The following is a 230686-nucleotide window of genomic DNA, read 5'->3' as shown; positions in this document are numbered from 1 at the left end:
ACGAGATCGACACCGACCGCCTGTACCTGGAAGGTGAGGAGGTCGACGTCATATGCGATGGCGGCGTCCGGCGCCCCGGTCACGACCTGCCACATCACCCACCCGCTGACCGGCGCCTCGATCTGAAGACCGCGGCCGGTCTGCCCGGCGATGAAGCCGAATGCGTGTGCGCCTCCTCCGAACGCGACGATCGCGAGAAGGACGGCGGCACTCGTCGCGAACGCCGCCACGAACACCGTCACCCGCCGATGTGACGCGACCACGGCGGCGGCCAACAACGCCGCCGGCCACACCTTGATCCACATGGCCACGGCCAGCGCCACCGACGCCACGCGCGGGCGGCCGACCAGCCACAGCACGCCGGCGACCGCGAGCGGCACAGTGACCCCGTCGAGGCGATACATTCCGACCGGTCCGAGCGCGAGGGCGAACAGGAGCCAGAAACCCGCCGCCGCCACGCGTCCGCGCGAGCGCCCCGCCCCGACCAGGAGCGCGAAGGCGAGCGCGTCGGACGCGGTGACCAGCAGCGCCCACGCCACCTCGTAGCCGACCGATCCGGCCAGCGCCTGCGCGGCGAGCATGGGCACCAACGCGAGCTGCGGATACACCCAGGTCTGGTCGACCCCCATGATGCCGTCACCGGCGAGCGCCCGCGCCGCCCACGGCTCGTACACGAACGTGACATCACCCATCGGCTGGTTGGGGAACACGAATCCGGCCGAGGCGACCACCAGGTGCACGAGGAGGAAGCCCGTCCACAGCACCGCGCGTTTCGACACCGCTCCATCCTAGAGACGGCCGCGCGCCGACCCGCGTCAGATCGGCGCCGCGGCGATGACCTCTCCGACGGCGAACGGCAGCGCCTCGGCCACGTCGAGGGCCGTGACCGGTCCCCCGGCCGGCCCGAATCGACGCACCGCGATGTTGGCGGCATGGCCGTGCAGCCACGCCCCCGTGGCCGCGACCGGTCCCCACGCGCCGGCGGAGGAGAGCGTCTCGGCCCCGGCGGCGACCGCGCCGATCGCCCCGGCGAGGACGTCCCCCGTGCCTGCGGTGGCCAACCAGGGTGTGGCGTCGGCGATGACCGCGATGAATCCACCGGGTGCGGCGGCGACCGAGCGTGCGCCCTTCAGCAGGACCGCCGCCCCCAGGCGCTCGGCCGTCTCCAACGCCGCATCGTCCCGCTCGGCGTGGTCGGCGTCGACCGGGACCGGCGCCATGTCGAGGCGCTCACGCAGTCGCGCGAACTCCCCCGCGTGCGGGGTGACCACGACCGGTGCCGACGGATGGTCGACGAGGTCGAGCGCGCCGGCATCCACGACCACCGGCACCTCCCCCTCCAGCAGGTCGCGCAAGGCCGCGGTCTCGGCGTCGTCGCGCTCGACGGGCGAGGTTCCCGATCCGATCACCCAGGCACCCACGCGACCCTCGGTCAGCACCGTCTCGGGGCGCCGGGCGAGGACCTCGGCGCCGGCGGGACCGACGTAGCGGACCATCCCGACGCCGGTGCGCCACGCGGCCTCGACACCGAGGACCGCCGCGCCCTTGAACGCCACGGAACCGGTGCGCACGCCCAGCACGCCACGGGTGTACTTGTCGTCGTGCGACGACGGGGCGCGAAGACTCCCCGCCGCGTCGGTCGCCGTCCATCTGCGCATGGCGCACACCATATCCCGAGCCGATGACGCGGAGGCGACCGACGCGTCGGATCAGCGCCTGCGGCTGGTCGCGTCCTGCACTTCCCCGATGAGCTCCTCGATGATGTCCTCGAGGAAGAGCACCGCGGTCGTGTGCCCCTCGGTGTTGCGCACCTGTGCGAGATGGCGGCCCGCGTTGCGCATGAGCGCGAGCGCGTCCTCCAGATCGGTCTCCTCGGTGACCGGCACCATGTGGTGGATGCGCTTGGACGGGATCGGACGCACGACATCGGTCGCCGCATCCGGCCCCTCCGCGGCCCGCAGGACGTCCTTCAGGTGCACGTAGCCGGTCGGCACGCCCTCACCGTCGACGATCACGTAGCGCGAGAATCCGTGCTTGGCGACCGCCCGCTCGATCTTGTGCGGCGTCGTGCGCTCCGGGAGGGTCACGAGATCACCGAGGGGAACCGCGATGTCCTTGGCCTTCTTGTCGGTGAACTCCACCACGGCCGCGACCGTACCGGCCGAGTCGTCCAAGACCCCCTCGATACGCGACTGCGTCACGATCGTGGCGACCTCTTCGAGGGTGAACGTCGAGGCCGCTTCGTCCTTCGGCTCGACGCGGGCCAGGCGCACGACGTGGTTGGCGATCCAGTTGAGCGTCACGATCACCGGGTGGAACAGCTTCGAGACCCATACCAGCGGGGTCGCGAGCATGAGCACCGCTCGATCCGGCACCGAGAACGCGAGGTTCTTCGGCACCATCTCGCCGAACACGACATGCAGGTACGACACGACCAGCAGCGCGATCACGAAGGCGACGGTGTCCACGAGCGCCTCGCTGAGGCCGGTGAGCCCGAGCGGCACCGCCAGGAGGTGGTGGATCGCCGGCTCCGACACGTTCAGGATCAGCAGCGAGCAGATCGTGATGCCCAGCTGGCTGGTGGCCAGCATGAGCGTGGCGTGCTCCATCGCATACAGTGCGGTCTTCGCGCTACGCGATCCCGCCTCCGCAAGAGGCTCGATCTGCGAACGGCGCGCGGAGATGACGGCGAACTCGGCACCGACGAAGAACGCGTTGGCGACCAGGAGCACACCCAGCCATGCCAGTCCGGCCCAATCGCTCATCGACGCTCACCCCCGTCGGTGGCCGCGGAGACGAAGGCGGGGGTGAACCGCACCCGGTCGACCCGCCTACCGTCCATGCGTTGCACCTCGATGACACCCTCCTCGAGCTGCAGGGCGTCTCCCGCGGCGGGGATGCGCTCGAGCACGCTCATGATGTATCCGCCGATCGTGTCGTAGACCTCGCCCTTGGGGATGCGGATGCCGGTGCGGTCCAGAAGCTCGTCGGGGCGCAACTCACCGGGGAAGATGATCGATCCGGCGGCGCGGACGATCCCCGCACGCCGACGATCGTGTTCGTCGAGGACCTCGCCGACGATCTCCTCCACGATGTCCTCGAGGGTGACGACCCCGGCAGTCCCGCCGTACTCGTCGACCACGACCGCCATCTGGTACCCGCGGGTCCTCAGTTCGGCGACGAGCGCATCGAGGTGGACCGCCTCGGGGACGCGGAGGGGCTCGGTGCTGATGGCACCGACGGGCACCTCGGCGCGCTTGGCCCGGGGCACGCTGACGGCTGCCTTGAGGTGCACGACGCCGACGATGTCGTCCATCGAGTCCTCATAGACCGGGAACCGGCTGTGGCCGGTGCGTCGTGCGAGCTGGATGACGTCTTCGACGGCGTCGCCGACGGCCACCGCGTGCACGCTCGGGCGGGGGGTCATCACATCGGCCGCACTCAGCCGGGAGAAGGTGAGGCTGCGGTCCAGGAGGGAAGCGGTGTCCTCCTCGAGGACCCCTGCACTTGCCGAGCGTCGCACGAGGCTGGAGAGTTCCTCGGCCGTTCGGGCTCCCGACAGCTCCTCCTTGGGCTCGATGCCCATCGCACGGAGCACGCCGTTCGCGCTGCCGTTGAGCACCGTGATCGCGGGTCGGAACACCGTCGTGAACGCGACCTGGAACGGCATGACGAGCTTGGCGGTCTGCCGCGGCACGGCGAGCGCGAAGTTCTTCGGAACCAACTCACCGATGATCATCGAGAAGATCGTCGCGATCGCGATCCCGATCGTGGCCGACAGTGGGGTGACCAGCGCCTCGGGCCAGCCCCACGCGGTCAGCACCGGTCGCAACAGGTTCGAGATGGCCGGCTCCATCGTGTAGCCGGTCAGCAACGTCGTCAGGGTGATGCCCAACTGCGCACTCGAGAGGTGGGTGGAGGTGATGCGCAAAGCGCTGATGGTCAGCGCGAGCCGCGACTCACCGGCATCCCGTCGTGCTTCGAGGTCGGCGCGATCGAGATTGACCAACGCGAACTCGCTGGCCACGAACAGACCGGTGCCGATCGTCAGGAGGAGCCCCACGCCCAGCATGACGTAATCCATCAGGCGTCACCCCCGCTCGCGCGGGTGTCGGGTCGGTGGGGCGAGCGTCTGCAACTGGGAGGGTCGTCCATTGTGCGAAAGATCTTACGGCAGTCCCGCGCGCCCGCGCGCGGTTCTCTCCCAGGTTCGGGGAGGCCACCCCACCCGCACGCATCATCGCCTCATCGGGACCACAGGTCGACCCCGCAGCGATGGTCGGTCACCAGCTGACCGGGAGCGCCTTGCCCTCCTCATAGCCGGCGGCCGACTGCAAACCCACCCGGGCACGATCGTGGAACTGCGTCACGCTGGCCGCCCCGGCGTAGGTGAACGACGAACGCACGCCGGATGTGATCATATCCAGGAGGTCCTCGAGCCCCGGTCGCAACGGATCGAGGTAGATGCGCGAGGAGGAGATGCCCTCGGCGAACAGCTCCTTGCGCGCCCGCTCGTACGCGTCCAGCCGCCCGAACCGCGCCTGCACCGCCTTGGTGGAGGCCATCCCCCAAGACTGCTTGAAGACGCGCCCGTCGGTGTCGGTCTCCAGCCGCCCGGGCGCCTCGATGGTCCCGGCGAACCACGAGCCGATCATGACCGAAGCCGCTCCGGCGGCGAGCGCCAACGCCACGTCGCGCGGATAACGCACTCCCCCGTCGGCCCACACATGGGCGCCGTGTTCCCGTGCGGCCTGGGCCGTCTCCAGCACCGCGGAGAACTGCGGGCGTCCCACCGCGGTCATCATGCGGGTCGTGCACATGGCACCGGGCCCGACACCCACCTTGAGGATGCCCGCACCGGCGTCGACGAGGTCGCGCACCCCGTCCGCGGTGACGATGTTCCCGGCGACGACCGGCAGGCCGAGACCGAGGCCGGTCACGGTGCGCAGCGCACGGAGCATGCTCTCCTGATGGCCGTGCGCAGTGTCGACGACCAGCACGTCCACCCCGGCCGCCGCGAGCGCCCTCGCCTTCGCCGCGACGTCGCCGTTGATGCCCACCGCCGCGGCAACGGCCAGACGGCCGTGGCCGTCGACAGCCGGTCGGTAAAGCGTCGACCGCAGCGCGCTCCGCCGGGTCAGCGTGCCCACGAGGTGACCGTGGTGGAGCACGCACACCGTCTCGACGTCCGCGGCGACCAGCAGGTCGAACGCGTGGCGGGCGTCGTCGACGTCGTCCGCGTCGATGGACGACGGACGGCCTCGGGCGAGATCCCCCAGACGGGCGTCCGGCAGCGCGGTTCCCAGCCGTGACGCCGGCACGATGCCCTGGATGTCGTCGAGGGCGATGTCACCGCCGACGGCGTCGCTGACGACGATCCCGTGTCCGTCGGTCGCCGGAAGCACCCGGGCCGCATCGGCGACGGTCATATCCGGTGGCAGGACGAGCGGGGTGTCCCACGGCACCGGTTGCGACTTGACCCACCGGATCGCCGTGTCCAGGTCCTGCAACGGCATGTCCTGCGGCAGCACGCCGAGGCCTCCGCGGCGTGCGAGCGTCGCAGCCAGCCGCGGACCGGTCACCGAGTTCATGTTCGCCGAGACCAGGGGCAGCGTCGCGGGGGTGCCGTCGGCGGGCGCGAGATCGACCTCCAGCCGACTCGTCACGCCGGAGCGCCGCGGCACGAGGAAGACGTCCGAATAGGTCAGATCGGTCTCGGGCCGCGCCCCGTAGAACTCCATGGGACCAGCGTATCGAGGTGCGTTGTGGCCGATCCTGCGCGAACCTCGACGAATCGCCGACGCGATCCTGCGCCCGCGCGGTGAACCCCCAGCCAGATAGGACTACGCTTGATCCTCGAACGTCCCGGCCGCAGATGGCCGGACGTATTCCACACGATCTTCGGAAAGCGGGCGATAAGGCGTGTCGAGCCAGGTGACGGGCGTCGGGGTTTCGAGCGAAGGGGAGTTCGGAGCCAACGAATGGCTCGTCGACGAGTTGTACGAGCAGTTCAAAGTCGACAAGAACTCCGTGGACAAGGCCTGGTGGCCCATCCTCGAGGAGTACAACCCGGTCAAGGGTGAGGTGCCGACGGCTGAGAACGCCGCACCCGCCGCGCATCCGGTGACCGCGCCGATCCCCGTGATCGGCGCACCGCCGGTCGCACGCACGACCGCCAAGCCCGCGGCCGCGCAGCCGATCCCGGCACAGGCACCGAAGGTCGTCCCCTCCTCGGCCGAGGAATCGACCGAAGAGGACACCGTCACGGCGCTGAGGGGGATGCCGAAGACCCTCGCCGCGAACATGGACGAGTCCCTGACCGTGCCGACCGCGACGAGCGTGCGCACGATCCCGGCCAAGCTCATGATCGACAACCGCATCGTGATCAACAACCACATGTCGCGTACCCGCGGCGGCAAGGTGAGCTTCACGCACCTCATCGGCTGGGCGATCATCCGTGCGCTGAAAGAGGCGCCGAGCCAGAACGTCTTCTACGCCGAGATCGACGGGAAGCCGTCCGTCGTGGCGCCCGCGCACATCAACCTCGGTATCGCGATCGACATCCCCAAGCCCGACGGGACCCGCGCCTTGCTGGTGCCCTCGATCAAGCGCGCCGAGTCCCTCACGTTCGGCGAGTACCTCGCCTCCTACGAGGATCTGGTCGGACGCGCCCGCAAGAACAAGCTCACCGCGGCCGACTTCCAAGGCACGACCATCTCGCTGACAAACCCGGGCGGCATCGGCACGGTGCACTCGGTGCCCCGCCTGATGAAGGGCCAGGGGTGCATCGTCGGCGCCGGTGCCCTGGAGTATCCGGCGGAGTTCCAGGGAGCCAGCTCGAAGACGCTCAACGAGATGGCGATCGGGAAGACGATCACGCTCACGAGCACCTACGACCACCGCGTCATCCAGGGCGCCGGATCGGGCGAGTTCCTCAAGCGCGTGCACGAGCTGTTGATCGGCGAGCGCAACTTCTACGACGACATCTTCGCCGCGCTGCGCATCCCCTACGCCCCCATCCATTGGGCCAACGACATCAACGTCGACCTCGCCGAGCGCGTGGACAAGCAGTCCCGCGTGCAGGAGCTGATCAACTCCTTCCGGGTGCGGGGGCACCTCATGGCGGACATCGATCCGCTGGAGTACATGCAGCGCACCCACCCCGACCTCGAGATCGAACAGCACGGCCTGACCTTCTGGGACCTGGACCGGGAGTTCGTCACCGGCGGATTCGGCGGCAAGCGCGTCATGAAGCTGCGTGACATCCTCGGGGTGCTGCGCGACTCGTACTGCCGCACGATCGGCCTGGAGTACATGCACATCCAGGACCCGGAACAGCGTCGCTGGTTCCAGGAGAACGTCGAGGTCAAGTACCAGAAGCCCACGCACGACGAGCAGCTGCGTGTGTTGAAGAAGCTCAATCAGGCCGAGGCCTTCGAGACCTTCCTGCAGACCAAGTACGTCGGACAGAAACGCTTCAGCCTCGAAGGCGGCGAGTCGCTCATCCCGTTGCTGGACGAGATCCTGCAGGGTGCGGCGGAGGCCGGCCTGGACGGCGCCGCCATCGGTATGGCCCACCGTGGTCGCCTGAACGTGCTGACCAACATCGCCGGCAAGACCTACGGCCAGGTCTTCCGCGAGTTCGAGGGGTCGGTTGCCATCGGCTCCAAGAGCGGGTCGGGCGATGTGAAGTACCACCTGGGCACGTCGGGGACCTTCGTGGCCGACGGCGGCGAGGAGCTGCCCGTCTACCTCGCGGCGAACCCCTCGCACCTCGAGACCGTCGACGGTGTCCTCGAGGGCATCGTCCGCGCCAAACAGGACCTCAAACCCATCGGATCGTTCTCGTGGCTTCCTGTGCTCGTCCACGGCGACGCGGCCTTCGCCGGTCAGGGCGTCGTCGTCGAGACGTTGCAGATGTCGCAGTTGCGCGGATACCGCACCGGAGGGACCATCCACGTGGTGGTCAACAACCAGGTGGGCTTCACCACCGTGCCGCAGGACGGCCGCACCTCGGTGTACGCCACGGACGTCGCCAAGACGATCCAAGCGCCGATCCTCCACGTCAACGGCGACGACCCGGAAGCGGTCGTGCGGGTCTCGCAGTTGGCGTTCGCCTACCGCGAGAGGTTCCACCGGGACGTCGTCATCGACCTGGTCTGCTACCGACGCCGGGGCCACAACGAGGGCGACGACCCCTCGATGACCCAGCCGCTGATGACCAACCTCATCGAGGCCAAGCGCTCGGTGCGCCGCCTGTACACCGAGTCGCTCGTCGGCCGCGGTGACATCACGCAGGAGGAGTACGAGCAGGCCAAGCAGGACTTCCAGGGGCGCCTCGAAGTCGCCTTCGCCGAGACCCACGCGGCCGAGACCGGGTCCAACGAGGTGGTCAACACCGACGCCGCGCCGGACGTCTCGGTCGGCGAGCCCGACTCGACGGCGGTCTCGCGCGAGGTCGTGCACATGATCGGCGACCGATTCGTCAACAAGCCCGACGGCTTCACGGTCCACAACAAGTTGCAGCAGTTGTTGGACAAGCGCCACGACATGAGTCGCAACGGCAGCATCGACTGGGCCTTCGGCGAGTTGCTCGCCTTCGGCTCGCTCCTGGTCGAGGGAACGCCTGTCCGCCTGGCCGGTCAGGACGCCCGCCGCGGCACGTTCGCGCAGCGCCACAGCGTGTTGCACGACCGCACGAACGGTCAGGAATGGCTTCCGCTGACGAACCTCTCCGACAACCAGGGCAAGTTCTTCGTCTACGACTCCCTGCTCAGCGAGTACGCCGCGATGGCCTTCGAGTACGGCTACTCGGTCGAGCGGGCCGAGGCCCTCGTGCTGTGGGAGGCGCAGTTCGGCGACTTCGTCAACGGTGCACAGTCGGTGGTCGACGAGTTCATCTCCTCGGCCGAACAGAAGTGGGGCCAGCAGTCGAGTGTCGTCCTGCTCCTCCCCCACGGTTACGAAGGTCAAGGTCCCGACCACTCCTCGGCCCGCATCGAGCGGTTCCTGCAGATGTGCGCACAGGACAACATGACCATCGCGCGCCCGTCCACACCGGCGTCGTACTTCCACCTGCTGCGCCGCCAGGCGTATGCGCGGCCGCGCCGTCCGCTCGTGGTCTTCACCCCGAAGGCGATGTTGCGCCTGCGCGGCGCGACCAGCCCGGTGGACGCGTTCCTCACCGGTCGCTTCGAGCCGGTGCTCGACGATGATCGCGGCGTCGACAAGAGCGCCGTGCGCCGGGTGCTGTTGCACTCGGGCAAGATCCACTGGGATCTGCGCGCGGAGCTGGACAAGAACCCCAACCCCGAGGTCGCGCTCGTGCGGCTCGAGCAGTTCTATCCGTCGCCGATCGAGTCCCTGCGCAAGGTGCTGGAGACCTATCCCGACGCCGAGCTGGTGTGGGTGCAGGACGAGCCCGAGAACCAGGGGGCGTGGCCGTTCATCGCCCTCGAGCTGTCGAAGCACCTCGACGGGCGTACCGTCCGCCGCGTCTCGCGCGAGGCCGCGGCGTCGACGGCGACCGGGTCGCCGAAGGTGCACGCGCACGAGCAGGCCGAGATCATCAAGAAGGCCCTCACGCTGCCCTGAGCGATGTGAGGATCATCGACGACGGCCGCGGCTCCCCGACGATGCCGCGGCCGTCGTCGATCGGGGCGCGCGTGCGGCACCGCCGGCTCCGCCGCCGCGCGGATCGCCGGAGCGGCCGGAAACTATCCGACCGGAGCGTTCAGTGTCCGGCCTGGATCGCGCGGACCCGCGCGAGCACCTGGTCCCGCAGCTCCTCCGGAGCGCTCTCCTTGCAAGCGCGGGCGACCACATCCGTGAGGGTCGTCGCCACGAGCGCCTCGTCACGACACGCCGGGCACCGCTCGAGGTGTTCCTTGATATCGGCGTGTTGGGTCTTGCAGACCTCGTTGCGCAGGTACTCCTCGAGGTCGCGCCGTGCCTTCTCGCAGCCGCAATCGCTCATTTCTCACTCCTCGTCGACGCGGTTCCGATGCCGCGCTCGCGTGCGTATTCCGCCAGCAGATCGCGCAGCATCCGCCTGCCGCGGTGCAGCCGGCTCATGACCGTGCCGATCGGTGTCTGCATGATGTCGGCGATCTCCTGGTAGGCGAACCCTTCGACATCCGCCAGGTAGACCGCCATCCGGAAGTCCTCCGGGATGGACTGCAGGGCGTCCTTGACCGCCGATGAGGGCATGTGATCGATCGCCTCGGCCTCGGCCGAGCGGCTGCTGGTCGCGGTCGTCGACTCGGCGCCACCCAACTGCCAGTCCTCGAGCTCGTCGATCGTGCCCTGGAACGGCTCGCGCTGCTTCTTGCGATAAGTGTTGATGTAGGTGTTCGTGAGGATCCGGTACAGCCACGCCTTGAGGTTGGTCCCCTGGGTGAACGACGACCACGAGGCGAACGCCTTCACGAACGTCTCCTGGACCAGATCCGCCGCGTCGGCGGGATTGCGCGTCATCCGCATGGCGGCCGCGTACAGCGGGTCCATGAACGGCAGCGCCTGCGCCTCGAACTGCGTGCGGGCGTCTTCCACCGTCTCGGCCTGATCGCTCATCACCGAGAAGTCTACGTCGGCGTCCCTGAGCGTCGACGGCACGTCCTCCACCGTCGCCGCGGGGCGACTCAGCGTCGTGATCATCCGGCTCCTCTCCAGGGTTCAGTAATCTAGGAACCGATGACCGCCGACGGGTATTCCCCCACGTCCACACCGGCCGAGACCGGATCATGGCAGGCGCCCGTCGCAGACGGGCACCTGGACTCGACCATGTCCGTGCCGGGATCGAAGTCGCTGACCAACCGTGAGCTCGTCCTCGCCGCCCTCGCCGACGGCCCGAGCCGCTTGCGCGCACCGCTGCACTCCGACGATTCCGCACGCATGATCGATGCATTGCGCGCACTCGGGGTCGGCGTCGAGACCGAACCCGGCGACAGCCCGTTCGGCGACGACCTCGTGGTCACGCCGCGCTGGCCGCTCTCGGCCGGCGGCGTCGTCGACTGCGGCCAAGCCGGCACCGTGATGCGGTTCGTCACCCCGCTCGCGGGGTTCACCGCCGGGGAGATCACGGTCACCGCGCACGAGAGCGCGCTGCACCGGCCGATGGGTGCGATGATCAAGGCGTTGCGCGACGTCGGCGTGGACATCGACGACGGCGGGCGCTGGTCGCTGCCGTTCTCCGTGCGCGGCCACGGCCACGTGCGCGGCGGCGAGATCACCATCGACGCGAGCGCGTCGAGCCAGTTCGTCTCCGGCCTCCTGCTGGCCGCCCCCCGGTTCGACGTCGGCCTGCACCTGGTCCACGCCGGTGAGCGCCTGCCGAGCATTCCGCACATCGACATGACCGTCGAAGCTCTGGCCCACCGCGGCGTCCACGTCGAGCGGCCCTCCGTCGGCGAATGGATCGTGCCGGCCGGCCCCATCCGCGGCAAGGACATCTCGGTCGAACCCGACCTCTCCAATGCCGCGCCGTTCCTCGCCGCCGCCATGGTCGCCGGCGGACAGGTGACCGTCCAGGGGTGGCCGCCGCACTCGACACAGCCCGGTGCGATGCTCTCCGACATCCTGTCGGTCATGGGCGGACGCGTCAGTCGGCGCGGCGGTGCCCTGACCGTGGCGGCGGGTGCCGGCATCCACGGCGTCGAGCTGGACCTCTCCGCCGCCGGGGAACTCGCGCCCACGATCTTCGGGTTGGCCGCCTTCGCAGACAGCGAGAGCGTACTGCACGGGATCGGCCACATCCGCGGGCACGAGACCGACCGCATCGCGGCTCTCATCGGCGAGCTACGCGCGCTCGGCGGCGAGGCCCACGAGCTCGCAGACGGCATCCGTATCGTGCCGCGTCCGCTCCACGGCGGCACCTGGCGGGCCCACCACGACCACCGGATGGCGACCACCGGTGCCCTGATCGGACTGGCCGTCCCCGGCGTGGTGGTCGACGACATCGGCACGACCGCCAAGACCCTCCCGCAGTTCCCGCAGCTGTGGCAGGCGATGATCGACGGCGACGACGTGTCGGCGTCCCTGGCCTCATGAGGGTGGCGGCGCGGTGAGCTGGCTCGACGACTTCGACGAGGAGGACGAGCCCGAGTACGACGAAACGGATGTGCGGGTCCGCCCCAACCCGAAAGCGAACCGCCCGCGCACGAAGCGGCGGCCCGCACACGAGGACGCGGTGGTCTGCCGTGTCCTCGGTGTCGACCGAGGCCGATACACCGTGCTCGTCGACGAGGACGGACCCGACGAGCACACGGCGCTGACCACGCGGGCCCGCGAACTGCGCCGAACCCCGATCGTCACCGGCGACCGCGCCCGCGTCGTCGGCGACACCTCCGGGTCCGAAGGCACGCTCGCACGCATCGTCGGGATCGAGGAACGCACCTCGCTCCTGCGCCGCAGCGCCGACGACACCGACCAGGTCGAGCGCATCGTCGTCGCCAACGCCGATCAGATGCTCGTGGTGGTCGCCGCCGCCGATCCCGAACCCCGCGAGCGGCTGGTCGACCGCTATCTCGTCGCCGCCCTGGATGCGGGGATCCGTCCCCTGATGGTCGTGACCAAGACCGACCTGGCCGACCCGCGTCGGTTCCTCGAACACTTCGAGGGGCTCGATCTGCGCGTGTTCACCAGCGCGCGCGACCGGATGCCCGTCGAGGAGGTCGGCGCCGCTCTCGTCGGGCACTCGACGGTGTTCGTCGGACACTCGGGGGTCGGCAAGTCGACGCTGGTCAACGCGCTCGTCCCGACCGCCGGACGCGCCACCGGACACGTGAACGTGGTCACCGGGCGCGGGCGCCACACGTCGTCCTCGACGGTGAGTCTTCGCTATCGCGACGGCGAAGGCCGGGGGTGGGTCATCGACACCCCGGGTGTGCGCTCGTTCGGCCTCGGCCACGTCGAACCGGCGAACCTGCTGCGTGGATTCCGCGACCTCGACGAGCTCGCGCAGGAGTGCCCAAGAGGATGCACCCACCTCCCCGACGCGCCGGACTGCGCCATCGCCGAGGCCGTCGACCGGCTCGGCCCGCGCGGGGCCGCACGACTCGATTCCCTGCAACGGCTCCTGGCGACCTTCGCCGACCGGAGCTGACACGTACCCTGGAAGCATGACGACGAACCGCCTCGAGCCCGGCGACTCCGCACCCGACTTCAGCCTCACCGACCAGGACGGCGGCTCCGTGTCCTCGTCCGACCTGCGCGGCACCGGGGCCATCCTCTTCTTCTATCCGGCCGCGATGACCCCGGGATGCACGACCGAGGCCTGCGACTTCCGTGACTCGCTGGCCCCGATCCAGGCGGCCGGATACCGCGTTCTGGGGGTCTCGCGCGACGACCTCCCGAAGCTCCGCGAGTTCCGCGAGCGCGACGGGCTCACCTACGACCTCCTGAGCGATCCCGACCATGCCGTCCACGAGGCATACGGTGCGTGGGGCGAGAAGATGAACTACGGCAAGAAGATCGAGGGCGTGATCCGCTCCACGATCATCATCGACGCCGAGGGCGTGGTCCGGCACGCGCTGTACAACGTCAAGGCCACGGGCCACGTCGCGCGCATCAGGAAGCTGCTGGGACTGGACTGACTCCGCGGCCGGTCAGGCGGCCGCGTCGTCCCCACCCGCCTCCGCGCGGGCGGCTTGGCCGGAGGTGATGACCAGCAGCACCCCTTCGACCACCGCGGGCACCGCGATCGCGATCGCGGTGAGCGGGTGCGCGTACTCCCCCGTGGCCGCACCGAACGCCACGGCGAGGATGAGCAGTTGCGCGACGATCCCGCCCGAGCGCGCCATCGATGACCCTCGGTAGACGGCGACGGCGAACCCGAACAATCCCGCCGCACCGATCGCGGTGAGGACGGCGAGGGCGATCGCCGACACCGTCGAGGTGGTGTCGCCGCTGGAGAGCGCGACGATCTGCCAGCCGACGAGCGCGGCGACGCCGACCGCCTCGATCGCCAGTCCGGCTGCGGCGTAGGGCCTCGTTCCGGCTCGTCTCATCGTGCGGGGACCTCTTCCGTTTCCATGCTGTCAAGGACGTCCGGTCCGTGCCGTCCCTCGGTCGCCGGAGCGTGGCCGCTCAGCGAATGTGAGAGGAAACCTCCGCGAAACCCAGTGGTAAACCCTTGATTCGACTCGTGTGCTATGGGAGGATCTTCGGAGCCGTGTGCTCCCACAGCGCCGTGGGGCGAGCTTCTTGCTCGCATCATCACAGGGTACCGGAACCCGATCCGGCCCTTTGGTCATCCCCCCACCAAATCGTCGCAAGGAGCACCACCATGGACTGGCGAGACAAGGCCGCCTGCTTGACCGTCGACCCCGAGTTGTTCTTCCCGGTCGGCAACACCGGCCCTGCGGTCGACCAGATCGAGAAGGCCAAGGCCGTGTGCGCCCGGTGCACCGTCACGGAGGTCTGCCTGCAGTACGCCCTGGAGTCCGGTCAGGACTCGGGCGTGTGGGGCGGGCTCAGCGAGGACGAACGTCGCGCGCTGAAGCGTCGTGCCGCCCGCGCCCGCCGCGCCAGCTGACGCGACCGGTCACGCCCCCGCGCCGCGGATGTAGCGCAGCGGGATCTCGATCGTCACTTCGGTTCCGCTGCCGACCAGCGTGTGCCAGTCGATCGAACCACTCAATTCACCTTGGATGAGGGTGCGCACGATCTGCGTGCCCAGCCCTCGCCCGACCTGCCCCTCGGGGAGCCCGGCGCCGGTGTCCCGCACGCGCACCTCGAGCTGCTCGTCGGTGCGCTCCGCGATGATCTCGACCTCTCCCTCGCGGCCGGCGAGGCCGTGCTCGACCGCGTTGGTGACGAGCTCGGTGAGGGCCAGGGCGAGAGGCGTGGCGTACTCGCTGGGCAGCGTCCCGAAGCGACCCGATCTGCGGGTGCGGGCGCGAGTACTCGGCGAGGCCGCGACTTCGGCGACCAGTTTGAGCACCCGGTCGAAGACGTCGTCGAAATCGACGACCTGCGTCAACCCCTCGGAGAGGGTGTCGTGGACCACGGCGATCGCCGCCACGCGACGCATCGCGTGGGTCAACGCGTCCCGCGCCTCATCGGTGTGCGACCGGCGGGCCTGGATGCGCAGCAACGAGGCGACCGTCTGAAGGTTGTTCTTCACCCGGTGGTGGATCTCTCGGATCGTCGCGTCCTTGGTGATCAGCTCCTGCTCCTGGTGCCGGATCTCGGTGACGTCTCGGCACAGCACGATCGCCCCGATGCGGCTTCCGCGGTCGCGCAGTGGGATCGTGCGCAGGGAGATGGTGACCCCTCGGGCTTCGACGTCAGTGCGCCACGGCGCACGGCCGGTGACCACCAGCGGCAGGGACTCGTCGAACTGGTGCTTCTCCGGGAGGATCCGCGTCGTGACCTCGACCAGCGGCTCCCCCTCCAGCTCGTCTTCGAACCCGAGGCGGTTGAACGCCGACAGGGCGTTGGGGCTGGCGAACGTGACGATCCCGTCGACGTCCAAACGCACCAGCCCGTCCGATGCTCGCGGCGCACCACGGCGCGGGGCGGTCGGAGCGGACAGGTCGGGGAAATCCCCCGAGGAGATCATGCCGAACAGCTCGTCGGCGCAATCGTTGAACGTGATCTGCTGACGGGAGGGGGTGCGGGCCTCCCCCAGGTTGGTGTGGCGGGTGAGCACGCCGACCGCCGTCGACTCACCGTCCGCGGACCGGACGATCGGCACCGCACGCACGCGCGTGGGGGTCTCCTCGAACCAGTCCGGAGAGGCGGAGTCGACGATCTCGCCGCCCCGGTAGGCGTCGCGCACCTGCGTGCGCCACTGCGGACGTACCCGATCTCCGACGATGTCGCGGTAGAACAGCGTCGCCGCACCGCTCGGACGCGCGTGCGCGACAGCGACGAAGGAGTCATCGGAGGTGGGGACCCAGATCACGATGTCCGCGAAGGCGAGGTCGGCCAGAAGCTGACCGTCACCGGCGAGACGATGGAGCCACTCGACGTCCGCATCGTCGGAGAGGCCCTGGGAATAGACGAGATCGCTGAGGGTCGACACGCCTCTAGCCTAAGAGGTCACCCCGAGCGGTCGGCGTCCGCGACGGACACGCAGACCGGTGCGTTCCGGCGCGTCGGCCGCGCGCGCCTGCCGCGGCAGGATCGCCTCGCCGACCACCCGTCGGATGCCGGCGACCAGTGGCGAGCGGGGCGCCGCCAGCGTGATCGGTCGCGCGCCCAGGAGAGCGGCGTCCGCCGACCTCGCGTCGAAGGGGAGGAAATGCACGTCCGCGACACCGCCGAACCGCTCCAAGGTGCGCCGCACCTGTCCGCGCGCGTCGATGCCCAGCGCTCCCGGTCGCAACCGGTTGGCGATCGTGACGATCGGCGTCTGGCCGACGATGCTGCGCAGCTCGGCATGCCCCCGGAGGTATCGGGCGATGCCGATCGGGTCGGCGGCGGCGACCGCCACCACCATGTCGGCCGAGCGCAGCGCCGCGAGCGTGGCCCCGTTGCGGCGCGGCGCCTCGAGGTCGCTCATGATCTCCTCGTCCTGCTCCAACGACGCCGCGACATCGACCACGGTGTGATCCACCCATGTCCGACACGTCTCCAACGCGGCGGTGACACGCGCCTCGGCGAGCTCGGGCCAGCGCCCGGGCCGATTGATCCCGGGGAGCACGTCGACGCCGGTACGTTCCAGCGGCAGCGAGATGCGTGTCAGCTCGCGCGCGTCGAGGGTTCCGCGTGCGGCTTGACGGCACGCGGCGGCGAACCCCGGTCCCTCATCGGCGAGCCCCAGCGCGAGGGCGATCGACGGCGCGTGGGCGTCCGCGTCCACCAGCGACACCCGGCGGTCGCCGCGTGCGAGCTCCACCGCCAGTTCGATCGCGAGGGTCGACCGGCCGGGCGCGCCGTGCGGACCCCACACCGCGATCGTCCGCGGGCCGTCCGGGGCCGGAGCCGTCAGCGGCGGAGGAAGGTGGCCGGTCTCCGGCAGCGCGTCGACGACCGCGGGCGGACCGCCGGAGACGGGGATCGTCGTCAGCAGGCCGAACGAGCGCGCGACGCGCTCATCGTCGTCATCACCGACCAGCGCCACGATGCGGACGCCCCGCCGATCGCACAGCCCGACCACCGCATCGGTCAGGGTGGCGCGTCGGACGCGGAGGATCATTACCTCGACCTCGGCCAGTGCCGCGAAGAAGACGTCGCCTTCCTCCCCGAGGGCCCCATCGGCCGCGGCCGACGCCGGCGTGTCGGCCGCGACGACCGCGACGACGTCCACGCCTTCGCCGCGCAGGTCGGCCGCGAACGACTCCCCCGTCTCGTCGACGGCCAGCAGCGCCCTCATCGGCCACCGCCGACCGCCGGCACCACCGACAGCGCGGACTCGTCCGACATGGCGGCCAACGCCGCGGCGACGTCGGCACGGGGGATCACCACCTCGAGCGAGACCTCCCCCCGCCCGACCATCGCGTCGTCTCGACCGACCGAGACCACCGTCGCGTCGGGAACCAGGATGCGGGGCGCGTCGTAGACGCCACGCTCGAGCAACGGCGCCGCCCACACCTCGACGATAGATCCGGCGTCGACGGAGGCCGGCACATCGGTGGAACTGGTCAGCACGACCACGGTGGTCGCCGCATCCTCCCCCGCGCCGACGGCGTCGTGGGGGACAAGCTCTCCCGCGTTCACCGTGCGCGTCGCGATCGCGCCGATCGTCAGCTCGTCCGGGGCCAGGTATGCCTCGTCGAGGGTGCCCAGCGCGACATCGACGACACGCACGTCGGTCGCGGTGATGACCTCGCCCGGCGTCAGCGTGCGGGCCGCGGCGATCATCGGGGCCGTCTGCCGGGCCGCGGACACGACGAACCACACACCGGATATGGAGGCGACGATCAGCACGATGCCGAGCAGGAACCGCACGTCCACCCACGGGGCCCGCCGGACACGGGAGGTATCGGAGCTGGTCATGCCCCCATCGTGACGCAGGACGCGCAAGGGGTCCGGAGGTTATCCACAACACGCTCGCGAGACCCCGAACCCGCACCCCGGCGGGGTCGATAATGGGCACATGCCCGACACCCCTGCCGCCGGAACCCGGCTGCTCGCCCCCGCGCAGGTGGCCGAAGTCCTCGCGATCGAGGTGGGCGAGGTCATCGCCCTGATCGAGGAGGGACGGCTGGTCGGGATGCGTGTCGGTTCGCCCGCACGGTGGCGGATCGACGAGTCGAGCGTCGCCGCGTACCTGGACGATCAGGCCGAAGAAGCCCGGCGGATGGCACTGTGGCGCCAATCGAACGCCGCGAGTTTCCCCGAGCTGTGGGGCACCGGCTCGGTCCGCAACCCCGACTGACGCGCGATCATCCCACGCGCAGCGTGTCGGACGATTCGAGTGTGATGCGCGCGACGCCGGAGTACGGGATGACGCGATACCCGGTGACCGCATGGGCTCTGCGCGCACTCCCGGGATCGTGGAGCGCCAGATCGAGATGGTCGGCGCCGGCCCGATCGATCGTGCCGTGCAGCCGCCTCCCGGAGATCAGGTGCACGCCCAGGGGCGTTCGACGTCGCACGAGGTCGCGCACGGCGAAACCGAAGGTCATCCGGTCCGCCAACGCCGACCCCTCCTCGCCGGCGCGGGCCGACCGGAGCAGCTCCGGGTGCGAGGCCGTGATAGCGGCGACCGCATGAAGGGGCACCAGGACGGCGCCGCCGCCATCGGACGGGAGCACCGAGACCCAGTCGGCGCCGACGCCGGCGGCCGCGCCGCGCAGACCGGAACCGTCGACCAAGTCGAACACCAGGGCGGCCTCCGCCCCTGCTAGCGCACGCAGTCGGTGCCGGAGGTCCACCCGCGACAGGCGGAGCCGCTCGGCCTCGGTCTCGACGGCGACGCGCTCGGCCTCCCACTCCGACGCGAGCTCATCCTCGAGGTCGTCGAAGAACCGTTCCCAGCGCACGCAAGGGAGCCTACGGCGAAATGAGGGTTCCATGAGAAGTTGTCCACAGGCGCCCTCCGGCCGGTTCCTGAACATCGCCTGTGTGCTCTACTGCTGACAGATCGACCGACAGGAGAGCAGGGGGCCATGGCTCAGAACACCTCGGGCGCAGCGCGCGTCGTCCGTGCACCATGGAGCGCCACGGCGGTCTCCGAGTACTTCGCTCCGCAGCCGACGTCCACGACCGACCTGCCCGAGCCGACGCAACTGTTGCGGAACCTCAGCGTCGGCGTTCTGGAGGTGATGTCGGGTGTGCGTGAGATCGAGCAACTCGCGCGATGGATGACCGAGGACGTGTACCGGGTGCTGCTGACCCGCGCGAACCTCGCCGCCCGCGCGCGCAACGCCCGCGGCGTCCCGGCCTCCCGCCCCGTCCACAGCGTGCTGTCGGTGCGGCACTCCTCCCCCGCCGACGGCGCGGTCGAGGCAGTCGTCGTGGTGAGGGGCCCGGCGCGCACGCGGGCCATCGCGATCCGGCTGGAGGGCATGGACGGACGCTGGCGGGCGACCTCCCTCGCCCTGCTGTGATGCCCGCTACTGCTTGTACGACGACAGGAAGTTGCCCAGTCGCTCGATGGCCTCGGTGAGCACGCGGGCCTCGGGAAGCGTCACGATGCGCAGGTGGTCGGGCGTCGGCCAGTTGAAGCCGGTCCCCTGGACCAACAGCACGTGCTCGGCAACGAGGAAGTCGTAGACGAGCTTGAGGTCGTCATGGATCTCGTACACCTCGGGATCCAGCCGCGGGAAGGCGTAGAGCGCACCGGCCGGCTTCACGCACGAGACACCCGGAATCGACTCGAGCGTCTTCCACGCCGCATCCCGTTGCTCGTGCAGACGCCCGGCGGGGGCGATGAGCGCGTCGATCGACTGCACCCCGGACAGCGCGGCCTGTACGGCGTGCTGGGCGGGGACGTTGGGGCACAGACGGGTCGAGGCGAGCAGGGTGATCCCCTCGAGGAACCCGTCCGCGTGCGTCTTCGGCCCGGTGACCACCAGCCATCCCGAGCGGAAGCCCGCCACGCGGTAGGTCTTGGACAGACCGTTGAAAGTCAGGCACAGCAGGTCGGGGGCGACCGAGGCCATCGGGATGTGTTCGGCCTCGTCGAAGAGGATGCGGTCGTAGATCTCGTCCGCCAGCAGCAGCAACGAGTTCTCGCGCGCGATCTCGGCGATCCCCTCGAGCACCTCACGGCTGTACACCGCACCGGTCGGGTTGTTGGGGTTGATCACGACGATCGCCTTGGTGCGCTCGGTGACCTTCGAGCGGATGTCCTCGAGGTCCGGCGCCCACCCGTTCTGCTCATCGCAGATGTAGTGGACCGGGTTGCCGCCTCCGAGGCTGGTCATCGCCGTCCACAGCGGATAGTCCGGCGCCGGGATGAGGACCTCGTCCCCTTCGTCGAGCAACGCCTGCATGACCATCGTGATCAGTTCGGACACGCCGTTGCCGAGGTAGACGTCGTCGGGGTCGAAAGCCGGGAACCCGGGGATCTCCTCGTAGCGGTACATCACGGCACGACGGGCCGACATGATCCCGCGGCTGTCGCTGTAGCCGTGCGCGTACGGAACGGCTTCGATCATGTCGCGCACGATCTGGTAGGGCGCGTCGAAGCCGAACACGGCGGGGTTCCCCGTGTTCAGCTTGAGGATCGTGTGCCCCTCGGACTCGAGCCGGTCGGCCTCGACGAGCGCCTGTCCACGGATCTCGTAGAGGACGTTCTTCAGCTTGCTCGACTGGTCGAGGGGGCGCAGCGGACTCATCGGATCACTCTATCGTCGCCGTCACGGCGCCACCGGGTCGGCCACGGGGCCAATCGGATGCCGGTGGCACCGCGGGCGATCAGTTCTTCTTGCCGGACGCGCGCCGCTGCGCGCGGTTCTGGGGCGCGGGGGCGACCTCGGCGCCGTCGGTCTTCTGCCCGAAGGCGCCACGCGGGGCTTCGGCGGCCGCAGGCTGCGCAGCCTGCGAGGCCTGCCGCACGCGCGTGGTCTCTGCCTGCTGCACCTGACCGCGTTCGTTGCGGACCTCGACCTCACCGGCGTCGTTGGCCGCGGAGTACTGCAGACGTTGGGCGTCCGCCGGCGTGGCCGCCAGGCCCTTGGCCTCGACCTGGGTGACCTGCTCGCCGTCGGCGGCCTTGCGGACCTCGACCTCCAGGTTGAAGAGGTAGCCGACGCACTCCTCCTTGATCTGCCCCATCATCGACTGGAACATCTGGTATCCCTCGCGCTGATACTCGATCAGCGGGTCGCGCTGAGCCATCGCGCGCAGGCCGATGCCGTCCTTGAGGTAGTCCATCTCGTAGAGGTGGTCGCGCCAACGACGGTCGAGGACCTGCAGCACGACGCGTCGTTCCAGCTCGCGCATCGCCTCCGAGCCCAGGTTCTGCTCGCGCGCGTCGTAGGCGATCTTCGCGTCGGAGAGGATCTCCCGTTTCAGCCCCTCGGCCGTGATGCCACCCTTGCGTCCGGCCCCCTCGGCGACGACCTCGTCGATGGTGACGTTCACCGGGTAGAGCGTCTTCAGCTCCGTCCACAGCGTGTCGAAGTCCCAGCTCTCGTTGTGGCCGGTGCCGGTGTGGTCGTCGATGACGGCGCCCACCGCGTCCTCGATGAAGTGTTGCACCCGGTCGGCGATGTCGTCACCGTGCAGGATGTGGCGGCGGTCGGCGTAGATCGCCTCACGCTGGCGGTTGAGGACGTCGTCGTACTTCAAGACGTTCTTGCGGACCTCGGCGTTGCGCGCCTCGACCTGCGACTGCGCGCTCTTGATGGCCCGGGAGACCATGCTCGATTCGATCGCGACGTCGTCGGGGAAGTTCGTGCGCGAGAGGATCGCCTCCGCGGCGCCCGACTGGAACAGACGCATGAGCGTGTCGGTCAGCGACAGGTAGAAGCGGCTCTCGCCGGGGTCGCCCTGACGTCCCGAGCGCCCGCGGAGCTGGTTGTCGATTCGACGCGACTCGTGCCTTTCGGTGCCGAGCACGTACAGCCCGCCGGCCTCGCGTGCCGCCTGTCCCTCCTCCGCCACGCGCTCACGCATGGCCTCGTACACGGCGTCCCACTCGGCTTCGTACTCATCGGGCGTCTCGTGGGGGTCCAGGCCCTTGGCCTTCATCTCCTGCACCGCGAGGAACTCGGCGTTTCCGCCGAGCATGATGTCGGTGCCTCGACCGGCCATGTTGGTGGCCACCGTCACGGCCCCGGGGCGACCGGCGCGGGCGACGATCTCGGCCTCGCGGGCGTGGTTCTTCGCGTTGAGGACCTCGTGCTTGATGCCCTTCTTCGCCAGCAGCCGCGACAGGTACTCGCTCTTCTCGACGCTGACCGTCCCCACCAGCACGGGCTGACCGGCCTTGTGGCGCTCGGCGATGTCTTCTGCGACCTGTCGGAACTTCGCCTCCTCGTTCTTGTACACGAGGTCGGACTGGTCCTTGCGGATCATCGGCTTGTTGGTGGGGATCGGGACGACCCCCAGCTTGTAGGTGGACATGAACTCGGCCGCTTCGGTCTCCGCCGTACCGGTCATGCCGCCGAGCTTGTCGTAGAGGCGGAAATAGTTCTGCAAGGTGACGGTCGCCAAGGTCTGGTTCTCGGCCTTGACCGGCACCCCCTCCTTCGCCTCGATCGCCTGGTGGATGCCTTCGTTGTAGCGACGCCCGACCAGGATGCGCCCGGTGTGCTCGTCGACGATCATGACCTCGTCGTTCATCACGACGTAATCGCTGTCGCGCTTGAACAGGGCGAGTGCCTTGATGGAGTTGTTCAGGAACGAGATGAGCGGGGTGTTCGCCGACTCGTAGAGGTTGTCGATGCCGAGGTAGTCCTCGACCTTCTCGATGCCCGGTTCGAGCACACCGACGGTGCGCTTCTTCTCGTCGACCTCGTAGTCCACGCCGGCTTCGAGCGTGCGGGCGATCTTCGCGAACTCGACGAACCAGCGGTTCGCCTCCCCCGACGACGGACCCGAGATGATCAGCGGGGTGCGCGCCTCGTCGATGAGGATGGAGTCCACCTCGTCGACGATCGCGAAGAAGTGGTCCCGCTGGACGAGATCCTCCTTGCGCCACGCCATGTTGTCGCGCAGGTAGTCGAAACCGAACTCGTTGTTGGTGCCGTACGTGATGTCGGCCGCGTACTGCTCGCGGCGCACCTCGGGGGTCTGTCCCGAGACGATCGTCCCGGTCGTCATCCCGAGCGCGCGGAAGACGCGGCCCATGATGTCGGACTGGTAGGAGGCGAGGTAGTCGTTGACCGTGACGATGTGTACGCCGCGTCCGGCGATGGCGTTCAGGTACGCCGGGAGGGTGGCGACGAGCGTCTTGCCCTCACCGGTCTTCATTTCGGCGATGTTGCCGAGGTGCAAGGCGGCACCACCCATGATCTGCACGTCGTAGGGCCGCTGTCCGAGTGTGCGCTTGGCGGCCTCGCGTACGGCCGCGAACGCCTCCGGCAGCAGCTGATCGAGGGTCTCGCCCTTCTCGTGCCTCGCACGCAACTCGGCGGTCTCGCCGCGCAACTGCTCGTCGGTGAGGTGGGTGTAGTCCTCCTCGAGCGCGTTGACGGCCTTGACCGTCTGCTGGAGCCGCCGCAGGATGCGGCCTTCTCCGGCGCGAAGCAGTTTCTCGAGGGCGTTTGCCACGGAATGTCTCCATCTCTCGGGCTGTCGACTCCCGCGCACGCCATCGGGCGCCCGGCGGGCATACCCGTCCATGTTATCCGGCCGTGACCTTCGCGCGCGCTGTGGGCGCCGATCCACCCTTTTCCCGACATGCATATACTCGGAAAACAGATCACCACGGAACGGATCGGAGACCACGTGTCGGTGCGCCCGAGCCTGCTCGCGATCCTTGATCAGGGTCCCTGCTACGGGTATCAACTGCGTGCCGAGTTCGAGCGGCGAACGGGCGGCGCGTGGCCGGTGAACGTCGGGCAGGTCTACAACACCCTGGAACGCCTCGAACGCGACGGACTGGTCGCCAAAGCCGATGTCAGCTCCCAGGGGCACGTCTACTGGCGCATCACCGAGGCCGGCCGCGCGGCGGTCGCGCACTGGTTCGCCTCCCCCGTCGACCGCGGGCCGGGTACGCGCGACGAGGCGACGGTCAAGATCGCTCTCGCCGCGACCCTGCCCGGCGTCGACGTCGACACCGCCGTGGCCGCGCAGCTGCAGGCGTGCGAGAACAGGTTGTCCGCTCTGCGACAGGCCACGTTCCCCGGCGAGGACCCCTCGAGCCCCGCCGGACAGGCGTGGGGGCTGGTCCAGGACGCGATGATCGCCGCCGCCGACGCCGAGCACGCCTGGCTCCGTCGTGCACGGGCCCGCTTCGCTCAGGGCGCCGATGAGACGCTCGAACTCCCCCTCGACGACGTCCGGCCCCGGCGGGGCCGACCCACCGGACGTGCACGCACCGACGTGGTCGACTGAGGCCCGCGCGCCGGGCGCCGGATCGCGGTGGCAACTCCCAGGCGATGCCGCCTACTCTTAACTGTGACCGAAACCGACGCTCCCGCCGCATCCGACGCCGCCACCGAGCCCGCCGCGCCGACCTTCGCCGATCTCGGCCTGAGCGATCCGGTCCTCAAAGCCCTCCGCCGGATCGGCTACGAAACGCCCTCCGCCATCCAGGCCGAGACGATCCCCACGCTCCTGTCCGGGCGTGACGTGGTCGGCATGGCGCAGACCGGAACCGGCAAGACCGCCGCGTTCGCGCTGCCCATCGTCGATCGCCTCGATCCCGCACAGAAGACACCCCAGGCCCTCGTCCTCGCCCCGACCCGCGAACTCGCCCTCCAGGTGTGCGAAGCCTTCGAGAAGTACGCCGGCCACCTCAATGGCGTCCATGTCCTCCCCGTCTACGGCGGTCAGGGCTACGGCGTGCAGCTGTCCGCGCTGCGACGCGGCGTGCACGTGGTCGTGGGCACCCCGGGACGCATCATCGACCACCTGGAAAAGGGCACCCTCGACCTCTCCGAGCTGAAGTACCTCGTGCTCGACGAAGCCGACGAGATGCTGAAGATGGGCTTCGCCGAAGACGTCGAGACGATCCTCGCCGAGACTCCGACGACCAAGCAGGTCGCGCTGTTCTCCGCGACCATGCCGGCCGCGATCCGCCGCATGTCCAAGCAGTACCTCCACGACCCGGCAGAGATCACCGTCGCCTCCAAGACGACCACCTCTGCCACGATCACCCAGCGCTACCTCCTGACCGCGTGGCAGCGGAAGATGGACGCACTGACCCGAATCCTCGAGGTCGAGAACTTCGACGGCATGATCGTGTTCGGACGCACCCGCAGCATCACCGAGGAGATCGCTGAGAAACTCCGCGCGCGCGGGTACTCCGCCGCCGCGATCAACGGCGACATCGCGCAGGCTCAGCGGGAGAAGACCGTCAGCCAGCTCAAGTCGGGCAAGCTCGACATCCTCGTGGCCACCGACGTCGCCGCCCGTGGCCTCGACGTCGAGCGCATCTCACACGTCGTCAACTACGACATCCCGACCGACACCGAGTCGTATGTGCACCGCATCGGGCGCACCGGACGCGCCGGCCGCACGGGGGATGCGATCTCTTTCGTGACCCCGAAGGAGCGCTGGCTCGTGAAGGCGATCGAGAAGGCCACCCGCCAGCAGCTCACCGAGATGTCGCTGCCGAGCGTCGACGAGGTCAACGAGACCCGGTTGTCGCGATTCGACGATCGCATCTCGGCCGCGCTGACCGAGACCGACCGGGTCGACCGGTTCCGCGACATCGTCGCGCACTACGTCCGGCACCACGATGTGCCCGAGGTCGACGTGGCCGCCGCCCTCGCGATCGTCGCGCAGGGCGAGACCCCCCTTCTTCTCGACCCCGACGCCGAGCCGGCGCGTCCGGCACGGGCGACGCGCGACCGCGACGACCGCTCCGGCGACGGCGCACGCCGAGAAGGCCGCGAACGGGGTGACGGCGGCGACTACGCGACCTACCGGATCGCGGTCGGCAAACGTCACCGCGTCGAACCCCGGCAGATCGTCGGAGCGCTTGCGAACGAAGGCGGGCTGCGACGCGACGACTTCGGACGTATCCAGATCCGTCCCGACTTCTCGCTCGTCGAGCTGCCCGCGCAGATGCCGCGGGAGACCCTCGAGCGACTCGCCGACACCCGGATCTCCGGTCGCCTCATCGAGATCCGTCTCGACACCGGCGGACCGGGCCGACGCCGCGAGGGCGACCGCGACGACCGCCGCGATCGCACGGACCGCAAGACCCGCCACCGCGGCCGGGACTGAGCGCCGGTCCAGGAGCGCACACACACCGCGTGCTCTCAGCGAACCTGGACGGGGGCCGTTCGCGCCGCTCGTAGGATCGAGGCATGGCCGGATTCTGGGGCAGACGCAAACGCGAACGCGAAGAACTCGACGCGCAGGACGCCGATCTGGCGCGAAACGCGCAACGGGCTCTCGTCGAGGCCGACGAGCGCATCCGCGTCACCACCGACGAGCTCGCCTTCGCCGAGGCCGAGTTGGGCGCAGGCCCGACCACCGAGCTCCGCGACGCCCTCGAGGCGGTGCGTACGCACCTGGCCGAGGCCTTCCACCTCCACCAGTTGAACCACGACGAGATCCCGGACACCCCGGAGGAGTCCCGCACCCGGAATGCCCGTATCGTCCAGCTGTGCGCGTGGGCCGACGAGCTCCTGGACGACCGCACGGAAGCCCTCGCCGAACCCATCGAACGAGCCCGCCGCGCACCCGAGATCATCGCCGGCGTCCGCCGCGACGCGGAGGGACTGCGCAGCCGAATCCCCCAAGCCCGGGACACCGTCGCCCGTCTGGCGCAACGGTACAGCGCGGACGCGCTCGGCCAGGTCGCCGACAACCCGGCCGAGGCGGACCAGTTGCTGCGCTTCGCCGAGCACAGCGCCGACGTCGCCGAGCGTCGCCGTGATGCGGGGCAACGGGAGCAGGCGAACGTCGCGCTCGAGACGGCCACCGAGGCCGCCCGTCGCGCCGCGACCCTCGTCGACGCCGTCGAGGCCTTCGAGATCGAAGCGCTCCGTGCCGAGTCCACCCTCGCCGCGATCGTGGAGGACTCCCGCGGAGATCTCGTCACCGCACGTTCGGCACCGCAGACACCCGCCGTGGCAGAGGCGATGGCCGCCTTGCAGTCCGCCCTCGCCGCCCTGCCCTCCCCGGGCGCGAAGACCGACCCCTTCGGCGATCTGACGCGTCTGCGCGACGCCAACACCGCGCTGGACGCGGCCATCGCCGCCGCCGAGGAGAAGGCGCGCCGCGTCATCCCCGACCTCGCCCACGTGCGCCACTCGATCGACGACGCCGACCGCCAGCTCCACGTTGCCCGGGACGTGATCGCCGGTCACCGCGGCTGGATCGGCGCCGACGCGCGCACACGCCTGGCCGAGGCCGACCGGGTGCGACAGGACCTCGACCGCCTGCTGGGCGGGTCGGCGGCGACGGCGCCGGACATCCCCGAAGACGACCGGGAGCAGGCCCTGGCGCTCTCGCGTCGCGCCGCGTTCCTCGCGGGCGAGTCTCTGCAGCTGGCGCAACGCGACATCGACTCCTCGCGCCCGCCCGGCGGACCCGACCAGTGGAACGGCGGCTGGGGCGGTCCCCCACGCGGTCCGCGCGGCGGACGCGGCGGGGGCGACCTGATGGGCGGAATCCTCGGCGGCCTCGTCATCGGCGGTCTGCTCGACGGCATGTTCGACTGATCCGGCGGCACATCCCTCCCACGCGGAGGGCCAGCCGCGCTCGTACCCCGCGTGAACGACACGGACCCCGGGCCGCAGGGCTCGGGGTCCGTGTCCGAAAGGTGTGTTTCAGGATGCGACAGCCACCGGCGCGGCCTGCGTGGTCAACGAGATCACGCCGTAGTCCCACCCCTTCCGTCGGTACACGACGGAAGGGTGGTCTGTGCGCACGTCGATGAAGAGGAAGAAGTCGTGGCCGACCAGTTCCATCCGGTCGACGGCGTCTTCGACGGTCATCCACTCGGCGTCGAACTCCTTCGTGCGGATCACGACGGGACTGTAGTCCTCCTCGTCCTCCGCCGAGCCGACCGTCGAGATCTCCCCCGTCGACACGGCGCGGATGGCCTCCACCGAAGCCGGCTGGAGGTCGATGCCCTTCAGGGCGCCGCTCTCCTTGGCGAACTTCGCCCCGCGCGGGTGGTTGCGCTGGTCGATGCGCTTGTCCTTGGCCCGACGAAGCTGCTCGCACAGCTTGTCGACCGCGAGATCGAGAGCGGCGAACTTGTCGCCGTCGGTCGCCTCCGCCCGCACGATGGGTCCCTTGCCGGTGACCGTGAGCTCGACCGTGTCGTCCTCCATGCGGCCGTTGTGGTATGCCCGGTGGGTGACCTTCACGTCGACGCGCTGTGCGCGCGTCGCGAGGTGCTCGATGCGGGTGGTCTTCTCTTCGACGATCGAACGGAAGCGATCCGTCACATTCACTCCCACGCCGACGATGCTGGTTTCCATCCCTGACCTCCTTGTTCCGGTCCACCCGGTCAAGGGCGGACCATCAGTCGCCTTGATCCCCCCACCGTAGACCCGGGCGACGCGTGTGTCACGTACGAATCCCGCATGCATCCGCTTCGCGTTCGGCGAACATCGATCGGCGCGGCGTGTCGGCCAACGTCACCGCCGCCGCCACCCGTGCTCCGGAAGCACGCAACGCCCGGATCGCCTCGGCGAGGGTCGCACCGGTGGTCACGACGTCGTCGACGACGACCACGACCTGACCGGCCACCCGCCGCCCCTCGAACGCGCCCGACACGTTCGCCGCCCGCTCCGCGACCTCCAGGCCACGCTGGTCGGCCGTGGAGCGGGTCGGTCGCAACGCCCTCGTGATCGGCACGCCGGCACGCCGCATGAGTGTCTCGACGGGGCGGAACCCCCGACGTCGAAAAGACGCGCGCGACGACGGCACGGGGACGAACACGGCGTCCTCGGGCAGTCCGGGGCGCGTACGTGCCACGGCGACCGCGAGGGCCGCACCCAGTGGGCCGGCCAGAGAGGTCCGCCCGTCCTCCTTCAGCGTGCGGATCACATCCGCTGTCACCCCCTCGAAGCGCAACGCACTGCACACCCGCGCCCCCGCGACGGTGCGAACGGTCGGCATGGGCGTGAGCGCGGTCCGGCACGCCGCGCACAGGGAGACGTCCCCCGCCCCGCAGCCGGCGCACTCCACCGGGAACAGCAACGCCCCCACGTCACCGAGCGCCTCTCGGACCGCGGCCGGAATCCCGATCTGCATATACCGATGGTGGGGATCGGCGACCGACCGGTCACCGCCGCTCCCGGGTCTGTGGAGGGAGCGGAGCGTCTGCGAACCGGGGAGGAGAGGTCAGGACGGCGAACCCTGCTGGGTGGCGAGAACCAGGATGTCTGCGGCGGTCTGCTCCCAGTTCGTGGACCGGCGGACGAACAGCAGTCCATCGTCGGAACGCAAGCGCACCGTCGCGTCGCTGTTCGCCCCCGCGACCGATACCGTGCCCGACGGCGCGGCCACAGAGGCACCGGGTCCTCCCACGGCCTGCTCGACGAGGGTGACATCCGTCCCCGATCGCGTCAGTGCCGCCACCGTCGTGTCATCCAGCCACGCGAGCGAGAGACCCGCGCCGGAGACCGACCCCAGGGAGAACGGGTCGGCGAGGCGCACCGGGACACCGTCGGTGTCGCGCACGATCCCGGCGACCTGGATGCCGAGCCGCCCGTTGGCCGACAGGACGGCCGCGACACGCGTGCCGTCGCGCGAGACCGCCAGCGCCGCGATCTCGGTGCTCTCCGGGAACGCATCCGCCACCGTCACGGCCACACCGTCGGCCCCGGTCGCGATCAGACCGGACGGGTCTTCCCGCGGCACGCTCCACACGTACCCACGCGGATCGATCGACGGGTCGATGAGCCCCGCGCGGTCGTCGACGATCAGGACGTCTCCGGCCGCGTCCACGCGCACGACCTCGCCGCCGGTGGTCGAAACCGCCGCCGCATCGCGATCCGGCGCGACCTGGGCGGCGGCGGCATCCACCTGCGTCATCGCCGCGGACAGTCCCTCGATCGGGGTGAGGTCGTCGCCGGAGAGGAAACCGAACCCTTCCGCGGTCAGCACCAACGGCGAGGTGCTCACCCGGGTCGAACGCACCGGGACCGGCTCGGCCGCGAGCGGCGTGGAATCGGCGGTCAACCGCACCTCGGTGACGCCCGTCGCGAGGAGACTGGCCTGCAACTGGGTGTAGATGCGGTCGAGCCCGTCCTGCTCGAGACCGAGCGCGGAGCGCGACAGGTCGACGTCGGCCACTCCACCGCTCACGGGGACGGAGGGTCGCGAGAGGGTGACACTCTCGGGGATCGCCGTCGAAACCGCCTCCGCGAGCCACGGGCTCGGTTCCCCACCGACCAGCGCGTTCGCGATCCATGTCGCGGCGTTGATGGTCGGGAACCACCGCACATCCGGCACGAGATACGTCCAGGTCGGGTCGAAGTACATCAGCGAATACTCGCCGTACACGTTGGGGAACTGATCCGCACCGAGCACGATCCCGTCCGGTGCCTCCGTGATCCGCCACTCGCCGTCGTCGCGTTGGGCCAGATGGAACTCCAGCGTGGTCACCCCGCTGGCTCCGGTCTCGTATGCGCCGGTGTCGTTCAGGGTGGCATCCGCCTGGACGGTCAACGAGACCTCCGTCGCAGCCGGCTCCGCGTAGGCGCGATCGCCGCGGTCGTCGACGGTCACCCCGGCGGTGGGATCCCATGTCTCGGCCAGACTCGTCGACAGGAACAGCCGCGCGGTGGCCCAGTTGTCGGACGGTCCGGTGCCTGCCTCCACGAAACCGCGCACGATCTCCTCGGGGGACGCGCCGGGCTGTGGCCCCTCGGGGATGTAGAAGAAGTCCGGCGGCGGGGGCTCCTCACCGGGGGCGATGCCGGGATTGACCGGGCCCGTGGTGGGAAGCCCCGCACACGCGGCGAGAAGAAGCAGCATCGCGGCGGTGACGAGCGCACCCAGTCGTCGCGTCGGCCCCATCATGCGTCCTCCTCCGTGTTCGGTGCGCCCGCGATCGAGGACAGGTCGATCGGTTGCGTCAGCCCGAGCGCATCCATCGGGGGCGACTGGTCGTCGCCGGCCTCGACCGGGATGGGCGACGAAGACACCGTCTCACCGGGTCGTCGTGGCAAGGTCAGCACGAAGTGCGATCCACGTCCCGGCTCCGACCACACCGCCAACTCGCCGCCGTGCAGCCGCGCATCGCCGAGCGCGATGGACAGCCCGAGGCCCGTGCCCCCGATCGTCCGTGTCCGCGACGGGTCGGCGCGCCAGAAACGGTCGAAGACCCGCTCGACCTCTTCGGATCGCATTCCCAGTCCGAAGTCGCGCACGCCGAGAGCGACCGCGTTCTGGTCACTGTCGACGGTCACCACGATCGGGCGCCCCTCGCCGTGTTCGATGGCGTTGCCGAGGAAGTTCCGGACGATCCGTCGCACCCGACGCGGATCCATGTCGACCGGGGAATATCCCCCGGGAGCGACCAGGCGCACGTCTGAGCCGTGCTGGTCGGACAGCTGTCGCATCGACTCGATGACATCCTCGGCCAGGTGCGCGAGGCTGGTCGGCTCGAGCTCGAGCTGCACCGACCCGGCGTCGTAGCGGCTGATCTCGAGCAGATCGGTCAGCAACGTCTCGAAGCGTTGGACCTGCGCGTTGAGCAATTCGGCGGCCCGCGCGGTCACCGGGTCGAACTCCTCACGCTGATCGTTGATCATGTCGGCGGCCAGACGGATGGTCGTCAACGGCGTGCGCAGCTCGTGCGACACGTCGGAGACGAAGCGTTGTTGCACCAGCGACAGCTCGGCAAGTTCCTTGATCTGAGACTCGATGCTGTCGGCCATGGCGTTGAAGGACCGGCCGAGCACGGCGAGCTCGTCTTCGCCATGGATGTCCAGCCGCACGTTCAGCTGGCCGGCGGCGAGCTTCTCGCTGGTCTCGGCGGCTTCGGCGATGGGCGTGGTGACCGACCGCAGCACGAACCATGCGATCCCCCCGATCATCACCAGGAGGAAGACCCCGACGATCCACAGCGTCGCCTGCACGAACAACAAGGTCTCGGATGCCGCGGCGAGATCGTAGGCGAAATACAGCTCGTACGAACCCACGTCGGGCATCTCGAACTGTTGGCCGACGATGATCCCCGGCACCTCGCCGTCCGCCCCCGGCAGACCCGCGTACTGCCACCACTGCAGCTCCGGGTCGGCTTGCACCCGGTCGCGCAGGGCTGCGGAGATGATGTCCTCGTCGACCAGCACCCCCGAGGTGAAATCCTGCGGCGCGATCGAGGAGGAGGGCCCGACGCGGAACACCGCGAACGAATCCGTCTCGGACTGCTGGGTCAGGTCGCTCTGGACACCCCCCATGAGAGTGGACACTTGGGCCTGGTTGCCTTGGGGCTCGGCCGAGTCGAGCGTGCGCTGCACCTCGGAGGTGGCGCGGCGGGCGTCTTCCAGAACCTGCTGCTGACGCGACTCGAGCAAATCGGACTGGATCGCCAGTGCCATCCACACGCACGCGATGACGATCGTCAACGCCGACAGTGCCAGAGTCAGCACCACGGTGCGGAATCGGAGCGATCGCCGCCACAGCACCGTGAGCCGGTCGGGCCACGACCGCCAGTCGACGATCGCGATGCGCCCCGTCGCCGGAGCGGTGCGCGCCGGGGGCACGCCGGCCTACTCCAACGCGCCGGCGCGGTAGCCGACGCCGCGCACCGTCGTGACGATCTTGGGGTTGTCGGGGTCGATCTCGACCTTGGCGCGAAGACGTTGGACGTGCACGTTCACCAGACGCGTGTCGGCCTTGTAGTGGTAACCCCACACCTGCTCGAGCAGCATCTCCCGGGAGAACACCTGCTGCGGCTTGGAGGCGAGGGCGACCAGCAGTTCGAACTCCAACGGGGTCAGGGCGATCGGCATGTCACCACGGCGCACCTCGTGCGCGGCGACGTCGACCGAGAGGTCTCCGATCCGCAGCACCTCGGCGCTGGGCTGCGATGCCGGGCGCAACCGGGTATTGATCCGCGCGACGAGCTCTTTCGGGTTGAAAGGCTTGACCATGTAGTCATCGGCACCGGACTCGAGGCCTTTGACGACGTCGGCGGTGTCGGTGCGCGCGGTGAGCATGATGATCGGGACACCGGATTCGGCACGTACCCGCGTGCACACTTCGATGCCATCCATGCCAGGGAGCATGAGATCGAGCAGGACCAGGTCGGGTTTCTCCGCCCGCCACGTCTCGACGGCCTTGGCGCCGTCTGCGCAGAAGACCGTGTCGAAGCCTTCCGTGCGCAGCACGATGCCGATCATCTCAGCCAGGGCCGTGTCGTCATCGACCACCAGGATGCGGGAACTCATTCGCGCGTTCGTCCTTTGCTCACCGTGGGGGCGATACCGGGTGGGCGCTCCCCCGAGCGCTTCGCCCAGAGTAGTCCAGATGGCCCGTGCATTCACCGAGCGGCGTGCCGCGGATGCACAGGTTCCCCCCGGCGCCCGGTGTGCCACGATGGGAGAAGCATCGCCAGAGGAGGACCGTGACCTCGTACCCCGCGTGGACGCCCGCATCGCGTCCGGGCATCATCCCGTTGCATCCGCTCACGTTCGGAACGATCCTGGGACGCTCGTTCTCGGCGTTGCGCCACAACCCGAAGGTCCTGCTCGGCTTCGGCCTGGTCGTGCAGACGGTGGCCTACCTGGTGGTGATCCTGGGCGTGGGAGGTGTCGCGTTCCTCACCTTCTCGCGCCTGGACAACGTCCCCGGGTACGGCGAGGACTTCGAGGCCATCGCGATCGGCTCGACCGTGCTCACCGGAATCGCCGGGTTCATCCTCGGGCTCGCTGCCGCGGCGCTCGGCGTGGTCGTCCAGGCCGTGGTCGTCAGCGAGGTCGCCCATGGCGCACTCGCGGAGAAACTCTCGCTCGGGATGCTGTGGCGACGGGTCAAACCCGTCATCTGGCGCGTGCTCGGGTACTCGTTCCTCCTCACCCTCGCCGTCGCCGTGCTGATCGCGATCGGCGTGGGGGCCCTGGTCCTGATCGGGCTCGCCGCGGTCCCGGTCGCGATCGCCCTCGGAGTCCTGCTCGTACTCGGCGCCATCCCGCTGACGCTGTGGCTCACGGTGAAGCTGCTCTTGGTCCCGTCCGCGATCATCCTCGAAAACGCCCGGATCGGCACGGCGATCGCCCGGTCGTGGCGCCTGACCCGCGGCCGGTTCTGGCCCGCGCTCGGCGTGATCGTCCTGATCTCGTTCACCTTCGGCGCCGTCGCCCAGGTCGTGAGTCTGCCGTTCACGTTCCTCGGCACCGGGCTGACCACGGTCTTCGCCCCCACCGGGGATCCGGATGCAGCCGCCCTCATCACCCTGCTGGTGACCACCGTCGCAGCCCAGATCGTGACACTGGTCATCCAGGCCGTCGCGGTGGTCGTGCAGTCGACCTCGGCGGCGATCATCTACATCGACTGCCGCATGCGCCATGAGGGCCTCGACCTCGATCTGCTGTCGTACGTGGACAGACGCGACGCGGGCGAGCAGGTGCTCCCCGACCCGTATCTGGTCGGTGTCGGCCGTGCGGCGCCGTCGCGACCGTACGCGAACACCCCCGTCCCGCCGCACGTGCCGTACGCACCACACCCCGCTCCGCCCCCGTACGGACAGCACCCCACCCCGCCGCCGGCGACCCCGCCGTCCGGCGCGACGGACGAGCCGCCACGGCAGTGATCTCCCCCGCATGGTCGGCCGCGACGGCCGCGGTGCCGCCGCTGACTCCCGACGACGACGAAGCACGTCGCTGGGCTGAGCAAGAGCTCTCGCGCCCCGTCTACGCCGAGGCGCAGCCGACGCCGTTCGACCTGTTCGCCCGCGGCGTCGCCGAATTCCTCGCCGATCTCCTCGACCCCGAGATCCCGGCGGGATGGGAATCGGTCTTCGCCGTGGTCGCCGTCGCGGTGGTCGTCATCCTCCTCGTCGCCGCACTCGTGATCTGGGGCGCACCGCGTGCCACACGCCGGGGCGTCGATCGCACCGCCGTACTGTTCGGCGAACCCGAGGCCCGAACCGCGCACGACCTGCGCGTCGAGGCGGACGCGGCCGCATCTCGCGGCCGATGGGACGACGCGGTCGTGCTGCGGTTCCGCGCCCTCGCACGCGGTCTCACCGAGCGCGGGGTCGTCGACGCACCCCCCGGAGCGACCGTCCACGCTTTCGCGCGCTCGGCGGCCGCCGTCTTCCCCTCCTCGGCCGACGCCCTCGAAGCCGCCGCGGACGGCTTCGACGACGTGCGCTACCTGCGGCGCCCCGGTAGTGCCGAACTCCACCGGGAGATCTCCCGTCTCGACGAGACCTTGACCTCCGCCCGTCCCGTGGCGCTGCCGGCGGTCACGACATGACCGTCCTGGAGGCACCGCCGCGGCGCGGCCGCGCGGTCCTCGCCTGGCTTGTCATCGCGGTCGGTTTCCTCGTCGTCGGCCTCGTCGGATCCCTTCTGGCCGGCATCGGCCAGCGCGCCGAGAGGGGGGCACTCGACCCGGACTCCGCCGGCCCCGCGGGCACCCGCGCCCTGGTCGAGATCCTGCGCGCGAACGGCGTGGACGTCACGGTCACCCGGTCATGGGAGGAGGCCCTCGAGTCCCTCGCCGGGGAACCGGCGACCCTCTTCCTCCCCGACACACCGCAGCTGTCCGACGACGCGGTCGCCGCACTCGCGGGCGCCGCGACGACGACCGTGTTCGGCGACCCCGCGTCGCGGATTCTGCGCGGGTACTTCGACGGCGCGGTACCGGCCGGTTTCGCCACGGCGGATCTGGCGCCCGCGTGCGACCTGCCGGCCGCCCTGCGCGCAGACCGCGCGGCGGTGCAGGGTCTGTTCACCGCAGGCGGATCGGCCACCGCCTGCTATCGCGACGGGGACGCCTACGGTCTGCTGGTCTCCGGCCCGCACACCGCCGTCGACGCCGACGGCGTGTTCACCAACGACGCGCTGGCCGACGCCGGGAACGCCGCTCTCGCCCTCGGCCTGCTCGGTTCGCACGAACGGGTGATCTGGTATGTCGCGAGCGCCGGCGACAGCGACCTGCCGGTCACCGACCCCACCCTGGGGGAGCTGACGCCGCCGTGGGTGACCCCCGCCATCACACTGCTCGTGCTGGCCGGCATCGTCGCCGGCATCGCGCGCGGCCGTCGATTCGGTCCCCTGGTCGCCGAGCGACTGCCGGTGACGGTGCGCGCGCGGGAGACCGATGAAGGCCGGGGCCGCCTGTACGCCTCCGCGCACGACGCGCCGCACGCCGCCGCGCAGCTACGCCGCGGTGCCGTGCGCCGGCTCGCCGGCCTCGTCGGGCTCGGTGCCGCCGACCCGCCGGAGCGCGTGGCTGATGCGGTGGCCGAGTTGCTGGGCGGCGACCGACGCGTGATCCGCGCACTTCTGATCGATGAGATCCCCCGCGGCGACGGTGAGCTCGTGGAGCTCTCCGACCGCTTGCGCGGCCTCGAATCCGCCGTGCGCGCACGGCTGTACGCCCCTGGTGAAAGGACCCGGACGTGACCGACGAGACCCTCCGTGACGACGACCTGCGCGCGGCGATGAACCGCGTACGCCTCGAAGTGGGAAAGGCGGTGGTCGGCCAGGACGGTGTCGTCACCGGCCTGCTCATCGCCCTCCTCGGGCGCGGCCATGTCCTCTTGGAAGGTGTTCCCGGCGTCGCCAAGACGCTCATCGTGCGGGCCTTCAGCCGTGCGCTCGGACTCGACACCAAACGGATCCAGTTCACCCCCGACCTGATGCCCGGAGACGTGTCGGGGTCACTCGTGTACGACGCGCGCACCGGCGAGTTCGAGTTCCGTGAAGGCCCCGTGTTCACGCACATCGTCCTCGCCGATGAGATCAACCGCACGCCCCCGAAGACGCAGTCGGCGTTGCTGGAGGCGATGGAGGAACGGCAGGTCTCCACCGACGGCGTTTCCCGGGCCCTCCCCGACCCGTTCCTGGTCGCAGCCACCCAGAACCCCGTCGAGCACGAGGGAACGTACACTTTGCCCGAGGCGCAGCTGGACCGATTCCTGCTGAAGCTCATCGTCGACCTGCCACAGCGCGACGCCGAGGTGGCCGTGCTGCGCCGCCATGCCGACGGGTTCTCCCCGCGCGACCTCGCGGCCGCCGGTCTGGCGCCTGTGGTGACCATCGACGAGATCCACGCCGCCCAGCGTGCCGCGGCGGCGGTGCGCGTCGACGACGACGTGCTGGGCTATGTCGTCGACCTGGCGCAGGCCACGCGTCACAGCCCGTCGGTGCAGCTGGGTGCCAGCCCGCGCGCCACCACCGCCCTGTTGGCCGCCGCCAAGGTGTGGGCGTGGCTCGGCGGGTATCCGGCGATCACCCCCGACCACGTGCAGACGATGCTCGTCCCCACGTGGCGCCACCGCATCCGGCTCCGCCCCGACGCGGCGCTGGAAGGCGTCTCGGTCGATTCCGTCCTCGCCTCAGTCGTGCGCCAGACCCGCGTACCGGTCTGAGCATGTTCGTCACGTGGCGCCTGTCCGTGCTGGTCGCCGCCGGCTTCCTGCCGGTGACGGCACTGTCGGTGCCGGGTGTGGATCCGTGGCTCACCCTCGCGGGGTGGGTACTGCTGTGTTCGGTGCTGATGGTGGTCGACGCCGTCGCCGCCCCCTCGCCCCGCGCGCTGCACGTGACGCGCGGCGCGCCGGTCAAGGCGCTGCTCGGCTCGCCGACGGACACGCGACTGTGGATCACCAACACTGGTTCACGGCTGCTGCGCGGCCGGCTCCGTGATGCCTGGCAGCCCACCGCCGGGGCCCCCTCCCCACGGCTCGCGCTGGAGATCCCCGCCTGCGAGCGACGGGAACTGATCATCCCTCTCCTCCCCCGACGCCGCGGACGCCTCGTCAGCGAGATGGTGGTGGTGCGCTCGGACGGCCCGCTTCGCCTGGCCGGTCGGCAACGCATCATCCCCTCCACCGGCGAGCTGCGGGTGCTGCCCCCGTTCACGTCCCGGCGCCACCTGCCCTCCCGTCTCGCACGTCTGCGCGAACTGGACGGAAACACGAGCATCCAGGTGCGCGGACAGGGCACCGAGTTCGATTCGTTGCGGGAGTACGTCCGCGGCGACGACGTGCGATCGATCGATTGGCGCGCCACCGCCCGCGCCGGCACGACGATGCTGCGCACGTGGCGGCCCGAGCGCGACCGTCACGTCGTGATCGTCATCGACACCGGTCGCACGGCCGCCGCGCGCGTGGGTGACGGCACCCGGCTGGACGCCGCGATGGAGGCCGCCCTGTTGCTGGCGGCGCTCGCGGCACGAGCCGGCGACCACGTGCACCTGGTCATGTTCGACCGTGTCGTCCGGGCACGGGTGACCGGGGTCGACGGGGCGGCGCTGCTGTCGACGATGGTGGATGCGATGGCGGGGGTCGAGGCGCAGCTCATCGACACCGACTGGGACGCCGCGCACGCCCAGGTACGCGCATTGACCACACGCCCGGCGCTGGTGGTGCTCCTGACCGCGCAGGATGACGTGGACGCCTCCCGGGGTTTCCTCGGCACCCTCCCGGGGATGACCGCGCGCGCGCAGGTCGTCGTCGGCACCGTGACCGACCACGCCGAGGACCGCCCCGCCCGGGAGGATGCGGTGGAGGTCTACCTCGCCGCCGCACGTGAGCGCGGCGCGTTCGAGGCGTCTCGCGTGGCCGAGGCGATCCGCCGGGCGGGAGGCGATGCCATCGCCGACGGACCCGATGCCCTCCCGCCGCGGATCGCAGACCGCTATCTCGCCCTCAAAGCAGCCGGTCGTCTCTGACCCCCGCCCCGGGTACGGGAAGGCGGAAGGGCCCGCCACCGATGATCGGCGGCGGGCCCTTCCGGGGTCGGGGACTCAGACGAGATCGAAGCGATCGAGCTCGGTGACCTTGCCCCAGGCGGCGACGAAGTCGCGCACGAACTTCTCGTTCGCGTCATCGCTGGCGTAGACCTCGGCGAGCGCTCGCAGCTCGGAGTTCGAACCGAACAGCAGATCCGCGCGGGTGCCGACGCCCACCGGCTCTCCGGATCCGTCCTTGGTTCCCATGAACGCGTGCGCACCCTTGTCGAGCGGCTTCCACGTGGTGCCCAGATCCAGCAGGTTCACGAAGAAATCGTTCGACAGGACACCCTTGCGACGGGTGAAAACGCCGTGGTCGGAGCCGTCCCAGTTGGCGCCGAGCGCCCGCATGCCACCGACGAGGACCGTCATCTCGGGTGCCGACAGGGTGAGCAGGTTCGCCTTGTCGATGAGGTGGTACTCCCCGGGCATGGTCGCCTTGGGTCCGTAATAGTTGCGGAACCCGTCGGCGGCCGGCTCGAGGTACTCGAACGACGCCGCATCGGTCTGCTCCGCGCTCGCGTCGGTGCGACCGGGGTGGAAGGGCACCTCGGCCTCGACCCCTCCGTCACGGGCGGCCTTCTCGACGGCCGCGTTCCCGGCGAGCACGATGAGATCGGCCAGGGAGACCTTCTTGCCGTCGGTGCGGCCCTGGTCGAAGGACGCCTTGATGCCCTCGAGCACGTCGAGCACCTTCTGCAGCTGGGCCGGGTTGTTGACCTCCCAGTCCTTCTGCGGCGCCAGTCGGATGCGGGCACCGTTGACGCCACCGCGCTTGTCGCTCCCGCGGAAGCTGGACGCAGCGGCCCACGTGGTGCCGACGAGCTCGGCGACGGTGAGTCCCGAGTCCAGGATCTGCGCCTTGAGGGCGCGGGCGTCGTCGGCGTCGATCAGGTCGTGGTCGACGGCGGGGACCGGGTCCTGCCAGATGAGGTCCTCGGCGGGCACCTCGGGGCCGAGGTAGCGCGTCTTGGGCCCCATGTCACGGTGGGTGAGCTTGAACCAGGCCCGGGCGAAGGCATGCGCGAACGCCTTCGGGTCGTCCTTGAAGCGGCGCGAGATCGCGTCGTACGCGGGGTCGGTGCGCAGCGCGAGGTCGCTCGTGAGCATGCGGGGCTCGCGTCGCCCGTCGGAGTGCGCGAGCGGGACCATGTCGGCTCCGCCCCCGTCGACCGGGCGCCACTGGTGGCCGCCGCCGGGGCTGGTCATCAGCTCCCACTCGTAGGCGTAGAGGATGTGGAAGAACTCGTTGTCCCAGCGGGTCGGGTGGTAGGTCCAGGTGACCTCGAGACCCGAGGTGATCGTGTCATCGCCCTTGCCGGTGCCGAAGTTGTTCTTCCAACCCAGGCCCTGCATCTCCAGGCCCGCGGCCTCCGGGTTGTCCTCGATGTTCGTGTCGGGCGCTGCACCATGGGTCTTCCCGAAGGTGTGCCCACCGGCGATCAGCGCGACGGTCTCCTCGTCGTCCATGGCCATACGACCGAAGGTCTCGCGGATGTCGCGTGCCGAGGCCATCGGGTCGGGGTTGCCGTTGGGACCTTCGGGGTTGACGTAGATGAGTCCCATCTGCACGGCGGCGAGGGGCTTTTCCAGGTCGCGGTCACCGCTGTAGCGCTCGTCTCCGAGCCACGTGGTCTCCGGGCCCCAGTAGACGTCGGCGTCCGGCTCCCACACGTCGGCGCGACCGCCGGCGAAGCCGAAAGTCTCGAATCCCATGTCCTCGAGAGCGACGTTTCCCGCGAGGATCATCAGGTCCGCCCACGACAGGCTCTTGCCGTACTTCTTCTTGACCGGCCACAGCAGTCGACGGGCCTTGTCGAGCGAGACATTGTCGGGCCAGCTGTTGAGCGGGGCGAATCGCTGCTGCCCGGCACCGCCGCCGCCGCGGCCGTCGGTGATGCGGTACGTGCCCGCACTGTGCCACGCCATGCGGATCATCAGCGGCCCGTAGTGCCCGAAGTCGGCGGGCCACCAGTCCTGCGAGGTCGTCATCACCTCGGCGATGTCGGCCTTCACCGCGGCCAGGTCGAGGCTCTCGAAGGCCGCCTTGTAGTCGAAGTCCTCGCCGAGCGGGTTCGCCACGGCCGGGTTCTTCGCCAGAACCTTGAGGTTCAGCTGGTTCGGCCACCAGACGCGGTTCGCGTCACCGGCGGTGGGGTGCGGCTGGTCGCCGTGGATGACGGGGCAACTCCCCGCGGGGGTGTCGTTGGGGCTCGGACGGGTCTCGCCGTCGGCACGCTCGCTCTCGGGGGTGTCGATGTCGGTGACCGACTGGTCGATCTCGGTGTCGGCGCCGATGCCGGCGGGGTTCTCGTCAGCGTTCGTCATGGGTTTCCTTCCTGAGGACGAGGGTGGACGGAGGTCAGGTTCATGGTTCGCCGGGTGCGGCGCAGCGGGCGCAGACGCCCCAGAAGGTGACTTCGGCCGCGCGCACCGCGAATCCGCGGGTGTCGGAGGGGTGCAGGCACGGCGCGGCCCCGGTGACGCAGTCGACGTCTTCGACCCGGCCGCACGCGGTGCACACCAGGTGATGGTGGTTGTCACCGACCCGGAGCTCGTAGAGCCCCGCGAGCCCGGCCGGCTCGATCCGTCGGGCGATACCCGCGTCGACGAAGTCGCCGAGTGCGTTGTACACGGACTGTTTGCTCGTCCCGGGGAGGGTCTCGCGCACGCGGTCGAACAGCGGCTCGGCCGCCACGTGTGCGGCTCCGCGCAGGGCGGAGAAGACGGCCCGCCGCGTGTCGGTGACACGCAGACCGGCAGCACGCAGCGACGCGTCGACGTCGATCTCGTCTGCGCTGGTCATGGCACCAGTCTATCGCTGTTTTGATCAAGTCAAAACAACGTCGCCGATTCGTCGCCCTCCGGTTACCGGCCGTCCACCTCATCCGGCAGTACCCTGGCCGCACCGAGAAAGGAGGCGCGATGAACAACGACCCGCGTCCGGAAAAGAAGGTCGCCCCCACTCCGCTCGACCACACCCCGCCACCGGGCGGACCGACCCTCGGCGCCAAACTCGCCGCGGAGGGGTTCGGAACCTTCCTTCTCGTCTTCGGCCTCATCGGAACAGCACTGTTCGCGAGCCACTTCGCCGACGCCGAACGCGCCTTCGCACCCGGCATCGTCTACGTCGCCGCATCCTTCGCGGTGGGCCTGGCCGTGATCATGGGCGCCTACGCGTTCGGTCCGATCTCCGGCGGACACTTCAATCCCGCCGTCACACTCGGCTTGGCCGCCGCCGGCCGGTTCCCGTGGCGGGGCACCCTCGCCTACATCGGCGCACAGATCGTCGGTGGCCTGGTGGCCACCACCCTCCTGGTCCTGATCGGGCTGTTCGGGCCTCCCGGGTGGCTGCCGGCGGCCCAGGACGGCGGGTTCGCAAGCAACGGTTGGGGAGCGCTGTCCCCCGGCGGGTTCGGGATGCCGGCGGCGATCATCATCGAGGTCATCCTCACCGGGCTGTTCCTGCTGGTGATCCTCGGGGTCACGCACCCCTCGCGGGGCACCCGGTTCGCCGGTCTCGCCATCGGCCTGTCCCTCACCCTCATCCACCTGGTGAGCATCCCCGTCGACAACACATCGGTCAATCCGGCCCGCTCGTTGGCGACGGCCGTGTACGGCGGGGGCGAGGCGTTGGCCCAACTGTGGGTGTTCCTGGTGTTCCCCCTGGTCGGCGCCCTGCTCGCCGGATTCGCCTACCGGGCGCTCTTCGACGGCGAAGCCACGCAGGCTCAGCCCGCGTAGAGGGTGGGTGTGCCGGCCTCGTATTCCGTGAGGTCGCCGGTCTCACCGGCCCGGCGCGCCCGTCCGCCGACGAAAACCATGTAGAACACGAACGCCCCGAGCGCGACCGCGCCGATCCCGATCTTGACCGCCCACGGCCACGGCTGCGCCGTGACGAACCCCTCGAGGATGCCGGCGACGCCGAGGACGAGGACGAGTCCGAGCGCGACGGTCGCGAGCGAGCGTCCGGCCTCGGCGAGCGCCTGTCCCCGGGACCGCCGGCCCGGCGCCACCCAGGCCCAGAAGATGTGGAGGCCCGCCGCACCGGCGACGAAGATGCAGGTCAGCTCGAGCAGACCGTGCGGGAGGATGTAGAGCACGAAGACGTCTCCCCGCCCGAAGGCGAACATGATCGCCGCGGCCGTCCCCACCCCCACGGCGTTCTGCACGAGCACCATGATCGGCCAGAAACCGGTGACGCCGAAAAGCACACACTGCGCCGCGATCCAGGCGTTGTTGGTCCACACGGTGCCGGCGAACACCGCCGCCGGGTTCTCGGAGTAGTACTCCGTGAAGTCGTTCTCGGCGTACTGTTCGAGGGCTGCCTGCGGACCGAGCGAGGCCACGAGCGCGGGATCGCCCGCCACCCACGCCGCGACGACAGCACCGATCGAGACGAACGCGACCGCGATCACCAGCGTGGTCCAGCGGAGTCGATGCAACGCCGCCGGCAGCTGTAGCACGAAGAATCGTGGGATCTGCCGCAGCACGTTCTCCGGCGCACCGGTCAGGCGCAGACGTGCGCGGGACAGCATCGTCGACACGTGATCGCCCTGGGGTGTGCGGCCCGCCGAGGTCTTGATCTCGGCGAGATCGGCACTGGCGGAGCGGTAGCGGGTCACCAGCTCATCCACCTCGGGGCCGCTCGGGCGGCGCGTGCGCCCGAGCGTTTCCAACCGCTCCCACTCCGCGCGCCGAGCGGCTGTCAGCGCGTCGAGGTCCACCTGGTTAACTGTACCCATGAGCACCCCCGCGCCGACCGTCGCGCAGCGGGAGGTCGTGCAGATCCACCAGGATGAAGTGCTCACCGGCGAAGCAGTCGCCCTCGATGTCCAGCCGGTCGGTTTCTTCCTCCGGGCCCTCGGTGCGCTGATCGATTTCGTGCTGGGGATCGCGATCCTGTTGCTGCTCGCGGCGATCTTGGGGTGGCTGGGCAATCTGGGCCTGCTGGAGGTGAGCGTCGTCCCGATCCTGACGATCGCCGTGGTCGTGCTGGTCATGGTGGTCGTGCCCACGACGGTGGAGACCGCCACCCACGGTCGCTCGCTCGGCAAGCTCGCCGTGGGCGCGCGGATCGTGCGCACCGACGGCGGTGCCTCCGGATTCCGTCAGGCGTTCATCCGCTCGCTGACCGGAGTCCTGGAGATCTGGCTGACCCTCGGAGGATTGGCCGCCGTCGTCGGGGCGTTCACGCCCCGGTCGCAGCGACTGGGTGATCTCCTCGCCGGTACTTTCTCCGAACGCACCCGCACCCCGCCGTTGCCCGAGCCCGCCCCCGGAGTGCCCCCGACGCTGGCGGCCTGGGGCGAGACCGCCGACGTCGCCCATCTGCCGGCGGGGCTGTCGCGCCGGATGGCCCAGTTCGTCCGACAGGCCGACCACATGATGCCGAGCGCGCGTCAGCGTGTCGCACTGTCCCTCACCGAAGACGCCGCACCCTACGTCTCCCCCGTGCCGCAGGCCGACCCGGAGACCTTCGTGCGGGCGGTGGTCGCCGTGCGCCGCGACCGAGAAGCGCGCGCTCTCGACCTCCAGGAACAGCGGGTCGCGGGCCTCACCCGGGGCCTCGACGCCTGACGCCCTCCGCCCGGCGGGCAACACGCCCCCACACCGCAGCCCGGGCAGGTCGGGCGAGTCCGCGGGAGGTGATGAGTCCGCGGGAGGTGATGAGTCCGCGGGAGGTCATGAGGCCGCGCAGAGCGCGTCGCGCGGGAGCGGTCAGTACCGGGAGCGGTCAGTACCGGTAGTGGTCGAGTTTGTACGGCCCCTCGACCGGCACACCCAAGTAAGCCGCCTGCGCCTCGGTCAGCTCGGTCAACTCCACTCCGAGCGCGGACAGGTGCAGCCGCGCGACCTTCTCGTCGAGCACCTTCGGCAGCACGTACACACCGAGCGGGTACTGCTCCGGCCGCAGGTACAGCTCGATCTGGGCCAGCACCTGATTGGCGAAGGATGCGCTCATCACGAACGAAGGGTGTCCCGTCGCGTTTCCGAGGTTCAGCAGACGCCCCTCGCTGAGCACGAGCACGCTACGGCCGGTCGGCAGGCGCCACTCGTGCACCTGCGGCTTGATCTCGATCTTCTCCACGCCGTCGAGCGCCTCGAGCCCGGCCATGTCGATCTCGTTGTCGAAGTGGCCGACGTTGCCGACGATCGCGAGGTGTTTGAGGCCGAGGAGATGATCGGCCGTGACGACGTCGCGGTTGCCGGTCCCGGTGATGACGATGTCGACCTCGCCGACGACGCTGTCCAGGCGCGCGACCTGGTAACCGTCCATCGCCGCCTGCAGGGCACAGATCGGGTCGACCTCGCCGATGATGACGCGCGCACCCTGCCCACGAAGGGCCTCCGCGGCGCCCTTGCCCACGTCGCCGTAGCCGGCGACGAAGGCGACCTTGCCGCCCATCAGCACGTCGGTGGCCCGGTTGATGCCGTCGGGGAGGGAATGACGGATGCCGTACACGTTGTCGAACTTCGACTTGGTCACCGAGTCGTTGACGTTGATCGCGGGGAACAGCAGACGATCCGACGCCGCGAGCTCGTAAAGGCGGTGCACACCGGTCGTGGTCTCCTCGGTGACGCCGAGGATGCCGGAAGCCATGCGGGTGAAGCGCTGCGGGTCACGGGCGAGACTGCGACGCAACGTGTCGAGCACGATCCGGTACTCCTCAGAGTCACCCGGAACCGCATCCGGCACCGCGCCGGCCTTCTCGAACTCGACGCCCTTGTGCACCAACAGGGTTGCGTCGCCCCCGTCGTCGAGGATGAGGTTGGGCCCGTCGAAGCCCTCCGCGGACCAGTCGAAGATGCGGTCGGCGAGGTTCCAGTACTCCTCGAGGGTCTCGCCCTTCCACGCGAACACCGGGACGCCCCGCGGCTCGTCGACGGTCCCGTCCGGCCCGACCACGACCGCCGCCGCCGCCTCGTCCTGGGTCGAGAAGATGTTGCAGCTGGCCCAACGCACCTGCGCACCGAGGGCGACCAGAGTCTCGATCAGAACGGCGGTCTGCACGGTCATGTGCAGCGATCCGGCGATCCGCGCGCCCGTCAACGGCTTCGATCGACCGAACTCCTCCCGAAGCGCCATGAGACCGGGCATCTCGTTCTCGGCCAGTCGCAGCTGATGGCGCCCCGCATCGGCCAGCGACAGATCGCGGACGGCGTGATCGAGGGCGGTGCGGGTGGGCGCGGCGGTGTCGGAGGACATGGGGATATCTTCCCACGCGTATCCGACGCGCAGCCGCCCGGGTCAGACCTGCAGGGTCTCGTGCCGGATGACGACCCAGCCGCGCGGAACCGACAGACGATCGGTGTGCGCGGCGCACAGGTCGTGCGCGTGCGGATCGTTCGCGCGTCCGAGGGGTCCGAGCGCGGCCATCTGATCGCCGTAGTCGTACGTCAGGGTCGACACCGCCTCGCGGGCGCATCCCACTTTGGAGCAGAGTCTCTCGCGCATCGTTGCCACCCTAGCGAGGCGGCACGACGCAGGTCCGGATGCCGCGCCGCGCACCTAGGATGGGGCCATGGCCTGGAGACGTGCGAAGCCCGCCGCGACCCCCTCGCGCAGGCCCGCCCGGCACGGTCGGCACGGCCGCACGGGGCGCAGTCCGATCGTGCGGCCGCCGTTGCCGCCGATCGATACGCGTATCGAACGCTTCGACCTGGCCGTGGGGGCGGCGGCGGAGTTCCTGCGCTCGGCGTGGGACGAGCTGCGCGACGTGAGTTTCGAAATCGGCGACATGCCCGGGGAGAGCGGGGAGCTCGGCATCCCCCGCTGGACCGTCGACACCACGCGCCGACGCATCATCGTGTGGCGGCTTCCCATCGAAAGACTCAGCCACCTGCACCGCGATGACGACCTCCATCGGCGCATGATGATCGAAAGCTGCGTGTTCCGCGCCGCCGCCGAGTATCTGGGCATGGACCCGTGGGACCTCGGCCCGGAGCGCTTCCGATACTTCTGAGCCATCGCCCGGCCGCTCCCGTTCCGCAACGCCGGCTTCCTCCGCCGGCTCCACAGTCACGACCTGTCGTCTCCACACGTCCCCACGCGTCGTCCCGCTTCCACCCACACCGCTCCGCTGTCAGCGTCGGGGAGGTCGCGCGGCGGGTCAGGGGTAGACGACGATCGCGTCGGAGGCGGCCTCCGACGGCCACACCGGGTATCCGGCGAGCGCGCCGTCTCCGGAGAGGGACAGGCCGGCGTGCACACCGCCTCCGCCGTCGTCGATGCGGTAGACGGTTCGCGCGGTCAGGCGCACCGTCGTGGATGTGTGGGCGGCCACGACGACCTGCTGGGACTGCTCGCCGTCGACGGTGGCGAGGTCGATCGTCATGTCCGCGTCGGTCACGTTCGCGAGGGTCAGTTGAGGTTCCGGACCGGCGGGCGTGGCGAAGGTGGTCGGTGCGCCGAGGGACGGCGCAGGCATGTACCAGGCGAAGTCGGCCGCCTCGCCCGATCCGGTGCTCTGCCACACGGAGGCGACGATCTCGGTCTCCGCGGTGACTTCGACGGTGTACTGCCCGACATCGAGACCGCCGAGCTCGGCTTCTGCGGGAACTCCTCCGGTCAGCTCGATCGATCGCTCGAGCACCACGGGCTGCACCGCGTCGGCCGCGGTGACGCGGATGTTCGCGGTGGTGTCGCCGGACGGCGCGAGCATCCGCAGCACCGTGCCCGCCTCGCCACCGTCGGCGGGCGCCTCGGCGACGCTGATGCCGGTGATCACCTGGGTGGTGTCGGGGCTTGCGACGGCGGTGGTCTGTTCGACGCCTCCGGCGATGAGTCCGCGGGTGATGCTCGATTGCACCGACGCCTGCACGGGCGCCCCGACGGCGGTGACGCGGACGACGGGGCTCGCCTCGCCGAGGATGAGGCCTGCCAGCGGCACGATGCGCTGCGTCCCCGCGGCCACGACCACGTCGGCGCCGCCGGGGGGCTGCGTCTCACCCTGCGCACCGTAGACGGTCAGCTGCACGGTCGCTGCCACTTCTCCCGGATTGGTCAGCAGCACGAGGTCGGCCGCGCCCGTTGCGGTGGACCCTGCGACCAGCCAGGATTCCATGAGCGCCGCGCGACAGGGCGATGCGGCGTACCCGCGGAGGTCTTCGTCGGACACGGTCGCGGCGCCGGCACCGGCCACATCGACGCGGACCTCGCCGTCCGGGGCGGCGACGACGGCGGATGCGCTCTGCTCGTCGCCGAGGGCGTCCGCGGGCAGGTCGGAGACCTCCGGGTCGGTGTCGGGAACGCTCGTTCCGAGTGTGAGGGTCGCATCGGCTGCCGAGACGATCTCGCCCGCGTCTTCGACGTCCCGGCCGGTCGCAAGCAGGTCGCCGGTACACGCGGCGATGCTCTGGTCGGCGGCGGGGTATTCCTCAATGGACGGCGCCGATCGGTCGATCTCGGGCCACGGCACGGACACCGCTGTGACCACGGCGATCACGAACGCGGCACCCACCAGGGTTCCGCCGAGCATCCGGGCGCTCGTGGTCGCCCAGCGGAAGGTGCGCTTGTCACTCATGTGCCCTCCTGCCAATACGGTCCCACGATGCGCGACGTCCGGCGAGCGCCGCGGCGCGACGCGGCGGTGGGGAGGGCCAACAGCAGCGCGATGACCACGACGAGCAGTTGGGCGGCGCCGACACCGGCGGCCACCTGCGCGACCCACAGGGGCGCGTCGGCGCGAGGGGTGATGTCATCGGCCACGCGCCACAGGACTCCCTTGCTCGTGTCGCCGACGGGGTCGAGTCCGTCTCGCTGGTCGAGCGCGGTCGTGGCCGACAGCTGGAGTTCGCGTGCCCCGGAGGCCTCGGGATCGGCGGGGGTGGCGAGCAGGACGAACCCGACTCCGTGCGCGGCGAGCCGGTCGACGGCGTCGTCGGCGGTGGAGGTGACCAGATCGACGGCGACGTCGGCGAGCTCTCGGTCGGCCGCGCTGGGGACGGTGCGGGTGGACATCAGCGTCGTCTGACCGCCGAGCGTCTCACTAGCGCCCCAGACGACCTCCGCCGACAGCCCACCGTCGGATTGCGGGGTCAGCACGAGGGTGCCCACGTTCGGGTCATCGCGACCCTCCGCCGCGACATAGGCGGGCAGGGTGCTCTCGGGTCCGTTGGTGAGATTGCTCGCCTCGCGGGCCATCGCGGTCAGCGACGGTACGGCGAGGACGATCACGGCGAGTGTGGCCACGAGCGCGAGGGACCCGCGTGCGGCGGCGAGGCGTGGGGCCAATCCTGCGTCCAGGGAGACCGCGGCCGCGCCGACCGCGCCGATCCAGGCGAGGCTGAGCCCGCTGCCCGGCCACACCGCGATGCTGAGCGCCTGGTCGAAGGCCACCACGATGCCCACGGCGAGGAAGGCGGTACCGAAGCCCAGCGCGGAGACGACGAGCAGCGTCACGCCGGCCGCCCAACGCTGGGTGAGCGGGGCGAACAGGGCGAGCACCGCGACGGGCGCCGACAGGAGCGGGACCCACCAGATCGTGGCGCCGGGAAGGAACCCTTCCCAGCCGGCCATGTCGGGTGTCGGGATGCCGGCGGCCAAGAGGCCTCGGCCGGTCGGGTCGGCACCCACCTGGGGGCCCGCCCAGGGAACACCCGGATCGGCGAACAGCGCGAACACGTCCCCGGCGCGCACCTGATCGATGATCAGCGGCGCGAACATCACCACGGTGGGCACGACGAGCCAGATGAGGCGGGCGACGCCGTTTCCGCCCCGCATGACCACCGACAAGATGATCGCGGCCGTCCAGAGCACCGCGAAGGCCGGCGCCAGAGACGGCGCGCACGCGACGACGGCCGCCAGCAGTAGCGACGCCACCCCCGACGCGACCCAGGTCCGGTGGGCGATGGATCCGGCGTAGAACAACCACGGCAACAGCAAATGGACCAGAACGGCCGTCGGGCGTCCGTCCACGAGGGCGACGAGGAACATCGGCGCGAGCGCCCACATCGTCCCCACCATCACCCGCAGCGCGCCACGGTCGGTGACGCGGACCGCGGCGAACCATCCGCCCAACGCCGCAAGCGGGAGGGCGAGGATCCACAGCACCACGAGCGCGCGCGACGGCTCGAACGGGGAGAGAGATCCGAGCACGGCGACCAGCGCCGAGAACGGATCGGCGGCGCCGATGGTCTCCCATCCGATCGGACGCAGTCCGTATGCCGCGTCCGCCCACAGCTGCGCGACCGTCGTGCGGAGCGGTTCCAGGGCGCCCCCGCCGAGGACGGGCCAAGCCAGCAATGCGGGGAACGCCGCCACCGAGACGGCGAGCGCGCCGATGACCAGCCACGCTCCCCCGCCGCTGAAGAAGCGCAGGTCTTCGCGTACCGGGGCGGAATCGACGACGTCGCGGTCCTCGTCGAGGCGCTGGCGCAGGTGATGTCCGGTGACGCGCAACGGTGCGATCTGCGCCCACGAGGCGCGACGGTTCCGTCGGATGCGGGAGCGAGACCGTGCGATTGAGGGGATGCGCACGGCGACGACGACAGCCGCCGCCCACTGCGGCAGGACCAGCCCGGGCTGCTTGCGAACGAGGAAGACCGCGGAGAGCCAGAGGGCCAACGGGATGAGGGAGAGCCAGTGCGGAAGCACCGCCGCCGCGGGGGCGTACGCCAGGCGCCGGTGCAGTTGAGCGGTGCGGACGGCGCGCGCGCCTCGGCGCCGGGCGCGCCCGTTGCGTGGCGCGGGCAGGCCGGCGACGCCGTCACCGGCGACGGCGACCAGCGCGGTGGGCACCAGCGAGATGCGCGCGCCGGCCAGACGCGCGCGGACGGCGAGGTCGAGCCCCTCATCGGCGCCGGCGAGTGCCGGGTCCAGCCCGGCGAGGTCGCGCCAGGCGTCGGCGCGCACGAGGATGCCGCGCACGTCGGAACCGAGGACGTCGTGGGTGACGTCGTGCTGACCCTGGTCGAGTTCGTCGTCGGCGAGCCCGATGGAACGCCCCGTGCCGGTCATGGAGACACCCAGGGAGACGATCTCGGAGCGGTTGTCCCACCGGACGAGTTTGGGGGCGACGAAGGCGACGGAAGGCGCGAGCTCGAGGGCACCCGCCAAACGGGTCAGCGCCTCGGGTTCGGGTGCGGTGTCCTGGGCGAGCAGCCAGACGGCGTCACCGTCGAGCCGGTGGGTCGCCAGCGCAGTGGCGGCGGCGAAGGAGGTGCCGGCGGAAGCGGTGATCACCGACTCGGCACCGGAGCCGGCGGCGAGTTCGTGCACGGCCGGGTCGTCGCCGCAGACGACGATGGTCAGGACGTCGACCGGGCGACGCTGCTCCTGGAGCGCGGCGAGCGTACGTCGCAGGTGGAACGCCGCGGCGGGGCGACCTTCGGGACGCACCACGAGGAGGGCATGGACACGGGAGGGCATGGCCTGGCAAGCCTATTCGTGCGACGCGGTGCGGGATGCGCGCACGCGCCGGGACGGCCGCAACGTGTCGCGGCGGGAGGGGGTCAGCTGGCCCGGCGCTTGAGCTTGCGCCGCTCGCGCTCGGACAGTCCGCCCCAGATACCGAAGCGCTCGTCGTTCTGCAAGGCGTACTCGAGGCATTCGTCTCGGACGTCGCAGGAGGTGCAGATGCGCTTGGCGTCGCGCGTCGAGCCGCCCTTCTCCGGGAAGAAGGCCTCCGGGTCGGTCTGAGCGCACAGCGCATCGGTCTGCCACGCGAGTGCGTTGTCCTCGTCACCTTCGGACGGGCGTCGCACGCCCGGAACACCGAGCTGCACGGGATCGACGAACCAGTTATCGGGAACGCCGGAACGGTAACCCGTCATCTTGCTCTCCCACCTTGTGTTTCCCCCCACGCCGGTCCGCGTGTTGGGAATAATTACACAGGTGTAGTTCGCCGGGGTCAAGTCGCAGATCGTAAAGCCTCACCCCCGGGTTGAACCTTTGCGACGCGCCGTCGGCGTGTCGCAAAAGTCACGGAGCGACGACGCCGCCCCCGGTGGACGCGATGAAGGCGGTACCGGATCCGCGCAACGCGATCCCGTCCGCCTCGGGGGTCACCAACAGCGACCGTCCGGGAGTGAGCTCGACGGCCTCGGTACCGCTTTGCACCGTCACCGACCCCGTCGTGCCGAGCAGGATGGCCGTCTCGGGCACCGCGACCGACACATCGCGGTCGGCGGTGACATCCGCGCGCCGCAGGGAGAAGTCGGGAGCGGGTGTCGGATATCGCCACAGCCCCGCGCCCTCCTCCTCCGCGGAGACCAGGGGCGCGGGCCCGGGAGCCGGGGTGAGGACGGTCATGAGCTCGTCGACGTCGATGTGTTTGGGAGTCAGTCCGCCGCGCAGCACGTTGTCGCTCGCCGCCATCAGCTCCACCCCGAGGCCGGAGACGTAGGCGTGGAGGACACCGGCCGGGACGTACAGCCCTTCCCCGGGCGCGAGCACGACGAGGTTCATGAGCATCGCCACGATCACCCCGGGATCGGACGGATACGCCTCGGCGACGTGCGCGACGAGGTCGAGTTCGGCGTCGAACTCGGTGCCGCGCGCCGCGGTCACGGCGGCGTGGATGAGGGCGTCGACCTCCTCCTGGGCGTCCCCGGAGAGCAGCCAGGCGATCGTGTCGGCCAGAGAGATTTCGGCATCCGCGTCTTCCAGTCGTGCCGACAGGGGTGCGCCGGCGGGGCCGAGCAACGCGAGGAGTCGGTGGGTGTCGGCGAGCGGACGGAGACCGGCCAAGGCGTGGAACTCGTCGCTGACGGCGACGATCAGCTCGGGCTTGTGGTTGTCGTCGCGATAAGTGCGGTGCCCGGCGTCGCGCGGAATGCCTTCCCGCTCCTCTCGGGCGAACCCCGCTTCAGCCTGCGTTTTCGACGGGTGCGCCTGGATGGACAGTGGCGAGCCGGCCGCCAGCAACTTCAGCAGGAAGCTCAGCTTCGCGGGCGCCCCGACGCTCGCCCCGTCTTCGGCGAGCCACGCATCCAGCGTGCGCCCGTCGCCGGTCACGGCGGGGTTGCCGGGGTGATCGCCCAGCCACACCTCGGCTTCCGGGCGCCCGGTGGGCTCGCGTCCCTCGAGTCGGGCGATCAGGTCGGTCGAGCCCCAGGCGTAGTCGCGGGGCGTGTTCGTCAACGAAACCAGCACACCCCCAGCCTATGGGGACGACCCACCCGGTTTCACGCGACGAACCCGGGTAACCTGATCACCTGATGGCCGTCCACACGAAACACCCGGTGTCGGCGCCACCCGCCGCCCCCGCCCGCGAGAAGACGGGCCACCTGCTGTTGCGCGCGTGGTGCGTCTTCGTACTGACCCTCGCGATCGCGGGCGTGTCGTGGGTGAACGCGTTCGGCGCCGCGATCGCCGGAGCCATCACCGTCATCGCCGCCGCGGTGTCCGTCACGCTGTGGATCGTCATCCGCCCGCCCGTGCAGTGGCGTCGCTTCCCGTGGTACGCCCTGGTCTACGTCTTCTTCGCCGCCGTGTCGGTGCTGTGGTCGACGTGGCCTGCGGCGACCGCCCTCACATGGGCGATGCTCGCGGTGACGACCCTGCAGGCCCTCTTCGTCGGCGGCGTGCTCACGTGGCACGAGCTGGTTCGATCCGTGTCGTCGGCGTTGCGGTGGGTGTTGTCCCTGTCGCTGCTGTTCGAGGTGTTCGTCTCGGTGATCGTGCAGCATCCGGTCATGCCGCAGTTCGCGCCGGTACCGGAGGGCGCCGACCCGATCGTCTACTGGTCGCGCGACAACCTGTTCGACGGCGGCCGCATCCAGGGGGTGTTCGGCAACGCCAACCTCCTGGCGATGGTGGCCGTGCTGGCGATCATCGTGTTCGCCGTCCGCTACGCCTCGCAGTCCCCCAAACGGCACTGGCAGCTGTTCTGGGTCGTGCTCGCGGGATACCTCCTGATCCGCGCCGGGTCGGCGACGGCCTATCTCGCCCTCGCGGGAGCGGTGTTGGTGCTCGCGACGGTGTTGCTCATGCGCACGGCCAAGCGGCCCGGGGAGCGCACGAAGTACTACGTCGCGTACGCCGTGATCGGTCTCGGCGGCGGACTCGCCCTCTGGTTCGGCCGCGACACGATCTTCTCGGCGCTCGGACGCGACACGGACCTGACCGGTCGCGAGATGATCTGGGATGCGGTCCTGGCTCGCGCGGCCGAGCGTCCCTGGGCGGGATGGGGCTACTCGACGCCGTGGCTGCCGTGGGAGGCGCAGATCGACGGGTGGATCATCGATCACGATCAGACCGTCATGCAGGCGCACAGCATGTGGGTCGACGTGTTCTTCCAGCTGGGGGTCATCGGTGTCGTCCTGATCGGGATGGCGTATTTCGCCTTCGTGTGGCGCTCCTGGTTCTTCGCCGTCGACCGTCCGCGATGGGACCTCCGCGATGACCGCCCGTATTCGGCGCTCTCGCTGCTTCCCACACTCACCGGCGCGATCCTGCTCGTGCAGGGCTTTTCGGAGTCGAACCCCCTCATGCTGTGGGGCTGGATGTTCGTGGTCATGTTCGCGTTCAAGATCAAGCAGTCGCCTCATATCGGGGAGGGCCCGATCGAGCAGCGCCTCGCGATCGAGCGTGGCGACCTCATGAAGCAGGAACCATGACCCCCGCCGCGCGTGGCGCGTGGCTGACCGGCCTGCTGGCTTCGGCGGCGTTCGCGCGCGCGTACACGCTCGCGGCACTGGGCGCGGTGTTCTCATCGTTCCTGATCGAACACACCGCAGGACTGGTCACCTACGTCACGATCATCGCCGGCCTGTGCATCCTGGGGCTCGGGATGCTGGTCGCGCGACGTCGCGAAATCTCCCTGGTGCGCCTGGTGCCGGTCTCGGTCGTGCTGTTCGTGGCGTGGGCGCTGGCGAGCGTGTTCTGGAGTTCGGATTCCTCCGAGACCTGGTGGAACTGGGTCGCCCTGGTCGGGGTCGCCTTCCTCGCGATCGTGATCGGGCACGTGCGAGACACGTTGCAGACCGTCCGCGCCCTCGGCGACGTGCTACGGGTGCTGCTGGCCGTCTCGCTCGGGGTCGAGATCCTCTCCGGGATCTTGCTCGACGTGCCGTTCCGGTTCCTCGGGGTGCAGGGCAACCTCGCCTCGGAGGGGTCCATCCAGGGCATCTTCGGCACCCGCAACCTGCTGGGCTTCGTCGCGGTGATGGCGTTGATCACCTTCCTGATCGAGTACCGGACCCAGTCGGTGCGCGTCGGAGTGTCGATCACCTCGGTGATCCTCGCGGGTGCGCTGGGGTTCTTCAGCGACTCCCCCACCGTCCTCGTCCTCGCCGCCGGTGTCGGCGCCGCGGCCGGCGCCCTGGCGTGGGTGCGCCATACGCGCGCCGAGCGGCGGGGTGCCGTGCAGTTGTTCCTCGGCGCCATCGTCATCGTGGGGCTGGTGATCGGGTATGCCGCCCGCCATCCGATCATCGCGTTCCTCGGTGCCGGAACCGACTTCTCGACGCGGGTGACGCTGTGGAACACGATGGTCGACTACGTGAGGTTCGCCCCGATCGAAGGTCAGGGCTGGTACGGCCCGTGGGACGGCACCGAATGGCCCTTCAACGCCCTCAACTATGTGCTCGACGCCGACCATGCCAGCGGCCTGAACGCCTACTTCGACGTACTGCTCCAACTGGGCTGGGTGGGCTTGCTCATCTTCGTCGCCCTCGGCAGCACGGCACTGGTGCGCTCATGGCTCGATGCGAGCGAGCGACGCTCGGTCGTCTACGCCTGGACCCCCCTCATGCTGGTCACCCTCCTCATCGACTCGATGTTCGAGTCGTTCACGCTGTCGGGCCTGGGCTGGCTGATGCTCGTGCTGTGCGCGGTGCGCGCCGGCCAATCGCGCTCATGGCGGGCGCGCCTTCGCAGCGGTGAGGAATCCCCCGGGCTCGACCCGGAGGGTCTGCCGGACCTGGGCGCCGGGCCCGGGGGCTCCGAGGGAACCCTGGGGTCGGCGGGGTAGGATCTACCCCGCCATGACCGTCGCAGAGCCCCGCCCCAGCCAGTCGTCCTCGACCGCTTTCGATCCCGCATCGGCGGCGATCGCGGTGGTAACCTTCAATCGTTCCGCTCTCCTCTCGAGGTTGCTTGAGAGCATCTGCGTGATGGAGCCGAAGCCCGGCCGAGTCATCATCATCGACAACGCGTCTGAGGACGACACCGAGTCCGTCGTGGAGTCGTTTGGCGAGCGCCTCGGCACCGAGCTTGTCTACCGTCGCCTAGCCGAGAATACCGGCGGTTCCGGGGGTTTCAGCGAGGGCGTTCGCACAGCCTACGAGCTCGGATCTGAGTGGATCTGGCTGATGGACGACGACGTCGAGGTGATCAGCGACGGGTTGGCCAAGATGGGTCGATGGACTGGTCGGTTCAAGAGCATCCAGGGTCGCCGGTATGACTACGACGGCAGCGAGTTCTACTGGCAGTATCGCGTCGCCGAGCGCATGGGTATCCCCATCCCCTTCGCCCCCGCCGGATTCGATGACTCCGGATTCAAGCCCATGAATTCGGGGTGTTTTGAGGGCATGTTCATCCACCGCGACATCGTCCAGCGAATCGGTCTTCCCGACCCCCGCTTTTTTATCTATTGGGACGATCAGCTCTACGGTTGGCTCGCGTCCCGCGAAACGACCTCGGTGATCGTCAACGAGTTCGTTCTTCGGCGTACCCGCGCGATTAGGCAATGGGACATGGGCATTCGCCACATGAATGCGTCAAGCGATACTTATCGGTTTTATATCATGCGCAACCGAGCACTCATCAAGCAGTATTACCGTAGCGAAGGTGTCTACGTGCCTGTGTTGTTCGGAATCGGCACGGCGCTCACGTTCGCCAAGGAGCTCATCCGTCTTCTCTTCGTAGAGCGCACAACCCGTGGCACGAGCCACCTTTGGCGAGGCCTTGCCGAAGGCAGAAAGATCTCACGAGACCGCTCGTTCGCGAGGATGGCTCCCCTCGAACCGCGCCAAGCGGAGTGACTCAGTCGGTCGCCACACCGCTGTCGGCGTGGTAACGCTTGATCACGTCCTCGAGTGGCGCATCCATCGCCAACTTGTGGTCGTCCAGATAGAGACCGCGATGACAGAACCGTCGCAGATCCTTCTCGTTATGACTGACGAAGAAGAGTGTGCGTCCGTTTCCCAATAGATCGTCGATCCTGCGGTAACATTTGTCGCGAAACGCCTTGTCTCCTACCGCGAGGACCTCATCGACCAAGAGGATAGGCTCTTCGAGTTCTGCGACAACCGAGAACGCGAGCCGAACCTTCATTCCGCTGGACAGGTGCTTGTACGGCGTCTCGACAAAGCCCGCGAGCTCTGCGAATTCAACGATGCCATCGAAACGTCGGTCGACTTCCGAGCGAGCCATGCCATGCAAGCCCGCCATGAGCCGAATGTTGTCGCGCACCGATAGGTCGCCCACGAACCCGCCCGTGATTTCAATCAATGGCGCAACGCCCCCGTTGAGAAAGACGCGGCCCTCATCTGGTAAGAGCACACCAGCGACGAGTTTGAGGAGCGTTGATTTACCCTGTCCGTTCCGCCCGACAACCCCGATCGACTCCCCCGGCTGCACGGTGAACGACACATCGCGAAGCGCCCAGAACTCGTCGGGCCTGGAGCGACGTCGGGCACCGGCGAAGAGGTCTTTGATACTTCTCCGGCCACGCCGGTTACGACGGAAGCGCACCCCCAGGTCACGGACCTCGATTGCTGGCTCGATCATCACAGCTCCTTCAACACCGGTCGCTCCAAGGAACGGAAGACCGTCAGCCCCACGAGGAGGGAGGCGACGCACATGCCAGCGCTGATGGCCACCGCGCCACCATCCCATTGGTCGGGGAAGAAACCCACGCGGAACAACGTGAAGATGCCGGAGAGCGGGTTGAACGCCGCGATCTGGGGAAAGACACCGGGAAGGTCGTTGATCCCGTAGATGATCGGCGAGCCGTAGAACAAGGCCCGAAGGATCAACTTGGTGGTCCGCTCCAAGTCACTCCACAACATGCACAGCGGCGCGACGAGCAACCCGAGCCCGACGAGAAATATGATCATCAGCAGAACACCGACGGGGAAAAGCAGGATGCCCCACGAGACCGTGGCCCCACCGAAAACGGCGAAGAGAACGAGGACCGGGAGCGAAAAGAGGAACTCGATCCCCTTGCTCAAGACGATGCGGTTGACCCAGATCGATCGGGGAATGGCGGTCGACCTCACCAGCCGCGCGTCCTTTTGGAAGGCCCGCGTGAAGTCCGAGACGGCAGAGTTGAACCATACCCACGGCAGCAAGGCCGTGATAAGGAAGACGATGTAAGGCCTCTCTCCGACCGAGCGATCGAAGACCTGAGTGAAGACGAACCAATAGATTCCGCTCATCACGAGCGGGTCGAGAACGGACCAAAGGTAGCCGAGCGCGCTGGTGGAGTATCGGACGCGCAGATCGCGGGCGGACAACAACCACAGCGAGTGCAAGTACCGCCGGGTGCCTCCCCGGGCCCCGACGACGTAAGTGGGCACGGACGAGCTAATCGATGCCAAATTAGGCGAGCTGGTTGTTCCACATGGACAGCGCGGAGCCGATCGCCATGTGCATGTCGAGGTACTGGTAGGTGCCCAGTCGTCCGCCGAAGTGGACGCCGGATTCGCCCTTCGCGAGGTCACGGTACGCCAGGAGCCCCGCACGGTCGTGCGGGGTATTCACGGGGTAGTACGGCTCGTCCTTCCCCTCGGCGAACCGCGAGTACTCGCGCATGATCACGGTCTTGTCGGTCGGATACCGGTCAGCCCGCTCAGGGTGGAAGTGCTTGAACTCATGGATACGGGTGTAGGGCACGGTCGCATCCGCGTAGTTCATCACCGACGTGCCCTGGAAGTCGCCGACCTCGAGAACCTCTTCCTCGAAGTCGAGGGTGCGCCACGACAGGGCTCCCTCGGCGTAGTCGAAGTAGCGATCGACCGGACCGGTGTAGACGATCGGAAGCTGTCCGACCGTCGCCGCCTTGTTCAACGGCTGAGAGGGGTCGAAGAAGTCGGTGTCGAGCTTCACGTCAATGTTCGGATGATCCGCCATGCGCTCCAGCCACGCGGTGTATCCGTCGGTGGGGAGGCCCTCCCACGTGTCGTTGAAGTAGCGGTTGTCGTAGGTGTAGCGGACCGGGAGACGGCTGATGACCTCCGCTGGCAGATCCTTCGGGTCGGTCTGCCACTGCTTGGCGGTGTAATCGCGGATGAACGCTTCATACAGGGGACGACCGATCAGCGCGATCGCCTTCTCCTCGAGGTTCGCCGCCGACTTCGTGTCGAACTCCCCCGCCAGCTCGTTCACCACGGCCTTGGCCTCGTCAGGGCCGTACGCGGCCTGGAAGAACTGGTTGATGGTGCCGAGGTTGATCGGCAGCGGATACACGACACCCTTGTGGTTGGTGTAGACACGGTGCACGTAGTCGGTGAAGGTCGTGAAGCGATTGACGTACTCCCACACGGTCGGATTCGACGTGTGGAACAGGTGCGCACCGTACCGGTGCACCTCGATTCCCGTTTCCGGCTCGGCCTCGCTGTATGCGTTGCCACCGATGTGAGAACGCCTATCGATGACCGCGACCTTCCGCCCCGCCGCGGCGGCGCGCTCTGCGATCGTGAGGCCGAAGAAGCCCGATCCGACGACCAGAAGATCCATGCGTGAGTACCTTTTCCGAGAGAGATACCGACCGTAGTCGGTCAGCGGGCGCAGATGCCGCGACGATACTACTTCATACGTACCCAGCCGCCAGCGCACCGAGCGACGTCGGCGGTAGGATCACGGGGACCTACGCCGTCGCCTTCCACCGTCTGAGAGATCAAAGTGCACTCCGTCCTGCAGAAGATCGTTTTCCCCCGGGCCGAGCACAGCGATCGGCTTCCGCTGTATATCGAGCCGGAACCCGAGGCGACCGCCAGCGCCGCCCTCCCACGATTTGAGGTGCTTAGCCGCCGATCACTTCGCCTCACCCCGGGAACCAGATCCTCGTTTGCGACGTACTTCAACGCCTTCCCGGCTTCTTACTGGCGGCATTGGACCTCCGTTCGCCAGGTGTCGTTGATCGTGGCGATGAGCGGCTCGGCTGTCCTGATCGTCCGACGGTCGAACGCGCGGGGCACGATCCGTGAGGAGCACGCGGCCCGCATCGACTCCGAGACGCCAGTGACTTCCCAGGTTGACCTTGACATCAACGAGAATGACGAAGGCGGGTGGGTCTGGTTCGAGGTAGACGCGGGCGATCAAGGCGCCGTCTTGCATCGCGCACACTGGGCGACAAACTCCGCTCCGGTGCGCGACGGCCGAACCTCGATCGGCATTACGACGCATAACAAGCCGGACTACTGCGTGCAGACCCTTTCAAGTCTCAACGAGATGGAGGACCTCGACAGTCTCGTTGATCGAGTCTTCGTCCTAGATCAGGGAGATCGGGCCGTTCGTGACGAGGCCGGCTTCAGCGATGCGGCAGCGCTTCTCTCGGGTCGCTTGGAGGTTATCGAACAGGACAACCTCGGAGGATCTGGCGGCTTCTCGCGCGCGATGAGCGAGACGTTGCAACGCGCCGACAGTGACGGCGTCCTCCTTCTCGATGATGACGTCTCAATCGAGCCCGAGGCCCTTCGGCGAGCCATGGTCTTTGCGCAGCACACGACTATTCCGACCATCGTCGGCGGGCACATGTTTGATCTTCGGCACCCCACACGGCTCCACGCGCTCGCGGAGGTGGTGGATCGTGGACCGTTCGGCTGGCGTCCGGTCAACGAAGTCGCGATGCCGCTTGACCTCGAGCGGCATCGGCTCCCGACCACCGCTCTGCTGCACCAGAGGTATGACACCGACTTCAACGGGTGGTGGATGTGCCTCATCCCCCGCGCCGTCCTCGAGCGGTTAGGTCTCGCCTTGCCTGCCTTCATCAAATGGGACGATGCAGAATACGGCCTGAGAGCAGGCGCCGCGGGTGTCCCGACCGTTTCACTGCCAGGAGCGGCGCTGTGGCACGTCACTTGGACCGATAAGGATGACCTGACCGACTGGCAGGCGTATTTCCACGCAAGAAATCGGATCGTCGCAGCCCTGCTCCACTCGCCCGAGCGGCGAGGTGGCGAGCTTCTGACCCACAGCCGCCGTATGGACCTGAAGCACCTGATGGCGATGCAGTACTACGCCACGACGCTGCGGCACCTCGCACTTCGGGACATTTTGTCAGGACCCGACCACATGTTCCCTTCGCTTCGAAGTGCGTTGCCAAGAGCTCGAGATCTTGCTCAAAGCCACCCCGAGGCCGTTGTCGCTGGCCCCATCAACCCGGATGACGTGCAGCAGGTAGAAGACCCGCGATCGCTCACAGCGCCAACAGGATGGAAGCTGCGAACGTTGACCCTGTCGTCGCTCCTCCGCCACTGGGTACGACCGCGAAAGGCCGAGCAGTCGAAGAGTGTTTTCCTCCCGCGAACGGCCAACGCGTGGTGGGTGCTAACGGCATACGACAGCGCTGTCGTCGCTACCGGAGACGGAGGCGGCACGACCCGATACGTGAGGGATCGCCGGGCGCACCGGCATCTGCTTGTCGAAAGCGTACGCCTCCACCGGCAGATGCGTCGTGAGTGGCCGGCCCTCTCCCGGGCCTATCGCGCATCACTCACGTCGTTGACATCGCCGACATCATGGGCCGCAGCCTTCAACGAGAGTGCCGACAGCTGAGAGCGCTCAGTCGCACTGAGGGATGCGGTAGAGCGCAGTCTCTCCGGATGTCGCAACGAGATCGAAAAGTCCGGCTTCCACGGCGCGATGCGGTGCAGGAAAGTGGTTACCCGCCGGATCGCCGTCCCCGAGGTCGTGAGCTGAGTACAGCACGTATTGCACGTTGAGGTTCTGAAGGGCACGACACACGGCCGGGTCGTCCTCAATCGCGTCTAGTCGCCAGGCGAGGGCGAGGCGATCGTCGTCCCACTGGCCATTCAAGTGAGGGAACACCGGTTCGCGAGAGCCGTACACCCAGCTCCATGCCGACCCGTCCCAGGGGTCACCCAGGACAAGCTGACCTTCGGGCACAATGGCGTCAATCTCCTCAAAGAACTCCGCCTGGGCGCGCGACAGATAGCGGTCTCCGCCTGCCTCCGTCGGCATTGCATAAACCGAGCCAATGGCGGCGCTCATACCGCCAACCGCGAGCGAGATGGCGGAGGCAACGGCCACTACCCATGCGACCGTGATTGCGGTAACCGCTCTGGCACGTCCGGTGCGGTTTCGCGCGAGCCACCCGACGATGGCGGAGATCCCGACAGCAGCCAGCGGCACCATCATGATCGGCAACAAGGAAAGCAGGCGATAGCGGTCTTTGTACCACAGACCCGTAGCGAGCTTGGTCAGAACGTCGTCGGACCCGGCGGCGAGCGCGAACAGCACAGATACGATGGCCGCGGATACGACGAGCCACCGGGCACCCCGCCTGCGAAGCGTGACCACAGCCCCCATAAGGACGACGATCGCCAGCGCCGGACTCGCGGTCGTCACCACAGTTCCTACACCGGTCGGCGTCGTCTGCGAGAGCACTTGCCATAGCCCCTCGCCTACGGACTGGTTGGCGGCGGCCTGTGGGCCGCCGAGTCGCTCCTCGAGCGGGCGATCGAACAGCCCAAGACCGAACACCGCGTACGTGAACCCGAGAAGGACGACCAGAATCCCGGTCGCGCCGGACCAGGCTAGAGCACCCCACGCCAAACGCTTGGCTCGCCCTCCACGAGCCACAGCGGCCCGGAAAGCGCGCGCGGCAACGGCGACGGCGAACGGGAAGAGGATAAGCCCCCAGGACACGAGCACCCGCGGCTGGGCGAAGGCGATAGCGAGGCACGTGACGGTGACGAGAACAACCCCGACGAAGTGACGCGCGGGGTTCCCACGACACGCTGCGCGCGTGCGCCACCACGCGACCGGGGCGGCAATTGCGGCGGGGAGTAGCGCGGTCGCGAGGAACGTTGGGTAGAGCGTGCCCCAGGACAGGAGCGAATATGGCATGGCGCCGAAGGCGGCAGCCAGCGGCGCAGCAATGAGTGTTCGGATCGCAGGGGTGCCCACCGGCGTTACGATTCGCGTCAGCCACATCGTTCCCGGGACCCAGAGCGTTGCGCAGACGCCCAACCACGTGGCGTTGACGGCAACGGGGGCGCTGACGCCAGCTGTGAGCGCGGTTAGCGCCACGATCGAGTGCCATCCAGCCGGATAGTAGCTCCACGACCGATCAGTCTCGATCAGTGTGCGCAAAGAGAATGACGAGGCGTTTCCGTCAGCCAGAATCGATGCAATGGCGGACATATGGAAGACGTTGTCGTAGGTCTGGCTCACCGACTCCGGCCCTGGAACCGCGATGAACGCCACCGTCCCGATCAACACGGTCGCCGCGATGATCGACAGCGCATAGACCGTCCATCCCGGAACTTCCGAGCGCGATGCCCGGATGGGGGAGACCCGATGCGCAAGAAGGTAGACAAGAAGGCCTATCAGGACTGCTGTCACGGCCGGTTGCCAGAGCGCGAAATTCACCCCGAGCATCATGGACCAGGCCCCTGCCGCCGAAATAGCGACGACACCGAACGGCCCCGCCAGAGCGACGCGCGCGGTCACGCCGACGGGCAGCCCCCACGTTCCGATGAAGCCGGGAACGAGAATCACCGCTACCGCGACCAATACCGCAGGCAGGGCGGACCACCAAGCCGCATCAACCATCGACAGGATTCTAGGCGACGGCGCTGCCGTGATGCTCGATGCCGGCGGCCACGTAACATTGTCTCGTCTTCGCGACGAGCGCGCGAAGACACCCATGAGCGACACGAGGTCTGAAGCAGATGAGATCCGCGGAAGCATCCCCGCCTGCAGGGTCGACGCAGGCGACGGCGTTGCCCTCTTCTCCCTCACGGGTCGTCCGGGCGGACCTGCAGGCACTTCGTGCGTTCGCAGTCCTCGCCGTTGTCGCCTACCACCTCTGGCCAGGCGCGGTCCCCGGCGGGTACATCGGGGTCGATGTGTTCTTCGTGATCAGCGGATACCTGATCACGGAGCACCTCCTGCGGCGTCACCGTCAGCACGGGGGCATCTCAATTGCCCACTTTTGGGCCGCACGCGCACGGAGACTCCTCCCCGCCGCCCTCACCGTGCTCCTCGTCAGCGTGGCCCTGACGCTGCTGTGGGCGCCGCCCGCGCTACGTGCCCAATACTTACAGTCGGTCATCGCGAGCGCCCTCTACGTCGAAAACTGGCAACTCGCCGCGAACGCGATTGACTACCTCGGCCAGGAGAACGCGCCACCGATCGCACAGCACTACTGGTCACTTTCGGTCGAGGAGCAGTTTTACCTCATCTGGCCCCTCTTGATCCTCGCGGCTGGAGCCCTGGCTGCACGCATGCGCTCACGGTCCGGCGTGGTTCTGGGGGTAGCACTCTCCACCCTTGCCGTATTCTCCCTCTCGCTATCGATCTGGTGGAGTGCCAACGAGCCTGGCCTCGGATATTTCTCAACGATCAGTCGCATGTGGGAGTTTGCAATCGGAGCCGCAGTCGCCCTTCTGCCGGCAATGACCCTGCGCTCAAGGTCTTGGCGCGGCGCGACGTGGTTCGGAGCGTGGGGGTCGCTGGCGTGCATCGTCTTCATCTTCGGAGCTGACACCACGTTCCCCGGCCCCTCCGCGCTCTGGCCGACTCTTGCCGCCGCCGCATTGATCGCCGTGGGGCCCATCGCACCGTTCAGGTTGCTCCATCGAGCTCAGAGCGCCCTTCCGATTCAATGGGTCGGCGACCACTCGTATGGCATCTACCTCTGGCACTGGCCGCTCATCGTCATCGCGCCATGGGTGCTGGGTGCACCTCCATCTTTCGTTTGGAACGTGGGGATCCTTGCCACTTCTTTTCTCGCCGCAGCCATCACCAAGAAGGTGATCGAGGACCCCATACGCTTCGGACGCACAGCAATCCAGGCTCGTCCCGGACGAGTCGCCTGGCTCACCGCTGCCGCTATGGTCGTTGTGCTGGCAGCGGCCATCGCCTCGCTTAGCGCAACGTCATCGACGGGTAGCGCGCGGCCCTCCGCTGAGCTCGCCGACCCGACCCGATGCCACGGTGCGTCTGCGATGCTGTCGCCAACCTGTGCTGATGCTCTGACGTCCGAGACCCCGGTGGCAGCGCTGACTCCCGCGATAACCGGCCTCTACGACGACACCGGCGGCGCGTATCGCTGTTACGACCAGCAGCCCAGCGGCAATCCGACTTCCTGCACCGTTGCAAGCGGTGGCCCCTCGGCAACACGCGTGGCCCTGGTGGGCGACTCTCACGCCGCGATGCTCATCCCAGCACTCGAGGTCATAGCGCGCGAACGAGGATGGTCCGTGGACGTCTGGGTGGGGCGTGGCTGCAAGTGGTACGCGGACACTCCCGAAACGGACTGCGCCGCTCGCCACGACGAGATCGACGAGAAGGTCCTAAGCGGTGAGTACGACTTGCTCGTGGAGACATGGCGTAACGGCGATAGCGACGACGCTGATGCAGCACGCGTCAGTGACGCTCTCTCTTCTCGCTGGTCGACCGCCTGGAAACGAGGTACGGCCGTCGCAGCCGTGATCGACAACCCCGCGATGCCGCGCCCCGCGGAAGAGTGTCTGCTTTCCACGGAGGTCTTCACAGCCGATTCGTGTTCGTTTCCCCGCCCCGATGCCGCGCTCGCGACGGACCCCCTCCGCACCGCCGCGGAGCGCAGTCCTGCGACGCCCGTCGACCTCACCAGCGCCTACTGCCACGAGACGTGTCCCGTCGTTGTGGGTGGAGTCGTCATTTACCGAGATTCGCACCACATCACCGCTTCATTCAGCACGACGCTGTCATCCGCGCTGGGAGACCGCCTCGACAGCGCTCTCGCCTCACGCGGTTGACCAGCGGGAATCAGGAGAACCGTGTCCCCACGAGTCAGCATCATCACCCGTACCAAAGACCGCCCGCTGCTGCTCGCACGGGCGTTGTCGAGTATATGCTCGCAGACGTTCACAGACTTCGAGGTGATCATCGTGAATGACGGTGGGGACCCGGACGTCGTCTCTTCATGCGTGCAGGCACTCGCTGAACCACAACGCGCCCGCATAAGACGGATCGATCACGAACGTCCGCACGGGCGCTGGCCAGCTGCCAACGCAGGTGTGCACGCAGCACGTGGTGAGTTCCTCGTTCTGCACGATGACGATGACAGCTGGGACCCTCGCTTCCTCGAGACCTGTGTCCAGTACCTGGAGGAGAATCCGGAGCGAGCGGGCGTCGTCGCACGCACGGTGATCGTTCGGGAGCACCTCGTCAACGGCGAGTACGAGGCTTTCGCAACCGAGCCGTTCGTGCCGGAATCGGTCGCGCCTCTCCTGATGGATCAAATGCGATTCAACCACTTCGTGCCGATTGCGTTCCTCTACCGTTCCTCCCTTCATGACGAACTCGGACCATACGACGAGCGCCATCCCGTGGTCGCCGATTGGCAATTCAATACTCAGGTCCTATTGCAAGGGCCTCTCGAATACGTCTCCCCAAGGCCGTTGGCATTCTGGCACCAGCGACCATCTGTAGCTGGTGTAGACGGCAACAGCGTCATTGCCGACGGCAACTCACACGCACTCTCTGATGCACTTCTTCGCGACGAAGCTTTCCGCTCGACTGTCACGTCCGACGGCACCGGCCTGGTTCTGTACATGGAGCGTCGGTTCACGGAATTCGAGCGATCAATGGTTGCACGGATGGAGGCGCGGCACCTCGTGTACCGGGCAGTGAAGCCGCTCGTTCTCCGTATCCGCCGCCTGCGACGACGCAACCGCTGACTGGGAGTGATCGTGCACGCACCACGGCTTCAGGTCTTTCCGGCGTGGGGAGGAAATCCTTACCTCGTCACAATGTCCCTTGCTCCGCGGGCAGACGGCTACAGCATCCTTCCGACCGTCGCATTCCATGATTTGCTCCGGACGATGCGTCTCCTCGGCCACGGCGACGTGCTCCACATTCACTGGACTTCGCCGATTCTGCAGAACGCGCCTTCCCGCGCGGTCGCGCAAAAACGGTTGCGGCGATTCTCGCGAGCCCTGCGCGGACTCGAGAAGCGACGAGCGTCGCTCATTTGGACCGTCCATAATCGTCTTCCCCACGAAATCTCATACCGCGATGAGGAGGTCGAGCTCTACCGTCTGCTCGCGAATCAGGCCGACCGCGTCCATGTGATGTCGCCGAGCACCGCAGAGGTTCTCGCGGATACCTGTACGATCGCGCCTGAGAAGACGAGGACGATTCCGCACCCAAGCTATGCAGGGGTATACGACACCGGGATGACGCGGGCGCAGGCGCGAGCGGCATTCAACCTCGGGGAGAAGAAGAGGTCGGTACTGTTCGTCGGCCAGATCCGGCCATACAAGGGTGTCAGCAGCCTGGTGAGAGCCGTCGAGATCGCATCTCGCACGCGACGCGACCTGGTGCTTCTCCTCGCGGGAAAGGCGAAAGAAGGCAGCGAAGAGGGCATCGACGACCTCGTCCCATCCCACGTCACCGCCCACACACATTTCGACTTCGTGCCCGATGACGAGATCGCTCGGTGGTACCTCGCCGCCGATATCACTGTGCTGCCCTACCGCGCGGTACTCAATTCAGGAAGCATCCACCTGGCCGCGACCTTCCGCGTGCCTGTCATCATTCCGGACGAGCCGCACCTCCGAGAGCAGTTCGACCGGCAGCCATGGGTCGCATTCTTTGACCCGGCAGATCCTGAAGAATCTATCGCGAGACTTCTCGCTGACGAGGCGACATTCGCCGACCTCGCGCCAGCAGACTTCGACGACTTCCTTCGAGACATCAGTCCGTGGCGCGTGTCGCTTCAGTATCTATCGTTGCTTGCCGACTTGACGTCGCAGCATCGCCACTAGTCGACCTGCACGAGGCTCCACGAGCGACCGGGCTCCGCGAACAGCCCAGTTGCGACGACGCGTTACAGAAAGGGTTGACCCCCATCGCTCGACGACGATGCTGTCACGTCTTCTTGGGGGTCGAGGTTCCCCGGCGACATCGCGCAACCCCACCGGCGCTCCATCCACCACCACAGCGGAGTGGGCGTGCTCGAATAGCCTTAGAGCCCGAGCCCGGAACGTCGCCGTCCACCGACCGCTGTCGGTGTCCACTCTTACGCGTCTCGGCGACACAATCCTTCGCGCCCCTTGATGATCGGCACCGATCAGTACGGGGAGGAACGAGTCGGAGCAGACCGAGGTCCCCGAGAGAACTATCTCCCGACCCCCCGTCATGTCGGTGAGCACGACGCCCAGCTTCGCCCGCTTCTGCAAAGCCGCGGAAGCCTCGCTGTCGCCGCCTGACCTGACGTCCTCCGGAACGCTGGACGCAATCAGCCTTTCCTCGAATCGTCCGGCTGCCGCAAGCAATCGCTCCCATGCCCGGGACCACTCAGGATCATCCAGATCCTCCGAGGCGAGCGTTCGTCGGATTTCCGCCAGCAGGAGCGGACGCAACAAGGTGGGTGCCAGGGGGCTTCCCGCTACCGCCGCGAGCAAGTCGCTCCACAGATCGCTGGCTTCGCGGACAGAAAGGTGGGGGGGCTCCTGCAGGATAGCTGCCGCCCGCGCTGCTCGTGTGTCGCCGCTGAGAGTGAGTTCGAACGTCAGCTGCTTCAGGGCGTCGATCGTCGGAATGTCTCCCACGATCCCAATGAGCTCTCGAAGAGCCGTTGTAATCTCTGGCGAAAGCGGGGCCCCGATATCCCGCGTACCGTAGAACTTCCGCAGATGCGCGAAACCGTCGCGATCATAGATCAGATACGCGTAGACACGAGAGAGAGCGTCGTCTCTCTGGGCAGCGATCAGCTGCGCGCATTCCAGCTCCTGGGTGAGATAGCTCAGCAGAGACGCGTCAGAGCCTGCCCGGGAGGTCATCGACGACGAGCCGGGGCGGTCCCGATACAGGTAGACGACTTTCGAGATCACATCAATGGTGCTCGCACCAAGATATGCGCGCACCATTGGGACAATGTCGTTGGATCGGGCCGCGTCAGGGAAGGTAATGCCTGACCTCTCCCAGAAGTCGCGGCGGAAGGCCTTGTTCCAGCACGGCCGGCTCATCAGCAGGGTCGGATGCTCGAGAAACGTCGTCCCCGAGACTGCATGCGAGTACGCCGTCATGCTCGCGGTGGGGCGCCACATCGCGGAGGACGAGAACTTCCAGTAGTCACCGAAAACCACGTCTGACCCGCTGTCCTCCAACGAAGCGACGAGCGCTCGGTATGCACCGTCGGGAACGAGATCATCGCCATCGCAGAAGACGAGGTACCGCCCCCGGGCCACCTCAGCTCCGAGGTTTCGCGCCGGTCCGCCACCACCGACCTTCGAGCGCAGCAGCCGAAAGCGCGAATCGCCGCGTGCAAACTGCTCCACGAGTTCGTCAGTCCCGTCCGTCGAGCCGTCGTCGACGACGAGCACCTCCATGGAAGTGACCTGCTGTCGTGAGAGCGAGAACAGCGTCTCCTCAACCCACGGCCGAACGTTGTGCGTTGGGACGACAACCGAGAGAAGCGGTCGCTCAGCGCTTGTCGAGATAACCGACTGCGGTGTCGATGTCGCCATCGAAAACCTTCTTACCCTTGCTGATCACGATTCCGCGGGAGCACAGTTCCCGAACGGTGCCAGCGTTGTGACTCACGACCAGCATCGTCTTGCCCTGTGCAGTAAGTTCCTTGATCTTGGTATGACATTTCGCTCGGAATGGCGCATCTCCCACGGAGAGGACCTCATCCACGAGCAGGATATCCAAGTCCACATGGATCGCCACCGCGAAGGCGAGACGCATGAACATGCCCGAGGAGTAGTGCTTGACCTCTTGATCGATGAAGTCACCGATCTCGGAGAACGCCACAATGTCGTCGAATCGCTCGTCGATCTGCCGACGTCCCATGCCCAGGATGGCAGCGTTGAGGTAGACGTTCTCGCGGCCCGAGAGGTCGGGGTGGAAGCCCGCCCCAACCTCGATAAGGCCGGCCACTCGTCCCCGAGTAAGCACCTGTCCACGATCAGGGCGCATGACGCCAGCGATCAGCTTGAGGGTGGTGGACTTGCCCGACCCGTTTAGCCCGAGCACAGCGACCGACTCCCCTTCACCGACCTGGAAGGACACGTCGTCCAGTGCGTGGAAGACGTCCGCACGAACTTTCTTCTTCTTGATCCACCCAACGAACGCTTCCTTGAAGGAATGCGTGTTGCGACGAAGGAACTTCTTCGAGACATGGTCGACAACGATGCATGGGTCCGTCGCCGTCTTGATCAGTGTCTGAGACATCACAGGTCCTGCGCAAACGTTCGTTCGAATCGGCTGAAGGTGAGCTGCCCGACGACGAGCATCACGATCGTAATGCCAGCAGCAATGGCCGACGAGATCGGGAAGAAGTCGGGGAACACGTGGGATTCCCCGGTCGTGCCAGCCCAGAATCCCGCATGGCCCAACTCCACCGCCACCGTCAGGGGATTGCTCATGTAGAGAAAGAAGACCCAAGGGTGATTGATCAACGCCGCCGCGATCAGCGTCCAGGTGTAAAGCACCGGGGACGTCCACGTGGCGAACATCTTGATGAGGTCGACAAAGTTCTCGGCGTCTCGGAACCGGACGTTAAGTCCGGCGAAGAACAACCCGAGGCCGAGCGCAAAGCTGACGACTAGGAGTATGCCCAAGAGAGCACCGCCCAACGTCACCAGCGAGGGCGTCCAGCCTACGAGGAGGCAGACAACGAGCAAGATAGCCAGCTGGGGCAGGAAGTGGATCATCGCGACGAAGATCGCGGCGATCGGAAAAAGCTCGCGAGGGAGGTAGATCTTCTTCACCAGCGCGCGGTTGCCGACGATGGAACTCGTGGCGTTGCCGAACGCCTCATTGAAGAGATTGACCATGACGATCCCTGAGAAGAGATAGATCGCAAAGTTCGGCACATCCCGGTGGAACTGCAGCACGATCCCCATCACGAAGTAGTAGATGAGGAACTGCGCACCCGGCTTCACATATGACCACACCCATCCCAGAACGGAGTTCCGGTATCGGGTCGCGGTTCCCTTGCGCACGAGCAGGCGCAAGAGGTAGGTCCAGCGGGCGACATCGAGAATGCCGCGGCCCTTTCCGGGGACGTCGAACGCGGAGATGTCGATCAGGGAACCAACGGACAAGTCGGACTGCTTTCTCGGGTGAGAGGGGGGCAACCGGTCCATCTTATTCGGGCAATCTCAATGAGTTCTGTGGCGCGACGGCTCGCAGTGCCGCGTCGGTCTCAGGGAGCACGCATCCCCGCCACTGTTCGAAGGTGTTCTCCAACAACAAGGACTCCGAGCGCACCCAGGTGTGCCCATCGTCATGACGTATGTAGAGGTAACCGAGGCCGTGCGTGCGGTATCCGATTCCGCCATTGCGGAACACATCCAGAAGGACAGACCGGTCCGTCGAGTGGCGCGTGGGACGCCAACCCCCCATGCTGTCAAGAGTCCCCCGCGACAGCATCATCGCGCCACCTGCGAGCTGTCGGTGATACCGCTCGGTCGCAAAAGTACGGTGCACCGTCTGGTTGATCCGCTCGAAGTAGAGGTACTCCGTCGTCTTCCCGACGATGTCCGCCCCCGAATAGAGATGCGCCAGCACAAGGTCCCACACAACGTGGGGCGAATACCAGTCGTCGTCATCGGCCTTGAGAATCAAGTCGCCGGTCGACTCCCTTACGGCGTCGGCGAGAACGCTACCGAAGGGCTGAGAGCTGGGCCGAGAGATGACGCGCACTTGTCCTCGCTCCGCGAAGGGCGAGAATTGCTCAGCCGCCTCCTGACCGGTCCCGTGCAGAGCGAGGATGATCTCGACGTCCGGATAGTCCTGCGCGGCCAGAAGCGCGAGCACGCTACCGACCCGGTGCGGACGTATCGTCGACAAGACGATGCTCACGCGAGGAAGAATCCGCGCACCCGCTGCCGAGGAGACCCTGTCTGCCAGCCGCAGGTAGCCGGAGTGCGCGAGCATCGCCGCACGACGTTGCTCCACGGACCGCCTCTCGCGAGCCATGCCGATGGTGTGGTCGTAGGGGAGGGTGACTAGGCGGGACAGTGCCGACCCCAGTCCGGCGACGACTCGCTCTTCCTGCGGACGCAGGCTGTGAAGCACGGCTCCAGTAGCAGCCAGTTCGGCGAAACGCGCGGCAACGTGCGCTTCGGATTCGTCAGGCACACGCACCGCTTCTAGCGAGATCGACTCGACATTGACCAGTGACCGAACAACCTCGCGAGGCAGGGGCGCTCTCAGATCGATGACAAGATCAGGCGCTTCGACATCACAGTCGACATGGATGATCAGGCGATTGCCCTCGATCCTCGCACTCCCTCGCTGCGTCGAAGCTTCGAACTGCTGGACCCTGCCAATGGGGTTGTGGATCGCGAGATCTACAATTGGTTGCTCGACGCGCGCGTCCGACTGCCCGAGATTGCCAAGCGCGACCGGCACGAGCATGAGCTCGGGGTCTACCTCGGACAGGTTCCCCGCAACAACGTCAGCCGAGGTCAGGCCTACGCCGGCAAGCACGCGCGGCGGATCAGCGTTGGCGCCCGCCATACTGCGACCCAACAGGCCGATGGCCCCGTCCGGAGAATCCGCGTCTAATGCGATTCGCGGGAATCCCGCCCCGTGCAGCATGGTGACCGGGAGGAACGCGCCAATCAACCTGCGCACGATCTCTGCGAGATCTACGTCGTGGTCGAATGAGATCCTTGCCGTCGCCGTTCTGTTCGAGCGGTCGTACTTGATGTCAAAGGACTCCACACCTGAAAGGTTGGTCACGCCACCGCGCCAACCGGCGATCGGCGAAGCCCAGTCTTCGACCACGAGTGTGAGGTCTCTCGTGCGGCGAGCAGGCTCGCGAGTGACGGTCAGGGCACGGAGCAGGCTTGGATCAGCCACATTGATCTGCAAGGGCCGCTCAGTATGTCTCTTTGCGATCAGCGCTACACGCGCTGATCGCAAATCGCTGACCCTCAGGCGCACACGGAGAATGCTCATCTGCTCCCTCAGACCTTCCCGGCCTCGCGCTGCGGCTCGCTCCCGACGACTCCGCTCAGGCGACTGCGGAGCGAGCCAACCAGCGGGCGGGCCCTACGTGCAAGCGCGTACACGACCCGTCGAACACCACGCCGGAGCGTGCTGTGATTCACCCGCCGCTCCTTTTCCAGAAGCCACTCCGTGCGCTCAAGCCGTGCGGTGAGGTCTGCCACCTTCGAGTCGACTCGCACCACCTTCTCCGTACGGTCTACCGCACGGAGATCCTCCACCTGGCTCGCCGACTCTGGCGCCCATTCGACACCCCACACAGCGTCGACCGCGTCCACGAGCGACACGCCTTCGGTGACGTATGGCTGCGCGCGGTGAACGGCGGCGTTGTCCCAGATGCGCACGGACTCCTCAGGGGAGTGCCCCGGTGCCATGAAGTAGACAAGCCCCAGCCGCCGCTGGTCGGCGTATCGGTACATGTCGCGCACGCTGTCCGAGGTCACGCCAACCGTCACGGGGACGTCCAGACGGTAGGGGCTAGGGAAGACGGTTTCAGGCACCTCGTCCAGGAACCGAACGCGGGAATCGCTCCGGAACCACTCCTTCACAAGGTAGATCTCGTTGTCTGGATCTGCGAGGATGCGCCGACGATCCGGAGTGATGAGATGCCACGGACCAACGAGGTCTACCTGAACATCCGTCTCGGTCGAGTTGAGGATGCGGTCGACGCAGGCACGGACATATCCGACTGTCTCCATGTCGAACTCGACCACAGCCCGCACGAGCGGTACCTCCCATGTGCGGTTCGACGCAGTGCGTCGATACCGTGGAATCGGCATCCGCTGCGCGAAATGAACGTTGTTGTGCCATGCGACTTTATCCGCGTGGTCCTGCACGGTACCGCGTCCGAGATGCCACGAGCGTGCGGTACGCGCAGGAATGAAGACACCGCCTGCCTGCCAGATCTGATAGGCGATCTCCGTGTCCTCACCGAGACGAAGACGACGATCTTGACCGAGGGTTTGCTCGTAGACAGCGCGGGTCACTGACGCGCAGGCTCCCATATGCGTGGAGTAGTTCCGCCCGTCGGACGCATTTAGGTCATCTGTCTGCCGATAGATCGCCTCCGACCAGTGTTCGTGGAGCGTGGCGGGGTCCCAGAGGTCGGCAACCGTGCCGTCGCCAACCATGGTGTACACGGACTCTGGAGTGAAGTCCCACTCCTCCACGAAGCCCTTCTGACCGATGGTGGCGGCTTCCGGAATGAAGTGCGCCCACTTCGCGTGCTCCCGAACGTTGTCGCGGAACAGAACCATGTCGGAGTCGACCCAGTAGATGATGTCGCCCTTGGACGCCTCAATGCCGAGATAGGTGGCGTTCGAGCGCCCCCATCCCGTCTCGGGGTCAACTCGGATGAGTGTGGTGTTCGGGTGCGAGTATTCGCCGATCTCGACCGGTGGTTCGCTGCCGTCATCGACGACGATGACCTCTAGAAGATGCTCCGGGTAGTCCTGAGCGGCGAGCGAGGCGAGCGTCAGAGGCAAGGTCTTGCTGTTGTAGGCGGCGATGATCACCGACACGGACATACTCGGTTCCCACCCCTTGGGCACGGTGCCGTCAAAGACGTCTCGCCATTGGTTCTTGCGCACCACGCCCGTCAGGTGGTCTTGAGTGGACATGGGAACGATTGAGGAGACAGCGTTTGACACGCCCCGATGATACCGATGCCGACCTGGGCAAAGCCCGCGCGACTCACTTCCCTCAAGACCGGAAGACGAAGCGGTCGTAGGTCACAAAGCGGAACACCGTCGCGACCGCCTGGCCGACCAGCGTCCCTGCGACGTTGTCTGGCACCGGCCCCTCGAGCCCGAGAATGTACCGCGAGAAAGCGAGGCAACCGAGCTGAAGCAGGATCGCCATGACATTGAAGAGGGCGAACAATACGTATCGCGACCATCTGCGCGGCAGCTCCCGGCGACCGAATGTCCAGTAGCGGTTGCCGATGTAGGTGACCACAGAAGCGATTGCGATCGCTACTGTCTTAGCGACGAGCGGGAGCTCGTACATCGGACCTGTGCCGGCCAGTCCGAAGGCGAGCAGATTGAAGACCAAAGCATCGATGAGGAAGGCGCCGACACCAACCGCCAAGAAGGCAGCAATCTCCGAGCTACGACGACGAGCACCGGGGCGCTGAGCCCTGCTCGCTCCCGGGATGTTGGTTGGCACCGTGGTAGCTTAGTCCGCGCTAGCCGACCGAGCCTACTGAGGTCAGGTTGGCCCAGGAATTGGAGGCCGGCATTGCCCTTTACCCCTGCCATCGCAGCGATCGTCCCTTGCTACAACGAGGAGGCCGCCGTCGCACAGGTGGTCACTGATCTCCAACACGCTGTTCCCGGGATCAGCGTCTATGTGTACGACAACAACAGCACGGACCGGACAGCGGCGGTTGCTCGCGAGGCCGGTGCGATAGTGAGATCCGAGAGTTCTCGCGGCAAGGGCCATGTGATTCGTCGAGCATTCGCCGACGTCGAGGCGGACGTATACGTCATGATCGACGGGGACGATACATATGAAGCAGCCGCGCTCCCAAGAATGATCGAGACGCTACACAACGGCCCGTACGATCACGTATTGGGAGTGCGCCGTCAGGCGACAGCAACGGCGTACCGTCCTGGCCATGAGCTTGGAAATCGCGGCTTCAACTGGCTAGTCGGCAAAGTCTTCGGCATGTCTGTGTCGGACATGCTGAGTGGTTACCGCGTCATGTCACGGCGGTTCGTAAAGAGCTTCCCCGCTGGCTCGACCGGTTTCGAGGTCGAAACCGAACTGACCGTCCACGTTATGACCATCCGGGCTCCCCACAGCGAGGTAGAGGTGGGGTTCAAGGATCGCCCGATCGACAGCGAGAGCAAGCTTCGCACCTATCACGATGGCGCAAGAATCTTGGGCCTGGTTGCTCAGCTCACGCGCCACGAGCGACCGCTGTTCTTCTATGGGCTCATTGGGTTAACGCTTCTTCTCGTGGCATCTCTACTTGGCGCCCCCGTCGTGGCGGAGTATCTCTCCACCGGCCTCGTGCCGCGCCTTCCCACAACAATCCTCGCGACCGGCATTGGGGTGTTTGGCGCCCTGTCGATCGTGATCGGCCTTGTGCTTGACGGCGTGCTCCGGGCCCGCAGAGAGATGAGCCGCCTTATCTATCTCACGCACCCCATCCCCGACGCACAGGGCGTCGAGCGATAGCGCATGCGTCCTTCCGCGACGAATGTGGGTACTCCCGGTCGGCCACCGAGGTTCAAAGTGCTGCAGCTGAGACTGACCTCAGTGGATCCCTGGGCACTCGGGCTCGGCTTCACCTTGAGCGCATGCTCAGTCGTCGGCGCCTCTTATCACGCCACAGATAGCGCAGAGTGGTTCGCTAGCTCTGCAGGAGGAGCACTAGCGAGTCTCTTGGGCGTCGTAGGGCTTGGAGTTCTGCTCACCTTCATCATCACGCTGGTATTCAAAGCGATTGATCGCTCCTGGGCCCGCGGCGCGTCATCTGTCAGTTCCATGCGAGAGGCTGTGCGACGATGGCTAGCGCCCGCCTCGGCTGCGATTCTCTCCGGCTGGCTACCGTGGTTGGTCGCTCATTACCCCGGCGCAGTGGACTCGGACACCATCACTCAGCGCATGCAGTGGATAGGGCTGACGCCGCCGTCAAACCATCACCCTTGGTTCGACACCATGGTGTTCGGCCTGTTCTGGAACCTCGGCGACGCGATCGGGAGCCCGAACGCTGGGTTGTTCACCTATCTCCTCCTTCAAGAGGTTGCTCTCGCCATCGGGCTATCGCTCGGGTTCGTCTACCTGAGGCGCCTCGGCGCAAGTCGACTCGTGATGTGGACACTTGTTGTATTGGCCGCGGTTTTCCCCGTATTCATGAGCTCGGCGGCGGTGGTCAGTAAAGACTCCTTGGCAGTCGTTTTCTGGTTGCCTGCTCTCGTACTGTTCATCGAGGTTGCCCGCACTCGCGGCACGGTTCTCCGGAACGCCTGGGTCTGCTGGTCGGGGGCCGCAATCTTGACAGCCCTCATCATGACAAAGAAGACAAATGGGTACGTGGTTCTCCTGTGCGTCGTGATCGTTGCGTTCGTCGTCACCGCCGCAATCAGGCGGCGCATGCTGCTCGGAGTCGCCGTAGTCATTGGGGTTACGAGTTTCGTTTGGCCTTCTCTCGTGGTGCCAGCACTAGGGGTTAGCGCCGGCACATCGACCGACATGATGACCATCCCCGTGCAGCAGACGGCGCGGGTCGCGGCGGAATTTGGAGCGGATATCCCATCAAACGAGAGAGACGCGATCGATCGGATGTTGCGCTGGGAGGGACTCGGCGACGCGTACGTACCTGGTCGCTCGGACAGCGTCAAGGGGCGCTGGGACGATGCCGCCCCACTCTCCGACAAGCTCGCCTACGCGCAAGCCTGGCTAGCCCAAGGCCTCCGTTATCCGGGGACGTACATATCCGCAACCGCGGCCAACACATACGAGTACTTTGCACCCCTCACGCCGGTTGTCTTTCAGCTCAGCCTTACATTGGACCGATATGTGCCGTTCTGGGAGTCCAGGGCGTATGAGGAGGTCACGATCGCTGACATCGAGGCTGCAACGACAGACGTGTTGTTCGAACCAAGCATGCTCGACACGACGCGGAGTGTCATGAATGACCTCTACCGAGAGTTTGCGAACGCGACCCCATTGATGTCCAAAGCATTCTACTCCTCCTGGGTGCCGCTGTTTGTTCTGACCTACGCGCTACGTCGGCGAAGTGCTCTACATGTATTGGCGACGACACCTGCCTTGGTAAGCCTTGCCGTCCTCGTCGCCAGCCCAGTCGCGCTCCCGCGATACATGCTTCCCAGCATCATGAGTGCGATGTTCCTCATCGGCCTATGCCTACTGCCGGTAAGTCTTGCGCCACGGATCAAGAACAGGTCACCAAGACGGTCCGCGATAAGACGACGACCCGCGGCGGACCAGAGCTCCCCACCTCCACTGAGATAACGTCGTCTCAATCGTCGCATCCTCGATTCGTCGAGCCGATGTGAATCAGACGCCAATTTGGAGCCTCATGTACGCCAGTCTGACCTATGACGCTGTAGGTGGGTACCTTCGTTGCCGAACCGCCGGCGTCCCAGCCGGCGTCGCCGTCACCTATCGGCTAATGCGCCATGGAACGCTCGTCGATGAGCACGGTCCCACGCAGGCACGCGCCCACGAATGGAACTCAGACACCTTGGCTGAGAGAACTGCCGACTACCACGTCATCGTGAGCGCTGGAGGAGTTGACACAGAAACTGAGTGGCAATTCGTGCCGAGCGCCAGCGAGCGCACAGAGTTTCATCGTTGGCTCGCCGAACCGCTTCAGCGTCCGTCTGTCGTTCTCCCCCTCCTACCCGCTACGAATAGCCCCTACGAAACGATTGCGTTCGTGTGGGCCAAGCGACGGACAAGGGTGGCGGTTGCGCTCTCAGCTCTCGCACAGAGCGCCGGTGCCAAGTTCATCTCTCCGACTGGCCCGGACGCGCTGATGCGCGCGCACTCCGAAGCGCCAACACGCCTCAACAGCGGCGATTCGCTGGTGCTAACCAGCGCAGAGCCCGTGGAACTCAGTTCAATGCGCGCCTGGGGCGTAGGTTCTGGAGTCGCCTTTGACAATGGCGAACTTCGCCGTAGCCGCGACGTTGTAGGTGCTTTGTCGTCCGCGCCTATAGCGGGACGGGAGTCGCCGCGGTTCATGTCTAGAAATTGCGGCGATTTCCTGGCCGCTGTCCGATTCGCAGATGGCCACACCGAGTTTCACACGGACTACCTCGGCGTTTCCGGCTGGTTCGAGTACGTCTCCGACAAGGTGCACATCGTCGCCTCAAGCTTTCTTCTCGCTGTGCGGGTTGCAGCTGCCGTAGGCGAAAACTTGGCGCTGAACCTCGACGTCATAGATGCCGATTTCACGTCCCTCACGCAGCCGTTCCAACAACCTCTTCTGGATCAGCTGGAGCTCGCAGGCTTCAGCTGCGTAACTCCCGACAAGGTCCTCTCCGTCTCGTCGACAGGCGAGCGAATGACGAGTCTGAGTCTTCTCGGTTCCGACGTCGCGGCTCCTGATCGACTCACGGCGGAGCGCTACACCGATTTGATCGAGCAGGCCGCAGAAGAGATACGGGCGAACTGCCGAGCGATCGTCTCCGATCCCGATATCGAGTCGATCCGATGCGACATCACAGGCGGACTCGACTCAAGGCTGGTTCTCGCCGGCATATTGTCGACGGCCGCGTCAGACACTCGAGTATCGCTCTTCACTGAAGAATCCGCGGGCTCCGACTTCTCAGACGACGAAGAGGTAGCGCTGCTTATCGCGGACTACACCGGACTATCGTTCAGCGACCAGACAGCTATAAACATAGGGCAGTGCGCCGTCGAGCACCTTGCGGCCAAGCAGGTCGCTGCCACCTTCGGAACATATTGGCATCGCCTTCACGACCACCCTTGGGTGTGGGATGCCAAGACCGTCTACGTGGGGGGCGCGGGCCTTGGGAACGTAGCGCGCGACTACTCTACATCCGGCTGGCAACTGGCCCCGGCTCGCGTCGCAGCGGTCGAGGAAGTTGCACGGAATCTCGCTCTTCAGGTCTTCAAGTGGCGTGGCCGGGCCTCCCTCAAGGCGGCTCCTCGTGCCGGGATCTCGAGCATCGCGAGCGCTTGGGACACGTTGCCCGGCGATGAAGCCGAGAAGGGTTCGCTACTGTTCAATTTCCACCGGGCGCGATTTCATGGCGGCGGAGCGATCCCGGCGTCTCTTGGTGCCTGGCGAATCAGTCCGGGAGCAACTCGAGCGCTGCACCTTCTGCGCCTTATGGCCGGGCCGCTCCTAAATGGTCCACGCGTCCAAATCGATCTCATCCACAAGCTGAACCCCGGCCTTGCTGCGATTCCATATGGTCGCGAGAGCTACAACGAGGCATACTCCGCTGTGCACGGCGAGCTCCGACGCGACCTACGTCCGAATCCAGGGAAGCTCACCCGCGCGCGCAAGGAAGCAACGGAACACCTCACATGGGTCGATTGCGAGACGTGTGCCGCAACCCCTTCTCGCACTCCCGCAAGCCGCGAGGCTCTCGCAACGTTAGCGCACGAGTCGCTTCGGGAGCTGGGGCGCGACGAGGACCTACGCGAGATCCTGTTGCCCGCGTATCGATTCTTCCGGGATCACCTTGGGACGACCTTCCCCCTCGAGCATTCGTACTCTCGAACAGTGATGAATAAGGTCCTACACCTTCACGCACTCTGGAGTCTCGCGGTCCCATCGCAGGATAGACAACGCTTGGGCTCCCTGGGCGCAGCCACCAGAGCCAAGATGGACCAGCTGCGCAATCGGGCTCGCCGTCACAGTTGACCAGGCTACGTAACCCGAGCTAGCCTCACACTTTGCCCGCACGATCATCATCGAATGAGTGACACTGAATCGGTCTGCGCGTCCCAGCGGGCAGTACCTCCCTGGAAAGACTGTTCTGCAGCGTCGCTCATTTGCTTGACGGCTCCGGTCGGATACCCCATTTCGCCGCGTTCGAAGTCCTGAGCGCGCCAGTAGGTCCGGATCACACCATGCGTCTCCCACGCACCCGTCGACTCCGTCCACGAGATCGCACCACCCTGGAAATTCTGGTAGCAGCCATCCTGCAACTTCCCACACACCACCGGACCCGTCGGATACTGCAGGACACTCCGCTCAAAATCCAAAGCACGCCACCGCGCCCGGATCACACCATGCGTCTCCCACGCACCCGTCGACTCCGTCCACGAGATCGCACCACCCTGGAAATTCTGGTAGCAGCCATCCTGCAACTTCCCACACACCACCGGACCCGTAGAGCGCCCAAGTACTCCCTGCACCCCGTCAAGGGCCTCCCAGCGGGCCATAATTGCCTTCGCCCCAGGGCTCCCATGAGTCGAGCCGAACCAGTCCGTGAAGTACTGGTAGAAGTTTCGGTTGCCGTACGACGAGCACCCGTCTCCGGTGCCGTACCCGGCCTCGATTGCTGCCGCATTGGGCTGGTAGGGGGTGTAATAGTACAGGTTCGCGGTGGCCTGGTTCTGCACGTACACCGGCGACGAACCACAGGAGTGGTTCGGGTTCCAAAGTATGTTCCAGGTCTTGCCCGGGGCGTACCACGTGAAGTACTGGCTTGTCCCCGCGGGGTTGGCGTATCGCTTGAACTGCCATGCGGCGCCGTAGACCTGATTGAAGAAGCCGTAGTAGCGCGTGTCGCACGCCGCCGTATCGGGGCAACCCTGGCCCATCGCGATGCGGTATCTCCAGTCGCTCGGCCACACATGGTTGACGAGCCCCTGCTCTTTCTGAAGGGTGGCGAGAATCACCTGTGGGTTGATCCCGCAGGCTTGAGCGACCTTGTAGATGATGCGAGAGGCGCGTTCGCTTCCTCCGCCTGAGTAGGCGCCGCACATGGCATCAGCGGACGTCGACCGGGTCGTGTCGTACCAGTCCTTCAAGCATGTATAGCCCGCCCGACAGCTCGGCACCTTCTCTTCCAGGAAGGTCTGGATCTGCGCCTCGGTCATCGTCGAACTATCGAAGAAGACCTCGTCGCTGATGATGTTGCCGGCCTCGAATTTCGATAGGTCCGCTGTACGGATCGAGTCACCCAGTGCCGTCTCGGCGTCGAAGTCGGACGCAGCAGTGGCCGTCGCTGCGGGGCCCGCCGGTATCGTCGCCTCAGCCGCGGATGCCGCAGGCGCCACCAGAAGACTCACGAGCATCGCGAGCACCGCAAGGATCGGCGCAAGCAGTCGCCTCATGTATCCGTCTCCTTCGTCATGGCAGATACTGTGACCAGTGTGGCGAAAGTTACAGCTGAATACAATGTGGCTGTTGTGCATTCGGCATCCGGTGGCACACCGGGGCGTTCGGACAATCCGAGCCTTCAAAGCTCTAGCCTGCTACGAGATGCCGCCGAGAACGAGGCGCGACACGACCCGACCGGCACAGCATTCGGAAGCAGGGCGTGTCGCTCGTCGCTTGTGAGCGGGCCGCCCAACGTGAGCAAGAGGTGATGCGGCGATGAAACGCGTGCTTGTCACCGGTGGCGCAGGGTTCATCGGCGTGAACTTCATCCGCCACGTCCTCGCGCACACTGGGCTCGACGTCGTCGTTCTGGACAAGCTGACCTACGCCGGAAACCTCTCGTCCCTCGCCAGGCTTCCCGCACATCGCCTGCGTTTCGTGCACGGCGACATCGCGGACGCGGAGCTAGTCGACACCCTCTTTTCCGACATCGACACCGTCGTCCACTTCGCCGCCGAGTCCCACAACGATAACGGCCTTGATAAGCCGAGGCCCTTCGTCGACACGAATATCGTGGGCACCTTCACCCTGCTGGAAGCGGCGAGGAATCACGACGTCCGTTTCCACCATGTCTCGACGGACGAGGTCTTCGGCGAACTCAATCTCGACGATCCCACGCGGTTCACCGAGGAGTCCGCACTGGACCCTTCCTCCCCCTACTCGGCGACAAAGGCCGGAAGCGATCTGCTCGTCAAAGCATGGGCACGTTCCTTCGGGGTGCGCGCGACCGTGTCCAATTGCTCGAATAACTACGGTCCGTATCAGCACGTCGAGAAGTTCATTCCGCGACAGATCACGAACGTGCTTCGGGGCAAGCGGCCTCGCGTGTTCGGGACCGGAGTCAATGTGCGAGATTGGCTTCACGCCGAGGACCACGCATCCGCCGTCCTCGCCATCCTGCGGGAAGGGCAGATCGGCCGACGCTATCTCGTCGGAGGTGTCGGCGAGGTAGACAATCGAACGGTCGTCGAGCTGATCCTCCGCCTCATGGGGGAGCGGCCCGACGCCTACGATCTCGTCGCCGACCGACCGGGTCACGACCTTCGCTACGCCATCGACTCTTCACGGCTGCGAACCGAACTGGGCTGGTCGCCGAGGTACTCCGACTTCGAGGCTGGACTTGCCTCGACGATCCGCTGGTACCGCGAGCATGAATCATGGTGGGGGGACGCGAAAGAACGGGTGGAGGCGTTCTATGCCGAGCGCGGCCAGTGACACGATGCGCCATCCGAGTCGGTCCGTGTGGGACTAGAGTTCGGCGTGCAGCGCCCAGATCTTGTCGGCAGCTTCCAGCCACGAGAACACCCGGCCGCGATCGGCCGCGAGCACGGCCAGCCGTTCGGCGGCGGCCGTCGAGCCGAGCGCCTCCGCCAGCGCGGCACCGAGCGCATCGGCCGCGTCCGTACCGGTGGGAGAGACGAGCATGCCGCCGTCGACCACGAGTTCACGCAACACGTCGGAGTCGACGGCGATGACCGGGACGCCGAGCGTCATCGCTTCGACGGTCCGCCAGGGGAACGCCGCCCGTGTCGATGGGGCGACGAACGCGACGGCCGCACCGAACACGGCACCCCGATCGGCGTCGTCGAGCGAACCGCGCACGTGGACGAGTCGTTCGGGGACCCCTGCGGCCGCGGCGATCTCCGAGATGGCCGGTTCCTCGCCCTCGTCGGCATCGATCACGACGACCGGCACCTCGTGGCCGCTGCGCGCGACGGCGCCGAAGCCGGCGGCAAGCGCGTCCGACGCGACCGATCGCCCGGCAAGCAGCACATATCCTTCCGGCAGGCCGAGATCGCGGCGTCTCCCGACCTCGTCGGTCGGCACACGGAAGCCTTCGGGCGCGGCACCGGAGATGACCCGGATGCGGTCGCTCAGCTTCGGAGAGATCTCTCCGAGACGCCGTGCCATCGCGTGTGTCGGCACCACGACCGCGTCGGCGTGTTTGACGGCGCGCTTGAGCATGGCCTTGTGCCAGCCGGCGCTCGATCGGGGAAGCTCGTCGGGCGTCTCCCACGGACGCAGGTCCCAGATCGTGACGGTCGTCTGATCGTTCTCATGCACCCGGTCGTGCTTGACCAAAGGCGCGAACAGGCTCGGCGAGTGGATCATCCCCCCACCGATTCCCGTCGCGAGACCGAGCTGCAACGCGCCGGCGAGTTCCCGCCGCGGAAGTGTCGTGCGTCGCACACCCGCCAGACCGGGGATCTCCAGCACCGAGCCGTCTCCACCGGCCACCGGAGCGATGCCCTCGACCTCGCACCCCTGCGGGGCGTGGGCGATCAGCGCGCGCACGAGCTCACCCGATGCGACCTTCAGATCCGCGTCTGTCTGGGCGACCAGCTGGTCGAGCATCACGCGCAGCACGGCGCTCACGATTCGGGCTCCGCGGTGGGTGTCGCCGGGTGCAACGTCTGTTGCACGAGCTCGCGGATGTAGTCGTAGTCCGGGTCGTACTCGTCGATGCCCCCCTCGGGCGTCAGTTCGATCGTCGAAACCGGCTGATCCTTGGCCTTGACCGCGAGGTCAACGAGGTATGGAAGCATCGAGGTCGGGATATCGGTCTCGACCAGATCGGCACCGGCGGCTGCGAGCTCCTGGAACCGGGTGAGCACCGTCTGCGGGGTGAACTGGTCCAACATCGCCTGCTGCAACTCGCGCTGCCGCTCCATCCGGTCGAAGTCGCTGGTCGTGTAGCGGGAGCGGGCATACCACTGGGCGGTGTCGCCATCCATGTGCTGCTCGCCGACCTCGATCCAGCCGATGGCCCAGTCCTCGGCGGGCTGTCCCTCGTAACTGGGACCACCCCCCTTGGGAAGACGCTCGTCGACGGTGATCGTCACGCCCCCGAGTGCATCGACGAGGTCGGCGAACCCCTTCATGTCGACGAAGACGTAGTAGGGGATCTCGATCCCCATGATCCCCTCGGCGGCGTCCTTGGTCGCTTCGACGCCGGGGGACGACCCGTTCGTGTACGCATCCGGATACAGCTGGGTGCCGTCCTGGCAGACCTCGACCTCGGTGCGCAACTGGTTGATACCGCTCCCCCAACCGCACGTGGGGTCGGCGAACCCCTCGTGGCCGTCCGGGTACTTCTCCTGCATCGGACCCTCGGAGAACGGGAAATGCGGCATGTCGCGCGGAATGCCGGTGATCGTCGTCGCGCCGGTGTCGGCGTTGATCGACACCACCGAGATCGAGTCGAAACGCATGCTGTCGCGGCCCTCGCCGCTGTCGGCACCGAGGAGGAGGATGTTGTAGTAGCCGTCCGAGGGTTCGACCGGCGGCCCACTCGCACCGAAGATCGCCCCCAGCGCATCGCGCGCCGCACCTACCGACTGCGCCGCGTACGCCGCACCCCCACTCACGGCGATCACCAGCGCGATGGCCAGCGCCGGAATCCCGACGCGGGCGACCCCGGCCGTCTTGACCAGGCGCACGAGCCGCAGGGTGTCGATCGTGAGGACGACCCACAGCGCGGCATAGACGATGAGAATCCCCTGGGCCAGCAACAACACGAACCAGTTCGTGGCGAGACTGAACAGCAGACCCCTCGCGAACAGTGCGATGAGCACACCGGCCACCGCGAGTGCCCACATGGCCAGGGTCGCGGTCAGCCCGATACGCCCGAGTCGGCGGCTGCCGGCGAGCACCTGTGCGGAACCGGGCAAGAGGAAATTCATCCCCACAAGCCACCAACCCCGCCGGGACATCACGGTCTCCGAGGTCGCGTCGGGGTACCGGAGGGGTCGTTCCTCGATCGTCCGAGTGCGCGATGACGCCGAAGGGCGCAACGGGGCGGCGACGCTCACAGGGAGTCCTTGAGCCGCCGGTTCTTCTCCTCGACCTGCGCCTCGAGATCACGCGCGTACGCCTCGATGCGGTCACCGAGCACCGCATCCGAGGAACCGAGCATGCGCGCGGCCAGGATGCCGGCGTTCTTCGCCCCGTTGATCGACACCGTCGCCACCGGGATCCCCGCCGGCATCTGCACGATGCTGAGCAACGAGTCCATGCCCTCCAGGGTCGCCAACTGCACGGGCACACCGATCACCGGAAGCGACGTGAGCGAGGCGAGCATGCCGGGAAGATGCGCGGCACCACCGGCGCCGGCGATGATCGCCCGCAAGCCGCGCGAGCGCGCCTCACGCCCATAGCGCAACAGCTTGTCCGGCGTGCGGTGGGCAGAGACGACCTCGACCTCGTGCGGCACACCGAAGTCCGTCAGCGCCTGTGAGGCGTCGCTCATCACACGCCAGTCGGAATCGGAACCCATCACGACGCCGACCAGCGGCGCGTCGGAGGAATGCAACGGTCGGGTCACCGTTCCAGGCTAGGTGCGCCCCCTGGAAGAACCCCGCAACGGCACGGCCCAATCGCGGATGGAGCGCCGGCGACCTCAGTCCTGGAAGAAGGCGGCTGCGGCTCGGGCCTGATACGCGACGTCGTCGAGATCGCCGCCCGAGACGGTGACATGCCCCACCTTGCGCCCCGGGCGCGGGTCCTTGCCGTAGGTGTGGATCTTCGCTGCGGGGTGCTCCGCCATGGCCGCCGCGAACCGGGCGTCGAGCGAGTCCGACAGCGGACCACCGAGGATGTTGATCATCACCGACCAGTCGTGCGCCGTATCCGAAGAGCCCAACGGCAGATCCAGAACCGCGCGCAGATGCTGCTCGAACTGCCCGGTCACCGCCCCGTCCTGGGTCCAATGGCCGCTGTTGTGAGGGCGCATCGCGAGCTCGTTGACGAGCACCCGCTCATCCGTGGTCTCGAACAGCTCGACCGCCAACATCCCGACGACATCGAGCCCTTCGGCGACACCCACGCCGATACGCGCGGTCACCTCCTGCAGACGGGCGTCCTGATGCGGAGCGGGCGCCACCACCTCGGCACACACACCGTTCTTCTGCACCGTCTCGACCACCGGGTACGCGCGCACCTCGCCGGACGGCCGGCGGGCCACCTGCTGGGCCAGCTCCCGCGAGAAATCGACGAGTTCCTCGACGAGCAGAGCACCACCGCGGGCGTCTTCGGCGAGCGCCGTGAACCAGTCATCGGCTTCGGTGGCCGCCGACACGACGCGCACCCCCTTGCCGTCGTATCCCCCGCGTGGGGTCTTCACCACCGCACGTCCGCCGTGATCATCGAGGAAGCTCTGCAGCTCGGCGCGTCCGGTCACCGCCGCCCAATCCGGCTGGGGCATGCCCAACGCCGCGAGACGCGTACGCATCTCGATTTTGTCCTGCGCGAAGCGGAGCGCGTGGGGGCCGGGACGCACCGCGACGCCCGCGTCGACGAGCGCTCCGAGCACATCCTGCGGAACATGCTCGTGATCGAAGGTGACCACGTCGACGTCGCGCGCGAAAGCGAGCACGGTCGCGGTGTCGCGGTAGTCACCGACCGCCGTCGCGGCCAGCGACGCCGCCATGCCCTCGGACTCCGCGAGCACGCGCAACTCGATTCCCAACTCGACGGCGGGCGCGATCATCATCCGCGCCAACTGTCCGCCACCGACCACTCCGACACGCAACGTCATACGGCCCCTTCCGACCGCTCCATTGTGTCGCACCACGCGCGCTCGGGCGCGCCGACTCCGATCAGGCGGGGGCTGCCGGCGGCGGCGGGGCCGGCGGGATGCGCGGATCACTCGTCGGCGTCGTCCCCTGCGCGTCACGGTGGGCGAGGATCTGGTTCACCTCGACCTGGTCGACCAGCGCCTCGTGCACCAGGGCGACGTCTGGGATGTTGCGCAACCGGAGCGGATCGTCCACGCCGTTGGACAGCGTGAGCGTGCCCGCTCCCCACATGCGCTGCAGAAGCCCGCGACGCACACCGATCGAGTACCCCCGCACATGGCTGAGCTCGCGCCGCCGACGCGCGAAGATTCCGTGACGCTCGATGACACGACGGGTCGTGATCACGTACGTGTGCGACCACCAGGCCAGGAACGGAAGCAGCACGAGCAGGAAGACGACCACCGCCGCGGCCGTCAGCAACATCCAGTTCTCGAAGGGCGCGGGGAGGTTGCCGTACAGGTACCCCGTCGCGCCGGCGACGGCCAGGAGCACCAGCACCGGCCAGAACAGCCTTCGGGCGTGCGGGCGCACACGCGCGACCCGCAACTCGGGGGTCGGCGCCCCCGGCGCGGGCGCCAGAGGTCTGGCCCCGGTTCCGACCGGCTGTGTCATGCCCCCATCATGCCGGGACCCCACCCCACGTGGCGGGCGCCGCGCCCAGCGTCACCGCACGTGGACGACATCACCGGCCGAGACCGCGACCGGATCGCCCCCGGAGTCCACGACCAGGCGCCCCTGGGCGTCGATGCCCGCCGCCTCACCCGCGAGCGCCTCCCCGTGGGGAAGGGACACCGTGATCTCACGGCCGATCGTCGCGCAGCTCTTGACGACGTCGGCGTGCAGCCCCGACACCGACGCATCCCCACCCGCCGCCACGAGGCCGGTGAGGTGCCGGTCGAGGGCGTCGAGGTAGTCCGCGATGAGGCGGTCTTCATCCACGTCGACACCCGCCACCAGGAAGGAGGTCGCGGTCGCGACGGGCAACTCCGCCCGTGACATCCGCGTGTTGATCCCGGTTCCGATCACGACGCAGTCCGGGTGGCTGGGCACGACCTCCGCGAGGATGCCGCACAGCTTCGCGCCATCCAGCAGCACGTCGTTCGGCCACTTCGACATCGCCTCATGCCCGGACGCCCCCAGTTGCGCGCGCACCGCGCGCACGAGCGCCGCGCCGGCGGCCAGCGGGATCCATCCCCTGGCCGCGACCGGAAGATCGGCGACCCGCACGAGGGTCGACACCGCGAGCGCGGTGCCGGGCGGCGCCACCCACGAGCGATCCAGACGCCCCCGACCCGCCCGTTGGTCGGTCGTCACCAACACCGACAGGTGCGGCCACAGTCCGGGGGCGTCACGCACGCCCGCGATCACATCGGCGTTCGTGGAATCGGTCGACTCCGTCACCTGCAGACGAGGGCTGAGGGCGGCGGCGCGGGGGTATCCGGCGGCGGGGATCGTCATGGCCCCCACCGTACGCCGTCACTCCCCACGGCGACGCGGACTTCACGCCGTCGCGCGCATCCGCTACCGTCCTCTCACAGGTGTCGACCCGCACCAACAGAACCCGGATCGGTTGTGCCGACCCTCCAACGGATCCGACGATCGCGCCGATAGGGTGGAATCCGTGACCGACGACATCGATCTCTCGACCACCGCCGGAAAGATCGCCGACCTGCGGGCGCGGTATCAAGAGGCGGTCGTCGAGGCGGAGAAGGCCGCCCACGACAAGCAGCACGCCAAGGGCAAATTCACCGCTCGCGAGCGGATCGAACTGCTCCTGGACAAGGGATCGTTCGTCGAGATCGACGAATACGTGCGGCACCGCACCACCGCGTTCGGCATGGACCGTTCGCGCCCCTACGGCGACTCCGTCGTCACCGGCACCGGCACGATCCACGGCCGCGCCGTCGCCGTGTACGCACAGGACTTCTCGACCTTCGGCGGATCGCTCGGCGAGGTCGCCGGCGAGAAGATCATCAAGGTCATGGAGCTGGCGCTGCGCAGCGGCATCCCCATCATCGGCATCCTCGACTCCGGCGGCGCGCGCATCCAGGAGGGTGTGGTCGCCCTCGGCAAGTACGGCGAGATCTTCCGCCTCAACACCCGCGCCTCGGGCGTCATCCCGCAGATCTCCATCATCATGGGGCCCGCCGCCGGCGGCGCGGTCTACTCCCCCGCACTCACCGACTTCGTGGTCATGGTCGACAAGACCAGCCAGATGTTCGTCACCGGCCCCGACGTCATCAAGACGGTCACCGGTGAGGACGTCGGCATGGAGGAGCTCGGCGGCGCGCACACGCACAACACCCGGTCGGGTGTCGCACACTACCTCGCCGACGACGAGGACGACGCGATCGACTACGTGCGCACCATGCTCGGCTACCTCCCGGACAACAACATGTCGGAGCTTCCGGTCTACGAGACCGAGTTCGAGTTCGAGACGACGGACTCCGACCGCGCACTCAACACGATCATCCCGGACTCCCCCAACCAGCCCTACGACATCCACACGGTCATCGAGGGCCTTGTCGACCAGGGCGAGTTCCTCGAGGTACAGCCGTTGTTCGCCCCGAACATCGTCATCGGGCTGGGGCGGATCGAAGGTCGTTCGGTCGGGATCATCGCCAATCAGCCCTCCCAGATGGCGGGCACCCTCAACATCGACGCCGGAGAGAAAGCCAGCCGGTTCGTGCGCTTCTGCGACGCCTTCTCCATCCCCGTCGTCACGCTCGTCGACGTCCCCGGCTACCTGCCGGGGACGGATCAGGAATGGACCGGCGTCATCCGCCGCGGCGCGAAGCTGCTCTACGCCTACGCGGAAGCGACCGTGCCGCTGGTCACCGTGATCCTCCGCAAGGCCTACGGCGGCGCTTACATCGTGATGGGCTCGAAGCAGCTCGGCGCCGACGTGAACCTCGCCTGGCCGACCGCCGAGATCGCCGTCATGGGTGGTCAGGGAGCCGTGAACATCCTCTACCGCGGCGAGATCAAGCGTGCCGCCGAAGCGGGAGAAGACGTCGCCGCAGTTCGCACCAAGCTCGCGAACGAGTACACCTACAACGTCGCCTCCCCCTTCCTCGCCGCCGAGCGCGGCGAGCTTGACGGCATCATCGAGCCGGCACAGACGCGCGTGTCGATCGCGAAGGCCCTGCGCGCCCTGCGCGGCAAGCGCGCCAGCCTTCCCCCCAAGAAGCACGGGAACATCCCGCTGTGACCGAGCCGAGCCGCTCCCCCGACGCCACCGCCGGCGTTTCGATCGACGTGCGCCGTGGAAACCCGACCGACGAAGAGCTCGCGGCACTCATGGCGGTGCTCTCGGAGGCCTACCAGACCGAGCTCGACGAGGCGACCGCCCCCTCGGAGACCCCGCGCTCCGCATGGGAGCTCACCCAGCGCGGTCTGCGCACCCCGCTGCGTCGCGACCTCGGCTGGCGCCAGGGCGGCTGGCAGCACGGCTGCTGACCAGACCCGGGCACTGGCCCCCACGGCGGATTCCCATGTCTTGTCCCCCGAAATACCTACAGACGACCCCTGGCGACCGTCGCATACTGGAAGAGCTGGAACGCTTCGGCGTTCGGCTGACCTGCCTCCGCTGTGCGGACTCGTCAGGTCGGCCCCTGCGGACGGTTTTCGGGTAATCGTCCGCACAGGCGGGGAGCAGGCGGAGACGCCGCTCCCCGCCTCTTCTGTTCCCCCGCGGCCCGCCGGCACCGCCCGTTGCCGTTGCCGCCACAGGACATTCGGTCTCAATCGCGCGAGATCGACCTCTCAGCGCCCGCCCGGCCGGGTTTCTCATGCGTTGTCCCCCGCACGCCCACACGCCCGGCCGGCCGACGGGCCGATGATGACGGCGCCCGTCCACCGACGTCGTCGCTGACAACACAGGAGATCGGAACGAAATCGCGCGGCATCGCGCGATTTTCGCCTGACCGGCCGCTGTCGTCCTGTGTCGTTCACACGCAGCGGGGCGGCGCCTGCGGGCGACCGATGATCAAACCGACCGGCAACGCCGGCGGGCGCCGGCGCGTGTCAGCGACGGGGGTGCGCGATCTCGCGCCAGAGGTCGACGGCGTCTTCGTCCGACAGCCCCGTTCCGGCCCCGGACCGACCGACGACGGTGACCGCGACACTCTCGTGCGGTGATGTGCGCACGTAGAGACGTTCGGACGTCGCCTCACTGAGTGTCTCGGCGAGCTGGCCCCGGATGATCGAGAGGGTGACGTCGTCGACGCGATCGAGGCCGCCCTCATCGAGGACCGTCACGCTCGAACCACGGCGACGGAGCCGCTCCAATTCCGCCCGCACCGCGTCGTCGAGCAGTCGCGGCCCACGCAGTTCGTCGCGGAGGCTTCCTTCCGCGATGCGAGCACCGAGTCGCTCCTCCTCGGAGAGACGTCCCCCTTCGGCCACGACACGCATGAGCACGGGCCCGGCGATGGCGAGCGCGCGCTGCACCTTCGTCCGCCGCTCCCGTTGCCGCACACTCTGCGAGGCTTCGACCCCGGACGCCTGACGCTGCAACGTGGTCAGCTGCGCCGTGTCCCGCGCGGCCCGATCGAGCGAGCGCATCAGCAGCTGGGCGACCGCGACCCACACGACCGAGCCGACCAGGCCCAGCCCCAGCGCCGTGAGCGGTCCCATCCACACCGACGAGGTGACCGCGAGCGCGATGATGCCCAACCACGCGATCCACGGACGACGGCGCACCATGACGACCACCATCAGCGCCCCGATGCCGCCGAGATACCACGTCGCGTACGGCGCGGTGACGTGGTCGAGCCCCACGGCGACCGACAGCGCGTTCGGCACGACGATCGCAGCGCCCAGCGCCAGGCCCGCCGCCCAGCCGGGGAGCCGGCCGCTGGGCTGCGCCGCGACGAGCGCAGCGTCCAGGCCGTCACCGTCCACCTCGGGGATCGGCTCGGTGCCGGCGCGCCCGTCCTTGCGTGGCTCCCACAGCACGACCAGCCAGGTCGTGCCGAGGTAGGCGAACAGGGCGACGACCAGCAGCCACGGCATCGGGACGGGGGCTGTCCACCACAGTCCGCGCGCGGCGAGATAGGCGGTGAAGGCCAGGGCGAGCCCGACGAGGATGTTACGCACACTCATGAGGCCGCCCCCGTCCCCGTCCACTCCAGATGCACCCGGGTGCCATCCGCCCCGGAGCTGACGATGCCGGTCCCGCTGACGGCGGCCATGCGCGCGATGATCGATGCGCGGATGCCGAGCCGGTCATCCGGCACGGCGCCGACATCGAAGCCGTCTCCGTCGTCGACGATCTCCACCACGACCGTCGCGGGGTCACCCGATGCCTCGAGCGACACCTCCAGGCCCGCGGCCGCGGCATGCTGGAGTGAGTTGAGCACCGCCTGCGTCGCAGCCAGGACGACCGAGCGGGCGACCCGACCGGGCACGTCACCGACGTCCTCGGCGACACGTCGCCGCACGGTCAGGTCGGCACCCATCTCGCGGGAGCCCGCCTCGATCTCGTCGGCGATGCTGTCGGGCGTGCGGGCCGCGTCGCTTCCCTCACTCGCGTCGCGGTCGGTGTTGGCCAGGCGGGTGAGCGCCTCGCGGGCCATCGAGACGGCCAGCGCCTGCTCGCGCGGCGTGTCGGCGCGTTCCGCCGCGATGAGTGCCGCCAGCACACTGTCGTGCATGAGTGCCGCGACGGCGACACGCTCGTCCTCCGCCGCATCGGCCGCCGCGGCTCGTGCGTACAGGTCGACCGCACGCGCGCGGGTCTCGTCCACGTTCGTCGCGATCGAGCGCAGGAGCCAGCCGAGGGTGATCAGGACCCCGCCGAGGATGAGCGCGAACGACACGTCGAGCGCGAGCGACAGCCAGAACGACGGATCGAATGCGCCGCCGATGAGGCGGATGGCCCCGAACATCAACGGCGCGAGGACCGTCCAGGCGATCTGCGCCGGAAGCGGGAGGACCAGGACGCTCGCGACCGTGGCGACGTTGACGAGGAACCAGATCCACGGCTGGTCGGTCGGCGACGTGTACAGGCCGACATTGACGATCGGGAAGACGACCAGCACGATCGCGAAGACCCCGATGAACACGCCCGCGGTGACCCGCACGCCACGTCCGAGGACACAGGCGACGAGCATCGCGGTGAGGCTTCCGAAGGTGACGACGACCAGCGCGTTCTGCGCGGCGGTCCCCGTCGACAGGGTCCCGATCGCGGTGAGCAGGCCCTGCAGGCCGAGGAAGACCGACCCCAGCGCAATGGCGATCTGAAGCACCCGCTCGATGCGGTGGCGCGTGAACGAACCCAGGTCCGGCTCGGCTCCGCGCAGGCGCGGCAACCTGCCCCAGGCCTCGTCCACGGCGGCCGGGGTGTCGGAGCGGGGGGCGGGTGAGCTCATCGTGTGCTCTCGGAATCGGTGCGATGTCGATCGAGGAGCCCGTCCTCGACCGCGCGGTGGAGCAGATCGATCTTGGTGGGCGCCGGGCGCCCCACCTCCACGTACTTCGTGCGCACGCGGGTGATGTTCTCCTTCGCCGTCGAATAGGCGACGCCGAGACGTTCGGCGACGACCTTCAACGGCAGACCCGCGGCGTACAGTCGCAACACGTCGCGCTCCCGCGCGGACAACTGCGCATCGGCGAACTCCCGATCCCCCTCGACCGCGCTGGCCCACTCGACGTTGTTGAGCGGCTCGCCCTGCGCGACGCTCGAGACCGCGTGCAGAACGTCATCGATACGCGACGTCTTCGACACGATTCCGGCGGCCCCCGCGGCCAACGCCTCGCGGACGGATGCGGGTCGGTCCGCGACGCTGTGGATGATCACGCTCGAGCCGTCCCCCACCAGACGCGTCACGTTTTCGGTGACCGTCGCCCCATCGCCCAGGGTGAGGTCGAGGACCACCACATCCACGGGAGGCACCTGCCGGGTCCGCCGCCAAGAGAGATACTCGGTGACGGTGCTCCCCGAGAAGACGACGCTCGCCGAGCCCTCGCGCGCGCAACCCGCTTCGAGACCGAGTCGCACCGACTCGTGGTCGTCGATGAGGGCCACCCGTGTCATGCGATCACCTTACCTGTGAGAACGCTCCACGTCGGGCTGCCGGCGCGCATATCCACCGATCGTGCGCGCATCCGGATTCTCCGATCGCCGACCGTGGCGGCGGTTCAGCCTCGACGGAGGACCGCGACGGCTTCGACGTGATGAGAGTTCGGAAACAGGTCGAAGGCGTCCACGCGATCGCTGAGGTAGCCGGCCTCCCGGAACGTCCCGAGGTCGCGCGCGAGCGCGACCGGGTCGCACGCGACGTACACGACGGTCCGCGGATCGAGCGCAGCGACGTCCTCCACCACCTGACGCCCCGCACCCGCCCGAGGGGGGTCCAGCAGCACCACCCCGCGCGCCAGTCGTGCCCGCTGGGAGGCGGACGCAGAGGCGCGAAGCGCCGAGATCCACCGGTCCACGCGGGCCGTCTCGGCCCGCGCTCCGACCCACTCCGCGAGATTCCGCCCGGCGTGTTCGGTGGCACGCACATCCGACTCCACCGACGTGACACGGGTCGAGCCGCCGCCGAGATCGCCGAGGGTGGCGGCGAACAAGCCGACACCGCCGTACAGGTCGAGATGCCAGCCGTCGGGGTCGACGGCGAGGCCCTCGACCGCCGATTCGACGAGGCGTCGTGCGACGACACCGGTGAGAGTGTGCGCGGCCAGCCGATGCACCTGCCAGAATCCGCCCGCATCCACCCGGAACGACCGCCCCGCGGCCTGCTCGACCACCACCTCTCGCACGGCGGGATCGGGTCGCTCACCGGCGGGCCGGGGAAGGATGCGCACGGCACCGTCGGCGGCCTGCACGAGATCGATGTGTCCGGGGCGGCCCACGCCGAGGGAGGCCAGGGCTCGCTCGACCGCGGGGGTCGCCAGCGGCATGGACTCGACCGGGACCACCCGATGACTACGCTGCGCGAACGGCCCCACGACCCCGGCGTCGTCCACGTGGAGGCTGAGCCGGGTGCGCCATCCGGTGCCGTCGACCGTCTCCTCGGCGAGGACGGAACCGTCGGTGTCGCGCTGTGCCGTCGCCGACGAGATGGTCGCGGGCACCTCGAGACGGCCGATGCGGGCCAGCGCGTCGCGGACGACATCGAGCTTGAGCTCCCGCTGGGCGGCAAGATCGATGTGACCGAAGTCCGCCCCGCCCGGGCGACGCTCCGGCGGGACGTCGATGTCGGCGGGGGCCCACACGTGCGGCCGACGCGTCGGCGCGGCATCGAGCACGTCGAGCGTCTCCGCGCGCCAGAAGGACTTCTTGGACGTGTCGGTCAGGCGCGCCCGCACCCGTTCACCCGGGATGGCATCCGGGACGAACACCACCCGCCCCTCATGGCGGGCGACGAACACCCCGCCATGGGCGACGCCCGTGATGTCGAGGTCGATGATGCTGCCCACGTCCATGACTCGAGCCTGTCACAGCTATCGTCGGGGGATGCGCGTGTGCCTCGCTTCGACATCGCCCGCCCGTCTGATGCTGCTGCGCCAGGCGGGGATCTCCCCCGAGGCCGCCGCGCCCGACGTCGACGAGGAAGCGGTGATCGCCGCCGTGGAATCCGGCGAAGGACGCACCCTCTCTCCGGACGAACACGTGCTCGTGCTCGCCCGGAGGAAGGCTGCGGATGTCGCCGCCAGGATCGCCGACGAACAGCCCGACTTCGATGGCATCGTCATCGGCGGCGACTCCATGTTCGAACTCGACGGCGAGATCCTCGGCAAACCACACACCGCGGAGAACGCGACGGCGAGATGGCACGGGATGCGCGGCCGCACCGGCGTGCTGCACTCCGGCCACGCGGTGTTCCGCCTGGCCCCCGGCCGACACGCCCGGGAGGCGCACGCCGTGGCCGAGGCATCCGTCACCTTCGCCGACGACGTCACCGACGCCGAGATCGACGCCTATGTGGCCACCGGCGAGCCACTGCTGGTCGCCGGCGCGTTCACCGTCGACAGCCTCGGCGGCCCGTTCATCACGCGCGTCGAAGGAGACCCGTCGACAGTCGTCGGTATGTCCCTGTCGACCTTGCGGAACCTCGTGCGCGAGCTCGGGGTCGACTGGCCGTCGCTGTGGAGCACCCCCACCGCGTGAGACCACGCATCCTGGCCAGTGACCCCACGGCGGGCGTTGTACTTGGAAGACCACGTTTCTCCATGGGTTTTGTACGAACCAGTCAAAACGACCACCCGTCCCGTGGGTAGGCTGAAATCCATGCCCCGCATCGCCAAGGTCCTCATCGCGAACCGCGGCGAGATCGCCGTCCGTGTCATCCGAGCCGCCCGTGACGCCGGGAAGTCCTCCGTCGCCGTCTACGCCGACCAAGACCGTGATGCGTTGCACGCGCGTCTCGCCGACGAGGCGTACGCCCTCGACGGGTCGACCAGCGCAGAGACCTACCTCTCGATCGAGAAGATCCTCTCCGTCGCGCGCCGCTCCGGAGCCGACGCCGTGCACCCCGGCTACGGATTCCTCGCCGAGAACGCCGATTTCGCCCGCGCCGTCATCGGAGCCGGTCTGATATGGATCGGCCCCTCCCCCGAAGCGATCGAGGCCCTCGGCGACAAGGTCACCGCGCGCCACGTCGCCGAGAAGGTCGGAGCGCCGCTGGCCCCGGGCACCCCCGGCCCCGTCGACGGCGCCGATCAGGTGGTCGATTTCGCCCGTGAGCACGGCCTGCCCATCGCCATCAAGGCCGCCTACGGCGGCGGCGGGCGCGGACTGAAGGTCGCGCGCGAATTCGACGAGGTCGCCGAGCTGTTCGAGTCGGCCACGCGCGAGGCGATCGCCGCGTTCGGGCGCGGCGAGTGCTTCGTCGAGAAGTACCTCGACAAGCCCCGCCACGTCGAGACCCAGTGCTTGGCCGACGCCGCCGGCAACGTCGTCGTCGTCTCCACACGAGACTGCTCACTGCAACGCCGCCACCAGAAGCTGGTGGAGGAAGCGCCCGCACCGTTCCTCACCGAGGAACAGAACGACATCCTCTACGACGCCTCGAAGAAGATCCTCCGCGAGGTCGGCTACGTCGGTGCCGGCACGTGCGAGTTCCTCATCGGCGCCGACGGCACGATCTCGTTCCTCGAGGTCAACACCCGGCTCCAGGTCGAACACCCCGTCTCGGAGGAGGTCACCGGTATCGACCTCGTGCGCGAGCAGTTCCGTCTCGCCGAGGGCGAAGAGATCGGATACGACGACCCGGCCCCCGTCGGCCACTCGATCGAGTTCCGCGTCAACGGCGAAGACCCGGGCCGAGGCTTCTTGCCGCAACCCGGCCCCATCCACGTGTTCAAGACGTTCGGTGGCCCCGGCATCCGCCTCGACTCCGGCGTCACCGCCGGCGACGCGGTATCGGGTGCGTTCGACTCGCTGCTGGGCAAGATCATCGTGACCGGGCGCGATCGGGCCGAGGCGCTCGAGCGCTCACGCCGCGCCCTCGACGAGTTCGAAGTCGCCGGCATGCCCACCGTCCTGCCCTTCCACCGCAAGGTCGTCCGCGATCCCGCGTTCACCGCCGAGGACGGCCGGTTCGGCGTGTTCACCCGGTGGATCGAGACCGAGTTCATCAACGACATCCCCGCCTGGGACGGCGAGCTTGACTCTCCGCAGCCCGAAGAGGGACGCCACACCGTGGTCGTCGAGGTCGGCGGCAAACGTCTCGAGGTGAGCCTGCCCGACCGCGTGGTCTCGTCGGCACCCCAGACCGGCCGCCCCGCCGTCGCCCCTCCCTCGCGCCGCTCCCACGCCGCCTCGGTCTCCGGAGGAGGCGCCAGCGGCGACGCCGTGAAGGCACCCATGCAGGCCACCATCGTCAAGGTCGCCGTCACCGAGGGGCAGGAGGTCGTCAAGGGCGACCTGATCGTCGTCCTCGAGGCGATGAAGATGGAACAGCCCATCCAGGCCCACAAGGACGGTGTCATCGGCACGCTCAACGCCGCCCCGGGCACGACCGTGTCCGCCGGCCACCAGCTGATGACCATCGCCTGACCGCCCGCTCACCCGCCCCGTGGGGCACCGCCGACGCGCGATGTCGGAGGATCACGCCGATGTCGGAGGATCCTCCCGGCATCCTCCGACCTCGGACCGGATCTCCGACGTCGAGGACCGCGTGGACGCGTCAGTCGTCGTCTTCGCCGTGGTCGACGATGTGCATGGCGCGCGTGGCATCGGTGATGCTCGTCGACAGCGACGGGTACACCGCGAAGACCCGGGAGACCTGGTCGACTGTCAGGCGACGCTCGACGGCGATCGCCAGCGGATAGATCAGCTCCGACGCCTTGGGGGCGACGATCACACCGCCGATGACGGTGCCACTGCCCTGACGCGCGATGATCTTCACGAAACCGTCCCGGATGCGCTGCATCTTCGCCCGCGGATTCGCTGCGAGCGGGAGCTTGTGGACGATCCCGTTGATGGCGCCGTCGGCGATGTCCTGCTCGGAATACCCGATCGTCGCGATCTCCGGCGCGGTGAAGATGTTCGCCGTGATCCGGCGCTGCTCGAGCGGGATCACCACATCGCCGAGGGCGTGGAAGACCGCCTGTCGCCCCTGCATCGAGGCCACCGACGCGAGCGGCACGAACGTGGTGCAGTCACCGGCGGCGTAGATGTTCGGCACCGACGTGCGCGCCACCCGGTTGACCCGGATGTGGCCCGAAGGCGTCATCTGCACCCCGGCCTCCTCAAGGCCGATGTCCTTCGTGTTGGGGATCGACCCCACCGCCATCAGGCAGTGGCTGCCCTCGATGACCCGCCCGTCCGCGAGGGAGACGGTCACACCGTCGCCGGTGTTCTCGACCGTGTCGGCGCGCGACTTCGACAACACCGTCATGCCCCCGCGCTTGAAGACCTTTTCGAGGACGGCCGCCGCATCCTGATCCTCACCGGGAAGCACCTGGTCGCGGGAGGACACCAGCGTCACCCGCGAGCCGAGGTTCATGTAGGCCGACGCGAACTCGGCACCGGTCACGCCGGAACCGACCACGATGAGGTGTTCGGGAAGAACCTTCATGTCGTAGAGCTGCGTCCAGGTCAGGATGCGCTTGCCGTCGGGACGGGCACTGGGCAACTCCCGCGGCGAGGCGCCCACGGAGACCACCAGTGTGTCGGCCTCGATCCGGTCGAAGTCGGTGCCGCCCGGACCGGTGGACACGACGACGGCCGAATCGCCTTCGAGCCGCCCGTGGCCGTTGATGATGCGCACACCGGCGTCCGCGAGCTGCTGACGCATGTCGTCGGACTGCTGACGCGCGAGGGAGAGCAGTCTCTTGTTGACCGCCGCCAGGTTGATCGCGATCTCGGGTTTCAACGGCTTGCCCTCGGCGCCCTTGGCGAACAGCTGCACACCGAGGTCACCGGCTTCGGAGATCGCCACGGCCGCGTCAGCCGTCGCGATGAGCGACTTCGACGGCACCACATCGGTGATCACCGCCGAACCGCCCACACCGGCCCGCTCGACAAGGGTCACATCCGCACCGAGCTGCGCGGCCGACAGGGCTGCCTCATAGCCACCGGGGCCACCCCCGATGATCGCGACGCTCTGTGTCTGCTCGAAGCTCAACGACGACATGCTCCCCATTGTTCCAGTCCGGCGGACGCGCCACGAACGCGTCCTTCCTGGCGGCGAGGGTCGCGCGTTCCTAGAGTGGGGTCATGCACGACGCGTCCCTCAACCCGCTCGACGACCCGAACACCGACCCGTTCGAGGTCGCCGCGGCCGCCGCAGCCGACATCGCCCGCCTCACCGGAGCCGAATCGCACGACATCGCCCTCACCCTCGGAAGCGGATGGGGCAAGGCCGCCGACCTGATCGGCGAGACCACGGCGACCATCCCCGCCACCGAGGTCACCGGGTTCAGCAAGCCGGCGCTCGAAGGTCACGTCGGCACCCTTCGCAGCATCCTCACCCCCGAGGGCCGCCGCGTCTTGGTCATCGGCGCCCGCACCCACTTCTACGAGGGACACGGCCCGCGTCGGGTCGTGCACAGCGTGCGCACCGCCGCCGCGACCGGCGCGAAGACGATGGTGCTCACCAACGGCGCCGGCGGCATCCGGCACACCTGGAAGCCGGGTCAGCCCGTGCTCATCAGCGACCACATCAACCTCACCGGAGCCTCCCCCCTCGAAGGCGCGACCTTCGTCGACCTCACCGATCTCTACTCGATGCGCCTTCGCGACCTCGCACGCCGCATCGACCCGACCCTCGACGAAGGCGTGTACTGCCAGTTCCGCGGGCCTCAGTACGAGACGCCCGCCGAGGTGCAGATGGCCAAGACGTTCGGCGGCCACATCGTCGGCATGTCCACGGCTCTGGAGGCCATCGCGGCCCGCCAGGCGGGAATGGAGGTGCTCGGGTTCTCCCTGATCACCAACATGGCCGCCGGCATCCAGACCACTCCGTTGAGCCACGCCGAAGTCATCGAGGCGGGGCGCGAAGCGGAGCCCGTCATCAGCGACCTGCTCGCGCGGGTCGTCGCGGCCCTGTGACCGCGCCCGAGAACTCCGTCATGAGCGACGAGGAGGCCGCCATGGACACCACCACACACGAAGACCTGCTCGACCGAGCCCGCGCCTGGGTCGCGCAAGACCCCGACCCCGACACCCGCTCGGAGCTGCGGGCACTGCTCGAGTCGGCCGAGGTCGGCGACGCCGACGCGCTGGATGCGCTCCACGACCGCTTCGCCACCCGCCTCGCCTTCGGCACCGCGGGATTGCGGGGCGAGCTCGGCGCGGGCACGAACCGCATGAACCGCGTCCTGGTCGCGCAGGCCGCGGCGGGTCTGGCCGCCTACCTCGCCGAACGGGCGGGCGTGGATGCCGCGACTGAGGACGCCGCCGAACCGGCACCCCTCCGCGACGACGCCCCCCTGGTCGTGATCGGGTACGACGGCCGACGAAACTCGGACGTGTTCGCGAGGGATTCGGCCGAGATCTTCGCCGGAGCGGGACTGCGTGCGGTGCTGCTTCCCCGGCTCTTGCCGACCCCGGTACTCGCCTTCGCGGTGCGGCACCTGAAGGCGGCCGCCGGGGTGATGGTCACCGCCAGCCACAATCCCCCCAACGACAACGGCTACAAGGTCTACCTCGGCGGGGACGACGACGGCTCACAGATCGTCAGTCCCGCCGACAAGGAGATCGCCGCGCACATCCAGCGCATCGCCGATGCGGGCGACATCGCCTCCCTGCCCCGGTCCCTCGCCTTCGAGACGGCCGCGGAAGAGGTCGTCACCGCCTACGTCGAGGCGACCGCGGCGGTGGCCCCGGCACCCGAGGGTGCCGACGGCATGACCTGGGTGTACACCGCCATGCACGGCGTCGGCTGGGAGACGCTGTCGGAGGTCGTCGAGCGAGCGGGGTACCCGGCGCCGGTGGTGGTGCCCGAGCAGATCCAGCCGGACGGGTCCTTCCCCACCGTCGCCTTCCCGAACCCGGAGGAGCCCGGCGCACTGGACCTGTCGTTCGCGACGGCCGACGAGGCAGGCGCCGACTTCGTGATCGCGAACGACCCCGACGCCGACCGGCTCGCGGTGGCGCTGCCGGATCCGACCGGAGGCTGGCGTCGACTGACCGGCAACCAGATCGGGTTGCTCCTCGGCTGGCGCGCCGCGCGTCTGGCCGCGCAGCGCACCGGCGACGAAACGCGCGGCGCGCTCGCGTGCTCGCTGGTCTCCTCCCCCGGACTCAAGGCCGTCGCCGACGCCCATGGCCTCGACTTCCACGCCACCCTCACCGGGTTCAAATGGATCTCCCGCGCGCCCGACATCGTCTTCGGCTTCGAAGAGGCCCTCGGCTATCTCGTCAACCCGGAGACGGTGCGCGACAAGGACGGGATCTCCGCCGCCGTCGCGGTGCTGGGCCTGGCCGCCGAAGCTCGCCGCGAGGGACGCACCCTCGGCGACCTCCTCGCCGAGTTCGACGAGACTTTCGGGGTGTTCGCGAGCGACCAGGTCGCGGTGCGCACCGACGACGTCGCCGCGGTGGGCACGATGATGGCCGCGCTGCGCGCGCAGCATCCGAAGACCCTCGGCGAGGTGCCGGTGACACAGGTCGATGACCTTCTGGACGGCGTGGACGGTCTCCCGCCGGGTGATGTGCTGCGTCTCTGGCTCGACGACGGCTCGCGCGTGATCGTCCGCCCGAGCGGCACCGAACCGAAACTCAAGGTGTACCTCGACGTCCGCGCCGACTCCGCCGACGAGGCCGCCGCGCGTCTGGCGAAACTCACCGACGGCGCCCGCGCCCTGCTGGACGGGCTCGCCTGAGCCGACTACGGCCGTGCAGCGAGGCCTCGCCGGGCCGCCGCCGGGCCGTCGCGAACTGACACGTTCCCTTACTCAGGCTCAGCGGCGCGGCCGTCGGCGTGTCGGCCTCGGTGACAGCCACGAGGCCTGAGTTGCGGCACCGGAGCGCCGGGCGGTCGGACGAGCCGCCTCTGGCGCGCCGGGAGGGTGCGACCGAGGCGACCAGAGGAGGCGGCGGGGTCGAGGACGTCGGCCGATCGTCCCTCACTCAGGTTCAGCGTCCGGGCGAACGGCGTGTCGCCCGGTGCAACGCCCTCGTAGCCTGAGTTCGGGCACAGGACGAGCCGGGACACGGGAGGCCCGGACGGCGTGGCTGCGCGCGGAGCGCGCTTGGGCGGGAGCGACGTGGCACGGAGCGCGCCCTGCCGTAGGTGGCGTCGGCCGACGGCTACGTGTCCCTGACTCAGGCTCAGCCCGTCCTCCGACGGCGTGTCGAGCCGACCACCACGCACACACCCTGAATCACGGCACAGGGAGGGCCGGTGGGTGGGTCAGCCGTCGATGACGGCGACGAGCTCGTCGAGGAAGGCCGCGAAGTCGGTGCTGCGGCGGACGATACGCTGCACGCTGTCGCGCTCGCTGAAGACCTCGACGAACTGCTCGAAGACGGTCTGGAAGGCTTCGCGGTCGTCTTCGGAGAACGCCACGAACGCGACGACCTGGACACGCCCGTCACCCCACGGGATCGACGGGTCTGCGATGCCGATCGCGATGGCCGTGCGCGAGGCCGTCATTCCCATCGCGTGCGGCACCGCCAGCGCGTCGGTGAACGCCGTCGACGACAGGCGCTCGCGTTCGATGGCCCGATCGACGTACTCCCCGTCGATCGCACCGAGGCCGACCAGGCGCTCACCGAGCATCCGGATGACGCCCTCCGACCCGTCCCCCGTGTCGAGACCGCGCACGAAGGCCGTGGGATCGAAATACCGTTCGATGTCGGCACGCAGCCGCGCCAGACGACGCCCCCGACGCACCCGACCCGCCGCTGTCTGGACCCGGTCGACGTCGCTCTCGGTGAGGAAAGGCTGCACGCGGACGACCCGATCGCTCGGCGCCGGCGGATCGATCGTCGTGAGCACGAGGTCGGTGTCGATGGACCGCCAATCCGGATCGGCTCGCGTCTCGACGCCGACGACCTCGATCGACCGGCCGAGGGACCGGTCGACACTCGAGCGGAGCAGCTCGTGCAGCTCGTAATACCCGGGGCACACGATCGTCGCCGTCAGCAGCTGATCGGCACGACGGCTGCGTTCGAGTCTCCCGCCGACGTGCATCGCGATGTAGGCGATCTCATCATCCAGAAGCGGGATCCCGAGCGAGGTGTTCAGCCCGCTGGCGATGTAGACCGCGACATCGAAGATCATCGGGTAGGTCGACTTGAGCGACCGGGTGAGGGGGTTGCGGGACCACGCCTGTTCCTTCGCGCGCGCGCGCAGGTTCTGCACGTGCAGGGCGAGTCGGAGGATGAAATCGTCGTGGGCGATGTCGACGAGGAACTGCGCCGCCGCACGCTCCACCACCTCACGCACCGCATGCTCGACCTCGGGGTCGAGGCGCCCCCGCACAGACGGGGCGGATGCGCCGGGCGCGACCACGCGCGTCAGCACGAGGGTCGCGAGGTGGTACTGGTCGCCCGCCCCGAGACAGACCCCGAGGTGCTGTTCGCACAAGCGCCCCAGGATGGCCTCGACGGCCTCGTGCGACTCCTGCGACTCGTGAGCGATCGCATCGAGCCCGCGATCTTGCGCGACCCGGTCCGCGGCGATGGCGATGTGCATGACGACATCGGCGATACCGAACTCGTTGACGAAGTAGCCGAGTGACCCGAGTTCGGCGACCAGGTCGTCTTTGAACGGCCCGAACGCCCGCGCCCCGACCGATTCGTCGCCCAGAGTCCGACGGAGCGCCTCGAGATCGAACGCCCCGGCGTCCATCTCGTCGTGGGCGAGCCGGCTGAGCAGACGACGCTGCGCCATCTCGTTGCCGCGCAGTCTCGCGGTCGAGGCCGAACGCTCCAACGTCAGCTCCGTCCCGCCGAGCAACGAGCGCACCCGCGCGAGGTCGGCTTCCAGAGTCGCCGGACTCACATGCAGCTCGTCCGCCGTCTGGAAAACGTCGATCCCGTCGGGGTCGTCCAGGAGCAGCCGGACCAACCGGTGCAGGCGATCGCGGGGGGTCCCCGTGTCGTTGCCGGCACCGGCGCGTTGGGCGGCCGCGGCATCGGGGCCGGCCCGATAGCCCTGCGGTCCGGACTCGATCGCGGTCCCGCCGCGCACCCGGGCGTTGACGGCGGTGACATAGGTCCGCACGCTGCGCGGGGTGACCCCGAGTGTGTCGGCGAGTGTCGCCGCGGTGGCCCACTCCCCGTCCCGCACCAGGATGTTGAGCAGGCGATCCTGCCGTGCCTTGGTCACCGTCGCTCCTCACCTCGTCCTCCGCAAGTCTTCCATGCCCGTCTTCCTCCCGGGCGGAAGGCCGCACCTTTCCGCCCGGGAGGAAGAAGGACTGGTTGTCGCGCGTTCAGCGGATCTCCAGAATCGAATCATCAGCGAGGAGTGTGGATCGATGAGGATCTTGGTGGTGTGCGGCGCAGGGGCGTCGAGCACGTTCGTCGTTCAGCGCCTGCGTCAGGCGGCGCGGGAGCAGGGCGTGGATGTCACCGCCACGGTCGCGACCACACAGTCCCTCACGATCGACCTGGAAACGGCCGATCTCGTGCTGGTGGGCCCCCACCTGGACGAGGCCGTCGACCGGATCCGGGCGGAAGCCGCCCACGTGGGAAGCATCGTCGCGCTCATGCCCGCCGATGTCTACGCCGATATGGAAGGCTCCCGCACCCTCGCACTCGTGCGTGAGGCGGTCGCCGGGACCCCGCATGACACCGCGTTCGCGCATCTCCGCATCAGAGAGGATCACTCATGACCGCCGTCAGCCGCACTGTCCGCGTCGCTTCCGCCCACGGCCTGCACGCCCGTCCCGTCAAGCTCTTCGCCCAGGCGGCCAAGGAGACCGGTCTTCCCATCACGATCGCGAAGGACTCCGGCGCCCCGGTGAACGCGGCGAGCATCCTCGGGGTGATCGCCCTGGGCGTCGAGCAGGGCGACTACGTCACCCTCACCGCCGATGGGGAGAACGCCGAGGCCGCGCTCGATTCGCTGTCGGAGCTGCTGACCACCGACCACGACGCGTAAGCGAAGGGACACCCGATGGCACAGTTGCGAGGAGTCGGTATCGGACTCGGCGTCGCCCAGGGCCCCGTGGCCCGCATGGCCCCGCCGGTTCCGGCGCCCGACGACACCCCCAGCACACTCAGCGTGGAGGAGGAGACCGCGCGCGCCCGTGAGGCCGTCGGTGTCGTCGCGCGCGAGCTCGAACAGCGCGGCACCCAGGCCGGCGGAGCAGCTCAGGAGGTCCTCGAGGCCCAGGCGATGATGGCCGAGGACCCGACCCTCGAAGAGGAGATCGATTCCCGGCTGGCGCAGGGCAAGACCGCGGAATGGGCCGTGCACGACGCATTCGCCTCCTTCCGCCGACAGCTCACCGCGCTGGGCGGGTACCTCGGCGAGCGCGCCGCCGATCTGGACGACGTCGCCCAGCGGGTGATCGCGCAACTACGGGGCGAACCGGCCCCCGGCGTGCCCGACCCCGGTCACCCGTTCGTGCTGGTCGCCAAGGACCTCGCCCCCGCCGACACGGCGCTGCTGGATCTCGACAAGGTGCTCGCGCTGGTGACCACCGAGGGCGGCCCGACCTCGCACACCGCCATTCTGGCCCGCGAGAAGTCGATCGTGGCCGTCGTCGGCGCCGTCGGCGCGAAGGATCTCGCCGACGGGGACTCGGTGATCGTGGATGCCGCCTCCGGCGTGGTGACGACCGATCCGACGGCGGAAGAACTCGAACGGGCCGAACACCGTGCCGAGGTCCGTGCCGAGGCCGCGAGCGCGCCGGTGACCCCGGGCGCCCTCGCCGACGGCACGGCCGTGCCGTTGCTGGCCAACCTCGGCAGCCCCACCGCGGCCGCCGAGGCCGTCGAGCTGGGCGCGGAAGGTGTCGGCCTGTTCCGCACGGAGTTCCTCTTCCTCAGCGCCAACCAGGCCCCGACCGTCGAGCAGCAGCGTGCGTCCTACACCGAGCTGCTGAAGGCGTTCCCCGGCAAGAAGGTCGTCGTCCGGATGCTCGATGCCGGAGCCGACAAGCCGCTGCCGTTCCTCAACGACGCACACGAGGACAATCCCGCCCTCGGTCTGCGCGGCCTGCGGGCCCTCCGTCAGAGCGAAGACATCCTGCGTGAGCAGCTCACCGCCCTGTCCGAGGCGCACGAGGCCACGCGCCGCACCCCCGAGGGTCCGGCCGACCTCTGGGTGATGGCTCCGATGGTCTCGACCGTGGAGGAGACGGAGTATTTCGTCACGCTCGCCCGCGAGTACGACATCAAGACCGCCGGTGTGATGGTCGAAGTTCCCTCGTCGGCGTTGCTCGCCGACCGCGTGCTCCGACACGCGGACTTCGCCTCGATCGGCACCAACGACCTGACGCAGTACACGATGGCCGCCGACCGCCTGCTCGGCTCGGTGGCGTCGTATCAGGATCCCTGGCACCCCGCCGTCCTGCGCCTGGTGCGCGAGGTCGGCGACGCCGGAAAGGCCAACGGGAAACCGGTGGGCATCTGCGGTGAGGCTGCGGCCGACCCGTTGCTGGCCGTGGTCCTCGTCGGCCTGGGCGCGACGAGCCTGTCGATGGCGCCCACAGCCCTTGCAGACGTTCGAGCGACCCTGCTCGAACACACCCTCGACGATGCGGTGCGCATCGCCGAAGCAGCCTTGGCCGCCGATGACGCGGCCTCGGCACGTACCGCCGCGCAGACCGCGGCGGCCCGAGAGAAGGAGACACAGTCATGACAACGGCGTCATCGCCCGCGAGCACGGGCAGCAAGGCGCGAGTCGGAGTCCAACGCTTCGGCACGTTCCTGTCCGGCATGATCATGCCGAACATCCCCGCGCTGATCGCGTGGGGTATCTTCACCGCGTTCTTCATCGAGGTCGGTTGGACCCCGAACGCCGACCTCGCCACGATCGTCGGCCCCTTCATCCACTACGCCCTGCCGCTGCTGATCGCCTACACGGGCGGTTCGATGGTCTACAACGTGCGAGGCGGTGTGGTCGGCGTCATCGCCACCATGGGTGCGATCGCCGGTTCCGACCTGCTGGTGGCGAACTTCAACGCGACGCTGCCCGAGGGCGAGAGCCCGCTCGGACAGGTGCACATGTTCATCGGTGCCATGATCCTCGGCCCGCTCGCCGCGGTGACGATGAAGTGGCTCGACAGCCTGTGGGACGGCAAGATCCGCGCCGGCTTCGAGATGCTCGTGAACATGTTCTCGGCCGGTATCTGGGGCTTCGTGATGGCCGTCGTCGGGTTCTACCCGATCGCGTGGCTGGTCAACGGCCTCATGCAGACCCTCGGCAACGCCGTGAGCTGGCTGGTCGAGATGAACCTGCTGCCGCTGACGAGCATCATCATCGAGCCGGCCAAGGTGTTCTTCCTGAACAACGCCATCAACCACGGCGTCCTCACCCCGCTCGGCATCGCCGAGGCGTCGGAGTCGGGCTCGTCGATCCTGTTCCTGCTCGAAGCGAACCCCGGCCCCGGTGTCGGTCTGCTGCTGGCGTTCACCTTCTTCGGCCTCGGCGCGGCACGCGCTTCGGCTCCCGGTGCGGCGATCATCCAGTTCTTCGGTGGCATCCACGAGGTGTACTTCCCGTACGCGCTGATGAAGCCGGTCCTCATCGTCGCGCTGATCGCCGGCGGCATGACCGGTGTCACCACGAACATGCTCCTGGGCGGCGCCCTGCGCGCCCCGGCCGCTCCCGGCAGCATCATCGCGGTGCTGTTGCAGACCGCGACCGGCGCCTACTTCGCGGTGATCCTGTCGGTGGTTCTCTCTGCCGCGGTGACCTTCCTGGTCGCAGCGGTGATCCTGCGGGCCTCGCGCAAGCGTGACCTGGCGGCGATGGCCTCGACCGACGACGCCTTCGGCGCGGCGATCACCCAGACCGAGGCGGCCAAGGGCAAGAGCTCGGATGCGCTGCGGAACCTGCGTGGAGGCGCCGCCACCCAGGCGGACGGCGACGGCGGGGCCGCGACGGTCACCGAGCGCGAGATCACCAACATCGTGTTCGCGTGCGACGCCGGTATGGGCTCGTCCGCGATGGGGGCCAGCGTGCTGCGCAACAAGATCAAGAAGGCCGGCGTCGAAGGGGTCACGGTGACCAACAAGGCCATCGCCGCCCTCGACGCCAGCGCCGACCTGGTCATCACGCAGAACCAGCTCACCGACCGCGCACGTCACCAGACGCCGGATGCGGTCCACGTGTCGGTGGACAACTTCATGAACTCGCCGCGATACGACGAGGTCGTCGAGCTGGTGCAGAACCAGCACGAGAAGAACTCCTGATCGACGACTGCGGGGCCGGGCAGGCGTGACGCCCCCGGCCCCGCAGTCCTTTCCGCGGCGCTGGCCGCGACCTCGCACAGATGGAACAGTGGATGCATCGGCATCCGACACGAATGAAAGGCGGCCATCATGGCACGTGACGTCCTCAGCCTCGGCCAGGTGCGCATCCACTCGGGAAGCGCGACACGCGACGAGGCGATGAAGGAGGCGGCCGACATCCTCCAGGCTGCGGGCGCGGTCACCGCGGAGTACTACGACGCGATGCAGCAGCGCGAGCAGACCGTCTCGACCTTCATGGGCAACGAGTTGGCCATCCCGCACGGCACCAACGAGACCAAGAGCGCCATCCTCGAGTCGGCCCTCTCCGTGGTCCGCTACGACGGCGGCGTCGACTGGGACGGCGAGCAGGTCACGTTCGTCATCGGCATCGCCGGCAAGGGCGACGAGCACCTGGAGATCCTGTCGCAGATCGCGATCCTCTTCTCCGAGGAGGACGACGTGGCCCGGCTGAAGGCGTTGCAGACGCCGGAGGAGATCTACCAGGTCGTCAGCGAGGCGACCGCGTCATGAAGGCCGTCCACTTCGGCGCCGGCAACATCGGACGCGGCTTCGTCGGCCTGTTGCTGCACGAGGCCGGGTACGAGGTCGTCTTCTCCGACGTCGCCGCCCCGCTCGTCGATGCGATCAACGCCGCGTCGGAGTACACGGTGCACGAGGTCGGCGACGGCGGCCGCGACCTGACCGTCACGGGTTTCCGCGCGGTCAACAGCCAGACCGACCCCGAGGGCGTCGTCGCCGAGATCGCCGACGCCGACGTGGTCACCACCGCCGTCGGACCGACGATCCTCCGCTTCGTCGCCCCGCACATCGTCGCCGCCCTGGCCGCTCGCGACGCGTCCCTGCCCCCGCTGCAGGTGATGGCGTGCGAGAACGCCATCAACGCCACCCATCTCCTGCGCGACGAGATCGTCGCCGCCGCAGGCGATGAGTGGACGCAACTCGCACCGCGGGCCGTCTTCGCCAACACCGCCGTCGATCGGATCGTGCCCGGCCAGCCTGAAGGGGCCGGCATCGACGTGACCGTCGAGCCGTTCTTCGAGTGGGCGATCGAACGGGGTCCGTTCGGCGGAGCCGTCCCGCACATCCCGGGCGCGCACTTCGTCGACGACCTCTCCCCCTACATCGAGCGCAAGCTCTTCACCGTCAACACCGGTCACGCCGCGACGGCGTACTTCGGTGCCCAGGCGGGCATCGAGAAGATCTCCGATGCCCTCGCCGACCCGCAGATCGAGGCTGCCGTCGCCAAAGCCCTCGAGGAGACCTCGGGGATCCTGCTCGCCAAGCACGAGTTCGACCCCGCCGATCTGGCCGAGTACCGTACCACCATCATCGGCAGGTTCCGCAACCCCGCACTACCCGACACCGTGTGGCGCGTCGGGCGTCAGCCGTTGCGCAAACTGTCGCGGCACGAGCGGTTCATCGGGCCTGCGGCCGAAGCCGCCGAACGGGGCCTTCCCACCTCGGGCCTGGAGAGCGCGATCGGCGCTGCCCTGGCCTTCCACGACCCGGAGGACGCGCAGTCGGTGGACATGGCACGGATGTTGTCCGAGCAGGACGCGTCGGCCTTCACCACCGAGGTCACCGGGCTCGACCCGGCGCATCCGCTGTTCGACCGTGTCCGGGCCCTCGTGGAGGCGCGCCAGGCGCAGGACTGATTCCTCGCCACGTCGTCGTGGGTGTTTCGGTGAACGGACGTTAACGCATAGGCTTCTGTGCGTCCGCCGCCCGACGGACACTCCACGACGACGTGCGAGGTTCCATGGAGCACCGAAGCCCCTCTTCGCGCCGGTATGCCGTCATCGGCGCCGGCCCTTCCGGTCTATCTGCGGCGCGCGCGCTGCAGAAGGCCGGGATCCCCTTCGACGGATACGAGGCCGCCGGCGGCGTCGGCGGCCTGTGGGACATCGACAACCCGCGTTCGACGATGTACGAGTCGGCCCACCTGATCTCGTCCCGCACCACCACGCAGTTCGCGGAGTTCCCGATGGACTCCACCGCGGACTACCCCGGCCACCGCACCCTGAAGCGATACTTCGACGACTTCGCTACGCGCTTCGGGCTGACCGGGTCGTTCCGATTCCACACCGCCGTGACCCGCCTCGAACGTGACGGCGGGCGTTGGCTGTTGCACGCCGACGGGCCCGATGGAGCGACCACGACAACCTACGACGGCGTGATCATCGCCAACGGCACACTCGCCGAACCGAACGTGCCGACCTTCCGCGGCTCGTTCGCCGGCGAGATCATGCACACCAGCGCCTACAAACGCGCCACACAGCTCACCGGCCGGCGGGTGCTCATCGTCGGCGCCGGGAACTCCGGGTGCGACATCGCCGTCGACGCCGTGCATCACGCGGCATCGGTCGACATGAGCGTGCGCCGCGGGTACTACTTCGTGCCGCGGTACCTGTTCGGCAAGCCCTCCGACACCCTCAACCAGGGGCGTCCCCTTCCGGCGCGGCTCAAGCAGATCCTCGACACGCGTGTGCTGAAGGCCTTCACCGGGGATCCCGTCTCGTTCGGTTTCCCGAAACCGGACTACCGCCTCTACGAGTCGCATCCGATCGTCAACACGCTGATCCTGAACCATCTCGGGCAGGGAGACCTGCGCATCCGGCCCGACATCGACCGGCTCGACGGACACATGGTGCACTTCCGCGACGGCACCGACGAAGAATACGACACGGTCCTCCTGGCAACCGGCTACACCCTCGACTACCCGTTCGTGGATCGGGACGACCTGAATTGGACCGGGACCAGCCCCGAGCTCTTCCTCAACGTGTTCCCCCCGTCCTTCAACGGGTTGTACGTGATGGGGATGATCGAAGCCTCGGGGATCGGCTGGCAGGGCCGCTACGAGCAGGCGGAGCTGATCGCGACGTACCTCGCCGCGCAGGAGCATCACCCCGAGCGGGCCGCGGCCTTCCGGCGGCGCGTCACCACCGGGCCCTGGCCGGATCTGACCGGCGGCTACCACTACCTCGCGCTCGAGCGCATGTCGTACTACGTCAACAAGGACGCCTACCGCCGCGCCGTGCGCGAAGCCACCGAGGCGCTCGGCGACGACGCATCCGCCGAGGGTTCCCGGACGCGCCGCCGACACGGTACCCGCCCCCGACGGCGCCGGAACGGACCCACCGCCGCACCGCCGACGACGCCGGATGACGCGGAGGTGCGAGCATGAACCCCGACGATGTGCTGCTGAACTTCACGCCGGGCACCATCCTGATCCTCAACGTCGTGCTCGGACTGGTCATGCTGGGCATCGCACTGGACACGGCACCGTCCGACTTCAAGATCGTCGCGAAGAAGCCGAAGCCTTTCCTCATCGCGATCCTCGCGCAGTTGGTGATCCTGCCCGCGGTCACCTTCGGCCTGACCCTCATCCTCCCCGTCAGCGCGTCCATGGCGCTCGGGATGATCCTCGTCGCCTGCTGTCCGCCGGGGAACATCTCCCAGGTCCTCACCCACCGCTCCGGCGGCAACGTCGCGCTGTCTGTGTCGATGACGGCGGTCGGCAACCTCCTCTACATCGTCGCCATGCCGCTGTCGATCGCGTTCTGGGGGTCGCTTCACCCCACGGCCCGCGAGCTGCTGGAGATCATCTCGCTGGATGCCTGGCAGATGCTGCTGGACATCTTCCTCATCATCGGGCTGCCGTTCCTGGTCGGTCTGGCCCTTCGCGCGAAGTTCCCCCGCTTCGCGGCGCGTGTGCAGCCGTTCGTGAAGTGGTTCTCCCTCATCGCCCTCATGGGGTTCATCGTGGGGGCGCTCGCGGGAAACTGGTCGATCTTCGTCATGTTCCTCGGCATCATCGTGTTGGTCGTGACGATCCACGACGCCGTCGCACTGGCGATCGGCTACGGCACCGCTGTGGTCGGGGGTCTTGCCACCCCCGAGCGGAAGGCCATGACCTTCGAGACCGGCATCCGCAACGCCGGACTCGGCCTCGGTCTCGTGTTCGCCTTCTTCGACGGTCTGGGCGGCATGGCGATCGTGGCCGGATGGTGGGGGATCTGGGACATGATCGCCGGTTTGGCGGTCGCCTCGCTGTGGGCCTGGCACACCAAGCGCCGCACCGGCTCGTCCAAAGGCGACGCGTCGCGACGCGGCGACGGCGGAGTGCCCGCGGAGAAGACCTCGTGAGCGGTCGGCGCGTCCTGGTCACGGGAGGAACCGGCTTCCTCGGCTCGCGGGTCACCCACGCGCTCGCGGCGCACCCCGCTGTGGAGGCGGTCGTCGCCGCCGACCTCCGCGCGCCCGACGAGAGCACGCCCGGAGTGGTCTTCGAGCGGTGCGACGTGACCACCGACGACCTGGCCTCGCTGCTCGTCCGGCACCGGATCGACGCCGTGGTCCACCTCGCGGCGATCGTCGACCCCGGCCGCGACGTCGCCCTCGAGTACCGTGTCGACGTGGAGGGGTCTCGCCGGGTCATCGACGCGTGCGTCGCCACCGGAGTGGCACGCCTCGTGGTCTCCTCCTCGGGCGCCGCCTACGGCTACCATGCCGACAACCCGGCGTGGCTCCACGAGACAGATCCCGTCCGCGGCAACGACGCGTTCCCGTACTCGCGCCACAAGCGACTCGTCGAGGAGATGCTCGCGGCGGCTCGCGACACGCATCCCGACCTGGAACAGGTCGTCCTCCGGATCGGCACCATCCTCGGCCCGACGGTGCGCAACCAGATCACCGCGCTGTGGGACGGCCCTCGCCTGCTGGGGGTGGCCGGGTCGGACTCCCCCTTCGTGTTCGTCTGGGTCGACGACGTCGCCGCGGCCATGGTGCGGGCGGCCACGGACGGGCCGGTGGGGATCTACAACGTCGCCGGATCCGGTCGACTGACGGTGCGCGAGATCGCCCGGCGGCTCGGAAAACCCGTCGTCTTCGTCCCGGCATGGCTGCTGCAGGCCGCCCTGTGGACCGGGCGCGCGCTGCATCTGACCGATCACGGCCCCGAGCAGGTGCGTTTCCTGAACTATCGGCCTGTTCTGGCCAACGCCTCCCTCATCCGCGACTTCGGATACACGCCGCAGATGACCTCGGCCGAGGCGTTCGAGGCCTACCTCGCCACCCACCCCGGCGTCGCCCGCCGCGGGTGACCTTCACCGTCAGGTCAGCGTTCGAAGCCCTCCGCGATCAGCTCGATGAGCTCTTCGCGCTCCTCGATCGTCAGGAACGCGCCCGCAGCGGCGTTCAGCTGGAACGCCTCCAGGTCGGCGAGATCGTACTCGAAGGCCTCGGCGAGCAGGTGCAGCTCACGCGTCAGGGACGTGCGGCTCATCAGGCGGTTGTCGACGTTCACGGTGACGGCGAAGCCGAGCTGGTAGAGCAGGTCGAAGGGGTGGTCCTCGATCTCCTCACCCCACGCGGCGATCGCTCCGGTCTGCAGGTTCGACGACGGCGACAGCTCGAGGGGGATCTCCCGGTCGCGCACCCAGCGCGCCAGTTCGCCGAACTGCACCTGCACCTCCTCCCCCTCGCGGGAGACCACGCGCAGGTCCTCGGCCAGGCGGACACCGTGGCCCAGACGCAGGGCGCGCCCGTCGATCAGCGCCGAGCGGATCGAATCGAGCCCGGCCGCCTCCCCGGCGTGCACGGTGGTGGGCAGGAACCGTGATGCGAGGTAGTCGAAGGCCTCACGGTGCTTCGAGGGCGGGAATCCATCCTCGGCACCGGCGATGTCGAAGCCGACCACGCCACGTCCGCGCCACTCGACGGCGAGCTTGGCGATCTCCAGCGACCGGTCGGCGTGCCGCATCGCGGTGATCAGCTGCCCGACGCGGATGTCGTGGCCCGCGCTCTCGGCCGCATCCTCGCCTTCCTCGATGCCCTCCTGCACGGCTTCCACGACCTCGTCCAACGACAAGCCGCGCGCCAGGTGCTGCTCGGGCGCCCACCGGACCTCACCGTAGATGACGCCGTCGGCCGCGAGGTCCTCGACGAACTCCCGGGCGACACGCGTGAGACCCTCACGGGTCTGCATCACCGCGGTCGTCACGTCGAAGGTCTTGAGGTAGTCGACGAGGGATCCGGAATCGCTCTTGTCGGCGAACCAGTCGGCGAGCTCGTCGGCGTCGTCTTCGGGCAGATCGAGATCGATGTCGTCGGCGAGCTCGACGACCGTGGCCGGCCGGAGAGCGCCGTCGAGGTGATCGTGCAGCGACACCTTCGGCAGGCTGCGGAGCGAAACGCCCTGCAGGCGTGCGTCACCGTCGGGTTCGATGGGCATGGGCGTACTCCTCGGCTGGATGGGCGGTTTCGACAGTAGCGCGTGCGGACGCGTGAGGGGAGGGGCGTTCAGGCGGTGATGCGTTCACGCACGATCGGATGGGTGGCCGGCGCGTGCGGGGAGATCTCCCACGCCCCATCGACGGCGGCCAGTGCGCGCTCGAAACGCGCGGCGTCGTCGGCGAGCAGCGTGAACAGCGGTTGCCCCTTCCGGACCACGTCTCCCGGCTTGGCGTGCAGATCGATGCCGGCCGCGTGGATGACCGGGTCCTGTGCACGGGCCCGGCCGGCACCCAGGCGCCACGCGGCGATTCCGAACGAGAGGGCGTCCAGTCGCGCCACGTGGCCGTCCTCGGGTGCGGTGACCACGTGTGTCTCCTTCGGCGAGGGCAGGGCCGCGTCGGGGTCACCGTCTTGTGCGCGGATCATCGCGCGCCACGCATCCATCGCACGCCCGTCGGTCAACGCCTTCTCGACGTCAGCATCGGGTCGACCGGCGAGGGCGAGCATCTCGCGCGCGAGGGCGACGGTGAGCTCGACGACATCGGTGGGTCCTGCGCCGGCGAGCACCTCGACCGATTCACGGACCTCGTTGGCGTTGCCGATGGCCAGGCCGAGCGGGGCGTTCATGTCGGTCAACAGAGCCGTGGTCGATACGCCGGAGTCGGTGCCCAGAGCGACCATGGTCCGGGCGAGCTCCCGAGCGCGATCGATGTCACGCATGAACGCCCCCGAGCCGAACTTCACATCCAGCACGAGCGAGTCGGTGCCCTCGGCGATCTTCTTGGACATGATGCTCGACGCGATCAACGGGATCGCCTCGACCGTGCCGGTGACATCGCGGAGGGCATAGAGCTTCTTGTCGGCCGGGGCCAGACCCGATCCCGCCGCGCAGATGACCGCGCCGACACCCTGCAGCTGTGCGAACAGTTCGTCATTCGACAGTGCCGCCCGCCAGCCCGGGATCGACTCGAGCTTGTCGAGGGTTCCCCCGGTGTGGCCGAGACCGCGACCTGACAGCTGTGGCACGGCGACGCCGAACGACGCGACCAGCGGCGCGAGCGGCAGGGTGATCTTGTCGCCCACTCCCCCGGTCGAGTGCTTGTCGACGGTGGGCTTGCCGAGCCCGGCGAAGCTCATGCGCTCACCCGAGGCGATCATCGCATCGGTCATCACCCGGATCTCGTCGCGTTCCATGCCGTTGAGCAGGACCGCCATCGTGAACGCCGACATCTGCGCGTCGGAGACATAGCCACGCGTGTAGGCGTCGACCATCCACCGCAACGCGTCCTCGGGGATCGCGCCCCCGTCCCGCTTGGCGCGGATCACGTCCACGGCGTCATGGGGTTCGACGGCTGCGGGGGTGCTTTCGTGGGTCACGTCATCTCCGTGGTGCGTTCTGGAGCGAGATCGCGCGGGCCGAACGCATCGGGCAGCACGTCGTCGATGGTACGGATGCCCGAGACGGTCTCGAGCAGCATGCCGGGGATGGCATGCTCGTAGAGCAACTGCCGGCATCGGCCGCACGGCATGAGTGTGCGGCCCTCCCCGTCGACGCACACGAACGCGACCAGGCTCCCCCCGCCGGACATGTGCAGGTCGGACACGAGCCCGCACTCGGCGCACAGGGTCACCCCGTACGAGGCGTTCTCGACGTTGCAGCCCGAGACGATCCGGCCGTCGGTGACCAGCGCCGCGGCACCGACTTTGAACCGTGAATAGGGCGCGTAGGCGCGCTCCATCGCCTCGACCGCGGCGGTGCGCAGCACATCCCAATCGATGTCGGTCATGTCACCCCTTGATGTACGGTTTGCCGGATGCCGCCGGGGCCTTCACCTGACCGGCGAACCCGACCACGGCCAGCAGTGTCACGACGTACGGGAGCATCGCCATGAACTCCGACGGGATGGGCGAGCCCAGGTTCGTCAGCAACGTCTCGAGGTTGGTCGCGAAGCCGAACAGCAACGCCGCGAGCGTGGCCCGCACCGGGTCCCACCCGCCGAAGATCACCGCGGCGAGGGCGATGAAGCCGAGGCCGCCGGTCATCTCCTTGTCGAAGGACCCGACGGAACCGAGCGTGAAGTATGCCCCGCCGATGCCGGCGATCGCGCCTGCGAGAAGGACGTTCCAGAACCGGGTCGGATTCACCTTGATGCCCACCGTGTCCGCGGCCTGCGGGTGTTCTCCCACGGCCCGCAGACGCAGACCCCATCGGGTCTTGTACAGGCCCCACGCCACGAGCGGCACGGCGACGTACATGATGTAGACGATCAAGGTCTGGTTGAACACCACCGGCCCGAGGATCGGGATGTCCGACAGGAACGGGATGGGCAGTCGCGGGAAGCGCGGCGGCGAGTTCAGCGCCTCCGAGTTCGGGGTCAGCAACGCGCCGTGCAGGAAGCTCGTGAGCCCGATGATGAGCACGTTGAGCACGACACCGATGATGACCTGTTCGACGAGGTACTTGATCGAGAAGACCGCCAGTACCGACCCGACCAACGCTCCGGCGACCATCGCCGCGACCAGACCGAGCAGCACCGAGCCGGTCATCGACGCGATGACGGCGGAGCTGAACGCGGCGAACAGGAACTGCGCCTCGATCGCGACGTTCACGACCCCCGCCCGCTCGCCGATGACACCACCGAGGGCGCCGAAGACCAACGGGACCGACAGGGAGACGGCGCCGAACAGCAGCCCGGTCACGGGGACGAGACCGTCAGCGGCGGACCAGGTGAGGAAGGCGAACACGGCGAGGATCGCGAACACGATCGGCACCCACATGCCGACCTTGCGGAAGGTCGCGACCGCCCAGAAGGCGTACGCCGTCAGCAACGCCAGCGCGATCGCACACGCCGTGACCGTCGCGGCCGTCGGGATGCCGACGTCGCCGAGGTCTATGGAGGATGTACGGTCGCCGAGGCGATAGGTGCTGATGCCGTCCCGCCCGAAGACGAACGCCATCAGCCACACCAGCGCCGTCCCCACGGCGAGGGTGACGGGAAGCTTGAAGTGGCGCTGCTTGACCCGCTCACGGGTGATCGCGTCGCCGGTTGCGGAGGCGGTGGTGTCGATGCTCATGCCGCACCCGCCTTCGCCGCACGGCGGGCTCGTCGCTTCGGCGAGACTTCGCTGTCGTCCTTGGGAAGGAAGAAGATCGTGCGGATCAGCGGCGGGGCCGCGATGAACAGCACGATGAGCGCCTGGACCACCACGACGATGTCGACGGGGATGTCCTCCGACACCTGCATGGTGAAGCTGCCCGCCTTGAGTGCTCCGAACAGGATGCCCGCGGCGAACACGCCCCAGGCTTTACTGCGGCCCAGCAGCGCGACGGTGATCGCGTCGAACCCGATGCCGGCGTCGATACCGCTGCCGAAGCCGCTGGTGATGGTGCCGGAGATCTGGTTGACGCCGGCCAACCCGGCCAGCGCACCCGCGAAGGCCATGGCGTAGAAGATGATCCGCTCGACGTTCACGCCCGCCGCACGTGCGGCGAACGGGTTCTCACCGACCGCGCGCATCCGGAAACCGAGGCTCGAACGCTCGACCAGCCACCACACGAACACCGTGGCCCCGATCGCGACGATGAAGCCCCAGTTCACCGTCAGGGGTGCCGGGAACAGCGAGGGGAACTGCGCGGTCTCCGGCGTCGGAGACGAGATCGGCTGGGTGCCGCCGGGGCGCTGCAGCAGCCCCGGGGTGGCCAGCAACCAGGCCACGAAGTAGAACGCCACGAAGTTGAGCATGATCGTGAGGATCACCTCGTGGGCACCGGTGCGGGCCTTGAGGAATCCGACCAGGCCGCCCCAGAGCGCCCCGCCGACCAGGCCCGCCGCGATCGTCAGCGGCAGGTGGATCAGCAGCGGCGCCTGCACGGTGGTGGCCACCGTCGCGGCGGCGGCGATGCCCATGAGCATCTGGCCGCGGGCACCGATGTTGAACAGGCCCACGCGGAAGGCCAGGCCCACGCCGAGTCCGGCCGCGATCAGCGGTGTGGCGAAGTTGAGCGTGTCGGTGATCGGCTTGATCGCGCGCACGAACGTGTCGGCCTCGTAGTTCCAGATCGCTCCGCGGAACAAGGCCGAGTAGGCGCCCGCGAACGACTGCCACACCGCGATGATCATGTCCTGCGGACGCGCGAAGAAGTATCCGGCGGCGGCCTGGACGTCGGGGTCGGTGAGGGCGACGAGGACACCACCGATCAGCATCGCGAGCACGACCGCGAGGAGCGTGGTGACGATGTTGCCGCGGAGGATCTCGCGGATCACCTGGTTCTGGCGCGGCGGCGGGGTGTCTCCGACGGGTGTCTGGCTGGGCGCTTCACCCGCGGCACTGCGGGTGAGGACGGGGTCGCTCCCGCCGGGGCCGAGACTGGTACTCTCGGGGCTCTGGCCGCTCACGCGGTGACCTCCTCATCGGCCGCCTCGACGGGCGGCTTCTCACCGGCCATCATCAGGCCGAGGACTTCGCGCGGAGCGTCGCCGGGGACGATCCCGACGATGCGTCCGCGATACATGACGGCGATCCGGTCCGCGAGCGCGGAGACCTCGTCGAGCTCGGTCGAGACGACGATCACGGGGACCCCGGCGTCGCGCGTGGCGACGATGCGTTTGTGGACGAACTCGATGGAGCCGACGTCGATGCCGCGTGTGGGCTGCGAGGCGACGAACAGCTTCAGGTCGCGGCTGAGTTCGCGCGCGAGCACGACCTTCTGCTGGTTGCCGCCCGACAGGCGTCCGGCGGCCAGGTCGGGGCCCTGCGTGCGGATGTCGAACTCGGCGATCTTCTCTTCGGCGAATTCGCGCAGCACGCCGCGCTTGAGCGTGGCGGCGGAGAAGAACGGGGCGCCGCTGGAACGGTTCAGGATCAGATTGTCGGCGACGCTGAACTCTCCCACGAGCCCCTCGACCTTGCGGTCCTCCGGCACGAAGCCGACGCCCTTGTCGATGACCTGTTTGACGGTCTTGCCGGTCAGCTCATCGCCGTCGAGGGCGATCGAGCCCGACACTTTGCGCTGGAGGCCGACGATCGCCTCGGTGAGCTCGGTCTGGCCGTTGCCCTGGACCCCCGCGATGGCGAGGACCTCACCGGGCCGCACCGAGAAGCTCACGTCGTCGACGACGATCTGATCGGCGTCGTCGACCACGCGGAGGTTCTCGACGACGAGCCCTCCCTCGCGCAGGTGCGGCGCATCCTTCTGCACGGTCAGTTCGACGGCGCGACCGACCATGAGCGAGGCCAGCTCGGCGTTGTCCGCGGTCGGCGCGGCCTCCCCGACGACCTTGCCGAGGCGGATGACCGTGATGCGGTCCGCCACTTCGCGGACCTCACGCAGTTTGTGGGTGATGAAGACGATGGAGGTGCCCTCGTCCCGCAGCTGACGCATGATGCCCATCAGCTCGTCGGTCTCCTGGGGCGTGAGGACCGCGGTGGGCTCGTCGAACACGAGCACCTTCGCGTCGCGCGAGAGCGCCTTGATGATCTCGACCCGCTGCTGGGCGCCGACCGGGAGGTCGCCGACGAGCGCGTCGGGGTCGATCTGGAAACCGAAGCGCGCGGCCACCTCGTTCACGTGGGCGCGGGCCTTGTCGAGGTCCAGGGCGCCGATGCCGTTGGTGTCCTCGTGGCCGAGCATCACGTTCTCGGCGACGGTGAAGACCGGGATGAGCATGAAGTGCTGATGCACCATGCCGATGCCCGCGGCCATCGCGTCACCGGGACCGGCGAAGTGCTGCACCTCGCCGTCGATGACGATGTCGCCCTCCTCCGCCGAATAGAGGCCGTAGAGCACGTTCATGAGCGTGCTCTTTCCGGCGCCGTTCTCGCCGAGGAGGCAGTGGATCTCCCCCGGCTCGACCACCAGATCGATGTGGTCGTTGGCCACCAGCGCCCCGAAGCGCTTGGTGATCCCTCGAAGCTCGAGCGTCATATCCGCCAATCTATCGATTCGAAAGGCGGCCGGACAGATGCACGCATCTGTCCGTCCGCCGGGGTGTTTCCTCGTCGCTTACGGCGAAGCGGGCGACGTGGCGTCGATCGAACCGTCGATGATGCCGGCGCGGATCTCCTCCAGCTGCGCGGCCAGGTCGGCGTCGACCATGTCCTCGAAGTCGTGGAAGGACGAGATGCCGACACCGTCGTTCTCGAGCGTGCCCACGAACGGGGTCACGTCGTACTCGTCGTTCGCGGCCTGGACGGCGGACTCGTACACCGCGACATCCATACCCTTGAGGATCGACACGAGCAGCAGGTCGGCGACCGACGGGTCGGTCTCGTAGACGTCGGCGTCGACACCCATCAGAGCGATGTCACCACCGGAGTCGCGGATCGCCTCAGCGGCGGACTGGTAGATCGGGCCGCCGACCGGCAACAGCACATCGACGTCCTGGTCGATGATGCCCTGCGCGACCTGCTTGGCCTTGTCGTTCGCCGCGAACTCCTCGGTGAACTGGCCCTCCTGCGACTCGATGTCCCAGCCGACGACCTCGACGTCGGTGCCGTTCTGCTCGTTGTAGTACTCCACACCGAGCTGGAAGCCGTCCATGAAGATCGTCACCGGCGGGATCTTGGCGCCACCGAAGGTGCCGACCTTGCCCGACTCGGAGTACGAAGCGGCGGCGTAGCCGCCGAGGAAGGCCGCCTGGGCGGTGTCGAACACCAGCGGCTTGATGTTCGGGGCGTCGGTCTCGCCGTCGAAGTCGTTGTCGGCCCAGTCGTCGATGATGGCGAATTCGACGTCGGGGTTGGCCAGCGCGGCCGTGACGGTCGGCGCGCTCAGCAGGAAGCCGACCGAGACGATGAAGTCGCAGCCGTCGGCCACGAGGCCGTCGAGGTTCGCGTCGTAGTCGCTGGCCGACGAGGACTCGGTCGTGGCGATCTCGAAACCGAGCTCCTCCTGGGCGGCCTCGAGGCCCGCCAGGCCCAGCTGGTTGAACGACTTGTCGTTGAAGCCACCCTCGTCCGAGACCATGCAGGCCTTGAAGTCGGACATGCCCTCGGCGGTGTCGGTGGTCGTGTCGTCCTCCGGAGCGGCGCCGCAACCGGCGAGGGCGACGAGCAGGCCCGCGGCGGCTGTGACGCCGACGAGCTTCTTGGTGCGTGAGATGGTCAACTCAGCCTCCACATCTCGCCCCGCGACTCTCACGGGGACTGCATCAAGTTACACAGTGTTAAGTGAAATCGACAGAGACTCAGCACTCTCACCGGCCAAAGGTTACCGATCTGCAATATCAGCGACGTCGGTCAGAGCACGTCGCCGCGACCCGACAGCTTCAGGGCGTCCACGACACCCTTCACCCGTTGCGCGTTCTCGCTGGTGGTCACCAGGAGGGCGTCCTCGGTGTCGACCACGACGATGTCGCGCACGCCGATCAGGCTGATCACGCGAGAGGTCTGGCTGACCACGATGCCGCTGGCGGCGTCGGAGAGGATCCTCGCGTTCTCCCCCAGGATCGCCAGGTCGTTGTGCCTGCCGTGGGAGTTGAGCTTGGCGAGACTGGCGAAATCCCCCACGTCGTCCCAGTCGAAGTGGCCGGGGATGACCGCGAGGCGACCCTTGGCCGCGGCGGGCTCGGCGACGGCGTAGTCGATGGCGATCTTCGTCAGCGACGGCCACACCCGGTCCACGACGGGTCCGCGGCGCTCCCGGTCGTCCCACGCTTCGGCCAGCTCCATGAGGCCGGCGTGCAGTTCGGGCTGGTTCGCCTCGATCTCGGCGAGCAAGACGTCGGCGCGGGAGATGAACATCCCCGCGTTCCAGAGGTAGGAACGATCGGCGAAGTAGGCCTTCGCGGTCTCGAAGTCGGGCTTTTCCACGAAGCTCTGCACGAGCGCCGCCTCGGGGGCGCCGTCGATGACCACGCCGTCACCCTTCTTGATGTATCCGAACCCGATCGACGGTTCGGAGGGCTGGATGCCGATCGTGCAGACATACCCCTTGCGCGCGGTTTCGACCGCCTGGCGCACCGCCCAGTCGAACAGGTGGGGAACACGGATGACGTGGTCCGCCGCGAAGGACCCGATGATCACATCCGGCTCTCGGTGGTGCAGGATCGCCGCGGCCAGCCCGATCGCCGCCGCCGAGTCCCGCGGCTCCGATTCGAGGAACACGTTCTCGTCCGGGATGCCCGGGAGTTGTTCCTCGACCGCCGCGCGATGCGCGCGGCCGGTGACCACCGAGATGCGGTCCGCACCGGCGAGGGGTTCCAGGCGGTCCCACGTGTCGCGCAGGAGGGTCTGACCCGAGCCGCTCAGATCGTGCAGGAACTTCGGCGCGTCGGCACGCGACAGCGGCCACAGGCGACTGCCGATCCCTCCGGCGGGGATGACGGCGTAGAAGTCGGAGATCGGCTCAGGCATGCGGCCAGGGTAGCGGCCGCCCGTCTCGTTCGTGTGACATCCGGCGTGCCCCGCCGCCCCCGACCCAACTCTCTCGACGTCGAGAGAGTTAGGTCGCCCTAATCGCCGTATCCGCGAGCCGCCCAATAAGATATCCGCAGCGCCCGCGTGACGCCGGGGACCGATCGGTCTCCGAGAGGGCACCTCGCTCTCACCGTGTACGAGTCCAGGGAGGACGACCGTGTCTGCTCCAGCACGCGAGGTACCGACGGTGTCGCAGACGACATCGCGAGTACCCCGAGGAACCCTCTACCGCGGCAACGAGGGGATGTGGTCCTGGGTCCTGCACCGCATCACCGGTGTCGCGATCTTCTTCTTCCTCCTCGTGCACGTGCTCGACACGGCCCTGATCCGGGTCTCGCCCGAGGCGTACGACATCGTCATCGGCGCATACAAGAACCCCCTGATGGGCATCGGTGAGATCGCCCTGGTCGGCGCGATCGCCTACCACGCCTACAACGGCCTGCGCATCATCCTCGTCGACTTCTGGTCCAAGGGGGCCCGCTACCAGCGCCAGCTGTGGTGGGGGGTCCTCGGCCTGTGGGTCGTCACGATGGCCGGCTTCGTGCCGCGCCACCTCATCAACGTCTTCTCGACCGTGGGAGGTGGCCACTGATGTCCGCGACCATCGCCGACCCCCGCTCCGCACGCCCGACGAGCCGCCGCGGCGGCAACCTCGAGAAGTGGGGCTGGATGTACATGCGCGCCTCGGGCGTGCTGCTGGTGGTCCTCATCTTCGGCCACCTGTTCGTCAATCTCATGACCGGTGAGGGCATCCACCAGATCGACTTCGCCTTCGTCGCCGGCAAGCTCGCCAGCCCGTTCTGGCAGTGGTGGGACGTGCTGATGCTGTGGTTGGCCCTCATCCACGGCGCGAACGGGATGCGCACGATCGTGAACGACTACGTCACCCACAAGACCACGAGAAGCGTGCTGGTGTGGGCGGTGTGGCTTGCCGCAGGCTTCCTCATCGTCCTCGGCACGCTGGTCGTGTTCACCTTCGACCCCTGCCTCGGCGTCACCCCCGAGAGCATCCTCTGGGCCGACTGCCAGGCCGCGTGAGCGACGAGAACCCTTCAGAGACGGAAACCAACAGCCAGTGAGCACCGACACCGCGGACAGCTACGTCAAGGACGGCGTCCACTACCACCAGTTCGACATCGTGATCGTCGGCGCCGGCGGCGCCGGCATGCGCGCGGCGATCGAGGCCGGCCCCGGCGCCAAGACCGCGGTCATCTCCAAGCTCTACCCGACGCGCTCGCACACCGGCGCGGCACAGGGCGGTATGGCCGCGGCGCTCGCGAACGTCGAAGAGGACTCGTGGGAGTGGCACACCTTCGACACCGTCAAGGGCGGCGACTACCTCGTCGACCAGGACGCCGCCGAGATCCTCGCCAAGGAGGCCATCGACGCGGTCATCGACCTCGAGAACATGGGCCTTCCGTTCAACCGCACCCCCGAGGGCAAGATCGACCAGCGCCGCTTCGGCGGACACACCGCCGAGCACGGCAAGAACCCGGTGCGCCGGGCCTGCTACGCCGCCGACCGCACCGGCCACATGATCCTGCAGACGCTCTTCCAGAACTGCGTCAAGCTCGGCATCAACTTCTTCAACGAGTTCTACGTCCTCGACCTGCTCACCGTGAAGGACGCCGACGGTTCGACGAAGGTCTCCGGCGTCGTCGCCTACGAGCTGGCCACCGGCGACCTGCACGTGTTCCAGTCCAAGGCCGTCGTGTTCGCCACCGGCGGGTTCGGCAAGATCTTCAAAACCACCTCCAACGCCCACACGCTCACCGGCGACGGCGTCGGCATCGTGTGGCGCAAGGGCCTGCCCCTGGAGGACATGGAGTTCTTCCAGTTCCACCCCACTGGCCTGGCCGGCCTCGGCATCCTCCTGACCGAAGGCGCACGAGGAGAGGGCGCGATCCTCCGCAATGCCTCGGGCGAGCGCTTCATGGAGCGCTACGCGCCGACCATCAAGGACCTCGCCCCGCGCGACATCGTCGCCCGATGCATGGTGCAGGAGGTCGCGGAAGGTCGCGGCGCGGGTCCGCACAAGGACTACGTGCTGCTGGACTGCACGCACCTGGGCGCCGAGGTCCTCGAGACCAAGCTCCCCGACATCACCGAGTTCGCCCGCACCTACCTCGGTGTCGACCCCGTCGTCGAGCCGGTCCCGGTGATGCCCACCGCCCACTACGCCATGGGCGGCATCCCCACCAACGTCGAAGCCGAGGTCCTCAGCGACAACGACACCGTCGTGCCCGGCCTCTACGCCGCCGGCGAGTGCGCGTGCGTGTCGGTCCACGGCTCGAACCGTCTGGGCACGAACTCGCTCCTGGACATCAACGTGTTCGGTAAGCGCGCCGGGCGCAACGCGGTCGAATACGTCAAGGACGCCGACTTCGTGCCACTGCCCGACGACCCGGCCGGAGCCGTCCGCGAGCTCATCGAAGGCCTCCGCGCCGGCGAGGGCACCGAGCGCATCGCCGTGCTGCGCAAGACGCTGCAGGACGAGATGGACAAGAAGGCGCAGGTGTTCCGCACCGACGAGTCGCTCGGCGAGATGCTCGAGACGATCGAAGAACTGCGCGAGCGCTTCAAGAACATCCACGTCGACGACAAGGGCAAGCGGTTCAACACCGACCTGCTCGAGGCCGTCGAACTCGGGTTCCTCCTCGACATCGCCGAGGTCGTCGTCGTCGCCGCCCGCAACCGCAAGGAGAGCCGCGGCGGTCACATGCGCGACGACTACCCCAAGCGCGACGACGAGAACTTCATGCAGCACACGATGTCGTACCTGACCGGCGACCCGCACTCGTCGCACGCCGACGATCACATCTCGCTGGGCTGGAAGCCCGTCGTGATCACTCGATACCAGCCGATGGAGAGGAAGTACTGATGTCCACCGCTCTGGTCGACCCCGACGCGGTCTCCGAGGTCGAGGAACACGACGACACCGGCGTGCAGTCGTTCCTCGTGACCTTCATCATCCGGCGTTTCGACCCCGAGGTCGACGCCGAGCCCCGCTGGGTGGACTACGACGTCGAGCTGTTCTCGACCGACCGCGTGCTGGATGCCCTCCACAAGATCAAGTGGGAGGTCGACGGGTCCCTCACCTTCCGCCGCTCGTGCGCCCACGGCATCTGCGGTTCGGACGCGATGCGCATCAACGGTCGCAACCGCCTCGCCTGCAAGACCCTCATCAAGGACCTCGACATCTCGCAGCCGATCTACGTCGAGGCCATCAAGGGCCTGCCGCTGGAGAAGGATCTCGTCGTCGACATGGAGCCCTTCTTCGCGTCGTACCGCGAGGTGCAGCCGTTCCTGATCTCCGGCTCGGCACCCGAGCCGGGCAAGGAGCGCGTCCAGACCATCAAGGACCGCGCGGTCTTCGACGACACCACCAAGTGCATCCTGTGCGCCGCGTGCACCTCCTCGTGCCCGGTGTTCTGGACCGATGGCCAGTACTTCGGCCCGGCCGCGATCGTCAACGCCCACCGCTTCATCTTCGACTCCCGCGACGACGCCGGCGACATGCGCCTGGACATCCTCAACGACAAGGAGGGCGTGTGGCGCTGCCGGACGACCTTCAACTGCACCGAGGCATGCCCCCGTGGCATCGAGGTCACCAAGGCGATCGCCGAGGTCAAGCAGGCCGTGCTGCGCGGCGGCGCGTGAGCACATCCTCGTCGTAGTGTGAACGTGTGAGAGGTTCGCGACACCGTCATCCGGAGACCCCGGCCGAGGACACCGAGCGCGATCTGACGGTCGCGGAGGCGACCCATGAGGAGCAGACCCTCCGCGCCCGCTGGGAGGCGACACAGGAGGCGTTGCGCGATCGGTTCGAGCAACCGATCGACCGTGCCACGAGCCTCACCCGGAAGACCCTCGCGTGGTTCCCCGTGCGGGTGTGGCGGCACTTCCTGCAGCGAAACGGCTTCCTCTTGGCTGCCGGCGTCAGCTACCAGGCGCTCTTTGCGATCTTCGCGACGATCTACGTCGCCTTCGCCATCGCCGGGCTGTGGCTCGGCGGAAGCACCGAAGCGATCGACGCGCTGATCGGCGCGATCAACAGCTACATCCCTGGGCTGATCGGGGACGAAGGCCTGTTCACCACCGCGCAGGTCACCGAGATCGCCACCAGCAGCTCCAGCGTGCTGGGCGTCACCGGTATCGTCGCCCTGGTCACCTTGATCTGGACCGCGATCGGCTTCATCACGTTCGCCCGCCGCGCCGTGCGAGATATCTTCGGCATCCCGCCAGACCGCCGCAGCTATATGCTCCTGAAGGCCCGGGATCTGCTCGCCTCGGCGATCTTCGGCGCCGCACTCCTGGTCGGGTCGGGCCTCGGTTTCCTCGGCGTGTGGGCGTTGAACCTCGTCTTCCACATGCTCGGATGGCCGACCGCATCGCCGGCCTACAACATCCTCGCCCGTGCCGCCGCCCTCCTCGTCTCCTTCCTTCTCTACTCCGCGGCGTTGGCGTCACTGGTGAAATTCCTCACCGGCACCTCCCTGAAGTGGCGCCAGATCATCCCGGGAGCGATCCTCGGTGGCGCGGCGATCACCGTCCTCCAGCTGGGCGCGGGCTGGCTGCTGATCTACACACCGTCGAACCCGCTGCTGGCGACGTTCGCGATCTTCGTCGGACTGCTGCTGTGGTTCCGGATCATCGGCGTGATCATCCTGGTCGCCTCGTCGTGGATGGCTGTCGCCACGACCGATGAGAACCTCCCCATCCTGCAGCGCACCGAAGAGGAGCGGCTGGCCGCCGAGCACGCGGCCCTGCTCACGGCGGCGCGCGTCCGGCTGCGCAGCGCCCGGAACGAGGCGAAGACCGCACCGTGGTATCGCCACTTCGCCGCCCGACGGGCCGTCGCGGAGGCCGAGAAGGAACTCGCCGAAGTCGAGCACGCCGCTCCCCCGCCCGTGACCCGCGGCTCCCTCTTCGAGTAACGCCGCGGCTGCCCGGTTCCGCCGCGGGAAGAAGGGATGCTGCTGCGGCGACGACGATGATCGGCCCGCCGGAGAAGCTGTTCCGGCGACAAGCGGAACGTGTCGGAGGGCGCCGTTAGGCTGGCGGGCGTGCCACAAGACCTCCGCATCGCGTCCGTGAACGTCAACGGCATCCGTGCCGCAGTCCGCAAGGGCATGCTCGACTGGCTCGACAGCGCGAACGTCGATGTCCTCGCCCTGCAGGAGGTGCGGGCCGACGCCGATCAGCTCGCCGCGTCCCTCCCCGGCTGGGAACTGGTCGCCGACGAGGCGAGCGCGAAGGGCCGCGCCGGCGTGGCCATCGCCACCCGGAGCCCGGTCGCGGCGTGGCGCACCGAGTTCGGTCCGGCGGAGTTCGATTCGGCGGGACGCTGGATCGAGGCCGATCTGGAGGTGGCCGGGTCGCACCTCACGGTCGTGAGTGCCTACGTGCACACCGGTGAGGCGGAAACGCCGCGACAAGACCAGAAGTGGATGTTCCTGGACACGATGGACGCGCGGCTGTCGCAGCTGCGCGCACAGGCGCCGCTCGCTCTCGTGATGGGTGACCTCAACGTCGGGCACCGCGAGATCGACATCAAGAACTGGCGCGGGAACCGGAAGAAGAGCGGGTTCCTGCCGCGCGAGCGCGGGTACTTCGACCGATGGCTCGGCGAAGAGGGTGTCGAGGTCGAGACCGTCGACGGCCAAGGGGGGACCGGGCGCGGCTGGGTGGACGTCGGGCGCCGCTTCCACGGCGACGTCGAGGGGCCTTATACGTGGTGGTCGATGCGTGGTCGCGCGTTCGACAACGACACCGGATGGCGGATCGACTACCACCTGGCGACCCCGGAGCTCGCCGAGCGGGTGGTGGACTACCGTGTCGAACGCGCTCCGTCGTGGGACACCCGGTGGAGCGATCATGCGCCGGTCATCGCCGACTACCGGTTCCCCGCCTGAGCCGGCGCCCGCGCCCGCGTCCGCGTCCGCGCCCGCGCCCGCGGGAACGATAACCATGCCGTCACGGCTCCCTATGGAGGCCGTGATGAGACCCACCTCGGTCGATAGTCTGAGGCCGTTCACGACCACTGGGAGGCATGAATGGGTTCTCGGAGTGCGCGCACGCGCATCGTCCTGTCCGCGACGGCGGCGATCGCCCTCGCACTCACCGCCTGTAGCGCGACGAGCGACGTGGAACATGCCGACGGCGGCATCCACGGGCGTGTCGACCTCGTCGCCTCCGGTGCCGACACCGCCGGATGGGAAGTGACCGCGTGGGCGATCGGAGCCGGAGCGCCGATCGAGCTCGGGAAGACGACCGCCGATGACGGCGGAGCGTTCACGTTCGATCCGATGACCGTACCGGACGACCGGGTGCTCCTCGTGGAGGCCGCCCACGGCGGTGCCGAGCGTGCGGACCTGGCCGTGGTGACGTCTTCCGCCGACGTGAGCGAGTTCACCGTCAACGAACGCACCACCGTCGCCGCGGCATACGGGCTCGCCCAATTCTTCGGACGCGAGCTCCCCTCGGGTGAGAACCCAGGCCTCGCGAACGCGACCGACATGGCCGCCAACCTCGCCGACCCCGTGACGGGTGCATACGGCGAGCTGCTGCTGACCTCCCCCAACGCCTACGAGACTCAGACCCTCCCGGCTTTCACCTCACTGTCCAACGTGGTCGGGGCATGTCTTGTGGACCGCGACGTGTGCCACGACGTGTACGCGGCGGCCGGTGTCGACGACACCGCATCGATGGCTTCGGCCATCGCGGCGATCGCCCGGGACCCCTCCGCCGCGGCCGAGGAGGTGTTCGAACTGTCCCAGCTCGAACAGGGCGATCGTCCCGGACTCGACGCCGCGCCGGCGGCGTGGACCCTTGCGTTGCGGTTCGACGGAGATGGCACCGACCTGGCCGGCCCCGGCAACTTCGCGATCGACCCGGATGGGAACATCTGGATCAACAACAACTACGAGTACGACGCCGACCCGCAGACCCCCGTATGCGGGAGCGACCAGATGTTCAAGTTCGCACCCACCGGTGAACTGCTCGAGACCTACGAGGGCGGCGGGCTTTCCGGCTCCGGCTACGGCATCGACTTCACCAGTGAAGGGTTGCTGTGGTTCAGTAACTTCGGCTTCGCCGCGGCGGCCCCCGGCTGCCCCGAGGACGAGCAGCCTCCGCACGACAGCATGTCGCTGTTCACCTACGACGGCGAGCCGCTCTCGCCCGACCGCGGGTTCACCGGGGGTGACCTCAGCTGGCCGCAGGGAATCGAGGTCTCGGCCAATGACGACGTCTGGATCGCCAGCTGCGGCAACGACACCGTTTCGCTCTATCCCGGGGGCGACCCCGAGCAGGCCGTCAATATCAGCGACCTCGGCCTGGAACAGCCGTTCGACGTCGTCGACAACGGTGACCACCTCTTCGTCAGCGGTGTCGCCAACAACACCGTCGCCGTCCTCGACCGCGACGGCACCCCGATCGACGGGTCCCCGCTGACCGATCCGGGATTCCAGAACCCGATGGGTCTGACCACGGACACCCACGGCAACGTGTGGGTCGCCAACTCCGGCACGACCACCCTCCCCTGCCCGGATCGGCCCGCCGACGCGGAAGGTGCCGCATCCGTGTCCCTGCTCTCCCCCGACGGGACCACCGTCTCGGGCACCTTCACCGGCGGCGGGCTGACCCGCCCGTGGGGAATCGCCACCGACGGCGACGGCAACGTCTGGGTCGCCAATTTCGCCGACCAGCGTCTGTCGGCGTTCTGCGGCACCGACTCCGACACCTGCCCGCGCGGATTGCAGACGGGCGAGGCGATCTCCCCGGATGACACCGGTTACGCCTTCGACGGCTTCACCCGCAACACCGGCGTCGCCGTCGACCCTTCCGGCAACGTCTGGGTGGCGAACAACTGGGAGAACATCCCCGTGCAGACCAACCCCGGCGCACACCAGATCGTCGCCTTCGTCGGCGCCGCCGCGCCACTCCCGGTCGAGCCGTTCGCGAGCAGCGCAGGGTGATGCCCGTCGCGTGGGCCCGGGTCCTCGGCACGCCTAGGATTGTGGGGTGAACAAACCGCGCCTGTACTCCGGAATGCAGCCCTCGGCCGACTCCCTCCAGATCGGCAACTACATCGGGGCGCTCATGCAGTGGCGCGATCTGCAGGAGTCTTACCAGGCCTTCTTCTCCGTCGTGGACCTTCACGCCCTGACCCAACCGAACGATCCCGCGGAGTTGAGGGCGAAGACCCGGCGCACCGCGGCACAGTACATCGCCGCGGGCATCGAGCCGTCCAAATCGACCCTCTACGTACAGTCGCACGTTCCGGCACACGCCGAGCTGGCGTGGGTTCTGTCCACCGTCACCGGGTTCGGCGAAGCCGGGCGTATGACGCAGTTCAAGGACAAGTCCACCCGCTACGGCAGCGACGCGACGTCGGTGGGCCTGTTCACCTACCCCGTCCTGATGGCCGCCGACATCCTGCTCTACCAGACCGACATCGTTCCGGTCGGAGACGACCAGAAGCAGCATGTCGAGTTGACCCGGGACCTCGCCGAGCGCTTCAACTCGCGCTATGGCAAGACCTTCCAGGTGCCGATGCCCGTGATCCAGCAGGACACGGCGCGCATCTACGACCTCCAGAACCCGACCGCCAAGATGTCCAAGTCGGCCGAGACCGACGCCGGCGTGCTGTGGTTGCTCGATGAGCCGTCCAAGTCGGCGAAGAAGATCATGCGTGCCGTGACCGACTCGGAGGGGTCGGTGCGCTACGACCGGGAGAACAAGCCGGGCGTGTCGAACCTGCTCGTCATCTATGCAGCCCTGACGGGTCGTCAGATCCCGGCGATCGAGGACGAGTACGCCGCGCGCGGTTACGGCGACTTCAAGAAGGGCCTGGCGGAGGTCGTCGTCGAGGAATTCGGCCCGGTCCGCGAACGCGCCCTCGCCCTGCTCGACGATCCCGCCGAACTCGACCGGGTCCTCGCGGCGAATGCGGCCAAGGCCGAAGACGTCGCGAACCGCACCCTCGGCGACGTCTACGACAAGATCGGCCTCCTTCGCCGCGTGTGACCCGCCCGGCCCCCACCCGGGGTCGCGAGCACGAAATCAGGCTGCACGCGCACGCCTCGCGCGCGCGACGCGCGATGGCGTGGCTACCGCCCTGCGGAGGCGACTCGTGGCCTGAGTACATGCCACGCGGCACACTCAACGTCCACCGCGGCGCGCCGCGAGGAGGCCGCGAAGACCGGCGGCGACCTCTTCCGGCTGATACATGATCTGCGCGGCCGTGACACGCCAGGTCACGTAGCCGCGCTGTGCAAGCGCGAGGTCGCGCCGTCTGTCTTTGAGTTGTTGGTGCCACGAGGAGTGGAACTCCTCGCTGTCGCACTCGATCACGAGCCAGCCGTCGACCAGCAGGTCGACCCGACCGACGCCGTCGATCACGACCTGCAGGTCGTAGGTCGCACCGGCGGCACGAACCATCAACCGCATCAGCGACTCGGTGCCCGACTCGGCTCTGCGATCGAGCAGAGCGCGCACGATGCGGTACTTCGACGGCAGTGCGGCGAAGACCTCCGCGATCTCCGGCTCCCCGACAAGTCCCCGGTGCAGCGCGTTGTCCAACGTGGCGACCGCATGGCGCGCCGGCTGACAACACACCGCGTGTGCGAGGGCATCCACCAGGTGCACGCGAGGATCGTCTGCTCCGAGCGACCGAAGCAAGGGCACCCAGTGGAGCACGACTTCTCGGGAGCCACGACCGGCGAGGGGCGTGGCTCGATCGGAGGGCGAACGCATGCGACTGGCGTTCGGGGGCATGTGCACGTGCAGTCCGCCGCCGGTGAGCACGAACACATCCAGCAGCCGGAGCAGGGCGAGGCAGGTCAGCCGGCCTCCGACGCGCACCGCGCGGATCAGCTCGGCCGGCGCCGTCGACGCGAGGTATCGATCTCTGCGGGCGCGGACGAGCCACCCGTCCTCCACCGCGTGCTGGATGCCACGCCGCCCCATCCCTTCCGCAAGCAGGTCGCGACGGGACCACATCCGCCAGTCCGAATCCATGTCGGCATCCTCCTGTCATGCCGTGACCGGTTCACGCCGCCCGGCGCCGCCTGTGGATCACCCGCGCCGAACCTGCACCTGTGCAGGACGACTCCGGGCACCACCTCAGGCTGTGCGCCTGATCCGGCGGTGCGGCGCGCCACCCCTCGCCGCCGCACCTGAGTAAGGGCCGCTCGCCCGCACGAATGGCGGCCGGTCGCCGGGAGGCCGGGAGGCCGGGGCGGCCGGAGAGGCCGGAGAGCCCGGAGGGGCCGGCGTGCACCAACTCAGGCCCAGCCTCCTCTCCGCGGGGCACCATCGGCTGAGTTCGCGGCTGAGCCTGAGTCAGGACCGCGACCAGGGGATGCGCGCCGGAGACGTAAGCTGAAATGATGCATCCCGTCGTCCTCTCCACCGATCGCTTCGTCCTGTCGGTGCCCGTGGCGGATGACGTCGACGCGGTGTTCGCGGCCTGCCAGGACCCCGAGATCCAGCGTTGGACGACCGTGCCGTCACCGTATGAACGGCGTCACGCGGTCCAGTACTGCACCACCGCCACCGCGCAGTGGGAGAAGGACGCCGAGCAGCTGTGGGCCGTCCGTGAGGGTGCGGAGCTCTGTGGGGTCATCGGCCTTCACCGCACCTCTCCCGACACGGCCGACCTCGGCTACTGGGTGGCCCCCACGGCGCGCGGTCGGGGCGTGCTGACGGAGGCGGCGCGCGAAGTCCTCGACTGGGGCTTCGCGGCGGACGGCGGCGGGTATGCGCGGATCGGATGGCGCGCCGTGGTCGGAAACCTCCCCTCGGCTCGTGCGGCACGGGCGCTCGGGTTCGAATTCGAGGGCACCTCGCGGATGGCGCTGCCGAGCCCCCGCGGACGGGAGGACGCCTGGTTCGCCGGTCTTCTCCCCGACGACGACCGAGCACCCCGGCCGTGGCCGGTCCTCGACGCCGCCATACGCGTTTCCTGACGAACCCGCCCCACGCCTCCGCCGTCGTGCCAGGATGAGGGCATGCCGGAGATGCCGGAGGTGCAGGGACTCGTCGACCACCTCGACGGGCGCGCCCCGGGGCTGGATGTGACCACCGTCGCCGTCACGAACATCGCCGCGCTGAAGACCTACGACCCTCCCGTGGACGTCCTCCACGGGACCCGGATCACCGGTTTCGCGCGGCGGGGCAAGTTCATCGACATGGCCGTCTCCACGACCGAGGGCGACGGACTGCACCTCGTGTTCCACCTCGCCAAAGCGGGCTGGTTGCGCTGGTACGAGGCGCTGCCGACGACCGTGGTGCGGCCTGGCAAGTCTCCGATCGCGCTCCGCGTCGCACTGTCGGACGGGTCGGGGTTCGATCTCACCGAAGCCGGCACGAAGAAGTCGCTCGCGGTGTCCGTGGTGCGCGACGTCGCGGATGTCCCCGGTGTCGCCCGACTCGGCCCCGATCCGCTGGACCCGGCCTTCACCGCCGAGACGCTGGCGGGGATCGTCGAGGGCCGCCGCACCCAGATCAAGGGCGTGCTGCGGGATCAGAGCCTCATCGCCGGGATCGGCAACGCTTACTCCGACGAGATTTTGCACGCGGCACGGATGTCTCCGTATGCGCTGGCCTCGAGCCTCGACGCGGATGCGGTGGTGCATCTGTACGAGGCCATGCAGGCCACGCTCACCGAAGCCCTCGAAGCGGCGTCGGGCAGACCGCCGACCGACCTCAAGGACGCCAAAAGGCGGGGGATGAAGGTGCACGCCCGCCGGGGGCAGGCATGCCCGGTGTGCGGGGATGAGGTGCGTAGCGTGTTCTTCTCGGACAACTCGCTGGAGTACTGTCCCACTTGTCAGACCGGCGGGAGGCTCCTCGCGGATCGCCGGTTGTCCCGCCTGGTGAAGTGACGGTCAATCGTCGACGGTGCCCATGAGCACGCGCGCATCGTCGTCGACCCAGTCGAGCGACTTCGAGACGGCCTTTCGCCACAGTCGCCGCCGGCGGTCGCGTTCATCGTCGCCCATCGCCGGCTCGAACCGTCGGTCCTCCCGCCAGTGGGCGCGCAGTTCGTCGTGATCGGCCCACACGGCGGTAGCGAGCCCCGCGGCATACGCGGCGCCGAGCGCGGTGGTCTCGACCACCTTCGGGCGGACGACCGGGATGCCGAGGATGTCAGCCTGGAACTGCATCAGCAGGTCGTTCTTGGTCATGCCGCCGTCGACGCGGATCTCTTCGAGTCGGTGCCCGGTGTCTGCTTCGACGGCCTCGATGACGTCCCAGGACTGGAAGGCGGTGGATTCGAGCGCCGCGCGTGCGATGTGGTGACGGTTGACGTATCGGGTCAGGCCGACGATCGCGCCGCGCGCGTCCGGTCGCCAGTGCGGCGCGAACAGCCCGCTGAAGGCCGGCACGAAGTATGCGCCACCGGCGTCTTCGACCCCTCCGGCGAGCTCTTCGACCTCGTCGGAGGAGCGGATGAGGCCCAGGTTGTCGCGCAGCCACTGCACCAGGGAGCCCGTGACGGCGATCGAACCCTCCAGCGCGTAGCGCGCGGGTTCGTCCCCGATCCGGTACGCGACGGTCGTGATGAGCCCGTTGCCCGAGCGCACGATCTGCGTACCGGTGCCGACGAGTAGGAAGTTGCCCGTGCCGTACGTGTTCTTCGACTCGCCCGGTTCGAAGGCGGCCTGACCGAACGTGGCCGCCTGCTGGTCGCCGAGGATGCCGGCGATCGGGATTCCGGCCGCCGCGGCGGGTTCGCTGGCCTCGCCGACGACGGCCGACGAGGAACGGATGCCCGGCAGCATGCCGCGTGGGATGTCCCACACCCGGAGCATCTCCTCGGACCAGTCGAGGGTTTCGAGGTCCATCAGGAGCGTGCGACTGGCGTTGGTGACGTCGGTGATGTGCTCGCGCCCGCCGGTGAGCTTCCAGATCACCCACGAGTCGGGGGTGCCGAACAACAAGTCGCCCGCCTCGGCGGCGGCACGTGCGCCGTCGATGTTGTCGAGGATCCACGCGATCTTCGAAGCGGAGAAGTAGGTCGCCAGCGGCAGGCCGGTCGTGTCGGCGAATCGATCCACGCCACCGTCCGCGGAGAGCCGGTCGATGCGCTGCTGGGTCCGGGTGTCCTGCCACACGATCGCGTTCGCGACGGGCCGTCCCGTGCGACGATCCCACACGATGGCGGTCTCGCGCTGATTGGTCACGCCGATCCCGGCGATGTCACCCGCCGTGAGCCCGGACTGTTCGAGTACGGAGTCCAACACCCAGGCGGTGTTGGTCCAGATCTCCTCCGGGTCGTGCTCGACCCAGCCCGCTTTGGGGAAGATCTGCTCGTGTTCGCGCTGCGCGCTCGTGACGATCGACCCGCGCGCATCGAAGACGATCGCCCGAGTCGAAGTGGTCCCCTGATCGATCGCGATCACGTGTTCGGCCACGTCGCCTCTTTCTTCTCGGATGGGGTGCGGGGCATCCTCCCGTCGGATGCCCCGCACCGGGTCAGACGATGTACGTCAGCGTATTCGACGCGATAGCCCACGCGATCGAGTCGGCCTCCTCGAGCGTTCTGCGACCCACCCGCCTTCTTGACCTCCTGCGGGTCGCCCCACTCTCCCTGGGAGGTGAAGGCCGCGTGCCTCCTCACGCCGGAATGTCCTCCGCAGCGGCCTCGCGCCACCCGTGGAGCGCGGACAACTGCTCCATCGTGCGGGCGACTTCCGAGGCGACGCGCGACTGGTCCCAGCCCAGGACCGGGGTGATCGCATCGGCGATCTCCTCGAAGATCTCGCGCGAGAGTCGTCCGGTGAAGGCGAGGTCGGTGCGTCGCTGCAGGATGTCGGCGAGACGCTCGACGTCTTCGGTGCGCGCGAGGTGGCGCAGCTCGGCGGTGGAGAAATCGGGCAGCGTCGCGAGCGGGCGGTCGTCGTCATCGTCGATGATCGCGTCGATGACCTCGGCGGCGAGCGTGCCGTACCGCTCGAGCAGCCGACCGGTGCGTTCACGGCCGACACCGTCGTCGTGCCGTTCGATCCATGCTTGACGCGCGCGTTCGTCGGTCGGGTAGCCCCTCCCGCCGCCGATGGCCAGGCCCCGCGTGGTCACGGCACGTTCGCGCCCGAGCTCGGCCAGCGTGTCGTCGGTGAGGTGCTCGGCCGAGGCGCGGAAGGTCGTCCACTTGCCGCCGACGAGCGTGATCAGCCGCGGCCCGCCCGTGGCGAGGTCGCTGTGTTCGACGCGGTAGTCGCGCGAGACGAATCCCGGCGGCAGGTCCTCGTGGCTCGGCAGGGGTCGTACGCCGCTGAACCGGTAGACGATCTGGGATCGGTCGACGGCGATGTCCGGCAGCACCTGGGCGATGAGATCGATGAAGTAGTCGATCTCCTCCTCGGTGCAGGTCGCCGGCTCGGCGATGTCGTGCTCGAGATCGGTGGTTCCGACCAGGACGCGACCCTTGAGGGGGTGGATGAGCACGATACGCCCGTCGCTGTTCTCGAAGAACAGCTCCCGCCCACCGGTCGCGTCGAGCAACTGCGGATGGTCGAGCACGATGTGAGAGCCCTTGGTCCCCGCCATGTAGCGGGTCTCCCGCCCGAGTGCGTCGTTGACCAGGTCGGCCCAGGGGCCGGCGGCGTTGATGACGACTTTCGCGGAGAAGGGGATGCGCCGACCGGTCGGCCCGTCTTCGAGCACGACCGTGTCGCCGTCGACGGCGACCGCCGAGGTGTAGTTGACCGCGCGGGCCCGGTCGCCCCCGGCGGCACGCGCGTCACGGATCAGGTCCTGTCCGAGCCGCTCAGGGTCGCGGATCGCGGCGTCCCAATAGGTTGCGGTGCACTTCACTCCGGGGTGGAGGTCCGGGAGGGCCCGGAGCGAGCGCTTGCGAGCGTGGAACTCGTGCCGTGGAACACGGCCGCCGTTGCGGGAGAAGGAGTCGTAGATCGTGAGCCCGACCTTGATCAGGAGGGCACCACGCTCGGTGGGCTTGCCCGGGGCGTGCGTGAGCATGCGCATCGGGGCGCTGAAAAGGCCCGAGAAGGCCGAGTGGATCGGGATCGTGGTCTGCAGCGGCTTGACGTAGTGCGCGGCGGTGCCGATGAGGTCGTTGCGTTCGCGGACCGCCTCGTGGACCAGCCGGAACTCACCGTTCTCCAGGTAGCGCACGCCGCCGTGGATCATGTGCGACGAGCCCGCGGAGGCGCCGCTGATGAAGTCGTTCCTCTCCACGAGGGCGACGTCGACGCCCTGCAGCGCGAGGTCCCGGAACGTGGCGACACCGTTGATCCCACCCCCGATGATGAGCACGTCGGCGTGGGGCCGTGCGGCGAGGTCGGTGCGGTGTGCGCGGGTCACGTTTCGATCCGTCATGGTCGTCCTTTCGGTCCGGACTCCATCATCACACCCGTGCGAGATATTTCAGCGTGGTTGAACACATGTGCAACGATGTCGTCATGGACGAGGTCGACGAAGGGCGCGACGGCGCGTTCCGCGTGGACCGCGCCCATACCGCCGCGCACCTCTACTACGTCCAGAACCGCACGATGGATGCGATCGCGCGCGAGCTGCGGACCTCGCGATCGACGGTGTCGCGCCTGCTGTCCTACGCGCGGGCGCAGGGGATCGTCGACATCCGGATCCGCTCGCCCCACGAGGCTCCCCACACGCTGGAGTCTCGCTTGGCCGCCCGGTTCGGCGTCACGGCCCACGTCGTCCCGATGCCGGGCGATCTCCCCGAGCCCGAGCGTCTGACCCGGGTCGCCCTCGGCGCCGCGCACGTGATCCACGACCTGGTCCACTCCGAGCTGACGGTGGGCGTGGCGTGGGGGTCGACCCTGGCGGCGGTGAGCACGCACCTGATCCCGAAGTCCGTGCACGACACGACGTTCGTGCAGCTGAACGGGTCCGGCAACACCTACACGACCGGACTGCTGTACGCGAGCGAGATCCTCAGCCGGTTCGGCGAGGCGTACGGCGGTAGCGTGCAGCAGTTTCCGGTGCCGGCGTTCTTCGACGACCCGGAGACCAAGCGGCTGCTGTGGCGGGAGCGCAGCACGCGCCGCATCCTCGAGACGCAGCAGAAGATGGGACTGGTCGTCTTCAGCGTCGGGTCGGCGACCGCGCGGGTGCGCAGCCACGTCTACTCGGGCGGGTTCCTCGACCCGGCCGACCTGAATGCCCTCGCCGCGGACGGGGTGGTCGGCGATGTCGCCACCGTGTTCTACCGCGCCGACGGATCCAGTGACGGCATCGCCCTGAACGAACGTGCGACGGGCCCGGACTTCGCGGCGTTCCGTGAGGTCGCGCGACGATGCTGCATCGTCGCCGGCGAATCCAAACTGACGAGCCTGCGTGGCGCGATCGCCGCGGGGCTGGTGACCGATCTCGTCATCGACGAGGGCACCGCCCGGGCCCTCGTCGAGAACGATTGACGCCTCCGCGACACGGATGCGGCACCGGGGTGCCGAGGTCGCGTCGCGGAGGCGTCGGGTCATCGCCGGGTCACTCCGCGACGGGGATCGACTGCGCCTCGAGAGTGGCGATGGTCGATTCCTGAGCCGACTGCAGCGCCTCCGCGAGGGTCCCCTGCCCGGTGACCGCGCGCTGGAAACCGTCGGAGACGTCTGCGTAGGTCTGCGTCATCGTCGGCCCCCACAGGAAGTCGGGGTTGACCTCGGCGGCGGCGTCGGCGAAGACGTCGTAGATGGCCTGACCGCCGTAGAACTCCACACCCTCGGCCAGAACCGGCAGCTGCAGACCGGCTTCGGTGGCGGGGTAGAGGTTCGCGCTCTGGTTGAGCGCCGTCAGGGCCTCCTCAGAGGTGTTCAGCCACAGCGCGAACTGCGTCGCCTCGTACAGGTGCTCGGTGCCCTTGAACACGGCGGTGGAAGATCCTCCCCAGTTCCCCGCGGCGGCCTCACCGGCGTTCCACTGCGGCGACGGGGCGACCGACCAGTTCCCCGCTGTGTCGGGAGCACCGCTCGAGATGGAGTTGGCGCCCCAGACGGCGGAGTTCCAGGTCCAGACCTCACCGGAGTTGTACGCGTTGTTCCACTCCTCGGTCCATGCCGGGTAGGTCGCGACGAGGTCGTCGTCGATCAGGCCCTGCCAGTACTCGGCGACGGTCTGGGACTCACCCCCGGCGAGCTCGACCGTCCACGCGTCCCCTTCGGTGGAGAACCAGTCGCCGCCGGCTTGCCAGACGAATCCGGCGAACTGGTTGATGTCGCTGGTGGAGAAGTTCGTGATGTACCCGCCCTCCTCGCGCACCCGCTCTGCCGCGGAACGGTACTCGTCCCACGTGGTCGGCACGTCGATACCCGCCTGTTCGAACAGATCCGAGCGGTAGAACAGTGCCATGGGCCCGGAGTCCTGCGGCACGCCGTAGATGCCCTCGGTGCCGAGGGTGACCTGGTTCCAGGTCCACGGGATGAATTCCGCCTCCGCGGCGACGACGTCTTCGCACGCCGACAGCTCGGCCAGCCCGTCTTGCACGCGGAAGCTCGCCAGTGCGTCGTATTCGATCTGGCCCAGGTCCGGGGCGTTTCCCGCCTCGAGTTGGCTGAAGAAGTTCTGGTATGTGCCGGAGTTGCCGTTGGGCCCGGTCTGCACGTCGACCTGGACATCGGGGTTGGCCTCGTTCCACAGCTCGACGACGTCTTCGATCCCGGGGATCCAGGACGTGAACTCGAGCGTGACGGGGCCATCGGCCGGGGTGCAGGCGGCGGCATCGCCACCCTCTCCGGATCCGCCGTCGGAGGTGCAACCTGCCAGCGCGACGGCGCTGAGCAGTACGACGCCGGTGGCGACTGCTCTCTTGGTGTTGTGCATGTTTGGCGTACTTTCTGTGAGGGACGGACTTACTGGTGGGTGCCGGAGCGGAGCCCCGACGTTCGGAATCCCGCGCGCCCGGTCATTTGACCGATCCCGACCCGAGGCCGGTGCGCCAGAAGCGCTGCAGCAGGAGGAAGGCGATGATGAGCGGGATGATCGACAGCAGCGACCCCACGAGCACGTAGGTGCGCAGCTCGGGAATCTGGTTCAGCTGGGTGTTCCAGGTGTAGAGGCCGTAGGTCACGGGGAACAGCTCCTGGCTGCGCAGCATGATCAGCGGGAGGAAGAAGTTGTTCCAGATCGTCACGAACTGGAACAGGAACACCGTCACCAACGCCGGGGTCATCAGGCGCATCGACACGGTGAAGAAGGTGCGGACCTCGCCCGCCCCGTCCAGTCGACCGGCCTCGATGAGCTCGTCGGGAACACTGGAGGCCGCGTATATGCGACTGAGGTACACCCCGAACGGGCTCACGATACTCGGCAGCAGGACCGCCCAGACGGTGTTGGTCATGTTGACCTCGCTGAACAACAGGAACAGCGGCAGGGCGAGAGCGGTGGCCGGGACGAGCACTCCGCCGAGCACGACGTTGAAGAACAGCTCACGTCCGGGGAACGGGTATTTGGCCAGCGCGTAGCCGCACATCGCGGCCAAGAAGGTCGCGACCAGCGCGCCGAAACCGGCGTACAGGAGGCTGTTGCCGAGCCAGCGGATGTAGACGCCGTCGCTGTAGGCGAGAAGGTCGCCGATGTTGGCGAACAAGTTGAAGTCGGCGAACCACAGGGCGTTCGTCGTCAGCAGTTGACCGCGATCCTTGGTCGAGGAGATGAACAGCCACCAGATGGGCACGAGGAAGTACAGCGTGAACACGCCCATGATCAGAAGCGCGGCGCCGCGGGAGAGGATGCTCTCGCGGGGGCCCTTGCCGGTTCGCAGGTCGTCGGAGGTGGCGCCGGCGGTGCGGGTCAGAACGCTCATGAGTCGGCCTTCCGCTGGGTGAGCTTCAAGAACGTGAACGACAGCACGAACGTCGCCAGGGCCAGCACCACCGAGAACGCGGCGGCGAGGTTGACGTTGGGGATGGAGTTCGTGGCGTAGACGGTCATGTTGGGGGTGAAGGTGCTCGACACGGCCGAACTGAAGGAGCGGAACACCTGGGGCTCGGCGAGCAGCTGGAGCGTGCCGATGATCGAGAAGATCGCGGTGAGGATGATCGCGGGCATGACCATCGGGATCTTGATCGACCATGCGATGCGGATCTGTCCGGCTCCGTCGATCCGCGCCGCCTCGTACACCTCGGACGGGATCGCCAGCAAGGCGGAGTAGATGATGAGCATGTTGTACCCGACGTACACCCACGTCACCACGTTCGCGATCGACCACAGCACGAGCTCCGGCGAGAGGAAATCCACGGCACGCGTGACATCGGTGAACGGCGACAGGTTGGGCGAGAACAGGAAGCCCCACATGATGGCCGCGATGACGGTGGGCACCGCGTAAGGCACGAAGAACGCGAGCCGGAAGAACTTCTTGCCCTTCAGCACCGGCGAATCCAACAGCAGCGCGAACAGCAGGGCCAGGCCCAGCATGATGGGCACCTGGACCACGCCGAACAGCAGCACCCGGGCGACGGACTCCCAGAACGGGCCGTTCTGCATCACCAGTGCGTACTGGGTGAACCAGCCGAACACCTCCTGCGGGGCGCCGTAGGTGCCCTCACGCTCGACCACGAGCAGCGACTGCCACACCGCATAGCCGATCGGCAGCAGATAGAACAGCAGGAACAGGATGCCGAAGGGCACCGTGAAGATCGCGATCGACGAGCGGTGTCGTACCGCGCCGCGACCGGACTTTCCGATCGTGCGCCGCCCCGGGACGGGGACGGCACGGACATCGGCGGTCATGAGGGACGCTCCTCTCGGATGATGCGGACGGCACCCGCGGGCACCTCGACGCTGCCGGTCACGGGATTCTGCGTGATGAGGTCGAATCCGTCCGCGTCGACGCGGACGGGCTCGACGGAGTGGTTCACGACGAACAGGTACGACCGGTCGTCGCCGCGCCGGCGGACGACTTCGACCTCGGACCGCGCCGCGTCCAGGCGCGCCGCCGGGGCGACACCGGACTCCGCGACCAGCCTCTCGGCGAGGTGCGCATACGTGTCGCGGTCCGGGAGGGTCGACAGGTACCACGCCGCGCCCTCGCCCCACGTGTGGCGCGTGATCGCCGGCGAACCGGCCGCCGGCCCGTCCAGGATCGTGTCGATCACGTCGGCGGTGGTCGCCCGCATCCGCTCGGACCACAGCGTGGCCGTACCGCCGGATGCCAGGCGCAGGGGCCGGCCGACCTCGACGGGGGCGAACTCCTCGACGAAGACTCCGAGCAGGTCACGGAAGGGCCCGGTGTACCCGCCGGTGTACACGCGGTCGTCGGCGTCGACGGTCCCCGACAGGAACGTCACCAAGACGGTCCCTCCGCGGCGCACCCACTCACTGACCACGGCCGCTTCGGATTCGCGGACGACATGCAGGCCCGGCACCACCACGAGGCGGTAGTCGTCGAGGGGCGCCCCGGGGGCGACGATGTCGACGGTCACGTTCCAGGCGGCGAGCGCGGCGTAGGCGGCATGGACCTGATCCAGGTAGCCGAACGCGGTGCTCGGTCGGGTCTCGGCGTCGGAGGCCCACCACGACTCCCACGAGAACACCAGGGCCACGTCGGCGACGACACGTGTGCCGGCGACCTCTCCGATGCGACCGACGGTCGCGCCGAGGTCGACGACCTCGCGCCACAGCGCCGAGTCGGTCCCGGCGTGGGGAAGCATCGCCGAGTGGAATTTCTCGGTCCCCTGCACCGAGGCCCGCCACTGGAAGAAGCACACCCCGTCCGCCCCGCGCGCCACATGGGTGAGGGAGTTGCGCGCGAGCTGGCCGGGTTCTTTGACGTGGTTGACCGGCTGCCAGTTGACCGCTCCGGTGGAGTGCTCCATGAGCATCCAGGGTTCCCCCTGTGCGAGCCCGCGCGTGAGGTCGGCCGCGAAGGACAGTTCGGCACGCGGGTCCCCGAGGCGGTGGTCGAGATAGTGGTCGTTGGCGATGACGTCCATGTCCGGCGCCCACTGCCAGTAGTCCATGTTCTCGATGTGCGCGGCGACCATGAAGTTCGTCGTGATCGGTAGCTCGCTGTGACGCCGGATGACCTCGGCTTCGGCGCGATAGTGAGCCAACAGCGCATCGGAGCTGAACCGGTGGAAATCGAGGGCCTGCCCGGGATTGCGCGCGGACAGGGCCGCACGCGGGGTGAGGATCTCGTCGAACCCCCCGTACTCCTGGGACCAGAACGCGGTGCCCCATGCGGTGTTCAGCGCTTCGATGGTGCGGTACCGGGCGCGCAGCCACTCTCGGAACGCCTCGGTGCTCGCATCGCTGTGCGACAGGGCATTGTGGCACCCCAGTTCGTTGGAGACGTGCCAGAGCGCGACGGCGGGATGCGCACCGTAGCGCGAGGCCACTTTTTCGACCAGCCGGAGAGCCGCGTCACGGTAGACGGGCGAGCTCGGGCAGAACGCCTGGCGACCACCCGGGTAGCGGCGCGTTCCGTCCTCGGCGACGGGCAACATCTCGGGGTGGGCGTGCGCGAGCCACGGCGGCGGAGAGGCGGTTCCGGTGGCGAGGTTCACCCGAATGCCGGCCCCGTGCAGCAGCTCGATGACACGATCCAGGCCGGAGAAGTCGAACTCCCCCGGGCGGGGCTCGATGCGGGCCCACCCGAACACGTTGATCGCGACGAGGTCGACACCCGCCTCGCGCATGAGGGCGACATCCTCGGTCCACACCGACGGTCCCCACTGCTCGGGGTTGTAGTCGCCCCCGAACGCGATGCCGTCGTGGGTGAAGGTTCGTGCGGGGGCCGCCATGGTCTCCTCGTATCTGTGAACGTGCACAGACGATGATGAATCGTCATCGAAACACTTTGTGTGAACGTGCACAGGCTATACACACACGCGCTTGCCGGTCAACACCCCCGGGCCTGTGCGCGTTCACCTACGATGGGTCGCGTGGAGCACCCCCAACGTCGCCGTCGCGCCACGGTGCATGACGTCGCCGTCGAAGCGGGCGTCTCCCGCGGCACTGTCAGTCGCCTCCTGAACGGACAGCGCTACGTCTCCGATGAGGCCCGGCAAGCGATCGAGGCCGCCATCGTGAAAGTCGGTTTCGTCCCCAACCGCGCGGCGCGGAGCCTGGTGATGCGACGGTCGCAGGCGATCGGACTCATCGTCCACGAACCGCACTCGCTGTTCGTCGAAGACCCCAACATCGGATCGATCCTGCTCGGCGCCAACGAGACGCTCTCGGAAGCCGACTATCAGATGGCCACCCTCATCGCCGACTCGGCGCGTGACATCGCCCGCCTCGGCAACTACCTCAGCGGCGGGCTCATCGACGGCGTCATCATCGTGTCGGCACGCGAAGGCGATGCGATCACCCGCGCCGTCACCCGACTGGACATCCCCGCCGCCTACGTCGGCCACCCCCGCGACATCGGCGACGCCGCCTACGTCGCCATCGACAACCGCAGCGCCGCCGCAGCCATCACGACCCGACTGCGGGAGACCGGCCGATCCCGGATCGGAATGATCGCCGCCGCCCTCGATCGCGACTCGGGCGCCGACCGGCTCGCGGGTTTCACCGACGCGCTCGGCGAGACCTTCGACCCGAGCTTGGTCGAATCGGTCCCTCTCTACTCGTACGGCGACGGCCAGGCCGGCATGCGAGCGCTCCTGGCGCGCCACCCCGACATCGACGGGGTCTTCGCCTCCAGCGACGCCGTCGCCGCCGGCGCCATGGACATCCTGCAGGCGGCGGGGCGGCGCATCCCCGCAGACGTCGGCGTCGTGGGCTTCGACGACAGCTCGTGGGCGATGCGCTGCGACCCCCCACTGTCGACCGTGCGTCAGCCCGCCGGCGACCTCGGTCGGGCCGCGGCCGCGGCGGTCCTGCGACAAGTCGAGGGCGCACCCGCCCCCGGTGGTGGCACCGTGCTCGACTGCCCCGTGGTGTGGCGTTCCTCGGCGTGATCGCGCGGCGCGCGAACCCCTCAGGGAGCGCGGGAATGCATGCGCCTCCCACGCGTTGACCTACAATGAGTGTCTACGTGCTCCGGGGTCGGTGAGAATCCGAACCGGCGGTGACAGTCCGCGAACCCTTCCTGACGCTGCGGTGTCGGGAAGGGTTGATCCGGTGGAATTCCGGGACCGACGGTGATGCGACGGGGAGACCCGACGCGAGTCCGGATGGGAGGAGGCACGAGCGACGCGTCATGCGTCGCCGCTTCCCGTTGCCCGCGCGCGCACCAGCCGTGACGAGGAGATGACGGATGCCGGCCACCCAGGCGGAGACGACCGCGATGGAACGCGCGCTCTCCCTCGCCGCGCGGGGCCCCAAGGGCGTCAACCCCCAGGTCGGGGCCGTGATCCTCTCCCCCACCGGCGAGGTCATATCCGAGGGGTGGCACCACGGCGCCGGCACCGCACACGCGGAAGTCGACGCGCTCTCCCGACTTCCCGAAGGATCGGCACGTGGGGCGACCGCCGTGGTCAGCCTCGAGCCCTGCAATCACACCGGCCGCACCGGTCCGTGCAGTCGCGCGCTCCTCGAAGCCGGCGTCGCCCGCGTCGTGTACGCGGTCGCCGACCCCGGGGACACCTCGTCGGGAGGGGCCGCATGGTTGCGCGCGGCCGGCGTCGACATCGAGCCGGGCGTGCTCGCCGACGCCGGGACGCGACTGCTGGACTCGTGGCTGACCGTCCAGCGTCTGGGCCGACCGCACGTCACGGTCAAGTGGGCGCAGTCCCTGGACGGGCGCGCCGCCGCAGACGACGGCACCAGCCGGTGGATAACCGGCCCGGCCGCGCGTGAGGACGTGCACCGGCGTCGCGCCGAGGCGGACGTGATCGCCGCCGGCATCGGCACCGTGCTCGCCGACGACCCGGCGCTGACCGCGCGCACCCCCGAGGGCGCCCTACGCGAGCATCAGCCCATCCCTCTCATCCTCGGACGCCGTGAGATCCCCGATGACGCGGCCGTCCGCAGCCATCCGCGCCCGTTCCTGCACCGACGGGGCCACGATCTGTCGGCTGTGCTCGCCGAACTGTCCGACCTCGGCGTCCACTGTGTGTTCGTCGAAGGAGGCCCCACTCTGGCGAGCGCGTTCGTGCGCGCCGGCCTCGCCGACGAGATGCTCGCCTACCTGGCACCCGTCCTCCTGGGGGGCGGGCGGCTGGCGCTCGACGACATCGGCGTGTCCACCATCCGCGACGCGAGACGGCTCCGCACCGTCTCGGTCGACCTCCTCGGCGACGACCTTCGGGTCATCGCCCGCCCCGCCGCGACGGCGGAGCCGACGAAAGGCGAGTGAATGTTCACCGGCATCATCGAAGAGCTCGGCGAGATCACCTCGGTGACCCCGACCGGCGACGGAGCGCGCATGACGTTCCATGCCCCGCTGGCGGTCTCGGACGCCGCGCGCGGAGACTCCATCGCCGTCTCCGGCGTGTGCTTGACCGTCGTCGACCGGGACATCGACGGATTCACCGCCGACGTCATGAAGCAGACCCTGGACATGTCGACCCTCGCGGCCGCCTCCGCCGGCCGACGCGTGAACCTCGAGCGGGCCACCGCTACCGGCGGACGCCTCGGCGGCCACATCGTGCAGGGCCACATCGACGGGACCGGGCACGTGCTCGAGGTACGTCCGGGCGACCGATGGCGCGTGCTGCGGATCGCCCTGACGCGCGACCTCGCGCCCCTCGTCGTCGACAAGGGATCGATCGCGGTCGACGGGGTCTCCCTCACCGTCAGTGCGGCTTCCGGGCCGGGAGCCGAGCCCGCCTGGTTCGAGGTGTCGCTCATCCCCGAGACCCTCACGGCCACCACCCTCGGCGAGCGCGTCGTCGGGGACCGCGTCAACCTCGAAACCGACATCCTCGCGCGTCATGTCCGACGCCTGCTGGCCTTCGCGCCGGGAGGCGGCACCGACACGGAAGAGGGCGCACCGTGAACCTGTCCCCCATCCCGGAGGCCCTCGAGGCGCTGCGCGCCGGCCGCCCGGTCCTCGTCGCCGACGATGAGAACCGGGAGAACGAAGGCGACGTGGTGTTGTCGGCGCAGCTGGCGACGCCGGAGTGGATCGCGTGGACCGTCCGATGGTCCAGCGGCTTCATCTGCGCGCCCATGCCCGCAGAGCGTGCCGACGCGCTCGATCTGCCCCCGATGGTCGAAACCAACCAGGACGCCCGCGGGACGGCGTACACGGTCAGCGTCGACGCGGCCGATCGCATCTCCACGGGCATCAGCGCCACAGACCGCGCACACACCCTCAACGTGCTGGCCGACCCTGAAGCGACCCCGACCAGCGTCATCCGCCCCGGGCACATCCTCCCGCTCCGGGCGGTCGACGGCGGTGTGCGCGAGCGCGGCGGCCACACCGAGGCCGCCGTCGAGCTGATGCGGCTGGCCGGCCTCGAACCGGTCGGGGCCATCGCCGAGGTCGTCGCCGAGGACGGATCGATGATGCGTCTTCCGGGGCTGCTCGAGCTCGGAGCCCGCGACGGGATCCCTGTGATCACCATCGAGCAGCTGGTCGCGCATCTCGAAGAGCTCGACCCGGACGCCGCCCCGCGCGGCCGCGCCCACCGACGGCGGGTGAGCCTGCGGGCAGAGTCGCGCGTGCCCACCGCACACGGCTCGTTCCGCTTCCTCGCCTACAAGGACCGGGTCACCGGCACCGACCACATCGCCGTCGTGTCCGGTGACCTCTCCGCCGACGCCGCCCTGGTCCGGGTGCACTCCGAGTGCCTGACCGGCGAAGCGTTCCACTCGCTCAAGTGCGAATGCGGCCCCCAGCTGGATGCGGCACTCGATGCGATCGACCGGGAGGGCGGGATCGTGGTCTACATGCGCGGTCACGAGGGACGCGGCATCGGCCTGATCAACAAGCTGCGCGCCTACGGGCTGCAAGAGCGCGGCTACGACACGGTCGACGCCAACCTCGAGCTGGGTTTACCTGCCGACGCACGCGACTACGCCGCCGCAGCCGGCATCCTCGCCGACCTCGGTGTCGAGCGGCTCCGTCTGCTCACCAACAACACCGACAAGGTGGACCAGTTGCGCGAGTTCGGCCTCGACATCGTCGAACAGGTGCCGCTGCTGGTCGGCGTCGGCCCCAACAACCATCAGTACCTCGAGACCAAGCGCGACCGGATGGGACACATCATCGCCGAGGAAGACCTCGCCGATGCCGTCGCGCAGATGAAGGAAGGAACCGGCGCATGAGCGGCACCGGAGCACCGCAGAACCCCACCGCCGTCGACGCGTCGGACCTGACCGTCGTCATCGTCGCCGGTACGTGGCACGACACCATCACCGACGGCCTCATCGCCGGGGCGCAGCGCGTGCTCGACGCGACGGGTGCGCGACACCGGCTCGTGAGGGTCCCCGGCTCGTTCGAACTCGCCGTCACCGCTCAGGCCGCCTTCGCCGGCGGCGCCGACGCGGTCGTCGCCCTCGGGGTGATCATCCGCGGCGGCACCCCCCACTTCGACTTCGTCGCCGCGGCCGCCACCGACGGTCTCACCCGCGTCGCCCTCGACGCCGGCAAACCGATCGGCTTCGGCGTGCTCACCCTCGACGACGAGCAGCAGGGCCTCGACCGGGCCGGACTCGACGGGTCGACCGAGGACAAGGGGGCCGAGGCCGCCGATGCGGCCGTGCGCACCGCCCTGGTCGTCCGCGGACTCCGCGGCTGAGGCCCCCTCCGAGGCCGACCCGCGGGTGAGGTCGCCCTTGCTGGCGCACGCTCGCCGCGGAGTCGTAGGTTGTCTCCCATGGAGTTCCTTCGCCACCTCGTCGTCCTCGTGCACCTCGTGGGATTCGCCCTGCTCTTCGGGGCGTGGGCCGTGGAGGCGTTCGGAGGCCGTCGGCACATCACCCGGCTGATGAACTGGGGGCTCGCCGTCGCCGCAGCCGCCGGTCTCGCCCTCGCCGCGCCGTGGGGCACGGAGGGTGAACTGAACTACGCCAAGATCGGTGTCAAGCTCGTGATCCTGCTCGTCATCGGCGCTCTGCTCGGCATCGGATCGGCGCGACAGCGCAAGAACGGCTCGGCTCCGTCGGCCCTCTTCTGGTCGATCGGGGTGCTGACCCTGGTCAACGCGGGCATCGCCGTGCTCTGGGTGTGACCCGTCATCGCGGTCGCCGAGAGTAGAATCGGCGCTCGCCATGACTTCCGCCAGCGCCGCACCGGCGAACCCCCGCTCCCGCGTCATCACGGCCAGCCTCGTCGGCACGACGATCGAGTTCTACGACTTCTACGTCTACGCGACCGCCGCGGTGCTGGTGTTCCCGGTCTTGTTCTTCCCGACCGGGAACGACACGACGTCCCTCCTGCTGTCCTTCAGCGTGTTCGGTGCGGCAATGGTCGCCCGTCCGCTCGGCGCGGTGGTGTTCGGCCACTTCGGAGACCGCTTCGGACGCAAGATCACCCTCGTGTGGTCGCTGCTCACGATGGGCGTCGCGACGATCCTCATCGGGTGCCTGCCCACCTTCCAGGACATCGGCGCTGCCGCCGCTCTCCTCCTGCTGATCCTGCGACTCGCCCAAGGCTTCGCGCTCGGCGGCGAATGGTCGGGAGCAGCGCTGGTCGCGACCGAGAACGCTCCGCAGGGACGCCGCGCCTGGTACGGCACCTTCCCCCAACTGGGCGCACCCCTCGGGTTCATCATCGCCAACACCGTCTTCCTCGCGATCAGTTGGGCGCTTCCCCACCCTGACGGCCCCGCCCAGCAGTCAGAGGCGTTCCTCGCATGGGGATGGCGCGTGCCCTTCCTGTTCTCGGCCGTCATGGTCGTCATCGGCCTGTGGGTGCGGCTGCGTCTGGTCGAGTCGGAGACCTTCGTCAAGGCCGCCGCGCACGGTGCGCTCCGGAAGTTCCCCCTCGTGACCGTGATCAAGCGCAACGGTCGGCAGATCGTCCTGGGCACGTTCATCATGCTGGCCACCTACGTGCTGTTCTACCTGATGACGAACTTCACGCTCTCCTACGGGACCAAGGCCGCCGACCTCGACACGGCCACCGAGGCCGCACGCACCGCCGCGGCGGCGTCCGGCCAGAGCTTCGATGCCGCGGCCTTCGCCGACCAGTTCTACCCGGGCCTCGGATTCGGCTACACCGACTTCGTCCTCATGCAGATCATCGGTGTGGTCTTCTTCGGGATCTTCACCTTGCTCGCCGGCCCCGTCGCCGACACCATCGGCCGACGTCGCCTGCTCCTGTGGGTCACCGGCGCCATCATCGTGTTCGGGCTCACCTTCAACGTGTTCCTCTTGCCACAGGTCGACCCGAAGTTCACCGGGGCGATGGTGCAGGCGTTCCTGGTGTTCGGATTCATGCTGATGGGTGCGACCTTCGGCCCGATGGGCGCGGTGCTGCCCGAACTGTTCCCGACCAACGTCCGCTACTCGGGCTCGGCGATCGCCTACAACCTCTCCTCGATCCTCGGCGCCGCGCTGGCCCCGATCGTCGCCGTGGCTTTGTGGGCCGCCACCGGAGGCAGCCCGTGGCTGGTGGGCCTCTACCTGTCGGCGATGGCGGGCCTGACCTTCGTCGCGCTGATCCTCGCGCCGGAGACCAAAGACATGGACTACGACGACAACATCGGCGTCGCCGCCAGCGGATCGCTCTGACCGTCGGCCCCGGGATCTCCCCCGGGCCACCGGGAAGGGCGACCCGCGACCGCCCCGTGCGTTCCCCTATCCTGGCAACGCGCCGCCGTCGTGGCGGCGCCCAGCGTTCGATGGAGGGGAAGATCCCGATGGCCGACGACCACGCCCGCCCGATCCCGGAATTCGGGCGTGAGCACGACCGCGCCGTCGCCGCACGCTCCTCCCCCACCAAGCGTCTCCTCGCCCTGTCGCTGCCGGCGTTGCTGATCGGGATCGGCAGTGCCCTGGGTCTCATCGTGCTCGACCTCGCGGCGCTCGCCCTCGAGGACCTGCTGTGGGAGGTGTTGCCGGATGCGAGCGGCATCGACCCCGACAGTGCGGGTTGGATCATCGGCATCCTCACCGGCGCGGGTCTGGCCACGGGCCTGATCGTGCGCTTCGCCCCCGGCCACGCCGGACCCGACCCCGCCACGGAGACGTTCTTCCCGCCACCTCTGCCCCTGTCGACCCTTCCGGGACTCGCGGCGGCGGCCATCCTGACCCTGGCCACCGGCGTGAGCCTCGGTCCCGAGGCTCCGATCATCACCATCAACGTCGCCCTGGCGGTGTGGATCTGCCGCCGAGTGGTGCCGAAGATCCCCACCAAGCTCGTCGTCCTCATGGTCGTCACCGGCACCTTCGGTGCGCTGTTCGGCTCGCCGGTCGGCGCGGCGCTCCTGGTGACCTCGGTCGCGGCCACGGTCGCCTCGAAAGAGCTGCTGTGGGACCGCCTGTTCGCCCCGCTCGTGTCGGCGGCGGCCGGTTCGATCGTGATGCTCATGTCGCACCACGGCAGCCTCGCGATCCCGTTGCCCGATTTCGAGCTCGACATCCTGCGCGACCTCGGCTTCGCGCTCGTGGTCGTGGCCGTCGCGATCGTCGCCGGCCTCGGCCTGCTCTACGCCTTCCCGGTCGCGCACCGCATCTTCCACCGGTGGCGCGACCCAATCCTGCCCCTCACCGTCGCCGGGCTCATGCTGGGCGTGTTGGGCGCGATCGGCGGACCGATCACGCTGTTCAAGGGGCTGGATCAGATGGCGCAGCTGGCCGAATCGGCCGACGACTACACCGCCGGGCAACTCGCGGTCATCGTGCTGGTCAAACTCGCCGCGCTGCTGATCGCCGGTGCCGCCGGTTTCCGCGGCGGCCGCGTGTTCCCCGCCGTGTTCATCGGCGCCGCGATCGGCGTCCTGGCCTACACGGTCTTCCCGGACATCCCGCTCACGATCGCCATCTCCGCCGGTGTGCTCGGCGTGTGCCTGGTCGTCATCCGCGACGGATGGCTGTCCCTGTTCATCGCCGCCGTCGTGGCCGGGGACGCCTCGATGGTTCCGATCCTGTGCATGGTCGTCCTCCCCGGCTGGCTCGCCGTCGCGCGCCTGCCGGAGATGCGCATCACCCCACCCGGCGGTCACGACGAGCCCGAACAGGCCCCCGCGAAGCCCGCCTGAGCGGCCGCCGCCGAAGCCCCGCACACCGAGGGCGTCGCCTCGCCACCGCGAAGCGAAGTACGGTCGAAGGTGAACCGTCCCCCTTCTTGTCGAGGTCCCGCATGTCCGCTGACACCCGCCCCGCCCGCTCCCGTCGAGGATTCGGTCGGGGCGCCCCGGACGACGGCCCGCGGGCGAGCTTCCGCCAGCTGCTGCCGTTCCTGTTCGAGCACCGCACCGTGCTGGTCGTCGTGGCCGTTCTCAGCGTCCTCGGCGCCGTCACGACGCTCGCGCAGCCGTTGCTGGTCGGCCAGGTCATCGAAGCCGTGCAGGCCGAACAGACGCTCGGCCTGCTCGTGTGGGCGATCGTGGCCCTCGTCGTCGTCTCCTCGATCATCTCCGGGTACCAGCACTATCTCCTGCAGCGCACCGGCACCGCGGTGGTCTACTCGAGCCGTCGACGACTGATCTCCCGCATCCTGCACCTGCCGATCAGCGAGTTCGACTCGCGACGCACCGGCGACCTCGTCTCGCGCGTGGGCACCGACACCACCCTCCTCTACGCCGTGCTCACCCAGGGCCTGGCCGACGCGGTCGGAAACGCCCTGATCTTCCTCGGGGCGATCATCGCAATGGCGCTCATCGACCCGCTCCTGCTCGGTGCCATCGTCATCGTGCTCGGCGTGTCGATCCTCGGCGTTGTCACCCTGAGCGGTCGCATCCGCAAGGCCACCGCCGAGCAGCAGGTCAAGGTCGGCGAACTCGCCTCCGGCGTCGAACGCGCGGTCGGGTCGATCCGCACCGTACGCGCCGCCGGAGCGGGCGAACGCGAGGAGACGGCCCTGAACCGCGTCGCCCGCGACGCCTACGGCGTCGGCGTGCGGATCGCGAAGGTGTCGGCGCTGGTCGTGCCGATCGCCGGCATCGCGCTGCAGGTGTCGCTGCTGGCCGTGCTCGGCCTGGGCGGCTACCGCGTCGCCGACGGTGCCATCGGCGTGGCCGACCTCGTGACCTTCGTGATGTTCCTGTTCCTCCTGGTCGGCCCTCTCGGCTCGTTTTTCGGAGCCATCACCTCGGTGAACCAGGCCCTCGGGGCGCTGGGCCGCATCCAGGAGGTCCTTGATCTGCCCACCGAGACCGACGACGACGCCCGCATCGCCGCCACCGTGGTCGCCGAGCCGGCAAGCGACCGGGAGCCGGCCGCGGTGGAGTTCCGCGAGGTGCGCTTCGGCTACCCCGAAGGCGTGGTGGCGGCGCGGCGGAAAGCCGAGAACGAAGCCCTCGCCGTTCTCGAGAGTGCTCACGTCGACACCTCGACGGTCGCCCTGCCGGACGCCTCGGACGCGGTCGGCGCAGCCGATGCACCGGCCGGTGCCGAGCGGGCCACCGACGTCCTCCGCGGGGTGTCGTTCCGTGTGCCGCGCGGATCACGCGTCGCCCTCGTCGGCCCGTCGGGTGCGGGCAAGAGCACGACCCTCTCCCTCATCGAGCGCTTCTACGATCCGACCGGCGGCGCCATCCTGCTCGACGGTCATGACGTGCGCACGCTCGATCGGGACGAGCTGCGCAGCCGTCTCGGCTACGTCGAGCAGGACGCGCCCACCCTGGCCGGCACGATCGGCGAGAACCTGCGGCTGGCTTCCCCGCAGGCGACCGACGAGGAGTGCGAGCGCGTATTGCGCGCCGTCAACCTCGGCGACGTACTCGACCGCAGCCCCGAGGGACTGGAGGCCGCCGTCGGCGAGAGCGGCGTGATGCTCTCGGGCGGTGAGCGTCAGCGGCTCGCGATCGCCCGGGCGCTCCTGGCCGCCCCGCCGATCCTGTTGCTGGACGAGTCGACGTCGTCACTGGACGGTCTCAACGAGCAGCGGATGCGCGAGGCGATCGACGCTGTCGCCGCCGGCCGCACCCTCATCGTCATCGCGCACCGGCTGTCCACGGTCGTCGACAGCGACCTCATCGTCGTCATGGAGCGGGGGCGCGTCGTGGGCGCCGGCACACACTCGGAGCTCGTGCAGACCACGCCCCTGTACCGCGACCTCGCCAAGCACCAGCTCCTGGTGTGACCGCGCGGGTCCACACCCCGCCCACGCCGCAGTCACCATCTGCGCATCCGACAGCGGAACACCCGCAGGACCTGACTGCGGAGCGGTCGTTCGGGCGCGGCGCGGCGCGGGACGGAACGACGCGGAGCGGAGCGGGGTCGGGTGTGTCGGCGCCGGGCACGGGGGTCAGGGATGGGTCAGGCGGTAGCGGAGGGCTTCCAGCTCGGCGCGGAGGGCGGGCGGCACCCTCCCGTCGAAGGTGTCGTAGAACTCCTCGGTGAGGTCGGCCTCGCGCAGCCACGAGTCGCGGTCGATCGCGAACAGGGCGTCGAGGTCTTCCTGCGGCACGTCGATGCCCTCGAGGTCCAGATCGGCGGTCCGCGGCAACCGCCCGATCGGACTATCCACCGCCGGCACCTCCCCATCGAGGCGTCGGATGATCCAGTCGATCACACGCGCATTGTCGCCGAAGCCCGGCCACAGGAACCGGCCGTCGTCTCCTTTGCGGAACCAGTTGACCTGGAAGATGCGGGGCGACCGGTCGAAGCGGAGCCGCTGACCGATCCGCAGCCAGTGGCCGAAGTAGTCGGCCATGTTGTAGCCGCAGAACGGCAGCATCGCGAAGGGGTCGCGGCGCAGCTCCCCGACGGTCCCCTCCGCCGCTGCGGTGCGCTCAGATGAGATGGTCGAGCCCAGGAACACGCCATGGGTCCAATCCGTGGCCTCGACCACCAGCGGGACGTTGGTGGCGCGGCGGCCCCCGAACAAGATCGCATCCAACGGCACCCCCTGCGGCGCGTCCCAGTCGGGCGCGATCTGCGGGCACTGCGCGGCGGCGACGGTGAAGCGGCTGTTCGGATGCGCCGCCGGACGACCGCAGTCCGGGGTCCACGGCTTCCCCTGCCAGTCGGTGAGTTCCGCCGGCGGCGTGTCGGTCAGACCCTCCCACCACACGTCGCCGTCGGGCCGAAGGGCGACGTTGGTGAAGATCGTGTTGCCCCATAGCGTCTCGACGGCGGTGAGGTTCGTCGACTCCCCCGTCCCCGGTGCCACACCGAAGAATCCCGCCTCGGGGTTGATGGCCCATAGCCGGCCGTCCTCCCCCGGGCGAAGCCACGCGATGTCATCCCCCAGCGTCTCGACCCGCCACCCGGGGATGGTCGGCTTCAGCATCGCGAGGTTGGTCTTCCCGCACGCCGAGGGGAACGCGGCTGCGACGTGGTAGGCACGACCGGAGGGGTCGATGACGCGGATGAGCAGCATGTGCTCGGCGAGCCATCCCTCATCGCGGCCGATCACCGAAGCGATACGCAGCGCGAAGCACTTCTTCGCGAGGATGGCGTTTCCGCCGTAACCGGATCCGTAAGACCACACCTCGAGCGTTTCGGGGAAGTGCACGATGTACTTCTCGTCGTTGCACGGCCAGGCCACGTCCGCCTCTCCGGGCGCGAGGGGCGCCCCCACCGAGTGCACCGTCTTGACCCACGGTGCACCGTCGGCGATCTCTCGCAACACGTCGGATCCGACACGCGTCATGACCTCGATCGAGGCCACCGCGTACTCACTGTCGGTGACCTGCACACCGATGTGGGAGAGCGGTCCACCGACAGCTCCCATGGAGAAGGGCACGACGTACATCGTGCGTCCGCGCATGGATCCTTCGAACAGCGGCGTCAGCGTGGCGCGCATCTGGTCGGGGGCCGCCCAGTTGTTCGTCGGGCCCGCATCGGCCTCGCGCTCGGAGGCGATGAAGGTACGCCCCTCGGTGCGGGCGACGTCGCCGGGGTGCGAGCGGGCCAGGTACGAACCGGGCCGCCACTCAGGGTTGAGCTTGATGAGCTTGCCCTGCTCGACCATCCCGCGCAGCAGCGCGTCGTTCTCGGCGCGCGACCCGTCCACCCAGTGGACCCGGTCGGGCTGCGTCAGGGCGGCGATCTGGTCGACCCATCCGATCAGGTCCGCCATCCCGTCGCCGTCCAGGCGCGGGCGGACGCCGAAGGTGCGCTGCGGGGCAACGTCGGTGATGCGGGGGGAGATGTCTGCGATGGCCATGTCGCTCCTCGTACGGGTGTCGTCGGTGCGGTTCAGAACGTCGATCTGCACCCACTATGAGAGGAAACAGGCCACTCTTTCGGGTGTATCTACCCGTATTTTTTGTTGTTTTTTCGATATGCTCAAGGAATGCACGCGACTCCGCTTGAACTGTCGACCCTGGGCCACCGCATCCGGCATCAGCGGACCAGCCATGGCATGACCCTCGATGAGCTGGGCGAGAAGGTCGGTGTGGCCGGTAGCCACCTGAGCCTCATCGAGAACGGCAAACGCGAACCGAAACTCTCCCTCCTCCAAGAGATCGCCGCCGCCACCGGGGTCGAAGTCGGCGACCTCCTCTCCCCCGAGCCACCCAATCGACGCGCGGCGCTGGAGATCGAACTCGCGCGCGCGCAGAGCAGTTCCGTCTTCCGCAGCCTCGGGATCGAGCCGGTTCGGGTCACCAAAGGCATGAGCGACGAAACGATCGAGTCGATCCTCGGCCTGCACCGCGAGCTGCAGCGCCGAGAGCGCGAAGCCATCGCGACGCCCGAAGAGGCCCGCCGCGCCAACACGGAGCAACGGCTGCGGATGCGCGCGGTCGACAACTACCTCCCCGACATCGAGCGGCTCGCCGAGAAGCAACTCAAGGCGGCCGGTCACTCCACCGGCGCGCTCACCCACCGCACCGTGAGCATCATGGCCGAGCAGATCGGCTTCGAACTCATCTACGTCAACGACCTGCCGTCCTCGACCCGTTCGATCACCGACCTGGAGAACGGACGGATCTACCTGCCTCCGGCATCCATCCCGGGCGGGCACGGCCTGCGCTCGATGGCGTTGCAGGCGATGGCCCACCGGCTGCTCGAGCACGAACGCCCCGTCGACTACGCGGACTTCCTGCGCCAACGCCTCGAGATCAACTACTACGCGGCGTGCTGTCTGATGCCCGAGTCCGCCGCGGTCGCGTTCCTGCAGCAGGCGAAGAAGGACCGCAACCTCGCCGTGGAGGACTTCCGCGACGCGTTCGGGGTCACCCACGAAGCGGCCGGGATGCGGATGACGAACCTGATGACCCACCACCTCGGGATGCGCCTGCACTTCCTGCGCGTCGACGGTGACGGTGCGATCTCCCGGGTGTACGAGAACGACGACCTGCCGTTGCCCGCCGACGTCACCGGCGCCGTCGACGGCCAGATCGCGTGCGCGAAGTTCTCCGCCAGGGCGGCGTTCTCCGAGCAGAACCGTACGACCGAGCACTACCAGTACACCGACACCCCGAGCGGCACCTTTTGGTGCTCCACACAGACCGGCAGCACCGCCGACGGCGAGTTCTCGATCACCGTCGGGGTTCCCTTCGACGACGCCCGCTGGTTCCGCGGCCGGGAGACGACCAAGCGCGCGGTGTCCACCTGCCCGGAGGAGTCGTGCTGCCGTCGTCCGGACCCCGAGGCGACGGGACGGTGGCAGGGCAAGGCGTGGCCGAGCGCGCGTGTGCACATGCAGATGTTCTCGCCGCTCCCCCGCGGCGCGTTCCCCGGCGTCGACGAGAACGAGGTCTACGCCTTCCTCGACCGCCACGTCTGAGCACGACCACCCGTTCGAGGTTGAACCGAGCCACCCCTTTCACGTCGAGCCCCCCCCCTTCGCGCCGTCAGCAGAGGGGTGGTTCGCACGGAAAGGGGCGGCTCGATGCGTCACGCGCCGCTCGCGCGGGTCAGCCCGGGAGAGGACGGGCGGACCATCCCGCCCCCGACCGGGTGTACTCGATCCGGCGGCTCGGCGCGCCGGGGTGCGACACCCAGAACAGCCACCGCTCGGGCGCGACGGTGAATCCCACCCAACCGGCCGGCGGCTCCGGGTCCGGATGCTCGGCGGCGAACCGTGCCCATCCCTCCTCCCGCTGGGCCAACGGCCGCCCGGCGACCTCGTCGGTGTTCATCCAGGCGAGCTGTCGCAGGTACGGTGAGCGGCGCGCGTAGGCGCGCGCCGCGGCGGTGTCGGATGCGCGGGTCGCGAGACCCTCGACCACCAGCTGGCGCGTGAACCCCGGCCACAGGATCGTCAACGCCACGCGAGGGTTCACGGCGAGGTCGGCGACCTTGCGGCTGCTCGCGTCGGTGTGGAAGGAGAACCGCACGCCGTCGAAGTCGCTGAGCATCACCGTCCGCGCATGCGGAACGCCCTCCGGCGAGACCGTCGACAGGGTCATGAGCATGCGGTCCGCGTCGGGGCCGGGCAACCACCCCGCGGCGAGCGCGGCGGGGTCGGCCGGAGGCTCGGCGGCATGCACCGGGTCGGTGGCGTGGTCGATGACGGGGACCTCCACACTCATCGACGCGGAAGCGGGATGCGCGGTGCCGCTCATGCGAACTCGAACCCGTCGATCTCGGCGAGCGCCTCGCTGACGAAGTCGACGCCACGGTCGAAGAGCACTTTGCCGTGCGCGGCGTTGGCACCGGTCGCGTCGCCGATCACCCCCGTGGGACCGAAGTCGTCACTGGTCCAGCCGAACATCACCGGCTTTCCGTTGAAGCCGATGTGGCTGTGCCCGGCGATCTTTTCCGGGACGTTCCGAGGCGGCATCTCGGACGCGACGAGGTGGGGCGCGAGGTGCATCACGATCGAGGTCTCCCCGAATCCGGCGTGGATACCCTGGCCTTTCTCATCGGGACCGTCGACGCCGTCGCCGGCGGCTCCGGCCCCCGAAGGCATCGAGAACGACCGCAGACCGAAGCGTCTGCGCAGCTCGCGGTTCAACCAGCCCAGCAGCATGACGTTGCCGCCGTGGCCGTTGACCCAGGCGACGGTGCGCACGGGGGTCTGCGCGATCGCCGCGCCGATCTGAACCAACTGTTCGAGCAGCGTCGTGCCGTCGACCCACAGGGTTCCCGGGGCCCAGTAGTGCTCGTCGGACTTCGCGTACGCGACGGTCGGCAGCAGCCACGCGTCGATCCCCGCCTCGCTGACGCGGTCGACGGCGGCTGTGGCGACCGCTTCGGCGATGAGCGCGTCGGTCCGCAACGGGAGGTGCGGCCCGTGGTGCTCGATCGCCCCGATGGGGACCACGGCGATCGACCGGTCGGTGGTCGCGGCGGTGATCGCCGGGCCGGAGAGGTCGGCCCAGGCGCGGCTGGCCGGGGTGAACGGGACGGTCATCGGATGGCTCCCTTCGTGGGGCCGGTGTAGGCGGGGTTGAGCTTGCCGGGGTTCAGCAGGCCGTCGGGGTCGGTCTCACGCGCGAGCGCGATCGTCTCAGCGAGGCGGAAATCGACGTTCCACTGGTGGGGGTTGTGGGTCGCCACACCGAGTCGGTGCAGCGACTCCATCCCCGCGTAGACCGCTTCCGGGCTCTCGTACACACCGGCGAGCATGCCGATCGGCACGGTGTGCCCCGCCTCGATGTGGAGCAGCCCACCGGGATAGACCGCATGGACCTCGTCGATGCGGTCGACCAACGCATCACCCGACACCTCCACGTGGAAGTAGACGCCGGGCTCGGACTTCTGCAGCCATTCGATCGGATGGTTGTAGCTGAGCACCGAGATCGCCGCGGAGACGTTCGGGCCCTCCCGGACGTCCTCGATGCGTCCCCCGGCGGCCTCGATCATCGCGGTCGCCTCGGCCACCGTGCTCAAGTCGGCGATCATGCGCAGCGAGCTGCGCCCTTCGGGGAACACCTCGTCCGGGGGAAGCTGGGCCGTGATGTGCGGGGTGTCGGCCGAGACCAGTCGCGGCGACGGGGTCAGGCGCCCCAGCGGACGCAGGACCGACAGGGCGCCGGCGAAGTCAGGGAATGACGCGTACAGGCCGCGCCATTCCTGCAGCGGCTCGAGCCGCACGGTGGCGCGCGCGATGATGCCCGCGGTGCCGTAGTTGTGGACGTACCCCTGGGCCTGATCGCCTTCGACGTGGATGAGCTTCCCGCCGGATGCGGGGGTCACGACATCGAGGGCGACGACGAAGCCGCGGTCGTTGGAGCCGTGCGCGATCGTGCCGGTGCCCCCCGATCCGCCGCCGAGGAAGCCGCCGATGCTGGAGTGCACGGTCGAGGGGTACATCCACAACTGCCGCCCGGCGGCGCGCGCGGCCTGTTCGAGGGCGGTCATGGGCGCCCCGGCGTCGGCGGTGATGGTCTCGTCGGTCACCTCGACGATCGAGCGCGCCCGGGACATGTCCAGCACGAGGCCGCCGGGCATGGGGATGGCCTGCCCGTAATTGCCTGTGCCCTTGCCGCGCGGGGTGATCGTGACGCCATGCCGGACCGCAAGGCCGACGACCGCCGCGATCTCCTCCGGGGTGGTCGGAAAAGCCACGAGGTCGGCGACTCCGAGCGGAAGCTGCTCGGCGATGATCGGCGACATGCGGGCGCCGTCGACGGATGCCTTCTCACGCTGGCGCATGTCGGAGCTGACGCCGCGGGGGCCGAGCAGGTCGGTGAGGTCTCTTTCGAGCGCGGCGTAGTCGGGGGTGGTCATGGGTGTCCTCCTTCATCACATCTCCCGAAGGCGGTGCGCGGCGAGCCGGGTGATGAGTCACTCGTCGCGCAGGGGGCAGGCTGCCGCGGGTCGGCTCGACCGCCCGGTAACCTGCTGGCATGGCGGAAACGATGGGGAGCCGCGCGGCGAACGGTCCGGCCGACCCCGACGAGGCCGCGCGGGCACTGGGGGCGCGCATCCGCGCACTGCGGCAGGCGCGCGGCGCCACGCTGACCGAGATCGCCGCGCAGGCCCAACTGTCCCACTCGTTCCTCAGTCAGGTCGAGCGCGGCCTCGAACGGTTGAGCATGACGTCGCTGTTCCGCGTCGCGCAGGCGCTCGGCACGACGCAGCAGGCCCTGCTGACCGAGCAACCTCGGGAGCGCTCCGAAGGCGGCTTCCACGTCTTCCGTCGTCAGGACGACTCGGCGGTGGACATGGGCAGTGGCCCCGTCCACGTCATGGCGCCGCCGTCGGGGCGGTTCGTGCCGATGATCATGGTGGGCCCCTTCAGCGACGACGGGCTGTGGTGGGAGCACGGTGAGGACGAGTTCGTCTACGTGCTCGAGGGCAGGATGGTCGTCGTCCTCGAGGACGGCGAGCACGAACTGTCCGCCGGCGACGCGACCTACTACGAGGGGTGGGTCCCCCACAAATGGCGTACCCCGGAGGGTGGGCACACCCGCGTGGTCGTGGTCAAGGAGCAGCGCCGGGAGTGAGGCGACGACGGGGGTCATGAGCCACCTCCGAGTTCCCGGGCGATGGTCGCGAGCGAACCTGCGTACGCGATCTCGTCACCGCGACGGGCGCCTCCCGCGACGACGACTCCGGCGACGCCCGGCACCTCGAGGAGGGCCGACCCGTACTCGATGGCCAGCCGGACACCCTCCGCGCGCATGTCCCGTGCGCCGCGCAGCCGCTGCGCGTACCCCGGCGGCAGCGACGCCGCGTGGAACGAGGCGAGAAGCGCCGCCCCGTCCTCGTCGACGATGGCGGGTACCCCGGGCAGCACGGGCACGGTGGCGCCCGCGCGCCGACAGGCCTCGACGAAGGCGGCGACATCCTCGACGCCCCCGCAGTACTGGGTCAGACACATCCGACCGCCGGCACGTTGCTTGTGCGCCACCCGCACGCCGCGGGACTCGCGTGGTGGAGCGCACGGAGACTCCGCGAACGAGGCGACCAGGCCCGCCTCCTGCGCGCGGGGAAGCAGCGTCGTCGACTCGAGATCGAAGACGGGCGCGGCATCGGGACGGTCTCCCGTGTCGGTGTGGTCACCGGTCACACAGTGCACGCCCGCGACTCCGGCGTCACGGAGTGCGGCAAGCTCCCCCTCCAGGGCGACCCGGTTGCGGTCGCGGGTGTTGACACCGATCCAGGCGCGCACCCCCGCCGCGGTCATGAGGTGACCCCGATACGAGGGCGGGAACTGCGTGCGCGAGGTCGCGGCGTCACCCGACAGCGCCGCATCGGTGTTCGGTGCGAGCACGTCGGCCACGCGGGAGATGTCTTCGGCGGTCAGGGGCCGGGCCGGGAAGCCCGTCATGATGAGCGGCCGACGTGCGAGGATCTCGCCGATCTCTCCCGCCGCGGCGGTCGGCGGGAGCCGAGGCGCATTCGCGGGGTCCTCGACGGGCACCGGAAGAGGCCGGTCGAGGAACACGCACGGGTCGGCGTGCACCTCGCACGAGCCGTCGGGGTTCACGCCGCCGCACGGTCCGTAGGTCATCGATTTGGGACACGCGAGCAGGGATCGCGCGCGACCGCGGAGCCCGGCGGTCACGTCGACGCCCTTCCCGTGCCTAGACTGCGGCGATGGGCATGAAGACGCACGAGGCGCCGCTGGGCGCGTGGGCCGACCGTTTGGCGGCCGCCGTCCCGGACCCCGGCGGAGGAGCCGCCGCGGCCGTCGTGGCCGGCATCGGCGCAGCCGTGGCCGCGATGGCGGACGGGTATGTGGACGACGACAGAACCGAGGCCGTCCGCTTCGAGCGGGCCCGCGCCGAGGCGTGGTCGGTCGCCGACCGTGACGCCCGGGCGTCCGCCGATCTCGCCGAGGTGTTCCGCGGCGACGCCGCCGACCAGGACGCCGACCGCACGCGACGCATCCTCGAGCGCGCCGCGGAGTCCGCCACGGCTGTGACCGCGCTCGTCGTCGATCTCGCCCCGGCCCTCCCCGCCTTGGCGAACAGGTGCCCCGAGCCGCTGCGACCCGACGTCGCCGTGGCGGCGCGTCTGCTCGCCGCGGGCGCACGCGCCGGTGCCGTCAACGCCCGGGCGAACGCCCGCGCGTGCGCACGGGCGGGCAGCGCCGAGGGGTTCGTCTCCGGCGTACGCCGGCGCGAGGCCGAGGCGATCGAGGCCGCCGATGCGCTCGACCGGCTCGCCGAGGAGGTGACGGCGTCGCTGTGACACCGAGGCGCGACGGGCCCGTGCCGGCGCGCACGGTTCCGGTGCACACCGTGCCGGCGCGCACGGTTCCGGTGCACACCGTGCCGCCGCGCGAGGAAGCCCCCGTGGGTCGCCCACGACCCGGTCGACGGCGAGGCGTCGCGCGGCGGCGAGGAGGGTTCGACCCACGGGGTACTCCTACGTTCAGTCCAGCGAGATGGACGGGTCGATGAACTCGTTCGTGTAGAGGTCGTCGACCGAGATCTCCTCGGCGTCGGCGGCGCTGATGCTCCCCGACTCGATGAGGAACGGCACGAACTCCTCGAGGATGCTCTCCATCCGCTCGGGGTCGAACTGCCCGAACACCCCCGAGGCGGCGTCGTCCTCCACGATTCCGAGAGCCAGCTGCTGCTCCACGGAGTAGTCGGCGACGCCCTCCGAGTAGGTCCAGCCGGTCTGGTAGGTGTCGACGAGGTCGACGATCAGCGCGTTCGTGTCGGCCGGGTCGTCCAGGTAGTCGATCTGAGACTGTTGCATGATCGGCACGAGCTTGGCCAGGCAGTCGCCATACTCCTCGATCGCGTCGGCGCGCACGGCGAGCGGCTCGGGATAGATCGTGTAGCCGACCTCACTGAGCAGCTGGAATCCCACCGGCTTGCCCCACTCGGAGATCTCGTTCTCGTAGATGTAGGGCTCGGCGGTGGCGAAGCCCTGCTGGAGGATGCTCGGGTCGGAGACGAAGCGCTGTGCGGTCCCCTCGTAGCTGAGGTCGATCTGCGAGCTGTCGATGATGCCTTGTGCCACGAGCATGTTCGGGATGACATCTCCCGAGGTGACCACGGGCGCACCGTCGGCGGTGGCCTCCGCGATCGTCGTGGCGCCGTCGTGGCTGGCCGGGTCCCACATGAGGATCTGCGGGCTCCACGTCATCTGCGAAGTCACCGCGACGGTGGGTTGGTCTGCGGCGGCGACGATCGCCGCATCGGTGTTCACCGCACCGAGCAGGATGTCCTCATCGAGGTACATCAGGGCCGGTACCGGCTGGAAGTTGACGTTCGGGCCACCGGGGCGCACCTCCACGTCGACGCCGGTGTCGACGCCCTGGGCGATGAGGGAACCGGTGACGCTCTTGATGTCGTTGTCGATGGTGTAGTCGTCGCCGACCAGGGCGTACATGGCCCCGTGCTCGGCTTCGGGTTGCCAGTCCTGTTGCATCACGACGGTTGCGGGGCAGACATCCGACAGATCGAGGGCGCTGCCGGCCTCGGCCGCCGGGGCGGCCGGAGTGGTGTCGGCAGCAGGCTCGGCCTCATCGGCCGAACACGCGGCCAGACCGATCGCGGCCACCGACAGCGCGAGACCGGCGGCGAGGGAACGGGCGGAGCGGGGCGTGGAGTGTGTCATCTCGGAGTCCTCCTGGAGGGATGTGAGGTGGAGCAGGACGGGTGGTGCGAGGCGAGGCGAGGCGTGGCGATGATGCGGGTGGAACAGGCTGGTGCGAGGTGAGGGGTCGTATGAGGATCCGGGTCAGCGGTTCTTCCACCCGAACAGTCGCCCCACGACGGCACGATCGAGCGCGGCGAAAACAGAGAAGACGGCGACGCCGAACAGGGCGGTGAAGATGATCGCGAGGAACAGCGGCTCCATGTTCAGACGCAGCGTGTACGTGCGCAGCAGACCGCCGATGCCCTGCGACCCCTGCTGGAAGAAGAAGTCGCCCACGATCGCTCCGATGACCGACAGTCCCGCGGCGTTGCGCAGCCCCGTGAAGATCGACGGGATCGCCGCGGGCAGCTGGAGTTTGGTGAGCCGTTGCCAGCGGGAGGCCTTGTTGAGGGTGAACAGGTCGTGGGCGGACGGATCGGCCGACTGCAATCCGAACAGGGTGTTGGAGATCATCGGGAAGACCGCGATGATCACGCACACCACGACGCGGGCCGGGATTCCGTAGCCCATCCAAATGCCGATCAGAGGGGTCAACGCCAGGATCGGGATGGTCTGCAGGATCACGGCGTACGGGTAGAGCACCTTCTCGGCGAGGTGCGACTGAGACATGAAGATCGCCCACGACATCCCGATGATCACCGCGATGGCCAGACCGATCAGGGCGACCATGGTCGTCTGCGCGAGCGCGGCAAGCATGGGGCCGATGATCTGCGGGTTGCCGAGCGTCTCGAACAGCACCTCGTGCGGCGGCGGCAGCAGGAAGCGGCGGCTCTCGGTCAGCAGCAGGTACGACACCGCATACCAGATGACGAGGATCCCGACGATCGCCAGGATGATCGGCCCCGCGCTCGATCCGGCCCGACGGAGGGCGGAGGGGCGACCCGCCTGTGCCTGCGGCGGCGGAACCGAGCGCGCGGCGGTCCTCGCGACCGCGGCGGCGGTGAGGGTCTGATCGCTCATGCGTGGGCCTCCAGCGTCTGGGAGAGATGGCCGGCGATGCGGCCGAACTCGGGCGAATACCGCAGCTCCGGCGGGCGCGGGTACTCCCACGGGATCTGGATGTCTTCGACGATGCACCCGGGTCGCCCGCTCATCACCAGCACCCGACTGGAGAGGTAGACCGCCTCGGAGATCGAGTGGGTGATGAACATCGCCGCGAACTGCTTGAGCTGGAATATGCGCTGGAGCTCCGTCTGCATCTTCAGACGGGTGATCTCATCGAGTGCACCGAAGGGCTCGTCGAACAGCGCCAGTTGGGGTTCGGCCACCAGGGCCCGGGCGATTGAGACCCGCATCCGCATCCCGCCCGACAACTCGCGAGGGTGCTGCCCTTCGAAACCACCCAGCCCCACCAGTGCCAAAGCCTCCCGCGCGCGGCGGCTCCGCTCCGCCGACGGCACCCCGGCCAGCTCGCCGACGAGCTCGACGTTCTTCTGGGCGCTGCGCCACTCCAGCAGCGTGGCGTCTTGGAAGACGAAGCTGGTGACGGCTGCATCGACCGCGAGCTCGCCGTGGCTGACGGTGTCGAGCCCGGCTGCCAGGCGCAGAAGGGTCGATTTACCGCACCCGGACGGACCGACCACCGAGACGAACTCGCCGCGCGAAATGCCCATCGACACGCCCGTCAGGGCCCGCGTGCCGGTGGCGAAGTCCTTCGTGACGTCATTGAGGGCCAGGGTGGGCACGGTGGCGGCGGACGCCGGGGTCGCGGTGGTCATACCGTGATCTCCTTCGCGGAGTACGTGTCGATGTCGACGACGGCGGTGGACAGACGGCGGGTGGCGACCACGCGACCCGCGCGCACGACGACCCGATCGGGCGCACGTTCAGCGAGCGCTTCGGCGACAGAGGATGCGCGGACGAGCAGCATGTCGGCGATGTCACCGTGTTCCCCCGCCGCCGGTGGCAGGCCCAGGAGAGACCGGCCTGCCGACGCGACCTGCCACGCCTCGGCGGGTGAGAGGTGACCGGCGATGACGAGGGCGGCGGCCACGTCGACCATGTCGCCGTTGCCCAGCGGGTTGAAGGGGTCCTGCACGTTGTCGCCCCCGGCTGCCAGTGCCACACCCGCCGCGCGGATCGCGTGCAACGGGGGGATCGCCCGCGGCGTGGCGACGTGGTGCTCCCAGCCCTGCAGGTAGAGGTTGGTGAGGGGGTTGGTGATGATGCTGACACCTGCTGCCGCGGCGGTGCCGAGGATCTCGTCCAGCGCCTCGCGCGGTTGGACGGCCAGGCTGACACAGTGCCCGGCCGAACGGGTCCGGTCCGCGGGCCAGTGTGCGGTGATCCGGGACAGGTACACGATGTCCAGCGAGTGAGGATCGAGCGTTTCATCGGTGTGGAGATCGACTCCGATCCCCGCCTCTTCGGCGAGAGCGACGGTGCGGTCCATCTCGGCGACCGGGTCGGGCGAGAGGTGCGGTGCACCACCGAGCAGATCGGCGCCCAGCGCGATCGCTTCGCGGACGAGGGCGCTCTCGTGCAGGTGACCGTGCATCGCGACGACCTGCAGATCGACCAGGCCGGAGAACTCCTCCCGCAGCGCGACGACGGCACGCAGGCCGCGGAGAGGATCGGCACCCTCGTGGAAATTCACGTGGGTGCGCATCGTGGTGACACCGGCACGCAGTGCGGCCATCAGCGCACGGCGTGCGTGTGTGGCGATCTGTCGCTCGGACAGACCTGCGCCGAAGCGCTGCCAGCAGGCGACGGCATCCTCGAGCGAACCGGCGGGGCGACCCGCCATCTCCCACGTGTAGGCCTTGTCGATGTGGGCGTGCATGTCGGCCAGCGGCGGCAGGAGCAGCCATCCGCCGGCATCCACGCCGTCGCTGCCGGCAATGTCATCGACGGCGGTCGAGACCGTACCGTCGACGACGGCCCGATCGCCCGACGCCCCGTCGATGGAAGTGACGTTGCGCAGCACACCGAGTGCCGCACCTGGTGCGAGTGTGTCGGGCGTCGGGAGGGCCATGGCACTCGCTTCCTCGATCGGGGCGGTTTGGGAATTTCTGTTGGCTTGACCAACAATGGCCATTGAACGCCGACCCTGTTTCGACCACCGCCCCCCCGTGTTGCGGGCCTGTTACGGCTCGCGCGACGTGCCGGAGGGACGCGGATCGTCGATTACGGTCGAGCCTCAGACCCACCCCGAGGAGCATCCGTGAGCTATTTCAGCGACGTCGAGAGAGACCTGGTCATCACCGCGCGCACAGAGGTCGCCGATGGCGTCGTCGCCCTCGATCTGGCCTCCCCCAACGGCCGGGACCTGCCCGCATGGACACCGGGATCGCACATCGACGTCATCCTCCCGACGGCGGTGCCCGGCGAGGTCCGAGAGCGGCAGTACTCGCTGTGCTCCGACCCCGCGGAGCGCGGCTCCTGGCGGATCGCCGTGCTCCGCGACGACACCGGCCGCGGCGGCTCCGCCCACGTGCACGAGACGGCCGAGGTCGGGCGACGCATGCGGGTGCGCGGTCCGCGAAACCACTTCCCCTTCCGTGCCGAGCCGGGACAGACGTACCGCTTCGTCGCGGGGGGCATCGGGATCACGCCGATCCACGCGATGGTCGGGGCCGCCGCGGCCGCCGGGGTCGACTGGCATCTCGACTACGCCGGCAGATCCCGCCGCACCATGGCCTTCGTCGATGCGCTCACCGCCGCCCACCCGGACCGTGTCACCGTCCACGCGGCCGACGAAGACGCCCGGATGGATGTCGCGGCCCTCGCCGGGTCCGTCGACGAGGACACCCGGATCTACGCGTGCGGCCCGACGCGACTTCTCGAGGCGCTCGACGACGCGTTCCCCGGCGAGGACGGCACCCGCCTGCACCTCGAGCGCTTCGAAGCGAAGGAGTTCGGCGAGCCGGTGTGGACCGACCCGTTCGAGGTCGAGTTGGCGATGTCCGGGGAGGTCGTGACCGTCGAGCCGGGTCAGTCTGTGCTGGAGGCCGTCATCGAGCAGTCGCCCGAGACGGTCGTGCTCTCCAGCTGCCGGCGCGGCACGTGCGGAACGTGCGAGGTCCCGGTCCTGGAGGGCGAGATCGAACACCGCGACTCGGTGCTCACCCCGGTCGAACGAGAAGACAGCACCGTCATGATGATGTGCGTTTCGCGGGCCGCGTGCCCGCGCATCGTGCTCGACATCTGATCGACTACCGATCCGGCACCGGGCTCACGGCTGGATGCGGGCGTCGAGGTCGTGCACGAGTGACCCCTCGTCGGCGGTGAGCAGCCGCCCCTGCCGGACCACCGCCATCCCCCCGACGAACACGTCTCGCGGCCGGCGCCCGGGAGAGGCCCAGAGCAGACCGGCGACGGGGTCGGCCACCCCCGCGTCGGCGACGCCGGACACGTCCCACACGCACACGTCCGCGCGCGCCCCGCTGCGCAGGTGTCCGATATCCGACCGACCCAGACCCAGCGCGCCGCCTTCGGTGGCCATCCCGAGCGCGGTGCGCGCGGACAGGGGCGCCCCGACGAGTCCCGACACCTGCATCGCCAGGCGCGCATCCGCCAGCAGGTGTCCGGCGTCGTTCGACCCACCGCCGGAAGTACCGAGCCCGACGACGACCCCGGCGGCCTGCAGAGCCGCGACCGGTGCGATGCCCCACCCCATCGGCACGTCGCACCCGGGAGCGTGGGTGGCCGTGATCCCGGCGGCGGCCAGGCGCTCGATCTCGACCTCCGTGACGTCGCACAGGTGCGCGATCGTCACGCCCTCCTCGAGCCATCCCCACTCCTGGAGAAGATCGAGCGGGCGCCGGCCATAGCGGTCCAGGGCGATCTCGGTGTCGACCTGCTCGTTCGCCTGGGTGCGCCGGCGCAGCCCGTGCCGGGAGGCGACCTCACCGAGCCGCCGGAAGGTGTCTTCTGCGTCGGAGTGCACACCGGCGGGTCCGACCGCGATCTGCAGCGTCCCGTCCGGGCTCACTCCCCCGTCATGTGAGCTCCCGAGCAGCCGTTCGACAACCGCCTCGGCGCCCTCTGCCGCGACGATCGCGTCGTCGCGCGCCGTACCCCGGACGAACACGAGCCGCGCACCGAGCCCACGCGCCGCCTCGGCGACGGCTGCGGCGATGTCGGCGACCTCTTGTGCGGGGTCCGGCCCCGGGACGGGCCAGTTGAGCTGGTGGTCGGCCACGGTCGTCACGCCGGCCAGGAGGGACTCCGCAAGGCCCACCGCCGCCGTCCGCGCCGTCAGTGAGGCGTCGATACCTGCAGTGGCATATGCGGCGGCCATCGTCGGCAACCAGTCCCGCATCGGGACCCCGCGCGTGCCGGGCAGGGTGCGGAATCCCGACTGCAACAGGTGATGGTGCGCGTTCACGAGGCCGGCCGTGACGACACACCCCGAGACGTCGACCTCCTCGACCGTGTCCGCCGCGGCGTCCGGATCCGCGGGCGGGTCGACGACGCGCCCGTCCTCGATCCACACGTCACCGGAGTGTTCGGAGCGTCCGTCGACGAGTACCCGTACGGCGCCGCGCAGTCTGAGCATGCCCCGTTGATATCACGCGCACCGTTCCGCGATGTTTCGCGCCCGCCCACGGCGGCCCCCCGACCACTGCGCCGAACGACCCCTTTCGTCGCGAACCACCCCATTCCTCCGGTCGATGAGGGGAAGGCTGGACGACAACGGGGCGGCTCGACGGAGCGTCAGAAGGGATTCGGGGTGAGGGTGTATTTCGTCTGGAGGTACTCGTGGATGCCCTCGACGCCGCCCTCGCGACCGAGGCCGGACATCTTCCACCCGCCGAAGGGGGCTGCCGCGTTGGAGACGACGCCGACATTCAGGCCCATCATCCCGGTCTCGAGGCGTTCGATCATGCGCTGGCCGCGCGCGAGACTCTCGGTGAAGACGTAGGAGACCAGCCCGTATTCGGTGTCGTTGGCCAGCCGCACGGCTTCGTCCTCGTCGTCGAACGGCACGATCGCCAGGACCGGTCCGAAGATCTCCTCGCGCAGGATGTCGCTTCCCGCGGCGACATCGGTGACCACGGTGGGTGCGAAGAAGGTCCCCCGCCCGTCGACGGGCGATCCGCCGGTGCGCACCTCGGCGCCCCGCCGGACCGCGTCGTCGACCAACGCCCGTGCCTTCTCGACGGCACGGTCGTCGATGAGCGGACCGATGGCCACGCCGTCCTCCGTGCCGCGCCCGATGCGCAGTCCTTCGACGCGCTCGGTGACCCGACGCGCGAACTCCTCGGCCACCGATCGGTGCACGATGAAGCGGTTCGCCGCGGTGCACGCCTGCCCGATGTTTCGGAACTTCGCGAGCATCGCCCCATCCACGGCTTTGTCCAGGTCGGCGTCGTCGAAAACCACGAACGGGGCGTTCCCCCCGAGTTCCATGGACGTGCGGAGCACGCCGTGCGCGGCCTGCTCGAGGAGCTTCTGTCCGACCGGGGTCGACCCCGTGAAGGACAGCTTGCGCAGGCGCGGATCGCGGATGATCGGCTCCGAGACCGCACCGCTGGTCGAGGTCGTGATGACGTTGACGACGCCGTCCGGGAGCCCCGCGTCCTGGAGCAGCTTGGCGAACAAGAGCGTCGTCAACGGCGTGAGCTCGGCGGGTTTGACGACCACGGTGCACCCGGCGGCCAGTGCCGGGGCGATCTTGCGCGTGGCCATCGCCAGCGGGAAGTTCCACGGGGTGATGAGATAGCACGGGCCGACCGGATGCTGCGAGACGACCACGCGACCGGTGCCCTCCGGATTGGCCCCGTACCGGCCCGACGCACGCACCGCCTCCTCGCTGAACCAGCGCAGGAACTCCCCGCCGTAGGCGACCTCCCCGCGGGCCTCGGCGACCGGCTTGCCCATCTCGAGGGTCATCAGCAGCGCGAAGTCCTCCTTGCGCTCCTGGAGGAGGTCGAACGCGCGACGCAACAGTTCGCCACGCTCGCGGGCGGGGGTGCGTGACCAGGACTCGAACGCCTCCACCGCGGCGTCCATCGCGGCGGAACCGTCGGAGACGGATGCGTCGGCGATGGTGAGCAGACGCTCTCCGGTGGCCGGGTCGAACACCGGGAGGGTCGCTCCCCCCTCTGCGGCCCGCCACTTTCCGCCGATGAACAGGCCGTCGGGGACATGGGCCAGCAGTGCGCTCTCTCGGTCCTGGGTCATCGTCGGTCCTCCTCCATCGGGGTGCGGTCCCGCCCATTGTGCCCCGCCGCTGCGTACGCGGCGCTATCCATGGCGTACAGCCGTGAGCGCGCACCTGCCCGCGCGGCGATCCCCCTTCGCAGTCCGTGCGTGGCGTCGCCCGCCTCGACGTGGTTGCATGATGCGAGGCGGCGCCGTCTCGAACGCGCCGTCCGGGGAGGCACATATGACCGTCATCACCACCGTCGGCTCCGCCGAGCGGCACCTTCCGGCCGAACGAGCCACGCTGATCGCGCGGGTGTCGGTCTCCCATACCGACCGCGCGACCGCCATCGCCGAGGGGACGGCGTTGCACAACCGCCTCGCCGAACGCGCCGGCGAACTGCACGCCTCCGGAGACGCCACCTGGCACCACGCCTCGACCCTGTCGACCGGCGTCCGTCAATGGGTGGACCACGACGGGACGCCCCATCGCGAGCACGTGACCTCCAGCTCGGTCCAGGTGAAGTTGTCGAACCTGAACCGCGTCGCCGACACGGTCGAACAGCTCAGCGCGATGGGCGCCACGGTGCAGACCTCGTGGAGCCTCACCGAGGCGACCCGCACAGGCGTGACCCGCGAGATCCGCGCCGCAGCCGTGAGCGCCGCGCGCCAGGAAGCCGATGACTTCGCCTCGGCCCTCGGCACGACGATCGCCCGTGTGGCGACCCTCCGCTCCGCAGACGCCGGCGCGGCGCCGATGGCTCTGCGCGGCGCCGCGCCGGCCTCGCACGAGAGCGCCGAGGTCTCGATCCCCGACCTCGCTGTGCGCGTCGAGGTCACCGCCGAATTCGAGACCTCGTGAGCACGGAGGGCGAGGAGCACACGACCCCGCACTCCCGACGGATCGCGGCCCACGACGGTGTGATGGCCGCGCTCGGCATCCGGGTCGAACGTGCCGAGCCCGGATATGCCGTCGCACGCATGCGGGTTCGGCCCGACATGGTCAACGGCGTGGGCGTCACCCACGGCGGAATGATCTTCACGCTCGCGGACACGGTCATCGCGATGGCGAGCAACGACTCGGCGGCGGCGTCGCTGGTCGCCGGCGCGGACGTCGCCTTCCTCAGCCCCTCACACGAGGGCGACGAGCTGGTCGCCGTCGCCGAACGGCGCACGCTCGCCGGTCGCACCGGCCTCTACGACGCGCGGGTCGAGACCGCAGGCCGTGTGGTCGCCGAGGTCCGCGGGCGCGTGCGGATGCCACGGGAGACGCGGTGAGCACGCGGACCCGCCCCACGTGGGAGAGCTACCGGGCATCCATCGGGGACCGATCACCCATGTTCGCCGCCCTGCATGAGCGTTGGGACATCGACCGCGCCCTGTACGCCGGGTCGTACGTGGACCTGTCGCCCTCCACGGCGATCCGCTCCGTGGATTACGTCGATCTCGACGTGCGGGCACGACGCACCTTCGCCGACCGGGAGCGGATCCACGCCGAGCTGGAGGCGCACGATCCGCATCGACCCGACGCGGAGGTCCGGTTCCACCATGCCGACTACCGTGACCCGTTGGACATCGACGACGGCTCGGTCGACCTCGTGATCTCCCTCTACGCCGGGCTCGTCTCCGACCACTGCCGCCGCTATCTCCGACCGGGTGGCCTGCTCCTGGCGAACACCAGTCACGGGGACGCGGCCGTGGTCGCGCTCGACCCCACCTACGACCTCGTCGGCGTGTTCACTCATCGCGACGGCGACTATCGGCTGGTCACCCGGGGTATGGAGGGCTTCCTCGTCCCGAAGGCGACGACGCCGCCCGACGCCGAGGCGATCCGGGCTTCCGGCAGAGGCATCGCGTATACGCGGACCGCCTTCGCGTACGTCTTCCGTGCCCGATGAGAAGGCCCCACCCGGGGCCAGATGATCAGTAGGTCTCCGAAACCAATCGCACGTTGTAATCGGCCACCCGCTGCGGCACGCCCGCGAACATCTCTGCGCGCGCATCCGAGGCGAGATAGGCCTCCTCGCGCGCGGAGAACGCCGCCGCGTCCCCCTCCGCACTCACCGCCCAGACGAACTCGTTCGTCTCCCGGATGCCGTACGCGAACTCGATGGTGAACCCCGCCGCCCGACGCACCTCGGGCATCCACGTGGTGAACCAGTCGACGAAGGCGTCGTACTCCCCGTCGACGAGCGTGTACCGGCGAAGCTGAACAGTCCTCATGCGTCCATCCTGCCCCGCAGTCCCCGTCGGGCGCGCGACCGACCCGCAGGGGACGATGTCAACCCTCCGCACGAAGTCGGTCGGTTGGGCCACACTCGTTCCATGCAGAGAGATGTCTCCGCCCACCTCGCCTTCGACGTCACCGGACCGGCCGACATGGTCTTCGCGATCTCCGTCTCGCGCCACCACACCCCCGACGAGACTCTGTCGGTCACCCTCGACGACGAACCGGTCGCGGTCGACGAGCTGCCGGATGCGCACGGCACACGGCTGCACCGGGTCCGGTGCGGCAGCGGCCGACTCGAGTTGGCGTACACCGCGACGGTCACCGGTTCGGGCGACCCCGACGTCGCGACCGACACCGACCTGGTGACCTACCTGCGCCCGAGCCGCTACGCCGAATCCGATGCCCTTGCCCCCACCGCCCTCGCCGAGTTCGCCGGACTGGGTCGGGGCGCGGCGCTGCTGACGGCGGTGTCCTCGTGGGTCGGTACCCGCCTGGCCTACGAGCCGGGCTCGAGCCTGCCGACGGACGGCGCGGTGCGCACCCTCCTGAACCGTCGCGGGGTGTGCCGCGACTATGCGCACACCTGTGTCGCGCTGCTGCGTGCGCTGGGCGTGCCCGCGCGCCTGGTCGCCGTGTATGCGCCGGGCCTGGATCCGATGGACTTCCACGCCGTCGCGGAGGCGTGGGTCGAAGGCGCCTGGCACGTCGTGGACGCCACCACACTGGCACCCCGGTCGACGTTGCTGCGCGTCGCGACCGGCCGCGACGCGGCCGACACCGCGTTCCTCACCGTCACCCGCGGGGGCGCGGCGCTGGCCTCGATGAACGTGACCGCCACAGCCGACGGTCTGCCCGACGACGACCTCGACCGGCTCGTGTCCCTGACCTGACGACGCGCTGCGCCGACGTGCAGATCGGGCGTTCGGCATGCCAGGCTGGTGTCATGAAGACCTGGGTCGTGCGCCTACTCACGCTGTGGGCGTTCAACGTCATCGTGCTGCTCGTCATCGCCCTGGTGATGGACCAGGTCGTCGCGGTCGGTTGGAGCGCCCCCTGGGCGGCGCTCCTGCTCACGGCGGCGACCGTGTGGTTGCGGCCGGTCATGCGACGGTTCTTCCAGAAGCGCGCGGCGGGGTCGGTCCACAAGCGCACCAAGGTCGGTGAGAAGGTCCTCCAGCTGGGCATCGTCCTGCTGGTCGCGCTGATCGTCTGGGTCGCGGTCGTCCTGCTGTCGGGGGTGAACACCAGCGGGTGGATCTCGTGGTGGGTCTTCCCGCCGGTCATCCTGGCGGTCGCGTGGGCGATCTGGGACGCCATCGCCGCACGCGTGGAGGCCAAGGGCCAGGAGCTCTACGTCAAGGCCCTCGGCGGCCCCGCGTCGCCCGACGCCAAGCCCTGAACATTCGTCGCGGAACCACCCGCATCCGCCGAGACCTCGGCGGATGCGGGTGGACGCGGCGAAACGGGGTGGATTCGGCGGGGTGGACGTAGAGGTCAGGCCAGCGAACGCTCGGCGGCCTCGACGACGTTGGTCATGAGGAGCGCGACGGTCATCGGCCCCACTCCCCCGGGATTGGGCGAGAGGTATCCGGCGACCTCGGCCACATCCGGATGCACGTCGCCGAAGACGATGCTCTTCCCGGTGTCGGGGTCGGTCTCGCGGGTGACACCGACGTCGAGCACGGCGGCGCCGGGCTTGACGTCTTCGGCCCTCACCATGTGCGCGACCCCGGCGGCCGCCACGATCACGTCCGCCTGCCTCAGGTGATGCGCCAGGTCGACGGTGCCCGTGTGGGTGAGGGTCACGGTCGCATTGATCTCGCGACGGGTCAGCAGCAGCCCGATCGAGCGCCCGATGGTCACGCCGCGGCCGACGACCACGACGTCTTTGCCGTTCAGGTCGTAGCCGTTCCGCTGCAGCAGCTCGATGACACCGCGGGGGGTGCACGGGAGCGGCGTCGTGATCGGCGCGTTCACGTTCAGCACGAGTCGACCGAGGTTGACGGGGTGCAGACCGTCGGCGTCCTTGGCCGGATCGATCCGTTCGAGCACGGCGTCGGTGTCGATGTGTGCGGGCAGCGGCAGCTGCACGATGTAGCCGTGGCAGGCCGGGTCGGCGTTGAGCTCGTCGATCAGCGCCTCGACGTCGGCCTGTGTGGCATCGGCGGGCAGTTCACGCTGGATGGAGTTCATCCCGATCGCTTCGCTCGCGCGGTGCTTCATGCCGACGTACAGCTGCGACGCCGGGTCGGCTCCGACGAGCACCGTGGCGATTCCGGGCACGACGCCCTTCTCGGCGAGCGTGGCCACCCGAGCCCGCAGTTCGTCTTTGATCGCCGCGGATGCGGCCTTTCCGTCCAGTTTCGTCGCGGTCATGACGCTCCCTCTCGGATCGATAAACCCCTTCCGCCCCGAGACATCAGGCGTTGCGCGGTGTCTCGGGGCAGAAGTGGTGTGTCGGATGTCGCTTGTCCGGCGCTTACTGCTGCAGCTCGGGGTAGAGCGGGAAGGCCGCGGTGAGGGCCCCGACGCGGGCGCGCAACGCGTCCACGTCGGCGCCGGGCTGGAGGGCGAGCGCGATCACGTCGGCGACCTCGGTGAACTCGGCGTCGCCGAAGCCTCGGGTCGCGAGCGCCGGGGTGCCGATGCGCAGACCCGAGGTGACCATCGGCGGGCGCGGGTCGTTGGGCACCGCGTTGCGGTTGACGGTGATGTGGATCTCATGGAGGAGGTCCTCGGCCTGCTTGCCGTCGATCTCCGCCTCACGCAGGTCGACGAGCACGAGGTGGACGTCGGTGCCGCCGGAGCGGATCGCGATGCCCGCGTTCGCGACGTCCTCGCGGGTGAGGCGCTCGGCGATGATCGCGGCGCCGCGGAGGGTGCGCTCCTGCCGGTCCCGGAATTCGGGCGTGCCGGCGAGCTTGAAGGCGGTGGCCTTCGCCGCGATCACGTGCATGAGCGGACCGCCCTGCTGACCGGGGAACACCGCCGTGTTGATCTTCTTGGCGATGTCGGCGTCGTTGGTGAGGATGAAGCCCGAGCGGGGGCCGCCGATCGTCTTGTGCACCGTGGAGGACACGACGTGCGCGTGCGGCACGGGTGAGGGGTGCACGCCGGCGGCGACGAGTCCCGCGAAGTGCGCCATGTCGACCCACAGGTAGGCGCCGACCTCGTCGGCGATCTCGCGGAAGCGTGCGAAGTCGAGCTGACGGGGGTATGCCGACCACCCGGCGATGATGACCTTGGGCCGGTGCTCGAGGGCGAGGCGGTGCACCTCGTCCATGTCGATGATGCTCGTCTCGGGGTCGACGCCGTAGGCGACGATGTCGTAGAGACGCCCCGAGAAATTGATCTTCATGCCGTGGGTGAGGTGCCCGCCCTGATCGAGGGCGAGGCCGAGGATGGTGTCGCCGGGACGGGCGATGGCATGGAGCACCGCGGCGTTCGCGGTGGCGCCCGAGTGGGGCTGGACGTTGGCGAACTCGGCCCCGAACAGGTCCTTCGCGCGGGCGATCGCGAGCTCTTCGGCGACGTCGACCTCTTCGCAGCCGCCGTAATAGCGGCGCCCGGGGTAGCCCTCGGCGTACTTATTGGTGAGCACCGATCCCTGCGACTGGAGCACGGAGACGGGGACGAAGTTCTCCGAGGCGATCATCTCGAGGTAGCCGCGCTGGCGCTCGGCCTCACGCTCGAGCACCTCGGCGATCTCGGGGTCGACCTCGGCGAGCGGGGCCGTGAAGAATGAGTCGGTCATGGCGTTCTCCTTGCAGACGGGATCGGGATTCCGAGCGGTTGATCGGCCCAGGCGTGCGGTCGACGTGCCATGCGGTCGCTTCCCGGTGGTAGCCCACCTCAACGCCAGTCGCGACGTCTCGAGCATATCGGATGACGTGCACCGCAGAGTTTGTTAGGTTTCCTTACATGACCCTGCCGCTGGTGCCGTACCCGCTGTCCGTCACCGAGCACGACGCCCCGGCGTTCCGGCTCGACGACGGGGTCGGCATCACCGGCGACGACACCTGCGCCGAGCAGCTGCGTCGCGCACTCGCGACCGTCACCGCCGGTACCCTCGGCCACGGCGAGGGCATCCGGCTCGAGATCATCGCCGGCGGCCCCGCGGAGTCCGCCACGATCGAGGTGTCCTCCGCGGGTGTGGTGGTCACCGGCGCCGATGCGGCGGGCCTGTTCTACGGCGTGCACACGCTGGTGCAGCTCGTGCGACGCGACACCGAGGGCTGGAGCATCCCGGCCGTCTCGATCTCGGACCGCCCGCGCTTCTCCTACCGCGGCGTCATGCTCGACGTGGCCCGCCACTTCTTCGACGTCGAGACGGTGTGCGGCTGGATCGACCGGGCCGCGGCGCTCAAGGTCAACCACCTGCACCTGCACCTCAGCGACGACCAGGGCTGGCGGATCGCGCTGGCCTCCCGACCCGGGCTCACCGAAAAGGCTGCGGCCACCGCGATCGGCCCCGACGACGGCGGCCACTACACCGCCGACGACTACGCGCACATCGTCGCCCACGCCGCCTCGCGGCACATGACCGTCGTCCCCGAGCTCGACATGCCCGGACACACCCATGCGGTGGGTCTGGCCTATCCGGAGGTGGTGGAGCACCCCGTGATCACCGACGAGGTGCGAGCGGCGGCCGAGGAGTTCGGTGGCGGGCTCCCCCGGACCGGGGTGCCCTACCGCGGCCTCGCCGTCGGTTTCTCGTCGCTGCGCATCTCGGACCCGGAGACCGATCGATTCGTCCGCGATGTGTTCACCGACCTCGCCGCCCTCACCCCGGGCCCCTATCTGCACCTCGGCGGCGACGAGGCCCTCGGAACGGATCCGGCGCGGTTCGCGTCGTTCATCGCCCGCGCGACCGAGATCATCACCGGCCTCGGCAAGACCCCGATCGCGTGGCATGAAGCCGGCGCCGCAGCCGGGCTCGCAGCCGGCACCATCGGGCAGTACTGGGGGTTCGTCACACCGACCGACGGGATGGACGCCACCGCCCGCCGCTTCGTCGCCGGGGGCGGGTCACTCATCCTCTCCCCCTCCGATGCGGTCTACCTCGACATGAAACCCGAGCCCGAATTCCCGCTCGGGCTCACCTGGGCCAACGGTCACACGAGCGTGCGTCGCGCCTACACCTGGGAGCCCTCGTCGGTGATCGAGGGGATCGCCGAGGAGGACATCCTCGGTGTGGAAGCACCGCTGTGGACCGAGACGGCGCGCACCGCCGCCGACATCGACGCGCTGGCGTTCCCGCGGCTGGCCGCGGCCGCCGAAGCGGCCTGGTCGCCGGCGACGGACACCTGCACCGAACGCACGTGGGAGTCCTTCCGCACCCGGGTCGGCGCGCAGGGCCCGCGGTGGAGGGCACAGGGCATCCACTTCCACGCCTCGGAGGAGATCCCATGGGCATGACCGTCATCCACTCGGCACGCCTGGTCACCGCCGCCACCGACACCCCGGACGCGTGGGTGCGCTTCGACGGTGCCCGGGTCGCCGAGGTCGGCAGCGGCGACACGTGGCGAGACGGGACGGATGCCGCCGCAGACGTCGTCGACGCCGCCGCGGTCGCCGGCGACGACGCCGTCCTCACGCCGGGCTTCATCGACCTGCACGGTCACGGCGGCGCCGGTGCCTCCTACGACGACGGCGCGGACGCGATCCGCCGAGGCCGGGCCTTGCATCGCGCGCACGGCACCACGCGGGCCCTCATCTCGCTCGTCACGGCGTCGATCGACGATCTCGCCGCGCGCGCCGCGGTCGTCGCCGACGTCGCGGCGACCGACGCGGACGTCCTCGGCTCGCACCTTGAGGGCCCCTTCCTCGATCCGGCACACAGAGGCGCCCACGACGGGCGTCTGCTCGTCGACCCGACGCCCGAGTCCGTCGACCGTCTCCTCGCAGCCGGCCGGGGCACCGTGCGACAGGTGACCCTGGCGCCCGAGCGGCCGGGCGCGACCGCGGCGATCGCACGCCTGCGTGCGGCCGGCACCGTCCCGGCGGTCGGACACACCTCCGCGGACTACGACCAGGCCCGCGCCGCCTTCGACGCCGGCGCGGGCATCCTGACCCACGCCTTCAACGCCATGCCCGCTCTGCACCATCGCGCGCCCGGGCCGGTCGCGGCGGCGGCGGCCACCCCCGGGGTCACGCTCGAGGTCATCGCCGACGGCGTTCACCTGCACCCCGAGACCGTCCGCATCGCCTTCGCCGCCGCCCCGGGACGCATCGCACTGGTCACCGACGCGATGGCCGCGGCGGGCCACCCCGACGGTCGGTACATCCTCGGCGGGCTGGAGGTCGACGTCGAGGTCGGAGTCGCACGCCTGCATGGCGGGACGCGCGCGATCGCGGGGTCGACGCTGACGCAGGACACCGCGCTGCGGCGGTGCGTGGCGGCCGGTGTCACCCTGCCCGACGCGGTGCGCGCCCTCACCTCGACACCGGCGCGCACCCTGGGGCGGCACGACCTCGGAGACCTTCGGATCGGGATGCTCGCCGATGCGGTCCTCCTGACCGGAGATCTGCGCGTGCGTCAGGTCTGGACGGCGGGCGCCCGCACCCCGGGGGCAGCCGACGACGCGGCGTAGAATCGCAGAATGCCCGAGAACGCCTCCCCCTCAACGGCCGCGCCCGCAGCCCCCGCGCCGGGCACGCGCGCGCCCCTGACCGCGCTGGACATCCTCGCCTTCGTGTGTGAGCTGTTCGCCCTCGGCTCCCTCGCCCTGTGGGGCTTCGCGGCCTTCGCCCTGCCGTGGAACATCGTCGTCGGCATCGGCGCCCCCGCCCTCGCCCTGCTCATCTGGGCCCTGTTCGTGTCGCCGCGCGCCGTGTTCGCGGTTCACCCCTTCGTCCGCGGCGTCGTCGAGCTGCTGGTCTACCTGTCGGCCACGATCGTCTGGTGGAGCCTGGGCTACGCCTGGATCGGGATCGTGTTCGCCGTCGTCGCCGTCACCACCGGCGTGTTCGTCGGACGCCGCCGCTTCTCGTGACCGACGCCCTCGAGGTCGTCTCCCGTCTCGCCGAGGTGCTCGGCGACCGCGTCGACGTCTCCTTCGACGCGCGCCGTGCCGCGCGCGCCGACAAGTCCGGCCACGCCGCCGCGGGGCTGCCGATCGCCGTGGTCCACGCCGAATCGGTCGAGGACGTGCAGGCCACCCTCCGCGTGGCGACCGCGACCCGGACCCCCGTCGTCACCCGCGGCGCGGGAACCGGCCTGGCCGGGGCCGCGAACGCCGGCGACGGGGAGATCGCGCTGTCGCTGCGGGGAATGGACCGCGTCCTCGAGGTCCGTCCCGACGACCTGCTGGCGGTCGTGGAGCCGGGCATCCTGAACGCAGTTCTGAACGAGCGCCTCGCCGAGCACGGGCTGTGGTGGGCGCCCGATCCGGCCAGCCGCGCGATCTCGACCGTCGGCGGGAACATCGCCACGGGTGCCGGCGGACTGCTGTGCGCGAAGTACGGCGCCGTGCGCGACGCCGTCCTCGCCCTGGATGTCGTCCTGGCCGACGGGCGCCTGCTCCGCGTGGGGCACCGCACTGTCAAGGGCGTCACGGGACTCGACCTCACCTCGCTCCTGATCGGGTCCGAAGGCACGCTCGGGGTCATCGTGGGAGCGACCCTGAAACTGCGGCGGATCATCCCGGGCGAGACGTGCACGATCGCCGCGACCTTCACCGGCGTTCGGGATGCCGCCGCGGCCGCTGCCGCCGTGACCGCCACCGGTGCGCAACCGGCCATCATGGAACTGCTGGATGCGGCGTCGTTGGCCGCCATCCACGCGCACCTGGGGCTCGACGCGCCGCCGCCCGGCACCGCGCAGGTGACCGTGCAGACCGACGGCGCCACGGCCGCCGACGATGCCGCCGTGATCGCGCGGGTGCTCACCGGGTCGGGAGGCCGCGTCGCGATCACCCGCGATCCGACCGAGGGGGAACGACTCCTCGCCGTCCGACGGGCCTTCCACGGCGCGATGGAACGCCTCGGTACGACCCTGATCGAAGACGTCTCCGTGCCCCGCTCCGCCCTTCCGGCCATGTTCGACGAGATCAGCCGCATCGAACGCGAGTACGGCCTGGTCATCCCGACCGTCGCACACGCCGGGGACGGCAATCTGCATCCCAACTTCGTCTTCGAGGCCGAACCCGACTCCGCAGGAGTGGTGGAGGTTCCGCCGCGGGTGTGGGAAGCCGCCGACGCCCTGTTCCGTGCGGCGCTGGCCCTCGGCGGCACCCTCACCGGCGAGCACGGTGTGGGCACGCTCAAGAGCCGATGGCTGGCGGACGAGCTCGGCGACGATCAGTGGGAGATCCAACGCCGGATCACGGGGGTGTTCGATCCGGACGGGATCCTGAACCCCGGGAAGGTGTTCCTCCGGTGAGGGCCACGATCCACGTTTCGGCCGCCGTCGTCGTCTCGGACGATGCGCGCACCCTCGTGGTGCGCAAGCGCGGGGCACGGGTCTTCCAGCAGCCGGGCGGCAAGCCCGATCCGGGCGAGGACGCCCTCGCGGCCGTCGTACGCGAGGTGGCGGAGGAGACCGGGATCGTCGCCGCCCCCGGAGACTTCGTCCCGCTCGGACGCTTCACCGACGCGGCGGCCAACGAACCCGGGCACGAGGTCGTCGCAGACGCGTTCCTGTTGCGGGTCGGCCCCGCCGAGGCGACGGCCTCCGGCGAGATCGAGGAGTTGCGCTGGCTCACCGAGGACGACGTGCCCGACACGCCGCTGGCGAATCTGAGCCGCAACCACCTCATCCGTTTCGCCTGGCGCTGACACCCCACACCGAGCCGCGTCGACGGCGAGGTCAGAGGCGCTGCCAGGCGGGCTTGTTCGCGTACGTGTAGCGGTAGTAATCGGCGTGCACCAGGCGACCGGCGGCCGGCTCGTCGACGACGACGGTCACGTGGGGATGCAATTGGATCGCCGATCCCGGCAGCGACGCGGTCACGGGGCCCTCGACTGCGGCGGCGACCGCAGCGGCCTTGCCCGCCCCGAAGGCCAGGAGCACCAGGTGACGCGCGCGCAGGATCGTGCCCAGACCTTGCGTGATGCAGTGCCGGGGCACCTCGTCGATCGAGTCGAAGAAGCGCGCGTTGTCCCGGCGGGTCTGCTCGGTGAGGGTCTTCACCCGCGTGAGGGAGGCGAAGGAGGACCCGGGCTCGTTGAAGCCGATGTGGCCGTCGGTGCCGATGCCGAGCAGCTGGAGGTCGACGCCACCGGCCGCACCGATCGCCGCCTCGTAATCGGCACCCGCATGCTCGATGCCCGACAGGCTCCCGTCGGGCACGTGCACGCGGTCGGGGTCGAGCCCCAGCGGGGAGACCACCTCGCGGGAGATCACCGACCGATAGCTCTCGGGGTGGTCGGGGGCGAGGCCGACGTACTCGTCGAGCGCGAACCCACGCATCCGCGACAGATCGGTGGCGGACCTGCGTGCGCGCAGCGCCTCGTAGACCGGCAACGGCGTCGAGCCGGTCGCGAGACCCAGGACCGCGTCCGGCCTGCCCGCGACGAGGTCGGCGATCGCCTCGGCGACGAGCTCGCCTGCGTCGCGGGCGTCGGGGACGATGATCACTTCAGCCATGTGCGAGGACCTCCTCGGTGGTGCGTCCTACCAGCGCGGCGCCGAGAGCGGCCGCCGGCGACCCCGCCGGAAGCAACGTGGCGCGCTCACGCAGGCGGAGCGATCGGATGAACGCGGAGGCTTCGGCCCCCGCCTCGAGCTCGGCGGCGACGGGCGTGGTGAGGCGGTCGCCGAGGGCGCTGAGTCCGCCGCCGATGACGACCGTGTCGACATCTGCGGTGAGCACGAGCACCCGGATGGCCGAGGCCACACCCCGGGCGAGATCATCGCGCAGGGCCACGGCGAGCGCGTCGCCGGCGTCTGCGGCGTCGAAGACGTCGCGCACCGGGAGCGCACCGGGGCGTCCCCACCGCTCGGCGACGGCACCACCGCCGGCGAGGGCCTCGATGCAGCCGCGTTGACCGCAGCGGCACGGCGGCCCGGCGGGATCGATGGAGATGTGTCCGACCTCCCCCGCGCTCCCGCCGGCGCCACGCCACACCTGCCCTTCCACGACGATCCCCGCCGCGACACCCGTGCCGAGGTTCAGGTAGGCCATCGTCCCCGAGCCCGAGCCGTGCAGGGCGTGGGCGCCGAGCGCGGCGGCTTTGACGTCGTTCTCGACGCGCACCGGAATCCCGAGGATCGGCTCGAGCGTTCGGGTGACGTCGAGTTCGCGCACCCCGAGGTTCACCGCGTGCGCGACGCGGGTCGATCCGGGGGCGACCTGCCCGGGCATGCCGACACCGACCGAGCGGATGTCCTCGCGGGCGATCCCCGCCTCACCGCAGACCAGGTCGACCGCACGGGCGATCGTGGCACCGACGGCGTCGACGCCCCAACCGGTCGCCAGCCTCGTGCGGGCGAGGATGTGTACGTCGTCGTCGATGATCACGGCGTCGGTCTTGGTGCCTCCGACATCCAGCCCGACCCTCATCGGCCGCTCTCCCGGCGGGAGGCGGCGGTGGTGCGCCGGGCCATCAGCCCTTGACCGCCCCGGCCACCAGGCCCCCGGTCATCTTGCCCTGGACGATGAGGAAGAAGATCATCACGGGGATGGCGATGAGGGTCGATCCGGCCATGACGGCACCCCAGTCGACGGAGCCGCCGACGCTGGAGGACTGGAAGGCGTTCAGCCAGGGCATGAGGGGCAGGTTGTAACCGCTCATGAGCAGCAGAGCCATGGTGAACTCGTTCCACGACTGGATGAAGGCGAAGATGCCGGTCGAGATGAGTCCGGGCGCCAGCAACGGGAACGTCACCTTCCAGAACGCCTGCGACTTGGTGCACCCGTCGATCATGGCGGCTTCCTCGAGATCGGCCGGGACCCCGGCGACGAATCCGCGCAGGGTCCAGATCGTGAACGGGATGACCGCCGCCGTGTACACGATGCCCAGCCCGAGCAGCGTGTTCATCAACTGCCAGTCGTCGATCATGCCGTAGATGGTGAACATCATCGCCTCCCCGGGGATCATCTGCACGATGAGGACCGAGATGATGAAGCCGCGGCGTCCCTTGAAGTGGAAGCGGGCGACGGCGATCGAGGCGAGGAAGGCGAACAGCAGCGTCGCGACGAGCACACCGGCGGTCACGGTCAGCGAGGTCATGAGCGCGTGCGGGAAGTCGGTCTGCCCCGGTGCGGCCTCGCGCGTCCACGCGGTGAAATAGTTCTGCAGCGTGAAATCGAGGGGCAGGAAGCTCGGCTCGCGGGTGATGATCTCGCTGTTGGGGGTCAGCGACATGTTGATCATCCAGTAGACCGGGAACACGCTCATGCCGAACACGATGGCGGCGGCGGAGTTCAGCAGCGTGCGGGCGACCACGCGACGGCGGGAGGGACGACGGGCCTGCAGTGAACGCCGCTTGGGGGTCTTGGGGGAACCGGGCTCGCCGAGCATCTCGTCGACACCGACGGTGCCGACCTGGGTGGCGGTGGTGACCTGTGTGCTCACAGCTCCTCCTCCTTCAGGGTGGTGCGCACGTATCCCCACGACAGGGCGAGCAGCAGGATGACCATGACGACGCCGATGGCGGCGGTGGAGCCGAACTCGCCCACGCCCTGGCGGAACAGGTAGGTGCCGAGCACGTTCGTCTCGGAGGCGAGGCCCCCGCGGCTCTGCAGCGCGTAGACCTGGGTGAAGATGCGCAGGTTCCAGATGATCTGTAGCACGAGCACGACGGTGAGGATGCTGCGCAGGTACGGGAACACGATGAACCAGAAGCGCTTCCACGGGTGGGCGCCGTCGAGTGAGGCCGCCTCGAGCACCTCACCGGGGACCTGCCCGAGACCGGCGTAGGTGGTGAAGGCGACGAACGGCACGGACTGCCAGACGATGATGATCGTGAGCACGAAGAAGAAGGACCAGGGGTTCAGCAACCACGAGTGGTTGGTCCAGTCGGTGGTGCCGGTGAGGGTGTTCATCGCCCAGTTCACGACGCCGTACTGCGTGTCGAAGATCCAGCCCCAGACGACGGTGGCCGTCAACGGCGGCATCGCCCAGGCCAGGAGGAGCCCGATGGACACCACGATCCGCCACGCCCGCGACAGGCGCGTCATCAGCACGGCGACGAGGACACCGAAGGTCATGTTGAGCACCGTGAGGACCACCATCAGTCCGAGGCTGCGCATGAGCACGGCGGGGAAATCGGACTGGGTGAACAGGTCGATGTAGTTCTCGAGCCCGATGAAGGCGGGGAGGGTGCCCTGGACCTTGTTCTTGACGGTGTAGTCGGTGAAGGACTGGATCACCATCAGCACCGCGGGGTATCCGACCATCACCCCGAGGATGATCAGGGACGGGCTGAGCAGCGACCAGGCGCCGCGGGCTTCGCGGCGGCGCCGGGAGCGCTCGCGCGGGGTCAGCGACACGGTGGGGCGCCGGCCGGGGCTCGGGCGCCGGACGGTGAGGGCGCGGGTCTCGCTCATGTCGCCTCCTCTCTGGGTGGTGCGGATGCGGGGTGCCGGCGGGTACGGCGGGGAAAGGCGCAGGGGGCCCGGAGGCCGGGCCCCCTGCGCCGGCGGACCGGGGGTCAGCCGTTGAGGATTGCCTCGACCTGCTCGTCGAGCGTCGTGGCGATCTCGGTCACGTCACCGCCCTGGGCGATCTTGACCAGCGCATCCGGGATGATCTGCGCGGCCTCGACCTCGGCCCAGTTCGGGCTGGCGGGGGTGCCCTTCGAGTTGGCGAGCGCGGCGGCCTGCGCCTGGGCGACGGGGGTGTCCGGCAGCGCCGAGGCAGCCGAGACGATTCCGGGGGTCAGGCCCTGCTCGGCCAGGAGCACCTGGTAGTCCTCGGAGAGCATGATCTCCAAGGCCGCCTTGGCCTTCTCCGGGGCGGCGCTCTTGGTGGCCACGGCCACGTTCGAGCCGCCGGCGAAGATGGGCGCGGTCTCGCCTTCGGTCAGGCCCGGCAGCGCGAAGGCGCCGAGGTCTTCGGCGTAGGTGTCGGGGCATCCTTCGGAGACCTCTTCACCGGCCGCCTCGTCACCCCACGGCCAGGCGCCGGTCAGGTTGCCTTCGGCCCAGGCGGGACTGGAGATGAACCCGGCCTCGCCGTTGCAGAACGCGATGTTGGCCATCAGCTCGTTGCCGTCCGCCGGGGCGACCGAGGCGTTCAGGTAGACCTGCTGCAGCAGCTCGAGCCCCTCGAGGCTCTCGGGGCTGGAGAACTGTGCGTCCCAGGTGTCGCCGTCCTGCACGGCGATCTCGCCGCCGTACGCCCAGATGTAGGGCAGCGCGTTGTACCAGTCCTTGCCGGGGGCGTAGATACCCGAGACGCTGTCGGTGGTCAGCGCCTCACCCACGGCGACGTAGTCCTCGAGGGTCGCCGGGACCTCGTCGACCATCATCGGGCTGTAGAAGACCACGCGCCCGCCGGCGTAGTAGGGCGCGGCGTAGAGGGCACCGTCGTAGGTTCCGGCGTCGACCAGACCGCTCAGCAGGTCGTCACCGCCGAGCTGCTCCTGGATGTCGGAGATGTCGAGGAACAGGCCCGCGTCGGCGAATCCGAGGGCCTGGGTGTTGCCGACCTCCACCACGTCGGGGCTGTCGTTGGAGGACAGCGCCGCGGTGTAGGTGTCCGAGACGTCGGCCCAGGTCTTCTCCTCGATGGTGAGCGTCCAGCCTTCGTTCTCGGCCTCGAAGGTCTCGGTGAGGTGGTCGCGCGCCGTCTGGGGCGTGTCGGTCCCGACCAGCCAGACGGTCAGATCGCCGGTTTCCGGCTCCGTGGAGGCAGCGTCATTGCCACCGGCGCAGCCGGCGAGAGCGACAGCCGAGGCGCCCACGAGCGCGAACGCTCCGAGCTTGTGCTTCATGGTGTCATCCTTCGTTCTTCTCTTGGTGGGGGCGGGCCGGGTGGCCCGTCCGGGAGGGTGGTACGTGGTCTACGAGACGCCGAGCTGCCCCGACAGGACCATGACGGCGGCACCGCGCAGGACGATGTCCTGGCCTTGCTCGGTCATCCGTACCCGTACGCCGTCATGGAAGCGGGCGAGCGTGCGGGCGCGGAGGGTCTCGACGGTCTGCTCGGCCAGAGCACCGTCGAGAAGTTCACGAGGGCCGGAGAGGACGACCTCCGACAGGTCCAGCACGCCCACGATCGGGGCCAGGGCGATGCCCAGGCGCTCCCCCGCGTCGCGCAGCACGGTGGCGGTGTCCTCATCGGACGCGGCGATGCGCGCCGTGAGCGCCGGGACGGCGAGCCAGGCCTCGAGGCAGCCGATCTTGCCGCACGCGCAGCGTGGTCCCCCGTCGGTGCCGACGGTGACGTGGCCGATCTCCCCCGCGGCGAACCGGGCGCCCCGCATCGGCAGACCTCCGGCGAGCAGCCCCGAGCCGACACCGCGGCCGACCCGTACCAGCAGGACGTCGTCGCGCGCGCCGCCGAAGGTGTATTCGGCGAGCACCGCGGCGTTGGCGTCGTTGGCGACCAGCACCGGCAGATCCAGCGCGTGGCGCAGTTCCCCCTCGAGGTCGAGGCCGTCCCATCCGAAGTTCGGCGCGGTCAGGATCACCCCTTGTGCATCGACCACGCCGGGAGCGCCCACTCCCACGCCGAGGACCGGCGCGTGGGCGTCGGCGACCAGGTCGCGCGCCAGGGCGATCACTGCGGCCAGCGCCTCATCCGCGTCTGCGGGAACGGCCGTCTCGGCGCGGGCGACGATGTCGCCGTCGAGGGTGAGCACGGCGCCAAGAAACGTGTCGCTGCCGGAGAGGTCCAGACCCACGATGCGGTGGCCGTCGCGGGCGAGGTCGACGAGGATGGCCGGCTTGCCGGGGCGCGAGGACTCCCGCACCCCTTTTTCGACCACGAAGCCGTCGGCGATCAGTCCCGCCACGAGGTCGGAGATCGTCACGCGCGTCAGGCCGGTCTGGCGGGCGAGGTCGGCCCGACTCATCGCACCGCCGTGGAACAGGGTCTGCAGCACGAGGGAGCGATTGTGGCCGCGGGCGTGCTCGGGGAGCACCTTCGCGCCGGTGCGATGTGCCCGGGCGCGGACGAAACCCGAAGCGGGGCGCGGGTTCTCGCGGTGTGCGGCCTCCGCCGAGGAGGGGCCGCTGTGCAGGTCCGAAGCAGACATGTTTGTTAGTAGACCTTACGAACAAAGAACCCGCAAGCATCTCGGAGATTTTGCACGGCGTGTTTACAAAACCGTTACACGCCGGTGACCGCGACGTGAGCGCATTCTCACGAACGGAGGAGTCGGCCCTCGCCTACGCTGAAGAGACCGCGAAGGAGATCCATGAACCGCACCCTCCCGGGCCTGGCGTTGACCGCCGCGGCCCTGTTCACCCTCACGGGTTGCGTCGGCGACGACCCGGGGCAGAGCTCATCCGGCGCGGGGTCCGCACCGACACAGGACGCCCCCGGCGACGAGGGGCAGTCCGTCGAAGACGCCTGCAGCGTGGTCGCCGAGACGATCACCGCCGCGACCGCCCAGTTCGAGGAGGGCGCGGAGGACGACCTGTCCAGCGTCGCCGAGGCGATGGCGGCCGCCGCCGAGGAGCTGGCCACGATGACGCAGGAGATCACCAACGACCGCGTGGCCGCCCTCCTGCCCGATCTCACGCAGATGTTCGGAGAGGCCGCCGACGTCTTCCGCTCGCTCGAGGAGGGCGACGCGTCCGGGATCGAGGACCTCGAGGAGATCGGCGGCCGCTTCCAGGAGACCGGCGCCGCCTTCGAGGAGACCTGCACGCCCTGACCGCCGCACGCCCGGAATCCACAGCAGACCGTGATGATTCCGTGGCCGTCCCGGCACAGCCCTCCCCTACCATGGAGACACGTGCGATGCAGGCGGGGGTGAGCGCGTGACGGATGTGGTGACTCGACCGGGATCCGACGAGAACACGTCGGAGAACGACACCGTCGACGACCAGCGGGTCGACGACGGTGCGTCGACGACTCCGGGAGACGCCCCCACCGTGCCCGTCGAACCCATCTACGAGTGGGCCCCCGCCGAACCCGCGCCGCGCAAGCGCCGCGTGGGCCTGTGGGTGGGGATCGGGGCCGGCGTGATCGCGCTGGGTGCAGCCGCGGCCTCCCTCGTGCTGATCGCTCCGGGAACCTCCGTGGCCGGTGTGCAGGTCGGCTTCATGACACCGGGTGCCGCGGCGGATGCCGTCGCCACAAGCCTTGCCGAGACCACCGTCGTCCTGACCGGAGAAGGCGGAGACGCCGCCGTCACCGGCGCCGAGCTCGGCGCCACCGTCGACGCCGAGGCGCTCACCCAGACGGCCTTCGCCGAACATCCGATGTGGAATGTCACCGCGTGGTTCGCCGATCCGATCGACGCGCCGGTCCACATCGACGAGATCGCCGCGGCCGAGGCGCTCGCCGCCGCCGTGCCGGCTATGCACACCGACCCGGTCGACGCGGAGGTCACCTTCGACGCCGACAGCGCGACCTATGTCGTCACCCCCGGGATGGATGGCACGGGCGTCGATGCCGCGTCGGTGGGCGACAGCCTCGCGACGGCCTTCGCCGCAGGCGAATCCGTGGCCGAACTCGACGCCGTCGCGGCCCCGGTCACTCCGGAACGACAGACATCGGTCGCCGACGCGACGGCCGCACGACTGAACGCCATGCTCGACGAAGCGGGGTTCTACGTCGGCGATGAGCGCGTGGTTCCCATCGAGGCCGCCGAACTGGCGTCATGGATCACGCTGACGCCCGGTGAGCGCGGAACGCTGGAGATCTCCGTCGACCAAGCCGCCGTGCAAGAGGTGGTCGACACCCTCCCCGAGGCCGTCAATCGCGAGGCGGTGAACAACAAGGTGCTCGTCAACCTCGCCGGCACGACGCTCGGCGAGGAGAAGGCCGGCACCGTCGGACGAGAGCTCGAGACCACCGAGGGGATCGCCGCCGGCTTCTCCGAGCAGGTCGCGAACGCGAACGGCGCCTATCAGTTGCCCGTGGTGGAGACCGCGTACGAGACCGCGCAGGTGGTGCGGCTGCTCGAAGTGAACCTGAGCTCGCAGATGCTCTACCTCAAAGAGAACGACCAGGTGGTCGACAGCTGGGCCATCTCCAGCGGCGCCGGCAACACACCGACCTACACCGGTCGCTACACCGTGCACGCCCACCTCACCAGCCAGACCATGCGCGGAAACGAACGCGACGCGAACGGGGACATCCTCCTCGACGCCGACGGCGAGCCGGTCACCTACACCACGCCGAATGTCAAGTGGGTCATGTACTTCAACGGAGACCAGGCGTTCCACGGCGTGTACTGGCACTCCAACTGGGGGACCCCGATGAGCCACGGCTGCGTCGGGATGCCCGAGTGGCGGGCCGAGCAGCTGTACAACTGGACCGCGCACGGCACCGACGTGTGGATCCACTACTGAGGGGACCTCGCGGGACCGACCCGCCGCGGGTCGCCCGTGCCGTGCCGCTAGCCTGACGGCATGCCGCGATTCGATCTCCCGCCGCACGAGCTCACCCGATACCGCCCCGACATCCGCGAACCCGAGGACTTCGACGCCTTCTGGCAGTCGACCCTCGCGGGATCCCGCCAGGTCGGCGGGGAGATCCTCATCTCCCCCGTCGACAGCCCGATGACCGCCATCGACGTGTTCGACGTCACCTTTCCGGGTTTCGCCGGGGACCCGGTCAAAGCCTGGCTGTGGGCACCTCGCGGCGCGAAAGGACCGTTGCCGACGATCATCGAGTACAACGGCTACGGGGGCGGACGCGGACTGCCGCACGAGCGGCTCGCGTGGGCCGCGTCCGGGTATGCACACCTGTTCATGGACACCCGCGGGCAGGGCTCCGCGTGGGGATCCGGAGGGGCGACCGCGGACCCGCACGGGACGGGTGCGTCGGCGCCCGGATTCATGACACGCGGCATCGAGGACCCCGAGGGCTACTATTACCGCCGGCTGTTCACCGATGCCGTCCGCTTGGTCGACGCGGCCCGCACACTCGGGATCGTCGACGCGAACCGGGTGGCGGTGACCGGTGTCAGCCAAGGCGGCGGGGTGGCGATCGCCGCGGCGGCCCTCGCCGAGGATGTCGCCGCGGTCATGCCCGACGTGCCGTTCCTGTGTCACTTCGAGCGCGCCGTCGGGCTCACCGACCACGACCCCTACGCCGAGATCGTGCGCTATCTGCGCGTGCACCGGGGTTGCGAAGAACAGGTCTTCGACACGTTGTCCTACTTCGACGGCGCCACCTTCGCCGCGCGGATCCACGCTCCCGCGCTGTTCTCGGTCGGGCTGCACGATCTCACCTGTCCGCCTTCGACGGTCTACGCCGCGTACAACCGCCTCGCGTCGGTGGCCCGCGAGATCGACGTCTACCCCTTCAACGAGCACGAAGGCGGCCAGGCCTACCGCTGGCCGGCGCAGGCGGCGTTCGCCGCGGCGCACCTCTGACCCGCGGACCGCCGGCGAGGGACCCCGCAGACGCCTCGGCGCCCCGACCCGCGAGGGGTGGGGCGCCGAGGCGCGCGAGGGTGCGAGGTCAGCTCAGCGCGTCGATGATCTCGTTGAAGGTGACCGAGGGGCGCATCACCGCGTCGACGGCGTCGCCGTCCGGACGGTAGTAGCCGCCGATCTCGACCGGCGAGCCCTGCACCGCGGTGAGCTCGTCGACGATCTTCTGCTCGTTGGCGACCAGCGCCTCGGCGACCGGCGTGAAGATCTCGGCGAGTTCGGCGTCGACCTGCTGCTTCGCCAGTTCCTGGGCCCAATACAGCGCCAGGTAGAAGTGGCTGCCGCGGTTGTCGAGCGAACCCAGCTTGCGGCCCGGAGACCGGTCGTTCTCGAGGAACGTCGCGGTTGCCGCGTCCAGGGTGTCGGCGAGCACCTGCGCACGGGCGTTGCCCGTGGTGGTCGCGAGGTGCTCGAGCGAGGCCGCGAGCGCGAAGAACTCGCCCAGCGAATCCCACCGCAGGTAGTTCTGCTCGACCAACTGCTGCACGTGCTTGGGCGCCGACCCGCCGGCGCCGGTCTCGAACAGACCGCCGCCGGCGAGCAGCGGGACGATCGAGAGCATCTTGGCGCTCGTGCCGACCTCGAGGATCGGGAAGAGGTCGGTGAGATAGTCGCGCAGCACGTTGCCGGTGACCGAGATGGTGTCTTCCCCCCGGCGCATCCGCGCGAGCGTATACCGCGTGGCCTCGGCCGGCGGCAGGATCACGATCTCGACGTCGGACGTGTCCAGCAGCGCCAGCCCCTGGTGCACCTTCGCGATCAGCTGCGCGTCGTGGGCGCGGTTCACGTCGAGCCAGAACACCGCCGGCGCTCCGGTCGCCCGTGCACGCGTCACCGCGAGCTTGACCCAGTCCATGATCGGGATGTGCTTGGTCTGGGTGGCGCGCCAGATGTCGCCGGCTCCGACGGTGTGCTCGATGAGCACCGTGCCCTCCGAGTCGACGACCTGCACGACGCCGGGAGCGGCGATCTCGAAGGTCTTGTCGTGGCTACCGTATTCTTCGGCCTTCTGCGCCATGAGTCCCACGTTCGGGACGGTACCGATCGTGGCGGGGTCGAGCGGGCCGTTGGCGATGACGTCTTCGATCACGGCCTGGTAGACGCCGGCGTACGACGAGTCGGGGATGACCGCCAGGGTCTCGGCCTCTCCCCCGTCCGCGCCCCACATCTTGCCGCCGTTTCGGATGAGCGCGGGCATCGAGGCGTCCACGATCACGTCGCTGGGCACGTGCAGGTTGGTGATCCCCTTGTCGGAGTTCACGTAGGACAGGCGCGGTCCGGCCTCGAGCGCCGCGGCGATCTCGGCGGCGATCGCGGCGCCACCGTCGACCCCGTCCAGACCGGAGAGGATCGAGCCGAGCCCGTTGTCGGGGGTCAGTCCCGCCGCCGCGAGGGTCTGCCCGTGGCGCGCGAACACCTCGGGCAGGAAGGCCTTCACGACGTGGCCGAAGATGATCGGGTCGCTGACCTTCATCATCGTGGCCTTCAAGTGCACCGAATACAGCACATCGTCGGCCTGCGCCTGCGCCAGCGTGTCGGCCAGGAACGCATCCAGTGCCGCCGCCGACAGGAACGTCGCGTCGATGACCTCGCGCGGGAGCACCTTGAGGTCGCCCTTGAGGACCGTCTCGGTCCCGTCCTCGGCGATGTGCCGGATGGTCAGCGTGTCATCGTGGGCGGCGACCCACGACTTCTCGTTGCTCTTGAAGTCGTCGTGCCCCATCGTGGCCACACGCGTCTTCGAGCCGGCGTCGAACGCCTTGTTCGTGTGCGGGAACTTGCGGGCGTAGTTCTTGATGGCACCGGGGGCGCGGCGGTCGCTGTTGCCCTCGCGAAGCACCGGGTTCACCGCCGACCCCTTGATGCGGTCGTAGCGTGCGCGGACGTCCTTCTCCTCGATCGACTGCGGGTCGTCGGGGTAGTCCGGGATGTCGTATCCCTGCGCCTGCAGTTCGGCGATGGCCGCCTTCAGCTGCGGGATCGACGCCGAGATGTTCGGCAGCTTGATGATGTTCGCCTCGGGAAGCGTCGCGAGCCCGCCGAGTTCGGCGAGCGCGTCGCCGACGTGCTGGGCGTCGGTCAGCTTCTGCGGGAAGGCCGCGAGGATGCGTCCACCCAGCGAGATGTCGCGGGTCTCGACGTCGACACCGGCCTTGCCGGTGACGGCCTTGACGATGGGGAGGAACGACGCCGTGGCGAGCGCGGGGGCCTCGTCGGTGTGCGTGTAGATGATGGTCGAGTCGGTCACCTGTTCGTCTTTCGCTCGGTTGTGGATCCAGCCTAACGCAGGCACCCAGTTATCTTGACGTCAAGATAAATACCCACAGGGGGTGATCGGTGCACGTGTGTGTCGGCGGGGTTTGCGGCTAGCCTGTGCGTATGGCCGAGCTGCGACTTGTCGAACTGTCCGCCGCGACGATCGTCGCCGTCAACAACATGTCCCTCAAGCCGGGGCAGGAACAGTACCTCGCACCGGTCAGCTACGGCATCGCCGCCACCGTCGCAGACCCCCGCACCTCGTGGCAACGCGTCGTCGTCGACGAAGACGAAGTGGTCGGGTTCGTCAGCGCAGGATTCGACCCTGACGCCCCCGAAGAGCACTTCCGGTCGGTCCTGTGGCGCATCAACGTCGACGCCGACGACCAGGGGCGCGGGATCGGACGGTTCGCGATCGAGAAGCTCCTCGAGGAGGCGCGCGAGCGCGGCTTCGACAAGCTCCACGTCATCTACGAAGCCGGCGAAGAGGGCCCCGAGGCCTTCTTCACCCGCATGGGCTTCAGCACGGTCGGCGAGACCGAATACGGTGAGGTCATCGCCGAGATCCGTCTTTGACGAGACCGCGGACGGCCCGCCCCCGGGATGAGGGCCCCCGCGTTCCGGCGGCGGCGCCTCAGGCTCCTCCGCTCGTCGCCCTCGACCGGCCGGAGGGCCGCGTCGACGCCGGATGACGTTGGGGGGGATGGTCATCCGGCGCCGGCGCGACCCGCCGGCCCGGGGCGGGTCAGGCCGCGATCCAGCGTGCGGCGCCCTCGCGCCACCGCACCGCCGCGGGTCCGGCCGGGAACACCTGCGCGTAGCGGGGCATGACGATGCGCAATTCGTCCTCGCCGATGCGGGCGACGTACACGACGTCGGCGCCGCGATAGATGTGGGCCACGACCTCGACCGCGAGCATCGCGGCGGTGTCATCGGCGGCCACCAGCTCGAGGTCCTCCTGGCGGAGCATCACGCGCCCCGGCCCATCGGCGCCCTCTCCGACCACGAGCACCTCGCCACCGGACGCGGTCACGTGCGCCCAACGACCCGAGCGGGTCGCGTGGAGCAGGTTGGCCGCGCCGATGAAGTCGGCGGCGAACGCCGTGCGCGGCGCGGCGTAGATCTCCTCCGGGGCACCGATCTGCTCGATCACTCCCCCGTTCATCAGCACGACCCGGTCCGACAGGCTCATCGCCTCCTCCTGGTCGTGCGTGACGAACACCGTCGTCAGACCCAGGGAGCGGTGGAGTTCTTTCAACTCGATCTGCATGTCTTCGCGCAGACGCGCGTCGAGGTTCGACAGCGGCTCATCCAGCAGGAGGACGCGCGGCTCCACGGCGATCGCGCGGGCCAATGCGACACGCTGCTGCTGGCCCCCGGACAACTGCGGAGGCATCCGGTCGCCGAGATGCCCCATCTGCACGCGCTCCAGCGCCGCCTGGGCGAGTTCCTTCTGTCGACTCTTGGGCTGGTCCCCGGCCATCCGGAGACCGAAGCGGACGTTCTCGCGCACCGACAGATGCGGGAACAGCGCGTAGCTCTGGAACATCATGCCGAGGTGCCGCTTCTCCGGCGGAAGATCGGTGACGTCTTGACCGGCGATGTGGATGCTGCCGGCGGAGGTGGTCTCCAGACCGGCGATACAGCGCAGCAACGTGGTCTTGCCGCAGCCCGAGGGACCCAACAGCGACAGGAATTCGCCCGAGGCGGCATCCAGCGAGATGCCCTTGAGCACCGGGGTGCCCTTGAAGTCCTTCTTCAGCGAGGCGATGGTGAGAGTGGCCATCAGACGAACAACCTTCCGAGTCCGATGATGCGCTCGAGCGCGATCATGAGTACGACGGTGAGCAGCACCATCAGCGTCGAGACCGCCGCGACGGTCGGCGACGTGCTGAATTCCAGCTGCCCGTAGATCGCGATCGGGAGCGTCTCGAGCTGCGGGGTGCGCAGGAACAGGGCGATGACGGCGTCATCGAAGGAGATGTTGAAGGCGAAGAACGCCCCCGCGGCGATGCCCGGTCGTGCCACCGGGAGCACGACCAGTCGATACCGGTTCCACGTGCCGGCGCCCAGGGTGCGCGCGGCCTCCTCGGTGAAACGGTCGGCCCGGGTCATCACGCCCGTGACGGTGCGCATGACGTACGGGATCGCGATCACGGTGTGCACGAGGATCAGCACGCCCACGTTCGGCGCACCGATCGTGAGGGAGGCCACCGACAGCGCGCCGATGGCGAGGATGATGGTCGGGATCGTCAACGGCGACATCAGGAACGCCTGGATCGCGCCGGCGCCGGGGATGGGGAACCGGGTCAGCGCGAGTGCGGCCGCCGTGCCCACGATCGCGGCGAGCACTGCGACGGTGACCCCGACGATGAGGCTGAGACGGAACGGCTCGAGATAGGTGTCGCTCGTGAGGGCGTCGACATACCAGTCGAGGGTGAATCCGGTGGGCGGGAATGTGAGGAAACGGCTCTCACCGATCGACGCGCCGGCGACGACGAGCAGGGGGACGAGCATGTAGGCGGTGACGAAGATCGCGAGGACGCCCGCGAAGACCTTCGCCCACAACGGCAGTGATCTCACCATGCGGCGGTCCTCTGCTTTCCGATTCGGGCGACCGCGCCGAGCACCAGCATGACGCCGGCGAACAGCAGCACGGCCTGCGCGGCGGCGAAGGGCCAGTCGAGATTCGTCGTCGCGTCGACGTAGATCGTCTGGGCTAACACCGGGATCTGCACCCCGCCGATGAAGCGGGGGGTGATGAACGAACTCACCGAGAGCACGAACACCAAAGACGCCCCCGCGAGGATCCCCGGCACCGACAGCGGCAGCACGACGGTTCGCAAGGTGCGCCAGAAGCCTGCACCGAGCGTGCGGGAGGCCTCCTCGAGCTGCGGACTGATCCCGGCCATCACCCCGAGGATGCTGAGCACCGCGAACGGGAGGAGGACCTGCACCATCGCGATGACGATGCCGACCTCCGTGCCGAGCAGTCCCTGGGTTCCCCCGACCAGATCCTGCAGGCCCGGGATCTGCATGAGGGGCCCGGCGGGGCTCATGAGCACGACCCAGCCGAAGGTGCGCACGACGACGCTGGTCATCAACGGGAGGATCACCACGATGAGAAGGAACGATCGCAGGCGCGACCCCGCCCTCGCCATGATGTACGAGAGCGGGATCGCGATGATCAGCGTGACGACGGTCTGGATGACACCCAGCCGCAGCGACCGCCACGCCGCCTGCATGTAGTACTCGCTGGAGAACAGTCGTGCGAAGTTCTCCAGGGTGAACCCGCCTGCCGGCGTCTGCACGCTCATGAGGAGCATGCCTGCCACCGGGGTGACGAAGCCGATCCCGAGCAGGGCAGCCGCGGGCAGAAGAAGGAGCCAGGGCTCCTTGCGGGTTCGCGCGCTCATCCGGTGATCAGCGCATTCCACTCGTCGGTCCACGCGGTACGTCCCTCGGCGATCTCCGCCGGGGCGTACACGACGACCTCGGCGAGATCGTCCGCGGTCAGGACCGCATCGGCGGCGTCTCCGGAGACCTCGGTGGTCGTGTTGACCGGCGAGTAACGCATCTCCTCGGCGAACACCGCCTGCGCCTCGGGGCTGAGCTCGTAGTCGACGAACAGCTTCGCCAGCTCGGGGTTGTCCCGACCCGCCACGACGTTGGAGGTGATGAGCGAGGCGGTCACGCCCTCCTCGGGCACGATGAACTCGACCGGCAGACCGGCGTCGATCAGGGTGCCGGCGTAGTCCATGGCGTAAGGGGCCAGCCATGTGTCGCGCTGCGCGAAGGCGGTCTGCAGGTCGGGCGAGGTGGGCACGACGATCGCGTCACCGTCGGCCGCCAGGGCGCCGAGCTCGTTGATCGCCTCGCTCGGATCCTCGATGCCGCCGCCGAGCGCATCCGACACACGCAACATCGACAGCACACCGTAGGTGTTGGAGAAGTCGGTCAGAGCGACGTGCCCGGCGTAGGCCTCGTCGAACACGTCGAGCCAGCTGGTGGGCGCCGGGGCCCCCGACTCGGTGTTGTAGACCAGGCCGATGGGTGCGAGCTGGATGACCGGTCCTTCACCGCGGTCCAGGCCCGCTGCCGCGACCTCGATCAGGTCGCCCGAGTTCGCCAGCTCGTCCGCCGCGATCGGCTCGAGGAGTCCATCCGCGGCCGCGGTGTACTCCTGGCCGCCGGAGAAGTGGACGACGTCGATCTGCGGGGACGCGGCCTGCGCCGTGATCTGGGCGAGGGCGTCACCGGAGTAGAGGGTGACCAGCTCGACCTCGGCGCCGGTGTCGGCCTCGAAAGGCTCGACGACGGCCTTGACGAAGGCCGTCTCCCAGTCGCCGCCGAAGGACGTGACGACGAGGGTCTCACCGGCGTAGTCGAGCTCGCCGGAGGCGTCGGACGACGAGGTGTCCTCGCCGCTCGAGCAGGCGGCGAGGGCGAGCGCGCCGGAGACGACGATCGCGCCACCGGTCAGGATTCTGCGGGTGTTCATGTGGGGCTCCTTGGTTCTGGTGGGGGGAGGGGTGCCGCTCAGGAGACGCGGCCGATGGTGAGCTTTTTCGCGCCGTCGATCCGGATCGCCGCGCTCTCACGGGCGAACTCCTCGAGACCTTCGGTCACCGAGGCCCAGATGTTCACGGGGGTCCACCCGAGGGGGCCGAGCACGCGGGCGCCACGGTCGTAGAACACGCCGACCTCGTACCATTCGAACGGCAGCCCACCCATCTGCATGGGCTGCTGCCAGTACCACATCAGGTCACCGGGGGCGGGCACGACCTGCTGGTTTTCGAACGGCACCGTCTGGGGGTCGAAGTTCTGCGCCTCTTCGGGAAGGCCGACCATCACCTCCGGGCCAGCGTACATCGCGTGCAGCGCCTGCATCGTGCGGGGGGTTTCGAACGCACCCCACAGCGCCTCGCAGGTACGGGGGGCGTGTTCCTCGAGGAGGGTCGCCACGGCGCGCACGCCGGTGTCGTACTCGAGGAAGATCTTCTTGGTCACGGGATGGTCTCTCCGATCGGGATCGAGGGTTCGCTGCGTACGTCGTACGCGGCGGCCGCGGCGACGAGGGCCGCGAACAGGGGGGCTTCGGCCGCCGCTTCGGCGGGCTCGAGGAGCTTCTCGGGATGCCACTGCACGGCCCAGAACGGCCAGCCTGCGGGGCCGTCGAGGCCCTCCACGACACCGTCGTCCGCGCGGGCGCTCACCGTGAAATCGGCGGCGACGCGGTCGACCGCCTGATGGTGGATGGTGTTCACGCGACGTCGGGTGACGCCGTAGACGGCGGCCAACGCGGACCCGGATGAGATGTGCACATCGTGGCGGATCTTCGCCTGTTCCGCCGCGGCCACGACGGGGGCGTGATCCGCGGTCGGGGGGAGGTCGACGACGAGCGTGCCGCCGAAGGCGACGTTGGCCACCTGCAGGCCGCGGCAGATGCCCAGAAGGGGCAGGCCGCGTTTCCGCGCGCCGCGCACCAGGGCGATCTCGAACGCGTCGCGCTGCGGGTCGTAGACCCGACCCGACTCGCGCGCGCCTCCGTATCGGGAGGGGTCCACATCCTGTCCGCCCGAGATCACGATGCCGTCGAGGGTGTCGAGCAGTTCGTCGACGCCCGCCGTGGGAGCAAGCAGCACGGGAACCCCGCCCGCCGCCTCCACCGGGTCGGCGTACTCCACACCCAGCGAGTGCACCGGACGTTGCGGACCGAGGTCGGTGTCGATGTGCCGCAACCACGTGGTGACGCCGATGAGGGGACGGGTCATGACAGGTCGATCCACGTCGTCTTGAGGTCGGTGAACTTGTCGATCGCGTGCAGGCTCTTGTCGCGGCCGTACCCGGAGCCTTTCACCCCACCGAAGGGAACCGTCATGTCGCCCTCCTCGAAGCAGTTCACCCACACCACGCCGGCGCGCAGTCTCCGCGAGACGCGGTGCACCGCCTTGAGGTCCTCGCTCCACAGCGCGGCCGCCAGCCCGTACTCGGTTCCGTTGGCGATCTGCAACGCGTCGTCGGTGTCGTCGTACGCGATCACCGAGAGCACCGGGCCGAAGATCTCCTCGCGGGCCACTTCGTGCGTCGGGTCGGCCGAGATCACCGCCGGCGCGAAGTAACTGCCGCCGGGGACGACCTCGACACGCGCGGCGGATCCGGCGACCACGCGCGCGCCGTCGGCCGGCGCCCGCTCGACGAATCCCGCGATGCGCTCGAGCTGGCGCTCGCTGACGATGGCGCCCATGCCGGTGGCCGGGTCGAGCGGGTCGGCCGGGGCGGACGCGGCCGCGACGTCGGCGGCGATCTCGAGCGCCTCCGCCACGCGGTTACGCGGCACGAGCAGCCGCGACGACGAGGTGCACATCTGACCCTGGTTGTAGAAGCAACCGTCGGCGGTGGCGCGCACCGCCTTGTCGAGGTCGGCGTCGGGCAGGACCAGGCTCGCGGTCTTGCCGCCGAGCTCCAGCCAGACACGCTTGCCGTTGGAGGCGGCCGAATAGCCGAGGAACCGACGGCCCACCTCGGGGGAACCGGTGAAGGTGAGAACGTCCACATCGGGGTGTTCACCCAGCGCCCGACCGGCGACGGCCCCGTGTCCGGGGACGACGTTGAGCACACCCGCCGGAAGTCCGGCCTGCGTGGCGATCTCGGCCAGGAGGAGCGCCGAGTGGCTCGTGTGTTCGGCGGGCTTGACGATGACGCTGTTCCCGCCGGCGAGGGCCGCGGCCACCTTCCACGCGGTCATCGTCAGGGGGAAGTTCCACGGCACCACGGCCGCGACGACTCCCGCGGGCTCCCTCGTGACCAGGGCGAGGCTGTCCTCCCCCGTGACCGGCGACTCGTCGATCAGTTTGTCGACGGCCTCCCCATACCAGCGGAAGCAGTTCACGACCGCCCGCATCTCGGTCTCCAGCGCCTCCCGGATCGGCTTGCCCATCTCGAGGGAGATCAGCAGCGCGAGATCTTGCGCCCGGTCGTGGATCGCGTCGGCGACCGCCAGCAGTACCCGACCGCGTTCCCTCGGCGCGCGACGCGCGAAGGTCCCCGCCTCGAACGCGGCCCGGGCCGAGCGCACCGCGGCGTCGACGTCGGCCGGCGATGCGGTCGCGAGCAGCGGGAGCAACCGGCCGTCACGTGGCGAAGTGAGGGCCATCGGCTCGCCGTGGCCGGGCACGATGCGTCCGTCGACGAAGGGGCCGTCATGGAAGGTCAGCGAGTCGATGCGACCGACCCACTCCTCGCCCTGCGCACTGAACACTGCCGACCTCTCCTCCCGCGACCGTCGCGTGGGAGAGAGTCTTGCTCTTTTCAGCCGTTTCAGCAACCTTTCGTGCCGGATCTGGCCATATTTAACACTCCTGTAGCAATTCCCGGCTACTTCTCCAGGTTCTGGCCCTCCCGATCCGGGCCCTCGTCGATCAGCAGCGATCCCCGGAGCACCGGCGTGACGACCACGAGGGACTCGACCACCTCGAGGCCCTCGTTCTCGGCGATCACCGGACTGGTCAAGAACCGGTAGAAGTCGTCCTCGTCGCGGACGAGCACGTTCGCGAGCAACGGTGTCGACCCGGTCGTGGCCACGACGAACTTCACCTCGGGGGCGGCGGCGAGGGCTTTGCCGATCTTCTCCATGCGGGCCATCGGCGCCCGCATCCACACCAGCGCCTCCAACCCCAATCCGAACAGAGAAGGGACGACCTCGGTGCGGGGATGCATGAGACCGCGCCGGTGCAGCGAGTCCAGGCGTCGACGCGCGGTCGTGGCGTTGACCTCGAGCGCGCGCGCGAGCTGCGCGATCGGCATCCGCCCTTCCAGCAGCAGCAAGTCGATCATCCGCTCCTCCTCGGCGGAGATCGCGTCGGCGGGATCCGCCGACGGTGCCGGGTCGCCCCGGAGCGTGCCCACCTGCTCGGGGGTCAGCAGGCCCGGGGCGATCCAGTCGCTGCCGGAACGGAAGAAGCGCAAGACGCGCGCGACGTTGACCGATACGATGCCCGGAATCGCGGGGATCTCACGATAGAGAAGACGACGCACGGCCGCATCGTCGCGCGGAAGCAGCATCCCGCCGACGTCGTTGCTCCCCTCCAGCACCGACACCGACGATGCATCTGTACGTCGCGACAGCGCCCGGGCGACATCCCACAACGCTGCCGGCTCCGTCGTCACCCGCAGCACCGTCGCGCGCGCGTGCAGCACACGCGCGACGTCGACGTAGGTGGAGATCCGGATCCATCCGCGGTCGAGCAGGCGCTGGCCGCGCCGGGCGACGGTGCGCTCGGGGAGGTCCAACACGCGCGCCACCTCGCCCCACGAGGCGCGTCCGTTCACCTGCAACGCGGCCGCGATCATCCGATCGACGCCGTCCGCCTCATCCTGTGCCGCTCCGGGCGTCCCTGATTCACTCACCTGCACGCCACCCGACGATACGGGACTCCCCCCTCGTTCCGACCCGGATCCCGGCCGCCACGCCGCCCAGCCCGTCCGGTGCCGGATGTCGGAGAGTCGGCCCGATGTCGGAGGATCTCGCCGCGAACCTCCGACATCGGCGCGATTCTCCGACGACGCCGCCCGGTGCATGGTCCTCCACAGGTGCGGGGAGATCCCGCCGTGTCCACAGATGGCGTGACGGACGGACATCCACCCCGGTGCGGGGCCAGCCTGGCGGCATGGATCTGGTGGGATGGCTGGCCGCACGCGCGGGGATCGCGCACCGCGACGACCTGGCCGGAGCCGGCTTCACGCCGCGCGTGATCGCCGATGAGGTCGCGGCTGGTCGTGCGCGCCGTGTCAGACGTGTATGGATCGCGCTCCCCCACGGGGATGCGGAGCTGACGCGCGCTGCCGGTCTCGGTGGCCGGGTGGCCTGCCTGTCGGTCGCGCGACGGCGGGGCTGGTGGATCCCCGAGAACGTGGACGCCCGACCCCACCTCCACTTCCGCCCGCACGGGCGGGCGGAGTCGTTCGACGGTGTCTCGCATTGGACCAAGCCGATCTCTCCGGTGCCGCCCACATCCCTGCTGGAGTCCGTCGAGGACGCCCTCGCGCACATCGCCTCCTGCGTCGATCCGGAGACCGCCCTCGTGGTGTGGGAGTCGGCGATCCGAACCGAGAGGCTGTCCCTGGACGCGCTGCGCCGGGTCCGCTGGCCCTCGCGCGCCGCCGCCGCCTGCGCGGCCGAGGCCGACGGTCTCTCCGACTCCGGTCTGGAGACCATCGCCATCGTGCGCCTGTCGCGCTGGGGCGTGCCGATCCGACAGCAGGTGTTCCTCGCGGGGCACCCCGTCGACCTGCTGATCGGCGAACGGCTCGTGGTCCAGCTCGACGGTTTCGCGCACCACTCATCGTCGAAGGACCGCACCCGCGACCTGCGGCACGACGCCGAGCTTCGGTTGCGCGGCTTCACCGTGCTGCGCTTCAGCTATGCCCAGGTCGTCCACGACTGGCCGGCGGTCGAGCGGACGATCGGGCGCGCCATCGCGGCGGGAGACCACCTCGCATGACCGCCGCATCCACGCCGACCGTCGACCCGATGTCGGAGAATCGGCGCAATGACGGAGAATCTGGGCCCTATCCTCCGACATCGGCGCGAATCTCCGACTTCGGTGCGGCGGGAGACCGCCTGGGGCGGCGGAGTAGGGGCTCAGACCAGGGACTGCTGCCAGGCGCTGTGCAGCTGGGCGAACTTGCCGTCGCCCTCGATCAGAGTGGCGGGGGCGTCGTCCTCGATGATGCGGCCGTGTTCCATCACGAGCACCCGGTCGGCGATCGCGACCGTCGACAGCCGGTGCGCGATGATGATCGCCGTCCGATCGGACAACAAGGTCTGCAGCGCATCCTGGATGAGGCGTTCGCTCGGGATGTCCAGCGATGCGGTCGCCTCGTCGAGGATCAGCACGGCCGGGTCGGCCAGGAAGGCCCGGGCGAACGAGATCAGCTGACGCTGACCCGCCGACACGCGTCCGCCGCGCTTGTTTACGTCGGTGGCGTAGCCGTCCGGCAGGGCCTCGATGAACTCGTGCGCGCCCACCGCGCGCGCGGCATCCTGGATCTCCTCCACCGTCGCGTCGGGCTTGCCCAACGCGATGTTGTCGGCGACGGTGCCGCTGAACAGGTAGGCCTCCTGTGTGACCATCACGATCGCGCGCCGCAGGTCCTTCGGATGCAGGCTGCGCAGGTCGACACCGTCGAGCGTGATCGCGCCCCGCGTCGGGTCGTAGAAGCGCGAGACGAGCTTGGCGAGGGTCGACTTCCCCGCACCGGTGGTCCCCACCAACGCGATCGTCTGCCCCGCCGGGATGTCGAGGGTGAAATCGGGGAGGATCACCCGCTCGTCGGAGTATCCGAAGCGCACCTCGTCGAAACGGACATGTCCGCGCGCCTCCCACAGGTCGACCGGCTCGGCGGGGTCGGGCACGGTCGGCTCCTCCTCCAGCACACCCGACACCTTCTCCAGGGCCGCGGTCGCGGACTGATACGAGTTCAAGAAGAAGGCGACCTCCTGCAACGGCGAGAAGAAGTTGCGCACATACAGCACCGCACCCACGAGGGTTCCGATCGCGATGGCCCCGTCGGCCACACGCACACCACCCCAGAACACGATGAGCGCCAGCGATACCGACGCGATCGACATGAGGCCGGGCTCGAACGTGCCGAACAGGCGGATGGACCGGATGTTGACGTCGCGATACCGCATCGCCAGGCCCCCGAACTCGTCGTCGTTGCGCGGCTCTTTGCGGAACGCCTTCACGGCGCGGATGCCGGTCATCGTCTCGACGAACTTCACGATCACCTGCGCACTGATCACTCGGGACTCGCGGTAGACCAGCTGCGAGCGCAGATAGAACCAGCGCATGAGGAAGAACAGCGGGATGCCCATCACCACGAGGATGACGCCGGACTGCCAGTCCAGCAGCAGCAGCGCGACGAGGGTGAACCCGCCGTACAGCAGCCCCGAGACGAGTTCGTTCAGCCCACCGTCCAGGAGCTCTCGGATGGTGTCGAGGTCGCTGGTCTGCCGGGAGATGATCCGGCCGGAGGTGTAGGACTCGTGGAACTCCAGGCTCAACCGCTGCGTGTGCAGGAAGATCCGCTTGCGCAGGTCGAGCATGATCGCCTGGGTCAGACGTGCGGCGACCACGGCATACCAGCCGACCAGCCCCGCTCCACCGAACGCGGTGAGAAGATACACCGCGACCACGCCGATGGTCGGCATCCAGTCCATGCGGTCCACCGCCGCCGGCAGCGCGGTGTTGATGCCGTAGGTGATCAGGGCCGGGCCCGCGACGCGCAGCGCGGTGGACACGATGAGCACGACGGCGGCCAGCACGAGCTGCCAGCGCAGGTTCCCCACGAGCGAGCCGAGCAGACGCAGGGAACGCCGGCGGATCGAGCGGCTCTCCTCCCGGGTGTAGTCGGAGCGGTCTTCGCCACTGGTCCCGAGGATCGCGGTGCTCACAGGTTCACCTCCGTCTCGCGCGCACGCGCGTGGTCTTCTTCGAGGCTCGAGATCACATGCCGGTAGTGCGCGCTCTCGCGCAACAGGTCGGAGTGCGCCCCGACCGCGGTGACCTTGCCCGCTTCCAAGAGGGCGACCCGATCGGCGAGCATGACCGTGGACGGACGGTGGGCGACGATCAAGGCCGTGGTGTCGTGCAGCACCTCGCGTAGCGCATCCTCCACCAGGGCCTCGGTGTCGACGTCGAGCGCCGACAGCGGATCGTCGAGCACGAGGATCGACGGGCGTGCCGCCACCGCGCGTGCCAGGGCGAGCCGCTGGCGCTGCCCCCCGGAAAGGCTCAGCCCCTCCTCGCCGATGACGGTCTCCACGCCGCGCGGGAGGTCGTCGACGAAGTGGGCCTGGGCCACCTGGAGGGCCTCGCGGAGGATACGCTCGGCCTCGTCGCTCCCGCGCTCGAGGTCCTCGCGTCCGAGCAACACGTTCTCCCGCACCGTCTGGGAGAACAGGGTGGCGTCCTCGAAAGCCATACCGACGTGGGTGCGCAGCTCGGCCAGCTTCAGGTCGCGCACATCGACGCCGTCGACGGTGACGCGGCCGGCGGTGACGTCGTAGAGACGGCCGGGCAGGGTCGTCAGCGTCGTCTTGCCCGAGCCGGTGAGGCCGACCAGCGCCATCGTCTCCCCCGGGCGGAGCACCAGGTCGACGCCGTCGAGCAGGTCGCGCTCGTGGTCGCGGGCATCCTGGTAGCGGAAGTGGACGCCCTCGAAGGCGAGCTCACCGCGCGGCTGGTCGATGGTCTTCGGCTCGTCCGGGTCGACGATCGGGTTCTCCTCGTCGAACACCTCGAAGATGCGATCGGTCGCGGTCCGCGCATCCAGCAGGAAGGAGAACAGGAATCCGATCGATTCCACGGGCCACCGCAGGATCGTCGTCATCGCGAAGAACGCCACGAGTTCACCGACGCCGAGCTGGCCCATCGCGACGAGGTAGATGCCCGCACCGAGGCACAGCGCGAACGCGATGTCGGGCAGCAGCACCAGCCAGAACCAGATCCAGCCGACCGCGCGGGCCTTGTCGAGCTCGGTCTCCCGCAGGGTCTCGGCCTGCCGGGTGAACTTCTTCAACGCATGCGAGCCTCGACCGAAGGCCTTGAGCACGCGGATGCCGTGGACGCTCTCCTCGACGCTGGTCGCGAGGTCGCCGGCCTGGTCCTGACTCTGCCGGGCCAGGGTGCCGTAGGTCTTCTCGAACCGGTACCCGGCGTACCACAGCGGGGCGGAGGTGACCAGGAAGATCGTGCCGAGTGCCCAGTGCCACCGGAACAGCAACGCGGCGCCGACGAGGATCGTGAGCACGTTGACCACGAGCAGGACGAGGCCGAACGCGATCCAGCGGCGCAGCATGCTGATGTCCTGCATCATGCGACTGAGCAGCTGCCCGGACTGCCACCGGTCGTGGAACGCGACGGGCAGGCGCTGCAGACGCGAGTAGAACGTCTGCCGGATGTCGTATTCCATGAGCGTCGCCGGTGCGAGGACGAACCAGCGACGCAGCCACACCATGAGGGCTTCGGCCAGGCCGAGCCCGAGGATCGCGGCGGCGCCCCACGCGATGAGGACGGTCGACCCCGACGCGATGGGCCCCCGGACGACCTCCTCCAGGATCAACGGGATCATGAGGGCGAGGATGCTCGCGCCGAGGGCGCTGACACCGCCGAGCGCCAGACGCGGGAGGACCGGTTTGGCGAAGGGCAGCAATCGCGCGAGCGCGCGCGGGGTCGAGAGGCGAGGCGGAGTCGGATCGGTGTGGTCGGGAGCGGCGGTGATGGTCATGATCCTTGTGGGAGTGGTGGAGCGAACCGCGGACGAGGCGGTGGGGAGGCGCCGATCGGCGCGGGGAGGAAGGGCGTTCGTACCGATGAACGCACGGAAGGGCCGAAGGTGCCCGCGACGCGCATCCCGGTGCGCGGGAGGACTCAGCGGGCGCGGCAGGGAATCGTGCGGAACCCGATGATCAGGATGGATGCGCTCTTCACAGCGGCGGCGTGGGACATGGCATCCTCCTGGGGTTCGAAACAGTCACGATCGGCGACAGCCGTCCAGAATATCCGTGCGACGACGGGGACCGCAAGCGAATCGTCGACGGCGGCCTCGGCGCGGAGGTTCCCGGGGAAGGTTCCGGGATGCCCTCGCCTCAGTCGACCACGGATTCGCGCGCCAGGAGGGCCTGCTTGACCTCGAGCCCCCAGGCGAATCCACCGAGGCCGCCGTCGGATCGGCACACCCGGTGGCACGGCACGAACAGGGCCGGGGCGTTGCGGGCGCAGATCGCCGCGGCCGCGCGCACCGCCCGCGGCGACCCGAGTGCGACGGCCAGCTCGGTGTAGCTGAGCGGACGTCCCGGGGCGATCCGGCGCAGCGCGTCCCATCCGGCGCGCTGGAGTGCCGTGCCCGTCTGCGACACGGCGACATCGTCGATGGCCCGGAGGTCTCCGCCGTAGTAGGCGGCGACCGCGGCGACGGCCTCGGACGCGGGCGCCTCACCGGCGACCACGCGCACCTCGCCGGGGCGGCGATCGGGACGCAGTCGCGCGAGGATCGCGTCGGCGTCGGCGGTCCAGCCCGAGACCAGCACGCGTCCGTCCTCGTCGGCGAGGATCGTGAAGGCCCCGTCCGGGGTGTCGAGGGTCTGCAGCGTCGCGGTCATGATGCCTCCCGGTTCGGGGCCTGAATCGGTTCGGGTGCCGGGGCCGGTTCGGATTCAGGGGTGGGTGAGATGCGGTTTCGCGCATCGGTGGGACCCACGACCCGCCGCGCGCGGGCGCCGCGCGCAGCGACCGGCGCGGCGGCCCACAGATGAGCGGTGAGGTAGCTGCGCCACGGAGAGAGACGCTCGGCCCACGCGGACAGTCCACGGGGGTCGCTCGGGATGCCGAGCGCCGCCGCGCCGGATCGCACGGCCACATCACCGGGCAAGGTCACGTCGGGGTCGCCGAGCACGCGCATCCGCACGTAGTCCGCGGTCCACGGCCCGATCCCGGGGCGCGCCAACAGGGCGGCACGCTGCTCCGCGCCGTCGTCGCCGGGCCCGAGGACCAGCTCGCCCGAGGCCAGTGCCGCGGCGGCACCGGTGATCGCACGGATGCGGGCCGCCGGACCACGCAGCACGTCGTGCCCGTGTTCGGCGATGGCCGTCATGGTGGGGAACAGCCGGTCGATGCCCTCGTGCGGTTCGATCCGCTCCCCCAGCCGGTCCGTGAGGGCGGTCAGCGCGGTGCGCGCGGCACCCACGGTGATCTGTTGACCGACCATCGCCCGGATGAGCATCTCGTGCGGGTCTGCGGCCCCGGGGACCCGGATACCCGGGACCGCCGCCACCGGTCCGGTGAGCTCGGGATGCTGCGAGAGGGCTTCGTCGACCGCGACCGGGTCGGCGTCGAGGTCGAACAAACGCCTTACGCGGGTGACCAGCACGGGAAGATCTCCGACGTGGTCCAGGCGTGCGTTCAGCCGCACCCGGCCCTCCTCCAGACGGATCCGGAACCGGGCGACACCGCCGGGGAGTCTCACGGCCCGCGAGAAGGATGACGCATCGGCGGCCTCGACGCCGCGGACGGCCCGGGCGGCCATCCATGCGAACAGCCCGGCGCCGTCCAGCGGAGCGCGGTGCGGAAGCAGCAGGTCGATCGCCCCCGGCGTCGCGGCCTCCGCGCCGCCCACCCTGCGCGTGGCGCGGAGGCGGAGGGGTGTCATCCCGAACACCTCCCGCACCGTGTCGTTGAACTGCCGGACGCTGCGGAACCCCGCGGAGAACGCCACGTCGGCGGCGGGCATGTCCGTGCCGACCAGAAGCATGCGCGCCGTATGCGCCCGGTGTGCGCGGCTCAGGGCGAGGGGGCCGGCGCCGAGTTCGGCGGCGAGCAGGCGCGTGAGGTGGCGCGACGAGTACCCGAGCCGCCCGGCCAGTCCGGGCACCCCTTCGCGCTCGACGACACCGTCGGCGATGAGGCGCATCGCCCGCGCCGTGACGTCGCCGCGCAGGTTCCATTGCGGCGAGCCAGGCGCGGCCTCGGGGAGGCAGCGCTTGCACGCGCGGTATCCGGCCTCGTGCGCCGCCGCGGATGTGGCGTAGAAGGTGACGTTGGCCTCTTTGGGTGTGCGGGCCGGACAGCTGGGGCGACAGTAGATCCCGGTGGAGCGGACCGCGGTGACGAATTGCCCGTCGAAGCGACGGTCCCGCGACCGGATCACACGATAGCGCTCGTCGAAGCTCATCGCCGGGGTGGTCATGGCTCCACACTGCCATGTCGGCGACGTCGTTCCTGGCGGAAATCGGCCATGACCGCGAATGCCCGCCCCGGTGCGGATGCGGCCCGCGAGCGGCGCGGACGGCGGCGGTGCGTCTCGCATCTGCGGGCAGGACATGCAAGGCCTGTCCCCGCGCCGACGACACCGGTAGCGTGACGGCCATGTCAGAACGTGAATTCGATGTCATCGTCGTCGGCGCCGGGGCGGTGGGCGAGAACGTCGCCGACAGGGCGGTGCAGGGAGGCCTGCGCACGGCGATCGTGGAGGCCGAGCTGGTCGGCGGCGAGTGCTCGTATTGGGCGTGCATGCCCTCGAAGGCGCTGCTGCGCAGCGCCGCGGCGCTGCGCGCGGCCCGCGCGGTCGACGGCGCGAAGCAGGCCGTCACAGGCGGCGTCGACGTGGCGGGGGTCCTCCGCCGCCGCGACGCGATGACGCACGATTGGGACGACTCGTCGCAGGCGAAGTGGGTCGAGCGTGCCGGCATCGAACTCGTGCGCGGTCATGCCCGGTTCACGGGGGAGAAGACCCTCGTCGTCACCGATTCCTCCGGCGACTCCCAGACACTCATCGCCCGCCACGCCGTGGCCGTGTGCACCGGGTCTGCGGCGATGCTGCCCGATATCCCGGGCCTCGCCGAGGTCGAGCCGTGGACCAGTCGCGAGGCGACCAGCGCCCGCGAGATCCCGCAGAGTCTCGCCATCCTCGGCGGCGGTGTGGTGGGCTCCGAGATGGCCACCGCGTACGCGGGGTTCGGCACCGAGGTGACCGTGATCGCGCGCTCCGGCCTGCTGGGAGGGATGGAGCCCTTCGCGGGCGAGATGGTCGCGGAGTCCCTCACCGGGATGGGCGCGACGGTACGCACCGGCGTGGAGGTGACCGCGGCGGGTCGCACCGACACCGGCGCCGTCCTCGACCTGTCGGACGGCACGCGGGTGGCGGCCGAGCGGGTGCTCGTGGCCACGGGCCGCATCCCGCGCACCGGCGACCTCGGGCTCGAGACGATCGGCCTCGAACCCGATTCCTGGCTGCAGACCGACGACACCCTGCGTGTGGACGGGTTCGACTGGCTGTACGCCGTCGGTGACGCCAACCACCGCGCCCTGCTCACCCACCAGGGGAAGTACCAGGCCCGGGCGGCCGGTGATGTCATCGCCGCGCGCGCGACCGGCGCCGCCGTCGACGACGCCCCGTGGGGCACCCACGTGGCCACCGCCGATCATGACGCGGTGCCGCAGGTGACCTTCACCGACCCGGAGGTCGCGTCGGTCGGGCTGACCGCCGCGTCCGCGCGGAAAGCGGGACGCACCGTCCGGGTCGTCGACTACGACCTCGGGTGGGTGGCCGGCTCGTCCACCCACAGCGACGACTACCGCGGCAGGGCCCGGGCGGTGATCGACACCGACCGGGGCGTGCTCGTGGGGGCGACCTTCGTGGGACCGGATGTGGCCGAGCTCCTGCACGCGGCCACGATCGCGGTCGTGGGCGAGGTGCCCGTGGACCGGCTGTGGCACGCCGTCCCGGCCTATCCGACGATCAGCGAGGTGTGGCTGCGTTTCTTGGAGGAGTTCGGCCGCCCGTCCACCTGACCCCCACCCTGCAGACAGAGCATGTCCCCTTTTCGGTCGTCCGCGGGAGCGGAGACGACCGAAAAGGGGACATGCGTGCGGGTGGGATGCCGGATGCGGCGCCACCCCGCGGAACGTCCGTGGATGAGACGGATCGTCCGTGGATGAGACGGAACGTCAGTGGAAGAAGTGGCGCTCGCCCGTGAAGAACATCGTGATGCCGGCGTCGCGCGCGGCGTCGACGACCTCCTGATCACGGACCGACCCACCCGGTTGGATGATGCTGGTGATACCTGCGTCGATGAGCACCTGCGGTCCGTCGGCGAACGGGAAGAACGCGTCGGAGGCCGCGATCGAGCCGGCGGCCCGGTCTCCGGCCCGCTCGACGGCGAGGCGGCACGAGTCGACGCGGTTGACCTGGCCCATGCCGATGCCGACCGTGGCGGAGTTCTTGGCCAGCACGATGGCGTTCGACTTCACGGCACGGCACGATTTCCACGCGAAGATGAGGTTCGTCATCTCCTCGTCGCTCGGACGCTCCCCCGAGACGAGCTCCCAGTTCTTGGCGACCGACTCGATGTCGTCCGGGAAGCGGTCCGCGTCCTGGAGCAGCAGTCCGCCCGAGACCAGGCGCACGTCCATGCGCTCCTGACGCCAGTCGCCGGGAAGCTGCAGCACACGCAGGTTCTTCTTCAGCGCGAACACCTCCAGCGCCTCGGGCTCGAAGTCGGGTGCGACGATCACCTCGGTGAAGATGTCGCGCAGGTTCTCGGCCATTTTGAGGGTCACGGTGCGGTTGGCGGCGATGACGCCCCCGAACGCGGAGACCGGATCGCATTCGTGTGCGCGCAGGTGGGCGCTGGCGATCGGATCGAGCGCCTGTGGCGCGGCGACGGCGATACCGCACGGATTGGCGTGCTTGATGATCGCGACGGCGGGCTTGACCATGTCGAACGCGGCGCGCAGGGCCGCATCGGCGTCGACGTAGTTGTTGTACGACATCTCCTTGCCCTGCAGCTGGGTCGCCTGGGCGATGCCGTGCCCACCGGCGCGCGAGTAGATGGCGGCGCGCTGATGCGAGTTCTCGCCGTACCGCAGCGTCGCGAGGCGCTCCGCCTTGATCGTGAGGTGCTCGGGAAGCTCCTCCTCCACCAGGGTGCCCTCGGCGAACCATGTCGCCACGGCGGTGTCGTACGCGGCCGTGTGCGCGAAGGCGCGGGCGGCGAGATCCTTGCGCTGGGTCAGACTCGTCCCGCCGGCGGTGACGGCGTCGGCGATGGCGGGGTACGACTCGGGCGAGACGACGATGGCGACGTTGGCGTAGTTCTTCGCCGACGCACGAACCATCGCGGGGCCACCAATGTCGATCTGTTCCACGACCGCGTCGCCTTCGGCGCCCGAGGCGACGGTCTGCACGAACGGGTAGAGGTTGACCACGACGAGGTCGAAGGGCTGGATGCTCAACTCGGACAGCTGCGCCTCGTGGTGCTCCAGACGGAGGTCGGCGAGCAGGCCGGCGTGCACGCCGGGGTGCAGGGTCTTGACGCGTCCGTCCAGCGACTCCGGGAATCCGGTCACGGCCGCGACGTCGGTGACCTCGTGCCCGGCTTCGCGGATGGTCGCCGCGGTGGAGCCGGTCGAGACGATTTCGACACCGGCGCCGGCGAGCGCCCCCGCCAGCTCGAGCAGTCCGGTCTTGTCGCTGACCGAGATGAGTGCTCGGCGGATCGGGACGATGTCACGGGCGCGGTAGAGGGACGGGTCGTGGCTGGGACCGGCCATGGGACTCCTTCGTTCGGGTGTCAGGTCGCGGGTGCTGCCGCGGCCAGGTCGAGGTCTCCCGTCGCGATGCGTTGCACCACGTCGATGAGAAGGCGGCGCTCGACCGGCTTGATGCGGTCGTGCAGGGTGTGCTCGTCGTCTTCGGGCAGGACCGGGATGCGCTCCTGGGCGAGGATGGGCCCGGTGTCCACGCCGTTGTCGACGACGATGACGCTGGCGCCGGTGCGGTCGACGCCGGCGGCGAGCGCGTCGCGGACGCCGTGGGCGCCGGGGAATTCGGGCAGGTACGCGGGGTGGGTGTTGATGATGCGCGGCGACCATCGGTCCACCAGCGAGACCGGCAGGAGCCGCATGAGCCCGCTGAGCACGACCAGGTCGGGGTTCCACACCGACAGCTGGGCGTCCAGCTGTGCACCCCACTGCTCGCGGGAGTCGAACTCACGCCACGGCACCAGGAAGGTCGGGATGCCGTAGGCCTCGGCATGGGCGAAACCGTCGGCCTCCCGGTCGGCGCCGACGGCGATCACGCGCGCCGGGAAACCGGGTTCGGCCGCCGCGTCGAGAAGAGCCCGGAGGTTCGACCCGGTGCCGGAGATGAGGACGACGACCGAGAGCACGCGGTCAGTCTACCGGCGGTGCCGCGCGCTCCCCACGGGCGCCGAGGTCGACCGTCTCGGCGACCTCGGCGGCCGGCGCGGGGTCCGCACGCGCGGAGGACTCCTCCCCGACCATCCACGCGAGCGCACCGCGCGGGGACAGCAGGAGGATGCCCGCCCCGACGAGCACCTCGCCTCCCACGGCGAGCGCCACCGCGCCGGGGTCCGGACCCACGTCGGCGAGTCGGCCGGGCCCCAGCGACCCGGACGCCACCCACGCCAGCAGCGCGGTGACGCCCGCGCTGCCGGCGGCGATCCCGGCGACGGCGGTGATGCGCGGCGCCCACCCCTCGGAGCCGGAGGAGGCCAGCCGGGAGCGCGCGACCCATCCGGCGAAGGCTCCGGCGGCGATCGGCACGAGCACGAGCATCAGCAGCCAGCTGTCGGTCGATTCCGGGACGGCGCCCAGGACGGGGATCCCGGGCAACACACCGACGGTGGTCCCGCCGGGCGCCACGGTGGCGCCGGTGCCGAGGCCCACGCCCGGTCCCGCGACGAACGAGAGCCCCCACACCACGAGGGTGGGCAGGTAGGCGAACTGGCCGAGCGTGAGCATCACGGCACCCAGTGCGTCGACGTGGGCGGACTGGTAGAGCGCGAGGATCTCGCCGATGCGCGACGCGATCGCGGACGTCAGCGCGAGGGCGCCTGCGCCGACCAGCGCGGCCATGCAGATGCCGATCCCCCGGGCGACCTCACCCGGGATCTCCCGCCACCGCTCGGATGCCCCCTCGATGCGATCGCGGAGGTCGGCGATCGGGCCCTCGGACGATTCCCGCCACTCGGTCACGACCGCGGCGGTCACCAGGGGTACGGCGTACACCAGCGCGGGTGCGGCGATCGCCGTGAGGGTTCCGGTCGCCGCGATCGGGTTCACCGATGTCAGGGCGATCGCCGTGGCTGCGGCGGTGAACACGACGATCCCGGAGGCCGCGCCGGTGACCCATGCTTCGGCGCGGGAGGCGCGGATGCCCGAGCGGACGCCGGCGAACGCGGTGAAGACCGCGAACGCCGACGGGGCCAGGGAGAGGGTGAAGGTGGCCGCCTCGTCGCTGATGCCGGCTGCGACCAGATAGTCGTCGGTGAAGGAGATGTCGACCGGGACGAGGTGACCGAACTGCCAGATCGTCGCCGACGCCGGCCACAGTGCGCCCCAGTCCGGCGCGGCGAGCCCGATGACCCACAGCAGGGTCAGCGGCGCGAGGACGACGGCGACGCCGACGGCCGCCGCGACGGCGGAGTCGACGGCGGCGAGGAGGGCGACGGTGAGGCGATGCATGCGCCATCGACCCTACCCACGGGTCAGCGACCCGACTGCCAGGCCCCGCGGGTCGGGAACGATCCACCGAACAGCTGCGCGACGGTCACGAGTACGAAACCCCGGTCGCGCAGGCCGGACATCACCCGCTCGACGGTGCGACCGGTGTTGGCGTGGATGTCGTGCTGAAGCACGATCGACCCCGGCCGTGGCCGGTCGACCGCGCGACGCACGAGCTCATCGTCGCCGGGCTGCTTCCAGTCTTCGGTGTCGACGTCCCACAGGATCGCCGGGAGGCCCGCGATCTGCAGCACCTCACGATCCCAGGCTCCGTAGGGCGGACGGAACGCCCGCACGGGCTCGCCGGACGCGGCCTGCAGCGCCGCCGAGGTGTCGTCGATCTCGGCGCGGACACGGTCGGGTTCGAGAGTGGTCAGATCGGGATGGTTCCACGTGTGGTTCTCGACGAGGTGCCCCTCGGAGACGGCACGCGCGAGGGTGTCGGCCCAACCCGCCGCTTTCTGTCCGAGGGCGAAGAAGGTCAGCCCGGCGTCGTACTCCCTCGCGGCGTCGAGGATCACCGAGGTCCACTCGGACGGACCGTCGTCGTAGGTGAGCGAGACGCAGGGGAACAGCGTGCAGTCCACCTCGCGCGCTCCCGCCGGGGGACCTACCGGCGGCGTGAAGGGCGCACCCCCGACGACGGCGGCGACGAGATCGGCTCCGAAATCGCTGACCAGCTCGGCGGAGCGGGGTGGCGCGACCGCGACCGGACTCGGCCCGGTGGTGGCGGCGATCCCCAGCGCTTCCAGCTCGGGCGCGGTGAACCCCGCCGGAACCGTGACCACCAGCGAACCGTCCTCCGCCGGAACCGTCGTGGCCAGGGCGGCGGCGATCAGCTCCGCCGCGTCACCTTCGGGCGGCGCGACGGGCGCGAGTGACAGGGCCCCGGCCTCCCGCCGGATCGCATCGACGATGTCCTCCCAGAGGCGGTCGGCGGCGTCGTCGCGCCACAGCCCGGCGGCGTCGACCGAACGGCCGTCCGCGGTGTCGACGTAGTGGAGCACGGAGGTGTCGGAGGAGGCCCGACCGTCGACGCCGGTGACGGTGCGCACACGCTGGCCGATCATCGTGCCGACGGCCACCACGATGTCGCACACCACCGCGGTGCCGGTCCCCCCGGGAGGACCCAGCGCGGGGTCGGCGAGGACGTCCGCGGCCGGCGCACGCGTCGATCCCGTAACGCACGCACGCTCGCCCAGCCCCGCGTCGACGTCGAAGACCTGCGGCGCGTAGCCCGTCCCGGTGGCCGTCTCCTGCCGCTCGATCGCGGTACGGACCGAGGGCAGGACGCCCTCTTCCACCGCCGGGGCACCGGGCAGGCGCATCCAGCGTGATTGCACGCGCACGTCGTCGTTGCGCAGACGCTGACCGACCACGCCCGGGAGCGAGGCGGCATCGACCGGTTCGGGAGGATCGACGACCGTCACATGCGGGGCCGGCCACGACGGCGGCGTCCAGCCGGGGTCGGTCGGCACGGCGCACGCCGTGAGGGTGAGCACCGCGATCAGGGCCGCAGCCGCGAGGCGCCTCATCCCTCCGCTCCCGATCCGGGAGCGGGTGCGGGAAGGTCGGAGTCATCCACCCGCACACCGTCGAGGATCAGCGCGAGCGCCGCGTGGTATCGGCCGAGCTCTGCCCCGGGCGCGGCTTCGGCGCGGACCACGACGGCGCCGGATCCGGATCCGGATCCGACCGCGGCGGTGAAGTGGTCGTCGGCGAAGACGTGGCGTGCGTCGAGACCCGAAGCGAGCCGTTCGGTGACCGCTCCGGATGCGTCGGTGGCGGCGGCGAACGCCTCCTCGAGCCCCACCTCCGACTCCACGAGCGAAATCGTCATCTCGGCGTCGGGGGAGCTCAGCCGCAGGGTGTCGTCGCCGAAGTCGGCGCGGCGAACCACCCATCCCACCGGCACCGTCACCGTGGCGGCGCCGCCCTCCGCGATCTGCACGGCGGTGTCGGTCTCGACCGCCTCCGCAGAGAGGTTCGCCAGCACAGGCGGCACGACGGTCACCGCGAGGACTCCGAGGACGACGGCGATCACGGCCGCGACGCCCGCGATCACGATCACCGCTTCACGGGTGCGCCACCGGTGCGCGGTCCCCGCGGTCTGCCCCATGCGGTCAGGATATCGATCGCCCCCGACGCCCCCGGTCAGCCGCGCGGGGTCCATCCCGACGGCAACGGCCCGTCGGGGTCCCCGCGTTCGGCGTCCGCGCGTGCCGACCAACCCTGCGCGGCGTCGAGGGCGTCGAACCCGCCGCGGGCGAGGCGGACACCGACGTCGTCGTGGTGCATCCGCGGTCCGCCTCCGCGGCGCGCGCCGGCCCGCACGCTGTGCGCGTCGTCGGCGAAGCCACCGCCGCGGAAGACCCGGTAGTCCCCGTATCGGGCGGGGTCCAGGAAGTCCCAGCACCACTCCCACACGTTTCCGAGCGTGTCGAACAGGCCGAAGAGATTCGGATGCCGACCGCCGACGTCCTGCGGGGCGGACAATCCGTCCGCGGCGGTCCACGCCACCTCCGACAGCGGCCCGTAGTGCGCGCCGGCCGAGCCCGCCCGGCACGCGTACTCCCACTCGGCCTCGGTGGGCAGCCGGAAGCCGTCGGATTCGACGTGCCACGTGACGTCGTCACCGTCGACCGTGTAGGCCGGTTCGAGGCCCTCCCACTCGGACGCGGCGTTGCACACGCGCACCGCCCGCAGCCAGGAGATGTCGGTCGCCGGGCGCCGCGGGTGATGCGCCGTCTCCCCGAGCAGCTCGCCGAGCTCGGCCTGGGTGAGGGCGAACCGCGCGATCTCGAACGGCTCCAGCTCGACGGCGCGTCGGATACGGCGCCGCGCGTCGTGGAGCACGACGTGCCCGGCGGGGAGGCGGACCGTCTCGATCTCGGTCATCGTGCGGGGGCGCGTCGGGCGCGCGGAGTCAGGCTTCGCGGGGCTCGAGCACGAACACCGCGATCTGCCGGTCGGTCTTCGTCTGGTACTCGTCGTAGTCCGGCCACACCTCGGCGGCACGCGTCCACCACAGGGCATGCTCGTCGCCGGAGAGCTCACGGGCGTCGTAGTCGCGCTTGTCGGCACCGTCCTGCAGCTCGACGTGCGGGTGGGCGCGCATGTTCGCCGCCCAGCGCGGCTCGTCGGGCGCGCCACCCTTGGAGGCGACGACGGCGTACCGCCCGTCGTGCTCGACGCGCATGAGCGCGGTCTTGCGCAGCCCCCCGCTCTTGGCGCCGACGGTGGTCAGCACGATGATGGGCACCCCGCGCATCGTGTTCGCCTCGGTGCCGCCCGAGGCCTCGAATCGCTCGGCCTGCTCGCGGGCCCATTCGGACGTGGACGGGATGTACTCACCACTCAACGGCATACCGCCACCCTACGCGCCCGCATCCCCGGCCCTCCTCGCCACCCCCGTACACACGAATCGCCCCTTTGCACACCGCCCCGAAAGGGGCGGCTCGCGTGCAAAGGGGCGATTCGGTGGAGCTGTCGCGACAGACGCGCGCGGATCAGAGCGATTCGATGATCTCGCGCATGAGGGCCGCAGTCTCGGACGGAGTCTTGCCGACCTTCACGCCGGCGGCCTCGAGGGCCTCCTTCTTGGCCTGCGCGGTGCCCGCGGAGCCCGAGACGATCGCGCCGGCGTGACCCATCGTCTTGCCCTCGGGGGCGGTGAAGCCCGCGACGTAGCCGACGACCGGCTTGGTCACGTTCGCCTTGATGAATTCGGCGGCACGCTCCTCGGCGTCACCGCCGATCTCGCCGATCATGACGATCGCCTTGGTCTCGGGGTCGGCCTCGAACGCCTCGAGGGCGTCGATGTGCGTCGTGCCGATGACGGGGTCGCCACCGATGCCGATGGCGGTCGAGAAGCCGAGGTCGCGCAGCTCGAACATCATCTGGTAGGTCAGCGTGCCCGACTTCGACACCAGGCCGATCGGTCCCTTGCCGGTGATGTTGGCCGGGGTGATGCCCACGAGCGACTCGCCGGGGGTGATGATGCCGGGGCAGTTGGGTCCGATGATGCGGGTCGTGTTGCCCTTGCTCTTGGCGTACGCCCACGCCTCGGCGGTGTCGCCGACGGGCACGCCCTCGGTGATCACCACGAGCAAGCCGATCTGGGCGTCGATGGCTTCGATCATCGCGTTCTTGGTGAACGCCGGGGGCACGAACGCGATCGACACGTCCGCGCCGGTCTTCTCCATCGCCTCGGCGACGGAGCCGAACACGGGAAGCTCGATCGACGCGCCGTCCTTGTCGGTGTGCGAGACCGTCGTTCCGGCCTTGCGGGCGTTGACGCCGCCGACGATGTTCGTGCCGGCCTTCAGCATCAGTGCGGTGTGCTTGGTGCCCTCGCCGCCGGTGATGCCCTGGACGATGACCTTGGAATCCTTGTTGAGGTAGATCGACATTTTCTGGTCCTTATCCGGATGCGGTTCAGGCGGCGGCCAGTTCGGCGGCCTTGTCGGCGCCCTCGTCCATGCCCGCGGCGAGCGTGACGAGGGGGTGGTTCGCGGCGGCGAGGATGGCCCGGCCTTCCTCGACCTGGTTGCCGTCCAGGCGCACGACCAGCGGCTTGGTGGCGGCGTCACCGAGGATCTCGAGGGCCTTGACGATGCCCTCGGCCACGGCCACGCAGGAGGTGATCCCGCCGAAGACGTTGACGAAGACGCTCTTGACCTGCCCGTCGCCGAGGATGACGTCCAGTCCCGAGGCCATCACCGTCGCGGAGGCGCCGCCGCCGATGTCCAGGAAGTTCGCCGGCTTCACGCCGCCGTGGTTCTCGCCGGCGTACGCGACGACGTCGAGCGTCGACATGACCAGGCCCGCACCGTTTCCGATGACGCCCACCTCGCCGTCGAGCTTGACGTAGTTGAGGCCGGACTCCTTGGCCTTGGCCTCGAGCGGGTCCGCGGCGCCCTTGTCCTCGAGCTCCTCGTGCTCGGGGTGGCGCACCTCGCTGGCGTTGTCGTCGAGGCTGACCTTGCCGTCGAGCGCGATGACCTCGCCCTCTTCGGTGCGCACGAGCGGGTTGACCTCGACGAGGGTGGCGCCCTCGCCCTTGTAGACGTCGTACAGCTTGACGAACACGTCCGAGACGGCCTCGACGAGGTCGTCGGGGAAGTTGGCGGCCTGGGCGATCTCGACCGCCTTGGCCTTGTCGACACCGGTGAGCGGGTCGACCTCGACGCGGGCGAGCGCTTCGGGCTTCTCGACCGCGAGCTGCTCGATCTCCATGCCGCCTTCGACCGAGCACAGGCTCAGGTAGGACCGGTTGGCACGGTCGAGCAGGACCGAGAAGTAGTACTCCTCGGCGATGCGGGCCCCGGCGGCGACCATGACGCGCTCGACGACGTGTCCCTTGATGTCGAGGCCGAGGATGGCCTGGGCGGCCTCGTAGGCCTCGTCGGGGGTCTTGGCGACCTTCACACCGCCGGCTTTGCCGCGGCCTCCGGTCTTGACCTGGGCCTTGACGACCACGACACCGCCGATCTTCTCGGCCGCCGCGCGCACCTCCTCCGGCGTGTCGGCGACGAGGCCCGGGAGCACCGGCACCTCGTACTTCTCGAACAGATCGCGTGCCTGGTACTCGTACAGATCCACAGTGCGTTCCTTCGCTGTTGCGATGGGTGGGTGATGTGGTGAACCTTCTCGGCGCCGAGGGATCGCTTGACGTCGAGATATCGACCAGTCATCGAGCCTACTATCTCGAGACCGGCTCCCCCGGCACACGGGGCAGTCGCCGCAGATCGCACGCCGCAGGACCCTCGATCCGGGTCCCCTCCGCCGTGAACCTCGACGCGTGCAGCGGGCAGTCCCAGGACTTCTCGGCGTCGTTCCAGGCGAGCACTCCCCCCAGGTGCGGGCAGACGGCCTCGACGGCGCGCGTGACGCCGTCGACGGTGGACACACCGACCGGTTGCGTGCCGCGGTGCGCGACCACACCCTCGCCTTCCTTCGGCTGTGCCACCGGGACCGCGTGGCGATGTGCGTCCACCCACCCGGAGGCGGCCTCCCAGCCGACACGGAGATTCTCCACACCACCGCGGCCGAGGTCGGCCGGGACGGTGAGCCGGCGGGAGATGGTGTTCATCCAGGAGGGTCGCTCGCTGCGGGGCGTGCGGATGATCTCCGCGGTGATCCGTTGGGCGGCGGCCGGACCGTTCGACAGGCCCCATTTGCCGAACCCGGTCGCGAAGCGCACCCGCCCGAGGGTGCGCGGCATCGCCCCGACGAACGGGATGAGGTCGTGTGACTCGTAGTCTTGCGCAGACCAGGATGCGACCGGGTCGGCGCCGGGGAACTGCGCGCGCGTCCATGCGATGAGGTCCTCCATGCAGGCGCGCGGCGACACGGATCGTCCGACCGGGTGGCCGTTTCCACCCACGACCAGGCGGGCACCGACGACGGGTCCGTCCGCGGAGGTGACCGACCGCAGCGACCGGACCGGCGCATCCACGGAGAGGTACAGACCGTCCGGGACATCGCCGTCGACGTCGAACGCGACGCCGTATGAGCGCAGTCCGCGCGTCTTGGCGAAGTAGAGACCCCGGTCGGTCAGCGGCGCTCCGGTGGCCAGGACGATGTCGTCCGCGGAGACGAATCCGGCACTGGTGTCGAGCACGGGGCGTGGCACGACCCGAACCCCGGTGACCCGGACGCCGGTATGGAGCGTCGCCCCCGCCGCGACGACCTCCCGGGCGAGGGCCGCGGCGACCCGATAGGGGTCGATCGCGACCTGGTCGTCGAGGGCGACGGCATCGACGATCGGGAACGGCAGCTCGGCGTCGGGTGTCACACGCCGCACCGGCAGCCCCGCCTCCGTGGCGGCCGCGGTCTCGGCCGCCACGTCCGCGACACCGTCGGCGGACTGTGCGTACGAGTACGCCGTCCGCCGGGAATACGTCACGCCCGCCTGATCGGCGAACGAGGTCAGCCACTGCGCGCCGTCACGATTGGCGTCGACGTATGCGCGCACGAGGGACGCGGGATGATGTCGCCGCAACGTCGACAGGACCGACCCCTGCAACAGCGACAGCTTGCCCGTGTTCGACCCCGAGGCCAAGTGGGCGACTTCACCCGCCTCGAGCACCGCGACGTCGCGTCCGGCGCGGGCGAGCAGGAGCGCCGTGGACAGTCCGGTGATGCCGGCGCCGACCACCACGACGTCGGGACGTCTGCCGTCCCACGGGGTCGACGGGATCCGGTCCGGCACGAGGGTCCACAGAGAGGTCATGGATTCATGCAACGCCCCGGCCGGTCTCCACGACAACGGGTTGACAGCCGCGTCCGCTCGCGGGATTAGGCTCGGGGCACGATGAGCGACGCACCCTCGGCCCCCGACACCCGCACGGCGGTGATCGCCGCAGCCCTGGACCTCTTCGCCGAGCACGGATTCGAATCCACCTCGGTGGAACAGATCGCACAGGCCGCCGGGGTGTCGCGCTCGACGTTCTTCCGCCAGTTCGGCGGCAAGGACGACGTCGTCTTCGCCGACCACGAGCTGCTGCTGGAGCGTGCGCGCGCGTGGCTGGCCATCGGCCACGACGACCCGTGGGAGGCGGTGTGCCAGGCCTCCCTCGACGTGTACCGGCACTTCGCCGCCGATCCGGACCTGGCCCGCCGCCGCTACGCGGTCGTGCGTGGTGCGCCCGCGCTGCGCGACCGCGAGATCGTGACCGTCTTCCGATACGAGCGCCTCTTCGACGAGTACCTGCGCGGCGCCCTGCCCGGGATCGACCCCGTGGACGCCGTCGGGTTCTCGGCCGCGGTGACCGCCGTGCACAACCACGTGTTGCGCCGGCTGTTGCGCGGACCGAAACGGGTCCCCGCCACGACGCTGCGGCAGGCGTTGGACGGGGTGCGGCGTCGGTACGGCGTGCTCGCCGATGACGCCCCGGCCGAGGATGATGTCGTCGTCGCCGCCTTTCCCCGAAGGATGCCCCTCGCCGAGATCACCCGCCGGCTGCGCGACGAGCTCGACGGCTGATCCCCTCTGCCGACGAGGCCCGGACGGGTCCGCGAGGGGGGTGCCGCGGGCGCCCCGGGTCGAGTAGCTTTCGATCATGACCACCGTCGAACCTCGCCCGTCGACCACCTGGTACGACACCTCGCCCGAGACCGCACTCGCCTCCTCCGGCACCGACCGCGACCGAGGCCTGTCCGCCGCCGAGGCCGCGAGGCGGCTGGCCGACCACGGTCCCAACGCGATCGTCTCCGAACCGCCGCCGTCGGTATGGCAGGTCGCGTTGCGCCAGTTGGCCGATCCGATGAACGTCATGCTCGTGGTCGTCGCGATCGTCAGCCTGTTCATCGGGCAGCGCAGCGTCGGCATCATGGTGGCCGCCCTCGTCGTGCTCAACATCGTGCTGGGCACCCGTCAGGAGATGAAGGCCAAGGCGTCGGTGGACGCGCTCGCGAAGATGCAGGTGCCTCAGGCGAAGGTGATCCGCGACGGCAGCGTCCGCCTTGTGGATGCGACCACGCTGGTCCCCGGCGACATCGTCACGCTCGAAGCAGGCGACATGGTCCCCGCCGACGGACGTCTGCTGCGTTCGGCGACCCTCGAGACGCAGGAGGCCGCCCTCACCGGCGAGAGCGCGCCGATCGCGAAGGAAGCCGGCGCCGTCCTCGACGCCGACACCACCCTCGGGGACCGCGTGAACATGGTCTTCCAGAACACCCAGATCACCCGCGGTACGGGCACCATCGTGGTGACCGAGACCGGCATGGGCACCGAGATGGGCCGCATCGCCTCGATGCTCTCCGCCGTGGCCCCGTCGAAGTCGCCGCTGCAGCGTGAATTGGACTCCCTCACCGGCGTGCTCGGATGGATCGCGTGGGGCGCGGTGGCCGTCATCGTCGTGTTCGGACTGGTGCGCGGACAGGAGATCGCGTCGGTCCTGCTGCTGGGCATCTCCATGGCGATCTCGGCCATCCCGACCGGGCTTCCCACGTTCGTGCAGGCGATGCTCTCCAACGGGTCACGTCAGTTGGCCGAGCACAATGCGGTGGTCAAGAACCTCACCGACGTGGAGACCCTCGGTGCGACCAGCGCCATCAACTCCGACAAGACCGGCACGCTCACGATGAACGAGATGACCGTCGAGTCGCTGTCCTACCTGGGCGAGTGGTATTCCGTCTCCGGCAGCGGGTACGCCAAGAGCGGCGAGATCCGTCACGCCGCCGGCAGCCCGGTTCCGGCGTTCCACCGCCTCGCCTACGGCCTGACCCTGTGCAGCGACGCGACCGTGTCCGATGACGGCGAGGTCGTCGGAGACCCCACGGAGGCCGCGCTGATCGTGCTGGCCGCCAAGATGGGCGTCGACGCCGAGCTCAGCCGCGCGCGGTACCCGCGCCTGGCGGAGGTGCCCTTCGATTCCGAGTACAAGTTCATGGCGACCTTCCACCGCGTGGACTTCGGCGAGGGCGAAGTCCAGGGGGCTTTCGTGAAGGGCGGGCCGGATGTCATCCTCGCCCGATGCGGCACCGCCGCCACCCCGGACGGTGTGGTTCCGCTAGACCAGCAGCGGGAAGCGATCGTCACGGCCAACCGGTCGTTGTCGGAGAAGGGGCTGCGCGTCCTCGCGTTCGCCTATCGCCGACTCGCCGACGACGCACCGATGCCCGAGGACCCGATGGCCGCCGTGACGGATCTCACGTTCGTCGGCCTGGTCGGCATCATCGACCCGTTGCGTCCTTCGTCGAAGGAGGCCGTGCGGATCGCGCGCGAAGCGGGCATCGAGGTCCGCATGATCACCGGGGACCACGCCATCACCGCCGCGGCGATCGGCGCGAAGCTCGGACTCGGGACCGGTGCCGCAAGCGGCGCCGACATCCAGTCGATGAGCGACGAGGAGCTCACCCGGCGACTGCCCGATCTGCACGTGTTCGGCCGTGTGACCCCGCAGGACAAGCTGCGCCTGGCCCGCCTCATGCAAGAAGACGGCGCCGTGGTCGCGATGACCGGTGACGCGGTCAACGACGCGGCCGCTTTGAAGCAGGCCGACATCGGTGTGGCCATGGGATCGGGCAGCGACGTGACCAAGCAGGCGGGGAAGATGATCCTCGTCGATGACAACTTCGGCACGCTGGTGGAGGCGGTGCGGCTCGGACGGGCGATCTACGACAAGGTCGTCACCTATGTGCGCTTCCAGATGTCGCAACTGTTCTCGCTCGTGCTGCTGTTCTTGACCGCGAGCGTGTTCGCGATCAACGAGGGTGTCCCGCTGACGCCGGTGATGGTGCTTTTCCTGAACTTCTTCATCACGATCTTCCCCGTCATCGTGATCATGATCGATCCGGCTCCGGACGGCATCATGCGCAAGCCGCCGCGCGACCCGCACAAGACGATCGCCAACCCGGGCGCGGTGGGGATGTGGCTGCTGTACGGAGGCACCCTTTTCCTGGCGACCCTCGTGCCGTTGCTGATCTACCCGGACCAGTTGAGCGCGTCCGAGCCGAACGCTCCGGTGACGATGTCGTTCGTGGTCATCGCGCTCGGGTCGGTGTTCGCGGGGCTGGTGATGCGGCACGACCCCGAAACGGGGCTCGGCTCGCCGATCCTCGGGGCGGTGAAGTGGCTGTCGATCCCGGCGGCGTTGACCGTGGCGGCGGTGGAGGTGGGCTTCCTGCAGAACTTCCTCGGTACCACCGGACTGGACGGCACCCAGTGGCTCGTCGCCCTGGGCCTCGCGCTCATCCTGCCGGTGGTCGTCGAACTCGAGAAGGCACTGCGCCGCCGTCGCCTCCGTGGAACTCAGTCCCACACCTGACGACACTGGGTTTCGCTAGAGTGGGGCGGAGCGAAAGGATGCCATGGACGACACCTCCCTCCCCGGCGAGCGCACGGCACGATACGACCTCGACGAGCGCCTCGGCACCGACTACTACGCGGTCTTCGCCGACCTCGACGCGGCCGACCGCGCCGTGTGGGATCGTGCGAAGACCCTGGTCGATGAGACCGCCCCGCGGATGCGCGACGCGTGGGACACCGCGTCGTATCCCCTCGAGGTGGTGCGTCGCTTCGGGGAGCTCGATCTGCTGACCGACGGTATCGACCACCCCGATCTCACGCACATCTCGCCGCTGGCGGCGGGCCTGGTGAACATGGAGGTCTCGCGCGGCGACGGCTCGCTCGGCACCGTACTGGCCGTGCAGGGGGGCCTCGCCCTGCGGACCCTGGCCCTGTTCGGCAGTGCGCAGCAGCAGTCGAGATGGCTACGGCCCCTCGCCCGCGCCGAGGTCCTCGGCGCCTTCGCGCTCACCGAGCCCGACCACGGCTCCGACTCGGTCTCCCTCGAGACCGTCGCGCGCCGCGACGGAGACCAGTGGGTGCTGCGGGGGACGAAGAAGTGGATCGGCAACGGCGCATCCGGCGGCATCACCTTCGTCTGGGCGCGCGTCGACGACGAGACCTCCGACGACCACGGTGCGGTCCGGTGCTTCCTGGTCGAGCAGGACACCCCGGGATACATCGGGACGGTCATCACCGGCAAGGTCTCGCTTCGCGCCATCCATCAGGCCCACATCACCCTCGAGGACGTGCGCGTGCCGCACGACGCGGTCCTCCCCGGCACGCGGTCGTTCAAAGACGCCTCCGTCGTGCTCTATTCCACCCGCTCGGGGGTCGCGTGGTCGGCGCTCGGCCACGCCACCGCGTGCTACGAGGCCGCCCTGTCGTACGCACGCCAGCGCGTGCAGTTCGGCAAGCCGCTGGCGACGTTCCAGATGGTCCAGGAGCGCCTCGCGCAGATGCTCGAGGAGCTCACCGCGATGCAGCTGTACTGTCGCCACCTGGCCGATCTCGAAGCTTCCGGCGGCCTCCGGCCCACGCAGGCGTCGCTGGCGAAGTACCACAACACGCGGACCGCGCGTCGAATCGCCTCGACCGCGCGGGACCTGCTCGGCGGAAACGGCATCCTGCTCGAGAACGGCGTCATGCAGCACATGGCCGACATCGAGGCCATCCACACCTACGAGGGCACCGAGAGCATCCAGGCGCTGTTGATCGGTCGCGACATCACCGGGATGAGCGCCTTCGCCTGAGCGCGTTGCGGCCCGGATGCGCCGGCGCAAGGGGGCGCATCCGTGTCGGGCGAGTGGGTAGCCTCAACGACATGGGCCTCTTCCGCCGCGAACCACAGCACGTCCAGCTCGACCCGTCCCTCGCCGAGGAACAGACTCGGCGTGCCCCGTGGCGCCTGTGGACCGACGGATTCGGTCGACTCGCGACCCGCGCCGTGCAGATCATCGTCGTGGTGGTCGTCGTCGCCGCCGCGATCTGGGGGATGCGGCAGCTGACGGTCGTGGTCATCCCCCTCACGCTGGCGCTGATCATCGCGTGCGCGTTCTGGCCGGTGATGGGATGGATGCGCGCACGGGGGGTGCCCTCGATCGTCGCCACCCTCCTGGCGCTCCTGGCGACCGTCCTGATCCTCACCGGCGTCGGCTGGCTCATCGTCTGGGCCGTGCAGGACCAGTGGGACGAGCTCTACTCCTCCGCCCAGGACGGCATCACGTCGGTCATCTCGTGGGCGCAGGATCTTCCGATCGCACCGAACCAGGATCAGATCGACGAATGGCTCGCCACCGCGACCGACTTCGTCACAAGCGCCCAGTTCGGATCCGGCGCGCTCGCGGGCGTCAGCGCGGTCGCGACCTTCGTCACCGGGTTCGTGCTGCTGGTGGTCATCCTCTTCTTCTTCCTCAAGGACGGCCCGCAGATGTGGGAGTTCCTGCTGCGGCCGTTCCGCGGCGACGACTACGTGCGTGCGCGCCGCATCGGCGACAAGACGGTGTCGGTGCTGGGCTCGTACGTGCGCGGCACCGCGACGGTGGCCCTCGTCGACGCGATCGGCATCCTCATCGGCCTGCTCATCTTGCAGGTGCCGCTGGCGATCCCCCTGGCCGTGTTGGTGTTCCTCCTCGCCTTCATCCCGATCGTCGGTGCGACCCTGGCAGGGACGCTCGCGGCGCTGGTCGCCCTGGTGGCCAACGGCTGGGTCAACGCCCTGTTCGTGGTCGGTGTCGTGGTGCTGGTGAACCAGCTCGAGGGGAACTTCCTGCAACCGTTCCTCATGGGCCGCTCGATGAAGTTGCACGCGTTCGTCATCCTGGTCGCCCTGACCGTCGGCACGGTGCTCGGCGGCATCGTCGGCGCGGTCCTCGCCGTGCCGATCGCCGCCGCGGTGTGGGGGGTCATCCAGGTCTGGGACGGCCCCGGGCGCC

At 69.0% G+C, this 230686-nt stretch carries 197 protein-coding genes and 2 riboswitches (2 of these 199 cut by a window edge); of the genes, 88 read left to right on the top strand and 109 right to left on the bottom strand.

What is annotated here, in order from left to right; genetic code table 11:
- From ABD204_RS08590 to guaB1, 5 genes are all read right to left on the bottom strand, one after another.
- Window positions 1-779: the 5' portion of a glycosyltransferase 87 family protein gene (locus ABD204_RS08590; protein ID WP_194425098.1), read on the bottom strand. 430 nt of this gene lie to the left of the window's left edge; 779 of the gene's 1209 nt are visible here — the first part of the coding sequence; it begins with the start codon at window positions 777-779; its stop codon lies off the left edge, out of view.
- Between the two features lie 36 nt (window positions 780-815).
- On the bottom strand, window positions 816-1658 hold the full coding sequence (locus ABD204_RS08585; protein ID WP_194425097.1) for an ADP-dependent NAD(P)H-hydrate dehydratase: 843 nt from the start codon (window positions 1656-1658) through the stop codon (window positions 816-818).
- Window positions 1659-1709: 51 nt separating this feature from the next.
- Complete coding sequence (locus ABD204_RS08580; RefSeq protein WP_194425096.1) at window positions 1710-2765, bottom strand: hemolysin family protein; 1056 nt, start codon at window positions 2763-2765, stop codon at window positions 1710-1712.
- Window positions 2762-4084 carry a hemolysin family protein gene (locus tag ABD204_RS08575; RefSeq protein WP_194425095.1) on the bottom strand — a complete coding sequence of 441 codons (1323 nt, stop codon included), beginning with the start codon at window positions 4082-4084 and terminating at the stop codon, window positions 2762-2764. The genes ABD204_RS08580 and ABD204_RS08575 overlap by 4 nt, the downstream gene beginning before the upstream one ends.
- A 199-nt stretch (window positions 4085-4283) precedes the next feature.
- Window positions 4284-5741: a GMP reductase gene (gene guaB1 / locus ABD204_RS08570; RefSeq protein ID WP_194425094.1), complete on the bottom strand. Its 1458-nt coding sequence runs from the start codon at window positions 5739-5741 to the stop codon at window positions 4284-4286.
- A gap of 181 nt (window positions 5742-5922) precedes the next feature.
- Here guaB1 and ABD204_RS08565 point away from each other — a divergent pair, with 181 nt between their 5' ends.
- Window positions 5923-9594 (top strand): multifunctional oxoglutarate decarboxylase/oxoglutarate dehydrogenase thiamine pyrophosphate-binding subunit/dihydrolipoyllysine-residue succinyltransferase subunit, encoded by a 3672-nt coding sequence (locus ABD204_RS08565; RefSeq protein WP_194425093.1) that lies wholly within the window; start codon window positions 5923-5925, stop codon window positions 9592-9594.
- Between the two features lie 139 nt (window positions 9595-9733).
- Here ABD204_RS08565 and ABD204_RS08560 read toward each other — a convergent pair whose 3' ends face one another.
- Window positions 9734-9976 (bottom strand): zf-HC2 domain-containing protein, encoded by a 243-nt coding sequence (locus tag ABD204_RS08560; protein ID WP_194425092.1) that lies wholly within the window; start codon window positions 9974-9976, stop codon window positions 9734-9736.
- Window positions 9973-10572, bottom strand: a complete 600-nt coding sequence (locus ABD204_RS08555; RefSeq protein ID WP_194425253.1) for a sigma-70 family RNA polymerase sigma factor — start codon at window positions 10570-10572, stop codon at window positions 9973-9975. Before ABD204_RS08555 ends, ABD204_RS08560 begins: the two co-directional genes overlap by 4 nt.
- A gap of 120 nt (window positions 10573-10692) precedes the next feature.
- Here ABD204_RS08555 and aroA point away from each other — a divergent pair, with 120 nt between their 5' ends.
- From aroA to bcp, 3 genes are read left to right on the top strand one after another with little or no spacing between them, the layout of a single operon-like run.
- On the top strand, window positions 10693-12048 hold the full coding sequence (aroA, locus tag ABD204_RS08550) for a 3-phosphoshikimate 1-carboxyvinyltransferase (RefSeq protein WP_194425091.1): 1356 nt from the start codon (window positions 10693-10695) through the stop codon (window positions 12046-12048).
- A gap of 13 nt (window positions 12049-12061) precedes the next feature.
- Window positions 12062-13102 (top strand): ribosome small subunit-dependent GTPase A, encoded by a 1041-nt coding sequence (rsgA, locus tag ABD204_RS08545; protein ID WP_194425090.1) that lies wholly within the window; start codon window positions 12062-12064, stop codon window positions 13100-13102.
- A gap of 16 nt (window positions 13103-13118) precedes the next feature.
- The gene (gene bcp / locus ABD204_RS08540) at window positions 13119-13592 is read left to right on the top strand and encodes a thioredoxin-dependent thiol peroxidase (protein WP_194425089.1); all 474 of its coding nucleotides are present in this window, start codon (window positions 13119-13121) and stop codon (window positions 13590-13592) included.
- A gap of 12 nt (window positions 13593-13604) precedes the next feature.
- Here bcp and ABD204_RS08535 read toward each other — a convergent pair whose 3' ends face one another.
- Window positions 13605-14006 carry a histidine kinase gene (locus ABD204_RS08535; RefSeq protein WP_194425088.1) on the bottom strand — a complete coding sequence of 134 codons (402 nt, stop codon included), beginning with the start codon at window positions 14004-14006 and terminating at the stop codon, window positions 13605-13607.
- Window positions 14007-14284: 278 nt separating this feature from the next.
- Between ABD204_RS08535 and ABD204_RS08530 the strand changes: the two genes are divergently transcribed.
- Window positions 14285-14533 (top strand): WhiB family transcriptional regulator, encoded by a 249-nt coding sequence (locus tag ABD204_RS08530; RefSeq protein WP_194425087.1) that lies wholly within the window; start codon window positions 14285-14287, stop codon window positions 14531-14533.
- 9 nt (window positions 14534-14542) lie between these two features.
- Here the strand turns inward: ABD204_RS08530 and ABD204_RS08525 are convergent, their stop codons facing one another.
- The 3 genes from ABD204_RS08525 to ABD204_RS08515 are packed head-to-tail and all read right to left on the bottom strand — an operon-like array spanning window position 14543 to window position 17943.
- On the bottom strand, window positions 14543-16027 hold the full coding sequence (locus ABD204_RS08525; protein ID WP_194425086.1) for a sensor histidine kinase: 1485 nt from the start codon (window positions 16025-16027) through the stop codon (window positions 14543-14545).
- 9 nt (window positions 16028-16036) lie between these two features.
- Window positions 16037-17320: a CpaE/TadZ family protein gene (locus ABD204_RS08520; protein ID WP_194425085.1), complete on the bottom strand. Its 1284-nt coding sequence runs from the start codon at window positions 17318-17320 to the stop codon at window positions 16037-16039.
- Complete coding sequence (locus ABD204_RS08515) at window positions 17317-17943, bottom strand: SAF domain-containing protein (RefSeq protein WP_194425084.1); 627 nt, start codon at window positions 17941-17943, stop codon at window positions 17317-17319. The genes ABD204_RS08520 and ABD204_RS08515 overlap by 4 nt, the downstream gene beginning before the upstream one ends.
- Window positions 17944-18043: 100 nt before the next feature.
- On the opposite strand from ABD204_RS08515, the gene ABD204_RS08510 reads away from it, so the two are divergent.
- Window positions 18044-18325, top strand: a complete 282-nt coding sequence (locus ABD204_RS08510; protein ID WP_194425083.1) for a helix-turn-helix domain-containing protein — start codon at window positions 18044-18046, stop codon at window positions 18323-18325.
- 7 nt (window positions 18326-18332) lie between these two features.
- Here the strand turns inward: ABD204_RS08510 and ABD204_RS08505 are convergent, their stop codons facing one another.
- Window positions 18333-18932 (bottom strand): hypothetical protein, encoded by a 600-nt coding sequence (locus tag ABD204_RS08505; protein WP_194425082.1) that lies wholly within the window; start codon window positions 18930-18932, stop codon window positions 18333-18335.
- A gap of 126 nt (window positions 18933-19058) precedes the next feature.
- Between ABD204_RS08505 and ABD204_RS08500 the strand changes: the two genes are divergently transcribed.
- Window positions 19059-19499 (top strand): Rv3235 family protein, encoded by a 441-nt coding sequence (locus ABD204_RS08500; protein WP_194425081.1) that lies wholly within the window; start codon window positions 19059-19061, stop codon window positions 19497-19499.
- Window positions 19500-19505: 6 nt separating this feature from the next.
- Here ABD204_RS08500 and ABD204_RS08495 read toward each other — a convergent pair whose 3' ends face one another.
- Both ABD204_RS08495 and secA read right to left on the bottom strand, forming a co-directional pair.
- The gene (locus tag ABD204_RS08495) at window positions 19506-20732 is read right to left on the bottom strand and encodes a pyridoxal phosphate-dependent aminotransferase (protein WP_277816694.1); all 1227 of its coding nucleotides are present in this window, start codon (window positions 20730-20732) and stop codon (window positions 19506-19508) included.
- Window positions 20733-20811: 79 nt separating this feature from the next.
- Window positions 20812-23613 (bottom strand): preprotein translocase subunit SecA, encoded by a 2802-nt coding sequence (gene secA, locus ABD204_RS08490; RefSeq protein WP_194425080.1) that lies wholly within the window; start codon window positions 23611-23613, stop codon window positions 20812-20814.
- Between the two features lie 129 nt (window positions 23614-23742).
- Here secA and ABD204_RS08485 point away from each other — a divergent pair, with 129 nt between their 5' ends.
- From ABD204_RS08485 to ABD204_RS08475, 3 genes are all read left to right on the top strand, one after another.
- On the top strand, window positions 23743-24399 hold the full coding sequence (locus ABD204_RS08485; RefSeq protein ID WP_206697519.1) for a PadR family transcriptional regulator: 657 nt from the start codon (window positions 23743-23745) through the stop codon (window positions 24397-24399).
- Window positions 24400-24462: 63 nt separating this feature from the next.
- Entirely contained in the window at window positions 24463-26238 is a 1776-nt protein-coding gene (locus tag ABD204_RS08480; protein WP_194425078.1) for a DEAD/DEAH box helicase, read from the top strand.
- A gap of 83 nt (window positions 26239-26321) precedes the next feature.
- On the top strand, window positions 26322-27683 hold the full coding sequence (locus tag ABD204_RS08475; RefSeq protein WP_194425077.1) for a coiled-coil domain-containing protein: 1362 nt from the start codon (window positions 26322-26324) through the stop codon (window positions 27681-27683).
- 108 nt (window positions 27684-27791) lie between these two features.
- On the opposite strand, the gene hpf is transcribed toward ABD204_RS08475, so the two are convergent.
- The 5 genes from hpf to mtrA form a co-directional block, all read right to left on the bottom strand.
- A complete protein-coding gene (hpf, locus tag ABD204_RS08470; RefSeq protein ID WP_194425076.1) occupies window positions 27792-28451 on the bottom strand; it encodes a ribosome hibernation-promoting factor, HPF/YfiA family in 660 nt (219 codons plus the stop codon).
- An 88-nt stretch (window positions 28452-28539) separates the two neighbouring features.
- On the bottom strand, window positions 28540-29229 hold the full coding sequence (locus ABD204_RS08465; RefSeq protein WP_194425075.1) for a ComF family protein: 690 nt from the start codon (window positions 29227-29229) through the stop codon (window positions 28540-28542).
- 90 nt (window positions 29230-29319) lie between these two features.
- The gene (locus ABD204_RS08460; protein ID WP_194425074.1) at window positions 29320-31002 is read right to left on the bottom strand and encodes an LpqB family beta-propeller domain-containing protein; all 1683 of its coding nucleotides are present in this window, start codon (window positions 31000-31002) and stop codon (window positions 29320-29322) included.
- Entirely contained in the window at window positions 30999-32690 is a 1692-nt protein-coding gene (mtrB, locus tag ABD204_RS08455; protein WP_194425073.1) for an MtrAB system histidine kinase MtrB, read from the bottom strand. Before mtrB ends, ABD204_RS08460 begins: the two co-directional genes overlap by 4 nt.
- Before the next feature lie 6 nt (window positions 32691-32696).
- Complete coding sequence (mtrA, locus tag ABD204_RS08450) at window positions 32697-33377, bottom strand: MtrAB system response regulator MtrA (RefSeq protein WP_194425072.1); 681 nt, start codon at window positions 33375-33377, stop codon at window positions 32697-32699.
- 176 nt (window positions 33378-33553) lie between these two features.
- Between mtrA and ABD204_RS08445 the strand changes: the two genes are divergently transcribed.
- The 5 genes from ABD204_RS08445 to ABD204_RS08425 are packed head-to-tail and all read left to right on the top strand — an operon-like array spanning window position 33554 to window position 38832.
- The gene (locus tag ABD204_RS08445) at window positions 33554-34738 is read left to right on the top strand and encodes a DUF7847 domain-containing protein (RefSeq protein WP_194425071.1); all 1185 of its coding nucleotides are present in this window, start codon (window positions 33554-33556) and stop codon (window positions 34736-34738) included.
- Window positions 34735-35406 carry a DUF4129 domain-containing protein gene (locus tag ABD204_RS08440; RefSeq protein WP_194425070.1) on the top strand — a complete coding sequence of 224 codons (672 nt, stop codon included), beginning with the start codon at window positions 34735-34737 and terminating at the stop codon, window positions 35404-35406. The genes ABD204_RS08445 and ABD204_RS08440 overlap by 4 nt, the downstream gene beginning before the upstream one ends.
- Window positions 35403-36560 (top strand): DUF4350 domain-containing protein, encoded by a 1158-nt coding sequence (locus ABD204_RS08435; protein WP_194425069.1) that lies wholly within the window; start codon window positions 35403-35405, stop codon window positions 36558-36560. The genes ABD204_RS08440 and ABD204_RS08435 overlap by 4 nt, the downstream gene beginning before the upstream one ends.
- Before the next feature lie 38 nt (window positions 36561-36598).
- Window positions 36599-37528: an AAA family ATPase gene (locus tag ABD204_RS08430; RefSeq protein WP_194425251.1), complete on the top strand. Its 930-nt coding sequence runs from the start codon at window positions 36599-36601 to the stop codon at window positions 37526-37528.
- A 2-nt stretch (window positions 37529-37530) separates the two neighbouring features.
- A complete protein-coding gene (locus ABD204_RS08425) occupies window positions 37531-38832 on the top strand; it encodes a DUF58 domain-containing protein (protein WP_194425068.1) in 1302 nt (433 codons plus the stop codon).
- 75 nt (window positions 38833-38907) lie between these two features.
- On the opposite strand, the gene katG is transcribed toward ABD204_RS08425, so the two are convergent.
- Together katG and ABD204_RS08415 are read right to left on the bottom strand one after the other, a co-directional pair.
- Entirely contained in the window at window positions 38908-41220 is a 2313-nt protein-coding gene (gene katG, locus ABD204_RS08420) for a catalase/peroxidase HPI (RefSeq protein ID WP_206697517.1), read from the bottom strand.
- A 40-nt stretch (window positions 41221-41260) separates the two neighbouring features.
- Window positions 41261-41698: a Fur family transcriptional regulator gene (locus ABD204_RS08415; RefSeq protein ID WP_194425067.1), complete on the bottom strand. Its 438-nt coding sequence runs from the start codon at window positions 41696-41698 to the stop codon at window positions 41261-41263.
- A gap of 119 nt (window positions 41699-41817) precedes the next feature.
- Here ABD204_RS08415 and ABD204_RS08410 point away from each other — a divergent pair, with 119 nt between their 5' ends.
- Window positions 41818-42636, top strand: a complete 819-nt coding sequence (locus ABD204_RS08410) for an aquaporin (RefSeq protein WP_194425066.1) — start codon at window positions 41818-41820, stop codon at window positions 42634-42636.
- On the opposite strand, the gene ABD204_RS08405 is transcribed toward ABD204_RS08410, so the two are convergent.
- A complete protein-coding gene (locus tag ABD204_RS08405) occupies window positions 42624-43619 on the bottom strand; it encodes a stage II sporulation protein M (RefSeq protein ID WP_194425065.1) in 996 nt (331 codons plus the stop codon). The two genes, ABD204_RS08410 and ABD204_RS08405, sit on opposite strands and share 13 nt — an antisense overlap.
- Window positions 43620-43635: 16 nt before the next feature.
- Between ABD204_RS08405 and ABD204_RS08400 the strand changes: the two genes are divergently transcribed.
- The gene (locus tag ABD204_RS08400; protein WP_194425064.1) at window positions 43636-44472 is read left to right on the top strand and encodes an RDD family protein; all 837 of its coding nucleotides are present in this window, start codon (window positions 43636-43638) and stop codon (window positions 44470-44472) included.
- A 157-nt stretch (window positions 44473-44629) separates the two neighbouring features.
- Here ABD204_RS08400 and ahcY read toward each other — a convergent pair whose 3' ends face one another.
- Both ahcY and ABD204_RS08390 read right to left on the bottom strand, forming a co-directional pair.
- Window positions 44630-46102: an adenosylhomocysteinase gene (ahcY, locus tag ABD204_RS08395; protein ID WP_194425063.1), complete on the bottom strand. Its 1473-nt coding sequence runs from the start codon at window positions 46100-46102 to the stop codon at window positions 44630-44632.
- Window positions 46103-46144: 42 nt separating this feature from the next.
- A complete protein-coding gene (locus ABD204_RS08390; RefSeq protein WP_071044747.1) occupies window positions 46145-46351 on the bottom strand; it encodes a DUF3499 family protein in 207 nt (68 codons plus the stop codon).
- A 67-nt stretch (window positions 46352-46418) separates the two neighbouring features.
- Here ABD204_RS08390 and ABD204_RS08385 point away from each other — a divergent pair, with 67 nt between their 5' ends.
- The gene (locus tag ABD204_RS08385; protein WP_194425062.1) at window positions 46419-46859 is read left to right on the top strand and encodes a metallopeptidase family protein; all 441 of its coding nucleotides are present in this window, start codon (window positions 46419-46421) and stop codon (window positions 46857-46859) included.
- Between the two features lie 147 nt (window positions 46860-47006).
- On the opposite strand, the gene ABD204_RS08380 is transcribed toward ABD204_RS08385, so the two are convergent.
- From ABD204_RS08380 to manA, 4 genes are all read right to left on the bottom strand, one after another.
- The gene (locus tag ABD204_RS08380; RefSeq protein ID WP_194425061.1) at window positions 47007-48419 is read right to left on the bottom strand and encodes a DUF5719 family protein; all 1413 of its coding nucleotides are present in this window, start codon (window positions 48417-48419) and stop codon (window positions 47007-47009) included.
- Entirely contained in the window at window positions 48416-51265 is a 2850-nt protein-coding gene (locus ABD204_RS08375; protein WP_194425060.1) for a glycosyltransferase, read from the bottom strand. Before ABD204_RS08375 ends, ABD204_RS08380 begins: the two co-directional genes overlap by 4 nt.
- An 83-nt stretch (window positions 51266-51348) precedes the next feature.
- Window positions 51349-51669 (bottom strand): WhiB family transcriptional regulator, encoded by a 321-nt coding sequence (locus tag ABD204_RS08370; RefSeq protein WP_194425249.1) that lies wholly within the window; start codon window positions 51667-51669, stop codon window positions 51349-51351.
- A gap of 148 nt (window positions 51670-51817) precedes the next feature.
- A complete protein-coding gene (gene manA / locus ABD204_RS08365; protein ID WP_194425059.1) occupies window positions 51818-52990 on the bottom strand; it encodes a mannose-6-phosphate isomerase, class I in 1173 nt (390 codons plus the stop codon).
- Between the two features lie 65 nt (window positions 52991-53055).
- On the opposite strand from manA, the gene ABD204_RS08360 reads away from it, so the two are divergent.
- From ABD204_RS08360 to ABD204_RS08350, 3 genes are read left to right on the top strand one after another with little or no spacing between them, the layout of a single operon-like run.
- Window positions 53056-54456 carry an O-antigen ligase family protein gene (locus ABD204_RS08360; RefSeq protein ID WP_194425058.1) on the top strand — a complete coding sequence of 467 codons (1401 nt, stop codon included), beginning with the start codon at window positions 53056-53058 and terminating at the stop codon, window positions 54454-54456.
- Window positions 54453-55811 (top strand): O-antigen ligase family protein, encoded by a 1359-nt coding sequence (locus ABD204_RS08355; protein WP_194425057.1) that lies wholly within the window; start codon window positions 54453-54455, stop codon window positions 55809-55811. Before ABD204_RS08360 ends, ABD204_RS08355 begins: the two co-directional genes overlap by 4 nt.
- 13 nt (window positions 55812-55824) lie before the next feature.
- The gene (locus ABD204_RS08350; protein ID WP_194425056.1) at window positions 55825-56823 is read left to right on the top strand and encodes a glycosyltransferase; all 999 of its coding nucleotides are present in this window, start codon (window positions 55825-55827) and stop codon (window positions 56821-56823) included.
- Between the two features lies 1 nt (window position 56824).
- Here ABD204_RS08350 and ABD204_RS08345 read toward each other — a convergent pair whose 3' ends face one another.
- The 3 genes from ABD204_RS08345 to glf are packed head-to-tail and all read right to left on the bottom strand — an operon-like array spanning window position 56825 to window position 59521.
- Complete coding sequence (locus tag ABD204_RS08345; RefSeq protein ID WP_194425055.1) at window positions 56825-57571, bottom strand: ABC transporter ATP-binding protein; 747 nt, start codon at window positions 57569-57571, stop codon at window positions 56825-56827.
- Complete coding sequence (locus ABD204_RS08340) at window positions 57571-58362, bottom strand: ABC transporter permease (RefSeq protein ID WP_194425054.1); 792 nt, start codon at window positions 58360-58362, stop codon at window positions 57571-57573. The genes ABD204_RS08345 and ABD204_RS08340 overlap by 1 nt, the downstream gene beginning before the upstream one ends.
- A gap of 22 nt (window positions 58363-58384) precedes the next feature.
- On the bottom strand, window positions 58385-59521 hold the full coding sequence (gene glf, locus ABD204_RS08335; RefSeq protein ID WP_194425053.1) for a UDP-galactopyranose mutase: 1137 nt from the start codon (window positions 59519-59521) through the stop codon (window positions 58385-58387).
- 165 nt (window positions 59522-59686) lie between these two features.
- On the opposite strand from glf, the gene ABD204_RS08330 reads away from it, so the two are divergent.
- A complete protein-coding gene (locus ABD204_RS08330) occupies window positions 59687-61561 on the top strand; it encodes a glycosyltransferase (RefSeq protein WP_194425052.1) in 1875 nt (624 codons plus the stop codon).
- Between the two features lie 6 nt (window positions 61562-61567).
- On the opposite strand, the gene ABD204_RS08325 is transcribed toward ABD204_RS08330, so the two are convergent.
- Window positions 61568-63583: a DUF6541 family protein gene (locus tag ABD204_RS08325; RefSeq protein ID WP_194425051.1), complete on the bottom strand. Its 2016-nt coding sequence runs from the start codon at window positions 63581-63583 to the stop codon at window positions 61568-61570.
- A gap of 119 nt (window positions 63584-63702) precedes the next feature.
- Between ABD204_RS08325 and ABD204_RS08320 the strand changes: the two genes are divergently transcribed.
- The 3 genes from ABD204_RS08320 (at window position 63703) to ABD204_RS08310 (ending at window position 67788) form a co-directional block, all read left to right on the top strand.
- The gene (locus tag ABD204_RS08320; RefSeq protein WP_194425050.1) at window positions 63703-65775 is read left to right on the top strand and encodes an acyltransferase family protein; all 2073 of its coding nucleotides are present in this window, start codon (window positions 63703-63705) and stop codon (window positions 65773-65775) included.
- Between the two features lie 21 nt (window positions 65776-65796).
- Window positions 65797-66699 carry a glycosyltransferase family 2 protein gene (locus tag ABD204_RS08315; protein ID WP_194425049.1) on the top strand — a complete coding sequence of 301 codons (903 nt, stop codon included), beginning with the start codon at window positions 65797-65799 and terminating at the stop codon, window positions 66697-66699.
- Between the two features lie 144 nt (window positions 66700-66843).
- Window positions 66844-67788 (top strand): glycosyltransferase family 4 protein, encoded by a 945-nt coding sequence (locus ABD204_RS08310; RefSeq protein ID WP_194425048.1) that lies wholly within the window; start codon window positions 66844-66846, stop codon window positions 67786-67788.
- On the opposite strand, the gene ABD204_RS08305 is transcribed toward ABD204_RS08310, so the two are convergent.
- Genes ABD204_RS08305 through ABD204_RS08280 form a run of 6 tightly spaced genes read right to left on the bottom strand, consistent with a single transcriptional unit; the run spans window position 67747 to window position 75154 of the window.
- Window positions 67747-69492, bottom strand: coding sequence for a glycosyltransferase family 2 protein (locus ABD204_RS08305; protein ID WP_194425047.1), 1746 nt, complete (start codon window positions 69490-69492; stop codon window positions 67747-67749). The two genes, ABD204_RS08310 and ABD204_RS08305, sit on opposite strands and share 42 nt — an antisense overlap.
- Window positions 69449-70201, bottom strand: a complete 753-nt coding sequence (locus tag ABD204_RS08300) for an ABC transporter ATP-binding protein (protein WP_194425046.1) — start codon at window positions 70199-70201, stop codon at window positions 69449-69451. Before ABD204_RS08300 ends, ABD204_RS08305 begins: the two co-directional genes overlap by 44 nt.
- Window positions 70201-71076 carry an ABC transporter permease gene (locus ABD204_RS08295; RefSeq protein ID WP_241748064.1) on the bottom strand — a complete coding sequence of 292 codons (876 nt, stop codon included), beginning with the start codon at window positions 71074-71076 and terminating at the stop codon, window positions 70201-70203. Before ABD204_RS08295 ends, ABD204_RS08300 begins: the two co-directional genes overlap by 1 nt.
- A gap of 43 nt (window positions 71077-71119) precedes the next feature.
- A complete protein-coding gene (locus ABD204_RS08290; protein ID WP_194425044.1) occupies window positions 71120-72940 on the bottom strand; it encodes a glycosyltransferase family 2 protein in 1821 nt (606 codons plus the stop codon).
- Between the two features lie 8 nt (window positions 72941-72948).
- On the bottom strand, window positions 72949-74637 hold the full coding sequence (locus ABD204_RS08285; RefSeq protein ID WP_194425043.1) for a glycosyltransferase: 1689 nt from the start codon (window positions 74635-74637) through the stop codon (window positions 72949-72951).
- A gap of 52 nt (window positions 74638-74689) precedes the next feature.
- Window positions 74690-75154 (bottom strand): GtrA family protein, encoded by a 465-nt coding sequence (locus ABD204_RS08280; protein ID WP_206697514.1) that lies wholly within the window; start codon window positions 75152-75154, stop codon window positions 74690-74692.
- A gap of 72 nt (window positions 75155-75226) precedes the next feature.
- On the opposite strand from ABD204_RS08280, the gene ABD204_RS08275 reads away from it, so the two are divergent.
- The 3 genes from ABD204_RS08275 to ABD204_RS08265 all read left to right on the top strand — a co-directional run bounded on the left by ABD204_RS08275 (window position 75227) and on the right by ABD204_RS08265 (window position 80360).
- Window positions 75227-76171 carry a glycosyltransferase gene (locus ABD204_RS08275; RefSeq protein WP_194425042.1) on the top strand — a complete coding sequence of 315 codons (945 nt, stop codon included), beginning with the start codon at window positions 75227-75229 and terminating at the stop codon, window positions 76169-76171.
- 402 nt (window positions 76172-76573) lie between these two features.
- Window positions 76574-77971: a DUF6020 family protein gene (locus ABD204_RS08270; RefSeq protein WP_194425041.1), complete on the top strand. Its 1398-nt coding sequence runs from the start codon at window positions 76574-76576 to the stop codon at window positions 77969-77971.
- Window positions 77972-78203: 232 nt separating this feature from the next.
- Window positions 78204-80360 carry a hypothetical protein gene (locus tag ABD204_RS08265; protein WP_194425040.1) on the top strand — a complete coding sequence of 719 codons (2157 nt, stop codon included), beginning with the start codon at window positions 78204-78206 and terminating at the stop codon, window positions 80358-80360.
- A 47-nt stretch (window positions 80361-80407) separates the two neighbouring features.
- On the opposite strand, the gene ABD204_RS08260 is transcribed toward ABD204_RS08265, so the two are convergent.
- A complete protein-coding gene (locus tag ABD204_RS08260) occupies window positions 80408-81781 on the bottom strand; it encodes an LGFP repeat-containing protein (RefSeq protein WP_344098425.1) in 1374 nt (457 codons plus the stop codon).
- A 262-nt stretch (window positions 81782-82043) separates the two neighbouring features.
- On the opposite strand from ABD204_RS08260, the gene rfbB reads away from it, so the two are divergent.
- Complete coding sequence (rfbB, locus tag ABD204_RS08255; protein WP_194424143.1) at window positions 82044-83042, top strand: dTDP-glucose 4,6-dehydratase; 999 nt, start codon at window positions 82044-82046, stop codon at window positions 83040-83042.
- Between the two features lie 33 nt (window positions 83043-83075).
- On the opposite strand, the gene ABD204_RS08250 is transcribed toward rfbB, so the two are convergent.
- The 6 genes from ABD204_RS08250 to ABD204_RS08225 all read right to left on the bottom strand — a co-directional run bounded on the left by ABD204_RS08250 (window position 83076) and on the right by ABD204_RS08225 (window position 88861).
- Complete coding sequence (locus ABD204_RS08250) at window positions 83076-84203, bottom strand: glycosyltransferase (protein ID WP_194424142.1); 1128 nt, start codon at window positions 84201-84203, stop codon at window positions 83076-83078.
- Window positions 84200-85639: an LCP family glycopolymer transferase gene (locus ABD204_RS08245; protein ID WP_194424141.1), complete on the bottom strand. Its 1440-nt coding sequence runs from the start codon at window positions 85637-85639 to the stop codon at window positions 84200-84202. Before ABD204_RS08245 ends, ABD204_RS08250 begins: the two co-directional genes overlap by 4 nt.
- Window positions 85636-86103, bottom strand: a complete 468-nt coding sequence (gene purE, locus ABD204_RS08240; protein ID WP_194424297.1) for a 5-(carboxyamino)imidazole ribonucleotide mutase — start codon at window positions 86101-86103, stop codon at window positions 85636-85638. Before purE ends, ABD204_RS08245 begins: the two co-directional genes overlap by 4 nt.
- 123 nt (window positions 86104-86226) lie before the next feature.
- A complete protein-coding gene (locus ABD204_RS08235) occupies window positions 86227-87363 on the bottom strand; it encodes a 5-(carboxyamino)imidazole ribonucleotide synthase (RefSeq protein WP_194424140.1) in 1137 nt (378 codons plus the stop codon).
- A gap of 61 nt (window positions 87364-87424) precedes the next feature.
- The gene (locus tag ABD204_RS08230; protein ID WP_194424139.1) at window positions 87425-88015 is read right to left on the bottom strand and encodes a PH domain-containing protein; all 591 of its coding nucleotides are present in this window, start codon (window positions 88013-88015) and stop codon (window positions 87425-87427) included.
- Between the two features lie 51 nt (window positions 88016-88066).
- Complete coding sequence (locus ABD204_RS08225) at window positions 88067-88861, bottom strand: biotin--[acetyl-CoA-carboxylase] ligase (protein ID WP_194424138.1); 795 nt, start codon at window positions 88859-88861, stop codon at window positions 88067-88069.
- Window positions 88862-89024: 163 nt separating this feature from the next.
- Here ABD204_RS08225 and ABD204_RS08220 point away from each other — a divergent pair, with 163 nt between their 5' ends.
- Both ABD204_RS08220 and ABD204_RS08215 read left to right on the top strand, forming a co-directional pair.
- Window positions 89025-90614, top strand: coding sequence for an acyl-CoA carboxylase subunit beta (locus ABD204_RS08220; RefSeq protein WP_194424137.1), 1590 nt, complete (start codon window positions 89025-89027; stop codon window positions 90612-90614).
- Window positions 90611-90862, top strand: coding sequence for an acyl-CoA carboxylase subunit epsilon (locus tag ABD204_RS08215; protein ID WP_194424136.1), 252 nt, complete (start codon window positions 90611-90613; stop codon window positions 90860-90862). The genes ABD204_RS08220 and ABD204_RS08215 overlap by 4 nt, the downstream gene beginning before the upstream one ends.
- Window positions 90863-91429: 567 nt before the next feature.
- On the opposite strand, the gene ABD204_RS08210 is transcribed toward ABD204_RS08215, so the two are convergent.
- The 4 genes from ABD204_RS08210 to ABD204_RS08195 form a co-directional block, all read right to left on the bottom strand.
- Entirely contained in the window at window positions 91430-92509 is a 1080-nt protein-coding gene (locus ABD204_RS08210) for a hypothetical protein (RefSeq protein ID WP_194424135.1), read from the bottom strand.
- A complete protein-coding gene (locus ABD204_RS08205; RefSeq protein ID WP_194424134.1) occupies window positions 92506-93777 on the bottom strand; it encodes a sensor histidine kinase in 1272 nt (423 codons plus the stop codon). Before ABD204_RS08205 ends, ABD204_RS08210 begins: the two co-directional genes overlap by 4 nt.
- Window positions 93774-94442, bottom strand: coding sequence for a response regulator transcription factor (locus tag ABD204_RS08200; RefSeq protein WP_194424133.1), 669 nt, complete (start codon window positions 94440-94442; stop codon window positions 93774-93776). The genes ABD204_RS08205 and ABD204_RS08200 overlap by 4 nt, the downstream gene beginning before the upstream one ends.
- Before the next feature lie 104 nt (window positions 94443-94546).
- The gene (locus ABD204_RS08195; protein ID WP_194424132.1) at window positions 94547-95836 is read right to left on the bottom strand and encodes a class I SAM-dependent RNA methyltransferase; all 1290 of its coding nucleotides are present in this window, start codon (window positions 95834-95836) and stop codon (window positions 94547-94549) included.
- A gap of 31 nt (window positions 95837-95867) precedes the next feature.
- Here ABD204_RS08195 and ABD204_RS08190 point away from each other — a divergent pair, with 31 nt between their 5' ends.
- Both ABD204_RS08190 and ABD204_RS08185 read left to right on the top strand, forming a co-directional pair.
- Window positions 95868-96521 carry a Maf family protein gene (locus ABD204_RS08190; RefSeq protein WP_194424131.1) on the top strand — a complete coding sequence of 218 codons (654 nt, stop codon included), beginning with the start codon at window positions 95868-95870 and terminating at the stop codon, window positions 96519-96521.
- Window positions 96522-96641: 120 nt separating this feature from the next.
- Window positions 96642-98411, top strand: coding sequence for an acetyl/propionyl/methylcrotonyl-CoA carboxylase subunit alpha (locus ABD204_RS08185; protein WP_194424130.1), 1770 nt, complete (start codon window positions 96642-96644; stop codon window positions 98409-98411).
- Between the two features lie 130 nt (window positions 98412-98541).
- Here ABD204_RS08185 and ABD204_RS08180 read toward each other — a convergent pair whose 3' ends face one another.
- Entirely contained in the window at window positions 98542-100002 is a 1461-nt protein-coding gene (locus ABD204_RS08180; protein ID WP_409263981.1) for an NAD(P)H-quinone dehydrogenase, read from the bottom strand.
- Window positions 100003-100076: 74 nt separating this feature from the next.
- Here ABD204_RS08180 and ABD204_RS08175 point away from each other — a divergent pair, with 74 nt between their 5' ends.
- Entirely contained in the window at window positions 100077-100910 is an 834-nt protein-coding gene (locus ABD204_RS08175) for a purine-nucleoside phosphorylase (protein ID WP_194424128.1), read from the top strand.
- Between the two features lie 41 nt (window positions 100911-100951).
- On the top strand, window positions 100952-102685 hold the full coding sequence (locus ABD204_RS08170; RefSeq protein WP_241747796.1) for a phospho-sugar mutase: 1734 nt from the start codon (window positions 100952-100954) through the stop codon (window positions 102683-102685).
- Window positions 102686-103215: 530 nt separating this feature from the next.
- On the opposite strand, the gene ABD204_RS08165 is transcribed toward ABD204_RS08170, so the two are convergent.
- A complete protein-coding gene (locus ABD204_RS08165) occupies window positions 103216-105138 on the bottom strand; it encodes a BglG family transcription antiterminator (RefSeq protein WP_194424126.1) in 1923 nt (640 codons plus the stop codon).
- Between the two features lie 151 nt (window positions 105139-105289).
- Here ABD204_RS08165 and ABD204_RS08160 point away from each other — a divergent pair, with 151 nt between their 5' ends.
- From ABD204_RS08160 to ABD204_RS08120, 9 genes are all read left to right on the top strand, one after another.
- Entirely contained in the window at window positions 105290-105646 is a 357-nt protein-coding gene (locus ABD204_RS08160; protein ID WP_194424125.1) for a PTS sugar transporter subunit IIB, read from the top strand.
- Window positions 105643-105915: an HPr family phosphocarrier protein gene (locus tag ABD204_RS08155; protein WP_194424124.1), complete on the top strand. Its 273-nt coding sequence runs from the start codon at window positions 105643-105645 to the stop codon at window positions 105913-105915. Before ABD204_RS08160 ends, ABD204_RS08155 begins: the two co-directional genes overlap by 4 nt.
- A 15-nt stretch (window positions 105916-105930) precedes the next feature.
- Window positions 105931-107622 carry a phosphoenolpyruvate--protein phosphotransferase gene (ptsP, locus tag ABD204_RS08150; RefSeq protein ID WP_194424123.1) on the top strand — a complete coding sequence of 564 codons (1692 nt, stop codon included), beginning with the start codon at window positions 105931-105933 and terminating at the stop codon, window positions 107620-107622.
- The gene (locus ABD204_RS08145) at window positions 107619-109178 is read left to right on the top strand and encodes a PTS mannitol transporter subunit IIBC (RefSeq protein ID WP_241747795.1); all 1560 of its coding nucleotides are present in this window, start codon (window positions 107619-107621) and stop codon (window positions 109176-109178) included. The genes ptsP and ABD204_RS08145 overlap by 4 nt, the downstream gene beginning before the upstream one ends.
- Before the next feature lie 129 nt (window positions 109179-109307).
- On the top strand, window positions 109308-109748 hold the full coding sequence (locus ABD204_RS08140) for a PTS mannitol transporter subunit IIA (RefSeq protein ID WP_241747794.1): 441 nt from the start codon (window positions 109308-109310) through the stop codon (window positions 109746-109748).
- A complete protein-coding gene (locus ABD204_RS08135) occupies window positions 109745-110893 on the top strand; it encodes a mannitol-1-phosphate 5-dehydrogenase (protein ID WP_194424122.1) in 1149 nt (382 codons plus the stop codon). Before ABD204_RS08140 ends, ABD204_RS08135 begins: the two co-directional genes overlap by 4 nt.
- Window positions 110894-110997: 104 nt before the next feature.
- Window positions 110998-112422, top strand: a complete 1425-nt coding sequence (locus ABD204_RS08130) for a flavin-containing monooxygenase (RefSeq protein WP_194424121.1) — start codon at window positions 110998-111000, stop codon at window positions 112420-112422.
- Window positions 112419-113384 carry a bile acid:sodium symporter family protein gene (locus ABD204_RS08125; protein WP_194424120.1) on the top strand — a complete coding sequence of 322 codons (966 nt, stop codon included), beginning with the start codon at window positions 112419-112421 and terminating at the stop codon, window positions 113382-113384. The genes ABD204_RS08130 and ABD204_RS08125 overlap by 4 nt, the downstream gene beginning before the upstream one ends.
- The gene (locus ABD204_RS08120) at window positions 113381-114340 is read left to right on the top strand and encodes an SDR family oxidoreductase (protein WP_194424301.1); all 960 of its coding nucleotides are present in this window, start codon (window positions 113381-113383) and stop codon (window positions 114338-114340) included. The genes ABD204_RS08125 and ABD204_RS08120 overlap by 4 nt, the downstream gene beginning before the upstream one ends.
- A gap of 14 nt (window positions 114341-114354) precedes the next feature.
- Here the strand turns inward: ABD204_RS08120 and ABD204_RS08115 are convergent, their stop codons facing one another.
- From ABD204_RS08115 to ABD204_RS08080, 8 genes are all read right to left on the bottom strand, one after another.
- Window positions 114355-115470, bottom strand: coding sequence for an adenosine deaminase (locus ABD204_RS08115; RefSeq protein WP_194424119.1), 1116 nt, complete (start codon window positions 115468-115470; stop codon window positions 114355-114357).
- Window positions 115471-115538: 68 nt separating this feature from the next.
- On the bottom strand, window positions 115539-116849 hold the full coding sequence (locus ABD204_RS08110) for a thymidine phosphorylase (RefSeq protein ID WP_194424118.1): 1311 nt from the start codon (window positions 116847-116849) through the stop codon (window positions 115539-115541).
- The gene (locus ABD204_RS08105; protein WP_194424117.1) at window positions 116846-117259 is read right to left on the bottom strand and encodes a cytidine deaminase; all 414 of its coding nucleotides are present in this window, start codon (window positions 117257-117259) and stop codon (window positions 116846-116848) included. Before ABD204_RS08105 ends, ABD204_RS08110 begins: the two co-directional genes overlap by 4 nt.
- Before the next feature lies 1 nt (window position 117260).
- Window positions 117261-118547 carry an ABC transporter permease gene (locus ABD204_RS08100; protein ID WP_194424116.1) on the bottom strand — a complete coding sequence of 429 codons (1287 nt, stop codon included), beginning with the start codon at window positions 118545-118547 and terminating at the stop codon, window positions 117261-117263.
- A complete protein-coding gene (locus ABD204_RS08095) occupies window positions 118544-119869 on the bottom strand; it encodes an ABC transporter permease (protein ID WP_322597552.1) in 1326 nt (441 codons plus the stop codon). The genes ABD204_RS08100 and ABD204_RS08095 overlap by 4 nt, the downstream gene beginning before the upstream one ends.
- Window positions 119866-121398 carry an ABC transporter ATP-binding protein gene (locus ABD204_RS08090; protein WP_194424115.1) on the bottom strand — a complete coding sequence of 511 codons (1533 nt, stop codon included), beginning with the start codon at window positions 121396-121398 and terminating at the stop codon, window positions 119866-119868. Before ABD204_RS08090 ends, ABD204_RS08095 begins: the two co-directional genes overlap by 4 nt.
- Window positions 121399-121476: 78 nt before the next feature.
- Entirely contained in the window at window positions 121477-122580 is a 1104-nt protein-coding gene (locus tag ABD204_RS08085) for a BMP family lipoprotein (RefSeq protein ID WP_194424114.1), read from the bottom strand.
- A gap of 131 nt (window positions 122581-122711) precedes the next feature.
- A complete protein-coding gene (locus ABD204_RS08080) occupies window positions 122712-123827 on the bottom strand; it encodes a mannose-1-phosphate guanylyltransferase (protein WP_194424113.1) in 1116 nt (371 codons plus the stop codon).
- Window positions 123828-124047: 220 nt separating this feature from the next.
- Here ABD204_RS08080 and sdhC point away from each other — a divergent pair, with 220 nt between their 5' ends.
- From sdhC to trpS, 8 genes are all read left to right on the top strand, one after another.
- Window positions 124048-124482 (top strand): succinate dehydrogenase, cytochrome b556 subunit, encoded by a 435-nt coding sequence (gene sdhC, locus ABD204_RS08075; protein ID WP_194424112.1) that lies wholly within the window; start codon window positions 124048-124050, stop codon window positions 124480-124482.
- Window positions 124482-124928: a succinate dehydrogenase hydrophobic membrane anchor subunit gene (locus tag ABD204_RS08070; protein ID WP_194424111.1), complete on the top strand. Its 447-nt coding sequence runs from the start codon at window positions 124482-124484 to the stop codon at window positions 124926-124928. The genes sdhC and ABD204_RS08070 overlap by 1 nt, the downstream gene beginning before the upstream one ends.
- Before the next feature lie 37 nt (window positions 124929-124965).
- Complete coding sequence (gene sdhA / locus ABD204_RS08065) at window positions 124966-126771, top strand: succinate dehydrogenase flavoprotein subunit (protein WP_194424110.1); 1806 nt, start codon at window positions 124966-124968, stop codon at window positions 126769-126771.
- Window positions 126771-127550, top strand: coding sequence for a succinate dehydrogenase iron-sulfur subunit (locus ABD204_RS08060; protein ID WP_194424109.1), 780 nt, complete (start codon window positions 126771-126773; stop codon window positions 127548-127550). Before sdhA ends, ABD204_RS08060 begins: the two co-directional genes overlap by 1 nt.
- A gap of 26 nt (window positions 127551-127576) precedes the next feature.
- Window positions 127577-128827 (top strand): YihY/virulence factor BrkB family protein, encoded by a 1251-nt coding sequence (locus tag ABD204_RS08055; RefSeq protein ID WP_322597551.1) that lies wholly within the window; start codon window positions 127577-127579, stop codon window positions 128825-128827.
- Between the two features lie 129 nt (window positions 128828-128956).
- Window positions 128957-129805: an exodeoxyribonuclease III gene (locus ABD204_RS08050; protein ID WP_194424108.1), complete on the top strand. Its 849-nt coding sequence runs from the start codon at window positions 128957-128959 to the stop codon at window positions 129803-129805.
- Window positions 129806-129946: 141 nt separating this feature from the next.
- Window positions 129947-131869: an NHL repeat-containing protein gene (locus ABD204_RS08045; RefSeq protein ID WP_194424107.1), complete on the top strand. Its 1923-nt coding sequence runs from the start codon at window positions 129947-129949 to the stop codon at window positions 131867-131869.
- Between the two features lie 46 nt (window positions 131870-131915).
- Window positions 131916-132920 (top strand): tryptophan--tRNA ligase, encoded by a 1005-nt coding sequence (gene trpS, locus ABD204_RS08040; RefSeq protein WP_194424106.1) that lies wholly within the window; start codon window positions 131916-131918, stop codon window positions 132918-132920.
- A gap of 135 nt (window positions 132921-133055) precedes the next feature.
- Here the strand turns inward: trpS and ABD204_RS08035 are convergent, their stop codons facing one another.
- Window positions 133056-133913, bottom strand: coding sequence for an endonuclease domain-containing protein (locus ABD204_RS08035; protein WP_194424105.1), 858 nt, complete (start codon window positions 133911-133913; stop codon window positions 133056-133058).
- A gap of 371 nt (window positions 133914-134284) precedes the next feature.
- Between ABD204_RS08035 and ABD204_RS08030 the strand changes: the two genes are divergently transcribed.
- On the top strand, window positions 134285-134863 hold the full coding sequence (locus ABD204_RS08030; RefSeq protein WP_194424104.1) for a GNAT family N-acetyltransferase: 579 nt from the start codon (window positions 134285-134287) through the stop codon (window positions 134861-134863).
- A gap of 42 nt (window positions 134864-134905) precedes the next feature.
- Window positions 134906-135781, top strand: a complete 876-nt coding sequence (locus ABD204_RS08025) for an Fpg/Nei family DNA glycosylase (protein ID WP_194424103.1) — start codon at window positions 134906-134908, stop codon at window positions 135779-135781.
- Between the two features lie 3 nt (window positions 135782-135784).
- On the opposite strand, the gene glpK is transcribed toward ABD204_RS08025, so the two are convergent.
- Window positions 135785-137314: a glycerol kinase GlpK gene (gene glpK, locus ABD204_RS08020; protein WP_194424102.1), complete on the bottom strand. Its 1530-nt coding sequence runs from the start codon at window positions 137312-137314 to the stop codon at window positions 135785-135787.
- Window positions 137315-137516: 202 nt separating this feature from the next.
- Complete coding sequence (locus tag ABD204_RS08015) at window positions 137517-139241, bottom strand: glycerol-3-phosphate dehydrogenase/oxidase (protein ID WP_194424101.1); 1725 nt, start codon at window positions 139239-139241, stop codon at window positions 137517-137519.
- 83 nt (window positions 139242-139324) lie between these two features.
- Between ABD204_RS08015 and ABD204_RS08010 the strand changes: the two genes are divergently transcribed.
- Window positions 139325-140302, top strand: coding sequence for a sugar-binding transcriptional regulator (locus tag ABD204_RS08010; protein WP_241747793.1), 978 nt, complete (start codon window positions 139325-139327; stop codon window positions 140300-140302).
- A 70-nt stretch (window positions 140303-140372) separates the two neighbouring features.
- Here the strand turns inward: ABD204_RS08010 and ABD204_RS08005 are convergent, their stop codons facing one another.
- From ABD204_RS08005 to ABD204_RS07990, 4 genes are all read right to left on the bottom strand, one after another.
- Complete coding sequence (locus tag ABD204_RS08005; RefSeq protein ID WP_194424099.1) at window positions 140373-141701, bottom strand: ABC transporter substrate-binding protein; 1329 nt, start codon at window positions 141699-141701, stop codon at window positions 140373-140375.
- Between the two features lie 82 nt (window positions 141702-141783).
- Window positions 141784-142683 carry a carbohydrate ABC transporter permease gene (locus ABD204_RS08000; RefSeq protein ID WP_194424098.1) on the bottom strand — a complete coding sequence of 300 codons (900 nt, stop codon included), beginning with the start codon at window positions 142681-142683 and terminating at the stop codon, window positions 141784-141786.
- Window positions 142680-143609, bottom strand: coding sequence for a carbohydrate ABC transporter permease (locus ABD204_RS07995; protein WP_194424097.1), 930 nt, complete (start codon window positions 143607-143609; stop codon window positions 142680-142682). Before ABD204_RS07995 ends, ABD204_RS08000 begins: the two co-directional genes overlap by 4 nt.
- Window positions 143606-145621, bottom strand: a complete 2016-nt coding sequence (locus ABD204_RS07990) for a beta-galactosidase (protein WP_194424096.1) — start codon at window positions 145619-145621, stop codon at window positions 143606-143608. The genes ABD204_RS07995 and ABD204_RS07990 overlap by 4 nt, the downstream gene beginning before the upstream one ends.
- 132 nt (window positions 145622-145753) lie before the next feature.
- Here ABD204_RS07990 and ABD204_RS07985 point away from each other — a divergent pair, with 132 nt between their 5' ends.
- From ABD204_RS07985 to ABD204_RS07945, 9 genes are all read left to right on the top strand, one after another.
- Entirely contained in the window at window positions 145754-146782 is a 1029-nt protein-coding gene (locus ABD204_RS07985) for a LacI family DNA-binding transcriptional regulator (protein WP_194424095.1), read from the top strand.
- A gap of 74 nt (window positions 146783-146856) precedes the next feature.
- Window positions 146857-147015, top strand: a riboswitch (FMN riboswitch).
- 66 nt (window positions 147016-147081) lie between these two features.
- Entirely contained in the window at window positions 147082-148122 is a 1041-nt protein-coding gene (gene ribD, locus ABD204_RS07980) for a bifunctional diaminohydroxyphosphoribosylaminopyrimidine deaminase/5-amino-6-(5-phosphoribosylamino)uracil reductase RibD (protein ID WP_194424094.1), read from the top strand.
- Window positions 148123-148764: a riboflavin synthase gene (locus ABD204_RS07975; RefSeq protein WP_194424093.1), complete on the top strand. Its 642-nt coding sequence runs from the start codon at window positions 148123-148125 to the stop codon at window positions 148762-148764.
- The gene (gene ribA, locus ABD204_RS07970) at window positions 148761-150038 is read left to right on the top strand and encodes a GTP cyclohydrolase II (protein ID WP_194424092.1); all 1278 of its coding nucleotides are present in this window, start codon (window positions 148761-148763) and stop codon (window positions 150036-150038) included. Before ABD204_RS07975 ends, ribA begins: the two co-directional genes overlap by 4 nt.
- Window positions 150035-150511: a 6,7-dimethyl-8-ribityllumazine synthase gene (gene ribH, locus ABD204_RS07965; RefSeq protein WP_194424091.1), complete on the top strand. Its 477-nt coding sequence runs from the start codon at window positions 150035-150037 to the stop codon at window positions 150509-150511. The genes ribA and ribH overlap by 4 nt, the downstream gene beginning before the upstream one ends.
- Before the next feature lie 78 nt (window positions 150512-150589).
- Window positions 150590-150943 carry a Fe-S protein gene (locus tag ABD204_RS07960; RefSeq protein ID WP_194424090.1) on the top strand — a complete coding sequence of 118 codons (354 nt, stop codon included), beginning with the start codon at window positions 150590-150592 and terminating at the stop codon, window positions 150941-150943.
- A 40-nt stretch (window positions 150944-150983) separates the two neighbouring features.
- Window positions 150984-152447 (top strand): MFS transporter, encoded by a 1464-nt coding sequence (locus tag ABD204_RS07955; protein ID WP_194424089.1) that lies wholly within the window; start codon window positions 150984-150986, stop codon window positions 152445-152447.
- A 128-nt stretch (window positions 152448-152575) separates the two neighbouring features.
- Window positions 152576-153916 carry an ion channel protein gene (locus tag ABD204_RS07950; protein WP_194424088.1) on the top strand — a complete coding sequence of 447 codons (1341 nt, stop codon included), beginning with the start codon at window positions 152576-152578 and terminating at the stop codon, window positions 153914-153916.
- A gap of 101 nt (window positions 153917-154017) precedes the next feature.
- A complete protein-coding gene (locus ABD204_RS07945) occupies window positions 154018-155961 on the top strand; it encodes an ABC transporter ATP-binding protein (RefSeq protein WP_194424087.1) in 1944 nt (647 codons plus the stop codon).
- A gap of 165 nt (window positions 155962-156126) precedes the next feature.
- Here the strand turns inward: ABD204_RS07945 and ABD204_RS07940 are convergent, their stop codons facing one another.
- Window positions 156127-157992, bottom strand: a complete 1866-nt coding sequence (locus ABD204_RS07940) for a phosphoenolpyruvate carboxykinase (GTP) (protein ID WP_194424086.1) — start codon at window positions 157990-157992, stop codon at window positions 156127-156129.
- Window positions 157993-158121: 129 nt separating this feature from the next.
- On the opposite strand from ABD204_RS07940, the gene ABD204_RS07935 reads away from it, so the two are divergent.
- On the top strand, window positions 158122-159558 hold the full coding sequence (locus ABD204_RS07935; RefSeq protein ID WP_194424085.1) for an XRE family transcriptional regulator: 1437 nt from the start codon (window positions 158122-158124) through the stop codon (window positions 159556-159558).
- A gap of 130 nt (window positions 159559-159688) precedes the next feature.
- Here the strand turns inward: ABD204_RS07935 and ABD204_RS07930 are convergent, their stop codons facing one another.
- From ABD204_RS07930 to ABD204_RS07920, 3 genes are read right to left on the bottom strand one after another with little or no spacing between them, the layout of a single operon-like run.
- Window positions 159689-160339: a pyridoxamine 5'-phosphate oxidase family protein gene (locus tag ABD204_RS07930; protein ID WP_241747792.1), complete on the bottom strand. Its 651-nt coding sequence runs from the start codon at window positions 160337-160339 to the stop codon at window positions 159689-159691.
- On the bottom strand, window positions 160336-161130 hold the full coding sequence (locus ABD204_RS07925; protein ID WP_194424084.1) for a creatininase family protein: 795 nt from the start codon (window positions 161128-161130) through the stop codon (window positions 160336-160338). The genes ABD204_RS07930 and ABD204_RS07925 overlap by 4 nt, the downstream gene beginning before the upstream one ends.
- Window positions 161127-162449, bottom strand: a complete 1323-nt coding sequence (locus ABD204_RS07920) for an FAD-binding oxidoreductase (RefSeq protein ID WP_194424083.1) — start codon at window positions 162447-162449, stop codon at window positions 161127-161129. The genes ABD204_RS07925 and ABD204_RS07920 overlap by 4 nt, the downstream gene beginning before the upstream one ends.
- Window positions 162450-162568: 119 nt before the next feature.
- Here ABD204_RS07920 and ABD204_RS07915 point away from each other — a divergent pair, with 119 nt between their 5' ends.
- A complete protein-coding gene (locus ABD204_RS07915) occupies window positions 162569-163168 on the top strand; it encodes a helix-turn-helix domain-containing protein (RefSeq protein WP_194424082.1) in 600 nt (199 codons plus the stop codon).
- A 14-nt stretch (window positions 163169-163182) separates the two neighbouring features.
- On the opposite strand, the gene ABD204_RS07910 is transcribed toward ABD204_RS07915, so the two are convergent.
- Complete coding sequence (locus tag ABD204_RS07910) at window positions 163183-164232, bottom strand: methylenetetrahydrofolate reductase C-terminal domain-containing protein (RefSeq protein WP_322597549.1); 1050 nt, start codon at window positions 164230-164232, stop codon at window positions 163183-163185.
- 32 nt (window positions 164233-164264) lie between these two features.
- Between ABD204_RS07910 and ABD204_RS07905 the strand changes: the two genes are divergently transcribed.
- A complete protein-coding gene (locus ABD204_RS07905; protein WP_194424080.1) occupies window positions 164265-164861 on the top strand; it encodes a cyclodeaminase/cyclohydrolase family protein in 597 nt (198 codons plus the stop codon).
- Window positions 164862-165044: 183 nt separating this feature from the next.
- Here the strand turns inward: ABD204_RS07905 and ABD204_RS07900 are convergent, their stop codons facing one another.
- From ABD204_RS07900 to ABD204_RS07885, 4 genes are all read right to left on the bottom strand, one after another.
- A complete protein-coding gene (locus tag ABD204_RS07900; RefSeq protein WP_194424079.1) occupies window positions 165045-166244 on the bottom strand; it encodes a substrate-binding domain-containing protein in 1200 nt (399 codons plus the stop codon).
- Between the two features lie 123 nt (window positions 166245-166367).
- Window positions 166368-167246: an ABC transporter permease gene (locus ABD204_RS07895; RefSeq protein WP_194424078.1), complete on the bottom strand. Its 879-nt coding sequence runs from the start codon at window positions 167244-167246 to the stop codon at window positions 166368-166370.
- The gene (locus ABD204_RS07890; protein WP_194424077.1) at window positions 167243-168004 is read right to left on the bottom strand and encodes an ABC transporter ATP-binding protein; all 762 of its coding nucleotides are present in this window, start codon (window positions 168002-168004) and stop codon (window positions 167243-167245) included. The genes ABD204_RS07895 and ABD204_RS07890 overlap by 4 nt, the downstream gene beginning before the upstream one ends.
- Entirely contained in the window at window positions 168001-169260 is a 1260-nt protein-coding gene (locus ABD204_RS07885) for an amidohydrolase family protein (RefSeq protein WP_194424076.1), read from the bottom strand. Before ABD204_RS07885 ends, ABD204_RS07890 begins: the two co-directional genes overlap by 4 nt.
- Window positions 169261-169449: 189 nt before the next feature.
- On the opposite strand from ABD204_RS07885, the gene ABD204_RS07880 reads away from it, so the two are divergent.
- A complete protein-coding gene (locus tag ABD204_RS07880) occupies window positions 169450-170436 on the top strand; it encodes a PDR/VanB family oxidoreductase (protein WP_194424075.1) in 987 nt (328 codons plus the stop codon).
- A gap of 24 nt (window positions 170437-170460) precedes the next feature.
- On the opposite strand, the gene ABD204_RS07875 is transcribed toward ABD204_RS07880, so the two are convergent.
- Window positions 170461-171786 carry an amidohydrolase family protein gene (locus ABD204_RS07875; protein WP_194424074.1) on the bottom strand — a complete coding sequence of 442 codons (1326 nt, stop codon included), beginning with the start codon at window positions 171784-171786 and terminating at the stop codon, window positions 170461-170463.
- Window positions 171787-171944: 158 nt separating this feature from the next.
- Entirely contained in the window at window positions 171945-173414 is a 1470-nt protein-coding gene (locus ABD204_RS07870) for an NAD-dependent succinate-semialdehyde dehydrogenase (RefSeq protein ID WP_194424073.1), read from the bottom strand.
- A 205-nt stretch (window positions 173415-173619) separates the two neighbouring features.
- On the opposite strand from ABD204_RS07870, the gene ABD204_RS07865 reads away from it, so the two are divergent.
- From ABD204_RS07865 to ABD204_RS07855, 3 genes are read left to right on the top strand one after another with little or no spacing between them, the layout of a single operon-like run.
- Window positions 173620-174237 carry an SIMPL domain-containing protein gene (locus ABD204_RS07865; RefSeq protein WP_194424072.1) on the top strand — a complete coding sequence of 206 codons (618 nt, stop codon included), beginning with the start codon at window positions 173620-173622 and terminating at the stop codon, window positions 174235-174237.
- Window positions 174234-174653, top strand: a complete 420-nt coding sequence (locus ABD204_RS07860; protein WP_322597548.1) for a hotdog fold thioesterase — start codon at window positions 174234-174236, stop codon at window positions 174651-174653. The genes ABD204_RS07865 and ABD204_RS07860 overlap by 4 nt, the downstream gene beginning before the upstream one ends.
- Window positions 174650-175273: a class I SAM-dependent methyltransferase gene (locus ABD204_RS07855; protein ID WP_194424071.1), complete on the top strand. Its 624-nt coding sequence runs from the start codon at window positions 174650-174652 to the stop codon at window positions 175271-175273. Before ABD204_RS07860 ends, ABD204_RS07855 begins: the two co-directional genes overlap by 4 nt.
- A 25-nt stretch (window positions 175274-175298) precedes the next feature.
- Here the strand turns inward: ABD204_RS07855 and ABD204_RS07850 are convergent, their stop codons facing one another.
- The gene (locus ABD204_RS07850; protein WP_194424070.1) at window positions 175299-175598 is read right to left on the bottom strand and encodes a hypothetical protein; all 300 of its coding nucleotides are present in this window, start codon (window positions 175596-175598) and stop codon (window positions 175299-175301) included.
- A gap of 102 nt (window positions 175599-175700) precedes the next feature.
- Here ABD204_RS07850 and ABD204_RS07845 point away from each other — a divergent pair, with 102 nt between their 5' ends.
- Both ABD204_RS07845 and ABD204_RS07840 read left to right on the top strand, forming a co-directional pair.
- Complete coding sequence (locus ABD204_RS07845; protein ID WP_194424069.1) at window positions 175701-176495, top strand: transglutaminase-like domain-containing protein; 795 nt, start codon at window positions 175701-175703, stop codon at window positions 176493-176495.
- A 53-nt stretch (window positions 176496-176548) separates the two neighbouring features.
- Entirely contained in the window at window positions 176549-177004 is a 456-nt protein-coding gene (locus ABD204_RS07840) for a hypothetical protein (RefSeq protein ID WP_194424068.1), read from the top strand.
- Window positions 177005-177099: 95 nt separating this feature from the next.
- Here the strand turns inward: ABD204_RS07840 and ABD204_RS07835 are convergent, their stop codons facing one another.
- Together ABD204_RS07835 and glyA are read right to left on the bottom strand one after the other, a co-directional pair.
- On the bottom strand, window positions 177100-177981 hold the full coding sequence (locus ABD204_RS07835) for a bifunctional methylenetetrahydrofolate dehydrogenase/methenyltetrahydrofolate cyclohydrolase (protein WP_194424067.1): 882 nt from the start codon (window positions 177979-177981) through the stop codon (window positions 177100-177102).
- A gap of 103 nt (window positions 177982-178084) precedes the next feature.
- Window positions 178085-179359 carry a serine hydroxymethyltransferase gene (gene glyA, locus ABD204_RS07830; protein WP_194424066.1) on the bottom strand — a complete coding sequence of 425 codons (1275 nt, stop codon included), beginning with the start codon at window positions 179357-179359 and terminating at the stop codon, window positions 178085-178087.
- A gap of 38 nt (window positions 179360-179397) precedes the next feature.
- Window positions 179398-179481: riboswitch (ZMP/ZTP riboswitch) on the bottom strand.
- 45 nt (window positions 179482-179526) lie between these two features.
- On the opposite strand from glyA, the gene ABD204_RS07825 reads away from it, so the two are divergent.
- Genes ABD204_RS07825 through ABD204_RS07805 form a run of 5 tightly spaced genes read left to right on the top strand, consistent with a single transcriptional unit; the run spans window position 179527 to window position 184383 of the window.
- On the top strand, window positions 179527-181023 hold the full coding sequence (locus tag ABD204_RS07825) for a family 20 glycosylhydrolase (protein ID WP_194424065.1): 1497 nt from the start codon (window positions 179527-179529) through the stop codon (window positions 181021-181023).
- Window positions 181014-182198: an N-acetylglucosamine-6-phosphate deacetylase gene (locus ABD204_RS07820; protein ID WP_409263980.1), complete on the top strand. Its 1185-nt coding sequence runs from the start codon at window positions 181014-181016 to the stop codon at window positions 182196-182198. The genes ABD204_RS07825 and ABD204_RS07820 overlap by 10 nt, the downstream gene beginning before the upstream one ends.
- A 9-nt stretch (window positions 182199-182207) precedes the next feature.
- Window positions 182208-182600, top strand: coding sequence for a YrdB family protein (locus tag ABD204_RS07815; protein WP_194424064.1), 393 nt, complete (start codon window positions 182208-182210; stop codon window positions 182598-182600).
- Window positions 182597-183988 (top strand): FAD-binding oxidoreductase, encoded by a 1392-nt coding sequence (locus tag ABD204_RS07810; protein WP_194424063.1) that lies wholly within the window; start codon window positions 182597-182599, stop codon window positions 183986-183988. The genes ABD204_RS07815 and ABD204_RS07810 overlap by 4 nt, the downstream gene beginning before the upstream one ends.
- Entirely contained in the window at window positions 183985-184383 is a 399-nt protein-coding gene (locus ABD204_RS07805) for an NUDIX hydrolase (RefSeq protein WP_322597547.1), read from the top strand. The genes ABD204_RS07810 and ABD204_RS07805 overlap by 4 nt, the downstream gene beginning before the upstream one ends.
- Before the next feature lie 31 nt (window positions 184384-184414).
- On the opposite strand, the gene ABD204_RS07800 is transcribed toward ABD204_RS07805, so the two are convergent.
- The 6 genes from ABD204_RS07800 to ABD204_RS07775 form a co-directional block, all read right to left on the bottom strand.
- Window positions 184415-185194 carry a glucosamine-6-phosphate deaminase gene (locus tag ABD204_RS07800; RefSeq protein WP_194424061.1) on the bottom strand — a complete coding sequence of 260 codons (780 nt, stop codon included), beginning with the start codon at window positions 185192-185194 and terminating at the stop codon, window positions 184415-184417.
- Window positions 185187-186110 (bottom strand): ROK family protein, encoded by a 924-nt coding sequence (locus ABD204_RS07795; RefSeq protein WP_194424060.1) that lies wholly within the window; start codon window positions 186108-186110, stop codon window positions 185187-185189. Before ABD204_RS07795 ends, ABD204_RS07800 begins: the two co-directional genes overlap by 8 nt.
- A 43-nt stretch (window positions 186111-186153) precedes the next feature.
- A complete protein-coding gene (locus tag ABD204_RS07790; RefSeq protein WP_194424059.1) occupies window positions 186154-187125 on the bottom strand; it encodes a carbohydrate ABC transporter permease in 972 nt (323 codons plus the stop codon).
- Window positions 187122-188099, bottom strand: a complete 978-nt coding sequence (locus tag ABD204_RS07785; protein ID WP_194424058.1) for a carbohydrate ABC transporter permease — start codon at window positions 188097-188099, stop codon at window positions 187122-187124. Before ABD204_RS07785 ends, ABD204_RS07790 begins: the two co-directional genes overlap by 4 nt.
- Before the next feature lie 104 nt (window positions 188100-188203).
- Entirely contained in the window at window positions 188204-189487 is a 1284-nt protein-coding gene (locus ABD204_RS07780; RefSeq protein WP_194424057.1) for an extracellular solute-binding protein, read from the bottom strand.
- Window positions 189488-189556: 69 nt separating this feature from the next.
- Window positions 189557-190753, bottom strand: a complete 1197-nt coding sequence (locus ABD204_RS07775; RefSeq protein ID WP_194424056.1) for an ROK family transcriptional regulator — start codon at window positions 190751-190753, stop codon at window positions 189557-189559.
- A 162-nt stretch (window positions 190754-190915) separates the two neighbouring features.
- Here ABD204_RS07775 and ABD204_RS07770 point away from each other — a divergent pair, with 162 nt between their 5' ends.
- The 3 genes from ABD204_RS07770 (at window position 190916) to ABD204_RS07760 (ending at window position 194051) form a co-directional block, all read left to right on the top strand.
- Window positions 190916-191377, top strand: a complete 462-nt coding sequence (locus ABD204_RS07770; RefSeq protein ID WP_194424055.1) for a hypothetical protein — start codon at window positions 190916-190918, stop codon at window positions 191375-191377.
- 106 nt (window positions 191378-191483) lie between these two features.
- Entirely contained in the window at window positions 191484-193022 is a 1539-nt protein-coding gene (locus tag ABD204_RS07765; RefSeq protein ID WP_194424054.1) for a L,D-transpeptidase family protein, read from the top strand.
- Window positions 193023-193082: 60 nt separating this feature from the next.
- Window positions 193083-194051: an acetylxylan esterase gene (locus ABD204_RS07760; protein ID WP_194424053.1), complete on the top strand. Its 969-nt coding sequence runs from the start codon at window positions 193083-193085 to the stop codon at window positions 194049-194051.
- An 88-nt stretch (window positions 194052-194139) separates the two neighbouring features.
- Here the strand turns inward: ABD204_RS07760 and ABD204_RS07755 are convergent, their stop codons facing one another.
- Complete coding sequence (locus ABD204_RS07755; RefSeq protein ID WP_194424052.1) at window positions 194140-196359, bottom strand: NADP-dependent isocitrate dehydrogenase; 2220 nt, start codon at window positions 196357-196359, stop codon at window positions 194140-194142.
- A gap of 131 nt (window positions 196360-196490) precedes the next feature.
- Here ABD204_RS07755 and ABD204_RS07750 point away from each other — a divergent pair, with 131 nt between their 5' ends.
- On the top strand, window positions 196491-196943 hold the full coding sequence (locus tag ABD204_RS07750; protein ID WP_194424051.1) for a GNAT family N-acetyltransferase: 453 nt from the start codon (window positions 196491-196493) through the stop codon (window positions 196941-196943).
- 169 nt (window positions 196944-197112) lie between these two features.
- Here the strand turns inward: ABD204_RS07750 and ABD204_RS07745 are convergent, their stop codons facing one another.
- The 8 genes from ABD204_RS07745 to ABD204_RS07710 form a co-directional block, all read right to left on the bottom strand.
- Window positions 197113-198153: an ABC transporter ATP-binding protein gene (locus ABD204_RS07745; RefSeq protein WP_194424050.1), complete on the bottom strand. Its 1041-nt coding sequence runs from the start codon at window positions 198151-198153 to the stop codon at window positions 197113-197115.
- Entirely contained in the window at window positions 198153-198953 is an 801-nt protein-coding gene (locus ABD204_RS07740; protein ID WP_194424049.1) for an ABC transporter permease, read from the bottom strand. The genes ABD204_RS07745 and ABD204_RS07740 overlap by 1 nt, the downstream gene beginning before the upstream one ends.
- Window positions 198947-199783: an ABC transporter permease gene (locus ABD204_RS07735; RefSeq protein WP_194424048.1), complete on the bottom strand. Its 837-nt coding sequence runs from the start codon at window positions 199781-199783 to the stop codon at window positions 198947-198949. Before ABD204_RS07735 ends, ABD204_RS07740 begins: the two co-directional genes overlap by 7 nt.
- Window positions 199780-200868 (bottom strand): extracellular solute-binding protein, encoded by a 1089-nt coding sequence (locus tag ABD204_RS07730; protein ID WP_194424047.1) that lies wholly within the window; start codon window positions 200866-200868, stop codon window positions 199780-199782. Before ABD204_RS07730 ends, ABD204_RS07735 begins: the two co-directional genes overlap by 4 nt.
- Before the next feature lie 38 nt (window positions 200869-200906).
- Entirely contained in the window at window positions 200907-201377 is a 471-nt protein-coding gene (locus ABD204_RS07725; RefSeq protein WP_194424046.1) for a DUF3830 family protein, read from the bottom strand.
- Window positions 201374-202141, bottom strand: a complete 768-nt coding sequence (locus ABD204_RS07720; protein ID WP_194424045.1) for a gamma-glutamyl-gamma-aminobutyrate hydrolase family protein — start codon at window positions 202139-202141, stop codon at window positions 201374-201376. Before ABD204_RS07720 ends, ABD204_RS07725 begins: the two co-directional genes overlap by 4 nt.
- Entirely contained in the window at window positions 202138-203628 is a 1491-nt protein-coding gene (locus tag ABD204_RS07715; protein ID WP_322597546.1) for an aldehyde dehydrogenase family protein, read from the bottom strand. Before ABD204_RS07715 ends, ABD204_RS07720 begins: the two co-directional genes overlap by 4 nt.
- A 116-nt stretch (window positions 203629-203744) precedes the next feature.
- Window positions 203745-204776, bottom strand: a complete 1032-nt coding sequence (locus ABD204_RS07710; RefSeq protein WP_194424044.1) for an Lrp/AsnC family transcriptional regulator — start codon at window positions 204774-204776, stop codon at window positions 203745-203747.
- Between the two features lie 260 nt (window positions 204777-205036).
- Between ABD204_RS07710 and ABD204_RS07705 the strand changes: the two genes are divergently transcribed.
- Window positions 205037-205870, top strand: a complete 834-nt coding sequence (locus ABD204_RS07705) for an endonuclease domain-containing protein (protein WP_194424043.1) — start codon at window positions 205037-205039, stop codon at window positions 205868-205870.
- A 140-nt stretch (window positions 205871-206010) separates the two neighbouring features.
- On the opposite strand, the gene ABD204_RS07700 is transcribed toward ABD204_RS07705, so the two are convergent.
- From ABD204_RS07700 to ABD204_RS07685, 4 genes are all read right to left on the bottom strand, one after another.
- Complete coding sequence (locus tag ABD204_RS07700; RefSeq protein WP_194424042.1) at window positions 206011-207825, bottom strand: ABC transporter ATP-binding protein; 1815 nt, start codon at window positions 207823-207825, stop codon at window positions 206011-206013.
- Window positions 207822-209660 (bottom strand): ABC transporter ATP-binding protein, encoded by a 1839-nt coding sequence (locus ABD204_RS07695; protein WP_194424041.1) that lies wholly within the window; start codon window positions 209658-209660, stop codon window positions 207822-207824. Before ABD204_RS07695 ends, ABD204_RS07700 begins: the two co-directional genes overlap by 4 nt.
- 361 nt (window positions 209661-210021) lie before the next feature.
- Window positions 210022-210534 (bottom strand): methylated-DNA--[protein]-cysteine S-methyltransferase, encoded by a 513-nt coding sequence (locus tag ABD204_RS07690; RefSeq protein WP_194424040.1) that lies wholly within the window; start codon window positions 210532-210534, stop codon window positions 210022-210024.
- The gene (locus ABD204_RS07685; RefSeq protein WP_194424039.1) at window positions 210531-212117 is read right to left on the bottom strand and encodes a DNA-3-methyladenine glycosylase 2 family protein; all 1587 of its coding nucleotides are present in this window, start codon (window positions 212115-212117) and stop codon (window positions 210531-210533) included. Before ABD204_RS07685 ends, ABD204_RS07690 begins: the two co-directional genes overlap by 4 nt.
- Window positions 212118-212296: 179 nt before the next feature.
- Here ABD204_RS07685 and ABD204_RS07680 point away from each other — a divergent pair, with 179 nt between their 5' ends.
- Window positions 212297-213721, top strand: a complete 1425-nt coding sequence (locus ABD204_RS07680; protein WP_194424038.1) for a dihydrolipoyl dehydrogenase family protein — start codon at window positions 212297-212299, stop codon at window positions 213719-213721.
- A 156-nt stretch (window positions 213722-213877) separates the two neighbouring features.
- On the opposite strand, the gene purH is transcribed toward ABD204_RS07680, so the two are convergent.
- From purH to ABD204_RS07630, 10 genes are all read right to left on the bottom strand, one after another.
- Window positions 213878-215482 carry a bifunctional phosphoribosylaminoimidazolecarboxamide formyltransferase/IMP cyclohydrolase gene (gene purH, locus ABD204_RS07675; RefSeq protein WP_194424037.1) on the bottom strand — a complete coding sequence of 535 codons (1605 nt, stop codon included), beginning with the start codon at window positions 215480-215482 and terminating at the stop codon, window positions 213878-213880.
- A gap of 20 nt (window positions 215483-215502) precedes the next feature.
- A complete protein-coding gene (gene purN, locus ABD204_RS07670; RefSeq protein ID WP_194424036.1) occupies window positions 215503-216099 on the bottom strand; it encodes a phosphoribosylglycinamide formyltransferase in 597 nt (198 codons plus the stop codon).
- A 4-nt stretch (window positions 216100-216103) separates the two neighbouring features.
- Window positions 216104-217417, bottom strand: a complete 1314-nt coding sequence (locus tag ABD204_RS07665; protein WP_194424035.1) for a cell division protein PerM — start codon at window positions 217415-217417, stop codon at window positions 216104-216106.
- A gap of 23 nt (window positions 217418-217440) precedes the next feature.
- Window positions 217441-218991: a polysaccharide deacetylase family protein gene (locus ABD204_RS07660; protein ID WP_194424034.1), complete on the bottom strand. Its 1551-nt coding sequence runs from the start codon at window positions 218989-218991 to the stop codon at window positions 217441-217443.
- A complete protein-coding gene (locus ABD204_RS07655) occupies window positions 218988-219575 on the bottom strand; it encodes a hypothetical protein (protein WP_194424033.1) in 588 nt (195 codons plus the stop codon). Before ABD204_RS07655 ends, ABD204_RS07660 begins: the two co-directional genes overlap by 4 nt.
- 35 nt (window positions 219576-219610) lie before the next feature.
- A complete protein-coding gene (locus tag ABD204_RS07650) occupies window positions 219611-220354 on the bottom strand; it encodes a formylglycine-generating enzyme family protein (RefSeq protein WP_194424032.1) in 744 nt (247 codons plus the stop codon).
- Window positions 220355-220382: 28 nt separating this feature from the next.
- Window positions 220383-220823, bottom strand: coding sequence for a nitroreductase family deazaflavin-dependent oxidoreductase (locus ABD204_RS07645; protein WP_194424031.1), 441 nt, complete (start codon window positions 220821-220823; stop codon window positions 220383-220385).
- A gap of 142 nt (window positions 220824-220965) precedes the next feature.
- Window positions 220966-221868 carry a succinate--CoA ligase subunit alpha gene (gene sucD, locus ABD204_RS07640; protein WP_194424030.1) on the bottom strand — a complete coding sequence of 301 codons (903 nt, stop codon included), beginning with the start codon at window positions 221866-221868 and terminating at the stop codon, window positions 220966-220968.
- Between the two features lie 25 nt (window positions 221869-221893).
- Window positions 221894-223060 (bottom strand): ADP-forming succinate--CoA ligase subunit beta, encoded by a 1167-nt coding sequence (gene sucC / locus ABD204_RS07635; protein WP_194424029.1) that lies wholly within the window; start codon window positions 223058-223060, stop codon window positions 221894-221896.
- 100 nt (window positions 223061-223160) lie between these two features.
- Window positions 223161-224693: an FAD-dependent oxidoreductase gene (locus tag ABD204_RS07630; RefSeq protein ID WP_194424028.1), complete on the bottom strand. Its 1533-nt coding sequence runs from the start codon at window positions 224691-224693 to the stop codon at window positions 223161-223163.
- 81 nt (window positions 224694-224774) lie between these two features.
- On the opposite strand from ABD204_RS07630, the gene ABD204_RS07625 reads away from it, so the two are divergent.
- The 4 genes from ABD204_RS07625 to ABD204_RS07610 all read left to right on the top strand — a co-directional run.
- Complete coding sequence (locus ABD204_RS07625; protein ID WP_194424027.1) at window positions 224775-225446, top strand: TetR/AcrR family transcriptional regulator; 672 nt, start codon at window positions 224775-224777, stop codon at window positions 225444-225446.
- 76 nt (window positions 225447-225522) lie between these two features.
- Window positions 225523-228231 carry a cation-translocating P-type ATPase gene (locus ABD204_RS07620; RefSeq protein WP_194424026.1) on the top strand — a complete coding sequence of 903 codons (2709 nt, stop codon included), beginning with the start codon at window positions 225523-225525 and terminating at the stop codon, window positions 228229-228231.
- 43 nt (window positions 228232-228274) lie between these two features.
- Complete coding sequence (locus ABD204_RS07615) at window positions 228275-229504, top strand: acyl-CoA dehydrogenase family protein (protein WP_194424025.1); 1230 nt, start codon at window positions 228275-228277, stop codon at window positions 229502-229504.
- Window positions 229505-229575: 71 nt separating this feature from the next.
- On the top strand, window positions 229576-230686 hold the 5' portion of the coding sequence (locus tag ABD204_RS07610) for an AI-2E family transporter (RefSeq protein WP_194424024.1). Its footprint extends 41 nt past the window's final position; only the first 1111 of its 1152 coding nucleotides appear in the window; it begins with the start codon at window positions 229576-229578; its stop codon lies off the right edge, out of view.

The sequence above is a fragment of the Microbacterium aquimaris genome, assembly GCF_039531285.1.
In the GTDB taxonomy this organism is placed as follows: domain Bacteria; phylum Actinomycetota; class Actinomycetes; order Actinomycetales; family Microbacteriaceae; genus Microbacterium; species Microbacterium aquimaris.
Note: the sequence above shows the minus strand (reverse complement) of the source record. Positions and strands in the feature narration are given on the sequence as shown.

What these genes read in the sequence shown, in the direction of transcription:
- ABD204_RS08585 (WP_194425097.1), bottom strand. Translation starts at nt 1,658, where the DNA reads ATGCGCAGATGGACGGCGACCGACGCGGCGGGGAGTCTTCGCGCCCCG.
- ABD204_RS08580 (WP_194425096.1), bottom strand. Translation starts at nt 2,765, where the DNA reads ATGAGCGATTGGGCCGGACTGGCATGGCTGGGTGTGCTCCTGGTCGCC.
- ABD204_RS08575 (WP_194425095.1), bottom strand. Translation starts at nt 4,084, where the DNA reads ATGGATTACGTCATGCTGGGCGTGGGGCTCCTCCTGACGATCGGCACC.
- guaB1 (WP_194425094.1), bottom strand. Translation starts at nt 5,741, where the DNA reads ATGGAGTTCTACGGGGCGCGGCCCGAGACCGATCTGACCTATTCGGAC.
- ABD204_RS08560 (WP_194425092.1), bottom strand. Translation starts at nt 9,976, where the DNA reads ATGAGCGATTGCGGCTGCGAGAAGGCACGGCGCGACCTCGAGGAGTAC.
- ABD204_RS08555 (WP_194425253.1), bottom strand. Translation starts at nt 10,572, where the DNA reads ATGAGCGATCAGGCCGAGACGGTGGAAGACGCCCGCACGCAGTTCGAG.
- aroA (WP_194425091.1), top strand. Translation starts at nt 10,693, where the DNA reads ATGACCGCCGACGGGTATTCCCCCACGTCCACACCGGCCGAGACCGGA.
- bcp (WP_194425089.1), top strand. Translation starts at nt 13,119, where the DNA reads ATGACGACGAACCGCCTCGAGCCCGGCGACTCCGCACCCGACTTCAGC.
- ABD204_RS08535 (WP_194425088.1), bottom strand. Translation starts at nt 14,006, where the DNA reads ATGAGACGAGCCGGAACGAGGCCCTACGCCGCAGCCGGACTGGCGATC.
- ABD204_RS08530 (WP_194425087.1), top strand. Translation starts at nt 14,285, where the DNA reads ATGGACTGGCGAGACAAGGCCGCCTGCTTGACCGTCGACCCCGAGTTG.
- ABD204_RS08520 (WP_194425085.1), bottom strand. Translation starts at nt 17,320, where the DNA reads ATGAGGGCGCTGCTGGCCGTCGACGAGACGGGGGAGTCGTTCGCGGCC.
- ABD204_RS08515 (WP_194425084.1), bottom strand. Translation starts at nt 17,943, where the DNA reads ATGACCAGCTCCGATACCTCCCGTGTCCGGCGGGCCCCGTGGGTGGAC.
- ABD204_RS08510 (WP_194425083.1), top strand. Translation starts at nt 18,044, where the DNA reads ATGCCCGACACCCCTGCCGCCGGAACCCGGCTGCTCGCCCCCGCGCAG.
- ABD204_RS08500 (WP_194425081.1), top strand. Translation starts at nt 19,059, where the DNA reads ATGGCTCAGAACACCTCGGGCGCAGCGCGCGTCGTCCGTGCACCATGG.
- ABD204_RS08495 (WP_277816694.1), bottom strand. Translation starts at nt 20,732, where the DNA reads ATGAGTCCGCTGCGCCCCCTCGACCAGTCGAGCAAGCTGAAGAACGTC.
- ABD204_RS08485 (WP_206697519.1), top strand. Translation starts at nt 23,743, where the DNA reads ATGCATATACTCGGAAAACAGATCACCACGGAACGGATCGGAGACCAC.
- ABD204_RS08475 (WP_194425077.1), top strand. Translation starts at nt 26,322, where the DNA reads ATGGCCGGATTCTGGGGCAGACGCAAACGCGAACGCGAAGAACTCGAC.
- hpf (WP_194425076.1), bottom strand. Translation starts at nt 28,451, where the DNA reads ATGGAAACCAGCATCGTCGGCGTGGGAGTGAATGTGACGGATCGCTTC.
- ABD204_RS08465 (WP_194425075.1), bottom strand. Translation starts at nt 29,229, where the DNA reads ATGCAGATCGGGATTCCGGCCGCGGTCCGAGAGGCGCTCGGTGACGTG.
- ABD204_RS08460 (WP_194425074.1), bottom strand. Translation starts at nt 31,002, where the DNA reads ATGATGGGGCCGACGCGACGACTGGGTGCGCTCGTCACCGCCGCGATG.
- mtrA (WP_194425072.1), bottom strand. Translation starts at nt 33,377, where the DNA reads ATGAGTTCCCGCATCCTGGTGGTCGATGACGACACGGCCCTGGCTGAG.
- ABD204_RS08435 (WP_194425069.1), top strand. Translation starts at nt 35,403, where the DNA reads ATGACCGTCCTGGAGGCACCGCCGCGGCGCGGCCGCGCGGTCCTCGCC.
- ABD204_RS08430 (WP_194425251.1), top strand. Translation starts at nt 36,599, where the DNA reads ATGAACCGCGTACGCCTCGAAGTGGGAAAGGCGGTGGTCGGCCAGGAC.
- ABD204_RS08425 (WP_194425068.1), top strand. Translation starts at nt 37,531, where the DNA reads ATGTTCGTCACGTGGCGCCTGTCCGTGCTGGTCGCCGCCGGCTTCCTG.
- katG (WP_206697517.1), bottom strand. Translation starts at nt 41,220, where the DNA reads ATGACGAACGCTGACGAGAACCCCGCCGGCATCGGCGCCGACACCGAG.
- ABD204_RS08415 (WP_194425067.1), bottom strand. Translation starts at nt 41,698, where the DNA reads ATGACCAGCGCAGACGAGATCGACGTCGACGCGTCGCTGCGTGCTGCC.
- ABD204_RS08410 (WP_194425066.1), top strand. Translation starts at nt 41,818, where the DNA reads ATGAACAACGACCCGCGTCCGGAAAAGAAGGTCGCCCCCACTCCGCTC.
- ABD204_RS08400 (WP_194425064.1), top strand. Translation starts at nt 43,636, where the DNA reads ATGAGCACCCCCGCGCCGACCGTCGCGCAGCGGGAGGTCGTGCAGATC.
- ahcY (WP_194425063.1), bottom strand. Translation starts at nt 46,102, where the DNA reads ATGTCCTCCGACACCGCCGCGCCCACCCGCACCGCCCTCGATCACGCC.
- ABD204_RS08390 (WP_071044747.1), bottom strand. Translation starts at nt 46,351, where the DNA reads ATGCGCGAGAGACTCTGCTCCAAAGTGGGATGCGCCCGCGAGGCGGTG.
- ABD204_RS08385 (WP_194425062.1), top strand. Translation starts at nt 46,419, where the DNA reads ATGGCCTGGAGACGTGCGAAGCCCGCCGCGACCCCCTCGCGCAGGCCC.
- ABD204_RS08380 (WP_194425061.1), bottom strand. Translation starts at nt 48,419, where the DNA reads ATGAGTGACAAGCGCACCTTCCGCTGGGCGACCACGAGCGCCCGGATG.
- ABD204_RS08375 (WP_194425060.1), bottom strand. Translation starts at nt 51,265, where the DNA reads ATGCCCTCCCGTGTCCATGCCCTCCTCGTGGTGCGTCCCGAAGGTCGC.
- ABD204_RS08370 (WP_194425249.1), bottom strand. Translation starts at nt 51,669, where the DNA reads ATGACGGGTTACCGTTCCGGCGTTCCCGATAACTGGTTCGTCGATCCC.
- ABD204_RS08360 (WP_194425058.1), top strand. Translation starts at nt 53,056, where the DNA reads ATGGCCGTCCACACGAAACACCCGGTGTCGGCGCCACCCGCCGCCCCC.
- ABD204_RS08355 (WP_194425057.1), top strand. Translation starts at nt 54,453, where the DNA reads ATGACCCCCGCCGCGCGTGGCGCGTGGCTGACCGGCCTGCTGGCTTCG.
- ABD204_RS08350 (WP_194425056.1), top strand. Translation starts at nt 55,825, where the DNA reads ATGACCGTCGCAGAGCCCCGCCCCAGCCAGTCGTCCTCGACCGCTTTC.
- ABD204_RS08345 (WP_194425055.1), bottom strand. Translation starts at nt 57,571, where the DNA reads ATGATCGAGCCAGCAATCGAGGTCCGTGACCTGGGGGTGCGCTTCCGT.
- glf (WP_194425053.1), bottom strand. Translation starts at nt 59,521, where the DNA reads ATGGATCTTCTGGTCGTCGGATCGGGCTTCTTCGGCCTCACGATCGCA.
- ABD204_RS08325 (WP_194425051.1), bottom strand. Translation starts at nt 63,583, where the DNA reads ATGGTTGATGCGGCTTGGTGGTCCGCCCTGCCTGCGGTATTGGTCGCG.
- ABD204_RS08320 (WP_194425050.1), top strand. Translation starts at nt 63,703, where the DNA reads ATGAGATCCGCGGAAGCATCCCCGCCTGCAGGGTCGACGCAGGCGACG.
- ABD204_RS08310 (WP_194425048.1), top strand. Translation starts at nt 66,844, where the DNA reads ATGCGTCTCCTCGGCCACGGCGACGTGCTCCACATTCACTGGACTTCG.
- ABD204_RS08305 (WP_194425047.1), bottom strand. Translation starts at nt 69,492, where the DNA reads ATGGCGACATCGACACCGCAGTCGGTTATCTCGACAAGCGCTGAGCGA.
- ABD204_RS08300 (WP_194425046.1), bottom strand. Translation starts at nt 70,201, where the DNA reads ATGTCTCAGACACTGATCAAGACGGCGACGGACCCATGCATCGTTGTC.
- ABD204_RS08290 (WP_194425044.1), bottom strand. Translation starts at nt 72,940, where the DNA reads ATGAGCATTCTCCGTGTGCGCCTGAGGGTCAGCGATTTGCGATCAGCG.
- ABD204_RS08260 (WP_344098425.1), bottom strand. Translation starts at nt 81,781, where the DNA reads ATGAGGCGACTGCTTGCGCCGATCCTTGCGGTGCTCGCGATGCTCGTG.
- rfbB (WP_194424143.1), top strand. Translation starts at nt 82,044, where the DNA reads ATGAAACGCGTGCTTGTCACCGGTGGCGCAGGGTTCATCGGCGTGAAC.
- purE (WP_194424297.1), bottom strand. Translation starts at nt 86,103, where the DNA reads ATGGGTTCCGATTCCGACTGGCGTGTGATGAGCGACGCCTCACAGGCG.
- ABD204_RS08235 (WP_194424140.1), bottom strand. Translation starts at nt 87,363, where the DNA reads ATGACGTTGCGTGTCGGAGTGGTCGGTGGCGGACAGTTGGCGCGGATG.
- ABD204_RS08230 (WP_194424139.1), bottom strand. Translation starts at nt 88,015, where the DNA reads ATGACACAGCCGGTCGGAACCGGGGCCAGACCTCTGGCGCCCGCGCCG.
- ABD204_RS08225 (WP_194424138.1), bottom strand. Translation starts at nt 88,861, where the DNA reads ATGACGATCCCCGCCGCCGGATACCCCCGCGCCGCCGCCCTCAGCCCT.
- ABD204_RS08210 (WP_194424135.1), bottom strand. Translation starts at nt 92,509, where the DNA reads ATGAGTGTGCGTAACATCCTCGTCGGGCTCGCCCTGGCCTTCACCGCC.
- ABD204_RS08205 (WP_194424134.1), bottom strand. Translation starts at nt 93,777, where the DNA reads ATGAGCTCACCCGCCCCCCGCTCCGACACCCCGGCCGCCGTGGACGAG.
- ABD204_RS08200 (WP_194424133.1), bottom strand. Translation starts at nt 94,442, where the DNA reads ATGACACGGGTGGCCCTCATCGACGACCACGAGTCGGTGCGACTCGGT.
- ABD204_RS08195 (WP_194424132.1), bottom strand. Translation starts at nt 95,836, where the DNA reads ATGGACGTGGGCAGCATCATCGACCTCGACATCACGGGCGTCGCCCAT.
- ABD204_RS08190 (WP_194424131.1), top strand. Translation starts at nt 95,868, where the DNA reads ATGCGCGTGTGCCTCGCTTCGACATCGCCCGCCCGTCTGATGCTGCTG.
- ABD204_RS08185 (WP_194424130.1), top strand. Translation starts at nt 96,642, where the DNA reads ATGCCCCGCATCGCCAAGGTCCTCATCGCGAACCGCGGCGAGATCGCC.
- ABD204_RS08180 (WP_409263981.1), bottom strand. Translation starts at nt 100,002, where the DNA reads ATGGGGAGCATGTCGTCGTTGAGCTTCGAGCAGACACAGAGCGTCGCG.
- ABD204_RS08175 (WP_194424128.1), top strand. Translation starts at nt 100,077, where the DNA reads ATGCACGACGCGTCCCTCAACCCGCTCGACGACCCGAACACCGACCCG.
- ABD204_RS08170 (WP_241747796.1), top strand. Translation starts at nt 100,952, where the DNA reads ATGGACACCACCACACACGAAGACCTGCTCGACCGAGCCCGCGCCTGG.
- ABD204_RS08160 (WP_194424125.1), top strand. Translation starts at nt 105,290, where the DNA reads ATGAGGATCTTGGTGGTGTGCGGCGCAGGGGCGTCGAGCACGTTCGTC.
- ABD204_RS08155 (WP_194424124.1), top strand. Translation starts at nt 105,643, where the DNA reads ATGACCGCCGTCAGCCGCACTGTCCGCGTCGCTTCCGCCCACGGCCTG.
- ptsP (WP_194424123.1), top strand. Translation starts at nt 105,931, where the DNA reads ATGGCACAGTTGCGAGGAGTCGGTATCGGACTCGGCGTCGCCCAGGGC.
- ABD204_RS08145 (WP_241747795.1), top strand. Translation starts at nt 107,619, where the DNA reads ATGACAACGGCGTCATCGCCCGCGAGCACGGGCAGCAAGGCGCGAGTC.
- ABD204_RS08140 (WP_241747794.1), top strand. Translation starts at nt 109,308, where the DNA reads ATGGCACGTGACGTCCTCAGCCTCGGCCAGGTGCGCATCCACTCGGGA.
- ABD204_RS08135 (WP_194424122.1), top strand. Translation starts at nt 109,745, where the DNA reads ATGAAGGCCGTCCACTTCGGCGCCGGCAACATCGGACGCGGCTTCGTC.
- ABD204_RS08130 (WP_194424121.1), top strand. Translation starts at nt 110,998, where the DNA reads ATGGAGCACCGAAGCCCCTCTTCGCGCCGGTATGCCGTCATCGGCGCC.
- ABD204_RS08125 (WP_194424120.1), top strand. Translation starts at nt 112,419, where the DNA reads ATGAACCCCGACGATGTGCTGCTGAACTTCACGCCGGGCACCATCCTG.
- ABD204_RS08115 (WP_194424119.1), bottom strand. Translation starts at nt 115,470, where the DNA reads ATGCCCATCGAACCCGACGGTGACGCACGCCTGCAGGGCGTTTCGCTC.
- ABD204_RS08105 (WP_194424117.1), bottom strand. Translation starts at nt 117,259, where the DNA reads ATGACCGACATCGATTGGGATGTGCTGCGCACCGCCGCGGTCGAGGCG.
- ABD204_RS08100 (WP_194424116.1), bottom strand. Translation starts at nt 118,547, where the DNA reads ATGAGCATCGACACCACCGCCTCCGCAACCGGCGACGCGATCACCCGT.
- ABD204_RS08090 (WP_194424115.1), bottom strand. Translation starts at nt 121,398, where the DNA reads ATGACGCTCGAGCTTCGAGGGATCACCAAGCGCTTCGGGGCGCTGGTG.
- ABD204_RS08080 (WP_194424113.1), bottom strand. Translation starts at nt 123,827, where the DNA reads ATGCCTGAGCCGATCTCCGACTTCTACGCCGTCATCCCCGCCGGAGGG.
- ABD204_RS08070 (WP_194424111.1), top strand. Translation starts at nt 124,482, where the DNA reads ATGTCCGCGACCATCGCCGACCCCCGCTCCGCACGCCCGACGAGCCGC.
- ABD204_RS08060 (WP_194424109.1), top strand. Translation starts at nt 126,771, where the DNA reads ATGTCCACCGCTCTGGTCGACCCCGACGCGGTCTCCGAGGTCGAGGAA.
- ABD204_RS08045 (WP_194424107.1), top strand. Translation starts at nt 129,947, where the DNA reads ATGGGTTCTCGGAGTGCGCGCACGCGCATCGTCCTGTCCGCGACGGCG.
- ABD204_RS08035 (WP_194424105.1), bottom strand. Translation starts at nt 133,913, where the DNA reads ATGGATTCGGACTGGCGGATGTGGTCCCGTCGCGACCTGCTTGCGGAA.
- ABD204_RS08030 (WP_194424104.1), top strand. Translation starts at nt 134,285, where the DNA reads ATGCATCCCGTCGTCCTCTCCACCGATCGCTTCGTCCTGTCGGTGCCC.
- ABD204_RS08025 (WP_194424103.1), top strand. Translation starts at nt 134,906, where the DNA reads ATGCCGGAGATGCCGGAGGTGCAGGGACTCGTCGACCACCTCGACGGG.
- ABD204_RS08015 (WP_194424101.1), bottom strand. Translation starts at nt 139,241, where the DNA reads ATGACGGATCGAAACGTGACCCGCGCACACCGCACCGACCTCGCCGCA.
- ABD204_RS08010 (WP_241747793.1), top strand. Translation starts at nt 139,325, where the DNA reads ATGGACGAGGTCGACGAAGGGCGCGACGGCGCGTTCCGCGTGGACCGC.
- ABD204_RS08005 (WP_194424099.1), bottom strand. Translation starts at nt 141,701, where the DNA reads ATGCACAACACCAAGAGAGCAGTCGCCACCGGCGTCGTACTGCTCAGC.
- ABD204_RS08000 (WP_194424098.1), bottom strand. Translation starts at nt 142,683, where the DNA reads ATGAGCGTTCTGACCCGCACCGCCGGCGCCACCTCCGACGACCTGCGA.
- ABD204_RS07995 (WP_194424097.1), bottom strand. Translation starts at nt 143,609, where the DNA reads ATGACCGCCGATGTCCGTGCCGTCCCCGTCCCGGGGCGGCGCACGATC.
- ABD204_RS07990 (WP_194424096.1), bottom strand. Translation starts at nt 145,621, where the DNA reads ATGGCGGCCCCCGCACGAACCTTCACCCACGACGGCATCGCGTTCGGG.
- ABD204_RS07985 (WP_194424095.1), top strand. Translation starts at nt 145,754, where the DNA reads ATGGGTCGCGTGGAGCACCCCCAACGTCGCCGTCGCGCCACGGTGCAT.
- ribD (WP_194424094.1), top strand. Translation starts at nt 147,082, where the DNA reads ATGCCGGCCACCCAGGCGGAGACGACCGCGATGGAACGCGCGCTCTCC.
- ABD204_RS07975 (WP_194424093.1), top strand. Translation starts at nt 148,123, where the DNA reads ATGTTCACCGGCATCATCGAAGAGCTCGGCGAGATCACCTCGGTGACC.
- ribH (WP_194424091.1), top strand. Translation starts at nt 150,035, where the DNA reads ATGAGCGGCACCGGAGCACCGCAGAACCCCACCGCCGTCGACGCGTCG.
- ABD204_RS07960 (WP_194424090.1), top strand. Translation starts at nt 150,590, where the DNA reads ATGGAGTTCCTTCGCCACCTCGTCGTCCTCGTGCACCTCGTGGGATTC.
- ABD204_RS07955 (WP_194424089.1), top strand. Translation starts at nt 150,984, where the DNA reads ATGACTTCCGCCAGCGCCGCACCGGCGAACCCCCGCTCCCGCGTCATC.
- ABD204_RS07950 (WP_194424088.1), top strand. Translation starts at nt 152,576, where the DNA reads ATGGCCGACGACCACGCCCGCCCGATCCCGGAATTCGGGCGTGAGCAC.
- ABD204_RS07945 (WP_194424087.1), top strand. Translation starts at nt 154,018, where the DNA reads ATGTCCGCTGACACCCGCCCCGCCCGCTCCCGTCGAGGATTCGGTCGG.
- ABD204_RS07940 (WP_194424086.1), bottom strand. Translation starts at nt 157,992, where the DNA reads ATGGCCATCGCAGACATCTCCCCCCGCATCACCGACGTTGCCCCGCAG.
- ABD204_RS07935 (WP_194424085.1), top strand. Translation starts at nt 158,122, where the DNA reads ATGCACGCGACTCCGCTTGAACTGTCGACCCTGGGCCACCGCATCCGG.
- ABD204_RS07930 (WP_241747792.1), bottom strand. Translation starts at nt 160,339, where the DNA reads ATGAGCGGCACCGCGCATCCCGCTTCCGCGTCGATGAGTGTGGAGGTC.
- ABD204_RS07925 (WP_194424084.1), bottom strand. Translation starts at nt 161,130, where the DNA reads ATGACCGTCCCGTTCACCCCGGCCAGCCGCGCCTGGGCCGACCTCTCC.
- ABD204_RS07920 (WP_194424083.1), bottom strand. Translation starts at nt 162,449, where the DNA reads ATGACCACCCCCGACTACGCCGCGCTCGAAAGAGACCTCACCGACCTG.
- ABD204_RS07915 (WP_194424082.1), top strand. Translation starts at nt 162,569, where the DNA reads ATGGCGGAAACGATGGGGAGCCGCGCGGCGAACGGTCCGGCCGACCCC.
- ABD204_RS07905 (WP_194424080.1), top strand. Translation starts at nt 164,265, where the DNA reads ATGGGCATGAAGACGCACGAGGCGCCGCTGGGCGCGTGGGCCGACCGT.
- ABD204_RS07900 (WP_194424079.1), bottom strand. Translation starts at nt 166,244, where the DNA reads ATGACACACTCCACGCCCCGCTCCGCCCGTTCCCTCGCCGCCGGTCTC.
- ABD204_RS07895 (WP_194424078.1), bottom strand. Translation starts at nt 167,246, where the DNA reads ATGAGCGATCAGACCCTCACCGCCGCCGCGGTCGCGAGGACCGCCGCG.
- ABD204_RS07890 (WP_194424077.1), bottom strand. Translation starts at nt 168,004, where the DNA reads ATGACCACCGCGACCCCGGCGTCCGCCGCCACCGTGCCCACCCTGGCC.
- ABD204_RS07885 (WP_194424076.1), bottom strand. Translation starts at nt 169,260, where the DNA reads ATGGCCCTCCCGACGCCCGACACACTCGCACCAGGTGCGGCACTCGGT.
- ABD204_RS07875 (WP_194424074.1), bottom strand. Translation starts at nt 171,786, where the DNA reads ATGCTCAGACTGCGCGGCGCCGTACGGGTACTCGTCGACGGACGCTCC.
- ABD204_RS07870 (WP_194424073.1), bottom strand. Translation starts at nt 173,414, where the DNA reads ATGACCCAGGACCGAGAGAGCGCACTGCTGGCCCATGTCCCCGACGGC.
- ABD204_RS07865 (WP_194424072.1), top strand. Translation starts at nt 173,620, where the DNA reads ATGACCGTCATCACCACCGTCGGCTCCGCCGAGCGGCACCTTCCGGCC.
- ABD204_RS07850 (WP_194424070.1), bottom strand. Translation starts at nt 175,598, where the DNA reads ATGAGGACTGTTCAGCTTCGCCGGTACACGCTCGTCGACGGGGAGTAC.
- ABD204_RS07845 (WP_194424069.1), top strand. Translation starts at nt 175,701, where the DNA reads ATGCAGAGAGATGTCTCCGCCCACCTCGCCTTCGACGTCACCGGACCG.
- ABD204_RS07840 (WP_194424068.1), top strand. Translation starts at nt 176,549, where the DNA reads ATGAAGACCTGGGTCGTGCGCCTACTCACGCTGTGGGCGTTCAACGTC.
- ABD204_RS07835 (WP_194424067.1), bottom strand. Translation starts at nt 177,981, where the DNA reads ATGACCGCGACGAAACTGGACGGAAAGGCCGCATCCGCGGCGATCAAA.
- glyA (WP_194424066.1), bottom strand. Translation starts at nt 179,359, where the DNA reads ATGACCGACTCATTCTTCACGGCCCCGCTCGCCGAGGTCGACCCCGAG.
- ABD204_RS07825 (WP_194424065.1), top strand. Translation starts at nt 179,527, where the DNA reads ATGACCCTGCCGCTGGTGCCGTACCCGCTGTCCGTCACCGAGCACGAC.
- ABD204_RS07820 (WP_409263980.1), top strand. Translation starts at nt 181,014, where the DNA reads ATGGGCATGACCGTCATCCACTCGGCACGCCTGGTCACCGCCGCCACC.
- ABD204_RS07815 (WP_194424064.1), top strand. Translation starts at nt 182,208, where the DNA reads ATGCCCGAGAACGCCTCCCCCTCAACGGCCGCGCCCGCAGCCCCCGCG.
- ABD204_RS07800 (WP_194424061.1), bottom strand. Translation starts at nt 185,194, where the DNA reads ATGGCTGAAGTGATCATCGTCCCCGACGCCCGCGACGCAGGCGAGCTC.
- ABD204_RS07795 (WP_194424060.1), bottom strand. Translation starts at nt 186,110, where the DNA reads ATGAGGGTCGGGCTGGATGTCGGAGGCACCAAGACCGACGCCGTGATC.
- ABD204_RS07785 (WP_194424058.1), bottom strand. Translation starts at nt 188,099, where the DNA reads ATGAGCGAGACCCGCGCCCTCACCGTCCGGCGCCCGAGCCCCGGCCGG.
- ABD204_RS07780 (WP_194424057.1), bottom strand. Translation starts at nt 189,487, where the DNA reads ATGAAGCACAAGCTCGGAGCGTTCGCGCTCGTGGGCGCCTCGGCTGTC.
- ABD204_RS07775 (WP_194424056.1), bottom strand. Translation starts at nt 190,753, where the DNA reads ATGTCTGCTTCGGACCTGCACAGCGGCCCCTCCTCGGCGGAGGCCGCA.
- ABD204_RS07770 (WP_194424055.1), top strand. Translation starts at nt 190,916, where the DNA reads ATGAACCGCACCCTCCCGGGCCTGGCGTTGACCGCCGCGGCCCTGTTC.
- ABD204_RS07760 (WP_194424053.1), top strand. Translation starts at nt 193,083, where the DNA reads ATGCCGCGATTCGATCTCCCGCCGCACGAGCTCACCCGATACCGCCCC.
- ABD204_RS07750 (WP_194424051.1), top strand. Translation starts at nt 196,491, where the DNA reads ATGGCCGAGCTGCGACTTGTCGAACTGTCCGCCGCGACGATCGTCGCC.
- ABD204_RS07745 (WP_194424050.1), bottom strand. Translation starts at nt 198,153, where the DNA reads ATGGCCACTCTCACCATCGCCTCGCTGAAGAAGGACTTCAAGGGCACC.
- ABD204_RS07740 (WP_194424049.1), bottom strand. Translation starts at nt 198,953, where the DNA reads ATGGTGAGATCACTGCCGTTGTGGGCGAAGGTCTTCGCGGGCGTCCTC.
- ABD204_RS07735 (WP_194424048.1), bottom strand. Translation starts at nt 199,783, where the DNA reads ATGAGCGCGCGAACCCGCAAGGAGCCCTGGCTCCTTCTTCTGCCCGCG.
- ABD204_RS07730 (WP_194424047.1), bottom strand. Translation starts at nt 200,868, where the DNA reads ATGAACACCCGCAGAATCCTGACCGGTGGCGCGATCGTCGTCTCCGGC.
- ABD204_RS07720 (WP_194424045.1), bottom strand. Translation starts at nt 202,141, where the DNA reads ATGACCCGTCCCCTCATCGGCGTCACCACGTGGTTGCGGCACATCGAC.
- ABD204_RS07705 (WP_194424043.1), top strand. Translation starts at nt 205,037, where the DNA reads ATGGATCTGGTGGGATGGCTGGCCGCACGCGCGGGGATCGCGCACCGC.
- ABD204_RS07695 (WP_194424041.1), bottom strand. Translation starts at nt 209,660, where the DNA reads ATGACCATCACCGCCGCTCCCGACCACACCGATCCGACTCCGCCTCGC.
- ABD204_RS07690 (WP_194424040.1), bottom strand. Translation starts at nt 210,534, where the DNA reads ATGACCGCGACGCTGCAGACCCTCGACACCCCGGACGGGGCCTTCACG.
- ABD204_RS07685 (WP_194424039.1), bottom strand. Translation starts at nt 212,117, where the DNA reads ATGACCACCCCGGCGATGAGCTTCGACGAGCGCTATCGTGTGATCCGG.
- ABD204_RS07680 (WP_194424038.1), top strand. Translation starts at nt 212,297, where the DNA reads ATGTCAGAACGTGAATTCGATGTCATCGTCGTCGGCGCCGGGGCGGTG.
- purH (WP_194424037.1), bottom strand. Translation starts at nt 215,482, where the DNA reads ATGGCCGGTCCCAGCCACGACCCGTCCCTCTACCGCGCCCGTGACATC.
- ABD204_RS07665 (WP_194424035.1), bottom strand. Translation starts at nt 217,417, where the DNA reads ATGCATCGCCTCACCGTCGCCCTCCTCGCCGCCGTCGACTCCGCCGTC.
- ABD204_RS07660 (WP_194424034.1), bottom strand. Translation starts at nt 218,991, where the DNA reads ATGAGGCGCCTCGCGGCTGCGGCCCTGATCGCGGTGCTCACCCTCACG.
- ABD204_RS07655 (WP_194424033.1), bottom strand. Translation starts at nt 219,575, where the DNA reads ATGGGGCAGACCGCGGGGACCGCGCACCGGTGGCGCACCCGTGAAGCG.
- ABD204_RS07650 (WP_194424032.1), bottom strand. Translation starts at nt 220,354, where the DNA reads ATGACCGAGATCGAGACGGTCCGCCTCCCCGCCGGGCACGTCGTGCTC.
- ABD204_RS07645 (WP_194424031.1), bottom strand. Translation starts at nt 220,823, where the DNA reads ATGCCGTTGAGTGGTGAGTACATCCCGTCCACGTCCGAATGGGCCCGC.
- sucD (WP_194424030.1), bottom strand. Translation starts at nt 221,868, where the DNA reads ATGTCGATCTACCTCAACAAGGATTCCAAGGTCATCGTCCAGGGCATC.
- ABD204_RS07630 (WP_194424028.1), bottom strand. Translation starts at nt 224,693, where the DNA reads ATGACCTCTCTGTGGACCCTCGTGCCGGACCGGATCCCGTCGACCCCG.
- ABD204_RS07625 (WP_194424027.1), top strand. Translation starts at nt 224,775, where the DNA reads ATGAGCGACGCACCCTCGGCCCCCGACACCCGCACGGCGGTGATCGCC.
- ABD204_RS07620 (WP_194424026.1), top strand. Translation starts at nt 225,523, where the DNA reads ATGACCACCGTCGAACCTCGCCCGTCGACCACCTGGTACGACACCTCG.
- ABD204_RS07615 (WP_194424025.1), top strand. Translation starts at nt 228,275, where the DNA reads ATGGACGACACCTCCCTCCCCGGCGAGCGCACGGCACGATACGACCTC.